We start from the raw sequence: 220,684 nt of genomic DNA on the forward strand, positions 1-220,684 counted from the left end.
GCAGGTTGACCCCTATCGAATACGAGGTAATCATGGCCACGCCAGCCAGTCAGGCTGCGTGACTACCACTGTCACCTACTCGTGCAGCAGACCCCATCGCCTACGGCGGGGCAGGCATCGTCCCCCTCGCCTACACAGTCCTCATGCTGACCAAGGCCGCACACCACCTCAGCGGCTGGGTCGCCGTCCCCGCGGCGTTCTACCTGATCCTGCTCATCCCGATCACCTTCGCCTGGCGAGACAGCGCCGCGAAACTCAACTTCCACGCCACCACGAACTCAGATCCGGCAGCCAGCACCTGACGACACGGATTCAAAGGTGGCGCCACACCACCACCTCGGCACGCCTGGGCGGAAGCATCCGGATCGCGTCGTGCACGCATGACCTCCATGGCCCTGGCTGCCAACCTGCGGCGCGTCCTGAGGCCTGACCACCGCGGTCCTCCTCCAGATCTGGACAGCCGCGCACAGAGAGTGTTTGGATCGATGCGCACCGTTTTACAACGTTGTAAACCTGCGGATTGGACGAGACGTGACGTCAAAGATCGTCGTGGCGGCCTTCGCCGTCTCCCTGCTCGGCAGCGTGCCCGCCGTGGCCTCGTCCGCGGCCGCCGTGCCCGACTTCTCGACATCGGAGGCCGGCAACCCGTTCGTGGACGGGTGGTACGCCGACCCGGACGTCGCGGTCTACGACAACAAGTACTGGGTCTTTCCCACGTCGTCGCGACCGTACGACCAGCAGACGTACCTCGACGCCTTCTCCTCGACCGACCTCGTCAACTGGACCAAGCACCCCAACGTCCTCACCACCGCGACCGTCTCCTGGGCGCGCCGAGCCGTCTGGGCGCCCGCTCCCGTGCAGCGGAACGGCAAGTACTACCTGTACTTCGGCGCGAACGACATCCAGAGCGACTCCGAACTGGGCGGCATCGGCGTCGCGGTCGCCGACCGGCCGGAGGGCCCGTACCGGGACGCGATCGGCAAGCCGTTGATCAGCCAGTTCGTCAACGGAGCGCAGCCCATCGACCAGGACGTGTTCATCGACACCGACGGCCAGGCGTACATGTACTACGGCGGCTGGGGACACGCCAACGTGGTCAAGCTCAACGCGGACATGACCAGCCTCGGCAAGTTCGCCGACGGCAGCACGTACCAGGAGATCACCCCGGCGAACTTCACCGAGGGTTCGCAGATGTTCAAGCGGAACGGCAAGTACTACTTCATGTGGTCCGAGGACGGCTGGACCGGACCGAACTACGCGGTGTCGTACGCGATCTCCGACTCTCCCACCGGACCGTTCACCAAGATCAGCCGCGTGCTGAGCCAGGACGCCGCCGTGGCAAGGGGTTCCGGCCACAACTCGGTGATCAACGTGCCCGGCACGGACATCTGGTACATCGTCTACCACCGGCGCCCGCTGAGCCGCTCGGGCGCCAACGACCGGCAGGTCGCCTACGACCGGATGACCTTCAACGCCGACGGCACCATCCAACCGGTGACCATGCGCGTCAAGGACAACTTCGACGACAACAACGCCGTCGGCTGGACCACGCACGGCGGCACCTGGACAGCGACCGGGGGCCGGTACGAGACCGGCACCTCGTTCGGCGGGAAGTCGTTGCTGGACATGAACTTCTCGAACTTCGTGCAGGACGCCGACATCACCCCGAAGTCCGCCGCGGGCGACAGCGGGGTCGTGTTCCGCGTGACGCAGGCGACCACCGGGACGGACGCCTACCGCGGCTACTACGCCGGGATCACCGGCAACGGACGGGTCGTGCTCGGCAAGGCGGACAACAACTGGACGCAGCTCGCGTCAGCCGCCGTGACCGTCCGGCCGAACACCCGGCACCACCTGCGGGTGGAGGCGATCGGTTCGGCGATCAAGGTGTACGTCGGCGACATGGCCACGCCGAAGATCTCCGTGACCGACACCAGCTTCTCCAGTGGTGCCAACGGTGTGCGCGTCTTCAACACCGCCGCGGGTTTCGACGACTTCGCCGTCGCGCACCGGTGACGCTCGCACCGGGGTCGGTGCGGGGCGGCTTGCTCGCCGCCCACCGGCGGACGCCGGGCTGGTCCGGCGCGCTGCCCAGCAGGAGGACTACGACCTACCTGGGCGCAACGCCCGCACGAACGCCTCGGCGGCGGGGAGCGCTCCTCCTCGGTGACGACGACGGTCCGGCGCCGTTCGGCGAGTCCGTCGTCGCGGACCGGCACCCAGGTGACACCGCGCGGGATGGCGTTCGCGGCCAGGCCGGGCAGGACGGACACGCCGAGCCCTGCGGCGACGAGGCCGAGCCGCGTCTGCCAGGTCCTGGCCTCGTACCCGACGTGCGGCGAGGACAGGGTCGGCCACGCACCGAACTGCGGGTCGCCCTCCCCGCCCACGCCCACGACCCAGACCTGGCCGGCGAGGTCGCGCACGTCGACCTCGACCTGCGTGGCGAACGGGTGGCCGTCCGCCACGGCGACACCGAGTCCCCGCCCGATGGGCACGGAGTCCGTCCGCAGCCCCGCGAGGTCGTAGTCGGGCAGGCCGTCGCCGATCGCGATCACCGCGACCTCGATCCGTCCCGCCCGCAGCCGGCGCAGCAACGCCGGGCTGCCCGCCTCACCGAGCCGCACGGTCAGCGCGGGGTGCTCCTCCTTCAGCTGAGCCATCGCCCGCGGCAGGACACCCGCGGCGGCCGTCGGGTAGGCGCCCACCGCCAGCCGGCCCGCGATCCGGTCGCGCAGCCCCGCGATCTCCAGTTCGGCGGCCTCCAGATGCGAGACGACCTGCCGCGCGTGCTTGAGGAACGCCTCGCACGCCGCCGTCGGACGGACCCCGCGCGCCCATCGCTCGAACAGCGGGCTGCCCACCGCCGCCTCCATCGCGCCGACCTGCCGGGAGATCGCGGACTGCGTGTACCCGAGCGAGTCGGCCGCCGCGGTGAACGAGCCGCGCCGCGCGACCTCGACGACGACGCGCAGCCCTGCCAAGGTCATCTCCGACATGCGGCCAGTATCGCGTCAGACCTCGTGATCCGCGGCGTGCGCGGATTCCTTCCGCGCCTCGAACGCCGCGAGCCGTTCGCGCACCGCGGTCGTCACCAGCTCGTAGGCGTCGGAATTGAGCAACAGCCGCAACGGCGGGGCGTCGGACAGCGCGGCCTCGATGATCGCGTTCGCGACCCCGGACTGGCTGCCCGGCATCGAGGCGACCGGCGGCGGTGGCGTGTCGGCAGGACCGCCGCGGTAGGGCTCGCTGACCGGCACGCGCTGGGCGGCGTCGAAGAACCCGGTGCGGACCATCCCGGGTTCCACCAGCACGGTGCTGATGCCGAACGGCGTGATCTCTGCGGCGAGCGCCTCGAAGTAGCCCTCCACACCCCACTTGGTGGCGTGGTAGATCGCGAAACCGGGGAACGTGATCTGCCCGCCCATGCTCGACATCTGCACCAGCACCCCGCCGCCCTGCTCCCGCAGCAACGGCACGACCCGGCGCGCGACCTGGATCGACGCGGTCAGATTGGTGGTGATCGACTCTTCGACCTGCTGGTCGCTCAGGTCCTCGGCCGCGCCGAACACCCCGCTGCCCGCGTTCGACACGACCACGTCGACCCGACCGAGATCGGCGAACGCCTTCCCGAGCACCTGCTCCACCTGGGCGGTGTCGGTGACGTCGAGAGCGTGGCACCACAACTGTTCGCCGTACCGCTCCGCGAGGTCGTCGAGGCTGCGGGGGTCGCGGACCGTTGCTGCGACGCGGTGCCCGCGCCGCAGCAACTGTTCGACGAGTTCACGGCCGATGCCTCTGGACGCTCCTGTGATGAACCATGTGGACATGGGTTCCACGCTAGGAACGCGCTGCCATGTGCACCAGCGATGGTTTCGCACCTCTGCCATGCATCGCGTGCATGGCTTGACCGTCAGTGCTCACGACTGGAGGCCTGAGTGGTCCCTGAGCTGCCGCCGCGAGGTCACCTCGAACTTGGGGAAGATCGCGCGCGGCTGCGCGTCGACCGTGCGTGCATGATCTCGACCGAATTGCGATGCACGGCCGAAACGACGTGGTCGCTGGGTCGTTCGCGGCGCACCGCCGTGACGACAATGGTCGCGTCACGGTGCGAGTGCGGCTCTGGAACCCAGCTCGCGCGAAGTCGAAGGTGGCCGATGGTCGGCTCAGCCAAGTAGCGTCGGCATGTGCCAGAAGAGGGTGAGGTCATCGCTGGGCGGTACCGGCTGGTGTCGTCGATCGGGCAAGGATCCATGGGGGTGGTCTGGCAGGCGCGCGACGAGCAACTCGACCGCGTGGTCGCGGTCAAGCTGCTCAACACGGACCGGCGGTCCCCGGACGCGGTGGCGCAGATGCTGCGCGAGGGCCGGGTCGCCGGACGGCTGCGGCACCCGCACGCGATCAGCGTGCACGAGGTCGTCGAGCACGACGGCAAGCCCTGTCTGGTGCTGGAGTACCTGCCCTCCCGCAGCCTCGCGGCGCTGATCGCCGAACGGGGCGCGCTACCGCCGGGCGTGGTCGCGGCCGTGGGCAGGCAGGTCGCCGCCGCGCTGGAGGCGGCGCACGCAGAGGGCATCGTGCACCGGGACGTCTCGACGTTCAACGTCCTGCTGGCCGAGGACGGCATCGCGAAGATCACCGACTTCGGCATCGCCCGCGCGGTCGGCGAGGGCACGGTGACCGACGCCCGCTTGATCATCGGCACGCCGGCCTTCCTGGCACCGGAGGTGGCGGCGGGCGAGGCGGCGACGTTCGCCTCGGACGTGTTCTCCCTCGGCGCGACCCTCTACGCGGCACTGGAGGGCACGCCGCCGTTCGGTGTGGACGACAACCCCTACGCGCTCCTGCAACGCGTGGTCCGGGGGGAGTTCGAGCCGCCACGGTCGGGTGGCCCGCTCGGCGAGGTGCTCCTGCGCCTCCTGCGTCGTGACGCGGCACAACGCCCGACGATGGCCGAGGCCCACAAGCTGCTCGCGGCGGTCGCGGAGGGACTGCCGCTGCCCGCTGCGCCCCCGAAGAGCGGGACGCGGACGCTGCTCGTCCGCCGCCACCTGCGACGCCGGGTGATCGCGATGGTCGCCGGTGCTGCCGTCCTGGTCGCCGCCGGTGTCGTGATCGGCACCGTCGTGCAGGGCGACCGGCCCAGCAGCAGCGCCCAGACCGACTCCACCACGGCGACGACCACGGTCACGACCGCGACCGCCTGCGTTGCCCGTTACGAGGTGACCAACTCGTGGCCGGGCGGCTACCAGGTCGAGGTGACCGTGGGCAACACCAGCCCGGGCGGCCTGACCGGCTGGACCATCACGTGGCAGCCGGCTGCGGGCCACACCATCGGCAACCTGTGGAACGGCACCCTGACCCAGAACGCGACCGCGGTGACCGTCACCAACGCCGGCCACAACGCCGTGCTCGCTGCCGGGGGAACCACCTCGTTCGGGTTCGTCGCCGCCGGTCCTGAACCCGCTCGCCCGGCCGTGACCTGCTCCACCGCCAACTGAAACGCTGGCCTACCGGTCAACGGGAGTGAGGCGGCGGGGCTCCAGATCGGCGAGAAACGCAACGAGGACGTGCGCATGCTCGGGCCACGGCTGGTGACGGCGCGCGAACTCGGTGACGTCGGCGACGTACTCACGGCGGAGCTGCCGCGCGCCGGGATCAGGACGTACATGCGGCGCCTGAGACACTGGACCCTCGACCATTCGTGAGACCAGGAGTGCACTGTGCAGCAGGGAACCGTCCGCTGGTACGACCTCGAGCGCGGCTTCGGCTTCCTCGCCCCCGACGACGGCAGCGCCGACATCTTCGTGCACGTCTCGCAGGTGCAGGGCGAGGGCGCGGCCCGGGCGCTGCGCGAGGGCCAGACGGTGGAGTTCGAGACCGGTGAGGGACCCCGCGGTCCGCAGGCGCTGCACGTCGCCGTCACCGGGGACGTCGCGCCCGACGCGGCCCTGGGTGTGCTCGCCACCGTCTCCTGGTACGAGCCGGCCAAGGGCTACGGGTTCGCCGCGCCGGACGGCGGGGGTGCCGAGGTGTTCGTGCACTCCTCCGCCATCGTCACCGGGGGCGTCCTCGCGGCCGGGCAGCGGGTGGCCTTCGTCGTCACCGCCGGGGAGAAGGGGCCGCAGGCCCAGCACCTGGTGCCGCTGAGCTTCGACGCCGGGGTCCGCAGGGCCCCACTTGTCGCGCCCGGTGACGGCGCCGACGGCTCCGTCCTGTGGTTCGACGAGGAGAAGTCGTTCGGCTTCGTGGCCGCCGACGACGGGGCGGGCGACGTCTTCCTGCACGTGCGCGCCCTGGTCGACGACCGGTACCTGCCGGCCGAGGGCGACCGGGTCGCGTTCACCACGGTCACCGCGGACCAGGGTCGTCAGGCGCGCGAGGTGCGGTTCGTGTCCGCCGGCGAGCCGGTGGAGGCCGCCGCGGCCCCCAGCCAGGCCCGTCCGGCCGCCCGGCCCGCAGCCCGCGCCGGCGACGGCTCGGTGGCCCGCTACGACGCCGACCGCGGCTTCGGCTTCATCACCCCCGACGCGGGCGGCCCCGACCTCTTCGTGCACGTCTCGGTGGTCTCCGGCAGCGAGCCCCTGGTGGCCGGCGAGCGGGTGCGCTTCCGCATCCGGCAGAGCGACCGGGGCCCGCAGGCCGATGCCGTCGAGCACGCCTGACCGTCCGGGACGGTCCTGCGACGCCTCGAAGCGGGCGACGTAACGGCGCTGCCACGGCGTCTCGACCGCCCGGTGGTCGTAGCGCGCCCGCACGTACGCGACCGTGGCCCCGCCGCAGGCGAGCTCCACCAGCTCGTCGCGCGCGGCTCCACGCCTTCCACAGGCGCGTCCGCGACGGGTCGGTTCATGAGTCAGGCGGCATGGTGAGGGGTGCGACGCGGTCGAGGTTGATGCGGTCCGGTCGTGACCGGGGCTGCGCATCTGCCGGCGTCGCCGCAGCCGACGTCGTCCTGGACTGCTTCGGGCCGCGCCGATTCGAGGTCGCAGTGCCGGGAAAGTGTTGTGGCACATCGGTAATGGCGAATGCGGGCGCGGGTGTGGTCATTCGGCGATCAGGTCTGCTGCTTGAGCACTATCGATCGTCCCAGGGTGACGTGACGGACTCGTCCCAGTCGTCGTCCACGGGAGCCCGTCTGCGTGTCGGAGCGACGGGTGGTGTGGGTGGCGGGTCGAGCACGTCCGCCGCGTGTGCCAGGGCGGCCTGCGCCTCCGCGCGCTGTTGTGGTGTCGTCGCCTCCATGGTCGCTGCCGCGTCCGCCACGGCCTGGGTGAACATCTCGCCGTAGGCCAGGCTGTTGCCCGCTTCGCGCAACGTCATCCGGCCGGACAGCACTTCGCGTGCCATCTCCGCGGCCGGGTCGCGCCGGCCACCGCCCGACAGCAGGCGGAGTACCGACTGCAGAGCTCGCTTCTCGTCCACCTGGGGAACGTTCACAGCGGCGACCCCGGTGACAGCAGCATCGCGGGGGGCCGCAGCTGGCTGATGCGGCGGTAGTCCACGGTCGCCAGCCATCCCGAGATGCCCTCGTACATCTGCGAGATCTCGGACTGCTTGCCCGACAGGTAGTCGTAGGCCTGCTTGAACTTGTCCATCCAGTAGTAGAGCAGCCCGAGCAACGCCGCCAGCGCCGCCGGATGCGCGGCCCGTGTCATGGCCGCCCTGGTCAGAGCCCACGCGACGGCTGCGTCCACCATCTCACCGACCGCGGTGGTGACCACCTTGCTGAAGCTGCGCACCGCCGTCACCGCGTCCTGGTAGCGCTTGGCCACCTCCAGGCACACCGGCGCGAAGTCGGTGGCGGCGTCAGCCAGTGCCAGCAGGTACTCGCGGGCCTCGTCGGCGGCACGGCCCTCCCACACCCACTCCGACCCGGCACCCGCCGAAGCGATGTTGCGCCCGATGCCCTCAGCGGCCCTCCCGATCTGACCCCACACGATCGCGCAGCGCTGAAACCCCGCCCAGTCACCGGTCAGCCAGGTGAACGCCTCCTGGAACGGGTCCTTGCCCACCATCCACACCGCGGCCTGCCGCGCCGCCGCACTGACGCTGAGCAGGTCGTGCCGCCAGTCGTACTCGAACAGCGGCGTGGTGGTGTGCAGTTCCGGATCGGTGAACGAGTCCGAAGGTTCGCTCTTGTCGGCGAACGACGGAGCGTCGAGCGACCCGCCGTACCGCCGCGCGTAGTTGGGACGCGGGCCGTCCAACGCCCTGAACAGCGCGTCGAACCGCTGCTTCTCCTCGTCGTCGAGCTTGCCGAACGCGTCGGCGGTCTGGTCGACAGCCCGCGCCGCCCGATCGGTCCGGTCAGCCAACTCCTTGGTCGCGCCGCTCATCAGCCGGTGGATCCGCTCGTGGTGACGGGTGGCCAGCGTGTCCAGCAGCACGCCGTGCTCCGCCCAGCTCAGGTCCGCGAACCTGGCGACGTGCTTGGCACCGTTCTCCGCGTCGGTCCCCGCCCGATGCAGCTGCGCGGTCATGAGCGTCACGCCGTCGAAGTCCATCCGGAAGTCGCTCGCCACAGGCCAAGTCCACCACCGTTTCCTGATCGGCACGACGTGCGGACGGGTCAAGCAGCGCTGCGCCGGCCGGTCGCCGGGATCCGGCCTCGTACGGGCAACCAGCCGCCTCCGTTGTCAGCGCCGGGATTCGACACGCGGACCGGGCGCCAACCTCGGTACGCGTCCTGGTGTCGTAACGCGGACGGCGGCTCTGGAACGGAGGACTCGATGGCTCACTGGCGATGGCGGGCGTGCGTCGCACACGCGCTGCCGTTGTGCTGCCCGCATGGGTCTCGATGCGGACCGCCGTGCCGCTGGGTGTGGTGGTCACCGTCGCTGATCTGTCCAACGCCTTCCCATATTCCTTGCAGTGGAGAGGCCGGTCACAGCGGATGTCCACACTGGACGGACGCTGCTCGTCATCGCCGGACACGCGCGGCTCGCCGGTAGTCACGCAGGAGCTTGTAGTTCTTCGACCGTGCAGGGTGTGTGACGCGGGCGCGGTCCTTGCGGTGCACGACGTTGAGTTCTTGCCGGCGGATTCTCGACAGGCGGTGCACTCTTGGCGGTCGCCAGGCTCTGACGACGAAGGCGTCCCGATGGTCATGCGTCACAGCACCTGGGATCACGACACCTGCGCTGAGCGGGCAGATGCTGCCTGCAGCTTCGGCCGGAGGCGCCGCCGTCGATATTCGTCCTGCCCATTCTTCGCCAGGCACCGTGACATACGCAGCGTGGATTCCCCGAAACGCGACCGGATTGCATACCGCCGGATCAGTGGCGAGCTGACGAGTTTTTAACCGACAAACAGCTGCTCCTGTCGAGATGTAACGCGGTCTCGTCCTCGCGACGATTCGCAGTCCGACGAAAGGGGAGACATGCACTCGGTTCTGAAGCGTTCTCTTGTCGCAGTGGTGGTCACCGCCGCGAGCCTCGGGTCGGTTCTCGTTGCGAGTCCCGCCTCAGCTGCCGCCGGTCCGGTCTGCGCCGACGGTGGGTACGAGAAGCGGTGGTTGTGGGAGCAGGCGGGCGGCAACAACATCGGCCAGGCCTGCTACTGGGATTCCGGCAACCACGTGAACATCGACGACCAGGAGCAGGACGGGCACTCGCTGGTGTTGCACCTGCGCAACCCGAGCAACGGACGCTCGTGGACCTACTGGGACTCCTCGGGTGCCGAGGGGCCGGGCTCGGTCACCACGATCACGCAGTTCGCTGACAACGTGGTGCTGGAGGGCCGGCTCTGCAAGGGGGAGTGGTCCTCTTCCAACCCTCAGGTCCTGTGGAACACCTGCCGGGCTTTCTCCAACGTCCGGCTGTGATCACCGGGTGGCGTGGAGGCGGATCGCTCCGTCTCCACGCCACCCCGATCATCGACGGGTGTGTCGAGGAACGGGCATCGGGGCTCGGCCAACTGTCGCCGCCGAGCCTCGTACGGCTGATCGAGGAGGAGTTGGTCGACCAGGTGCACCTTCTGGGGCAACCGTCGGCGTAGCCGATCTCGTGGTTCACGACGCCGAACCAGGGCGCCAAGGTCGTGGTCCAGACCCGATCGGGGATGGATCGTCCAGCCGGGAATGTCCGATCTGAACTGATTCTTGCGTTTAGATCGTCTGCTGGCAGAGCTTCCTGCGTGCCACGCCAGGCAGGCGGCTTCGGGTCCCGGCGGAACAGTCGCCGACGGCGCAGGGTGCGTAACACGAGGTCGGCGTCGGGGAGGCCGGAATGACGCCCGAGCACGACGCTGCCCCATCGGACGCGGAGGCCAGAACCGACAGCTGGTGGAGCGCCCAGCTCTCAAATCTCTACGGCCTCTCTGCGATTTCGATGATGATGTCCGACGGCCGCGAAGCGGCGGACATCAAGCGGCTCGCCGCGACCTCGCTGTCGTCGCTGAGCGGTTGCACGACCGATGCGGTGTACCTCGTCGACGAGGACGGCACGATCACCCGGCAGGACGGTGTGGAGAAGACGCATCCCGGCCTCGGCGCCGAGGTCGGGAAGCTCGACGGGCAGAGCGGCCGGATCGAGCTGGGCGACGGCCACTGGCGCTGGTGCCACGCGCTGCGCGGGCTCGGTGGACTGACGGGCCACCTAATCCCTGGTTCGCCGTCAAGCTCGGACCGACGACGTACGCGATCGTGGACTTCTTTCCCGACGACGCCGGCCGCACGGCCCATCTGCAGGGCAAGGTCGGCCAAGCACTCGAGGCGAGAGCCGACGAGCTGCTGGCGAAGGCGCCCGACATCGCGCAGCTCGATGTGCTGGCGTCGAAGCTGACTTGAGGCGCGCCCGGGATGGCGCCGATGACCCTTGCAGAGTGCCGTGCCTTCCCGGCGGCGCGTACCCGTGGGCGGCCGCATGTCCGAAATGGCGTTCGACCCAGGTGAGTGTGGTGTGTCGCAGCCAGTGCGTGAGTGTGTCGAGTGGAGTGTCGTCACCTGTCGTGGCGACCACGTCGTTGATGTCGGTCAGTTCCTGGTTGGTGAGTGCCCTGCGCAATGCGTGTGTTGCTCGCGTCTCTGCCCGGTATGCGCTCTGCGGCATGACCGGACGTGTGGTAATTCGAGAGCGGCCGGTGTGGATGATCGATACGATTCGTGCGCATCATGGAGTAGATCAGTGGTAGATCACCTCGCTCGGGACGGGGAGGGCGCGGGTTCGATTCCCGCCTCCATGTCCGACGAACCGTGGAGTCCGCTGTGTCCGACCAGATCCACACCGCTTCGCCGGGTTACGCCACCGGTCAGTTGGCGCGGGCGTTGGCCGCGGCGATCTCCGCGGGCACCGAGGCCGACCGCGAGCGGGCGCTGCGGAAGTCGCGGCGCTGGGAGGACGTCGTCAGCGGAATGGCCGACGGCACGCTCGCGGTCGGTTCCCGCACCCCGGTCGCGGACACCCCGGCGTGGGTGACGCTCGAGGTCGCGCACGGTGGCTTCGCGACCGGCAGGTACCTGGCCGAGGTGCCGCTGTCCGAAGACGAGACCGCCCGCGTCGCTTCTCTCCCGGACGAGGTTCCCGGCGGCAACGAGCGGGAACGGCTCAACCTGTGGTATCTCGGCGACGCCGGTCAGGCCGAGCTCCTGGACGCGGTCCGCGCCGGGCGTTTCCGGGTCGAGGTCCCCGAGGACGCGGCACTGCCTGTGGTCGCGTTGCTTCTGGACCGGGGTTTCCCGGAGCAGGCTCTCGACCTGGTCGCCGAGTTGCGGCCGCTGATGCACCGGCTGCGGTTGACGCCGCGCTTCGAACCGGTTGCCCGGCCGTCGGACTCCGCCGTCCGGGTGGCCTCGGTGCGGGATGCCGCCGCGTCCCTGCGTGCCGTGCGGGTGCCTGCGCAACTTGCGAAGATGCGCGCCGCGGTGACGGTGTGGGAACCGCTGTACGACCGGCTGGTGGCGTTGTGGTGCCGCACCGTCGACGGTGAGCTACCGCGGCTCGGGGAGGACGGATCTGTGCACGGCGGCTGGCCGTGCCGGACGTGGCCCGCGGACTGGACGGCGGCCAGGGCCCAGTGGCTCGCGGACTTCGACGACATGTGCCGCACCGTGGCACCCTCGGGAAGGCAGACCAACCCGAAGAACAACTTCGCGAGACTGCGTCGCGCGCTGGAGGCCTGTCCTCACGGCAGCCTCGGGCTCACCGCGCGGGAGGTGGGCTGGATCCGCCGTGCCATCGCGAACACGGTGAGTCGCCGGGGTGCCCCGGAGACAGAACGACGCGGCGAGTGGCACGCCGCTCAGGCGGCGACCGTCATGGCGCCGACGAATGCCGCGCTGGCCCGTGTGCTCGTGTCCAGGTTGGACCGGTTCCCGGCTGACGGCGGTCTGCCGTCGCTCGACGTCGCGACGGCCGCGGTGTCCGAAACCGAGACGACCGCCGAGATTCCTTGCGGCACAACGATGCCGGACCGTCTGGTGCGCAAGGCGGCGCGGGCGCTCGAAGCGCCTGCGGACGAGTTGGTGCGCCTCGGCGTGATCACCTCAGGGGAAACGCTGGCGGCCGTGCTGCCGCAGCTCACCTCGCGGCTGCTCAGCGCGGCGATCGACGACCCGGTCGTCGCGGGGCTGCACGAGCAGACCTACACGGCATTCCGGCGCCGCCGCGGCCTGCTCCTGCTCAACCTCGAGCATCAGGTGCAGTTCACCGAGCTTCCCTGGGTCCAGGCCCTCGCCCCCTGCAAGTCACCCCAGCCGGACAACGCCGCAGCCGCTCGTCGCGCCCTGCGGCAGATCACGATGCTGGCACTCACCGCGTTCCCGCACGCATTGCTGCCGAACCCGCTGGTGACCGAGATCAGGACGCTGGCGAAGCAGGCGGAACTGGAGCTGCCACTCGTGGAGGAGGTGGCCGCGGACATCTTCATGGGCACGTTCACCACCAAGTGGCGCGACGCCGCCGCGGTGGCGAGCCGTCTGCTGTCCGGCACGCTCTACGCGAACTACTACGACCTGCCCGAGGACTGGCCCGAGCCGGAGCGCACGCTCCTGCGCTGGGGCAAGCGAACAGCCGCGGACTTCACGGAGCTGTGCCGGCAGCGGGCGGGCACCACCGGTGGCTCCACCGCGGCCAACGGCATGCTGCTGGAACAGAGCCAGATCCTGACCACGCACAACCTCGCCGTGCTGGTCGACGCCCTGGACCTGACCGACGAGCTGCGCGAACGCGCGCCGGGACTGGCGGCGCGCACGCTCAGGTGGATCGTGCGCAGGCAGGTCCAGCGCACGGACCACCTGCACGCTGCGCTGATCCAGGTGAAGAACACCGCGTACGCCTGGCGCCAGGCCGTCTTCCTGCTCAGCTTCTGCGAACCCAGCGTGCAGATGTCGCTGGCGGTGGGGTTGAGCACTGAGCTTCACGGCATTCGGCTCGTGCCCGCGGTAGAAGGGCTCCTGCAAGTGATCGAAGGAGGTCGTTTCACACCGGCCGGAACGATGCGACGCGGCAATGGCAGGCGTTTCCTCGGCTGGGCCCAGGGAACGAACCCGTTCCTGGGCTACGCCGGCGGCAAACGTCAGTGACAACGAGGAGACTCCGCCACACCATCCGCTTGTCGGCATGGTAGGACGCTCGTTCAGCGTGTGCCTATCTCGGGTTGGTGAGTCGGAAGCTGGTGCCGCTGAGGTGCTCGAGGTTGAGGTACGGGGGTGCCCCCTTCGGCCATGGCGCAAGCTGCTGGTTGACAAGCCAACGGCCTACGTCCGCGCTTCGCAATTCGGTGCAGGCTCGCCAGAACGAGGCGGACAGGGCCACGTTGGTCATGCCGTAAGGGCCAAGATCGATCTGGATGGACGTCCATTCGCGACGGAAGTGCTGATCTCGATCCGCGGCGGAGAGCCGCAGCCCGTAGCCCGCGCCGGAGAGCCGCGGCGATCCGTTGCTCCATCCTCGGACGATCATCCTCCATCACCCCTTTCTGGCTTACCAGTTTGGCCGCCATCGTGGGCGACTGCGATACGACGATCCGGTTCGTTGCAGGTGTGTTGTCAGGTGGCTGAGGCCATGTAGGCGGCGAGGACGTAGTCGGGGTGGCGGTCGAGGTTCTTGCGGGCGCGGTCGTAACGCATGGTGGTTCGTGGATCGGCGTGCCGGGCGGCGATCTGGACGTCGCGGAGATCGACTCCGGCGTCGAGCACGGTGGTGACATAGGTATGCCGGAGCAGGTGTGGATGCAGTGGAGGCAGCTGCACCACGGCGGCTTCGGCCAGCCGTCGCAGCCGGCGGGTGGCACGGTCGATCCATTCGCCTGGCGCGCCGGTCGAGCAGGATCGGCCCCGCGGAACGGTCGTCAACGGCGTGGTCGATGGCCCGTCCAACCGCAGGAGGCAGGGCACGAGGGGCTCCTTACCGCCTTTGCCGTGCACGAGTAGCACGCGGTGACCGTGTTCTTCGCCGAGATCGTCAGCATCGGCGTCCCGCCAGGCTGGTACCCGGTGAGGCCGCACATCAGGACAGGCCACCAGTACATCTGCTGAGGCAGCGAAGAAACGAGCGAGCCTCGCCGGGCATCACTGTCGTGACATTCACGCGAAGAAAGCCGTGGCCCGCTGGAGGATCTCCACGTCCTCGCGCAGCCGTCGGTTCTCCCGCCGCAACGCGGCCAACTCGGCCTTCTCATCGCTGCGCAGCCCGCCGTCCTCGCGGGTCCCGGCGTCACGTTCGGCCTGGCGGACCCACTCGCGCACGGCGGTCTCGGTCAGGTCGAAATCCTTCGCGGCCTGGGCGATCGAGCGGTCACCACGCTGGCACTGCTCGACGATCTCCGCCTTGAACTCCCGGGGTGAACGCACGACGAGGCCGCCGGGGCTTGTTCAAGCCCGTGGTCTTCACAAGGACATCCTTCCAGGGGCAAAACCCCTGATCTCAGATGTCCGTCAAAACGGGTCAGGCCCAGCCCAACTCGGTCAGCGGTGCGTTAGCGTGAGTAATGAGGGCCTCCTGATCGCCGGTGCAGATGTCGCAATCCACACCGAACCCGGAGGCCCTCCCTCATTCCAAGATCATCCGGCTGCGTGTCGGACCGTTCGCAAACCTCTCAAGGCAGTACAGCTAGTTGTGTGACCGGCGGGTTACGCGGACAGGTCGGCGGTCAGGTACTGGTGGATGGTCGGCACCACCGCACACCCAACCCACGCATGGCCACCTGGGCTGTCCGCAACCTGCTCATGGACCTCGAGGACACAGGCCGCCTCGCGCAGATCAAGTTCCTCATCCATGACCGCGACGCCAAGTACCCGCGATGATCGACGAGATCCTCGGCTCCGCGGGGATCACCGCAGTACTGACCGGCGTCCGGATGCCCCGCATGAACTCGATCGCCGAACGCTCGGTCAAGACCCTTCGCACCGAACTGCTGGACCGCACGCTGATCTGGAATCAGACCCCACCTACGGCAGGCGCTGCGCGAGTACGAGCGGCACCACAACGAGCACCGAACCCACCGATCACTCGCCGACGCAGCACCCCTGCGGATCTTGCGGCCCTTCAAACCCGGCCAGATCGAACGCCTCACCGTGGATCGACAGGACCGTCTCGGCGGAGTCATCCACGAGTATCACCATGCCGCTTAACCTGCGCGGATGCGGATTTCGGCACGCACAACGTCACCGGGGCTTCTGCGGACCTCGGCTACCGCGACGCCCGCAATCCCAACAGAAGGCGGGCTTCAGAGAACCGTCGGCACCAGCAGAGTCGACGCCGTGCCGTAGTAGGCGTACAGACCGCCCTGCGAGGACGTGAGTTCGACGCTCGTCCACGTGCCATCATCCAGACCGCCGCCCCCGGCGCAGGTACCGCCGACCGCGGGGACCGCGCCGATGGAGGTGGTCTCGCCGAAGCCCGTCAGGGTGAATCCGGTGATCTGGTTGCGGACGCGCGTGTCGTAGGCGACCTTCGCGTTCACCGAGCTGACGAGCTCACGCGGCACGTTGTGAACCTTCTCGCCTCTGGTGCCCTCGCCGGTGATGAACGTGCAGATCGCCGTGTACTCCTCGGCGGTTCGGTACGAGAAGGTCACGCCGGCGGCGTTGCTCTGCAGCTTGGCGTTGTTCCAGCCGAACGGCGTCTGCACCTCGCCCTTGCCGACGAATCCGGAGCCTGCGGCGTCCAGGGTGTAGGCCTGAGCGGCACCGCTGAAGAGGAGCAGCGTGGCGCCGGCGGCGGTGGCAACGGCGGCGGTCCTGCGGATGAATCCCATGACGACTTCCTTCCAGGTTGGTCGAGCTACTCGGTCTTTCGCCGTAGCCGCTCAGCCCGTTCGGAGGAGAAGGTCATCATCGGATGGGACCAAAGACCCTTCGCGCAGGGCCTCACCGGCGACCGTGATTGTCGCGCGCTCGTCTCGGCCACGAAGGACGAGTTGTTGGCGAACGCAGATCGTCTGCTCGTCGCGGCCATGGCCGTCCTCGACCTGGGGCAGGTCGGTTTGGCGCGGTCTCTGTCCATCCTCGGGATGGAGGAGTCCGGCAAGGCCATCGCGCTTCATGAACGTCGGGTTCGAATCGCCTTTGAGCCTGAAGGCAGCGCGTTCGTCGACGACGGGCGGTGGAAGCTGTGTGCCGTCTTCTCCAGCTCGGCGGCTCTGGCGGCGACGTCCGAGTCGCTGCAGAACCCGGCGAGCCGTCGCTTGAGACAGAGCAGGCCGAGCAGGAAACCGTCCACGTCGACCACTGCGAGGCGCCGTTGTCCGCAGGCGAGCAGGATCGCGTGGGCGAGTTCGGCGGGCGTGCCGGCTGGGATGGTGCGCCCGGAGACGCGGGAGTGGGGTAGCGCGGCGCCGGTGCCGTCGAGGTGGTCGGGCAGGTCGGTTCGCAGCAGTGCGCCTTTCAGCTGCCCGTTCTCGGTGAGCAGGAGCATGTGGACGTGGTCGTCGGAGAAGGCGCCTCGGGCCTGCGTGATCGAGGCATCGATCGGAAGTGTCTTCGGCAGCCGGACGATGACGTCGGCGACGGTCTTGTCGATCAACTCGGCAGCGACTCTGTGATCGGTCATCGGCGAGCTTCTTGAACTGCGCGATCGCGCACTGCGGCAGGGGCCGGGGCGGGCGTGACGGGTGCGTGTCGGCGGGAGCGGTAGACGACGTAGGGACGCCACAGGTAAGCCAGCGGTGCCGACCACACGTGTACGAGCCGGGTGAAGGGCCACAGCGCGAGGAACAGGAAGCCGCCGATCGCGTGGAGCTGGTAGATCAGGGGCGCTTCGGACATGAGGTGGGTTTCCGGCGAGAACCAGAAGATGCCGCGGAACCAGACCGCGATGGTCTCGCGGTAGTCATAGCCCTCGCCGAGCAGGTTGGTTCCGATTGTGGCCGTCATGCCGAGGACCACCATGACTGCCAGCGCCACGTAGAGCACCTTGTCCACAGTGGTGGTGACGCGGCGGACGCGGCCGTTGACGAAGCGGCGGGCGATCAGGAGCGCGAGGCCGACGACCAGCATGATGCCGGTGACGGTGCCGCCCCAGACCGCGGTCGCGTGGTAGAGGTGCTCGGGGATGCCTATGCGCTCGGTCAGCCACGCCGGCACCAGCAGGCCCATTGCGTGGCCGGCGATGACGCCGAATGCCCCGAGGTGGAACAGCGGTGAGCCCAGGCGCAGGATGCGGCTTTCGAGGAGCTGACTGGTGTGGGTGGTCCAGCCGAACTGGTCATGGCGCCACCGCCACACGTGACCGACGAGGAACACCACCAGGCAGGCGTAAGGGGTGACGATCCAGATGAGCGTGTTCATCGGGCACTCTCCATCGAAGGGCGGGCATGCGCGCACGGCTCGCTGCTGAGGTCAGAGGCGAGGGACGGACCGAATCCGATCGAGTCGACGTCGGTGCCGTAGGGCGCGAGGCCGACGGACTCCACGGGAGGGCCGTCCTCGGCGAGGGCCCGGATCGCGTCCCGGTCGACCTCGGTCAGGGGCGGCAGTGCGGTGACGACCGCTGCGAGCAGGTGCCGGTAGGGCGATCCGCTGTCGTCCAGGGCGGCGCGGAGAAGCTCGACACCTCGGCGGTGCTGGCGTAAGGGAGCTTCGCCGTCACCTGGGCCCACAGCGGCGGCGAACTCCAGAACCACGGGGAGCAGGTCGGGCAGTTCGCCGTCCGCCAGGCGCAAACCGTGGGCGCGGTAGCGCTGTTTGAGGGTGAGCAGTGCGATCCCGCGCTTGCGGGTGTCGCCGTGCAGGTAGTAGGTCAGGTACAGCCCGGAGCGGCGGCGCAGGTCGAAGGTCTGCACGTAGTGGGTTTCGACCTCGACCGGGTCGGTGGTCAGGAACCAGCCGAGGAACGCCGCGAGGGGCGTCCGCACCTCGTCGTCGCCGATCGCGCCGACAGCGGCGCGCAACTCGTCGCCGGCCGCGCGCAGGTCGGCGTTCGGGTAGGTGAGCAGTGCCGAGGTGAGCTCGAACAGGCGGGTTCGGTCGGGTCCGGCCACAGTGGACTGTTCGGTCATGACCGCTCCCCGGTCGGGTCGATGGACAGGCCGAGCCTGCCGTCGCTGCGGCGGGTGAGCAGGTTTCCGCGCCCTGGCCGGGTCTGGTCGCCGTCGGCGACGAGGTGGAACCGCTCCGCGGTGGCGGCTTCGGTCATGCCGGGGCCGCCGGTGCAGTCCAGCGAGCAGTCCGAGGTGGACGCGGCCTGTGCTTCCAGGGCGGCGGCGTCTTTGGCGTAGGCGGTGGGGATGACGTAGCGCTCGTCGTACTTGGCGATGGCGAGCAGCCGGTACATGTCCTCGATCTCCTTGCCCGACATGCCGACCGCTTCGCACAGCTCCTCGGCGACTGTGCCGTCGAGGGTCCTGGCGCGCATGTAGGAACGCATTGCGGCGAGTTTCATCAGCACACCGGACACCGCGTCGGCGTCGCCCGCGGTGAACAGCTCGGCGAGATACTCCACGGGGATCCGCAGGTCCCGGATGGTGTGGAAGACGTCGTCGGCGTCCGTGTCGTCCAGACCTGCGGCACCGACCGCGTCCAGCACGGGGGAGAGCGGCGGGACGTACCAGACCATCGGCAGGGTGCGGTACTCCGGGTGCAGGGGGAGTGCGATCTGGTAGTCGCTGATCAGCCGCCACACCGGTGAGGCCTGTGCGGCGAGCACCCACTCCTGTGGGAGTCCGGCCTCGGTCGCCAGGCGGATGGTCTCGGGGGCGTGCGGGTCCAGGAACACCTTTCGTTGTGCGGCAAGCAGATCCTGGTCGTTCTCCACTGAGGCGGCGGCGAGCACGGCGTCCTCGTCGTAGAAGACCAGGCCGAGGTAACGCAGCCGGCCGACACAGGTCTCGGAGCAGATGGTGGGCTGGCCCGCTTCGATGCGGGGGAAGCAGAAGGTGCACTTCTCGGCCTTGCCGGTGGCGTGGTTGACGTAGACCTTCTTGTAGGGGCAGGCGGTCACGCACATGCGCCAGCCGCGGCAGCGGTCCTGGTCGACGAGGACGATGCCGTCCTCCTCGCGCTTGTACATCGCGCCCGAGGGGCAGGCCGAGACGCAAGCGGGGTTGAGGCAGTGCTCGCAGATGCGCGGCAGGTGGAACATGAAGGTCTTCTCGAACTCGAACTTCACCCGCGCCGCCGCGTCGGGAGCCATCGCGGTGATGTTCGGGTCGGTGGCGGCACGTTCGTGGGCACCGCCGAGGCCGTCCTCCCAGTTCGCGCCCCACTCGAGGCTGATCGGTTCGCCGGTGAGGGCGGAGCGGGGCTGCTTGACCGGGGTGTCGGTCAGCCCCGCAGGTGCGGACACGAGGACGTCCTTGTCGAAGGTCGCCGGCTCGTAGTAGTCGTCGAGCGTCGGCAGGTCGGGGTTGGCGAAGATCCGGGACAGTCGTTTGATCCGGCCGCCGGAGCGCAACACCAGGCGGCCCTTGGCGTCGAGCTGCCAGCCGCCCTTCCAGCGCTCCTGGTCCTCGTAGTGCTTGGGGTAGCCGATGCCGGGTTTGGTCTCGACGTTGTTGAACCAGACGTACTCGGTGCCTTCGCGGTTGGTCCACGTCTGCTTGCAGGTGACCGAACAGGTGTGGCAACCGATGCACTTGTCGAGGTTCATGACCATGGCCACCTGGGCGCGGATCCGCATGTCAGTACTCCACTTCCTGCGTGCGGCGGCGGATGACGGTGATCTCGTCGCGCTGGCTGCCGATGGGGCCGTAGTAGTTGAACGCGTAGGTCATCTGGGCGTGACCACCCGCGAGGTGCGTCGGCTTGACGAGCAGCCGGGTCATCGAGTTGTGGTAACCGCCGCGCTTTCCTTTGCCGCGGCCGGTTTTCTCGGTCTTGGGCACGTTCACGGTGCGTTCGGGGGAGTGGTACTGGAACACCGTGCCCTCGGGCATCCGGTGGCTCACGACCGCGCGGGCCACGATCACGCCGTTGCGGTTGACGGCCTCGACCCAGTCGTTGTCGGCGACGCCGATCTTGGCTGCGTCCTGCACGCTCATCCAGATCACCGGACCACCGCGCGAGAGCGCGAGCATCAGCTCGTTGTCGTGGTACATGGAGTGGATCGACCACTTCGCGTGCGGGGTGAGGAACCGGACGGTCACACCGCCGTCGGCCACGTCGCCGGGCTTGCCGAAGTGCCGCGCCATGTTCAGCGGCGGCCGATAGCCGGGCAGGTGCTCGCCCAGCTCGGCGACCCAGTCGTGCTCGACGAAGAAGTGCTGCCTGCCGGTGAGGGTGTGCCAGGGCTTGAGGCGTTCGACGTTGATGGTGAACGGCGAGTACCGGCGTCCGCCCTTCTCCGATCCGGACCACTCGGGGCTGGTGATCACCGGCTGCGGAGATTCCTGCGTGGCCGCGTAGGTGACGTGGTCGGTCTCGTGGCCCTCGACCAGGTCGGTGAACCGCTGCCCGGTGCGCTTCTCCAGCTGCTGGAAGCCTTCGTGCGCGACGCGGCCGTTCGTGGTGCCGGACAGGGCGAGGATGGCCTCGCACATCCGGTCCGCTGTGGACAGTGAGGGCCTGCCGGCGAACGGGCCGTCGATCACGACCCCGTTCTGGTGGCGCAGGTACTCGAGCTCCGCGGTGACGTCGACCGTGATGCCCTTCGTGGTGGTGCCGAGCTTGTCGAGCAGTGGGCCGACCGCGCGCATCTTCGCGCCGATGAGCGTGTAGTCGCGTTCGACCTCGACCAGCTTCGGCATGGTCACGCCCGGCACCGGCTCGCACTCGCCGCGCTTCCAGTCGCGCACCCGGCCCGACGGCGTCGCCAGCTCGTCCGGGGTGTCGTGCTGCAGCGGCGCGGCCAGCACGTCGCGGCGGGTTCCGAGGTGGGTGACCGCCAGCTCGCTGACCTTGTCGGCGATGGAGAGGAAAGCGTCGTAGTCGGTGTGCACCTCGGCGGGCGGGGTGACCGCGGGGGAGAACGCGTGCACGAACGGGTGCATGTCGGTGGTGGAGATGTCGTGCTTCTCGTACCAGGTGGCCGCGGGCAGCACGACGTCAGAGTGCAGGCCGGTGTTGGTCATCCGGAAGTCGATCGCGGTGAGCAGGTCGAGCTTTCCGGTCGGCGCCTCGTCCCGCCACGCCACGTCCCGGGGCCGCTCGTCCGGTCCGCACTCGTCCGCCGAGGCGAGCGAGTCCACGCCGAGGAGATGCTTCATGAAGAACTCGTTGCCCTTGCCGGAGGAACCGAGCAGGTTGGCCCGCCACAACGTCAGGCAGCGGGGGAAGTTCGCGGGGTCGTCGGGGTCGTCCGCGACTGCCTTGAGGCGTCCGGCGCGCAGCTCGGCGACGATGTGTTCGGCGGTGCTCACACCTGCGGCCGCGGCTTCGTCGGTGAGGTCGAGCGGGTTGCGGTTGAACGCCGGGTGGCCCGGTGACCAGCCCATCCGCTGAGCGGCCGCGACGGTGTCGGCGAAGGTCATGCCCGCCAGCCGGCCCTGTCCCAGCGGGGAAGCCAGCTCGTCGGCGAGCACCTTCTCGTAGCGCCACTGGTCGGTGTGCAGGTACCAGAACGGGGTGCTGGCCTGGTGGCGCATCGGCCGTTGCCAGTCGAAGGCGAAGCTCAGATGCTGCTGTCCGGTGATCGGCCTGGCCTTCTCCTGGCCGACGTAGTGCGCCCAGCCGCCGCCGTTGACGCCCTGACAGCCGGTGAGGGTGACCAGTGCGATGAACGCGCGGTAGGTCATGTCCGAGTGGAACCACTGGTTCGCGCCGGCGCCCAACGCGATCAGCGAGCGGCCGCGGCTGCGTTCGGCGTTGCGGGCGAACTCGCGCCCGATCTTGGCCGCCAGCACCGCGGGCACACCGGTGATCCGCTCCTGCCAGGCCGGGGTGTGCGGGGACTCCGCGTCGTCGTAGCCGGTGGGCCACTCGCCGGGCAGGTCGCCGCGCCGCACGCCGTACTGGGCCATCAAAAGGTCGAAGACGCCGGTGACGAGCTGGCCGCCGATGTGCGCGACCGGGACTCCGCGACGTATGGTGGCACCGCCCTCGGTCTCACCGATGTCGAACCGGGCGAGGTCGACCGCGACCTGCCCGTCGGCGTGGCCGAGCACGCCGAGCGCGGGCACGACGTCGCCGAGGTCGAGGTTCCACCGGCCCTCGCCCTCGGGGGAGTACCGGAACCCCAGCGACCCGCCCGGCACCACCGGTTCGCCGGACGCGTCGTCGAGCAGCACCGTCTTGTGCTGGGCTCCGGGGCCGTCTTCGCCGAGGTCGGCGGCGGTGAGGAACCTGTCGGCCACGTAGACGCCCTGCTCCCGCTCCCGCAGCGTGACCAGGAACGGCAGATCGGTGTAGGACCGCACGTAGTCGGTGAAGTAGGGCACCTGCCGGTTCGCGAAGAACTCGGTGAGCACCACGTGCCCCATGGCCATGGCCAGCGCCCCGTCGGTGCCGGGGTGCGGGGCCAGCCAGTCGTCGGCGAACTTCACGTTGTCGGCGTAGTCGGGGCTGACCGCGACGACCTTGGTGCCGCGGTAGCGGGCCTCGGCCAGGAAATGCGCGTCCGGCGTGCGGGTGACCGGGATGTTCGAGCCCCACATGACGAGGTAGGTCGCGTTCCACCAGTCCGCCGCCTCGGGGACGTCGGTCTGGTCACCCCACACCTGCGGCGAGGCGATCGGCAGGTCGGCGTACCAGTCGTAGAACGACAGCAACGTGCCGCCCAGCAGCGCGTGGTAGCGGGTGCCCGCGGCGAAGGACGCCATCGACATCGCCGGGATCGGGGAGAACCCGACGACGCGATCAGGCCCGTAGGTCTTGGTGGTGTACACGTGCGCGGCGGCGACCATGGTCGTCACCTCGTCCCTGGAGGCGCGCACGAACCCGCCACGGCCGCGCTGTCCCTTGTAGACGGATGCCTTGCGCGGGTCCTCGACGATGTCGGCCCACGCCGCGACCGGGTCACCGAAACGAGCCAGGCCGGCCCGGAACATGGTGAGCAGCGAGCCGCGCACGTAGGGATGGCGCACCCGCGACGGCGAGTACTCGTACCAGGAGAACGAAGCTCCGCGCGGGCAACCGCGGGGTTCGTAGTCGGGACTGTCCGGTCCGGTGGTGGGGTAGTCGGTCGCCTGGTGTTCCCAGGTGATCAGGTCGTCCTTGACGAACACGTTCCACGAGCACGAGCCGGTGCAGTTCACCCCGTGGGTCGAGCGCACCACTCGGTCATAGCTCCACCGGTCGCGGTAGAAGGACTCCCAGGCGCCGGAGTCGATCTGGTGCAGCGTGCGCCCGTGGTCGCCGACGGTCTCCTTGGTGAAGAAGCGACGGAGGCCCAGCAGCGCGTCGTGGCCGGCAACGTGATCGTTCGCGGGCCCCGCGGAATCAGAATCGGTGAACACGATGACGGGGCTCCTCCAGTAGTCCAGCTGGCGCTGCCCACAGCCTCGGCAACATCGCTCGGCTGGACACCTGTCGGGCGTCCCGGACCAGGCGGGACCTTCGTCCCGTCCTCGGGGCATCCCTGCTCTGCCGGGACCTAGGTCCCGGCAGAGGATGTTCGTTCGTCGCTTCTCGCCGGAGTTCCCGCCGCTGACGCTGATCAGGCGCACGACGCGTGACCGCCACGACCACGACGAAGCAGGGCGACGATGACGACGACAGGCGAAGACCAGACCACGTTCAAGCGCGGCTCGTTGCCGCCGGTATCAAGTCCGTCCGAGAAGGACAGAGGTCGCCGGACCCTCATGCTCGCCCTGGCCACCGTGGGATTCGCGGTGAACTTCTGGGCGTGGGCTCTGCTCAGCCCGCTGGGGCCGTTGTTCAAGGACACGCTCGAACTCACCGCGTTCCAGCAGGCGTTGCTCGTGGCGGTCCCGGTGATCGTCGGGTCGCTGGGGCGCATCCCGGTCGGTGCGCTGACTGACCGCTTCGGCGGCCGGCTGATGTTCCCGCTGGTGTCCGTGTCCACGATCGTCCCGGTGCTCTACATCGGACTGATCGGGCACTCGTCGCTGTCCGCGCTGCTGATCGGTGGCTTCTTCCTCGGCATCGGCGGCACGGCGTTCGCGGTCGGCGTCCCGTTCGTCACCGCGTGGTTCCCGCCCGAGCGGCGCGGCCTGGCCATCGGCGTCTTCGGCGCCGGCATGGGCGGCACCGCCATCAGCGCGCTCACCACCGTGAAGCTGGTCAAAGGCTGGGGCCTCGCGACGCCGTTCGTGGTGACCGCGGCAGTGCTCGCCCTCTACGCCCTCATCGCCGCGCTGCTGCTCCGTGACGCCCCAGGACGACCCGCTCCCACCGGCTCGATGACGCGACGCCTCGCCGACACCCCTGCGGATGCCGATCACCTGGCAGGCCTCCGCCCTCTACGCACTGGCCTTCGGCGGATTCGTGGCGTTCTCCGTCTACCTGCCCGCCTACCTCAAAACCGCGTACGGCCTCGTGCAGGCCGACGCCGCCAACAGGATGGCCGGATTCGTGCTGATCGCCGTGCTGATGCGCCCGGTCGGCGGCTGGCTCTCCGACCAGGTCGGCCCGATCCGGGTGCTGGTCACCGGACTGGGCGTGGTGACCGCCGCCGCCACTCTTCAGGCGTTCGCGCCGCCGTTGGTTCCACTGAGCACCATCGCGTTCCTCTCCATGGCCGCGGCACTCGGCGCGGGCAGCGGAGCCGTGTTCGCCCTGGTCGCCCTGCTCGCCCCGGCCAGCAAGGTCGGATCGGTCACGGGCGTCGTCGGCGCCGCCGGCGGACTCGGGGGCTTCATCCCACCCCTGGTGATGGGCGCTCTCTACGGAGCCCTCTCCTCGTACGCGCTCGGCCTGGCAGCGCTCGCCGGAGTGGCGCTGGTCGCCGTGTTCTTCACCGCGACCAAGATGCGCCACTCGGTTCCAGCCGTGCAGCACTGACGGGACCTCGGGTCTGACGTTTCGGCACCAAAGACCGGCACGTTGTCCAGCGTCGAGATCCGGGTGCAGCGTTGGGACACCCGGAACGCCGTGTCATGCGGCGTGGTGTCGCGCTTCGTGACATCGGCGACACGGAAGGTACGGATCTCTGCGTGAGGTGATGAGTGACCTCGAACAAAGCGGCGTCAACGGCGAGCATGCCGACCAGCGATCGCGATGGTGTGCTTGTCGCTGTGATCAGCGGCGAGCTCGACATGGTCAGCGTCGATGCGATCGGAACGGCCCTGTTCGATCACCTGGACGAGCAACCGAACGGCTTGGTCGTGGAGCTGGCTGTGTACTTCATGGGCTCGTCGGCGTTGTCGATGCTGCCGGAGCTGCGCGGCCGGGCACAGAGCAAGGACGTGGGTCTCGCCATCGTGGCCGCGCAGGCTGCGGCGGTGCGGCCGATGATGGCCAGCGCGCTGAGCCAGGTGCTGCCGGTGAGCCACTCGGTGGAGGAGGCCTCGAAGTCGATCCACCGGGAACCGGCAGCGGGCCGGCAGTCTGTCTGGCGACCACGTGGCCAACTGCCGAGCCGGAACAGGAATGCCGCGCGGTGGGGTGTTGATGCGTTCAGCCGAGCAGGTCGAGTTCGGTCTGCAGGGCCTCGGTGAGCACGCGCAGGTCGGGCACACGGTCGGGATCGGCGACCACCGTGATGGTGAACGCGTCCGCGTAGGACAGGGCCGCGAACGCCACCGTCACGTTGCCGGTGGTGGCCGACAACGGAACGAGACTGACGACCGGCACACCGCCCAGGCGCATCGGCTGATCAGGGCCGTGCACGTTGGTCACGACGGTGTGCACCATGCGCTGGTGGTTCATGAACCAGTCCGCCACCCCCAAAACCTTCAACGTCCGGAAGATGGGCGCGACTGACGTGACTGTCTTCTTGTGCGACCGGGTGATGGCGGCGATCCGTGTCAGACGTGACCAGTGGTCGCCGCCCGTGGGTAGCGGGACGGGCATGACGCCGGTGCTGTTGCCCAGGTGAGCGGCGGTGGTCGAGCGGCGCGTCGACACGGGAATCGAGACGACCAGTTCGTCGACGTGGTCACCACGGCCGTTCAGCACTGTGCCGAGTGCGCCCGTGACGGCGGTGAGCAGGGCGTCGTTGACCGTGCCACCGCAGCGGTGTGCGGCGGTGTGCAGCCGGTGGACGCTGGTCCGTGCGATGGTCTGCTGCCGCCGTGGGCCGGTTGGTCGGTTCAGGGAGCAGCGTGCACCGAGTGACGGCCACCGCGGCCTGGCGAACGAGGCGCGCTCAGGCGGTCTCAGCCGGGCAGCCCAGGCGTCTTTCGCGAGTCTGCGGCGAGAAGGCGGGGGAACGGGAAAGGGCGCGAGCTCGGCGCTCGGTGCTCCGTCGACGAGGTTCGTCAGCACGGCCAGGCCGCCGATGCCATCGGACAAGACGTGGTGGAACACCAGGATCAACGCCACCCTGTCCTCGGCCAGCCCGGTGACCAACGTCGCTGACCAGAGTGGTGACGAGCGGGGCAGCGGTCGAGTCACCAGCGACGAGGCGATGTCCAGCAGTGCGGACTCGTCGCCAGGAGCCGGGCAGAGCACCCTGTGCACGTGCCTGGAGATGTCGAATCCGGCATCGTCGACCCAGACGGGGCGACCACAGCCGAAGGGCGTCCGGATCAGACGCCGGCGCAGCCGCGGAACAGTCCGGACGCGGTCCGCGAGCAGGGCCTCGACGTCGCCAGGGTCCCGTTCCAGCACCACCACGGCGCCGACCTGCATGCCAGAGGCCAGCGAGACCACGTCGTCGGAGCTCGTCCGGTCGATCATCAGAGATACCGTTCGGCCCGTTCTTTGATGCCACGCAACATCTTCTGCTCCATCACCAGGCTTCCCGGCTCCATCACGAGCTGGTTGAACCACTGGACGAGCGGCGGAGCGTCGGGGACGGCGATGCGGTTGCGGCTGATCAGCCTGGTTCCGCCGGGGATCTCGTGCAGCACGAACGCCCAGACCCACCGGCCGTCGTCGGAGCGCAGCACGAGCGCGTGATCGGGTTCGAGAACCTCCACCAGCAGCTTGGGGCCGCCTTCGCCCACCGGCAGGACGTCACCGATGTGCAGGTCCTGGAACTGCGGGAGGATCTCGTCCGCGCTGTGCATGTTCAGGCCGAACAGGTTCTCGATCCAGTCGTAGGTGTAGGCGCCGCCACGTCCGCTGCCCATCTGCACCAGCCAGGGCCAGATCCGGCTGGGAGGTGTCTCGACGGTGATCGCGCGGGTGGTCATCAGGTCGGGTCGGAGCAACAGGTCGTCGCCGGGCAGTTCGGCCCGCGCCTCCTCCTCGGTCGCACCCCAGGTCTGGCACCACTCACGCCACAACAGCGGATACGACGCCACCGCCGCCGCGGCGGCGCCCACCGCCAATCCCATGATTTTGGTTGTCTTCACGACTTCTACGGTGCTTCAGCCTGTGCGGCTCGCTCAGGGCCGTAGGACCCGATCTGACAAGGCCCTTGCCGGTGGTCGCCCGGTGCGATCCGCGTCGGCTCGGCACCCACGTCATCGCCGCCTCGTGAGCCGGGTGAGTGCTGCGCCCGTGACGCCTGCCATCGTCGCTGCCATCAGCAAGCCGCCGAGTACACCGATGAGCGCGATGAGCGCAGTCGACTGACCTGGTTGCCACAGGGGAGTGGTGACGGCGACGAACACCAGCAGTCCGGCACCCCACGCCAGGGCGTTCGCCCAGATCCACAGGTGGGCGTTGGAGAAGTGGTTGCGCAGGACGAACCACTGCGCGGTTCCCAGCGACAGCAGCACCGCGCTGCCTGCCACTGCGGCGACGAGGAGCACGGCGACGAGCGGCAGCATGTTCAGCCGCTCGCCGTTGTGCACCGCGAGCATCGCGATCGCCCACGCGAATCCCGCTGCCAGCGCAGTGGCGCCGATCCAGCGCCGCGCCCGCAGGGTGTGGTCCACCCGGCGCAGCACCACGGCTTGCGCCGCGCCGAGCACGGCGCCTTCGACCACTCCGGCCAGTACGAGTACATGCGGAGATGAGTTGAGCGCGCCCGCTAGTGCCGGCGTGAGGAAGCCCGCGAACTCTCCCGCTGTCGTCCACCGGAACCACGATCGCCGGAGGTCGCGCGCGACCAGTTCGGTTCTCATGCGTCAACGGTGCGCGCTGAGTCGTTCGAGGGTCAGGGACCAACGTCCTCACCTGAATGGTGCGCAATGCCGTGCGCTGCAGAGCCTCTCGTTCAGTTCCAGAGGAAGGGACGAAGTCGACCGGGCCCTGGCTCCTGCCCCCACGGTGCGCCGGCGGCGGCACCGGACGCAGGGACGAAGGTCCTCAGTTCATGAGTGCGCTTTGCCTTGGTGCACGCGGACATCTCCCAGCAGAGTTGTCGTATGACGCGCATCGTGATCGCCGGGGCTGGTCTCAGCGGGTTGAGTCTCGCGGCGCACCTCGCGGTGATGGACCACCGGCATCCGGTGATCGTGGTCGACGACGGCCGCGATCCCTTGAGCGCCAAGGCGTGGGCGTCGTGGAGCGACCGGCCTGGGTTGCTGGACGCAGCGGCCTGCCGGTGGTTCGACCAGATCCGGGTGCATGTGAACGGCACCACGAAGGTGTTGAGGCTCGGCCGCTACCGGTATCGGGTGGTGCGCGGCGGAGACCTGGCCACAGCGGTGAGGAGGCTCACCGATCCGTTGCGGCACTTCACGTTCCAGGAAGGTCACGTGGACCGGATCGAGGACGACGGCGTGGTGGTGGACGGACGGCACCTGCGGGCGCGGTGGGTCTTCGACAGCGTGGTCGGGCCTGCGGAGGAACCGCCCGCGGACGCGCTCCTGTCGTTCCGGGGATGGCGTGTGCGGGCCGAACGGGCGGTCTTCGACGCGGAGATACCGACGTTGTTCGACTTCCGGACGCCGCAGGTGCGTGGCGCGAGCTTCGTGTACGTGCTGCCGGACGACGCTCATCACGCACTCGTGGAGCACACCTCGTTTATGGCGCCGGGCGCGGCAGCTGATGAAGCGGCGCAACGGGAAGCGCTCGCCGAGTACCTCACCGAGGTCGTGGGCGCCGGGCGGTACGAGATCGAACGCGAAGAGCACGCGGCGCTGCCTCTGCGCGCAGGGCGGGTCGAGCGCAGGAACGGCAACGTGCTCACGATCGGTGCCAGGGGAGGTCTGCTCAAGGCGTCCACCGGGTTCTCCTACCAGCGCGTCCAACGGGACAGCGCCGCCATCGCGGAGTCGTTGCACCGGCACGGGCACCCGTTCGCGCTGCCGGCGGAGCCTGCGAGGTTCCGGGTGTTCGACGGTGTGTTGCTGGACGTCGTGATGAGGGAACCCGCCCAGCTGGAACGCGCGTTCGGTGCGTTGTTCCGGTACCGCACGGCGGAGCCTGCTCTGCGGTTCCTCGACGAGGCCACGACGCCGGCACAGGAATGGCGGCTGTTCGCCGGGATGCCGGCGGCGACCTACCTGGCCGCCGCACGGCACCGGCTGGTCAGCTCCTGATCTCACGGCGTTCGAACGCCGCCGCGGCACCTGCCACGAGCAGGCCGGTGAGCACGAGCAGACCGGTCAGGCCGAGCCAGTTCGGGTCTCCCGTCAGCGCCTCGTTCACGCCGGCGTGGTGGAACGGCGACAACACTCGCCACGGTCGCAGCCCTGCAGCGAGCGCGGACAGGGCGTCCAGGAGGTAGCTGAACAGGGCCAGTCCGACGGACACGCCGATCGCCAGGCCACGACGTCCGGTCAGGGCGCCGACGAGCAAGGCGACGGCACCGAACGGAAGCGCCACCACGGCGCTCGCCAGCACCGCGGCCAGCAGGTCCTGCCACGGCACGCCCAGGCCCGCGAGCCCGCTGCCGGCCACGAGCACGACGGCGAACGCGGCGGTGACGATCGCGACCGCGGCGAGCACGGCTGCGGCCTTGTCCAGCACGAGGCGACTGCGGGAGATGGGGTTGGCCAGCAGGAGGTCCATCGTGTGGCTCTGTTCCTCGCCCGCGGTGGCCCTCGCGGCCTGCCCGATGGCGATGCCGAGGAGCACCAGCGGTGCGAGGAAACCGAACGCCTCTCCCTGCAGGTACCCGACGCCGCTGGCGAGGGACTGCTGGACGTTGAACAGCGCCTTGAACGCCTCCGGGTAGGAGTCGAGCAGCTTCTCGAAGTCGCCCGCCGCGTCGCGGACGGCGGGGTAGACCGCGAGCTGCAGCAGCACGCTCGCGACCAGCGCGACGCCCCAGCCGATGATGCCGGACCGGTTGTCGCGCAACGACTTGGTCATCAGCTCAGTCGTCATCGCCGTGCTCCTCCGTGTAGTGCACGAAGATCTCCTCGAGGTCGGGCTCGTGGCTCGTCACGTTGAGCAGCGGGAACCGGGCGGCGGTGCGCACGAGCTCACCGACGGCACCGATCACGCGGCACCGCACCTCGTTGCCCGTGGCCTGCACGGACTTCACGCCGGGGATGCCGCTGAACGTCGCCGCCGCGACCTCCTCGGAGAAGGTGAACGTCAGCTCTCGCAACGCGTTCGCCTTCAGCGACGCGACGGTGTCCTCGACGACGAGGCTGCCCGCGAGCAGGATGCCGACCCGGTCGGCCACCTGCTCCACTTCGGACAGCACGTGGGAGGAGAACAACGCCGTTCCGCCGCCGTCGACGTACTCGCGCAGGTACGAGTGGAACTCCCGTTGAGCGAGCGGGTCGAGGCCGGACGCGGGTTCGTCGAGGATCACCAGGTCGGGGTGGTGAGCGAAGGCCTGCACGAGTCCGAGCTTCTGCCGGTTTCCCTTGGAGAGCTCGTCCGTGCGGCGGTCCAGGTCCAGATCGAGGCGCTTGGCCAGCGTCGTCGCCTCGCCGAGATCGGCGTGGTCGCGCAGGGCACCGCAGAAGCGCAGGTAGTCGGCGCCGGTGAGGCGGTCGTAGAGGACCAGTTCTCCCGGCAGGTAGCCGATCCGGCCGCGCAGCCGGGGCGACATCGGCTCGCCGAACAGCGTGATGCCGCCGCGCGTCGGCCTGATCACGTCGATGAGCAGGCGCAGGGTGGTGGTTTTGCCGGCACCGTTCGGACCGAGCAGCCCGTAGACCTCGCCTTGGCGTACTTCAAGGTTCAGGTCGTGCAACGCCGTGGTGCTGCCGTAGCACTTGGTGAGCTGACGGGTGCTGATGACGTTCATCGCAGACCTCCGGTTTCGGCGGAGTGCTTGACGGTCCGCAGGATCGCGCGGCTGATCACCCCGACGAACGGTGTGCTGATCCGCCAGTAGCGGCGGAAGCTGAGCCACGCGCGCGGGTCGGTGAGCACGACTCGCATCTCCGCGGTGACGAGCGAGCGCCGCTCGCCGTACGGGAGGACCGAGATCGAGCAGACCACCTTGGCGTAGCCGGGTTCGGCGAAGTCCACGAAGTCGCGTGCCTCCAGGGGCACCCACTTCACGATCGGCTGCCAGACCTTGCCGATCGCACCGAAGACGATTTCCCGACCTGGTTGCTCGCCCAGGAGGACCCAGTCGGAACCCGTCGTGAGGTCGTTGATGGTCAGACGCGTTCGTTGCCGGGGCGTCCGGCGCGAACGCCAGGTCTCGGGCAGCTCACGCAGCCGCACGGCGGCCGTGACCAGAAAGCCGTGCAGGTCCGTCAGGTCGAGGTCGTGCACGGCCTTGAACGTCGACGGGGGATCAGCCTCGACGACCACGTGGTCGGTACGGCCGAACTCACACCGGGGTGCGAACCGGTCGGCGAGGAGCGGGGACGGAAGGGGCGCCACGGCGTTCCTCCTGTACAGGTCGGTGCACCACGAGAACGGGGCACGGGGCGTGGTGGAGCGCTGCCCTGGTCACAGATCCGCAGGCGCGGGTCTCGCCAGGTCCGACGACGAGCAGGTCGGTGTCGGTGCAACGGTTGATGGCTTCGTGTGGTTGCCGCCGCACGAGCACGGCGGTGTGCGGGAACCCGCCGAGTGACGCGGTCGAGCGGTCGAGTACCCAGGTGTGGTCCTCGTCGAGGTCGTCGCGCAGGACGGGCAGCGGTGCGGCGTGCAGCACTCGCAGCACGGCGCCGCGCCGCAACGTGAAGTCAGCGGCGGCGGCCAGCACGAGGTCGTCGTCCGGACCGCCGCTGACGAGTGCGGTGACCCGGCCGTGCTCGCCGCGCAGTGCGGCGGCTGTGCCGCGGACGACCACGGTGTCGCAGAAGGTCGCGCACACCGCGGGAAGGACGTGCTTGCCCAGCCCGAGCGGCGAGCCGTTGCGGTGCTGGTAGCCCAGGACCACGAGCTGGGCCTGGAAGTGGTCCTGCGGCCGATGGGCCTCGACCTCGGCGTCCACCAGTTCCGCGTGCGCACGAGCCCAGCGCGCGGCCTCCTCGTCCCACGGGGAGCCGTCTGCGATCACCACGACAGGTTCCATGTCTCCACGGTCGCCTGGCGCCGCCGCCTGGGACAGAGCGCAAAGCAGGCCGCCGAACCGGGACGAAGGTCCTGGTGCGGCAGGGGCGCGTGCCGCTGGAGCCCGATCCGTGAAGAAAGGACCGTGGTCGGCGAGCACGAGGAGGCTGAGTATGAGCACACTGACGTTCCTCGGTGGCGCGGGCACGGTCACCGGCAGCAAGTACCTGTTCGACACCGGTGGTTCCCAGGTGCTGGTGGACTGCGGCCTGTTCCAGGGCCTCGCGCCGCTGCGGCGGCGGAACTGGAAGCAACCGCCGCTCGACCTGGACCGGCTGGACGCGGTCGTGCTGACCCATGCGCACCTCGACCACTGCGGCTACCTGCCGGTACTGGTGCGGCACGGGTGGCGCGGACCCGTGTTCACCACCGAGGGCACCGCGGACCTGGCGGCGATCGTGCTGACGGACAGTGCGCACCTGATGGTGGAGGAGGCCCGCCAGGCCAACGAGGCGGGCTGGTCCAAGCACCGGCCCGCGTTGCCGTTGTACGACGCGGACGACGCCGACCGCGCCATCCGGTTGTTCCGGCCGATGGACTTCGAAGCGGTCCGCGCTGTCGCGGACGGTGTCGACCTCGAGTTCGGCCGCGCGGGACACATCCTCGGATCTGCGTGGGCCCACCTGACCCTGGGCGATCGCAGCGTGGTCGTCAGCGGTGACCTGGGCAGGCCGGCACACCGGGTGTTGCGGGCGCCGCAACCGAGGCCGGCGTGCGACGCGTTGCTGATCGAGTCGACCTACGGTGATCGCAGGCACGATGACGCCGCGGCGACCGCCTTGTTCGCGAACACCATCCGTCGTACGGCCGCACGGGGTGGCAGCGTGCTGATCCCCGCGTTCGCGGTCGACCGGACCGAGGTGATCCTCGTCGAACTGGCCAAACTGGTGCACGCGGGCGAGATCCCGGACCTGCCCGTGTTCGTCGACAGCCCGATGGCGCTCGCGTCGCTGCGGGTCTACCGGCAGGCGGTGGCGAAGAGGCGGCCGGAGATTCGTCCTGAGTTGCTGGACGGCGAGGACGCCTTCGACCCCGGGCACCTCGCCGAGCTGCACACCGCCACCCAGTCGATGAGGGCCAACGACCCGAAGACGCCGTCGATCATCATCTCGGCTTCCGGCATGGCCACCGGGGGACGGGTGCTGCATCACCTGAAGTCGATGCTGCCCAACAACCGGCACACGATCGTCGTCGTCGGGTACGCGGCCGCCGGCACACGGGCGCGGCAGCTGGTCAGTGGCGCCCGCGAGATCAAGATCCACGGGCGGTACGTGCCGGTGAAGGCGGAGGTGCGGGTGCTGGACGCGTTCAGTGCGCACGCCGATGCCGACGAGTTGCTGGCGTGGGCGACCAGCGGACCCGTTCCGGCCACGACCTACGTGGTGCACGGCGAACCGGAGAGCGCCGTGGCGCTGGCAGACAGGCTGGCGACCGAGCACGGCTGGACCGCTGTGGTCCCGCGCGACGGCGAGAGGGTGCTGGTGTGAGTGCTCAGTTCACCGACCTGGTCTGTGCCAGCAGCAGGTCGGTGACCGCGCGCCGCGGAGTCGCGGGAACCGGGGAGCTGAAGCCGATGCGCAGTACGGTCTGCGGAACCAGAGTCCCGCCGAGCTCGCGGCGCAGCTCCTCGCGCACGCTGCGCACCTCGATCGGCTGGGAGAGGAACGACGCGGACAGACCGAGCGTGGTCGCGGTGAGCAGCACCCGCTGCATCGCCTGGCCGGCCTGGAGCTCGCCGAGCGGGCCGTCGTAGTGCGAGCAGACGACGAGCACCAGCGGATTGGACTCGTAGTCCTTGCCGGGCAGCCGATCGTGCTCCGCAGCGGGGTCGAAGTCGCGGAACGCCCACTCGTCCTGCGCCTGCGGGCGGAACCCCGCGGAGGCAGGCGGCACGCCGTCGCCGGCCCCGGGCCGGTGACCGGTGAGGGACCGGAGCTCGGCCTGGACGTCAGGGTCACCCAGCTGGATCTGATGGGCGCGCCGCACGAGGTACTTCATCCGGGCGACGTCCTCACGGGTGGCGACGACGTGCAGCCACGAACGTTCCAGTTCGGCGGCCCGCACCAGCGCGTGCCGCTGACGTCCGTCCACTCCGGACTCGAAGAACGGGCGGCGGTTGGTCCGGCGGGCGGGAACGGCGCGCAGCAGGGCGCGATTCTCGTCGTCCGGTTGCAGCACGCCCCCTCTGCGGACAGTGGCGAGCGCGCCAGGTGCGGCCTGACCTGGCAGGAGGGTGACCAGCGGGCGCACCCCGAGCCCTTGCAGCGCGACCCGGAGGTTGAACAGCGCCGCACCACAGGACAGCCGCAGCTCACGTGCGTCGGGATCGGTTGCGGTGAGGCCGCGTTCCATGTCGGCGTGCAGCTCGATGCGATCGGGTAGCAGCCGGAACCGCCACGGCTGGCTGTTGTGCACCGACGGCGCGAGCGACGCGGACTCGAGAACGGTCCGCACCTGGTCAGGAGCGAGCCCCAGCGCCGAGGACACCTCGGTCATGCCTTCACCTCATGTCTTGCCGGAAGATCGTGGTGCGATCCACCTTCACCATTGGGCGAGCGTGATCCCACAGTCGAAAGTCCCAACCTGAAAGGGACTGCCTGGTGTTGCGACGGGGACTGCGGCATGGTGTGGTCCATGTCTGGTTCAGGAGAGACCCGAGCGCGCAGCCTGCTCGGTGGACTGCGCCTGGACGAACTGCTCGACGAGATGCGCGACAGGTTGGCCGAAATCGGCTCCACGCGGGACAAGATGCAGGGACTGCTCGACGCGGTCCTGGCGGTCGGCTCCGGTCTGGAGCTGGACTCGACCCTGCATCGCATCGTGCAGGCCGCAGTCGAGTTGGTGGGTGCGCGTTACGGCGCGCTGGGAGTCCTGGGGCAGCGGGAGAACCTCTCCGAGTTCGTCCACGTCGGTATCGACCCCGAGACCCGTTCGCAGATGGGCCATCTGCCCGAGGGCAAGGGGTTGCTCGGGTTGCTCATCAAGGAGCCGAGAGCGATCAGGCTGCACGACCTCGCCGAGCACCAGGCTTCGGTGGGCTTCCCGCCGAACCATCCGCCGATGCACAGCTTCATCGGCGTGCCGGTGCGAGTGCGCGACGAGATCTTCGGCAACCTCTACATGACGGAGAAGAAGAACGACGGTGACTTCACCGCTGACGACGAGGTGGTGCTGGAGGCCCTGGCCGCCGCGGCCGGTGTGGCGATCGAGAACGCGCGGCTGTTCGAGCGGTCGCGGATGCGCGAGCGGTGGCTCGAGGCGACCGCGGAGATCAACTCACAGCTGCTGGGCGGTGGGTCTGGAGCGGACGCGCTGCACCTGATCGCCCAGCGCTCCGTCGAGCTGACCACAGGCAGCAGTGCGATGGTGCTGCTGACCGAAGGCCCCGAACGACGGCTGCGGCCTGCCGCCCAGGCGGGCATGGCGCTGGTGGATGGAGTGATCGACCCTCAGGGCACGCTGCTCGGCGAGGTGCTGGAGACGGCGGCGCCGGCGCTCGCCGAGGAGGTCGAGGGACTGTTCGAATCCGGCGGAATCGAACTGGGTGCCTGTGTGATCGTGCCGATGCGGGCGGGTTCCGCGGTGACCGGCCTCCTGGTGTGCGTGCGGGAGAAGGGCACCGCTGCGTTCAGCGCGGACCTCATGCCGTTGCTGGCCTCGCTGGCCGACCAGGCGGTGGTGGCGCTGGAGTTCGCGGAGAACCAGAAGTCGCGCCGGCTCGTCGACGTGCTGGAGGATCGCGACCGCATCGCCCGCGACCTGCACGACCACGTGATCCAGCGGCTCTTCGCCACCGGGATGAGTTTGCAGGGGTCGCTGACCTGGGTGAACCACCCCGAGGCCCGCAGGCGGGTGCAGAAGGCCGTGAACCAGCTCGACCAGACCGTCCTGGAGATCCGCACGTCGATCTTCGACCTGCAGGCTGACCTGGGCGACACCGGCCTGCGCCGCCGGCTGCTGGACATCGTCGCCGAGCTCACCGAGGGTGCCGAACTGACGCCCGCCGTGCGGATGAGCGGCACGATCGACAACCTGGTGCCCGACCACATCGGCGAGCACGCCGAGGCCGTGGTCCGCGAGCTGGTCAGCAACGCACTGCGTCATTCCCGCGCCACTGAACTCACGCTGACCGTCGAAGCGGATGACGCGCTGGTCATCTCGATGGTGGACAACGGTGTAGGTATGCCTCCGCACGTCGCACGCAGCGGGCTGCGCAATCTGGAGCAGCGCGCGGCGGGATGCGGTGGGACCTGTGCCGTGGCCGGCGAACCCAGCGGCGGCACGCGGGTGACCTGGCAGGTTCCCCTGGACTAGCCGTCCTCGCGCGGCACCGGCAGCGCGGTGAGCTTGGACGCGAGCACGGCGGCCTGCGTGCGGCGCGCCAGGCCGAGCTTGGCGAGCAGGTGGGACACGTAGTTCTTGACGGTCTTCTCGGCCAGGAACATCTTGTCCGCGATCTGCCGGTTGGTCAGGCCCTCACCGATCAGGTCCAGCACCGCGCGCTCCTGCTCGGTGAGCGAGCGCACGGGGTCGCCCTGCTCGCGTTCGCGACGGATCCGGTTCAGCAGTGCCGCGGTCGACCGCGCGTCGAGCAGGGACTGCCCGGCGGCGACGGTCTTCACCGCGTTGGTGAGGTCGCTGCCCACGATGCGTTTGAGCACGAACCCCGACGCGCCCGCCATGATCGCGTCGAACAGCGCCTCGTCGTCGGTGAACGACGTGAGCATCAGGCACTTGAGGTCGGGCAGCCGGGACATCAGCTCCCGGCACAGCTCGATGCCGTTGCCGTCGGGCAGCCGCACGTCGAGCACGGCCACGTCCGGCGCCACGGCGGGCACCCTCGTGAGCGCCTCGGTGACCGAGGAGGCCTCGCCGACGACCTCGAGGTCCTCGGACGCGCTGAGAAGCTCCCTGATCCCGACTCGGACCACCTCGTGGTCGTCCACCAGGAACACACGCGAGACCACCAGAAACCACCTCTCGTCCGCTGGCGACACGATGGACGATCCACTGGCCGCAGGCCGACGCACAGGGTCCGAAGACCCTGATCAACGAGTGACGAGGGTCTTGCGCACGCGGTCGAACTCCTCGACGTCGACCTCGCCCTTCGCCAGCCGTTCCTCCAGGATGCGCAATGCGGAGCCTCGGCGCCCCGCGTCTGCGGTTCTGCGCAGCACCAGGACTCCGACCACGCCCAGCGTGCTCCAGAACACGATCATGCCGAGCGTCATCATGACGACCCCGCCCCAGCCCGTCGGGGCGCCGTCGTAGTACCACATCACGTCCACCTCACTCGCTCAGTCGTGCGGGGTGCCGGGTGACGCCCTCGATGTCGTTCGCCGCCGCGTCGAGCAGCTGGTGCGCGAGGTCGGCCAGCGCACGGGACGCGGCGAGTTCGTCGCCGATCTCCGGGACGTCGGGGTCGGCGGGGTTGAGCCGTGCCGTTCCGACGCCGATCAGACTGGTCGGGTCCAGGGTGCGCAGCCGAGCCTCTGCCCTGGTCCGGCCCTCGTGCTCGTCGATGAGGAGCTCGACGCTCCACTTCTTGGCGGTGCTCATGAAACCTCCTCGTCCGGGGTTCCAGGTTGCGACGCCGGGGGTGGCCGGGCGCAGAGTCCAAGGGCCTGTGCCGGGCGAGCCGGTGCGCCCTGTCCGCGAGCAGGACACGGGCGGATCGTCGAGCCATGCGGTGGAATCCCGGTGAGGCAGCGGCAATCGTCGAAGCGGCGCGGAAAGCGCCGGTGTACAGCGCGGGCAGGCCGTGGGTGCTGGAGATGCACGGCAGATCGGTCTACCTGTACGAGGTGGCGCACAGGTCGTTGCGCGACCCGCTGGGGATGGACCGGCTGCTCACGTGCGGGGCGGCTCTGGAGCACATCGTGCTCGCGATCAGGGCCGCCGGCTGGCACGTCAAGGTCGTGTTCCCCGCCGACCACGCGAACCCGGACCTGATCGCCGTCGTCAAGGCCGACCGCCGGCAACCCCCGGCGGAGGAGGAACTGGTGCAGCACCAGGCGATCCTGCTGCCCGGTGGCACCGGCGACGGTGACGCGCGCGACCTGGTGACGGCCAACCACTGGGCGGGCACCGAACTGCACCGCGTCGACGGCGACACACTGGTCGTCGTCACGGTGGGAGACGGGCGCCCGGACCACGTGCGGGGCGGGGCCGCGCTGCAGGCGGCGGTGCTCGCGGCACGTTCGGCCGGCACGCGGGTGCGGCCGGTCGTCCACCTCATGCACCGCCAGGAGTGGCGGGCGGGCCTGATCGAGCAGCACGAGCTCGCGGGCTTCCCCCAGGCCCTGCTGCACGTGGGTGCCAAGGACCCGGACGGGGCGGGACCAACGACCGCGTCGTCGGGCGCGACGCGTTCCTAGCGTCAGAAGCGGAAGGGAGAACGCCATGCGCGCTCGCGAGATCATGACCAGTCCGGCGATCACCGTGAAGCAGGAGGTACCCGTGCGCGGGGCCGCGGCATTGATGGTGTCGCACGGGTTCACCGCGCTGCCGGTCGTCGACGACGACAAGAGGCTGATCGGCATCGTGACCGAGGCAGACCTGCTGCGCAACGGCTACGGCGACGAAGCGGGCGCCTCCCGCGTGGGCGACGTGATGACCACGCCGGCCGTGGGGATGGACGGTGACGCCCAGGTGCCGGTGATGGCGCGCGCGATGGTCGACGACCACGTCCGCTGCTTCCCGATCGTGGACGGCTCGCAGGTCGTGGGCGTCGTGACGCGGCGCGACCTCGTCCGTGCGCTCGCCAGGACCGACACGACCGTTTGCGCGGAAGTCCAGCGCGTGCTCGACCTCTACGGCGGCGGTCGCAAGTGGACGGTTGTCGTGCAGGACGGCGAGGCGACGATCGGTGCCGAGAACACCGACGAGGAGACCAGGAACGTTCTCACGGCACTCGCCGGGTCGATCCACGGGGTCCTGCGAGTGCGCGTGCTGACAGGAGGAAAGTGATGAAGGGACCCGCCGCTCCGGTCGTGGTCGGTGTCGACGGCTCGTCCTCGGCCCTGGCCGCGGTGAAGTGGGCCGCCGCCGACTGCGCCCGCCACCACACCCCGCTGAGGCTGGTGCACGGGTACAACGTGCCGAACGCCGGATATCCCGAGATGGTGCTCACGGCCACCGAGATCCTGCACGCGATCGAGGAGCAGGCCGACACCTGGCTCACCGAGGCCGCCGCGGCCGCTCGGGCCGTGGCACCGGAGGTGGAGGTGAGCACCGAGCGGGTCTGCAGGTACGGGACGGCTCTGCTGATCTCCGAATCCCGCGATGCGCGACTGATGGTGCTCGGTTCCCAGGGGCTCGGCACCGTGACGGGTCTGCTGGTCGGCTCGACGGCCATCGCTCTCGCGTCCCACGGCAGGTGTCCGCTGGTCGTCGTGCGCGGCACCGAGGTGCCGGGCGGACCGGTCGTGGTCGGTGTCGACGGCTCTCCGACGAGCGAGGCTGCGCTGGCTTTCGCCTTCGAGGCGGCATCCGTGCGCAACGCGCCGCTGGCCGTGGTGACGTGTTGGCAGGACTTCATGGTGGAGAGCGGCTACACCGCCTCGCGGTTCACCGTGGACTGGGGACAGGTCGAGCAGGACGAGCGGCGGCTGCAGGCCGAACGGCTCGCCGGGTGGCAGGAGAAGTACCCCGACGTGCCGGTCACCCGCGTGGTCCTGCGTGACCGGCCGGTGCGCGCGCTGATGCGGTACGGGGCCGAGGCCCAGCTCGTGGTGGTGGGCAGCCGGGGGCACGGCGGGTTTGCCGGCATGTTGCTCGGCTCGACGAGCCAGGCGCTGGTCTACAACGCGCCGTGCCCGCTGGCGATCGTGCGGCCGGCGTCATGAGGGCGAAGGTGGGTGACTGGCTGGTCGTCAAGGGGCCTGTGGTGGATCACGGCGGAAAGCGTGGGCAGATCGTGCGGTTGCGGCACGAGGACGGCAGCCCGCCGTACGTGGTGCGGTGGCTGGACAGCGACCACGAGGCGCTGGTGTTCCCCGGTCCGGACGCGCACGTCGTTACGGCCGAAGACGAGGCCTCGCGTCTGCATGCGGGCTGAACCGTGTACACCGCCGTCGCGCTCGGCCATCTCGCGACGGCACTCGCGATCGGGCTGCTGCTGGGGGTGGAGCGCGAGCACGACAACGCGAGTGACTCCACCCGGCCCGCGGGTTCGCGAACGTTTCCGCTGATCGCACTGGCCGGTGCGATCAGCGCCGCGCTTTCACCGGTCGCGCTCGGCGCGGTGGCCGCTTTGCTCGCGCCGCAGTCGATTCCGGTGCACACCGCCGTGGTGGCGTGTGGTGCCGCGCTTGCTACCAACACCGTCGTGAAACTGGTTCTCGCCACCGTGACGGGTGGGCCGCGGTTCGTACCGCAGCTCGGTGCGTGGCTGGCCGCGGTGGCACTGGGGATGGCCTGGTAGGGCGAGGACGAAGGTCCCGGCCGCCGGGGGACCCCGGCCACTCACCCGCCGCACCGCGGACCGCGAGGCTGAAATACATGAGCGATAACGAATCCCGGACCATCGTGGTCGGCGTCGACGGATCCCCGGCTGCCGAGGCAGCACTGCGGTGGGCGGTGAACGAAGCCCGGCTGCGGGGCTGCCGCGTCGAAGCGGTCTCCGCGTGGCACATGGACTACGGCATGGCCATCGGTTCGATGTCCGCCGAGATCGCCCTGCAGCTGTCGCCGGAGAACAGGCGGGCCGCCCAGCAGGTGGTGCTGGACAGGGCGGTGGAGGAGTTCACCGACGTCGAGATCCTGCGCGTGCTCGTCGAGGGCGACCCGAGGACCGCGCTCACCAAGGCGTCGCAGGACGCGGAGTTGCTGGTGGTGGGCAGTCGCGGGCACGGGCCGATCGTCGAGGCGATCATCGGCTCGGTCAGCTCGTACTGCGTGCACCACGCGACGTGCCCGGTGGTCGTGGTTCGCGCGCCGAAACCCGCCGAGACCGAGACCGCACAGGACGAGCAGCTCGCCCGGACCGCCGCGCCACTCACCCCCGGCCCCCTGCTCTGACCGCTCGCGGATCTTTGCCGAGGAAGGATCGACATGACCCCGTCACAGGCGCCCGTTCGCGCACTGCTCGCGGACGGAACGACCGTCACGGTCCGCGAGCTGGGGCCTGCCGACGTGTCGGCGCTGCTGGACCTGCACCGGTCGTTGCCGGTCGAGGACAGGTACCTGAGGTTCTTCAGCACCTCGACGCACCAGCTCGAGGACTTCGTGCGGCGCATGGTGTCCCCGGACGAGCCGAGCCACGTGGTGATGGGTGCGCTGCGGGGCGACCGGCTGCTGGGCACGGCGAGCTACGTCCTGCTCGCCGACACCGACTGCGCGGAGATCGCTCTGGTCGTGTCGCACGCCGAGCAGACGCACGGCATCGGCACGTTGTTGCTGGAGCATCTGGTCTCGCTGGCGCGTGACCGGGGCGTGCGCCGGTTCTCGGCCGAGGTCCTCGCGATGAACTCCCGGATGCTGCGCGTGTTCACCGACATGGGTCTGGTGTGGACGGTCGTGCCCGATGGCGACGTCGTGCACGTCGATCTCGGTCTGGAGGCCTGCGACCGCTATCTGGACGCGGTGGGTGAACGCGAGGCCGTGGCCGATGTCGCGAGTCTGACGCACGTGCTGCGTCCGGGTTCGATCGCAGTCGTGGGCGCGGGCAGGTCATCGGAGTCGGTGGGCCGCGCGGTGCTGCGCAACCTGGTGGACGGGAACTTCATCGGTGACCTGTACGCGGTCAACCCGCACGCGAAGTCGGTCGCCGGCGTCGACTGTTACACCTCGGTGACCGCGCTGCCCGAGGCGCCGGATCTCGCGGTGCTGTGCGTTCCGGCCAAGGCGGTGCCCGGTGTGGCCGAGGAGTGCGGGCGACGTGGAGTGCGCGCTGTGGTCGTCATTTCGTCCGGTGTGGACGCCGATGAGCTGATGAAGGTCATGCGCAGCTACGACATGAGGCTCGTCGGGCCGAACTGTCTTGGTGTCTCGACGAGTTCGCCCGCCGTCCGGATGAACGCCACCTTCGCCGCCCACAGCACGCTCGCGGGTGACATCGGGCTGGTCACCCAGTCCGGTGGCATCGCCATCGGCGTGTTCGTACAGCCGATGGCAGGCGGCGGGCGGGAGCTGCTGGTCGGTGTGGCCACCGACGAGAAGTTCGGGCCGCTCGTCGTGACGGGGCTGGGCGGTGTGGACACCGACGTCATCGACGACAGGGCCGCCGCGCTGGCGCCCCTGTCCACAACGGACGCGGACGACCTGCTGCACAGCTTCCGCGCGGCCGGTGCCGCGCTCGCGGATGCCGACAAAGAGTCCGTGCGCGACGTCCTCCTGCGGGTCGCGGCGCTCGCCGCGGCACTGCCCGAGGTCGTCGAGGTCTACGTCAACCCGCTCGTCGTGTCGGAGAAGGGGTGCCTGGTGGTCGACGCCAGGGTCCGCGTCGCACCCGCGCGGCGGACCGACCCGTTCCTGCGGCGGTTGCGGACCAGCTGACATGACACGAGATGAGGAGATCGAGATGAGCACGAACTCAAAGCCCGTCGTGGTGGGTGTGGACGGGACCCCGGCGTCGGACCGCGCACTCGCGTGGGCCGTGGACGAGGCGGTCGTGCGCGGATGCCCGTTGCACGTCGTGAACGTCTGGCAGTACGAGGCGCTGGTCGACTGGACGGAGACCTCCGCACAGCGCGAGCAGGCCGCGTCGGAGCAGCTGACCGAACAAGCCCTGAACCGCGTGCTCGCCGGCCGGACCGACCAGCCGGAGATCGTGCGGCGCAGCACGCGCGGCGACGCGGCCGAGGTGCTGGAGTCGGCGTCGGAGGGCGCGGCGATGCTGGTCGTCGCCTCGCACACCGACCACCGGATCCGGCAGATGGTCCTCGGCTCCACCAGCATGCACGTGGTGCGTCACGCGCACGCGCCGATCGTCGTGATCCCGGTGACCGACCGCGAGCCCGCGAAGAGCACGCGATGAAAGCCAGAGACCTGGTGGCGCGGCCCCTCGTGACCGTGGGGCCGCGCGACTTCGCCCGCCACGCCGAGGGGCTGATGGACGACTTCGGCCTCACGATGCTGCCCGTCGTCGACCGGGGGTTCTTCTGCGGCGTGGTGACCAAGGCGGGGTGCCGCAGTGGCGAGGAGTACGCGCGCAAGGTCGAGAGGGTCATGACGCAGCCGGCGCTCACCATCGGGTCCGACTTCGAGGCCGAGACGCTCTTCGAGGCGATGACCCGCTACGAGGTGATCTGCGTGCCGGTCCTCGACCAGGGGCAGGTCGTAGGAATGATCACCCGTCTCGACGTGCTGCGGGCGCTCAGCCATGACGACCCGCACCTGAGGGTCGACCATGCCGGTCACCGCTCCTGACCGCGAGGACGTCGTTCACCGCGGCCTGCCCGCTCACGGCGGGCCGGGTGGGTGGTGAGGCTGCTCGGGCAGCTGCACCACCCGCTCTCAAGCGGCGGAAGCTCTCGCCGACGAACCTCAGGAAGGTGCGGGCACGACTTCGGTCGTCCGTCGTCCCGGACGGGCACTGCGGCTCGTTCACCCGCGCCGTCGCGCTCCGCGCGGGAGCGGACGCCGAGCACATCTCCGCGAAGCAGGAGAAGGACGTCCGGTCAGCGTCCACTCGCGACGGTACCGGTCTGCCTCGTGGTCGCGTGGTCGAGGAAGGACGCCTGTGCCGCGGCCAGACTCGCACGACCCGCACCGGACGAGGACGTCACCGGTCAGCTCGTCGACGCCGACGGAGGCGACCGAAGAGCAGTCGCGGCACCACCGGTGTCCGGTGATCTTGATGACGTGGTCCGGGGAGTGCACGCAGTGGTGCAGCCATCGGCGGTGCAGCCGGCAGGAGACGCGCTCCAGCGGGTTCAGGCCGAGCTCCTCCGCCGCGTCCTCCTCGGCGAGCATCGCGGCGAGCCGGCGGTCCCTGACATCCGCGTAGCGCAGCCGGCCGGAGACGAGAAGTGGCGTGGTCATCGTGTTCTCCCCGGATTCGAAGTCGGCTCCAGCCTGCTCCGCACCCATCACCGCGAACACCGCATCCCGCCTTCGATTCGCCGAGACCACGGGCTCATCCCCGACGCGACCAAGGACCCTGGGACCCACCGCCTCCAGGCGGAAATCTTGAACCAGGAGGTGGACCACATGATCGCGAAACCGATGTCCCGGCTCGTCCGCCACGCCTTCCCTGGGCGCAACCGGCTCGCCACGACGGGCGACCGCGTCGAGGGCGCGGTGCTCGCGCTGGGGCTCGCCGTCACGGTGCTGACCGTCCCCTTCGCGGGTGCGACGGGGTCCGAGATATATGCGCACCAACGGTCCCTGGTCGACGTGGAGCAGGCAAGCAGGCACGAGACCGATGCCGTGCTGATCGAGGACGCCCCGGAGACGATCGGGTCGTCCGAGCGAGGCGGAGTCGTCGAGGCAGTTCCTGTGCTCGCGAGGTGGCGACTGACTGACGGCAGTGCGAAGCAGGGTGAGGTTCAGGCGCACTACGACTCGAAGGCCGGCGCCACGGTCACGATCTGGATCGACGAGAGCGGCAACCCGTCCGATCCGCCGATGACCCCGGAGGGAGCGGCGATCGACGCGATCGTGCTCGCGTTGCTGCTGTGGAGCGGAGTGGTCGGCTCGATGGTGCTGCTCTACCTTGCGACGCGGTTCGTGCACAGCCGGATCCGGTCGCAACGGTGGGCTCGGGAGTGGGAGCAGGTCTCTCCGGACTGGACCGGAAGGTGAGCGGGATGACCGTCCCGATCGGACACTCGAACGTGGTCGGCTCGGAGTCGGCGCAACAGGCCGCTCGCCAGGCCGCGTGGGAGGCCGCACGCCGAAGTGCGGAGTTGCACGCCGAGCTGCCTGCCCGCCGGTGCACTGGACATGACCGGGAAGGTGCGCGGCGCGCCGCACGACGAGGCGATGGCTGGGTGTGCCAGTCCGTCGCGGGCGCGCTCGAAGTCGCGCCCGAGCTGGACATCACGTACCGGGTCGAGGTGGACACGCCCGCCTGGCTGCTCGATCAGGAGTCTGCCGGCCAGGGCTGGTCGTCGTCGGCGTGAACGGTGCACCGCACAACGGCCGCCGCGCCGGTTGACCCGCGTACACGAGAAGGTGAGGGCACCGCGGTCGCGGTGCCCTCACCTTTCGCCCTGCCTCACCGCAGCCAGGTGTTGGCCTTGACGAACGGCAGCTCGGCCCACCTGCGCGCCAGGCCCCAGACGGCACCGGACGCCGTCGCCGCGAGCACGATCAGCACGAGTGCGTACACGACGTGGTAGTCGATGATCGGGTTGGTGGACATCGTGGCCTCACCGGCCGCGTTGTGCTGGGCAGGCGGCCATTCGGCGGCCCACATCAGCAGCATCATCAGGGTGCCGGCGACCGCCGAGACACGCAGGCCGATCCCGAGCACCAGCGCGACCCCGATCGCGAGGAGGCCGGCCATGAAGAGGCCGTCGGCCCACCAGGTGCCCGCGATGTCGTGGAAGGTGGACTGGAACGGTCCCACGTCGACCCGGCTCAGGAAGCCCTTGGTGGGCGAGCCGCCCGAGAACCAGGCGTTCTTCGACTGGGTGGCGTAGCCGAGGCCGAACGCCTTGTCGAAGAACGCCCAGAGGAACAGCAATCCCGTAACGATGCGCAGCACCGCGAGGGACTTCGCGGCCGCGTCGACGCGGCTGCGGGCTGGAGCGTGAACAGCGGACATCGTTGCCTCCCAGGTTCTTTTCCTGCCTTCAGCTTTCTCGGGTGGAGCGGTCCCGGACGCGGTCGTTGGTCCCGATCCGGCAGGGACGTCACGACCTGGTCAGCCGGTCACGCCGCATCGAACCCGTCCGGCATCGAGCCCGTCCGGCATCGAGATCGCCGGTCCCCGCAGGGCAGAGCCTCATGTCTCACGCGAGCGCGGCGATGGTCCCGGCACGGTCACCACGTTGGGATCTGCATCACACCCAGGCTGCAAGAGGAGCCTTGCCTCACCAAGAAAGCACCAGCGGGTAAGGGGAAGCAGATGAGCGTCCACGGATACACTGCCCGCCACCGGGCCATGCTGCAGGCCGTGGCGGAAGGCCGCGCCGAACTGCTGGGCGGCCGCGTCCCCAGTCTGTCCGTGGACGGACTGTGGTGCGACTTCACCGCCACCAACGACCTCTACACTGCGGGACTGGTGGCGGCGGCGTCGCGATCCCAGGCGGGGACGCGGGTTCCGGCGGTGCTCACGTCGATCGGCAGGCAGGTTCTCGGCACGCTGGTGGCCGCCTGATCCGCGCGTTCTGCTGATCGGACTTCGCCCACACGCGGAACGGTCAGCGGGCGGCTACCAGCCTCTCGGAGATCACGTACGCCCACAGGCGGATTTCGTCCCAGTCCCGGAAGTCACCGGCCGCGCCGGTCCGCGCCATCCTCTTGGCGAGGAACCCGGCGGCGGTCTCGCGCGTGAGCCTGCCACCGAACGTGACGGGTTCCTCCGCACCGATGCGCGCGGCGATCTCGCGCACCTGGCGAGGTGCGCGCTGCGGCACCTGCTGAGGGCCGACAGGACCGCTGTGGAAGAGCCACACCGGCTTGCGGGCGAGTAGTTTCTCGTTGCGCCTCAACAGCTTGACTGCCTCGCGCCGCCAGCGTCCCAAGTAGAGCGCGCTGCCCAGCACGACTGCCTTGTACGGCTCGACGGACCTCACCTCCGCGGCGTCGAGCACGGTGACCTCGTGTGCGGAGTGGCGGATCTGTTCCGCTACCACCTCGGCGATCTCCCTGGTGGAACCGGACTTGGTCGCGTAAGCGACAAGGATTTCGGCCATACCAACACAATGCGTCCGGACGCCGGCCCTCGACAGAGCACTTGGGCTCAGGCGGGGGAGGACGCCGGTCACTGACACCGGATCAGCGACGATGCCGGGCACCAGTGGCGCCCGGCATCGGGGGACCTGGCTCGTCAGGTCTCGGTGCGGCCGTTCACGGCAGCGTCCGGGCGACCCGGTCGACGAGGTCGATCGTGCGGTTGGCGTAGCCCCACTCGTTGTCGTACCAGCCCATCACCTTGACGACATGTCCCTGCACCTTGGTGAGCGAGGCGTCGAACACGCACGACGCCGCGTCACCGATGATGTCGCGGGACACGACGGGATCCGTGGTGTAGCGCAGGATTCCCTTGAGGTGCCTGGCCGCCGCCTCCTCGAACGCACGGTTGACCTGGCCTGCCGTCGCCGGCTCGGCGAGCCGCACCGTCAGGTCGGTGAGCGACCCGTCCTCGACCGGCACGCGCACCGCCAGGCCGTCGAGTTTGCCGGCCAGCGACGGGATGACCTGCCCGATGGCCTTGGCTGCTCCGGTGGAGGTCGGGATGATGTTCACTGCGGCCGAGCGCGCCCGGCGCAGGTCCTTGTGCGGGCGGTCGAGCAGCGCCTGGTCGCCGGTGTAGCTGTGGATCGTCGTCATCACGCCCTCGACGATCCCGAACGCGTCGTCGAGCACCGCGGCCATCGGTGCCGCGCAGTTGGTGGTGCACGAGGCGTTCGAGATGATGTGGTGCTTGCTCGCCTCGTAGATGTCGTCGTTGACGCCCATGACGATCGTGGCGTCGACCTCCTTGCCGGGAGCGGTGATGATGACCTTCCTCGCACCGCGTGCGAGATGGACACCCGCGGTCTCACGGGTCCGGAACCGGCCGGACGCCTCGATGACGATGTCGACGCCGAGCATGCCCCAGTTGAGCTCCTCCGGGTCCTCCTCCGCGGTCACGAGAATGCTGCGGCCGTCCACGGTGATCGTGTTGTGCTCGACGGTGACGTGGCGGCTCCACGGTCCGTACGTCGAGTCGTACGCGAGCAGGTGAGCCAACGTCTCCGCGTCGGTGATGTCGTTGACGGCGACGATCTCGATCTCCGTGTCGTGGCGGTCGAAGGCGGCGCGCAGCACGTCGCGGCCGATGCGCCCGAACCCGTTGATGCCGACTCGTACAGCCATGGTGCGTCTCCCTGGTGAGTGGTGTGTCAGTGGGCGTGCCGCAGCAGCAGGCGACGCTCGGCGGAACCAATGGCGGCGCGGGCGGCGGGAACGGCGTCCGGGTTGACCGAGATGGAGGTGATGCCGAGTTCGACGAGCTTCTCGGCGAACTCCGGTTTGTTGGACGGCGCCTGCCCGCACAGCGACGACGTGATGCCCGCGTCACGGGCGGCGGTGACGATGCGACCGATCATGTCGAGCACGGCGGGGTCGGACTCGTCGAACAGGTCCGCGCACAGCTCGGAGTCGCGGTCGACGCCGAGCATCAGCTGCGTGAGGTCGTTGCTGCCGATGGAAACGCCGTCGATGCCGGACCGCGCGTACTCGGGAATCCAGTACGCCACCGAGGGAACCTCGGCCATGACCCACCGGCGCAGGCCGCGCTGGCGGCCGAGCGGGCTGCGGTCGATCTGCTCCAGGCAGGCTTCGAGCTCCCACTTGGTGCGCACGAACGGGATCATCAGGTGCAGGTTCGGCGTCTGCTCCCGCACCCGTGCGAGGGCTTCGAGTTCCAGCCCGAACAGCATCGGGTCGTCGACGTACCGGTAGCAGCCGCGGTAGCCGATCATCGGGTTGTGCTCGTGCTTCTCGAACTCGTCGCCGCCCTTGAGCTCGCGGAACTCGTTCGTGCGGAAGTCCATGGTGCGATACACGACTGGACGAGGTGCGAACGCGTGCGTGATCTGCAGCAGTGACGACGCCATGGCGTTGAGGAAGTCCTCACTGCCGTGCTGGGCCAGGAAGCGGCGTGGGTGTTCGGCGCCGAGCGCTTCCGTGAGCATGAATTCCGCCCTCAGCAGGCCGACACCATCGACCGGCATCGCGGCCACCTCGGAGGCGTGCTCGGGCAACGCGAGGTTCACGTACACCCGCGTGCCCAGCGCCTCGGTCGCGAGCACGGCGGGCGGCACGATGCGCGCCGCGGTCGTGATCGGCGCGGCTCCCGCGCGCACCTCGCCCGCACTGCCGTCGACGGTGACCTGCTGGCCCTCCTTCAACACCGAGGTCGCCGAGCCGGTGCCGACGACGCACGGCACCCGCAGTTCGCGCGCCACGATGGCGGCGTGGCAGGTGATGCCGCCGCCATCGGTGACGACCGCGGACGCGCGCCGCATCGTCGGAACCCAGTCCGGGTTGGTCATCTCGGCGACCAGCACCTCGCCGTCACGCAGGCGGGAACCCTCGTCGGGCGAGCGCAGCACGCGCACCCGGCCGGAGGCGATGCCCGGTGAGGCGCCGAGGCCGGCGACCAGCGGGCCGTCCAGGGGCGTGACGGTGACGGGCAGGGTCGTGATGGGACGGGACTGCACGAGCCACGTCTTGCCGCCGGCGATCGCCCACTCGGTGTCCTGGGGCTCACCGTAGTGCCGCTGCACGCGGACGCCCAGCTGCCCGATCGCGACTGCCTCGGCTTCGGTGAGCACCTGTGCGTGCGACTCCTCCGAGGTGAGCTCGATCCGTTCGTCGTTCCCGTTCGCGCCGCGCACGATCTTGTGCGTCTTGCGGCCGATCCGAGTGTCCACGAGGGACACCTGGTCGCCGTCCCGGCGCAGGACGTAGGTGTCGGGCTCCACGGAACCGCTGACGACGACCTCGCCGAGCCCGAACGACGCCTCGACGAGCAGACGGTCGCGCTCGCCGGTCGACGGGTCGGCGGTGAACATGACCCCGGAGCGTTCCGAGTCGACCATGCGCTGCACCACCACCGCGATGGCCGGCTCGTCCGTGATGCCCTGCTCGGCGCGGTAGGCAACCGACCGGGTGCCGAACAACGACACCCAGCAGTCCAGCAGACGGTCCAGGAGGGCGTGCGCGCCTCGGGTGTTGGTGAAGGTGCTGTTCATCCCGGCGAAGGAGGCACCTGCGGTGTCCTCGGACGTCGCCGAGGACCGCACGGCCACCGACTCGTCCTGGCCGAGCTCGCGGTAGGCCTGCAGGACCGCGTGCCGGACCTCGTCCGAGACGCCGGCCTTGCGCACCAGGTCTCGCATTCGTTCGGCGGACTCGGCGAGCCGGTCCGGAGTGGTGGCGCGGTCGAGTGCGATCAGGAGTTCGGCGGCGAGGTCGTCGCGGACCTGGCTCACCGAGTTCAGGAACGCATCGGCGGTCACGACGAAACCGGGTGGCACCGGGAGGCCCGCGCGGGTCAGCTCGCCGAGGTTGGCGCCCTTCCCTCCGGCGATGTCGGTGTCGTTCTTGCCGAGCGCGGTGAAGTCGCGGATGTACGTGGTCACGGCTGCTCCTGAGGCTTGAGGACGTCGATGACGGGACGGCGGGGCGTGGCGGGCAGCGGGTCGGCGTTGAACGCGGCCCAGCCGACCCGGATGACGAGCTGCGGACAGGTCGCGCCACCGAGCACGCGGTCGCGCACCAGCTCCTTGGTCTCGACGACCTCGAACGGCTGGCTCAGCGGGCACGTCGCGAGTCCCGCCGACGTGGCCTCCAGCAGCACCGCGCTCGCCGCCTCACCGGCGCGCAACCGTGACAGGTCGTCGTCGGACGACGTGCTGAGCAACAGCAACGCCCCCGCGTCCTCACCGAGCAGCCGGCGGTCGGCCTGGATCAGCTCACCGGGCGCGAACTCTCGCATCCGGAGGTTGCCGTACTGGTGGGAGCCGGCGGGGATGTTCGCGGCGGGCACACCCGCCGACGAGCCGGGGTAGACACCACTCCAGTCGCGGATCTCCCTGCGGTAGGCGGGATCCGCCTCCTGAGTGACGGCGGCCTTGTCGATCGCGATCAGCAGTTCGTCCCGAGTCCTGCCGGTCACCACCTGTGCCTCCACGCCCTCGTTGCGGGCGCGCCCCACGAGCTGGTCGAGGATCGCGTCGGGTGCGGACCAGGAGGAGAAAGCGCGGCGATCGGTGCGCCTGCGCGGAATCGCGGTCGAGAGCGCGACGAGCGACTCACTCGGCTCGCGCGCCTCGAACTCGATCGCGGCGAGGTGATCCGGCTGGCTCGGGTTGGGCAGCCGGTGCACGGCCGCCCGCCAGCCGAGCGCGGCCAGGCCGACGCGCAGGTGGTGCAACGCGGCCCCGCAGCTGATCACGAGGTCGGCGCCCGTCGGGTCGACCGCGGGCAGGCTGCGTGCGCGGTCGGCGTACAGGTGCAGGCTGTGAGCGCCGATTTCCCAGCGCCAGGGTTGGGAGTTGTGCACCGACGGTGCGCGGCAGGCGAGTGCCACCGCCGCCCGCAGTGTGTTCTCGTCCGGTTGACCGCGGTTCATCCGGTTCACCTCCAGGTCGAAGTCGCACCTTTGAAACTCGCAGCGACGACGGCCGGAGGTGAGGGGCATAGGTCCCCGCCTTGCCGGGACCCGCGTCCTCGCTCACCGACGCCTTTGGGAGGTGTGCCGCCGGCGGTCCTGGTTGAAGGCTGGAGGTACGTGGATCGAGGATCACCGGAGGGTGTCATGCGTGAACCGACAGTCGCCTCGCTGATGACGCGTGAGGTGGTCACCGCCGACGTCGGCAGCTCGTTCAAGGACGTCGTGAAACTGTTGGAGGACAACGGGATCAGCGCTGTTCCCGTCCTGGACGACGGCTATCCCGTCGGCGTCGTGTCCGAGGCCGACCTGCTGCCGAAGGAGGAGTTCCGCGGTGGCACGGGGGAGGCGCCCGGTGTGTTCGCGGGCCGTGCGGTGAAGCGCCGCTGGGAGCAGGCGTCCGGGCTGACCGCTCAGGACGTCATGACGTCTCCGGTGAAGACCGTGGGGCCGGACACCGCGGCCAGTGCGGCCGCGCGCGAACTCGCCACCGAGGGGCTGCGCCGGCTCTTCGTCATGGACTCCGACGGCGCGCTCGTCGGCGTGCTGTCCCGGCACGACCTGCTCAAGCTCTTCGTCCGTGAGGACGACGAGCTGCGCAGCGAGATCCGCGACGAGATCTTCGGCGGGACGCTGTGGGTGGATCCCGACGACATCGACGTCGAGGTTTCCGACGGCGTGGTGACGATGCAGGGACAGCTGGAGCGCCAGAGCGAGATCGAGATCGCCGAACACCTCGTGCGTGCCCTGCCTGGCGTGGTGGACGTGCACAACCAGCTGCGGGCCGAGTGGAACGACACCACGCATCCCCGCCAGACCGAGATCTTCGGGTGAAGGAGAGCGAGATGAGGACTCGAGACGTGATGACCGCCGACGTCGTCGTGGTCAGGCCGGACACGCCAGCCCGTGAGGCGGCCCACCTGCTCGCCGAACGCGGCTTCACCGCGCTGCCGGTCGTGGACGACTACGGCGTGCTCGTCGGGCTCGTGAGCGAGACCGAGCTGCTGCGGCACCGGTTGCCGCAGGACCCGAGAGGGCTCGTGCACGGTGAGCCGCCCAAGGCCAGGGTCGCTCCAGCCGACCTGGTGGGCCAGCTGATGATGGCGCCGGTGACGGTCACGCCGAACACCGATCTGGCCGAGGTCGCGGACCTGATGCTGGAGCGCGGTGTGCGCAGCGTGCCGGTCGTCTACGAGGGCCACCTCGCGGGCATCGTGACCCGCCGTGACCTGCTGCGCTCGATCAGCAGGGAGGACCGGATCATCGAGGCCGAGATCCGGCACCGCCTGGACGTGATCGGCTCCGCGCACCGGTGGACCGTCAGCGTGCGCGACGGCAAGGTGTCCATTGTGGACAGAATGGACGACGCGACGGACCGGCACGTGGCGGATGTGCTGGCGCGTGCTGTGGCCGGTGTGACCGACGTGCGGATCGTGCAGTACGCGGAGAACTGACCGCCACGCCGGAAACGAGAAGAGGCGCCGGGATCTCCCCGGCGCCTCTTCCCGTTGCGGTGCCGGACCCTCGGTGGTCAGTGGACGGGGACGCCACAGCCGGCGAACTGGTCCCGCACCCGCCGCACGAGCTCGGCGTCGGGCGTGGGGACGTCGGCCAGGGGGAACGGGATGCCGAGCGCGGCGTACTTCGGCGCGCCGAGCTTGTGGAACGGCAATACCTCCACGCGTTCGACGGAGTCCAGGGTGCTGACGAACGACGCGATGCCCGCGACGTTGTCCCGGTCGTCGGTGAATCCCGGCACGAGGACGAACCTGATCCACATCCGTGTGCCCAGCGCCGACAGCCGGCGGGCGAACTCCAAGGTGGGCGCGACCTCCCCGCGGGTGACGCGCCGGTAGGTGGCGGGGTCCCAGGACTTGATGTCGAGCAGGACCAGGTCGGTGTCCGCGAGGAGCTCGTCGGACGCCCGCGCGCCGAGGAATCCGGACGTGTCGAGGGCCGTGTGCAGGCCGAGCTGCTTGGCACGGTGGAACACGGCGGCGGTGAAGGCGGGCTGCAGCAGCGGTTCTCCGCCTGTCAGCGTCAGTCCGCCGCCGGCGACCTCGATGAACCGCCGGTACCTCGTGACTTCGGCCATGACCTCGTCGACGGTCATGCGGTGGCCGTCGCGCATGTGCCAGGTGTCCGGGTTCTCGCAGTACAGGCACCGCAGCGGGCACCCGCTCAGGAACAACACGAAGCGGGTGCCCGGTCCGTCGACCGCGGTGGAGACGTCCCAGGAGTGGACTGATCCGGTGGTCACAGCGACTCGTGGAAGGTTCGGTTGATGACGTCGCGTTGCTGCTCGGGCGTGAGCCGGATGAAGTTCACGGCGTAGCCGGAGACCCGGATGGTCAGCTGTGGGTGGTTCTCCGGGTGCGCCATGGCGTCGAGCAGGGTCTCGCGGTTGAGCACGTTGGCGTTGAGGTGGAAGCCGCCGGCGTCGGTGTAGGCGTCGAGCAGACCGACCAGGTTGGTCACCTGCTCGTCCTCGGTGCGCCCCAGGCCGGTCGGGGTGATGCTCGCGGTCAGCGAGATCCCGTCCTGAGCCTCGTCGTACGGCAGTTTCGCCACCGACAGCGCCGCGGCGACGAGTCCGCGCCGGTCGCGGCCGTTCATCGGGTTGGCACCCGGTGCGAACGGTTCACCCGCGCGGCGGCCGTCCGGTGTGTTGCCGGTGTGCTTGCCGTAGACGACGTTCGAGGTGATGGTGAGGACCGACTGGGAGTGCACGGCGCCGCGATGCGCGGGGTACTGCCGCACTTTCCGCATGAAATCCTCGACCAGCTCGACGGCGATCGCGTCCGCACGGTCGTCGTTGTTGCCGTACTTGGGGAAGTCGCCCTCGACCACGTAGTCGATCGCGAGGCCGGTGTCGTCGCGGATCACCCGGACACGCGCGTACCGGATCGCGGACAGGCTGTCCGCCACCACCGACAGGCCCGCGATGCCACACCCCAGAAGCCGCTGGACCGGGTGGTTGTGCAGGGCCATCTCGATGCGTTCGTAGGCGTACTTGTCGTGCATGTAGTGGATGATGTTGAGCGCTTCCACGTAGGTCTTCGCGAGCCAGTCGGCCATCCGGTCGAACGCCGCGCGCACCTCGTCGTGGTCCAGGTACTCCGAGGTGATCGGCGGGAACGCCGGCGCCACCTGGACACCCGTCATCTCGTCACGGCCGCCGTTGATCGCGTACAGCAACGCCTTGGCGAGGTTGACGCGTGCGCCGAACAGTTGCATCTGCTCGCCGACCCGCATGGCCGACACGCAGCAGGCGATCGCGGTGTCGTCGCTGAACCTCGGACGGATCAGGTCGTCGTTCTCGTACTGGATCGAGCTCGTGTCGACCGAGACCTTGGCGCAGAACCGCTTGAACCCGTCCGGCAGACGCGGCGACCACAGCACGGTCAGGTTCGGTTCCGGGGCCGGCCCGAGGTTGTAGAGCGTCTGCAGGAACCGGAAGCCCGTGCGCGTGACCAGCGGGCGTCCGTCGCGGGCCATTCCGCCGATGGACTCCGTGACCCACGTGGGGTCACCGGAGAACAACTGGTCGTACTCCGGCGTGCGAAGGAACCGCACGATGCGGAGCTTGATGACCAGGTCGTCGACGAGCTCCTGCGCCTCGTGCTCGGTCAGCACACCTTCGTCGAGGTCGCGCTGGAGGTAGATGTCGAGGAACGTGGACGTGCGGCCCAGTGACATGGCCGCGCCGTTCTGCTCCTTCACGGCCGCGAGGTAGGCGAAGTACAGCCATTGCAGGGCTTCCCGGCCAGTTGTCGCCGGACCGGAGATGTCGTAGCCGTAGGCCGCGGCCATCTGCCGGAGCTCGCCGAGCGCGCGGATCTGCTCGGCCAGCTCCTCCCTGTCCCTGATCAGGTCCTCCGTGGACGCCAAGTCGTCCAAGGCCGCGCGTTCGGCGTGCTTCGCCGTGATCAGGCGGTCGACGCCGTAGAGGGCGACGCGCCGGTAGTCCCCGATGATCCGGCCCCTGCCGTACGCGTCCGGGAGACCGGTGATGATGCCGGCCTTGCGTGCTCGCAGGATCTCCGCCGTGTAGGCGTCGAACACGCCGTCGTTGTGGGTCTTGCGGTACTTGGTGAAGATCTCCTCCACCCGCGGGTCGAGCTGGTAGCCGTAGGTCTTGAGGCTGTTCTCCACCAACCTGATTCCGCCCGCGGGCATGATGGCGCGCTTGAGGGGTGCGTCGGTCTGCAGGCCGACGATCAGCTCCTGGTCGCGGTCGACGTAGCCCGGACGGTGCGCGGTGATCGAGGACGGTGTGCTCGCGTCGACGTCGTAGATCCCGCGGGCGCGTTCGTCGGTGAACATCTCCGTCAACCGGTGCCACAACGCCGTCGTGCGCTGCGTCGGACCGGTCAGGAACTCCGCATCGCCTTCGTAGGGAGTGAAGTTGGCCTGGATGAATCCACGCACGTCGATCTCGTCGGACCACGTTCCCGCGCGAAATCCGCGCCAGGCGGTGGTCGGGCGTTCCGCCGTAGCGGTCATCGGGCTCCTCCTCTTCGGCCGGTCGGGAGTCCACTCAGGACCGGCAGTCGTTGGATTCCAGCAGCAGTTCGGAGACGGGGCGCCGCGGCGTCGGCGGGACCGGCGTGCTGTAACCGAGCCGCAGCACGGTCTGCGGCACGAGCATGTCGCCCAGCGAGCTTCGCAACTGCTCGCGGACACTGCGCACCTCGACCGGTTGCGACAGGAACGACGCCGACAGCCCGCGCGCGGTGGCGGCGAGCAGGACGCGCTGCATCGCCTGTCCCGCCTGTAGTTCGCCGAGTGGTCCGTCGTAGAACGAGCAGAGGACGACGACCAGCGGATCGGACTCGTAGTCCTTGCCGGGCTTGCGTTCGGGTCCCTGGAAGTTGCGGAAGACCCATTCGTCCTGCAGCTCGGGGCGGACACCGGCCGAATCCGTGGGAATGCCGTCGGTGGCGTGGGGCCGGTGCCCGGTGAACGACGCGAGCTCTGCCTGCACGTTCTCGTCGCGGAGCTGGATCTCGTGCGCCTGCTGGACGAACTTCTTGAGCTGGGCGCGGTCCTTCGGCGACGCGATGACGTGCAGCCACGAGTGCTCCAGTTCGGCCGCGCGCACCAGCTCGTGACGCTGGCGGGGGTCGACGGGTGCTTCGTGGAACGGCTTGCGGTTCGTGCGGCGGCGGGGAACGGCCTTAAGCAGGGCGCGCTGTTCGTCGTCGGGCTCGGCCGTGCCTCCGCGCCGCACGATCGCGAGGGCTCCCGGCGCGCCCTGGCCGGGCACCATCGACACGAGCGGCCGCACACCGGCGCCCTGCAGCGCCAGCCGCAGGTTGAACAGGGCCGCACCGCAGGACAACCGCAGCTCGCGGTCGTCCGGATCGGTCGCGGGAAGCCTGCGACGCGAGTCGGGGTGCAGCTCGATCCGGTCGGGCAGCACCCGGAACAGCCAGGGCTGGGCGTTGTGCACGGACGGCGCGAGCGAGGCGGCCTCGAGCACGCGATGGACCTCTTCTGGCGCCAGCCCCAGCGCTGCGGGCACCTCGGCCATGTCCTTCACCTCATCGTGTCTCGGCGGAAGGCTTCGTGGTCCAACTCTTCGTGCGACCACGGCGGGGTCCCACCGTCGAAGGTCCCGACCTGACCGGGATCGACGGGGCCCGGTGCCAAGGGCCCGATCGGTGCGGGACCAACGGCAGCGTCCACGCGGCTTCGCGGTTCCTAGCGTGTGCCGCAGACCCTTGTCGTGACTGGAGGACAACGATGAAATCCCCATCCGCCCCGATCGTGTGCGGCGTCGACGGCTCGGGTTCGGCGCTGGCCGCCGTCGGCTGGGCCGCTCAGGAGTGCGCCCGCCATCAGGTGCCGCTGCGGCTCGTGCACGCCTTCATGCTGCCGACCCGCGGCTATCCGGAGGTCGTGCTCGTCGGCAACGACATCCGCCACGCTATGGAGGAACAGGGTCATGCGTGGTTGCAGGAGGCCAGGGCGGCGGCACGAGCCGCCGCTCCCGAGGTCGAGGTGACGACCGAGGTCGTCTGCTGCGGCGCGGGAGCATTGCTGATCGAGCTGTCGAAGAGCGCCAGGACGGTGGTCATCGGGTCTCGGGGTCTCGGCACCGTGACCGGGCTCGCCGTCGGCTCCACGGCGGTGGCACTGACGGCACACGCCCAGAGCCCGGTCGTCGTGGTGCGGGGCAATGCGGTTCCCGACGGCCCGGTGGTCGTCGGTGTCGACGGTTCGCCCACGAGCGAGGCCGCGCTGGCGTTCGCCTTCGAGGAGGCCTCACTGCGCAACACCTCGTTGACCGCGGTCATGACCGTCACGGACCTCGTCGCCGACAGCGCGTACGTCCTGTCGCGTCTGGGCATCGACTGGGGACAGGTCGAGGAGGAGGAGCGGCGGCTGCTGGCCGAGCGACTGGCGGGCTGGCAGGAGAAACATCCCGACGTAGTGGTCAACCGGATCGCGTTGCGGGACCGGCCGGTGCGGGCGCTCACGCGGTATGGAGCAGAGGCGCAGCTGCTGGTCGTCGGCAGCCACGGGCACGGCGGGTTCGCCGGCATGCTGCTCGGCTCGACCAGCCAGGCTCTCGTCCACCACGCCCCCTGCCCGCTGGCGATCGTGCGACCGGCGAAGAGGTGACGAGTCCGCCGTGACGACCGAAGTTCCCCTGCACCAACGGATTCGGGTGCGCCACGTCCAGGGCGACTAGTACGCCGTCCTGCTGCGGGCGCACGAGGTGCACACCGACCAGCCCGGCAGTGACCAGGGCATGTCCCCAGGTCGAGCGGTTCGCACGCGACGTGCATCGCCCACTACGCGGGGAGCTACCTGCACCGTGCACAACACCCTCCGGCAGCCGCCGGAGGGTGAGATCCGCATCCACGACCGTCCATGCGGATGTTGCGGGTGATCACGCGCCACCCGGTGGAACCGGGGAGCCGGTGGCGGAGAGCTGTCCGGCGACCCGGTCCGCCCAGGCGCGGATCTCGCCGAAGTCCCGGAAGTCGCCCGCCATGTCGCCCCGGGCCATCTTCTTCGCGATGAACCCGATGGCGGTCTGCTCGGTCAACCTGCCCGGGAACGTCGTCGGCTCGTCGGCACCGACGCGGGTGGCGATCTCCCGCACCTTGCGCGGCGCGCGCTGCGGCGTGAGCTCCTTGCCGAGCGGACCGCTGTGAAACAACCAGATAGGCCGGTCCACGAGCAACTTCTCGTTGCGCTTGAGCAACTTGACCGCCTCACGGCGCCAGTGGCCGGCGTAGAGGCCGCTGCCGAGCACCAGTGCGCCGTGGTGCTCGACCGAACGGACCTGAGCGGCGTCGAGCACGGTCACCTCGTGCCCCGCGGCGCGCAGTCGTTCCCCGATCGCCTCGGCGATCTCCTTCGTGGAACCCATCTTCGTCGCGTACGCGACCAGGACATCAGTCATACCAACACGATCTGCCACTTCTCCACGTGCGAAACAGGGTCCTAGGTCTGTGTGCCGACGGGTCGCGCAGTACTGCCGGTGCCCGCGGATCTGGGTGACCGTGGCAGTGAGCAGGGAGGCAACGATGACAACTGCTACGACCGGCTATCCGGTGCACGTGCACGCACGTCTGGAGCCCGGCCTGAGTCGCTGGCTGTGGCTCGTCAAGTGGTTCCTCGCGATTCCGCACTACCTGGTGCTGGCGTTCCTGTGGCTGGGGTTCGCCGTGTTCAGCCTCGTGGCGTTCTTCGCGATCCTGTTCACCGGCCGCTATCCGCGGGTCCTGTTCGACTTCAACGTCGGCGTGCTGCGCTGGACGTGGCGGGTGGCGTACTACACCTACGGAGCGCTGGCCACGGACCGCTACCCGCCGTTCAGCCTCGGCGAGGAGCCGGACTACCCCGCGACGCTCGACATCGCCTACCCCGAGCACCTGTCCCGGGGACTGGTGCTGGTGAAGTGGTGGCTGCTCGCGATTCCGCACTACCTGATCGTCGGGTTCTTCGTCGGCGGTGGCAGCTACGTCGCTTACCAAACCGGCGAAACCGTCTACAACTCCGGCGGGCTGGTCGGCCTGATGGCGTTGTTCGCGGGCATCGCGCTGCTGTTCACCGGCCGGTATCCCCAGGGGCTCTTCGACTTCGTGCTGGGCATGGACCGCTGGGCGCTGCGCGTGGCGGCGTACGCGGGCCTGATGACCGACTCCTACCCGCCGTTCCGCTTCGACTCCGGAGGCGACGAGGCGGCGACGGCGACGATCAGCCAGTCACCGCCACCGCCGGCGCCGCCCGCACAGGGCTGGTCGACCGGCCGGGTCACCGCCGTGGTGATCGGGGCGCTGTTGCTGATCACCGGTGGTGCCGTCGGCGGAACGGGTGGGTTCGGCCTGTGGGCCGACCAGACGCAGCGCGACTCGTCCGGACTGCTGAGCACGAGGTCGGAGTCCTTCCACAGCGACGGCTACGCGATCGAGTTCGGCACGCTGGAGCTGCGCTGGACGGACGCTGACTGGGTGCTGGCGGACAACTGGCTCGGTGACGTGCGGCTGAAGGCTGACAACGGCGTGTTCATCGGCATCGGCCGGACGGACGACGTGCTGCGCTATCTGTCCGGTGTGGAGCACGACGAGGTCAGCATGACCGGCGACCGGGTCACGTACTGGCACCGTGACGGTGGTGTGCCGGCGAACCCCGCCGCGCAGACCTTCTGGGCGGCGTCGGGCACCGGTGAGGTGAGCTGGCGAGCGGAGCAGGGCAGCTGGACCGCGGTGGTGCTCAACACCGACCGCTCGCGCACGGTCGGTGCCGGTCTCGTCGCGCAGGCCGAGGTCCCGGCGCTGCGTCCGGTGTCCATCGGCCTGATGGTCGGCGGAGGCGTCCTGTTCCTGGCTGGCGTGATGCTGCTGGCGCTGGCCGTCGCCGGTGCTCAGCGACGCACCAGCGGTACGACGACTTCGGTGACGTAGTCCTCGGGGCTCTGCTCCTCGTCCGGTCCGGTGAGGTACAGCTCCCTCGGCGGACCGGACGAGGTGTGGCCGTGTTCGTGGATCCAGCGGAAGGCCGCTTCGTACGCGGCGGGAATCTTGTCGTACGCGCCCTGGTGGACCGTCCGTGCGGCCGGACCGCCCGGCAGGTCGACAACGTTGACGGGCGCCTGGCCGGCGACCTGGCCGGAGATCGGCAGGTACAGGTCGAGCTCGAAGTCGCCGTCGGTGACCGGTTCCGGGTACGCCAGTTGCGGCGGACCGGAAGGTGCCACCTGCACCGCGGCCGCGAACTCGTAGAGGCGCTGGAGCCCGCCGCCCACCGACGCGGCGATGTCGTGCGCGGACGTGCGAACCCTCAGATGACATGCCGTCGTCGGGGACAACTCGGTGAGCGTGACGTCGTAGTCCATGCGCCAGAGCATCGTGCGCCTTGTTCCGGCTCGGCAGGGCCGAAGGTCCATGACCGCTGGGGCGCAAGGAACTGGTTTTGTTCCGCTGTGCGGCGAAGGCTGGGGTGGCAGGGGGTCGTGTGCTGTCCTGAGTGGACGGAGGAGTGCAGATGCGAGCGTTCGACGTGATGTCCGCCCCCGCGGTGACCGTGTCGCCGGGGACTTCGATCGAGGAGGCCGCGGCACTCGTCGCCGAGCACGGTTTCGCGGCGCTGCCGGTGGTGGACGACCACGGCCGGCTCGTCGGCGTCGTGTCGGGCGAAGACCTTCTGCGCGAGGAGTTGCGGGCACGCCGCGCCGCGCACCGGGTGAGCGACGCGATGAGCGATCTCGTCGTGGCCGTCGAGGCCGAGATGCCGGTGGGCGAGATCGCGCGGCAGTTGCTCGGGCACCACTACCGGTCGTTGCCGGTCGTGGCCGGCGACCTGCTCGTCGGCGTGGTGAGCCGCGGAGACCTCCTGCGGGCGCTCACCCCGCAGGACGAGGTGACGGCGGCGCGGATCAGCAAGCTGTTGTGCGACAACCTCGGCGCGCGGCCGTGGGACGTCGTCGTGGTGTCCGGGGCGGCCACCGTGCTGGGGCCGTTCACCGGCCACGACGAGCAGCAGGCCGTGACCGCGCTGGCGGAGAGCGTGCCCGGAGTGCGGTCCGTCGTGGTCCAGCCCTGTGTGGAAGAACTCTGAGGAGGAAGATCATGAAGGTGCTGGTGGCCTACGCGACCGCGGCGGGCTCGACGGTGGGCGTTGCGACGCGCATCGCGGCGGTGCTGCGCACGTATGGGCATGTGGTCGCCACGTACGGCGTCGACGAGATCACCGAGGCGGACGGCTACGACGCCTACGTCGTCGGCAGCGCGGTCCACGATCAGGCCTGGCTGCCGTCCGGCGCCGCGTTCCTGGCCAGGGAACGCCGGACGTTGCAGGGCAAGCCGGTGTGGCTGTTCAGCGTCGGTCTGCCGGACTCCCTGCGCGGCCCGCTGCGCAGGTGGGCGGGTCTGGAGGAACCGACGATCCTCGCGCATCTGCGCGAGGACGTCAGGCCCGTCGAGCACCGGCTGTTCAGCGGCGTGGTGCGGGCGGACATGCTGGGGAAGATCGGGTCGCTGGTCTTCCGCGCGGTGGGAGGCCGGTTCGGCGACTTCCGCGACTGGCAGGAGATCGAGCAGTGGGCCGCCGACATCGCCGACGTGCTGGCCGACATCGAGGCCACGACCAGGTGACCCGGCCGCACAGGAGGTGCGTGATGAGCGCTGTGCTCATGAAGACGAAGCACTGGGCATCCTCGTACCCGTGGTGACGCCGACCGTCGCGGAAGGCGTGCCGTGGTCCTGGCAACCCGGACCCACCGTCGTGGCTCTCCTTCCCGCTGTCACCTGGGTGGTGGCGGACCCGCGTGCGAAGCGGTTCGGCTCGGACGACGTGGCGGCGGTGCAGCCAGGCCACAGCAGCGCGACCGGCAGGACGGCGACCAGCCGGGATCAGCATCGCCACGGCACGCCACCGACGTAGCCGAGCGCCAGTGGAGCCAGGGCGGTCGCACCGCCCTGGCTCCACTGGCGCACATCACCTTTCACAGCTTCGGCTGGTTCGCGACCTCAACGGCACCGAACAGCGCGGTGCCGTTGACGGTCAGCACCGGCGCGTCGTCGCGCAGCTCGTCGTTGTCCGTCTTGTCCACGATCCCGCCCATGAACGGCAACCCGCCCACGGACACGCGCCACCCTTGGGGCACCAGAACCTCGACACCGCCGAAGAGCGCGAACGCGTCGATGCTCGCCTCGGTGTCGACGTGCGCTTGGCGCAGGTCGAGCGTGGCGCCACCGAAGATCGCGGAGACGTCGGCGTGCCGCAGGTGCTGCGAGCGATCACGGGTCGTCGTGCCGCTGAGAACCGCTAACGGTGTGCGGGTGCCGTGGTGCCTGCGCAACCCCACGAGGATGGTGATCCCCGCGCACGCCAGCACCGTCGGCCACAGGACGTCACCGGTGGCCCAGCCGAGCGTGCCCGTGAGCAGCACCAGCCCGGCCAGCGTGATGACCACGGGGCCGAGCGAGACCCGGCGTTGTGCCGCCATCGCCACGAGACCGAGCCCCACCAGCGCGACCGGCCACCAGCGTCCGACAGCCTCGCCGGAGTCGAGCACGTCGGTCGCGTCGAGGATGCCGAGGACACCGAGTGCCAGCAGTACCAGCCCCATCCACACCCGGACGGGTCTCACGGCTGCGGCTCCTCCGGTGTGGCGCCGGTGCGGCGGTCGACCTCGATGGTCCACTCGCTCGCGATCGCTGCGATCGCACCGATCGCGGTCACGACGGGGGCGGCGATCGCGGCGACGACACCCGCCGTCAGCGGGATCTCCATGACGGTGTGCCCCTCGTCGTTCTTGAGGATCAGACGCCGGACGTTGCCCTCGTGGATGAGCTCCTTGACCTTCTCGACGAGCGCCTCGCCGCGCAGCCTGCTCACCTTGGTCTCCTGTTCGACGGTCATGTCTGTCTCCCTTCCCGTACCACTCTCTCGTCAGGAGCGCGCCGAAGGCAGTGACCTCGGTCTTGTCCGGCCGCCGCGATGGCCCCTGTTCCCATCGCTGTCCTGTCGTCAGCGTTGTCCGCGCGCAGCCGTGCGGGCAGGGCCGAAGTGCTCGCACGGAGCGGGACGCGAGGCCGTGTCGGACCGGGATCGCCCTTGCTGCACTGGGTTCATGGACTACCTGAGCCCGCTCGACGCTGCGTTCCTCGACATCGAGGACGCGGATCCGCACGCCTCCCTCGCGATCGCCTCGGTGGCGGTCGTCGAGGGACCGGCGCCGACCCACGACGAGTTCCTCGCGTTGATGCGGGCGAAGCTGTCCGTGCTGCCGCGCGCCCGCCAGAAGCTCGTCCGCGTTCCGCTCGACCTGGGCACACCTGGCTGGCAGGACGATCCGGCGTTCAACCTCGCCTACCACGTGCGCCGCACGGCGTTGCCGGCGCCGGGCGGTGACGCCGAGCTGTCCGCGCTGATCGCCCGCATCATGGGGCAGCGCCTGGACCGCGACCGTCCGCTGTGGGAGTACTGGGTGGTGGAGGGACTCGAGGGCGGACGCTGGGCGATCGTCGCCAAGGTGCACCACTGCCTGGTCGACGGCGTGGGCGGCACCATGCTCTACGACGTGATGTACGGCGACGGGCCCGCGCTGGACCGCGCGCCGGAGCAGGACGCGAGCCTGCTGGCGTTGCTGGGCGCCGCAGTGCTCTCTCCGATGCGAACCGTGCGGCTGGTCGCGTCCGCGGTGAGCGGCCTGGTGTCGCTCGTGGGCTCACTGTTGCCGGTGCACGCCTCATCGCTGTTCGGGCCGCTCGGCACCGCTCGGCACTACCGGATCGTCCGCGCCTCGCTGGCCGAGGTGAAGGAGGTCGCACACACCTTCGGCGTCACCGTCAACGACGTGGTGCTCGCGGCGGTGAGCGCTGCCTATCGCGCCGTGTTGCTGGCACGGGGAGAGCAAGCCGATCCGGACAGCGTGCGGACGATGGTGCCGGTGTCGGTGCGCGGCGACCGCAGGATGGACAACCAGGTCAGTGTCCGGCTGGCGTTCCTGCCGGTCGAGACCGAGCACGTCGTGGACGCGCTCTCCGTTGTGCACCACCGGTTCGCCGCGCTCAAGAAGGGCAACGAAGCCGAAGCCGGGCACGCCGTGACCGAGCTGGCGCGGTACGAGCCCTTCGCGCCGTTGTCGTGGAGCATCCGGCTCGGGGCGATGCTGCCGCAGCGCAGCATCGTCACGGTGACCACGAACGTTCCGGGGCCACGAGAAGAGCTTCGTGTGCTGGGCCGCCCTATCGTCGAGATCCTGCCCTACGTGCCGATCGCCGTGCGCATCAGGACCGGCATCGCCGTGCTTTCCTACGCGGACCGGCTCACCGTCGGCATCACCGCCGACTACGACAGCAACCCGGACGTGGACGTGCTCGCAGAATCGTTGCACGAGGCCTTCGCCGCGCTGGTGAGCGCGGCGAAGGCCACTCGTGTCACGCCGTCACAGCCCGCCGCAGCCTCCACGCGCCGAGCGCGAACAGCACGGTCGCGAACCCGAGCAGCACGCCCAGGTGCGGCACCACGGTGAGGAGATCACCGCCGCGGCGGGTCAGCGCCGCGAACCCGTCGGCCGCCCAGCCGTGCGGCGTGGCGAAGGCGACGGTGTGCAACGTGGGGCTGAAGAATTCGATCGGCACCATGCACCCGCCGAACGCCGCGAGGCTCAACCCGAGCAGGATGCCCGCACCCGTGCTCTGCTGCTGAGTGCGGCACAAGGCTCCGAGCAGCAACCCGGCCCCTCCGGAGACCAGCGCGAACGCGCCGAGCAACGCGGCGGCACCGAGCGGGTCGCCCCAGCGCACGCCGAACAGCAGCGCGGAGCCGACGAGCACGATCAGCCCCTGCAGCAACGCGATGAAGACCCGGCCGAGCGCCTCGCCGGCCACCACGACCCTGGCCGGTGTCGGGGTGGCGAGCATGCGCCGCGTGACACCGAGTCCGCGGGACTCGACCAGTGCGGCCGAGGTGGTCAGTGCGTTGAGGAACGTGAACAGGACGAGCTGGTTGGCCGCGCCGAGGTCGAAGCCGGAGAAGTCCTGGGGGAACAGGGCCTCACCGGTGGTGCTGGTGCGGACCTCGACCGCCTCGACCCGGATCGAGTCCACAACGGACAGTGCGGTGCCGCGGTCGAGACCCGTGTGGGACGTGACGAAGTCGACCGCGGCGGAACGGTTCGCCTCGGCCGTCAGCGTCGTCGTGACGAGCATCCGCAACTGCTGGCCCGTGCGGTCGGGGCGCACCAGCATCCGGGGCGTGCCGGCGCTCGTCCGGACCAGACCGGCGCTGACCTCGCCGTGCTCCACGGCGGAGCGCAACGCCTCCTCGTCCGGGAAGTCCTTGACCCGCAACGAGGATTCGGCGCGAAGCGCACCGGCGTCGCCCACCACCCCGAGCAGCGGGGTGGTGGCACCACCGAACGCGGCGCCGATGATGAAGACCAGCATCAACGGCAGTGCCACCAGGAAGAACAGGCCGGTGCGGTCGCGCATCGCTCGACGCAGGTTGATCCAGGCGATCGAGAGGATCTTCACGGTCGCACCACCTTCCTGAACAACAGCAGGGCCACGGCACAGGTGACCGCGGCGAACGCGGTCATGGCGGCGACCGAGGGCAGCACGGCGGCGACTCCGCCGCCGGCGAGATCGGCCAGTCCGCGCAGGAACCAGCGGTGTGGCGTCACGAGACTGAGCACCTCCAGCGCGCGACCTGCCTGCGCCACCGGGAAGAATGTGCCGCCGAGCGCACCGAGCACGATCGCGACGACGGCCTGCCAGCCACCGGCCTGCTCCGCGGTCTTCGCGACGGCGGCCACGACGGCCATGGCTCCGGTGGCAGCCAGCACCCCGGCGAGCACCAGCAGGCCGACACCCGCCGGATTGCCCCAGTGCGCGCCCATGAGCAGCGAGGACGCCACGACCAGGACCGTCATGCTCAGCACGCCGATGACGACACTCGTGAGCAGCTTGCCCGCGAGGATCGACGACCGGCGCACCGGTGCCGCGAGCAACCGCGCCAACGTGCCGTCACGGCGTTCGTCGAGCAAGCCGGTGACGCCGGACTGCACGGCGAAGAACAGGAAGAACACCGCCATGCCCGCCGCGTACTGGGTCTTCGGGTCGAGCTGGCGGCGGCTCGTGGTGTCCTCGGCGACCACGGTCCCGGGCAGTGCGGCGGCCGCTTCCGCGGCGAGCTCGGCCGGCGGGGTGGTCACTCCCGAGTGGACGGTCGCCGCCACCGCGACCCGCACCGCGGCAAGGCGGCCGGTGTAGGCCTCGGCGAGGGAACGGGCGACCTGAGTACCGGTCGGCGCGTCGACGTCACCGACGACCTCGATCCGTGCCGCCCGGCCCGCGGCCACGTCCTCGGTCAGGCCTTCCGGCAGCAGGAACGCCGCCGTCACCTCACCTTTGCCCACCAGCTCCTTGGCTTCCGCCGCGGACGACACCGGCCGGATCTCGATCGCCCCGCCGGTCGTCGCGCCACGCAACACCTCGTCGGTGAACGTCGTGGCGACGACACCGCGGTCGGCGTCGGCCACCGCGTAGCGGAAGACCTCACCGTCGCCACCGATGTTGCCCAGGATCAACGTGAACACGCCCGCCAGACCGAGCGGCAGCACGAGCGCGAGCACGTAGGCGGTGCGGTCGCGGGCTCGCTCTCGCAGGTCGCGCAGGGCGATCAGCAGTGCTTGTCGCATGGTCACTCCCGCAGCGCTTTGCCGGTGAGGTGCAGGAAGACGGTCTCCAGGTTGGGCTCGGCCACCTCGACGGAGCGCACCACGGCCCCGTTGGAGGAGATCGCCGACAACACGACCGGCAGGCATTCCCGCGCGTCGTCGACGACGAGTTCGAGGCCGTGCCCGTGCACCGCCACGCTCTTCACGTCGCGCAGGTCGCCGAGCATCGTCGCGGCATGGACGAGATCTCCGTCCAGCAGCAACGAGATCCGGTCCCGTTCACCGAGTTGCTCCACCAGTTCCCGGCGGGTGCCCTCGGCGATGAGCCGCCCGGAGTCGATCACGCCGACCCGGTCGCAGAGCCGTTCGGCCTCCTCCATGTAGTGCGTGGTGTAGAGGATCGCCATGCCCTCGGCGGCGAGCGCCCGGACGTTGTCCATGATCTGGTTGCGGCTCTGCGGATCGACGCCCGCGGTGGGCTCGTCGAGCACCAGCAGACGCGGTTCGTGCAGCAGCCCGATCGCCACGTTCAGCCGCCGTTTCATGCCGCCGGAGTACTCGCGGGCCAGGTCGCCCGCGCGGTCGGTGAGGCCGACCACGTCGAGCACGTGGTCGACGCGGGAACGGGCGGCGCCGTAGAGGCTCGCGAAGAACCGCAGGTTCTCCCGGCCGGTGAGGTCCGGGTAGAGCGCGAGCTCCTGTGGCACGTAGCCGACCAGCCGTTTGGCGGCGATGGCCCGCGTCGACATCGGCTCGCCGGCGACGACCACCTCACCGGCGTCCGGTTCGAGCACACCGGTGATCATCGAGATGGTGGTGGTCTTGCCGGCGCCGTTGGGTCCGAGCAGGCCGTAGGTCTCGCCTTCCGCGATCGTGAACGAGACGTCGTCGACGGCCTGGACGTCACCGAACCTGCGGCTCAGGCCGGAGCATGAGAGGACCGTCATGGTGCGCTCCTTCCAACGGGACCACGACGACGGGACAAAGGGCATGCCGCAGGCAGTAACTCGTGACGGAGCTCATCACCAGCACGTCCGCCCTGTGCGAGCCGTGTTCGCCGACGACGAGGCAGGCCGCATCGGCGGAACGCTGCACCAGCACCGGACCCGCCACGCCCTGCGGCACCTCCGCGTCGATGCGCACGTCGAGCACTGACGGGCCGAGTGACTCCAAGGCGGCCTCCAGGTCGTGGCGGTGCCTTTCGCTGAACGGATCGATGCCCTCGTCGAGCGAGGGGTTCAGCTGGCAGACCGACAGCGCCAGGACGGACGCGTTGGTGCGTTTGGCCTCCGCGACGGCCCAAGCGAGCGCTCCCCGCGCGGCGGGGGAGCCGTCGACGCCGACGACGATGCGGGACTTGTCGTTCATGAGCTGCTCCTCGGGTGGGTTCGCTGATCAGCGTGCCCAGTGCGGGATGCCGTCGCGCAGAGCCCTTCGTCCCGTACCGGCACCGGCTTTCGCACGTGTCGCGGGTGCCCGGCGTGGATGAACGCTGGGTGCACGGACACCGGCGACTTGCGGAGGACTGTCATGCGCGAACCCACCGTGGCCTCACTGATGACCGCCGAGGTCATCGGTGCGAGCCCGGACACCCCGTTCCAGGACCTCGTGCGACTGCTCGGGGACAACAGGATCAGTGCGCTGCCGGTGGTCGAGGACGACCGGCCCGTCGGCGTGGTCTCCGAGGCGGACCTGCTGCCGAAGGAGGAGTTCCGGGCGGGAGCCGAGGAGCCTCCCGGCTTCTTCGCCGGACGCGCGGAGAAGCACCGCTGGACGCAGTCCGCCGGGCTCACCGCCCGGGACGTCATGACCTCTCCGGTGTGGACCACGACCCCGGACACCCCGGCGAGCAGGGCGGCCCGCGAGCTCGCCACCGCGGGCGTGCGCAGGCTGTTCGTGGTCGACGGCGACGGCGTGCTGGTCGGCGTGCTGTCCCGCCGGGACCTGTTGCAGCTGTTCGTCCGGGAGGACGCCGACCTGCGTCGCGAGATTCAGGACGAGGTGTTCGGCCGGACGCTGTGGGTCGACCCGCTGACCATCGGCGTCACCGTCTCCCGAGGCGTCGTCACGTTGAGCGGCCGGTTGGAGCGGCGCAGCGAGATCGAGATCGCGGAACACGTCGTGCGGTCGATGCCCGGTGTGGTGGAGGTCCACAACAACCTGAGGCCGGAGTGGGACGATTCGAAGCCGCCGCGCCAGACCGAGATCTTCGGCTGATGGCCGGCTCGCCGAGGTACTGCTCGGCTCTGTCAACGCACATTGCCTGCACCACGCGGCCCTCCCCGCCGTGGTCGTGAAGGAGGCGAAGACCTGATGAGAAGGAAGCATTGGAGCGAACTGACTGTGTGGCAGCGCAGGACGGCGGTGGCGACCGGGGTCGTCGAGGCCACCCTCGCCGCGGCGGCCTGGACCGACCTGGCGCTGCGGCCGGCGCAGTTCGTGCGGGGCAGGAAACTGTGGTGGGCGCTGGCGATCCTGGTGAACTTCGCCGGCCCGATCGCCTACTTCCACTGGGGCAGAAGGACCTGATCCCCGAGTTTCGGAGACCGGTGGCGCGGACGACTTCCTCCGTCTCCCGTGTTCGGTGTGCTCTCACGATGCTGACCTGGTCGATCAGGGGACCAGGGACCCGGGTCCCTGTCCGCACGCCCCCTTGGCACCTGTCGCGGGGTGATCGAGTTCGACGACTGTGCACGCATCAGGACCTATGGAGGTGTTCGATGAAGCACGCAGGCGCGACCGAGATCGACAACGTCGTGGTGGAGCTCGGTGATGGAGTACCCGCCGAGGCCAGGCAGTACGCGCACGACAAGATCGCCCCGCTCAGCCGCTACGCACCCGCGCCGGTGGCGTTCGCGCGGGTGCGGGTGACCCGGCCCGGACCGCGCACGATCGCGGTTCGGGTGAACCTCGACGTCAACGGCACCTCGTTGCCCGCACAGGCAGAGGCCGCCACGTTCGCCGAGGCGGTCGACGAGGTGCACGACCAGCTGCACACCCGCCTGCTGAAGATGCACAACTGACGAACCACGACGAAGGTCGCCTCCCACCGGGGGAGGCGACCTTCGTTCTACGTGGGGCTAGCCTTCCACCGCGCGAGATGGAATCACGACAACGGGGCATCCGGCGTGCTTGGGGTCATCCGCCGCCCCAGGCCGCGCTGATCTGGGCCGCCGACGAGGCCCGCCGCCGGGGGCTGTCCGCTCACGGTGATCTCGGCCCGCTGCCCGCCGAGATCGGCACGGGGCTGACGCCCGGCCATCTCGACGCGGCTCAGCAGGCGGCGCAGAGGCGGACGAGCTCCGTACACCGCCGGGGTGTGGCTGTCCTCGGGGGTCGATCTGTTCGGACGCCTCGGTTGGTCCCTTTGACGACGGGACCTTCGTCCCTGTGACTGGAGCGCGACACGTCGCAGAGTAGAGCCGCCACACTCCCTAGCTGAGGATGTCCGATGCGGCACACCGCCATCAGGCGCACCCCGGTCACCGTGACGAAGTACTTCGACGAGGTCGTCCAACGGCTCGCGTGCGAAGGTGTCGACGTTTCACAGATCGTCCTCGAACTCTCGCCCGTGCATCCGATGCAGGGCGAGCTCGTCACCGACCGGGGTCCGGTGCTGCGCTGGCACGAGGATCTCGGGTGGAGCAACGGCAGCAAATCCGCCAGCCCGGTGGCGCATCCGACAGAGGTCGCCGGGCTGCTCGAACACCTCTGACCGCGGCGCTGATCTACCTGAGTTCGACGTTCTCCCTTCCGCGCTGCCGGAGCCGATCGGTCCGGCGTTCCACCGTCCACAACGAACACGGCGCGGCTCGCCGTGACGACGAACAGCGCCGGTCATCTTTCGGAGACGGCTCCGTGGTGGGGCTCGCTCGTGGTGTTCCTGCTGCTCGGTGAACTAGGCCGGATGTTCGGGTTCGACCAGCGGCTGACGGACTTCTCGCGTTGTGCGCACGTGACGAAGGTGCCCGGTTCCGTCGTCACCGCGACCCCGGCACTCACACCTCACGAAGGATTGCGGGAGAGGTCGAGCAGGCGAATTCTGCTGGCCTGCAGGCGGTTCAGCAGCGCGCCGAAGTGCCACCGGTGCGGTGAGACCAGCCACGACCATCCGGGGAGCTCACCCAGGTCCGATGCTCTGCACTCCGACCCGCCCGCGTCCCGGTGCGAGGGCGTCCACGACGACGCACCCGGACACCACCACCCAGCACTGATCGGCGAGCCCGCCTTCGTCGAACAGCCGGGTCTCCTGCGCGTAGGTCTCGACTCGGCTGACTCCCGCGATCGCCGCGCGTTGGGCGTGCGACAGCTTCGCGAACAGTGGGAGGGAATCGAGCTCGGTCATCGTTGTTGCCGTGGCGGTTCACCTGTGCCTCTAGGGCGTCGAATAGGGTTCGTGGTGCTCGATGGACTGCGACACCTCGGGTGGGTGGGTGTGGCCGCGGCGTTGTTCGGTCAGTTCTTCGGCGAACTGCTCCTGACGTTCCTCGCCGCGGTAACGGGCGAGGACGGTCATCGTGATCGCGTGTGCCACCGCCAGTAGGAGCAGCACGATTCCGAGCTTGGTCACGAGCTTCTGCAGTTCGCCTTCGACCGGCAGGTCGACCGTGGAGACCAGGGCGACGAGGCCGAGCACGATCAGCGTGAACAACGTGGTGGTGAGCCAGCTCGCGGCCACGCTCATGCCGCGGTTCGCGTTGTCGCCGAGGTACTTGCGGCCGCTGATCGTGATGATCGCGGCGTCGACGACGACCAGCAGCGTGCTGACGAGGAGGAAGGCGATGTAGCTGTCGGTGTTCATGTCGACCAGCGTCGGGCCGGCACGGCTGCGGGAACAGGGTCGTGCGCCCGGTGCGGGATGGTGCGCATTGGTCCCGGCCCGGAGGGACGTCGTGCCCTGTGCGCTGCTCGCCAGCCCCAGTGAGATGCATTTATGACTGTCGCGACAACGGGACTTTCCTCTGCCGAAGCGGCGAGGCGACTGCATGACGACGGGCCGAACGAGCTGCCGCGGGCACGTCGGCGGCATCCGCTGCTGTTGCTGGTCGAGCAGTTGGTGCACTTCTTCGCGCTGATGCTGTGGGCCGCCGCGGTGCTCGCGTTCATCGCGGGCATGCCCGCCTTGGCCGTGGCGATCGCGGTGGTGGTGGTGCTCAACGGTGCTTTCGCGTTCGCCCAGGAATACCGGGCCGACCGCGCGGCGCAGCGCTTGCGTGACCTGATGCCGTTGCGCGCCACGGTGCGCAGGGACGGCCATCTCAGCCAGATCGACGCCTCCGAACTGGTCGTCGGCGACGAGCTGTTGCTGGAGCCCGGTGCGCGGATCTGCGCCGACGGCGAGGTGCTCACCGCTTCGGGGCTCGCCGTCGACGAGTCGATGCTGACCGGTGAGAGCGTGCCGACGAGACCTGTTGCCGGGCAGCAGGTCTACGCGGGCACCTACGTCGCGGAAGGCGAGGCGGCGGTGCTGGTGAACGCGATCGGCGGGCACACGAAGCTCGCCGGCATCGCGGCGCTCACCCAGGAGGCCAAGCCGCCGCGCAGCCCGCTCGCGACCCAGCTGCACAAGGTCGTGGTGGTCGTCGCGGTGCTCGCTGTCGTGATGGGTGCGGTGTTCTTCGGCATCGCGGTCCTGCTCGGGCTCCCGCCCGCGGAAGGGTTCCTGTTCGCCATCGGCGTCACGGTGGCGCTCGTGCCGGAAGGGCTGCTGCCGACCGTCACGCTCTCGCTGGCCCGTGCGGCGCAGAACATGGCAGCTCGGAACGCGTTGGTGCGCAAGCTCGACGCGGTGGAGACGCTGGGAGCGACGACGTTCATCTGCACCGACAAGACCGGCACGTTGACCCGCAACGAGATGTCGGTCGTGCACGTGTGGACGTCCCGTGGCGAGGTGACCGTGCACGGCACCGGTTACGAGCCGACCGCCACCGTGAACGGAACTCCGCAGGCGATCGAACAGGTGCGTGAGCTGGCCTCCAGCGCGAAACGCTGCTCTCCGGTCGCCCATGTGCTCCACGAAGGAGGCAGGTGGCTCCCGGTCGGAGACCCGATGGAGGTCGCCCTGCACGTCCTCGCCGCGCGCGTGGGCGTGGACAACCCGTCGGCGGACTCGGTGCGGTTCCCGTTCGATCCCAGACGCCGTCGATCGTCCGTTGTGGACCCCGACGGTGTGCACGTGACAGGTGCGCCGGAAACGGTCCTGCCGCTGTGCGTGACGACGCGTGGTGCCGAAGACGCGATCGCGGCACTGGCTCAGCGCGGGTTGCGCGTGCTGGCGGTGGCACGGAGGGCGGCGCGGCCGGGTGACGAGGACTCCTGGCAGCAGGCCGAACAGGGGCTCGAGCTCCTCGGCCTGGTCGGCCTGCAGGATCCGCCGCGCGATGACGTCGAGGAGGCGATCGCGTCGTGCCGGTCCGCGGGCATCCGCCTTGCCATGATCACCGGCGACCACCCGGCCACCGCTCGAGCCATCGCCGAACAGGTGGGTCTGCTCGGTCCCGACCGCCTGGTGGTGGAGGGCTCCGCCCTGCCGGCCGACCCGGACGAGCTGGGCGCGTTGCTGGACCACGACGGTGTCGTGGTCGCCCGCGTCACGCCCGCGGACAAGCTGCGCATCGCGATGGCGTTGCAGCGCAGAGGACATGTGGTCGCGATGACCGGGGACGGCGTGAACGACGGCCCGGCACTGCGCGCCGCCGATGTCGGGATCGCCATGGGCTCCTCCGGCACGGACGTGGCCCGCGAGGCGGCCGACCTGGTGCTGCTGGACGACCACTTCGGCACGATCGTCGCCGCGGTCGAGCAGGGCCGTGCCACGTTCGCGAACATCCGGCGCTTCCTCACCTACCACCTGACCGACAACGTCGCCGAGCTCACGCCCTTCGTCGTGTGGGCTTTGTCCGGTGGCTCGATCCCGCTGGCGATCACCGTGCTCCAGGTGCTGGCGCTGGACATCGGCACCGACCTGCTTCCCGCGCTCGCCCTGGGCGCCGAGCCGCCGAACGAGCACACGATGCGCGGCAGGCTGCGCACCGGCTCGCTCGTGGACGGATCCTTGCTGCGCAGGGTTTTCGGCGTGCTCGGCCCCGCCGAGGCGCTGATGTCGATGCTCGCCTTCCTGGTCGTGCTGGTGGCGGGAGGCTGGCGGCTCGGAGAGGCCCCGGACGCCACGTTGCTCGCGACCGCGTCGGGCACCGCGTTCACCGCGATCGTGCTCGGCCAGTTGGCGAACGCCTACGCGTGCCGCAGCGTGAGCCGGCCGGTGTGGCGAACTGGATTGCGCGGCAACAGGTTGCTGCTGTGGGCGGTGGCGTTCGAGGTCGTCTTGCTCGTGGTGTTCCTGTTCGTGCCACCGCTACCGGACCTGCTCGGCGGGCATGCCCCGTCTGCGCTCGGCTGGGCACTCGCCGCCGCGACGGTGCCGGCCGTGGTGCTGGCCGATGCCGCCGTGAAGGCGGTCCTGGCACGGAGGGTGAGCTCCGCACAGGGGGCTCAGCGGCCTCTCACGCCGTGAGGACGTGCCGTCTGGACATGGGAAAGGCGCCGGGGATATCCCCGGCGCCTTTCTTCTTGTCAGGCCTGCAGAACCACTTTCAAGGCGCCGCTGTCACGCGCGTTCTCGAACACCTCGTACGCCTGCTCCATCTCGCCGAGAGCGAACCGGTGCGTGATGAACCGTTCTCCGTCGATCCGGCCGGACGCCACCATCCGCAGCAACGTCGGCGTGGACACGGTGTCCACGAGCCCCGTGGTGATGGTGATGTTGCGGATCCACAGGCTCTCCAGGTGCAGCGTGGCGGGCTTGCCGTGCACACCGACGTTCGCGATGTGGCCGCCTGGCCGCACGAGCTTCGCGCACAGCTCGAACGTGTCCGGCACTCCGACCGCCTCGATCGCGACGTCGGCGCCCAGGCCGCCGGTGAGCTCCTTGACGATCCGCTCGGCCTCCTCGGCGCTCGACGCGGTGATGTCGGCGCCGAACTGCTTGGCCGCGTCGAGCCGTGACGGCGCGAGGTCGACGGCGACGATGTGGCTGGGGCTGTAGAGCTGTGCCGTCTGGATCGCGGCCAGCCCGATCGGCCCGGCACCGACGATCACGACGGTGTCCGCGGGCTTCACGGTCCCGTTGAGCACACCGACCTCGTAGGCGGTGGGCAGGATGTCCGCGAGCACCACCGCAGCGGTGTCACTGACGTCGGCGGGCAGGAGATGCGTCGAGGTGTCGGCGAACGGCACCCGGACGTACTCGGCCTGCACACCGTCGACCAGATGGCCGAGGATCCAGCCACCCCCGCCGAGGCACTGCCCGTAGCTGCCGGTGCGGCAGTACTGGCAGCGTCCGCACGTGGAGATGCAGGAGATCAGCACCCGGTCGCCCGGCTTGAGTCCCGTGACCGACGCCCCGACCTGCTCGACCACGCCGACGGCCTCGTGACCGAGGATCCTGCCCGGCTCGACCTCGGGCACGTCCCCCTTGAGGATGTGCAGGTCGGTGCCGCAGATGGTGACCGCGGTGACGCGCACGACCGCGTCGGTCGGGTCCTTGATCCCGGGCTTCGGCACGTCCTTCCACTCGCGCTTGCCAGGGCCTCCGTAGACCAGCGCCTTCATCTGTTCCTCCTCGTGAGTCGGCTTTCTTTCCAGGCTTCTCGTGCGGCGGGGCGGTGCGCAGAGACAGGGGTCCCGCGCGGGTGGGGACCTTGTGCCCGGCGCCGACGAGACGTGAGCAGGTGGGACGACAGCGCGCCTCGGCGCAGGCTGCTCACAGCGAAGGAGTCCACATCGGAGTGAGGAGATCGCCGTGAGCACAGACGTAGCGGGGCCGGAGGCCGCCACGCGGCCCGGTCCGGGCAGCCGGCCACGCCCGTCCAGATTCGGTCTGCCGACCGCGACCGCGCTGGTGGTCGGTTCGGTGATCGGAACCGGCGTGTTCGGCCTGCCGACCGCACTCGCGGCGTTCGGCCCGATCAGTCTCGTGGCGTTCGTCCTCGTGTCGATCGGCGCGCTGGCACTCGCACTGACCTTTGGCGCGCTGGCCAAGCGCATCAGCGGCTCCGGCGGCCCGTACGTGTATGCCAGGGAGGCGTTCGGCGAGTTCGCGGGATTCCTCAACGCCTGGTGTTACTGGATCACGGCGTGGGCGGGCAACGCGGCCATCGTCGTGGCGCTGGTCGGCTACGTCGAGGTCTTCGTCAACACCGAGCACCAGGTGGGCTGGTCCATCGTGATCGCGTTGGCGGGCCTGTGGATTCCGGCTCTGGTCAACCTGTCCGGACTGCGGAGCATGGCCGTCACGCAGATCGTCTTCACGGTGCTGAAGATCGTGCCGTTGCTCTTCATGGCCACGGTCGGCCTGCTTTTCGTGAAGTCGGCGAACTTCGGGCCGTTCAACGCGAGCGGTACCTCGATCGGCGGCGCCATCTCGGCCGCGGCGGCGATCGCGCTGTTCAGCTTCATCGGGATCGAGACCGCGTCGGTGGCGGCCGGCCGCGTGCGCGATCCCGAGCGCAACGTCGGGCGGGCCACGGTGTACGGCACGATCGGTTGCGCGGTCGTCTACGTCCTCGGCACCTTCACCGTCTTCGGCACCGTGCCGAACGCGGCGCTGCGCGAGACCTCGGCGCCGTTCACCGACGCCGCCAATGCCATCTTCGGCGGCCAGTGGGCCGGTCAGACCGTGGCGATCGCCGCTGTGGTGTCCGGCATCGGCTGCCTGGTCGGTTGGACCCTGATCATCGGCGAGATGCCGATGGCCGCGGCGAAGGACAACCTGTTCCCGAAGGCGTTCCTGCGGACCCGGGGCGACATCCCGAGCTTCGGCATCATCAGTTCCACGGTGCTCGCCTCGGCGCTGGTGGTCGTCAGCTACACCAACTTCGAGCAGGTCTTCACCACCCTCGTGCTGCTGTCGGTGTTCACCGCCGTCGTGCCGTACCTGTTCAGCGCCGCCGCGCAGCTGTACTGGCTGCTGGTCCGAGGCCGCCGGGCCGAGTGGCCACACCTCGTGCGCGACTGCACCGTTTCGGTCCTGGCTCTCGCCTTCGCCTTCTGGGCGCTGGCCGGAAGCGGCTACCAGGCCGTCTACTACGGCGTCGTCTGTCTGCTGCTGGGCGTGCCGCTCTACATCTGGCTGAAGGTCGGTCGCCGCGAGTACGGCGAGGCCGGGTCATGACCCTCGGCGTCGGATCGGAGGTCGGTGCGCTGCGTCAGGTGATCGTGCACCGGCCGGGACTCGAACTGAGCAGGCTCACCCCGCGCAACTGCGACGAGCTGTTGTTCGACGACGTGCTCTGGGCGTCGAAGGCCCAGGAAGAACACGACGCGTTCGCCGCGGTGCTGCGCGATCGAGGGATCGTCGTGCACCACACCGGCACCCTGCTCGCCGAGACCCTGGAGCTGCCCGAGGCGCGGGCGTTCGTGCTCGACCGCGTCTGCACCCCTGAACTGCTCGGACCGACGTTGATCGGCCCGGTGCGCGAGTTCGCGGAGAAGGTCGACGCCCCGATGCTCGCCGAGCTCCTGGTCGGCGGAGTGACTCGCGCCGACCTGTCCCCGCTCGGCGTGCCCAGCCTGCGCTGGAACAGCCTCGGCCTGGACGACTTCGTCCTGCCGCCGCTGCCGAACACCCTGTTTCCGCGCGACAGTTCAGCGTGGATCTACGGCGGTGTCACCATCAACCCGATGGCCAAAGCCGCTCGCCGTCGCGAGTCCCTGCACTGCCAGGCGATCTACCGCTATCACCCGCTGTTCGCCGATGCGATGTTCCCGATCTACTACGGCGCGGACGACGCGAACCACCAGCCCGCAACGCTGGAAGGTGGCGACATCCTCGTTCTCGGACGCGGCACCGTGCTGATCGGGATGGGGGAGCGGACCACTTCGATGGGAGTGGAAATCCTTGCGCGCGAACTGTTCCGCACCGGCCAGGCGAGTTCCGTGATCGCCGTGCAACTGCCCCGTTCCCACGCCCTCATGCACCTCGACACGGTCATGACCATGCTCGACCTGGAGACCTTCGTCCGGTACCCCGGCCTTGACCCCGAGACGCTCAGGACCTGGGTGATCACACCTGCCGACGCGGAGGAGGTGATCGAGCGCAGCTCGGCCGGCCTGCGTGTGGAGGAGCGGTCCTCGGTGTTCGAGACGATCGCCGACATGCTCGGAGCCGACGGCCTGCGCGTGCTGTGCGCGGACGAGGACGCCCGCGCCGCCGAACGCGAACAGTGGGACGACGCCAACAACTTCCTCGCGCTCGCACCCGGCGTCGTCGTCGGCTACGAGCGCAACACCGTCACCAACACCATGCTCGCCGACCACGGCATCGAGGTCATCTCCATCCCCGGCAACGAACTCGGCCGCGGCAGGGGCGGCGCCCGCTGCATGACCTGCCCGATCCAGCGCGACGGCATCTGAAAGGACCACCGCAATGCGCCACCCCGGCTCTCTGCTCAAGGAACTCGACCTCACCAAGGAGAAGTTCCTCGACCTCGTCTCCCAGGCGCGCGGGCTGAAGCGCGCCAAGTCATCCCACACCGAACACCCGCTGCTGAAGGGCAAGAACATCGCCCTGGTCTTCGAGAAGAGCTCGACCCGAACCCGCTGCGCCTTCGAGGTCGCCGCCCACGACCAGGGCGCCCACGTCACCTACCTCGACCCGACCGGCTCCCACATGGGCCGCGAGGAGTCCATTCCGGACACCGCCAGGGTCCTCGGCCGCATGTTCGACGCCATCGAGTTCCGCGGCTTCGCCCAGGACACCGTCGAGACGCTCGCCGAGCACGCCGGAGTGCCCGTGTGGAACGGCCTCACCGACTCCTGGCACCCCACCCAGATGCTCGCCGACATCCTCACCATGACCGAGAACTTCGACGGCGAGATCGAGGACATCAAGTTCGCCTTCGTCGGCGACGGCCACAACAACGTCGCTCGCTCGCTGCTCGTCACCGGCGCCCTGCTCGGCATGGACGTCCGCATCGCCGCGCCCGCCGAGCTGCAGCCACCCGCCGACGTGATCGCCAAGGCCCACGAGCTGGCCGCGGAAAGCGGCGCCCACGTGCTCGTCACCGACGACCCCGAACAGGCCGTCGCCGGCGCCGACTTCATCTACACCGACGTCTGGGTCAGCATGGGCGACCCGCAGGACGCCTGGGACACCCGCGTGCCCCTGCTCACGCCCTACCGCGTCACCGCCGAGCTCATGAAGGCCACAGGCAAGCCCGGCACGAAGTTCCTGCACTGCCTGCCGTCCATCCACGACCGCACCACGACCGTCGGCCGCCGCGTCCACGACCAGTACGGCCTGGAGGGCGCCGAGGTCACCGACGAGGTCTTCTCCTCCCCGAACTCGGTCGTCTTCGACCAGGCCGAGAACCGCCTCCACACCATCAAGGCGGTCCTCGTCGCCGGACTGGCCTCCTGATGCGCATCGTCGTAGCCCTCGGCGGCAACGCCCTGCTGACTCGCGGCGAGAAGCCGGACGCGACGGTGCAACTGCACCACGTCGAAGCAGCGGCGCGGGCACTCGCGCCGCTGGCCGCGGACCACGAACTCGTCGTGTGCCACGGCAACGGCCCGCAGATCGGCCTGCTCGCGCTCGAAAGCGAAGCCGACCCCTGCCTGACCCGCCCCTACCCGCTCGACACGCTCGGCGCCGAAACCCAGGGCATGATCGGCTACTGGCTGGCCCAGGCACTGCGCAACGCCGGCGTCCGCAAGCCGATCCTCGCCGTCGTCACACAAACCGTCGTCGACGCCGCCGATCCGGCGTTCGCCACGCCGACGAAGTTCATCGGCCCGATCTACGACCGCGCCCGAGCCGTCAGGCTGGCTCAGCAGAACAACTGGTCCATCGCGGAGGACGGCCCGCACTGGCGTCGTGTCGTCCCGTCGCCCGAACCGGTCCGCCTCGTGGAACAAGAGTCGATCGAGCAGTTGGTGAGCGGCGGAACGATCGTGGTCTGCGCCGGAGGGGGAGGAGCGCCGGTTGTCGACGATGGGCAGCTACGTGGCGTCGAGGCGGTCGTCGACAAGGACCTCACCTCGGCAGAGCTCGCGGTCGCGCTGAAGGCAGACCGTCTGCTTCTGCTGACGGACGTGTCCGCCGTGATGTCGGACTTCGGTCTGCCGAGCGAGGAACCGCTGCACGACCTCGCCCTGGAGGAGCTGGAACAGCTGAGCTTCCCGGCCGGTTCGATGGGGCCGAAGATCGAGGCGTGCCGGCGGTTCGTCCAGGCAACAGGTGCGGCCGCGGCGATCGGTGCGCTGATCGACGCCGAGGCGATCCTGTCGGGCACGGCCGGCACCACGATCTGCTCGATGCCGCTCAAGGCGCAGTTGCATGACCCTCAGCCCGCTGGACCAACTTGCACGTAGCGGTCGTCCCCAGGGGTGTCGCACCAGATCAGCGAATCGATCGTGACCCTGAGGAACATCCATGCACTCCAGCAATGCCGATCAGGCTTCCCCGTGCGAGATGCGCCCGCGTGATCGGCCGGGGGCACTGGCTTCTGCGCCGGACTCCCTCTCAGTGGTTGCCGGCGAGTTCGCCGCTCAGGGTGCCGTGCATGGTCGCGCTCGGGGTGTTGAGGCCGATGATCTCGACGGTCTTGCCGCGGGCGGCGTACTTCGTGGTGATGGCGTCGAGCGCGGCGACGGAGGAGGCGTCCCAGATGTGGGCGGCGCCGAGGTCGATCACCACGCGCTGCGGGTCGTCGGCGTAGTCGAACTGGTAGACGAGGTCGTTGCTGGAGGCGAAGAACAGCTCGCCGGTGACGGTGTAGGTGGCCTGCTCGCCGTCGGGGTCGGGCACTGGGCTGACCGTGACGAGATGGGCGACGCGGCGGGCGAAGATGACCATCGCGGTGATGGTGCCGACGACGACGCCGATCGCGAGGTTGTCGGTGGCGACGACGACGGCCACGGTGATGACCATGACGCTGATCTCGCCGGCGGGCATGCGCCTGAGCGTGGCCGGAGCGACGGAGTGCCAGTCGAACGTGCCGAAGGCGACCAGCACCATCACCGCGACCAGGGCGGCCATCGGGATGTCGGACACGACCGGGCCGAACACGATGCACAGGATCATCAGGAACGTGCCGGCGAGGAACGTCGAGAGTCGCGTGCGGGCGCCGGAGGTCTTCACGTTGATCATCGTCTGACCGATCATGGCGCAGCCGCCCATGCCGCCGAAGAAGCCGGTGACGACGTTGGCGATGCCCTGACCGATCGACTCGCGGGTCTTGTTCGAGTGGGTGTCGGTGATGTCGTCGACCAGCTTGGCCGTCATCAGCGACTCCATCAGTCCCACCAGCGCGAACGCGATCGCGTACGGCAGGATCAGCGTCAGGGTCGCCCAGGTGAACGGCACGTCCGGGATTCCCGGCACCGGCAACGAGGACGGCAGCCTGCCTTCGTCACCCACGGTCGGCACGGCGATGCCGGCACCGATGGTGAGCGCGGTCAGCGCGATGATCGACACCAGGGGAGCGGGCACGATCCTGGTCAGCTTCGGGAACAGCACCATGATCAGCAGTCCGCCCGCGAACAGCGGGTAGACCGCCCATGGCACGTCGATCAGCTGCGGCACCTGAGCGAGGAAGATCAGGATCGCCAGCGCGTTGACGAAGCCGACCATGACGCTGCGCGGTACGAACCGCATCAGCTTCGCCACGCCCAGGGAGCCGAGCGCGATCTGGATCAGCCCACCGAGGATCACGGTGGCGATCAGGTAGCCGAACCCGTGCTCCCGCGTCAGTGGAGCCACGACCAGGGCGATCGCGCCGGTCGCGGCCGAGATCATCGCAGGCCGGCCGCCGACGACGGAGATCACCACCGCCATCGTGAACGACGCGAACAAGCCGACACCGGGATCGACGCCGGCGATGATCGAGAACGAGATCGCCTCGGGGATCAGCGCGAGCGCGACCACCAGCCCGGCGAGGACCTCGGTGCGCAGAACCTTCGGCGACAGCCAGGAAGGGCGAGCCGGTCGCGGCAGCGTGAACGTGGACTTCGAGGACATGGTCAGCGATGAGCCTGTCGTGCTCAGGCCCTGCATCACAGGGCACAGGGGCGGATTGGTGAGGAACGGAAGACCGGACGACGAGCAGGCTCACGCCGCGCACGAAGTCGGGGCGCCGACCTAGGGCGGAGGTGCGGGAAGCCGGTGACGCGGGTAAGACACGCGGCGGCTCCTGGCTGAGCTGGCGGGGGAGAGATGGCGCTGGTCAGCGGCCTGTCTGGACCGTGGTCGACGTTGACCGGACCGCTCTGCGCCGACCTGACTCTACCGTTACGCGAGAGCGGAGATCCCAGGTTCACCTGCGTGTGAGTGGTGACACCACCTCAACGACTGAAATGGACAACGCGGTGCCGGCGAGCCCTGCGGTCGACGTCGCCTCCGGATCGGGCGTCAGCGGTTCGTAACATCCGTGCGGCCGATCATGCGGAAGGATCGGCTCATGTCCGAAATGCGTGTTCTGGCAGGGGCGCTCGTCCTGGTCGCGATGGTGGCCGCCTGCGGTGGTCCCACAGGTGCTCCCGAACCGGCGCAGACAACGCCGACCACCTCCGCGACCGGCGCCCCCACACCGGCGACCGGGGCGGCGTCCGTGCCCGAGCAACTGAACTTCACCGCCAAGACCGTGGACGGCAAGGACATCTCCGGTGCGGACCTCGCCGGCAAGCCCGTCGTGCTGTGGTTCTGGGCGCCGTGGTGCCCGAAGTGTCAGCGCGAGGCGCCCGGTATGGCCGCGGCGGCGAGGGACCTGGGCGGGAAGGTGACGTTCCTCGGGGTCGCGGCACTGGACCAGGTCCCGGCGATGCAGCAGTTCGTGCAGCGCTTCGGCCTCCAGTCGTTCCAGCACGTCGCGGACGTCGACAGCGCGGTGTGGAAGCGGTTCGGCGTCACCGCGCAGCCTGCCTACGCGTTCATCGACGCCTCCGGTCAGGTGGAGGTCGTGACCAGCCAGCTGTCCGAGGACGACCTGCGGCAGCGGCTGGGCCGGCTGGCGTGACGCAGACGCTGCTCGTGGCCGTGGTGGCCGGCATGGTCGCCACGGTCAACCCGTGCGGGTTCGCGATGCTGCCCGCTTACCTCGCGCTGGTCGTGACGGGCGCGAGTGAGCAGTCGCGGGCACGGCTGCTCACTCGCGCGGTCGTGTCGAGTCTCATGATGACGCTCGGCTTCGTCGTCGTGTTCGGCGTGTTCGGCGTGGCGTTCTCGTTGCTCGCGTCGTCGGTGCAGCGATATCTGCCCTTCGTGACCGTCCTCATCGGACTCGCGCTGGTCGTGGTGGGTGTCCTGCTGCTGATGGGCCGAGAGATCAGCCTGCTGGTGCCGAAACCGGCCAGGGGAGCGCCCAACCGGCACGTCGGGTCGATGTTCGGCTATGGCGTCGCATATGCGATCGCGTCGTTGTCGTGCACGATCGGTCCGTTCCTGGCGGTGGCGGGGTCGACGCTGCGCGGTGGTGACCTGCTGGAGGGCGTTTCGGCGTTCCTCGCCTACGCGGCGGGCATGGGTCTGGTGGTGACGGTGCTCGCCATCGGCACCGCGCTGGCCAGTGACGTGATGACTCGCCGGGCGCGGTCGTTGCTGCCGCACGCGGCCCGGCTGGGCGGAGTGCTGCTCGTACTCGTCGGCCTGTACGTCGCGTACTACGGCGTCTACGAGCTGCGCCTGTTCCTGGGCGGGGCTGATCCGTCCGATCCGCTGGTCGACGGCGCCGGACGACTTCAAGGAATGCTCGTGCAGTGGCTCACCGCGATCGGCCCCGTGCCCTTCCTCGTCGTGCTCGTCGCATTGGCGGCAGGAGGAGCGTTGTGGGCCCGCAGGCGAGGTAAGCGGGCGGACGGCTCCGATCGCGGGCCGGCGGGTGCCGGACGGCGGAACCACTGATGCGCGCGGCAACTTGTGGAGGCATGCTGGGCACATGGCCGTCGATCCCCGTGGTGTGGACTTGAAGCGACTGCTCGCCGAGGACTCGGGCGAGCCGCTGGTGATGCTGAACCTGTTGCGATTCGCGGAGGGCGGCGCCGAGTCCTATCGCGAATACGCGCGTCGTCTGAGCGAGACGTTCCTACCCCGCTACGGCGGTGAAGTCCTGTACGCCGGGACCGGCTCCACGGTGCTGGTGGCAGAGGACGGGCAGAGTTGGGACGCCGTGATCATCGTGCGGTATCCGGACCGGACCGCGTTCAGCCGCATGGTCGCCGACCCCGAGTACCAGGAGGTGACGCGGCTGCGGACGGCGGCGTTGGCCGAGGCCGTGCTCCAGGCCACCACGCCGTGGAGTTGATTGGTGCCTGGAGTCACCGTTCGCGGATTTCCTGTTTTCCCTGCGATGTGTCACGTCGCCATCGCTTGAGGCAAAGATTGACTTGGCGCGCGGACGACAGACCGGCGGGCCACCCCGCCAGCGACGGTGCCGCGTGGCCGAGTGTCCAGGCCGTGAGCCTCTCGGGTCCGAGCAGACGTCTGGGGCAAGAACCACCGTGGGCAGCGGCGGCACGTGGTGCACACCCACGCTGATCGCTCGAGTGATCGACCGCCACAGCGACGCCGCGGAGCTCCCAGCGTCTCGTGCGGCAAGTCTCTCTTCGCTCGCCCCGGATCGGAGATCGTGACCGTGCCGCAGCCAGTGTCCGACGCCGATGCAAAGGTTGCACTGTGCAAAGATTGTGGTTGACTTGGGCAGGTGCCCAGTCGAGGGTGCTCCTGATCGGGGGTGGCGGCAGTGCGAGCGTTGATCGTCGGGGCGGGGATCGCGGGCCTGACCACCGCGTGGTGGCTGGAACGCATCGGGTGGGAGGTAGAGGTCGTGGAGCGGGCGCCGGAGTTCCGCGCCGGCGGTTACATGATCGACTTCTTCGGTCCGGGTCACGAAGTGGCGGAACGCATGGGGATGCAGCCGGAGCTGGAGCGCCATCGCGCCCGTATCGAGAGCATCACCTCCGTGGACGAGCGGGGACGACGGAGAAGCGAGCTCGGCGCCGCGACGTACGCGGGTGTGGCCGGCGGCATGATCAGCTTGTTGCGCGGTGATCTGGCCAGCGTGTTGCGCGATGGCGTCGGCGCCCCGATCCGGTTCGGCATGACGGTGGAGGCCGTCGAGCGGATGGACTGTCGAATCCGTGTGCTGCTGACCAACGGCACAGTCGAAGAGGTGGATCTCCTCGTCGGTGCAGACGGTGTCCACTCACGGGTGCGGGAGCTGATGTTCGGACCGGAAGAGCAGTTCGTCCGCTACCTCGGCTACCACGTCGCGGCGTTCTCCGGACACGACGGCGAACTGAGCAGGAGCATCGGCGAGCGGTACCAGATGCTCACGATGCCGAACCGCATGATCGGCAGCTACGCGGTGGGTGAGGGAGGGTTCGCCTCGTTCTTCCTCTATCGCGACGAGGATCGGAGGTTGCCGGACGATCCGGCGACAGCACTGCGCAGCCGGTTCGGCGACCTCGGTGGGGTGGTGCCGAAACTGCTGAGCGCGTTGTCCGGCGACGTCTACTTCGACCAGGCGGCACAGGTCGAGATGGACAGGTGGCATCGAGATCGGGTCGTGCTGGTCGGGGACGCCTGCGGCGCGGTCTCGTTGTTCGCCGGTCATGGCGCGTCGCTCGCGATGACGGGGGTTCACGTGCTGGCGGAAGAACTGGCGGGTGGCGACGTCTCCGAGGCGCTTGTGCGGTACCAGGAACGGATGAGGCCACCGGTGATCCGCACGCAGGAGTTCGGCCGGCGGTTCACCGAGTGGATGGCGCCCTCGTCGAGGTGGCGCATTCTGCTGCGCGACTGGATGTTCCGGCTCGCGGGCCTTCCGTTCGTCCGCACCCGGATCCTCGCCTCCGTGCTGCCGCCCACCGGCAACGTGCTCGATCGTCCGCAACCCGGCCGCGCGCCGTTCTGAGCTGCTGGAACCGATCCGCGGCGGACGTTGCGAACTCCCTACGATGCCGGAGATCGGTCGGGATCGCGCTTGCCTGGAGCAAAGATTGCCGTGTGCGTGAACAACAACGCCGGCGATCGGAAGCCAGAACAGGAACCTTCACGTTCCTCGCGGGCGTGTGGCTGATCGCCGCTCCGCCGCTTCTCGATTTCCAGGCCTCACAACATCTCTTCCGGCCGTACTGGCTTCCGCTGGGGCTGGCCGTGTTGGTCATGCTGGCGGGAATGCTGCGCGCCTTGGCGCCACTGGACGTTCCTGGGCTGCGCACGGTGAACATCGGCCTCGCCGGGACGCTCGTCGTGACGGCGTTCCTGGCGAGTACCGATGTCAGTCAGGTGGTGCAGATCAACCAGGTGGTGGTCGGGGCCGCGGTCGCGCTGGTGTCGTTGGCGGCGGCCATCGATGCCGGGAGGTGGCTGGGCTGAGTCCGGTCAGATCCAGCCGAGGTCGGCGGCGGTCACCGCGGGCTCGCCGCCTGCTTTCGTGAACGCGGTGAGCGCCTCGACGAGGCCCCGCCGTTCTTCCTCAGGCATCTTCGCGACGATCTTCCCGATCGCCGCACGGCGCCGCCGTGTCACACCGCGCACGACCCGGCGCCCTTCGCCGGTCAGTTCGGTGACGACCTCCCGGCGGGTCGCCGGGTTGGGTTGACGTGCGATCATCCCGGTCGCGACGAGGCGGTCGACCATGCGGGTCACGGTGGACGGGTTGACGTCGAGCAGTTCGGCCAGCGAACTGAGCTTCATCGCACCTCTGCTGTCCAGGACGACGAGCATCCGGAACTGCGGCAGGGTGAGGGTCTCCTCGAAGGACGCGAGCGAGCGCGCGGACACGGCTACCAGCAGACGCGAGGCGGTGAGCACGGCGTCGGTGAGCGCGTCGACGTCGTTCGCGCCGACCTTGGACCGGGTCATGCACCTGTTGTACCGCAAGCGCGGTGCTGTGATCACATGGCTGGTTGGTGTACTGCCTGTTTTGTATGACATTCGGCAGCTACAACCGATTCGAGGGCGTCGAGCGCGGACTCGACCCAGGTGTCGACCGTGCTCCGCGACGCTCCGGGAGGGCCGGTCAGCCGCACACTCACCGCGCTGCGTCCCGCGGTGAGACGGAGGACCTGGAGGGTGCCGTTGCAACTGGTCGTGGTCTCGCTGCCCCAGCTGATGCGCAGCCGGTCCCAGTCGATGGCGACCTGCCTCTCGACGTCGACGTCGGCGTGCGGACCGGGCAGCCACAGGCGGATGAGGTTGGGGCCGGACAGCTCGACCTCGATGGAGTCGGGAAGCCAGGCGGTCATGTTGTCGAGATCGGAGAGGACGTCGAAAACGGCCTCCGCGTCGGCGGGCATGGAACGGCTTCGGCTCAAAACGGCGTCCTTCCGGCGGATTCCGTCCATCCTTGCCCAGTTCCCGGACGCCGCTCCTGACGAGTGCCTAACGATCGCCCGTCGTGCCAGGGGAGGGTTTGAGAGCTGTCGGTGCAACAGGCGTGCTCGACGTGGTAGTGGTGGGCGGCGGTGTCGAATGACGTCGTTGCGTCACCACCGGCGTCGGTGCCTCGCTGTGCGTGGTCGGAGTGCCCAGTGGCTCCGGCGCATCCTGTGTGGACACTCCACATGCGCTGACCAGGAAGCACGCGGCGGCGGCCAGACCGATCCTCATGCGAGAGCCTCCGGAAGTTCCACGACGAATCGCGCTCCGCCGCCAGGCCGGTCCTCGACCCAGACCCTGCCGTGGTGGCGGCGGACGTGTTCGGCGACGAGCGCCAGGCCGAGCCCGCTGCCGGAGTCGGCGCCGCGGCTACCCGCTCTGCTGCCACGGGTGAAGCGTTCGAACACCTGAGTCCTCATGTCGCCGGCCACACCTGGTCCCGCGTCATCGACCTCGAGCCGGATGGTGTCGTCCCGGTGGAGCACGGCCAGCCGGACCGCGCCTCCCGCGTGCTGCTCGGCGTTCTCGATCAGATTGCCGATGACGCGGTCGAGCCGGCGCCGGTCGCCGAGCACCAGTGGCGGCGGAGACTCGACGACGATCTCGACGTCCTCGCCCAGCCGCAGACCCGCGGCGCCGTGCACGAGGCCGCCGACGTCCAACGGCTCGAAGTCCTCCTTGTCACCGTCCTGGTCGGCCCGGCTGATCTCCATCAGATCGACCACCATGCGGGCGAACCTGTCCACTTCGGAGGTGAGCAGGCCCAGCGCCTTTCCCGCGGTGCCGGGCAGTTCGGCCTGCCGTCGCCGGAGCACCGCCGCGGCGTTGACCATCGTGGTGAGGGGCGAGCGGAGTTCGTGGCTGACGTCGCCCGCGAACCTGGCATCGCGCAGCACGCGTTGTTCCAGTGCGGCGGCGGTCGTGTTGAACGTGCTCGCCAGTGGCCCGAGGTCCGGGTCGGGCTGATCCGGCAGCCGTGCCTTCAGATCACCGCCGGCGATGCGTGACGCGGCGGCGGTCAGCTCGGTCAACGGTCTCAACGCGCGTCTGCTGGCCCATGAGCCGAGACCCACGCCGATCATGCCGCTGAGAACGGTTCCGGCGATCAGCAGACCGCTGAGGAAGCGGAACGTGCGGTCGAGCTGGACGAGCTGGAAGAGTTCGACGTAGACGCCCTGCCCGTCGGCCAGCGACTGGGCCACCGCGATGACCGGGATGCCGTCGGCGCGCAGGCGTTGTCTGGCGGGAGTGCCGTCGCGGGCCATCACGATCAGCGCGGAGGGCACCACGGCGGGGTCGACCTGCCGTCCGCTCGTCAGCACCTCGTCCCCGCGGAAGAGCATGATCGTCGAGTCTGGGTTGGTGGTGAGGCCGGTCAGCAGCTCGGTCAGTCCGTCGGAGTTGGTGCGGACGGCCTGCTCGACCAGGCGCAGGTTGACCTCCGCCTGGCGGGTCGTGGCCTGGACGCGCTGCCGGAGCATGTAGTCCGACGCGAGGTTCCACGTCGCGATGGCCAGCAGGCTGGTGACGAGCACGGAGCCGAGACCGAGCGCGGCGGCCACCCGCCAGCGCAGGGAGAGGCGGCGCACCATCACCTGGGCGGGCCGATCTTGTATCCGGAACCGCGCACCGTGAGCACGAACACGGGGTCCTCGGCGTTGTGCTCGACCTTGGTGCGAAGTCTGCGGATGTGCACGTCGAGCAGCCGGGTGTCACCGTAGTAGTCGTAGCCCCACACCCGTTGCAAGAGCTGCTCTCTGGTGACGATGCGTCCACCCGCCGCGGCCAGCTCGGCGAGCAGGCGGAACTCGGTGCGCGTCAGCCGGATCTCTTCGCCACCGCGGTGAACGACACCTTCGTCCGGCCAGATCTCCAGGTCCTCGACGCGGTAGGAGAGGTTCTCCCTGGGACCACCCCGGCGCCTCAGCAGCGCTCGGATGCGTGCGGCCAGCTCGCTCGCCACCAAGGGCTTGGTCACGTAGTCGTCCGCGCCCGCCTCCAGCCCGGCGATGACGTCGGGTGTGTCGGTGCGCGCCGTCACGATGATGATCGGCAGGTCACCCTGGGCCCGCAGCTTCCTGCAGACCTGCAGACCGTCCACTCCGGGCAGCATGAGGTCGAGCAGCACGACGTCGAACGAGTCGGTGTCGAGGCGGCTCAACGCGTCCTCACCGGACACGGCCTCGTCCACGGCGAAGCCCTCGTCCGTGAGGGCCAGGCCGAGTGCCTGACGGATGCGCTCGTCGTCGTCCACGAGCAGCACGGAGAAATCCATGTCCCGCTTTTCTTCGTAGGTTTCTGGTGCTGCTTCTATCACGTTGCCATGGTGACCGCATCGCGGTGGAGATGTACGCCTTCGGAAGGAGTTCGTAAGGTTGCACAATGCACGCTTCAGGCATGCTTGTGACCGCGGGTCGAGGCCCGTGGTGGGCGCGTGCCTGCGCGCTTCCGGGGAAGGTCAGACGTCAGTCGGCGAGAGCGGCCGGCGTCTGTCTCTGGACTACGAAAGGCCTTTACCGATCGTGACGGGCATGCCCACCACTGAAGAAGGCACGACGGGGACGATTCTCGTGTGCGACGGGTGCGGGCGATCACGCCGAACCAGCGCGACGGGCTTGTTCGCGTGGGAACTGCTGTGGCTGCAGGCCGATCAGGCCGGCTGGACGGGTTCCGGCAGGCCGTTGGGGCCGCACTACTGCACTGTCTGCGTCGATAACGGCTAGATAACGTTTGCACAATGCAATGATCTGGTGGTCCGATTCGTCCGTATCCCTCCGTATCAGTACACGGTCGCCGTTGCAGGCGGAGGGAGATCCACGGTGCTCATACGTCTCGCCCAGGTGGTGACGGCGGTCGCGATCATCTGTTCGCTCGCGGCCCCGCAGGCATCGGCGCAACCCGACTTCGGGTCGGAGTACACGCAGACCCAGTTCGGTCCGATGGGGCCGGCGGGCAAGGACATGCTCGTGAAGGTGCGCCTGGCCGGGCTGTGGGAAGGTCCCGCGGGGCGTCTGGGACTGGAGAAGTCCGCCAACCCGCTGGTGAAGGAAGCGGGCCGGCATCTGATCAACGGACACGCCGAACTGGACGCCAAGGTCCTCGAGCTCGGGCGAACGCTGAACGTCCCGCTGCCCAGCGAGGCCAACGCCGACCAGCAGGGCTGGATCGCCGAGATGACCACTGCCCCGGCGGGAAGCGCCGAGTTCGACCGCGTGTTCGCCAACCGCCTCCGTGCGGCGCACGGAGGTGTCTACAAGTTCCTGGCGGTAGTGCGCACCGGTACCCGCAACACGCTCATCAGGGACTTCGCGAAGCGCTGCATGGAAGTCGTGCTCGACCACATCCAGGTCCTCGAAGCGACCGGCATGGTGGATTTCAACGACACGAAAGCCATTCCACTCGCCGCGCTCGCCGCGGCGCCGGCCAGCCCCGCACCCGTCCCCATCGTGCCCCAGGCCGTGCCGACCGTGCCCAGGACGCAGAACATCGCTCAGAACAACGGCAGCGACGGCAGCGACGGCAGCGACGGCTCCGACGCGATCCTCGGCGTGCTCGTCATGGTCGCGGTCGTGGGTGGAATCTATCTGTGGACGGGTGGGCGCCCGCGCCGCTCTCGCTCGTCCCGGGAATGACATCGCATCGAAAGGCCCTCGCAAGGTTGCACAGTGCGGGTTTCCACCAGAATGGTGCGGCGGACGCGAACCGGTCGGGGCGAGCGTGCGCGCCAACCGCCACGGGGAGATCCGGGTACCGGCCGACAGGATCGGCGGCCGGTACCCGCCCGCGCAAGATGAGGAACTCCAGATGCGCTCACATGCCGTGCTCATCGGCTACAGCGCCCGCGGCCGTGTCGTCTTGAGCAAGCTGTTCGCCGGAGGGCACGCGACGGAGTTCACCGTGGTCGACTCCGACCCCGAACGTGTGGTGCAGGCCGGAGTGGACGGTGTGCATGCCGTGGCAGGTGAAGGCTGGCGCCTGAACGTCCTGTGGTCAGCGGGCGCGCACACATCGGACCACGTTGTCGTCGCGGTGACCGATGATGCCCTGGCCCTTCGCATCACGTCGGTCGTGCGCAGTCTGAACGAGAGCGCCACGATCACGACTCTGGTTCACAGCACGCAACTGCACGAGCTCATCGAGTTCCTCGGCGCTGACCACGTGCTGGTCGCGGACCGGGTCGGCGAGTGGTCGCTCAAGATGGATGATCTGCCGTACGACCAGTTGTCGGAGCTGGAATGGGCCGTGCTGGAGCGTCCGGTGATGCAGGACGAGGTCGGCAGTTCGCCGCTCGAGTGCGGCAGCGGGGTGCTGGCCGTTCTGCGGGACGGGCAGCGGATCTGGGTCGAGGACCCGGAGGTAGGGGAACTGCGTGGCGACGACTTGCTCGTCGTGCTGAGCACCACGCCTTCGGGTGAGTGAGGGAACTCGCCGATGGCTGCAGAGCCGGGCTGCGAAATCCGCAGCCTCAGCTCCTCTTCGTTCCGGCGTCGTTTCTCACCCGGACGGGTTATCTGGCTGCTGCAGCGCCCGCGCCGCTTTCACGGCCACCTGCACGGGGAACACTGCGATGACGGCGGCACCGACCGCGATCACAACCCACGACGAGAACGTGGCGCCGACGGCCAGAAGTGTCAGGCCGGCCACGTAAGTCGTCAGCAGGCCCACGACGAACAGAGAGGTCCCGGACAGCCGCGCGTGCCACGACGGCTTGGTCAACTTGGTGGCGAAGCCGGGGTCCTCTTCCGCCAGGAGTTGTTCTATCGCGTCCAGTTCGCGCTTCTCGTGCTCGGTGAGTCCCACGGCGCCTCCCGATCGTCGAGCCCTCGAATTCTGGTCTGCGCACGCCGGACGTACGGCCGCAACGTGCGTTCCCACCAACATAGAGCCTCTTCCTCGTCGGGGAAGATGTCCAGTGCGTCGCCCAGCAGTTCGGCCCCGCCGATCGCGAGCGAGACGCCGCGCTCGGCGTGCGGTCCGAGGTGCCAAGCGGCGTCACCGATCAGAACGACGCGCTGGTGCACCCATCTATCCGTTCGCACCCGGTGAACCGGTCCGTCCGGCACACCGTCCACATGCGACAGAAGCGACGGGACCAGCCAGCCGAGGTCGGCGAACAGCTCCGGCCACGGGGTGCCCGGCACGTGCCGCCAGGCGAACGAGACGGCCGATCCCGCGTCGCGCAGCGGATGCAGCCGTATGGATCTGTTGCTGAGACTCAGGGAGACCGCGCAGGACGAAGCCACCTCGATCCGGCGGGACACCGTCGACCAGCCCGGCTGGTGGTCCTGAGAACGGGGCAGAATCGCGTTCGTGGCCTCAGCGGCGGCCTCATCGGCACCCACGACGAGGTCGAACCAGTCCGCGTCGCCCCGAGCAAAGGTCGCGGTGACACCACAATCATCCGCTACCAGGGCAGGGAAGTCCTCGCGGCGGCGAGTTGCCGCGCCGCCGATGACATCGTTCAGCACCGCGGCAACATCATCCCGGCCCAGCACGGGATGGCGCGGAGAAGGCTTGGGGCGTACCGCGAGCGGCAGGCCGGCTCCGTCGACCTCGACGAGACCGCAGCGGGGGTGACGTCGTTCCGCGAGCGCGGGCAGCAGGCCGAGTCGTCGCGAGGCGTCGAGGCCGAAGTCGGTGAGGGCGGCTGGAACCGCATCGGGTTCCCGCGGTGTCGGCTGATCCAGCACGACGACTTCCCAGTCACTGCGCAGCAGGCGGTAGGTGATCGCGAGGCCGCTGACACCCGCACCGATGACGAGCGCTCTTCTGGTGGGCATGACTTTCCCTTCGAGCAGGACATTGTCACGCCGACCAGGCTTCCCGGCACACCGCGTCCCAGGATAGGCGGTCGAGCCCGTCCCGGATAGACGCGGGGGCCGGAACAAGGGGTGAGGTCGAACCGGTGCTCAGGCGCCGGAGACCCGCGGGCGCGGCCAGTCGCCGGACCATCGAGCCGGCAGGGGCCCGGTCGTGGCCAGGACGAGGACGCAGGCGGTCACCGCCGGACCGAGGCCCGGGCTGGAGACGCCGGCCAGGCTCATGATCACGACCGAGAACTCGCCGCGTTCGATGAGGGCGGCGCCGTCGCGACGTGCGGCATGCCAGCCGGCTTGCGGGGAAGCCGGTGGCGAGGAAGAACGCGGCGGCGAACGCCGGGACCGATACGAGTTCGGCGAGCGCGACCATGCCGATCTGGTCGCCGGGGGCGTTGGTGAACTCGTGGCGCGGACCGACGCCGGGCAGCAGAACGTCGTTGACGTCCATCAGGCCGCCACGGCAAGCCGAGCCCGCAAAACCTGCTCTGGCCAAACGAGGCCGTGGATGTAGGATCTCCCGCAGGTGTGCCGGGAAGCCTGGTCGGCGTGTGGCAGAACGCCGACTTCGAGGAGCATTCGTGGACACCGCCGTCACCGGCACCGCCATCGGACCGATGGTCATCGCCGCCGTGGACCAGTTCGAGGAACATCCCCTGGTGCGCGACGAGCTCGCGGCCCGGATCCTGCCGCTGTCCGGCCGCCTGGCTGTGAGGGCCGCGCGCTGGCGGCCGATTCGCAACGCTCTGTTCTCCGCGACGGAGAAGAAGATCCCGGGCTTGTGGGCGAGCATGTTGTGCCGCAAGCGGTACATCGATGATCGGCTTGACGCCACGGAGGCGCGCACGGCGGTCGTGCTCGGCGCGGGCTTCGACACCCGCGGCTGCGGACACTGGGACGGCCGGGTGTTCGAGGTCGATCTGCCGGCCACCGTGAAGGCCAAGCACGAGCGGCTGCTGGCGTTGTTCGGGGCGTTGCCTTCGAGCCTGACCCTGGTGCCGGTCGACTTCGAGCAGCAGAGCCTCGAGAAGGCCTTGGAAGAACACGGCTATCGCGATGACGGTCCGGTGTTCTTCGTGTGGGAGGCGGTCACCCAGTACCTGACCGAGGACGCGGTCCGGGCGACCTTCGACTTCCTGTCCCACGCACCGGCCGGGAGCGAACTGGTGTTCACCTTCCTGCGCAAGGACTTCCTCGCTGGTGACGCGATGTTCGGCGCGGAGGGGGGTCACCGCGAGTTCGTGACGAAGCGGCGCATGTGGAAGTTCGGCCTGATGCCGGACGAGGTGGAAGGGTTCCTCGCACCGTACGGGTGGAAGCAGATCGAGCAACTCGGGCCTCAGGAGTTCTCGGCGCGTTACGTACAGCCGTCCGCACGCGTGTTGCCGGTGTCGGAGATCGAACGCACTGTGCGCTGCGTGAAGGTCGGCGCGTGAGTGTCCCGGTGATCGACGCCTGCGGACTCACGAAGCGCTACCGGGAGGTCACCGCGGTCGACGACGTGTCGCTGCGCATCGCCGCCGGTGAGATCTACGCGTTGCTGGGGCTCAACGGTGCCGGCAAGACGACGGCGATCCGAATGCTGCTCGGCATGGTGAAGCCGACCAGCGGCAGCGTGACGGTGCTGGGCACTGCTGTCCGGCCAGGCGTCCACGCGATGTGGTCGCGGGTGGGATACCTGGTGGAGACGCCGTCGGCATATCCGGAGCTCACGGTCGTGGAGAACCTGACCGTGGCGGCGCGCCTGCGTGGCCTGAACGGACGCGGGCCCGTCGACGACGTGATGGGCATGCTCGGGCTGACACCGTACGCGGGCCGGCGTGCCCGCACCCTGTCCCTGGGCAACGCGCAGCGGCTCGGACTGGCGAAGGCACTGCTGCACGAACCAGAGCTGCTGATCCTCGACGAGCCCGCGAACGGTCTGGATCCGGCCGGCGTCGTCGAGGTCCGCGACCTGCTGCTCGAGCTGAACCAGAAGCACGGCGTCACCGTGGTGCTGTCCAGCCACATCCTCACCGAGGTCGCGCGGCTGGCAACCCGCGTCGGTGTGATCGATCAGGGGCGGCTGGTCCGCGAGATAGCGGCCGATCAGCTGGCCGAGCACGTTCAGCAGCGGCTCAGCGTGTCGGTCCGCGACAGCGCGATCGCCGAAGATGCCTTGCTGGCAGCCGGATTTCGCGCCGCGCGAATCGGCGGTGACCACCTGGCGCTCACCGACGCTCGATCGATAGGCGAACCAGAGGCGGTGGTGACCGCGCTCGTGAGGGCCGGTTGCCCGCCGTACCGCGTGGTCGTCGAGCAGGACGACCTGGAGACGTTCTTCCTGCGGGTGGTGCGGTCATGACCGGCGCTCTGGCAACCGAGATCCTCAAGATCCGCCGCTCACACCTGCCGTGGATGACGGCCGTGGCGTTCACGGTGGTCGCACTGGTCGGCGGCCTGTTCATGTTCATCCTGCAGGACCAGGAGCGCGCTCGCTCCCTCGGGCTCATCGGCACCAAGGCGGCGCTGGTCGGCGGCGTAGCGGACTGGCCGACCTACCTCGCGTTCCTGTCCCAGACCACCGCGGTCGGCGGGATGATCGTGTTCGGCCTGGTGTCCATCTGGACGTTCGGCCGCGAGTTCAGCCAGAACACCGCGAAGGACCTGCTGGCGCTGCCCACGCCGCGAGTCGCGATCGTGACGGCGAAGTTCGCTGTGACCACGACGTGGTGCCTGGTGCTGACCGTGCAGCTCTTCCTGCTGGGCCTGGTGATCGGGTCCCTGCTCGGTCTGCCGGGGTGGTCTGCGACCGTGATGTTCACCGGAGGCGTGAGGATCGCGGTGGTCGCCGTGATGACGGTCCTGCTGACGACGCCGGTGACGCTCGCGGCCTGTGTCGGCCGTGGTTACCTGCCCGGGGTCGGCGTGATGATCGTGGCGGTGTTCTGCGCCCAGATCATCGCCGCACTGGGCTACGGCGAGTTCTTCCCGTGGTCGGTGCCCGCGTTGCTGAGCGGCCTGGCCGGGCCCGATCACCCCGTCCCCGGACCGGTCGGCTACGTGGCGGTGGCGCTCGTCGGCGTGACCGGGGCGGCGGCGACCGTGCTGTGGTGGCAGCGGGCTGATCAGGACCGTTGACGTGCGCGGTGGCCAGGATCCGCGGCTGAACAGGCGGGTTTACACGGTTCCAACACCCACGGACCGCGTTCAGGGACTGGGCCACACAAGTGACGCCCCAGAAACACATGCGATGCTCACCAGAGCGCTGATCAGCATGAACGCAAGCGGATGCGTTCCATTCGGCCGACGACGACCGAACAGGACGAGGGACGCCGAGACGGCCGCCGTGCACACCGCGGGAACGACCGCCGAACCCCAGCCGTGCCGGGCCGCCGAGTTCAGCAGGAGCAGGGAACAGGCCGCAGCGGCGAGCGCGGTGCGGTTCCACGCCAACGCCGTGCGTTCAGGCTGCAGACCGGCGTCACGGTTCATCCGACGCTCACCAGTACCGCTGCGAGCAACGCCATCAGCACCACTCCACCGGTGAGGACGACGATCATCCGGCTGCGCGGCAGGGGAGCCCCGATGCGCATCGCCTGCTGGACCCGGCGCCATCGGGGGTAACTGGCCGCCGCGACGAACGAGGCCAGCGCGATGCATCCCAGGGCAAGACCGGTCGTGGCACCGGGTATCGCGAAGGGAGGAACGAACTGCCGAACCGCCACGCCCGCGGCGAGCAGGCCCAGCGCGGTGCGAATCCACGCGAGGAACGTGCGCTCGTTGGCCAGCGTGAACCTGTAGTCCGGTTCCTGCTCGGGTGGTTGCGTCGTCATTGAACCTCCTCGTGCGAAAGGCTACTTCGTCGTCGGCCGGACAGCGGTACCGCGCGTCCACCCGACTGACTGTCGCTTCAGGACGTTTGCGAGAGTGTGGTGATCCGCCGATTCCTGTTCGACTCCATCGGTGTCATCCGTCCAACGGTCCCGGCCGGGTTGGCAGGGATCGCCGTGATCTTCGCGGCAGGTCTGACTCTCCTGATCCGCAGCGATGGCTGATCCGGGGCTCCGGCGCATCGAAAGGACCTCGTAAGGTTGCACAGTGCGGGTTTCCGGCACACTACGAACGCGGACGCGAACCGGTCGTGGTGAGCGTCCGCGCCAGACCGCTCCGGGGAGAACGGGTACCTGCTGGAGATCATCGGCAGGTACCCGTTCGGTGCGGACGGAGCCAGAGGGAGTCGTGTTCCGAGCCCGGGAACGGCATCGGGGGCGGTGGCCGCGATGGGGGTGTTGGTGAGTTCGCGAACCGTGCTCGTCGGTTACAACGTCCGGGGCCGAGTCGTCGTCGCGGCACTGCGCGAGAGCGGCCACGCGAAGGGCTTCACGGTGGTCGACTCCGATCCCGTGCGGGCGGAGCAGGCCGTGTTGGAGGGTGTGCCGGCGGTGGTCGGACCCTGTTGGCGCTTGCGCACCTTGTGGTTGGCCGGCGTGGACACCGCCGGTCATGTCGTCGTCGCGGTTCCGGACGACGAGATGGTAGTGCGGATCACCTCCGCTGTGCGTTCGCTCAACGCGACAGCAACGATCATCACCGTCGTTCGCAGCGCTGAAGCCCGCGGGCTGGTCGAACACGCGGGCGCCGATCACGTCGTGGACATCCGTCAGGTCAACGAGTGGATTCCTGGCGCAGCACCACCGCAGGACGTCGGTGGCGAGAAGCCTGAGCTCGAGTGGACCGTGACCGAGCGCGCGGTGACGCGGGACGAGGTCGATCGCCCGCCACTCGCCTGCGGGCACCAGGTGCTCGCCGTGCTGCGGCACGGGCAGCGGATCTGGGTCGATGATCCGGCGGTGGCGGTGTTGCGCGGTGACGACAGGTTGCTCGTGGTGAGCAGCAGGCCTGCCCACATCTGAGGCCGGCTCAACATCCTGTGTGGACCTCGCTCTTCGTGAGGATCGTCCGAGTTCTTATGGAGTTATGACGGACGTGGTGCCGCCACGCTGATCTGTGGCTGACGTACGTACTCCTCTGCGTGCAGGACACGAGCGAGGAGGACGAATGACACACCACGTGGTCGACAGGAGGAAGTTCCGCTTGATCGCCTCGTTGTCGGCCGTAGTCGTCGTGGCTGCGGGAACCGCGACGGCTGCTCTGGCGGCGAGAGACGGAGAACCTGCGCCCCTGGGCATGTTCACGCGAATCGAGGAAGTGAAGGCCAACGTCGTCACACCCGAAGTGCGTCAGAACGGCGCAGGCGGGGTGTTCACGGTCGACTGCGGCACGAACGAGAACGGCAAGTTCAGTGCGGACAACCCGGTCGCGCAACCTGGCCTGCGCCATGGCGCACAACATGTTCACGACTTCGTGGGAAATCTGTCGATCAGCGCGGAGTCGACGGACGAGAGCCTCGCCGAGTCAGGCACCACCTGTCGCAACGGCGACCGGTCGTCCTACTTCTGGCCGGTCGTGCGGATCAACCCGAAGGCGAACCCGAACTCGGTCGGTTCCAGCCAGGAGAAGCTCAAGGAGGCAGGCGGGGCAGAGGTCGCCTGTCCGGCGGTGGCGGACCGGATGCCTGCTGTGCCACAGCAGGCGCGCAACGAGGTGACCAAGAATCTCGAGCTGCTGGACCAGCAGCTCAAGGAAGCCAACGACCGCGTGGCGCGCAACGAGAATCCCGGCGATCCGAACTTCGTGAACAACGCGATCCTGGGCCCGCTGCGAAGCAAGCGGGTGGCAACCCTGGACCGCATCGCGATCGCCATCGGCCGCAGTGCGCGCAAGCCGAATCTGGTCTCGCTCGCTGACTGCGACCTGAGGTTCGGGGGCGGGCACGCCGACCACTCCCAGGCTCCGAGCAAGTTCGCCGCTCAGGGCAACGGTGCGAGGGACGGCGCGACTCCGACGATCAAGTGTCCGTCGGTGCGAGGTGCGTTGCCGGGAGTCCCGGATCAGGCGATCGACGAGACCGATCGCAACCTCGCGTTGTTGGACAAGCAGATCGCGGAGGCCAACCAGCGGCTCGTGACCAGCAAGGGACAGGGTGGGCCGAACTTCGTCGACAACGCGATTCTCGGCCCGTTGAAGGACAAGCGGATCGCCACCCTCGACAGGATCGCGATCGCCATCGGCCGTAACGCGTCGAAGCCGCAGGGTCTGGAACGACTCGCGCCGTGCAAGCTCAACGAGACGGGCAACGCGGGCGGCGGTGACAACAGCGGCGGCGGCGAACCGAGCTTGGCCGCTCCGTCAGGGCAGAACCTGGAGCTCGTGGGAAACAACGGAAAGATCGTGCAGCCGGCCCAGGTGAAGATCGAGTACCGGGGAAACGCCGTCAGCAAGGTCACGGGGATGCCGAAGTTCCTGAAGATGATCACTGGCGACGCCAAGCCGACCAGCCGCGGCCCTGCGAACGCACGTGCCACGTGGACCTGTAGCGGGTTCGAGGACCGGCTCTCGGACAAGTACGTCATCTGTCCCAAGGACAGGCAGGTCATGCGGGTGCACGACTTCCCCGGTTGCTGGGACGGCCGGAGCACCGACAGCGCCAACCACCGCGACCACGTCCGGTTCCCGGACCAGAGGAGTGGTGCCTGTCCTGACGGCTTCCGCGCCATTCCGCAGTTGCGGATCAGCGTCGTCTACAACATCCCCCGAGATGTGCAGGAGAAGGGGCAGTACCAGCTCGACGCCTTTCCGGAGGAGAACCACAACCCGTTCTCCGATCACAACGACTTCGCCAACGTCAACTCCGACCAGACCATGGCGGAGATCGTGAAGTGCGTCAACGAGGGTCGTCGCTGCGGCTGAACCGCCTGGAAGTGTGTGCCGGACCGTTGTGGTCCGGCACACGCGTTTGCGCGCAGACCGTCGAAACGACCGATCGCAAGTGAGAGGTCTTCTCCTCCGGGCATCGGCAACGCCTCGTTAGATCGCCATCACCGCTGCGCCCCACCGTGGGGGCGTTCACTGCGAGCCTGCGCCGTTCTCCCGGCGGGCGGAGGGCCGGCACACCTCTGCCGCCAGCGGTGGACGTGCTGCTCGGCTCCACCAGCCAGGCCCTCGTGCGTCACGTGCCCTGTTCGCCGGCGATCGTCCGCAAACCAACGTGAGAACTAGGACCTACGTCACCGCGCGGGCAGGGCCAACCGCTCTGCCGCGACGCCGGCGGTGGACGGAGGCTTGACAACGTGAACGCTGCAGATGTGATGACCAGTCCGGCGGTCGTGGTACATCCGGACACCACCGTCCGCGCGGCGAGCGCTGTGCTGGGCGACCACGGGTTCTCGGCGCTGCCGGTGGTGGACGACGAGGGCAGGTTGGTCGGGATCGTGTCAGGTGCCGACCTCCTGCTGGCGAACATGGAGCCGACGACCGCGAACGGACCCGTCGCCCGGGTCATGCGCCGGCCGGTGATCAGTGCGCAGAGCACGGCCACCCCCGCGGAACTGACCGCGACCATGCTGTCGCAGCGGCTGCGCTGCCTGCCGATCGTGTCGAACGGGCAAGCCCTCGTCGGCGTCGTCAGCCGCAGTGACCTGCTGCGCATCCTCACCCCGAACGACGCGGTGCTCGCGGCGCGGATCGAGATGGCTCTGCGGGCCTACAGCGGCGCTCCACGATGGACGGTCGCGGTAAACCACGGCGAGGTGAGCGTGAGCGGGCCGTTCGCGGACGAGGCCGAGCGGAAGATCGTCGAGGCGTTGGTGCGGACGGTACCGGGCGTGCGGGGATCGGCCGTCGCGTCCTGAGAACAGGTGGGACGAAAGTCCCGACGCCCGCAGGCCCGCGGCCACTGACCGCCGTGCTCGCCGTGCTCGACGCTGAGATGTATGAGCGACAACGAACTCAGCCCGATCGTGGTGGGTGTGGACGGGTCCGCGGCTGCGGCGGCGGCACTGCGCTGGGCTGTGGAGCAGGCGCGCGCACTGGCCTGCCCGATCGACGTGATCTCCGTGTGGCACCTGGACTACGGCGTGAGGGCGACGATTCTTCCCGCCGCCGCCGAGTCCGCCGCGGAGGAAGCCGAAGCCGCGCAGCGGACGGTGCTGGACGAAGCCGCGGTCGACGTCACCGGTGTGCAGGTGCGCCGGGTCCTCATCGAGGGCGACGTGAAGAAGTTGCTCGTCGAGATGTCCCGGGACGCACGGCTGCTCGTGGTGGGCAACCGGGGCCACGGCCCGCTGTCCGAACTGCTGCTCGGTTCGGTCAGTTCCTACTGCGTGCACGACGCGACCTGTCCCGTCGTGGTCGTGAAGGCGGCCGAGCAGACGACTCCGCGTGAGGAGGAGCCGCTGGCTCCCCTCACCCCTGGACCACTCCTGTGAGCAGGCAGCCATGACCACGTTCTCGACTCCCTCGCTGTACCGCCGGCTCACGGTTCAGCACATCCGCGACGACGAGTTCGTGATCCGTCTGCGCGCCCACGAGGTCCACACCGACCAGCCGGACAGCGACCGGGCGATGTCGCCGGTCGAGCTGTTCGTGGCATCGCTCGCGACCTGCGTCGCCCACTACGCGAACGTCTACCTGCGGCGTCACGGTCTGCCGACCGCCGGACTCGGTGTGCACGCCGGATACGAGATGGCAACGGACCGGCCGGCCCGCGTGCGCCGCATCCGGATCGCCGCACACGTCGCGGAAGAACTGACGCCCGGGCAGAAGGCGGCGCTCGAGGCGGTCATGAGCCACTGCACCGTTCACAACACCCTCCGGCATCCGCCCGACGTCGAGATCCGCGTCGAGCAGGAAAGCCGTGAGCGCTGAGAAGGCACCGGCCGGTGTCGACGGGACTCCGGCTTCAGCTCGGGTTCTGCGCTGGGCGGCGATCCGGCATCGCCCTCTGCACGTCGTGAACGTCGCGGAACTACGTGCCGATGGCCGGAGTGGATCGGCACGACCGGGCGAGCGGTCGCCGGTGGTCGGGCCCACGTCGGCGCCGCGGTCACCCGGCCGCGCCGGGACTTCGGCTGAACCGGAACACCGGTCAGAAGATGATCTCGCAGTCGGATAGCGACTCGAAGCGCGAGTCGCAGCGGTCGGCGGGTCCCGCACCGCCGTCACCGACGTCCTGCCCCGCCGGGTCGGTCAGCGTGTCGTTGCCCGCGTCGCCGTTGACGATGTCGTTGCCTTCGCCACCGTTGAGGTCGTCGACGCCCGCGCCACCGTTGAGGCGGTCGTTGCCGTTGCCGCCGTTCAAGCGGTCGGCGCCGTTCTGACCGTTGAGCGTGTCGGCGCCGTCGCCTCCGCTCACGGAGTCCGCTCCGGCTCCCGCGTTGACGGTGTCGTCGCCCGCACCGGCTTCGATCGTGTCGGCTGCCGCACCGCCGTCGAGAGTGTCGTTTCCCGCTCCGCCGTCGAGACGGTCCGGCCCCTGACCGCCGTTGAGGGTGTCGTTGCCGGCCTCGCCGTTGAGGGTGTCGGCGCCGTCCTCGCCGGCGGCCCAGTCGTTGCCCGCCCCACCGAAGAACTCGTCCGCACCGGCCCCCAGACACGCCGTGTCGTTGCCGTTGAGGCCGAACACCACGTCGTCACCGCCGAGCGTGACGAACACGTCGGGGCCGTTCGTGCCGAACAGGACGTCGTCGCCGTTCGTCCCGACCTGCGTGGCGGCCAGGCCGTTGCACGTCGGCGGTGGTTGTGCCGCCGCGGTGCCCGTGGGCCACAGCGCCAGCCCCAACGTCACCAGAACCGCTGGTACCACTGATCTTCGAGAATCGCTCATGGAAGAAGTTTGTTCCCGAACGGGAGTTGATCCAAGGGGCCAGATCCCGCTGGCTCAACGGTCGTGGCCACCACGCCCGCGATGAGCAACACCGTAGAACGCGCGTTTCTGGGCAGGCGACCGCCGGTCCGCGGTGCGGCCGGAGGTCACCATTGCGTTGCTGCCCAACGGTTACCGGACCCCGAACAGAGCGGTCGCGGTACCGATGGCAAGCGGTGCCGGTGTCAGAACGTCCACAAGAGACAGCACCACACCGATCAGGTCGAGCGCGAACAACGCCACCGCGGTCACCACTCGCTTGCGATCACGAGTGACCGTGTGCACGGAGGACGGGCCGGCGGTGACGACGACGGTGCCGGGACGTCAGTCACTGATGCCCGTGACCGGCACGCTGAGGTGGTCCACGACGGCCCGGAGATCACCTCGTTCGCGCAGCACCAGTCGTTGCCTGTCCGCGCCGCCTCCGCGGGCCCGCAGCCACGACAGGCAGTGCTCGACGAAGCCGAGGTCGTCGGCGTCGCGCAGTGCGGGCCGCACGTGCGCGACCAACCGGTCGACCAGGTCCCAGCCGGTGCACGGGCGCCCCGACGCGGCGTCGAGGCATCGCCCACTCAGCCCTGCCAGGGCGGCTCGGGCGCACGCTGCTCGAAGGACGATGTCGGGAGGGTCCTTCTTCGGCTTGGTGACCAACGCGGTGCTGACGAGAGCTCTGGTGAGCGCCGCCTGCAGCAACGCTTCCTCGACTGTCGCCGCGACGTCGGCCACCCGCACCTCGACCGTGGGGACGTGCCGCGACGGCCGGACGTAGAAGTAGACCATCCCGGGATCGGTGATGACCTCGGCGTCGACCATCCGCTCGACGAGGTGCTCGTAGGCGGTCGCGCTGCGAAAGCGCGGCGGCACCCCGCAGACCGGCCACCGGGACCAGATCGCCGTCCGCCAACTCGCGTGCCCCGTGTCCCTGCCGTCGAAGAACGGTGAGTTCGCGCTCAGCACGAGCAACGCCGGCAACCACGGGCGGATGTGGTTGGCGGCACGGATAGCGTGGTCGACGTCCGGCACACCGACGTGGACATGACATCCGCACACGCCCTGGTCCTCCGCGAGCGCGCCATACGCGGCCACCAGGTGGCGGTAGCGCTCCTTTGCCGTTACCGGGGGAGGACCTGGCCTGCCCAGCGGTGGCGTGCCGGACGCGACGAGCAGGGCGCCGTGAGCGCGCGCGGCCTCGGCCAGCGTGGTGCGGCCCCGGTGGAGCTCCCGGCGCAACGACGCCAGGTCGGCGCACACCGGCGTGGCGAACTCGGTCTGCGCGGCGGAGAGCTCGGTGTGGAAGTCCTTCCCGGACAGCTCGTCCACGATCGCCGCGCCGGCCGGAATCGGGCGCCGGGTGACCGCGTCCGCCACGAGGTACTCCTCCTCGACGCCGAGCGAGAGTGCGGCGATCATGCGCTCGGCCGGGCGGACGACGTGAGGTGGACGGTGAACCAGTCGTGCGCGAGCCTGGCGACCGTGTCCAGCGCGTCCGGGTCCTCGAACCGCCCGTTCGCACCCTGGACCACGAACGTCCGGTTCTCGCACCGCAGCCGTGGGCGGAGCCGTTCGTGCAGAGCGAGACCGTCGTGGTCGGCGCTTCCGACGACGAACAACGTCGGCGGCCGCACCCGGCCGAGCCACGGTTCGGCGAGGTCGAGCCGTCCGCCCAGACTGACCACGGCACTGAGCTCATTTCGCGGATCGGCGGCGGACCTGAGCGCGGCCGCGGCGCCGTTCCCGGTGCCGAGGCAACCGACGGGCAGCAGGCGGTGGTTCGCCTCGCCGCGAGTCCATCTCGTGACGGCGGTCAGGCGGTGACCGAGCAGGTTGCCGTCGGACACCGCGTCCCGGTCGAGCTCCTCCTCTGAGGTGAGCAGGCCGGTCAGCACGGTCGCGATGCCCGCGCGGTTCAGTTCGGCGGCCACGTGCCGGATGCGGGAGCTGTGTCCCGCGCCCGCGCTGGCCTGTGCGAAGACGACGCCGGCGACGGGGTGCTCCGGCACCGCGAGGTCGCCGTGCACAAGGACTCTGCCCACGGGCACCTCGATCGAGCGCTGGCGGATCGCGCGCCGGTCGGGCGGGGAGCACGTGGCCGGCGGGGTGAGCGCGCGAATCACCTCGGCGTCGCTGACCTGGCGGAAGTCGTCGTAGTACCGGCCGACCGCGTCCAGTTCGAGTGGTGTGGTGATGGTGACGATCTGGTCGGCGTCCTGACCCAGCAGACTGACGGCCGCGGGAGAGCACACCGGCGTCGCGAACACCACACGGGCCGCGCCGCGACCCCGGACCACCTGGCACGCGGCGCGTGCCGTGGCACCTGTGGCGACACCGTCGTCGACGACCACCGCCGTACGACCCTTGAGCACGACCGGCGGCGAGACGCGGAAGCGACGCAGCCGGCGCAGGAGTTCGCGGCGTTCCTGGTGTTCGACGGCGGCCAGTTCGGCCGTGGTCACTCCGGAGAGACGTTGCACGCGCTGGTCGAGCACGCGCACACCGCCTTCGCCGATGGCCCCGGTCGCGACTTCGGGCTGGAACGGCAGTCCGAGCTTGCGGACGACGACGACGTCCAGCGGCGCACCGAGCGCGTTCGCCACTTCCACACCCACCGGAACGCCGCCGCGCGGTACCGCGAGCACGACCACGTCCTCGCCGCGCAGGTGGTCGAGCCGGGCGGCGAGCAGGCGGCCCGCCTGTGCGCGGTCCCTGAACCTCATGACGTCACCTCGTGCCGACTGAGGGGCACGCCCTCGGACAACTCGAGCGCCCAGGCGACGTCCTCCGGTCCGATCAGGCCCTCGACGCGGTCGTCCAGCATCACCAGCACGACGTCGCGGCCCTGCCCGAGCGGTGTCCTGGCGAGCACGTCGACGAGCCGTTCACCGGATCGGGCCGTCGGGACTCCTGGCAACGCGCGGCACACGTCGCCGACCTTCGTGTTCAGCGGGTCCGGGACCTTGACGAGCGCGGCGAGACTCACGACACCGGAGGCCCTGCCGTCGAACGAGACCACGGGAAACACGCGCTGATGGGGTCCGGAGGCGGCATGGTGGAGGAACGCCCGCACGGTCCACCACGCCGGTGCGATCGGCGGGTCCGGTGTCATGACGTCCCGCGCGAGCGTGGTGCCCAGCCGGTGCAGGGCCTCGTTCGCGGACTGTTCGGCGGTGCTGCTGACGACGAGGTACGCGCCCATCAACACTAGCCACAGACCGGCGACCACGCCGGCGAAGACCTCCATCAGTCCGAACGCGGCGAGGGCCGCGCCGAACGCCCTGCCCGCGACAGCCGCGGCCTTCGTGCCGCGTCGCTCATCGCCCGTGCGCCACCACACCGCCGCTGCCAGCACGCGTCCGCCGTCCAGCGGCGCGGCCGGTACCAGGTTGAACGCGGCCAGCACGCCGTTGGTGATCGCGAGCCACAGCACGGGGGAGACCACGAGTGCCGGTGCGCCCCACGCCGCAAGCGCGGTACCGAGGCCGTACGTGAGAGCCCCGACGCCCACGCTGGCGCCGGGGCCCGCGACGGAGATCAGGAACTCGGCTCTGGGCGTGCCCGGCGAGGACGACAACTGCGACACGCCGCCGAGCATCCACAGGTCGATGCGCCTCACCCCGACGTCGAACCGCTGGGCGGTGAGCGCGTGCGCGAACTCGTGGACCAGCAGCGAGGCGAGGAAGGCGAGCGCCGCGAGCACGCCGGCCGTCCAGTAGACGAGCGGCGAGTGCCCCGGCGCCGCCTGGGGCAGCACGGACACCGCGACGACCTGGCCGATCACGATCACCGCGACGAGCGTCGACCAGTGGGCGCCGACGGGGATGCCGTGCACCCGCCCGAGCGGAATGGAACGCATACCCGTGTTCATGCTCCCAGCCTCGCGATCAGCGGCGGTGCCGGGCAGAGACCGAGGTCCGTCGTGGGCGCGGCAATGGTCCCGGGCCGATGCCCACCTCGGGCTCTGCGTCGCCTTCGTCACCAAGAGCAGGCTCCACCTCAGCCGGAAACGCACGGAAGGGGAACGAGATGACCGTCAACGACCGCACGGCGAGGCACCGGGCCATGTTGCAGGCCATCGCGGACGGACGTGGCGAGCTGGTGTGCGGACGTGTCCCCAGCCTGACCGTCGACGGCCGGTGGTGCGACTTCACCGCCACCGACGAACTCGTCACGAGCGGACTGCTCCGGCCCGCACGTGACACGGGGTTCGGTGCCTCGGCAACGGCCGTGCTCACGACGTCAGGCGTCCAGCTCCTCCGCTCCTTCGCGGTGGTGTGACATGACGAGACGCAACGGCATCCTCGTCGGTGTGCTGGTGACCGCGCTCGTAGTGGGGTTCGCCGCCTTGATCGTGTATCGCGGCGGTCGCCCGGACCCGGCCGCGCCGCCCACGTCCGCGTCGTCGTCGCCGGCGTCGACCGCCGAGATGACGAACGTGGCCGTGTACTTCCATCGCGGCACTCGGGATGATCCGCATTCCGTCGCCGCCGTCGCGCGGTCGGTGCCGAAGACCGAGGCGGTCGCGACGGCCGCGCTGAACGAGTTGCTGCCCGGTCCCACCGCGGAGGAACAGCAAGACGGGTACTGGTCGTTGTTCGTGCCGGCCACGGCGAGGACGCTCAAGAGCGTGCGCGTCGAGAACGGCGTGGCGTACGCGGACTTCCTCGACTTCCGGCAGATCATCCCGAACGCCGGCTCCAGCTTCGGCGCCACCGCCCTGCTCGCCGAACTCGACACCACTCTGCGCCAGTTTCCGACGGTGAAGTCCACTGTGTACTCCTTCGGCGGCGATGTCGATGCGTTCTACCAGTGGCTGCAGCTGTCCCCGCCCACACGGGACGAACGGGCGGCCGCGGAGGCCGAGGCGAGGCGGTTCCTCGTCGAGGTCGCCGGGATGCGGGTGGTGTTCACAGGCCAGTTCCGCCGCACGGGCAACGGACTGGCCGAGGTCACCTGCTACCCGGCCGGCCCTGGCGACGCCACCAAGCCCGTCACCACGCTGCCCACGGTCGTGTCGCTGCGACTCGCGGATGGCCGGTGGTCGGTCACCGGTACGAGCGCGGCGGTGATCCAGGTCGACGGACCGAAGAGCGGCGACGTGCTGACCTCACCGCTCACCGCGAACGGCCGCGCACATGTCTTCGAAGGCAACGTCTCGGTGCGTGTGCTCGCGGACAAGGGCCCGACCGAGATCGGCAGAGGGTTCGTCACCGGCGGCGGGGACGCGCTGCGACCCTTCACCGGGCAGATCACCTTCGCGCAGCCGAACGGTGGCAGCGGCTGGGTGCTCTTCCAGGAAGACTCCGCCGCGAACGGCGACGTCGTGCTCACCACCGCGGTGCGGGTGGCTTTCGCGGGCGCGGGACCGCCCGCGACCGTGCAGCGCTGATCCTCACCCGGGCTCGAAAGCGCGCGGATCGGCGCAGTACTCGCGCGCCGCCGCCGCGAACCGCACGGCCTGCGACCCGTCGACGTAGCGGTGGTCGAACGTCGCCGTGATGCCCAGCACCGGACGGGCCACGACCTGGCCGTCGACGACCACTGCCCGCTGCTCCACCGCGCCCACGAGCACCAGCACCGGCATGCGGTAATACGCGGCCAGCGGCGAGAACGCGCGGCGCACGCCCCACATCCCGACCGAGGTGACCATCGCGCCGCCGAACGCCTGCCTCGGCATGCCCAGGACCGTCAGGTCGAGGTCGAGCGCGGTGGTGAGCCAGGCTCCGCAGCGCATGACCGGGCGCAGCAGCCAGATCGGCAGCCACCCCAGCAGCGCCTTGCTCCGCCCGAACTCCGGGTCGGCGCCCGAGACGATCGCGGCGTGCCGGCGCGTCAGCTCGACCGCGACGTCCACAGCGGACTTGTGCGTCACATCGGTGATCTTCACGCCGCTGAGTTCCTTGCCGCCTTCCAGCGAGGTGATGAAGAAGACGTCGTTGGACTCGCGTTCGTGCTCACGCCCGAACGCGACGCGCGTCCGCAGTTCCGGCACCTGGCTCAGGCCGTGGGCGACCGCGCGGCCGACGAGGTGCGTGATCGTCACGTGGACGCCGCTCACCGCACGGACCTGATCGAGGTAGGCGAGCAACGCGGACGCGTCGATGTCCAGCTCTCCGTAGAACTGAGGGTCTGACGGCGGACGCCAGGCCGCCCACGCGAGCCGGCGCCAGGTGGGGATCCTCCGTGAGGTCATGCACGCCTCCTCAGTCCGAACAGGATGATCACGGGCAGGGGGAACAGCAGCGGTACCACCACGGCGAGCGGACGCTGCAGCCACCACAGAAGGTCAGGGGCCCGGTCGTCCGCGATCTGCCCGCCCAGGGGGGCGAAGCCGGCCAGCCGGGCGAGCGCCATCCCGGTGCTGTGGAAGAGGAACAACGGCAGGGCGATCGCGTTGACCGCGGCGACGATCCTGCGAGCTGGTGAGCCGCGCAGAAGACGTTCGACGAGCACAGGTGATGAGCAAGCACGAGACCCGCAGGCGGGCCTTGGCCGTGCTCACCGAGGACGGTCGCCCTGTTCCTCCTGGCACACACGCGGTCGCGGATGCGGTGGTGGGAGTCGGAGTGGGAGCAGGTGTCACGCGACTGGACCGCCCGCTGAGTCCCGCTTCCTCCTGCGCCGCCGCTTCGGTGCGCTCCTGCCCGGGCCCAGCACCATGTGCAGCAGACCGATGCCGGCGACGAAACCGAAGTCGTACCAGTTGCCGTTGTTGCGAACCTCGTAGACGCTCACGTTGTCCGTGAACAGCGAGATGATGAACGTGACCGGATAGATCAGCCCCTGCCACAGGCCCTTCCAGAAGCCCGCGAGCTGTACACCGTCCACATGGGACGCCACGTTCGGTCCCGCCGCGCAGGCCGTGACGACCAGCGCCACGGCCCCCAGCGACATCCACAGCTTCCTGTTCACTGACGCTGCGCCTTGGCCTTGACGATGCGCAGCGCGACGAGGAGCGCGGCGATGGCGACCGCGCCCGCCGTGGCGACCAGTCGGTTGACGTCGACCGCCGGCTCCCAGCGGACCTTGCCGTCCTTGATGACGTAGGCACCGGCCGGCTTGGCGTTCAGGCCGAAGCCGCCGCCCTCACCCTCCTGACCCTTCTCGTCGCGCCCCGTGCCGCCGCCCGCGCCTCCGGCCAGAGTCGCGGCGACGATCACGGTGATCCCGTCCTTCTCGTACGGCTCGGCGTAGACCTTCTTCGCCTCCAGCGAGTCCTTCGTCTTCGCGATCAGCTCGTCGACCTTCATCAGCACTCCTCGGCGTCGTGGTCCTGCTGGAGGAAAGCGTCGGGCTGGTGGGCCACGCCGGGACAGGGCCGCAGGTCCTCGTGTGTCCGGGACCAGGCGTCGGTCGCGGTGGTGCTGGAAGGCACTCGGAGCAGGCCCGGCGGCTCCCTACCGTCGAGTCATGACAGCAGCCATCTCCGTGACCGGCCTGCGCAAGGCGTTCGGCCGGACCACCGCGCTCGACGGTCTCGACCTGACCGTCCGGACCGGCGAGGTCCACGGCTTCCTCGGACCCAACGGTGCCGGCAAGACCACGACGCTGCGCATCCTGCTCGGGTTGCTGCACGCCGACGCAGGGACCGTCACCTTGCTCGGTGGTGACCCGTGGAAGGACATCGCGACGTTGCACCGGCGTCTGGCGTACGTGCCGGGAGATGTGACGCTCTGGCCGAATCTCACCGGCGGCGAGGTCATCGACCTGCTCGGACGGTTGCGCGGCGGGCTCGATCCCGGACGGCGCGCGAGCCTGATCGAGCGGTTCGAGCTCGATCCGACGAAGAAGGGGCGTGCCTACTCGTCGGGAAACCGGCAGAAGGTCGCGCTGGTGGCCGCCCTGGCGTCCCGTGCGGAACTGCTGATCCTGGACGAGCCCACGGCCGGCCTGGATCCGTTGATGCAGGCCGTGTTCGAGGACTGCGTCGGCGAGGAACGCCGCGAAGGACGAACCGTGTTCCTCAGCAGTCACGTTCTCGCCGAGGTGGAGAAGGTGTGCGACCGGGTGAGCATCATCCGCCAGGGCAGGACGGTCGAGACCGGCACCCTGGCGGAACTGCGGCACCTCACGCGCACCTCGATCACGGCGGACCTGGCGCAGCCGCCGGACGGGTTCGACACCCTGCCCGGCGTGCACGAGTTCCACTCCGAAGGCACGCGACTGCACTGCCAGGCCGACACCGACAAGCTCGGCGACGTGCTGCGAGAGCTGAGCGCGCTGGGCGTGCGCAACCTCGTCTGCCGGCCGCCGACGCTGGAAGAGCTGTTCCTGCGGCACTACGGGGTGACGGCGTGAACGGCACGGGTGAACTGATCCGGCTCGCGTTGCGCCGCGACCGGATCCTGCTGCCGGCATGGCTGAGCATGTTCGTGCTGCTCGCCCTCGCCTCCGCGGCGGCGACCAGGGACATGTTCCCCACCACCGAGTCGATCGTCGCGGCCGCCACGGCGATGAACGGCACGCCCGCGCTCGTCGCCGTGTACGGGCGGATCTACGACCCCACGTCGGTCGGCGCGCTCGCGATGTTGAAGGCCCTGGGCACCGGCGCGGTGATCCTGGCGGTCTTCTCGATCGTGCTCGTCGTCCGGCACACACGCTCCGACGAGGAGACGGGCAGGAGTGAGCTGCTCGGCTCCGGTGTGGTCGGCAGGCACGCCCCGCTGACCGCGGCACTGGCCGTCGCCGCAGGGGCGAACGTCGTGCTGGCACTGGTCACCGCGCTGTGTCTCTCGGGCGTCGGCCTGCCTGTGAACGGCTCCTTCGCCTTCGGTGCGGCGTGGCTCGGCGTCGGGCTCGTCTTCACGGCGATCGCCGGAATCACCGCGCAGGTCACGACCACGGCCCGGGGCGCCGTCGGCGTGGCGGTGGCGGTGCTCGGTGGCGTGTTCCTGCTCCGGGCGTTGGGCGACACCGCCGGACCGCGGTGGCTGTCGTGGTCGTCCCCGCTGGGCTGGGGACAGCAGTTCCGGCCGTTCGCGGGCGACCGCTGGTGGGTCCTGCCGATCGCGCTCGGGTTCGCCGTCGCGGCCGCCGTCGTCGCCCAGCTGCTCGTCGCCCGGCGCGACCTGAACGCGGGGCTGCTGCCCGACCGCCCCGGCCCCGCCACCGGAACGCTGCGGGGCGCCTTCGGGCTGGCCTGGCGGCTGCAGCGTGGTTCCCTGCTGGGCTGGGCCATCGGGTTCGTCGTCTACGGCGTCCTCGTCGGCAGCGTCGCGGGCAGCATCGGCGACCTGGTGAGCAGCCAGGAGGCCGCCGAGTTCTTCAGGAGGCTGGGCGGGGACAACACCCTGACCGACGCGGTCTTCGCGGCGATGTTCGGCATCCTCAGCGTGATCGCTTCGGCTTACGGCGTCCAAGCGGTCATGCGCCTGCACCACGAGGAAACCGGCCTTCGCGCCGAACCGCTGCTCGCCACCCCCGTCACCCGGCTGCGCTGGGCGGCGAGCCACGTCGTGATCGCCCTGGGCGGCGTCGCCGTGCTGCTCGTCAGCGCCGGTCTGGTGGCCGGAGGCGTGCACGCCGTCCAGGCCGGCGACGCGGCCCTGGTGGGGAAGGTGCTGGCGGGTGCGCTGGTGCAGATCCCCGCCGCGTGGGTGCTCGTCGGCATCACCGTGGCGGCGTACGGCGTCGTGCCGCGGCTCGCGGTGGCCGGTTGGTCGGCGCTCGTGCTGTTCCTGCTGCTGGGCGAGCTCGGCCCGGTGTTCGGCTTCGACCAGTGGCTGATGGACCTCTCGCCGTACGCGCACGTGCCGAAGGTGCCCGGTTCGGCCGTCACGGCGACACCGCTGCTGTTGCTGCTCGTGGTCGGCGCCGCGGCGACGGCTCTGGGACTGGTGGGTCTGCGCAGGCGCGACATGGCTGGAGCTTGACGCGCGTCCGGCCTGCGTTGCCGAGTCTTCGCGTGCTTCTCCACTCGACGCGCCTGCCACGGCACTGTCCGAGGGCATCCGGTGACAGGGACCCAGGTCCCGCCGCACCCGGCTCTTCCGGACCTGTCCGCGGGGCTCGGTCCCGGCGAGAGTTCGGGTATCACGTCGATGGAGGTTCGGATGAGGCACGCAGGCGCAACAGAGATCGCCAACGTCGTCGTCGAGCTCGACGACCGGATCGAGGACCAGGCGAAGCAGTACGCGCACGACAAGATCGCACCGCTGGCCCGCTACGCGCCGCACCCGACCGAGTTCGCTCGGGTGCGGCTCACCACGACCGGACCGCGCACGATCTCGGTGCACGTGAACCTGGACGTCAACGGCACACCGGTGATCGGGAAGGCCGAGGCGGGCACGTTCGAGGAGGCGGTGGACGCCGTCCAGGCCCAGCTGCACAACCGCCTGCTCAGGCTGCACAACTGATCGTCGGCGGAGTCCGGGGTGGCCGGGCGCCAGGCTGATGCCGGGGCGGTCGTGGTCGTGTTCCAGCGACGAGGTGAGAGGCGACGCCGAACAGGGACCTGCGTCCGTGCCACGACGGGCTCTTGGCCGAGGCGGCCTGCCCGGTCCGCGATGATGAGCGGATGAGGTTCTGGTTGAGCCGTCCGGACCTGCGGCGGCACGCGGCGCTGGTGCGACCCGGCTCGACCGGGGCCGGCGTGACGGCGTGGTTCCTCGGTACGAGCTCCGTGTTGCTGAGCGACGGGCACACCGCGGTGCTCAGCGACGGGTTCGTGACCAGGCCCGGCCTGGCCAGGGTCGCGTTGGGCAGGATCGCGCCCGACCAGCGTCTGGTCCGGCAGGCGATCGAACGACTGGGCTCGCCGCCGATTGCCGCCGTGGTGTGCGTGCACTCGCATTACGACCATGCGCTGGACGCGCCCGTGTGGGCCTCGTTGACCGGAGCGGACCTGGTCGGTTCGGAGTCCACCGCGAACATCGGACGCGGCCTCGGCGTGCCCGGCCGGAGCCTGGTGGTCGTCGGCGACGGCGATGTGCTCACACGTGGCGCGTTCGAGCTGACGTTCGTGGAGTCCGACCACAGTCCGGGCGATCGCCATCCCGGCACGGTCGACGCCCCGCTGGTTCCGCCGCGTCCCAGCCGGGAGTGGCGGACCGGTGCCGTCTACTCCGTCTTCGCGTCCCACCCGCTGGGAACCGTTCTGCTGCACGCCAGCGCGGGTTTCCGGCCCGGCGCGCTACACGGCACACGTGCCGACGTCGTGTACCTCGGCGTCGGCACGCTGGGCAAACAGTCGTCGGGATACGTCGAGGCCTACTGGGACGAGGTCGTGCGCGCGACCGGCGCGTGGCGCGTGGTGCTGGTGCATTGGGACGACTTCTTCGCCCCGCTGGACAGGCCTCTGCGCCCACTGCCGTACCTGGCCGACGACCTGGACGTCACCCTGTTCCGCCTGTCCGCACTTGCGGCACGGGACGACGTGGAGATGGTGCTGCCGGTGGCCTGGCAGCCGTCCGACCCGTTCGCGCCACCGCACGACTGACGGCGGCACCGGGTACGTCGTTCGCCACGCACGTGGGGCGGACGGGACATCGGCGGTACCCGTGCTTGGCCCCTTACCTGCCGACAAGCGATGTCGGAAGGTGGTCGACATGACGAGTACACCGATCTTCGATGCGCTCGCCGCGGAACTCGGGACCGAGGTGAGGCCTTCAGGGAAGATTCCGGAACAGACCGCTCACCCCGCTGCCTCCGCTGATCAGGACGACCGACTGTGCGGAACGCTGGAACCACGGCGGGAATGAGGCTGGACAAGAGGGTCGGTAGCTTCCTGGCCTTGGGATTCACACGCGCTGTAGGGCTGGATCCTGGCCGGGCACCAGAGCTGGGTGGCCCACCCACCACGAGAACCGCGGTGAGCACGAGCAGCCCTGCCACTTCGCCGAGCCCTGCGTCCTACTGGAAGAGGACTACCGACGGCCTCCTGCGGAGAGTGAGAGGAGGCCGTCGCTCACCGCACAGCACGCGGCGGAATGATCACGACCGGGCATTCCGCGTGGCGAAGGCATCTCGCGGCGACACTGCCCAGGAGCGCCTGCGGCACCGCGCCCCAGCCGCGCGTGCCGACGACCAGCAGTTCCGCGCGCCGGGAAGCTTCCGCGAGCTCGTGTGCGGCGTTGCCGGCGACGACGGTCTCCGTGACGCCAGGTGCGTCGGGAACGGTCGCGCGTGCCTGCTCGACAGCGGCATGAAGGTCTTCCGCGGGATGCCGTTGCGGACGTTCTCCGTACGGGTGCAGCGCCATCGAAGTGGCCGGCACGAACACGGGCTCGTGCTGGTGGGCCAGCAGGGCCTCCACCGTGGCACCACGGCGTTTCGACTCCTGCAACGCCCACCGCAGCGCCGCGCGCGAGGGCGCGGAACCGTCCACGCCCACCAGGATCACCGGTGTCCCCATCGCTTTCTCCTATCGCTCGTGACGAGCGTGGCTTCCGCGACCTGTGCGGTGGCAGGGACCAACGTCACGAGACCGGCGAGCACATCCGCACTGCTCGCCCGGGCGGACCGGGCGAAGTTCACCGCCCGACGGCGCTCACCATCGGGTTGCTGCCGGGGAGACGCGAGCACGGCAACGCCCGTCACTCTGCCAGGCCGGCGTGTTCGCGGACGTTTCCGCTGATCGCGCCGGCGGGTGTGCTGGGGCCCGGTCGCACTGAAACCGGCCGGGTGACCGCCCCCGGCGGTGTCGGCTGCGAGGCCGAAGGTCCTGCGGCCTGAGGGACCGCCGGCACTCATCGGAGGCCACGCCGGCCGCGAGGCTGAAGTACATGAGTGAGAACGAATCCCGGCCGGTCGTGGTCGGTGTGGACGGGTCAGCCGCCGCTCGGATGGCCCTGAAGTGGGCGGTGGAGGACGCGCGGCGGCGTGGTTGCCGGGTGGATGCGGTTTCCGCGTGGCGCCCGGACAGCGGCATCGTCATCGGGGCGTTGCCGGCCGAAGTCGGCATGCGGATGTCACCGGAGAGCGCGCGGGCCGCCCAGCAGGCGGTGCTCGACCAGGCGGTCGAGGGGTTCGACGGCGTCGAGATCCGTCGGATCCTCGTCGAGGGCGATCCGAGGACCGTTCTCACCGACGCGTCCGAGCACGCCGAACTGCTCGTGGTCGGCAGCCGCGGCGCCGGGCCGATCGCGGAGGTGGTACTCGGTTCGGTCAGTTCCCACTGCGTGCACCACGCGTCGTGCCCGGTCGTCGTGCTCCGCGAGCCGAAGGTCGAGCAGGAGCCGCCCGCGGCCGAGGCCGTGGCGCCGCTGACTCCTGGACCGCTGTCGTGACGCCGCGCATCGGCCACTTCTTCCTCGCTGCCGTCGTGCTCACCGCGGCGGCGGGTGGAGTGGTGTGGTTCCAGGATCCGGACGATGCGCGGATCTGGTGGGCTGTCGCGACCGCGGCGGCCGTCGTGCCCGCGGTGTGGTGGGTGGTCGAGGACCTGCGCGCCAAGCGGTTCGGTGCCGACGTCCTCGCTGTGCTCGCTCTCGTCGGAACACTCGTCGTCGGTGAGTACCTCGCCGGTGCGGTCGTCGCCGTGATGGTCGGCACCGGCCACGCCCTGGACGAGTACGCGCGGCGCCGGGCGCGCCGGGACCTGAGTGCGCTGCTCGAGCGCGCGCCGAGGCACACCCATGTGCGTCAGGGCCAAGGGCTTCTCCAGGTCGACGTGGAGGACGTGGTGCCAGGCCAGGAGGTGGTGGTGCGTCCCGGTGAAGTCGTGCCCGTGGACTCGGTCCTGCTCGGCGACGCGACCTTCGACGAGTCAGCGCTGACGGGTGAACCGGAACCGGTGCCGCGGCGGCGCGGTGAACGTGTGCGCAGCGGTGTCGTGGCGGTCGGGTCCGCGGTCGACCTGGAGGCCGTCGCCACGGCGAGTGAGAGCACTTACGCCGGAGTGGTGCGACTTGCTGAGGAAGCGGCGGCCACCAGCGCGCCGATCGTGCGCGTCGCGGATCGGATCGCCGCCGTGTTCCTGCCGGTCGCCGTTGCCGTGGCAGGCCTGGCAGCCGTGGTGTCCGGCGAGTTGACGCGCGCGGTCGCCGTGCTGGTGACGGCGACCCCGTGCCCGTTGCTCCTCGCGGTGCCGATCGCGATCACGGCCGGCATGTCGCGCGCCGCCCGCGTCGGTGTCGTCCTGCGGGACGGCCAGGCGCTGGAAGCGCTGGGCAGCGCGCGAATCGCGGTGCTGGACAAGACGGGTACCGCGACCGTCGGCAGGCCGGTCGTCGTGGACGTGGTGCCGGCGCCCGGTTGGACGGCGCCTGAAGTGCTCGGGATCGCCGCCGCCGTCGAGCAGATGTCCACACACGTGCTGGCCCCGGCGGTGGTGGAGGCGGCGAGAACGGCGGGGCTGGCGGTGGAACCGGCCTCCGGCGTGTACGAGCAGCCTGGTCGTGGTGTCCACGGGCAGGTCGGGGTGTCCAAGGTCTTCGTCGGCGGTCATGACGGGGAACCCGTCCAGGACTGGGAGCACTCGGTCGCCGGAAGGGCGAGGCTGGACGCGGCGACGGTGGTGTGGGTGAAAGCCGACGAGAGGTTCGTCGGTGCCGTGCTGTTGCGAGACCCGGTGCGGCGAGACGCGACGAGAACGGTGCGGCGCCTGCGCGCGGCCGGCCTGCGCCGGGTCGTGATGCTCACCGGCGACCGGCCGTCGGTCGCGCAGGACGTCGCAGGGCTGCTGGGGCTGGACGACGTCGTGGCGCGCTGCACGCCGCAAGACAAGGTCGCACGGGTCCGTGAGGAGCGGTCCGGCGGAGTGACGATGATGGTCGGCGACGGCATCAACGACGCCCCGGCGCTCGCTGCCGCCGACATCGGTGTGGCGCTGGGGAACCGCGGCAGTGCCGCTGCCGCCCAGGCCTCCGACGCGATCATCCTGGACGACCGGATCGACCGGCTCGCCGACGGCCTGGAGATCGCTGCGCGCGCTCGGCGCATCGCCACGCAGAGCGCGGCCTCCGGTATGGGACTCGCGCTCGTGGCGATGGGATTCGCCGCCTTCGGGCTGCTGCCCCCGGTGGGCGGTGCACTGGTCCAGGAGGCCATCGACGTCGCGGTGATCGTCTACTCGTTGCGTGCGCTCCTTCCGCCGCGACGCGCGAAGCTGCGTCCGGACACGACGAGGTTGCTGGAGCGGTTCGACGCGGAACACACAGCGCTGCGGGACGTCCGCGAGGCAGTGCGGGAGGCCGCGGACAGCCTGCGCGCGGGTATGACCGATGACGCGGCGGCGACGGTGCGCCGCGCGCACCGGCTGCTGACCGAGCGGCTGCTGCCTCACGAACGCGCCGAGGAGAACGAGCTCTACCCGGTGCTGTCGGCCGAGTTCGACGACCAGAACGCCACGGTGACGATGAGCCGTGGCCACGCCGAGATCGAACTGCTGGCGCGCAGGCTCGGCAGGCATCTCGCCGAGCCCGCCGGCATGACCGCGGACCAGGTCGACGACCTGCGCGCCACCCTCTACGGCCTGGACGCGGTGCTGAGACTGCACTTCGCGCAGGAAGAAGAAGGTTATTTCGTGCTTGCCGAACCCCTCTGAGAGGATCGACATGGATCTGCAACCGGTGCCGGTGCGGGCACTTCTCACCGACGGCACGGTCGTGATGGTGCGCGAGCTGGGACCGGGCGACGTCGTGGCGTTGCTCGACCTGCACCGGTCGCTCCCGACCGAGGACCAGTACCTGAGGTTCTTCAGCACCTCACCGCGCCAGCTCGAGGATTTCGTGCAGCGCATGGTGTCCCCGGACGAACCGCGGCACGTGGTCGTCGGCGCGTTGCGGGGCGAGAAGCTGTTGGGCGCGGCCAGCTACGTGGCGGTCGGTGAGTCCGACGGCGCCGAGGTGGCGCTGGTCGTGTCCCACGTCGAGCAGACTCACGGCGTGGGCACCCTGCTGCTCGAACACCTGGTGTCCCTGGCACGTGGGCGGGGCGTGCGCCGCTTCACGGCGGAAGTCCTCGCGATCAACTTCCGGATGTTGCGGGTCTTCACCGACATGGGTCTGGTGTGGACGGTCGTACCCGATGGTGACGTCGTGCACGTCGACCTCGGTCTGGAGCCCTGCGACCGCTACCTCGACGCCGTTGCGAAACGGGAACGTGCCGCCGATGTGGCGAGTCTGGCCCACGTGCTGCGTCCCGGTTCGATCGCGGTGGTGGGCGCGAGCCGGTCGCCGGCTTCGGTGGGGCACGTCGTGTTGCGCAACCTGGTGGAGGGCAACTTCACCGGTGACCTGTACGCGGTCAACCCGCACGCCAGGTCGGTCGCGAAAGTGGACTGCTACGCGTCCGTCAGCGAGTTGCCCGAGGCGCCGGAACTCGCCGTGGTGTGCGTACCGGCACAAGCGGTACCTGGCGTCGCCGACGAGTGCGGACGCCGTGGCGTGCGTGCGCTCGTTGTGATCTCGTCGGGTGTGGATGCGGAGGAGCTGCTGAAAGTCGTTCGCACACATGGGATGCGGCTTGTGGGACCCAACTGCCTCGGAGTCTCGACGAGCTCGCCGGCCGTGCGGATGAACGCCACGTTCGCCGCCCACAGCACACTCGCGGGCGACATAGGCCTGGTCACCCAGTCCGGTGGCGTCGCGATCGCGGTGCAGGAGGAGCTGCGGCGGCTCGGTCTCGGCCTGTCGAGCCTGGTCTCCACCGGGGACAAGCTCGACGTCAGTGGCAACGATCTGCTGATGTGGTGGGGGCAGGACGCGGAGACCCGGATCGTGGCGCTGTACCTGGAGTCCTTCGGCAACCCGCGCAAGTTCGCGCGCCTGGCTCGCGAGGTCGCAGGTCTCAAGCCGGTGCTCGCGATCCGTGCGGCCAGCAGCGAGGCAGGACAGCGTGCCGCCGCTTCGCACACCGCCGCGACCGCGACGCCGTCGGTCACCCGTGACGCCTTGTTCCGGCAGGCGGGCGTGATCGCGGTCGACAGCGTCCCGGAGCTCGTCGACGCGGTGATGGCGCTGAGCTGGCAGCCGGTGCCCGGCGGCCGGTCGGTGGCCGTGCTGAGCAACGCCGGTGGTCTCGGCGTGCTGGCGGCGGACGCCTGCACCCGGGAGGGCCTGTTGATGGCGGAACTGTCCGACGAGACGCTGAAGTCGTTGCGGGAGTTGCTTCCCACCACGGCGAGCGTGCAGAACCCCGTCGACACCACGGCGGTCGTCGACGACGACAGGTTCGCGCGGTGCCTGGACGTCATCGGTGCGGATCCGGCGGTCGCCGCGGTGATCACCGTGACCGTCCCGACCGCGCTCGGTGACCCGACGGGTGGCGTGCACCGGATCCCCGGCAAGCCCGTCCTCGCCGTGCGAACCGGTCAGACCGAGCGGCTACCGGACGAGGTGCCCTGTTACCCCGAGCCCGCCCGAGCCGCGGCGGCGCTGGCCCGGCTGGCCGAACGCGGCCAGTGGCTCGCCCGGCCGAGGGAGTTCGCGGAGCTGGGTGGGATCGATCTCGGAACCGCGCAGGGGATCGTGGCCAGGAATCCCGAAGGCTGGTTGCCACCGGACGAGGTGGTGCGGCTGCTGAAGGCGTTCGGCCTGCCGGTCCTCGGAGGAACGTTCGCCACGACCGCTGAGCACGCCGTGGCGGCCCAGCGGGCCTATGACGCGCCCGTCGCGCTAAAGGCCGTGGCGGAGGACCTTGTGCACAAGAGCAAGGATGGCGGAGTGGTGCTCTCGGTCGAGGGTGAGAGCGCGGTCACGGAAACGTTCCGCGGCTTCCAGGACCGCTTCGGTGACAGGTTGCGCGGCGTGTTCGTGCAGCCGATGGTGCTCGGTGGCCGGGAACTGCTGGTCGGTGTCGTCACCGACGAGAAGTTCGGCCCCCTCGTGGTCACCGGGCTCGGCGGCGTGGAAACCGACGTCTTCGACGATCGTGCCGCCGCGCTCGCTCCATTGTCCACAGTGGACGCGGACGATCTCGTGCACGGGTTCCGCTCGGCGGGCCGGTTGCTCGCTGATGTGGACGCGGAGGCGGTGCGCGACGTCCTGCTGCGCGTGGCGGAACTCGCCGGCGCGGTCCCCGAGATCGTCGAGCTCGACATCAATCCGCTGGTCGTGACGGACACCGGATGCCTGGTCATGGACGCCAGGGTGCGCGTGGCCGAGTACCGGTGGACCGACCCGTTCCTGCGGCAGCTCAGGCACTGACGCGAGAGGAGGCTCCGATGAGCACGACTTCGGCCACGATCGTCGTGGGTGTCGATGGAACGCGGGCGTCGGAACGCGCACTCGGGTGGGCGATCGACGAGGCGGTCGTGCGCGGCTGCCCGTTGAACGTCATCCACGCGTGGGACTACGAGCCGGTGGCGGACTGGCGGGAGAACACCGTGGAGCGGGCGAGGCGGGAGTCGGAGGCACTGATCGACGAGGCGCTGCGAAGGGTGTCGGCCGGCCGCACCGAGCTGCCCGAGATCATCCGGCGCAGCCAGCGGGGATACGCGGCCGAGGTGCTGGAGGTGGCGTCGGAGGGCGCGGCGATGCTGGTCGTCGCCTCGCGCACCGGCCATGCGGTCCGCCAGATCGTGCTGGGCTCGACCAGCCTGCACTGCGTACGGCACGCGCACGTCCCAGTCGTCGTCATCCCGGTCACGGATCGCGACCTCGCGGAGGCCACGCGATGAGGGCGAGGGAGGTGGCGACGAGGCCGATCGTGGCCAAGAAGTAGTGCCGTCGCCCCACGTCCACCAGGTGATGTCGCAACCGACGCTGCCAGCCTGCTGGGAGACGGATGCGGAGACGCACTTCACCGCGGGGTGGCCGGGTGCTCGGCGCCATCGAGTATCGCGAGGTGACCGCGTTGGAGATCACGCTGTCGCCACGCCGCCTGTCGAAGGGGTACCGGTGCACCGCCAGCGCGAGGGCGCCGCACCGGGCCGGTGAGGTGGATGTCCGGTGAGCTCGACCGCCTGGGCACCGCGGCACGCACGCGTCCGCGAGCACCGGTCACGCAGCAACTGCTGGTCACTTCGCCCTCGCGGCAGCCATCGTCTGGTCGGCGAAGAAGCCCTGGGCCGCTGCGAGACTCGCCCGGCACGTGCGGACGATCTGCCGGGTGGCCGCGGTCCCGGGCACCTCGCGGCAGGTTTCGCACCGCACCAGGACGTCACCGGTCAGCTCGTCGACGCCGACCGACGCGGTCGAGGAGCACTCGCGGCACCACCGGTGTCCGGTGATCTTGATGACGTGGTCCGGGGAGTGCACGCAGTGGTGCAGCCATCGGCGGTGCAGCCGGCACGAGACACGCTCCAGCGGATTCAGGCCGAGCTCCTCCGCCGCGTCCTCCTCGGCGAGCATCACAGCGAGCCGGCGGTCCCGGACGTCGGCGTACCGCTGCTGGTCGGCGACGAGGAATGGCGTGGTCATGACGTTCTCCCTGGACTCGAAGTCTGTTCCAGACTTCTCCGGCGCTCCGGCCGTGAACACCGGACAGGGACTCCGTTCCAGTCGAGACCACGGGCTCATCGGGGTCGAGACCAAGGTCTCTGGGGTTCGCCTCGTCCACCCGGAAATCTTGGTGCCGGAGGTGGACCATGACCGCGAAACCGATGACCAGACTCGTCCGTCAAGCCTTCCCCTACCGCAACAAGCTTGCGACGACCGGTGACCGGATCGAAGGTGCGGTGCTGGCACTGGGAGTCGCGGTGTCGCTGCTCGCCGTTCCGGTCGCGGGGGCGACAGGTTCCGAGACCTACGCGAAGGATCGGACACGAGTCGCCGTCGAGCAGGTGAGCAGGCACCGCGTCGACGCGGTCCTGGTCGAGGACGCGCCGCCCACGATCGGCTCCACGGAACGCGGCGGCGTCGTCGAGTCGACACCCGTCCTGGCCAGATGGCGGCTGCGGGACGGGAGCGCCCGTGAGGGCGTGGTGCAGGCGCACTACGACGCGAAGGCCGGCGCGAAGGTGCCGATCTGGATCGACGACACCGGCGGGGCGGCCCTGCCCCCGATGACGAACGAGGGCGCCACGATCAACGGAATCATCCTCGCCTTCCTGCTCTGGGGCGCGGTGACCGGCACGATGGCACTGCTGTACGTCGCCACCACCTTCGCGCACAAGCGGATCCGCCTGCGCCGGTGGGCCGGCGAGTGGCGGCGGATCGCCCCCGACTGGACCGGGAGGTGATCCGGATGACCATCCCCATCGGACATTCGAACATCGTCGTCGTCGGGGTGGACGGGTCCGACTCCGCGCAACGTGCCGTGTCCTGGGCGGCTGAGGAGGCCGTCCGGCGCGGCGCGGCACTGCGCATCGTGCACGCCGAGCTACCGCTGCCGGCCGACGCGCTGGACATGACGGGCATGGCTCGCGCCGCGCTGCACGAGGAGGCGATGGCATGGGTGCAGAAGGCCATCTCGGAGGCGAACGAGGTCGCACCGGACGTCGAGATCCAGACGCGCGTCGAGGTGAACACGCCCGCCTGGTTGCTGGAGCAGGAGTCGGCGACCGCCGCGCTCGTCGTGGTCGGTTCGCGAGGCCTGGGAGGGTTCACCGGCCTGGTGCTCGGCTCGATCGCCGTCGCGTTGTCCTGCCACTCGATGTGCCCGGTCGTCGTGGTCAGGGGCGCCGATCGCGCGCCTGACGGTCCAGTGGTCGTCGGTGTCAACGGTGCTCCGCAGAACTGGTTCGTGCTGGACCGCGCGTTCGCGGAAGCCGAAGCCCGAGGTACCTCCGTCGTCGCCGTGCACGCCTGGCACCCGCCGATGCACAACGCGCGGATCGCCGAGGCGGTCGGCATCGTGTGGTCCGAGCTCGACATCGTTCGCGACGCGACCGTGAGGCAGCGGCTGGACGCGTGTGCGCACCGTCATCCCGGTGTGAGGGTGGAACGGCACGTCGTGCACGGATCAGCGGCCAGCAGGCTCCTGGAGTTCGCCGAGAGCGCGTCCCTGCTCGTGGTCGGGTCACGTGGCACCGGTGGCCTCAGAGGAATGCTGCTGGGTTCGACGAGCCAGGCGGTCCTTCGGCACGCGACGTGCCCGGTGCTTCTGGTACGGCCTTCGCTGGCGGAACAGATGGATCACGTCCACCACGACGACTAGTGTCCCGGAGGCGAAGAAGGGCGCCACGGCCGCGGCGCCTTTCCCCGGTGCCGCTGTCACCTCAGCCAGGGGGACTTCACCAACGGCCGGCCGGCCCACCAGCACGACGTCGTGGTCGGCACTCGCCGCGCCGACCACGACCGGCTACCCCGTCCTGTGCTCGTTCGCGAGGCGGGTGGGGCGGGGCGTGCCGAACGCGGACCCATCAGCAGATCCGAGGCAGTTGCTCACCGACCAGCACGTCGACGACGCGCGACGATCCGACCAGTGTGCGGGCGAGAACGCGGCCCGCCGCCCCGTGCGTCACCTCGCCGATGATCGTGGTCTCCGCACCCTCCGGCACCGCGCGCATCGCCTCCACCACGGCGTCGGCCGAGTCAGGCGCGACGAACGCCACCAGGCAGCCCTCGTTGGCCACGTGCAGCGGATCGAGCCCGAGCAGGTCGCACGCCGCGGCGACGGGCACCGGCACGGGCACGGCCGACTCGTCGATCTCGACACACACCCCGGAGGTGGAGGCGATCTCGTTGAGCGAGCCGGCAAGGCCTCCGCGCGTGGGATCGCGCAGCACGTGGACGTCCGCGCCGCCCGCCGCGATCATGGCGGCCACGAGTTCGTGCAACGGCCGGCTGTCGGAGGAGACGTCGGCGTCGAAGCCGAGGCCTTCGCGAGCGCTGAGGATCGTGATGCCGTGCAGGCCGATCGGTCCTGACACGAGCACGACGTCACCCGGCGCGGCGCGGGCGGCGGACGGCCACGCGTCGCGCAGCCGGACCCCCACCCCGGTCGTGGTGATGTAGAGGCCGTCGGCCGCGCCCCGGCCCACCACCTTCGTGTCGCCGGTGACGATCGGGACCCCTGCCGCTCGGGCGGCGGCCGCGGCGGAGTGCGTGATGTCGCGCAGTTCGGCGATCGGCAGGCCCTCCTCGATGATGTAGGCGAGGCTGAGCGCGATCGGCCGGGCACCGCGCATGGCGAGGTCGTTCACGGTGCCGTGCACAGCGAGCGAGCCGATGTCGCCGCCGGGGAAGAACCGCGGTGTCACGACGTAGCTGTCGGTGCTGAACACCTGGTCCAGTCCGATCAGGGCGGCGTCCTCCAGCGGGCCGGTGAGGCCGAGTTCGGGGGCGATGACCTCGGCGAGCAGTTCGGCCATCAGCTGACCGCCGGAGCCGTGGCCGAGCAGGACGCGTTCGGTCTCCACGAGGGGGACGGGGCAGGACGGTGTCATCGGTGCTCCAGAGTTCGGCCGGCGTTGAAGAACGCCGCGCAGGTGCCCTCGCTGGACACCATCGGCGCGCCCAGCGGCGTTCTCGGGGTGCAGGTGCGCCCGTAGGCGGCGCAGTCGGTCGGCAGGCGAGTGCCGCGCAGGATGTCCCCGGCGATGCAGTCGGGCGACTCGCGTGTCACGAGGTCACCGACGGCGAACCGGGTTTCCGCGTCGTAGCCGGAGAACTCGGTGCTGAGTGTCAGACCGCTCGCGGGGATCATGCCGATACCCCGCCACGTCCGGTCGGTCACCTGGAAGACGCGCCGGATGGCTTCCTGCGCGGCGAGGTTGCCGGAGCGGCGTACCGCGCGGACGTACTGGTTCTCGACCTCGGCGCGTCCCTCCTCGAGCTGCCGCACCGCCATGAGGATCCCTTCGAGCAGGTCCAGCGGCTCGAACCCGGTGACCACGACGGGCACGCCGTACCGCAGCGCGATCGGTTCGTACTCCGTCCAGCCCATGACCGCGCAGACGTGGCCGGCTGCCAGGAACGCCTGCACCTGTGTGCCGGGCTCGTCCATCAGCGCCGTGATCGCGGGCGGCACCAGCACATGGCTCACCAGCACGCTGAAGTTCGCGACACCGAGGGAGGCGGCGTGCAGCACCGCCATCGCGTTCGCGGGAGCCGTGGTCTCGAAGCCGACGGCGAGGAACACGACCTCACGACCGGGGTTCTCCTGTGCGATGCGGACGGCGTCAAGTGGCGTGTAGACGACCCGCACGTCCGCGCCGCGGGCCTTGAGGGTGAGCAGATCACCGGAGGTGCCCGGCACGCGCAGCATGTCGCCGTAGCTGGTGAAGACGACCTCGGGCCGGGCGGCGATCGCGAGTGCCCGGTCGATGGTCTCCAGCGGCGTCACGCACACCGGGCAGCCCGGCCCGTGGATCATCCGGATGCCGGCGGGCAGCAGTTCGTCGATGCCCTGCCGCACGATGGTGTGCGTCTGGCCACCGCAGACCTCCATGATCGTCCACGGTGCCGTGGCGGTGGCCCGCAACTCCGCCAGCAGGCGCCGGGCCAGCACGGGATCGCGGTACTCCTGCAGGTGTTTCACGGCCCCAGCTCCGTCTCGATCGCGTCCGGCATCGCCCGCAGCACGGCGAGCGTCTTGGCCGCCTCCTCCTCGTCGACCACGGTGATCGCGAAGCCGACGTGCACGATCACGTAGTCGCCCGCCTCCGCTTCCGGGGTGTAGGCGAGGCAGACCGGCCGGCGCAGGCCGTCGAAGTCGACGGTGCCCGAGCGGGGCTCGGTGTCGTCGAGCGTCACGATCCGTCCGGGAATCCCCAGGCACATCAGCTGATCCCTTCTGCCAGCAGTGCTGCCGCCACCGCGGCCTGTCCGTAGCTGATCCCGCCGTCGTTGACCGGCACGCGCTCGCCGACGAGAACCTCGAAGTCCGCGAGCTCGCGGAAGACGGCGTCGACGAGCCTGCGGTTCTGGAACACCCCGCCGCCCAGGCACACGGTCCGCACGCCGCCCGCGACCTCGCGCACCAGGGCAGCGGTGACCTCACCGATCGTGGTGTGGAACCGGGCCGCGGCGACGCCGGTGGGATCACCGCAGGTGACGAGGTCGCGCAACGTCGGCACCGGGTCGTACACCCACATCCCGTCGCGCCGGTGCAGCTTCCAGTCGAACGGCGGCCCGTCGTGCCCGGCGGCCGCGGCTTCCAGCAGCACGGCCGCTTCGCCCTCGTACGAGTTCTCCTCGCACAGACCCAGCATCGCGGCCGCCGCGTCGAAGAGCCGTCCCGCGCTCGACGCGAGCGGGCTGTTCACCCGCCGCTCGATCATGCGGCGCACGAGGTCGGTCTCCCGCGCCGGCCGATGGTCCGGAATGGACGGTGCGCCGAAGTCCTCCGCGCCGTGCAGGTATCCGAGCGCCATCCGGGACGGCCGCCGGACGGCTGCTTCGCCTCCCGGCAACGGCGCCCGGCCGAACCGGGCGACCCGCCGGTACTCCCGGTAGGTGGCCAGCAGGACCTCGCCACCCCACAGCGTGCCGTCGTCGCCCAGCCCCAGGCCGTCGTACGCGACTCCGATGAACCGGCCGCGCACTCCGTGTTCCGCCGCGGTGGCCGCGACGTGCGCGTGGTGGTGCTGCACAGGGATCCGGCGGTCGCGCGGCCACCGCTGGGCGTACCGGGTCGAGAGGTACCGGGGGTGCAGGTCGTGCGCGCAGTGTTCGGGGACTGTGCCCTGCCAGCGGCTCAACGTCTCCGCGGTGCGCTCGAAAGCCGCGAGCGCCTCGGCGTTCTCCAGGTCGCCGGTGTGCGGTCCGAGCACCGCGCGATCGCCGACCACCAGCGCTGTCGTGTGCTTGAGCTGTGCGCCCAACGCGAGCACGGGCTTCGGTGACGACACGGGCAACGACAGGGTTTCCGGAGCGAACCCCCTTGCCCTGCGCACCATCCGCCCGGCACGGACCACGGAGTCGTCGTAGCGGGCGAGGATCGGCCTGTCGTGCGAGAGGATGCCGTCGACCACCGGGCCGAGCGTCGCCTCGGCCTCCTCGTCGGAGATCACGATGGGCTCGCCGGACCTGTTGCCGCTGGTCACCACGAGCGGCAGGGCCAGGTCGTGGAGCAACAGGTGGTGCAGTGGGCTGTACGGCAGGAAGAGCCCGATGTCGAGCCCTCCCGCGAGCGACGGCAGGACGACGATCGGGGCGGAGCCCGACCGCAGCAGCCCGGCCGCCTCCTCGTCCACCTCGGCCAGCGCACGTGCCTGGACGAGGTCGCGCACCATCACCGCCAGCGGTTTGCGCGGCCGGTGCTTGAGCTCGCGCAACCGGGCGACGGCGTCCTCGTCCCCGGCCGCGCAGATCAGCTGGTAGCCGCCGATGCCCTTGGCGGCGATGATGCCGCCGTTCGCGATCGTCGCGGTGGCCAGGTGCAGGGCCTCGTCGCCGAGCACTCCACGCCACCGCAGGCGCGGCCCGCACTCGGGGCACGCCACCGGTTCCGCGTGGAAGCGCCGATCGGCCGGATCGTGGTACTCGGCCGAACACGACGCGCACAGGGGAAAGCCCCGCATCGACGTGCGCGAACGGTCGTAGGGAAGCGAGTCCACGATGGTGGCCCGCGGTCCGCAGTCGGTGCAGTTGACGAACGGATACCGGTAACGCCGGTCATCGGGGTCGAACAGTTCCACCGTGCAGGCGTCGCAGGTCGCCAGATCGGGCACGATCGTGCGCGGTCCGGTCGCGAACGCGCTGTCCAGCACCAGGAAACCGGCGTGGCTGACGTCGGCGTGCGGGGTGACGCTGATGCGGTGGACGTCGGCGTGCCGTGGTGCGCGCTGGCGCAACGCCTGCCGGAACGCGTCCAGCACGTCCGGCGGCCCGCACGCGGTGATCACGACGTGCCCGCCGACGTTGCGCACGTCGCCGCGAATGCCGAGTTCGGTCGCGAGCCGGAACACGTGCGGCCGGAACCCGACGCCCTGCACGGCGCCGTGCACCTCGATGCGTACGGTCGTGATCACGGTCGCCGCTCCCGCCGTTCCGGTGGCCTGCCCTGCGCGAATTTCGCACCGGCGGCACGTCGTCGTGAGTGGCCCAGGTCCCTGGCGGACCGCGTGTTCTCGGGGAACTCCGCCAGCACCGACGCGGTCAGCGGTGCCACCACCGCCGCGACAGCGGGAGTCAGCCCGGTCCCGAAGCTGATGTCGGCCACCTCCACGGCGTAGATCACCAGGCGTTCTGGCCTGCGGTCGAGCGCCTCGGCCAGTTCCACGGCCTCCGGCACCCCGAGCCCGTGCGAACTGGCCGCCGGAACGGTGTGCGGCAACGTGGTGCGGTGCCAGTGACCCGGTATCGCGTCCGTGCAGAGCACGGCGTCCACGATCACGACGACCGCGGCGCCGTCCCACGCCTCCATCAGGCGGACCGGATCTCCGTCGCTGATCTCCGCGTGGACACCGGATGCCGCCACCGCGCGGGCGACGGCGGGTCCGACGCCGTCGTCGCGCCGGAACTCGTTGCCGACTCCGATGACCACGGAGGTCATGCCCGTTCCCTGGTGAAGTCGAGGAAGTGTGCGGAACAGGAGATGCACGGGTCGTAGTTGCGGATCGTCTGCTCGCACAACGACTGCAAGGCGTGGTCGTCCAGGTGCTGGTGCGACCGGACCACGCTGGTCACGTCGGCTTCGATGGCCGACTGGTTCTGCGACGTCGGCGGCACGATGTCGGTGCTGACGATCCGGCCCGCCGCGTCGAGCTCGTAACGGTGGTAGAGCAGGCCTCGTGGCGCCTCGGTGACACCGTGCCCGACGCCGGCACGCGGACCGACCTCCACACAGGGGGCGTCCGGGTGTTCGTAGGCGCCGATGATCCGCAACGCCTCCTCGGCCGCGTACACCACCTCGACCGCTCGCACCACGATGCTGCGGAAGGGGTTGCGGCACACGGGTCCGAGCCCTGCCGACGAAGCGGCTTCGCGGGCGACGGGGGAGAGGCGGTCCGAGTTGAGGCTGTACCTCGCGAGCGGGCCGACCAGGAACAACCGGTCGTCCAGCCGCGCGTGCAGTGCCGTGGAATGCGCGACCTGGTGCTCGACCACGTGGTCACCGAACTCCGCGACGGGGAAGGAGAGCCCGCTGCTGACGTGAGGGCTGCCGCGGTCGAGCGGATAGCCGTCGTCATCGCGCAGGGCCATGAGGTCGTGTGGAACCTCAAGATCCGGGAAGTCGAAACCCGCCACCCACTCGACTGTGGCCAGGGCGTGGTCCAGGGCCTTGCGCACCGTCTCGGCCAAGGGGCGGAGCTCGTCCGGCGTCGGCGCGCGGTAGAACCCACCGACCCGCACGTTCACCGGGTGGATCGCGCGCCCACCGACCAGGTCCATGATCTGGTTGCCCGCCTTCTTGAGCACCAGTCCGCGTTCGACCGCGGCGCGGTGTTCTCGCGCGAGGGCGATGCCGTCCGGGAACCCCAGGAAGTCCGGCGCGTGCAGCAGGTAGATGTGCAGGGCATGGCTGGAGATCCACTCACCGCAGTACAGCAGCCGGCGCAGCGCCCGTACCGCGTCGCCGACGTCCACACCGCACGCGTCCTCGATCGCGAGGCACGCGCTCATCTGGTACGCCACCGGGCAGATGCCGCAGATGCGGGCGGTGATGTCCGGTGGTTCGCGGAAGTCACGGCCGCGCAGGAAGGCCTCGAAGAACCGCGGCGGCTCGTAGATGTTCAGCTCGACGCGGTCGACCTCGCCGTCGACGGTGCGGACGTGGAGCGCGCCTTCACCTTCGACCCTGGCAAGGCCGGAGACCTGCAGCGTGCGGTTCGCGCGATGGGTCATGACCACTCCGCGTTGGCGTTGAAGGTGCGGAACACCAGGTGCAGTTCGTCGTCGCCCATGCCGCTACGCCGCAGCAACGGCACGAGGGCGGGCACGTTCGGCTGGTTCATCGGACCGAAACAGCCGTAGCAGCCTCTGTTGACGGCAGGGCACAGAGCACCGCAGCCGGCGTGCGTGACCGGCCCGAGGCACGGTGTGCCGTGCGCGACCATGACGCAGGTGAGCCCGCGGCGCTTGCAGTCGGTGCAGACGCTGGTGTCCGGCAGGTCGGGCGCGCGACCGGCGAGCAACGCGCTCAGCACCTCCAGCAGCTGCCCCTTGTCGATGGGGCACCCGCGCAGTTCGTGGTCCACGGTGACGTGCGCGGAGATGGGGGTCGAGGTGTCCAGCGTCGCGATGTGCTCCGGCCGGGCGTAGACGATCGAGCGGAACTCGCTGACGTCGGCGAAGTTCCGCAACGCCTGGATGCCACCCGAGGTCGCGCACGCGCCCACGACGACCAGCACGGCGGACTGCTCCCGGATCCAGCGAATCCTGTCGGCCTCCTCGGGCGTGGTGACCGATCCCTCGACGATCGAGATGTCGTACGGACCTGGCTCGCTGACGCTCGTGACCTCCAGGAAGTGCGCGATCCGGACGTGCTCGGTCAGCGGCAGCAACTCGTCCTCGCAGTCCAGCAGGGTGAGCTGGCAGCCGTCACACGAGGTGAACTTCCACACGGCGATGGTCGGCATCAGAGCTCCTTCGCGAGCAAGAGCGGTTCCGCGACCGGGTAACCGACGACCGGCCCCGAACGGCACAGCAGCAACGGTCCGAGCTGGCAGTGGCCGCAGAGACCGGAACCGCACTGCATGTTGCGTTCCAGCGACACCTGGATTCGTTCGGCCGGAACCCCGCGGCTGAGCAGAGTCCTGGCGCAGAACCGCATCATCGGCTCAGGCCCGCACAGCAGAGCGGTGGTGCGGTCCGGGGCCAGGGGGATCGAGGCGAGCGGCTCGGTGACGAAGCCGATGCGGCCGTGCCAGCCGGGCTCACCGTGGTCCACGGTGAGCACCGTGTCCACATCGGACAACCGTGCCAGTTCGGCGGTGTAGAGCAGGTCCTGTGGTGTGCGAGCGCCGGCGATGAGCACCGTTCGCTGGTTCGGGTGGCTCAGCACCGGCCGGAGCGGGGCGAGCCCGATGCCGCCCGCGACCACGAGCAGGTCCTCGGTGCCGCCGAGCTGCCACGCCGTTCCGAACGGGCCGCGCACCCCGAGAACCGTGCCGGGCGCGGTGTCGTGCAGAGCCCTGCTCACCGCGCCGACCGCGCGGATCGTGTGCACGAGCGTGCCGTCACCGGGGATCGCGCTGATCGAGATGGGCACCTCACCGACACCGTGCGCGTAGAGCATGGCGAACTGCCCCGGCCGGAAGGTGGGCAGGGACTCACCGACCGGCCGCAGTGCGAGCGTCACGCAGTCGTGCGTCTCGACAGTTCTCGTCACCACGCGGTACGGCGTCGGCACCCACGTCATGACGGGTTCCGGTAGAGGTCGAGCAACCGGCCTCTGGTCGCCTGCAACCGGTTCACCAGTGCGTTGATCAGGGCGAGGGACAGCTGGTAGCCCAGTGCGGGGTCCTCGTCGGCGAGCCGCCGCAAGGCCGCGGTGTCGACCACCACAGCCCGAGTCGGTGAGACGACCGTCGCGCCGAAGTGCCACCGGTACGGCGGCATCAGCCACGACCAGCCGAGAAGCTCGCCCTGGCCGATGCTCTGCACCCCGACCCTGCCGCGCACCGGCAGATCGGTGTCCACCAGGACGCAGCCGGTCAGCACCACCCAGCACTGGTCGGCGAGACCTCCTTCGTCGAACAACCGGGTGCCCGGTTCGTAGCTCTCGATCCGGGCGGCTCCCGCGATGGCCGCGCGCTGGGTGTGGGAGAGGTTGGTGAACAACGGGAGAGCGTCGAGCTCCGTGATCGGGATGGTCATCGTTGTTCACCACGAGATTCCATCGCCGTGCTGAGTGCCGCCGCCTCCTGGGTGATGTCGATCCCCGCGGGGCACCAGGCGATGCACCGTCCACAACCGACGCACCCGGACGTGCCGAACTGGTCGTACCACGTGCTGAGCTTGTGCGTCATCCACTGCCGGTACCGCGCGGCACCGGACGTGCGGACCGAACCGCCGTGGAGGTAGGAGAAGTCGATCTCGAAGCAGGACGCCCACCGCTGGGCGCGTTCCGCGTTGCCGTCGAGGTCCGTGGTGTCCTCGACCGAGACGCAGAAGCAGGTCGGACACACCATCGTGCAGTTCCCGCAGTCGAGGCACCGCTCGGCGACGGCTTCCCAGTGCGTGGAGTCCCGGCTGGCCGTGAGGAGGTCGCGCAGGTCGAGCTCGGGCATCGCCCTGCCCATGCGTCGCGTGGCCGCTTCGACGTCCTGCTCGGCCAGCGAGACGTCCTGCGGGGACGCGTCGCGAGCCGGTACGCGGGCCAGTAGCGCGCCCCCGGCCGCACTGCCCGAGGTGGCCAGGAACCGTTGTCCCTCCTCGTCCACCCGCTCGGTCAGCGCGATGTCGTACCCGGCGCCGGCGGCGGGCCCGCATCCCATCGAGGCGCAGAAGCACGCCTCGCCGGGCTCGGTGCACTGGGCCGCCACCACGAACGGTGCCCGTCCACCGATGACCTGGCGGAGTTTGGTGATCGCCGCCAGGTCGCAGGGCCCCACCCCCAGGAAGGCGTAGCTCGGCGTGTCGTCTCGCGCGGGGTGGAACCCGTCGCCGTCGCTGGAGACCAGCGAGCGGCGCGGTGGGTGCAGGAACCGCTTCCAGGACTGAGGCCCGGCCGAATGACCGAAGATCGCGGTGTCGGCACGCCGGCGCACCCGGTAGTGGCCGGGACCTGTCTCGACACCCCAGCCGCTCGGCAGGTCCGCGACGGACTCCACCTCGGCCAGAGTGATCGCGCCATCCCGCAGGACGGGTCCGACGACGACGCGTCCGTCGGCCCGCAGCAGCCCGACGAGCGCATCGAGGCCGTCGAGGTCGAGCACCCGGTTCGTCATGCCGTCCTCCTCCTCGCAGCTGGTCACCCATCATCACCACTGGCGGGTTCCGGCTCCCAGTGACGAAAGACCCGCCTCGCGGGGCGCTTCGGTCCCTGTCCGGTGCACGTTCGTGGTGATGGGCTGGAACTGTTGCAAGGCAACAGGAGGAGACGACATGAGTACGCTCGCACGCCGGCAGGCCAGCAGCCTGCTGCCCGACCTGTGGGACATCTTCGACGCGTCCTGGCCGTTCGGGACGAGGCACCCGCTGCACGTCGAGGACTTCGTGGAGGAAGGCTCCTACGTTCTGCGCGCGGAGTTGCCCGGCCTGGACGCGGCGAAGGACATCGACGTGAGCGCGTCGGAAGGAAGCCTCACGATCACCGCTCAGCGGGAGGAGACGAAGAAGGAGCAGCACCGTTCGGAGTTCCGCTACGGCTCGTTCAGCCGAACCGTGTCGCTGCCTTCGGGTGCGGACACCTCGAAGATCTCCGCCGAGTACAAGAGGGGAATCCTCGAGGTCCGCGTGCCGATCGCGGCCCCACCGGAGGAGCACAAGGTCCAGATCGACGTCCAGCAGGACTGACCGCGACGACTGCCCCGGATCAACACGTCCGGGGCCGTTCCGCTGTCCACCGAACACGGGTTTCGGTTCACGGACGGCCTGAGCCGAGCATCGCGCGGGAGGCGGTGAGCGGAGGTGACCGGGCGCCTGACCGTGGAAGGGCACGGCGTCCGGGGAGCGGAGAAGATCATGAGCAATCTCGGTATGGCCGTCGTGCGGCAGTACGAACGTGGTGTGGCGTACTTGCACCGGGCCGACCCGGTGAAGTCCATTGTGGAGATCGAGAACGTCCAGGCGGCGGCGGTCAGCACCTGATCACGGCGACCCCGAGCACGAGCAGCCAGGACCGCCATCGCCGCGGATGGACCGGCGGCGGATCCGGGGCCGGATCGGGCGGAGGCCCGGACTTCGCGATGCGCGACAACACGGCCTCCTCGCGTCGGTGAACTCACCCGAGGTCAGGCGGGAGTGGTGAGCCGGCCCAGGGACCAGCGGAACGGTGAACAGGGACGTTGGCCCCTGTGAGGCGGGCCGCTTCCGGAGGCCGGTCATCGGAGACCCGCGTCGGGTCGGCCGCGGTTCTCACGCCCACGCGGTTCCGCCGCTCCTCCAGGTCGCCTGCTTCGCAGGTGGTGCACCGTGCGCGCGGCCGGTCCGCCCGGCAGTTCCACGACGTCGACGGGTTCCCGGCCGGTGATCTCGCCGAACGATGCGGCGGTCCGTTCGCGCCGGCCTCGAACGGCAGGGACGAAGGTCCGTGGTCGTCCGGACCGGGCGGGGGCACGGTTGTACTGCTCCCACGGCGCCTGCATACCCCCGGGGGTAGTTGTCGGCGAGCGGCAAGAGACGTATGGTGAAGTCACGGGTACCCCCGGGGGTATATCGGCCCGCCGGGAATTCCTTGTTGGCCAAGCGATGCGATCTCTAAGGATGATCATGGCGATAGAAGTCGAGGTCGTGACGACCTCCTCATTGGGCGACCGGAGCTACCTCGCGCACGACGGACGGGTGGCGGTGGTGGTCGATCCACAGCGGGACATCGACCGGGTGGTCGCGCTCGCGGGGCAGCGTGGGGTGCGGATCACGCACGTCGTGGAGACCCACCTGCACAACGACTACGTGTCCGGTGGACTGGCGCTCGCGAAGCTGACCGGTGCTGTGTACGCGGTGGCGGCGGCGGACGACGTCGGGTTCGAACGCCTGCCGGTGCACGACGGCGATGAGATCGTGCTGTCCGAACAGATGCGTCTGACCGTGGTGGCCACACCGGGCCACACGTTCCACCACCTGTCGTACGTGTTGCACGGCGCGGCTGGTCCTGTCGGTGTGTTCACCGGCGGTTCGTTGTTGTTCGGCACGACCGGCCGGACCGACCTCCTCGGCAAGCAGCACGCACACGCGCTGGCGCGCCACCAGCACGCCTCCGTGCGGCGGCTGGCCGACCTGGTGCCCGACGGCGCACAGGTGTGGCCGACGCACGGGTTCGGCAGCTTCTGCTCGGCGACCCAGTCGGACGCGCCGTCGTCGACGATCGGCAGGGAGAGGACGGCGAACCCGGCTCTGCGGCTGGAGACCGACGACTTCGTCGTCCAGGTCCTGGCCGGACTCGACGCCTATCCCGCGTACTACGCCCACATGGGCGCGCGCAACGCGGAAGGGGCCGAGCTGGCCGATCTCACCCCGGTGCGGATCGCCGACCCCGCGGAGCTGCGCGACCGGATCGACGCCCAGGAATGGGTCGTGGACCTGCGCTCTCGCAAGGCTTTCGCCCACCGGCACCTGACTGGCACGCTGAGCTTCGGCCTGGACGGGCCGATGTCCACCTGGCTGGGCTGGATGGCTCCCTGGGGTGCTCCCATCACGTTGCTGGGCGAGTCCGCCGAGCAGGTGGCCGAGGCCCAGCGCGAGCTGGCGCGGATCGGGATCGACCGGCCCGCGGCCGCCGCGACCGGTGGCCCGGAGCAGTGGGCCGGCGACGAGAAGCGGTTGGGTGAGCTGGCCGTGGCCACGTTCACGGATCTCGCGGCTGCGCGGGCAGGACGGGCGCCGCACGGATTGCCGCCCGCCGACGTGCTGCTGGACGTGCGGATGGCCGGTGAATGGCAGCAGCGCCACCTCGACGGCGCCCTGCACATCCCGTTGCCCGACCTTCCGGAACGCGTGTCGGACGTGCCCGGCGGTGTGGTCTGGGTGCACTGCCAGTCCGGTTACCGGGCGTCCATCGCGGCGAGTGTGCTCGCCCGAGCAGGCCGTGTGGTGGTGCACGTCGACGACGACTTCGACACCGCGGGAAAGGCCGGCCTGGCCGTGGAAGGGGAGCCGTGGTGAGCGCTCCGGTGACACTGGACGTCGCGGAGCTGCGGCGGCTGGTCGAGTCCGGAACCGGCCCGCGGCTGATCGACGTGCGCACCCCCGGCGAGTTCGAGGCCGCGCACATCCCCGGTTCCTACAACGTGCCCCTGGACCTGCTGCGCGAGCACCGCGACGAGCTGCGCCACCACCTGGACGAACGGGTGGTGCTGATCTGCCGGTCCGGGCAACGGGCCGGGCAGGCGGAGCGCGCCCTGGCGACGGCCGGCCTGCCGAACCTGCGGCTGCTGGCCGGCGGGATGACCGCGTGGCAGGCGGCAGGGGGCTCGGTGCGGCACGGCAAGCCGCGCTGGGACCTCGAACGCCAGGTCAGGCTCGTGGCGGGCGCGATCGTGGCGAGCGCGGTGCTGGCAGGGGTGTTCTACCCGCCCGTCACGTGGCTGGCGGGCCTGGTCGGCGCCGGGCTGGTCGCCGCCGCGCTGAGCAACACCTGCCTGCTCGGCCTGCTGCTGGCGAAGCTCCCGTACAACCGCGGTCCTCGCGCCACCGTCGAGGCCGTGGTCGCCGCACTGGTCGACGGGAGGGGGTGAGCGGGATGCTCGTGCTCACGTTGCTCGCCGCCGCGCTCGTCGGAGTCGCTCTGGCGGTACTCGGTGGCGGAGGGTCGATCCTGACCGTGCCCATCCTGGTCTACCTCGCCGGTCAGGACCCCAAGCAGGCGATCGCGATGTCGTTGTTCGTCGTGGGGGTCACCAGCGCGGTGGGCGCCGTGTCGCACGCGCGTGGCGGGCGGGTGCGTTGGCGCACGGGACTGGTGTTCGGCGCCGCGGGCATGGCCGGGGCGTACGGCGGAGGCCGGCTGGCGCAGTTCGTCCCCGGCACGTGGCTGCTGGTGGGCTTCGCGTTGATGATGATCGCGACCGCGGCCGCGATGATCCGCGGGCGCCGCGACGGCGTTCCGGTGAAGCCGCACGAGGAACTGCCTGTCGGACGTGTCGTGGCCGAGGGCGTCGCGGTGGGCGTGGTGACCGGGCTGGTCGGCGCGGGCGGTGGCTTCCTCGTGGTGCCCGCACTGGCATTGCTGGGTGGCCTGCCGATGGCGGTCGCGGTGGGCACGTCCCTCGTGGTGATCGCGATGAAGTCCTTCGCGGGGCTGGCGGGCTATCTGGCGACCGTCCACGTCGACTGGAGGCTCACCGCTGCGGTGACCCTGGCGGCGGTGGTGGGCAGCCTGGTGGGCGGAAGGCTCGTCGGGCGGATCCCGGAGACGGTGCTGCGCAAGGGGTTCGGCTGGTTCGTCCTCGTGATGGGCGGCTTCGTGCTCGCCCAGCAGCTGCCGGTGCCGATCTGGGGCGTCGCGGCGGTGCTCGTCGCCGTGGGCGTGGGTGTGTGGCTGGCGCAGCGCAGGCGTCCCAAGGTGACAGCGGGTGGCGGCCCCGAGTAGGGCCGCCACCCTCGCCTCACCGGCTGAGTCATCGGTCGAACGCGGCCAGGTGGTGCTGGGAAGCGGTCAGCAGGTGACCGTAGACGCGCTGGGCGTCGGGCGCGGTCAGACCGTCGAGCGACTTGCGCAGCAGCGAGATGTCCGCTGTCTCCACGGTGCGGCCGACCTTCAGCGCGGCGTCCTGGCTGCCGGTTCCCTCCGCCAGCAGCTGGTCGTAGGTTGCCTGCACGGCCGGGGTGGCGAAGTGACCGGGCGCCTGGTTCGCGGTGGGATCGGTGATCCCGTAGCGCGTCATCAGGGTCCGGACCGCGTCGAGGTGCGTGGTCTCCGCCGCGGCGATGCGGTCGAAGATCGGCAGGTCATAGCGGTCGGCGAACGCCGTGTACAGGTCGTGCGCCAGCTTCTCCTCCTCGGCGTTGGCCGCGAGCGCGGTGCGTTGCACCTCGGTCAGGGTGCCGCTCGGGTCGACGACTCCGGGAACGCCGAGGCATCCGCCGTCACGCTGCCCGCCGCGGGGCATGATCGTCCCGCCGGGGCCGGCCGTGGGCGGCGGACCGCCCGCCAGTGCGAGAGTTCCAGCGAACGCGCCCGCTGCGACGAGCACGGCCGCCGTGGTCACGACGATCCGGGTCCGGGTCTTCATGGCTCCTCCTCTTCTCGTGACGACTTCATGGTCCCGCCGGGTGGAGGAGGTCACGTGCAGGTCGTGTGGAGATGACGTGGAGCCCGCCACAACGGGGTACTTGGACCCTCCATCGCCTCGATCCGGCCGCGTACACAGGGATCCGTGGCCGACACGGTGCTCGTCGTCGAGGACGAGAAGGAGATCCGCGAACTGCTGCGCCGCTATCTGGAACGAGCGGGTTTCGCCGTGGTGACCACGGGTTCCGGGGCGCAGGCGGTCACGATGGTGGCTGACCGGGTGGCCGCGCTGGTGGTGCTGGACCTGGGCCTGCCCGACGTCGACGGGATGGAGGTGTTGCGTGCGGCGAGGGAGGCCGGCGCGACTCCGGTCGTCGTGCTGACCGCACGTGGTGCGGTGGAGGACCGGATTCGCGGACTGGAGCTCGGCGCCGACGACTACGTCATCAAACCGTTCAGCCCCACCGAGTTGGTGTTGCGGGTGCAGGCGGTGCTGCATCGGGCGCACGCGGGGGTGCCGGGCGCGGTGATGTCCTTCGGGGACGGCCGGCTCCTGATCGACGAGTCGAGGCACGAGGTCCACTGGAACGGCGAGCTGCTGGAGCTGACACCGACCGAGTGGGGCCTGCTGACGGTGGTCGCCGCGGTGCCGGGACGTGTCTACTCGCGGTACGAACTGATCAACCAGGTACGCGGGTACGAGTTCGAGGGGTACGAGCGAACCGTCGACTCGCACGTGAAGAACCTGCGCCACAAGTTCGGCGGGTGCGGACCGGATGTCGTGCAGACGGTGCACGGGGTCGGCTACCGACTGGGGCTGCGCCGTGACCGGTGAGCGACCGGCCGCCTGGGGGCCGCTGAGCAGAAGGCTCTTCGCCGCGTTCGTGCTGGCCGCGCTGTCGGCGGTCGTGGTGCTGGCGGCAGCCGCGGTGTGGGGGACCGGGCAGGGTCTGGTCTCGGCGCAGGCAGAGGCCCGGCGGCAGGCCGCCGCCAGGGTCGCCGACGCCGTCGCGTCCGCTCACGCCGCCGCTGGTGGCTGGGACGGTGCGGACCTGGACGCCGCGTCGACGCTCGCCGCCGGCGCGGGTGCCCGGCTCGTCGTGCGCGCCGCCGACGGCAGCACCGTCTCCGGTCACGGTCGCGGCATGCCGATGAACCCCGCGGCCGGACCGGGATGGACCGAGGCTCCCGTGGTGGTCTCCGGCCAGGTGGTGGGCTCGGTCCACCTGGCATTCGGCACTCCGAACACCTCCGCGGCCAGGGAGATCGCCTGGGGCTGGATCGCACTGGCCGCCGTGGTGGCGCTCGCGGTGGCCGGGCTCATGAGCTGGTTCGTGGGCAGGCGGATCGTCGTGCCGCTCACACACCTCACCCGTGCCGCGCGGCGCATCTCGGCGGGTGATCGCTCGGCGCGTGCCGGGGTGGACGCTCCGGGCGAGCTCGGTGAGCTGGCGAGCGCGTTCGACCACATGGCCGGCGAGGTGGCCCGCTCGGACCAGGCGTTGCGCGATCTTACCGGTGACGTCGCACATGAGCTGCGCACGCCGCTGGCGGCGCTGCAGGCAGGCCTCGAGGAACTGCGCGACGGCCTGGTCCCGCCGGACCCGGGGCGCCTGACGAGCCTGCACGACCAGGCACAGCGGCTGGGCAGGATCGTGCAGGACCTCACGGAGCTCGCCGACGCGGAAGCGGCGGCGTTGTCGTTGCGGCGGCAGGAGGTCGATCTCGCCGCGGTGGCCAGGACCGCGGTCGAGGCCCACGCCGCGCACCTGCGCACCGCGGGTCTGCGGGTGCGCCTCGAACTGGGGAACGACGTCGTGGTGCGGGCGGACCCGGATCGCCTGCACCAGGCGCTGGGCAACCTGCTGGCCAACTGCGCTCGCTACCTGCGTCCCGGTGACGTCGTCACCGTGGGCGTGCGCCGCTCGGCCGGCGCGGCGGTGGTCGAGGTCCACGACACGGGGCCTGGGATGTCCGCTGAGGAACTGCTCCACGTCTTCGATCGGCGTTGGCGCGGTCGCGCGGGACAGGCCGTCGTGGGAACGGGCATCGGGCTCGCCGTGGTCCGGGAGCTCGTGACCGCGCACGGCGGCGCGGTCACCGCCACGTCCGGCGCCGAGGGCACGACCTTCACCATCAGCCTGCCGTGGTGACCGGCGAGCTCAGCGAGTCCAGCGCGGCCTGGATCCGCCTGCCAGCCTCTTCCGCGATCGGCCGCAGTTCCTCCCGCTCCGGCACCGCGGCCATCAGGGCGGGGTCGAGCGCCTGCACCAGGCTGCGGTCGCCGGCGGCGCGGACGACGACGTTGCACGGCAGCAGCAGGCCGATCATCCGGTCGACCTCAAGCGCTCGGTGCGCGAGCGTCGGATTGCACGCGCCGAGGATCACGTACGGTTCGACCTCGGCGCCGAGCTTCTCGCGCATGGTCGCCCGGACGTCGATCTCGGTCAGCACCCCGAAACCCTGTTCCTTCAGCGCCGCGCGCACGGCGGGCACCGCGTCCTCGTAGGGCAGGTCGACGGTGGTGGTCAGGTCGTACTTCACGGTGGTGGCTCCTTTCAGCGGCGCGGCCGGGCGGCGGCGCGCACCTCGTCCATGTCGAGCTCGCCGGCCCAGGTGATCAGTTCCTCGAGTGCGGCCGCGGGGAGCGCCCCGGGCTGCGCGTGGACGACGACACCGTCGCGGACGACCATCAGAGTCGGGATCGACGAGATGCCGAACGCGCGTGCCAGCTCTACTTCGGACTCGGTGTTCACCTTGCCGAACGTGATGTCACCGTGCCGGAGCGCCGCCTGTTCGAAGACAGGCGCGAACATGCGGCACGGGCCGCACCACGACGCCCAGAAGTCGACCAGGACCGTGCCCGGCCGGCGCACGATGTCGGTGAAGTCGGACTTGGTCAGCTCGACGACCGCCATGGGGTTCTCCTTCCACTATACCCCGGGGGGTATCAGGTGCAACGTCGTCCGCAGCCGGGTTGTTCCGGAGCTCAGGTACCCTGGGGGGTACTGAAGGAGGTTCTCCGGTGGAGCTGAACGAAGAAGTCCTCACCGACGTGGTCAAGCGGCTGCGGCGCGTGCAGGGCCAGGTGGGCGGGATCGTCCAGATGATCGAGTCCGGACGCGACTGCAAGGACGTCATCACCCAGCTGGCCGCGGCATCGCGTGCCCTGGACCGGGCCGGTTTCAAGCTGATCGCGAGCGGACTGGAGCAGTGCGTCGCCGACGGCTCCGAGCAGTCGGTCGCCGACCGTGCTCAACTGGAGAAGCTCTTCCTCGCGCTGGCCTGACCCAGCAGGCAGATCGGTGGCAGGACGAACCAGCGCAGCGACTCGAAGTCCTCCGGCAGACCGGTGGGACCGTCGTCGAGCAGGTCCGCGCGGGAGGCGAGCAAGCGGCGCGCGTCCTCGAGCTGCGTGGCCAGGACGCTGTCGTCGACCTGCGACGGCGCAGGGAGAACGCGTGTCCCGGCGGTCGCGACGGAGCGCAGGTCGGGCAGTCCCAGCGGGATGGTCGCGGCGGCGCGGTGCCGCCACATCCCGGTGTGCGGGTCGAAGACGTAGTCGGTCAGGAGCCGGTGGCCGTACCGGGCGATCAGCCGTACGGCCTCGACGAGGTGGTCGCGGACGGCTTCGGTGATGAAGTAGTTGAAGTTGAGCCGCACCCAGCCGGGCTTGACCCCGTCGCAGCCGATGGCCGCTTCGTGGTCGTAGCCGTGGGAGTGCTTGGTGTCGATGGCGAGCAGCCGGTGCCCGTACGGCCCGGCGCAGGAGCAGCCGCCGCGGGACTGGATGCCGAACAGGTCGTTGAGCAACGCGACCACGAAGTTGTGGTGCAGGAACCGCTCGCCGGAGCGGACGCGGAACGACACGATCGACAGCCGGGCCGCGTCGTGGTTGCCGAGGATCTCGATGCCGGGCTCGTCCTCCCACTCGGCGAGGGCGTGCCGCCACAGGCGTTCCTCCAGGGCCTGGATCACCCGCGTTCCGACGGCGTCCTTGAGCGCGAACACCAGACCGGCCCTGACCGACTCGACGATGGCGGGAGTGCCGCCCTCCTCCCGCGCGACCGGATCGCGGAGATAGCGGTGGCCGAGCGGGTGGACGAACGCCACCGTGCCTCCGCCCGGCACGGTCGGCACCGCGTTCGTGACCAGTTCGCGGCGCACCACGAGCACCCCTGGGGTCTGCGGGCCGCCCACGAACTTGTGGGGTGACAGGAAGATGGCGTCCTTGTGGTCGCCTCGGCCCGGCGCGCTCTCCCGCACGCGGACCGGCACGTACGGCGCGGCGGCCGCGTAGTCCCAGAACGACAGTGCGCCGTGGTCGTGCAGCAGGGCGGCGATGCTGTCGGTGTTGGTGAGCACACCGGTGACGTTGGAGGCCGCGGAGAAGCTGCCGATCTTCAGCGGGCGGTCCGCGTACCTGACCAGCTGGTGGCGCAGCTCCGCGACGTCGATGTGACCGCGGGCGTCCTCGCCGATGACCACGACGTCCGCGATGGACTCGCGCCACGGCAGTTCGTTGGAGTGGTGTTCGTACGGGCCGACGAACACCACGGGACGCTGTTCCGGCGGGATCTCGTCGAGCAACGAGTACTTCTCGCTCAGTCCCGCCGGCAGCCGCAGTTCGAGGATGCCGACCAGCTTGGCGATCGCGGCCGTCGCGCCGGAGCCGCAGAAGATCACCAGGTCGTCCTCGGTGCCGCCGACCGAGTCGCGGATGAGCCGCCGTGCCTGCTCGCGCAACCTCGTGGTGTACCGGCCGGTGCCGGAACTCTCGGTGTGGGTGTTGGCGTAGCGGGGGAGCACGTGCGCGCGGATGAAGTCCTCGACGAAGTCCAGCGCCCGGCCGGACGCCGTGTAGTCCGCGTAGATGATCCGGCGCGGGCCGTAAGGTCCGTCGAGAACCTCGTCGTCGCCGATGAGGCCGCGCCGGATGCGGTCCAGCAGAGGCGAGGCCCCCGCTTCGAGAACGTTGCCCATCACCTGTCCATCGTGGATCGTGCGCTCGTCCCCGAACGCTGTCCATGGGCCCGCGTGTGCGGGGACGAAGGCCCCTGGGAGCCGGACGCGCCGCGTCGAAGACTGGAGGCATGACGAAGCGGATCGTGATCCTCGGCGGCGGCACGGGTGGCACCCTCACGGCCAACAGGTTGCGCCGCGCTCTGGGTGCCGAGTGCGAGATCACCGTGGTGGACCGCGACGACGACCACCTCTACCAGCCCGGCCTGCTGTTCGTGCCGTTCGGGCTCGCGCACGCGGAAGACCTCGTGCGGTCGCGGCGCCGCCAGTTGCACGACGGCATCTCCTACCGCAACAGCGGGATCGACCACGTCGACGTGGAGGCCAACCGGGTCCACCTGACCGACAGCGGCGTGCTCGAGTACGACGTCCTGGTCATCGCGACCGGCGCCCGGCTGGTGCCGGAGGAGACCGACGGCCTGACGGGGCCGGGGTGGATGAGCACCGTCTTCAGCTTCTACGACCTGCCGGGCGCGACAGCCCTGGCGCGGGCACTGCGGCAGTTCGAGGGCGGCCGGCTGGTCGTCAACGTCGTGGACCTGCCGATCAAGTGCCCGGTGGCGCCGCTCGAGTTCTGCTTCCTGGCCGACTGGTACTTCCACGAGCGCGGCATCCGCGACCAGGTCCAGCTGACCTACGTCACTCCGCTGGACGCGGCGTTCACCAAGCCGGTGGCCGCCCACGCCCTCGCCGGAATGCTGCAGGAGAAAGGCATCGAGCTGGTGACCGAGTTCAACACCGGTGAGGTCGACGGCGCGGCGGGGAAGCTGATCTCCTACGACGAGCGCGAGGTCGAGTTCGACCTGGCCGTCGTCGTGCCGGTGCACGGAGGAGCGGAGTGCGTCGAACGCTCCTGGGGGCTCGGCGACCCGCTCGGCTTCGTCCCCGCCGACGAGCACACCCTGCAGTCCGCGGTCAGGGACAACATCTTCGTCATCGGCGACGCCGCGGCGATCCCCACCTCGAAGGCGGGTTCGGTCACCCACTTCGAGGGAGAGGTGCTGACCCGCAACGTGGTCCGGTACCTCGCGGGCGAGAAGCTCGACGCGAGCTTCGACGGCCACACCAACTGCTTCATCGAGAGCGGGTTCGGCAAGGCCCTGCTGATCGACTTCAACTACGACACCGAGCCGCTGCCCGGCCACTACCCGTCGACGGTGGGACTGCCGCTGCTGCGGGAGTCCAGGCTCAACCACCTCGGCAAGCTGATGTTCTCCTGGCTGTACTGGCACAGCCTCCTGCCCGGCCGGGACCTGCCCGGCGTGTCCACCGAGATGCCCAGCGCGGGCAAGCGGTTCGAAACCCTGTGAAGGAGACCCGAATGTCCACAAAGGTCTACGCGGGGACCGAGGTGTCGGTCAACGACGAGGGGTTCTTCGCCGACCCCGCGCAGTGGCGTGAGGACATGGCGACCGAGATCGCCCACGAGGCCGGTGTCGGCGACCTGACCGACCGGCACTGGCAGGTCATCAGCTTCATGCGCGCGGAGTTCGCCCAGAAGGGCACCGGCCCCACGGTCCGGGCCCTGGGCAAGACCTCCGGTGTCAGCGTGAAGGAGCTCTACCAGCTCTTCCCGAAGGGGCCGGCGAAACTCGCCGCCCGCATCGCGGGCATCCCGAAGCCCCGCGGCTGCATCTGACCCGAAAGGACCGTCGCGATGCCGGACAAGATCGAGAAGATCTCCATCATCGTCTCCAAGGGCTCCCTGGAGGGCATCTACCCCGCGTTGATCATGGCGAACGGCGCTCGCGCGGAAGGCATCGAAGCCAACCTGTTCTTCACCTTCTTCGGGCTCGACGCCGTGCACAAGGCACGCCACGAGCACATCAAGCTCGCCACCGTCGGCAACCCCGGACTGCACCTGGCGACCTGGGCGGGCGGTCTGCCCGGGGTGTCCGCGGCGATGACGCGCTACCTGTCGCACAGGATGGACGAGCTGGACATCCCGCCGATCCCCGAGTTCGTCGAGATGATCGCGGACACCGGCGCGGGACTGTACGCGTGCAAGGCCTCGGTGGACCTGTTCGACCTGTCCGAGAAGGACTTCATCGACCAGGTGCGGGGAATCATCACCGTCGGCGAGTTCTACGAGCTCGCGGCAGGCGGCCAGATCATCTTCACGTGATCGCGTCCAGGGCAGCTGCCGGGATGAACGCGAGTGCGTCCGGACACGCCGCGTGCTCTGCGACCGTTGGACGCGGGCACATTCCTCGAGTCCGTGCGGCGCACACCAAGCGTTGATCGTCGACGAGGGCCGGCACAACCACAACTCGCGTCCTCGTCGACAGTCGGCGTGGACTGTCAGTGCGGCTTTTTGGGAGCGTGCAGGGAGACCAGCCGATGTCGTGCGAGGTGATGCAACATCTCGGCCAGCGCGTCGGGCACGATCTGCCCGTCGAGGTCCTGATGCGCGTCGATCACCGTTCTCGAGACGACGGCCCGGGGCAGTACGCCGCTGAACTCGGCCGCCAGTCCGTTGAACACCTCGCGGACGTGCTCGTTCGAGGGTTCGGCCTGAACGGTCATCCCGCTTCCTCCCTGGAGCATCAGATCTGTGGTGGGAAAGTCGATGGCGGCTGAGTCGTCGCAGGTGGGCCAGGCCTCAGCGCTCGTTGCCCCGCTGGTAGATCAGCCTCTTGCGGACGTGGTAGCGCAAGGCGTACCCGGCGACGAGCAGGCCGATCGCCACGACGACAAGTACCTCGTTGAGGAATCCGCCGCCGGTAGCCGTCGTCGCCAACACGGTGATCACGGCCAGCAGGACCAGACCGGGCGCGACCCAGCGGAGTGTGTTGTCGTCCATGATCGCTCGCCCTTCGCTGGTCCGGCTCTCCCCGTTCATCCTGACCGGTGTCATGGACCGGCCGGCATGGTCGGACCATGCAAGTACCAGGCCCCCTCATTGCCGAGGCTCGGCAATCGCATCGCTGATCAGGCCGACGACATGATGAAGTTGCTCGTCGTCGAGGTCACGGCGCGGCGCGGTCACTTCCCGAAAGGAAGTCAACGGCATTTGCTCCGGGGATCCGGGTGCTGGCCGGAGAATCGCAGCCGAGGAGCCTGCATCAGGTGTTGCCCGGATTGCTCGCGTGGCGTTCCCAGAGCCAGCCGAAGCGGTCGATGCGCCAGAGTTGGGCCGTCACGACCACGGTGGCGCCGAACACCGTCGGCCACACGTCGAGGGCGATCAGGCCCCAGAGGATCATGCCGAACCCGAGGACGCCCAGGGTGACCAGCACGCGCAGCACCGCCCGGTGATCCGGTGGTACGAGATCGCGGTGCTGGAGCCAGGCACGCTCGCCGTAGATGCCGCGTGATGCCCAGCCGCGAGGTTCGCTCACGGGCGGGAACGCTCGGGGGTTGATGAACAGCCAGACGACCACGGCACCTATGGCGAGGAGACTCCACCAGCCGATCCAGGTGCGGCTCCAGACAGCGAGCAGCATCAACGGAATTGCGGCGAACCGCGTCCAGACGCTCCACGGGTTGGCGTGCCGTCGCCATGCCTCCTCCGTCATGCCGAAGGTCCTAGCGACACGGTCAGCGGTGTCCATTGTGGATCTCCTCCAGGTCGCGGACTGCTTTGCCGACGCCGTTCTCCCCGCGTATCCGGGTGCCGAAGTCGACGGCACGCTGCCGGATTCCGGAATCTGTCAACGCTTGTGTGATCGCCTCACCGAGTGAAGCTGCGGTGATCTTCGTGTGGCGAAGCGGACGTGGCGCGACGCCCAGAGCGTGCATCCGCTGTGCCCAATGGGGTTGGTCGGCCACGAAGGGGCACACGACCTGAGGCACACCTGCGGCCAGAGCCGCGGCGGTCGTTCCCCCGCCACCGTGGTGCACGACCGCCGCCACCTTGCCGAACAGCCAGTCGTGCGGGGCCTGGTCGATGACGAGGAGGTCGTCGGAGGAGCGTGCGGCGAGCCCGCCCCAGCCGGTGGCCACGACCGCACGCACTCCAGCGACTCGGATCGCTTCGGCGACGATGTCCCCGGTGCGCTGGGCGTCTCGCCCGGCCATGCTGCCGAAGCCGACGTAGACCGGCGGCGGGCCTGCTTCCAGGAACGCCTGCAACGCCGCCGCCGGTTCCCACGCGGGGTTGCGCGGCAGAAACCAGAAACCCGTGGTGCGCACGGATTCGGGCCATGCGCGGTCGATCGGCGTGACCGCTGAGCTGAACGCCTGCAACACCAGGGCGTGCTGTGGCCCGGCGCCTCGGGAGAGCCCGAGGTCCTTGAGGCGCCAGGCGTTGGAGACACCGTTGTAGGAGCGCATCACCGCCGACACCGTCAGATACGTGGCCCGGTTGAGGAAACGCGGCACCCTCGGCAGCGGCACCATGGGACAGGGGAACTCCGATGTCGGCACCCAGCCGGGCTGCAGTGTGACCAGGACGGCGGGAACGCCGAGCATCTCCGCCGCGTGCTGTGCGGGCAGGCTCGGCGTGTGCACCAGCAGATCCGCGCCCGAGGACCGGGCGACCTCGCCGACATCACGCAGCACGTCCGCCATCAACGGCTTGATGCGCCGGATCGTCGAGATCGCCGTCATCTTGCCGCGCACACCCCGGTAGCCACCCTCGACCGCCTGCAGCATGACCGGGTCCTGCAACAGTTTGTTCGGACCCTCGTCCAGCGGCGCGAACTCCACGTCGTGCGCGATCGCACTGGCGGCGAAGGACGAGGGAGCGGCGAGCAGTGCTTCGTGGCCCGCCCGCCGGAGAGCCACCGCGAGTGCCAGGAACGGTTGTACGTCACCGCGCGTGCCGTGCGTGACCAGCAACGCCTTCACGGCCTGCTCCTGTCGTTGATCTCGGTGAACGCGGTGAGCCAGCGGTCGTCGGCGAACAGGCCGTTGGTCAGCATCTCCAGACCGGCGCGGGCACCGCGCACCGCCGTCGCGGTCTCTGCCGGGTCACCGCCCAGCAGCCGGCCGACGTGATCGCCGAGCACCAGCGGTGCCAGCAACCACGACACGTAGGTGACCGCTCGCGCCCGCGCGTCCTGTGAACCGCGAACCCAGCCTTCGCTCTCGCCGGCCGCGAGCCACAACTCCGTGCGTTCGACGATCTCGGCGAACAACGCGCGAGCCGCGGGAGTGTCGTCGAGCAGTGCTCGCGCCAGATAACGCCGGACCGGTGTCGCCGCCTGAAGCACCTCGGCCAAGGCCTCGGAGGCAGCCTCGTCGCCGTGGCGGATCGACTCGAGGACGTAGTCGTCGCATGCCTGTCGGAGTCCGTCCTTGGAACCGAAGTGGTGCACCACCAACGCGGGCGACACCCCGGCGTCCGCGGCAACCGCGCGGACCGAGGTGCCCGCGATGCCGTCGTTGCCGAACCGGGCGAGTGCCGCGTCGCGGATGCGGGCGCGTGCCGTCAGATCGGAGGCTGAACGCATGTTCTGATTATTGAACAAGTGTTCAGTCCGTGTCCAGGCCGCCGGTTTGCTTTACGTGGATCTTTGCGGCATCTTTGCGCGCGGTGCGCCGGGAAGTCTGGTCGGCAACGCTCATCACGAACTCGTGGTGGGCCTGGTCGACGTGGGCGGAGTCCTGTGATGGCACTGGTTCTGGCGTTCGGTGTGGTCCTGCTGATCAGCGTCTCGCTGTCCGGTCTCGCCGCCCGCACCATCCTGTCGACGGCCCTGATGTTCCTGGTCGCCGGTGCCCTGATCGGCCAAGGCGGTCTCGGGCTGGTCGACATCCCCTCCAACAGCGGCTTCGTCACCGTGCTCGCGGACCTCGCGCTGTTCACGGTCCTCTTCACCGATGGCCAGCGAGCCGGCCTGCCGGACCTCAAGCAGGGATGGCGGCTGTCCGGACGAGCGCTCGGCCTGGCCATGCCGCTGACCATGGTCGGCATCGCCGTTCCGACGCACTTCCTCACCGGTCTGGATTGGACGACGTCGTTCCTGATCGGCGCGATCCTCTCGCCGACCGACCCGGTGTTCGCCTCCGCCATCGTGGGACGCACCGACGTGCCCGCGCGGCTGAGGCGCCTGCTCAACGTCGAGTCCGGACTCAACGACGGTCTCGCGCTGCCGTTCGTGCTCATCTTCCTGGCCACCGCCGCGAACAGGGACACCGACTTCGCCACGATCGGCGTCGAGCTGGCCGCTGGGCTCGCGCTGGGCATCGTGATCCCCGCGGCAGTCGTGCTCGCCTGGCGGCTGCGGATCTTCACCGCCGAACCGCGGCTGCAGGCGCTCGGCCCGTTGGCGATCGCGGTGATGCTGTACGCGGCCTGTCACCTGACGCACGCCAACCCCTACCTCGCCGCGTTCGCCGCGGGCTCGACCATCGCCACCCTCGACCGCGTTGCGGCGGACCACTTCGAGCACTTCGGCGACCTGCTGTCCGAGATCACCAAGTTCGCGGCACTGCTCGTCTTCGGCGCACTGATCACGCCGGAACGCATCTCCCACCTGAGCGTGGGGGACTGGGCCGTCGCGGTCATCGCGATCCTGCTCGTGCGCCCGGCGGCGATGATGTTGTCGCTGCTGCGCACGCCCCTGCCCCCACGTGAACGTTCCGCCGCGGCGTGGTTCGGGCCGAAGGGCTTCGCGTCGGTGGTCTACGGACTCCTCGTCCTGCAGGCCGGGATCCCGGCCGGTGAGCACGTGTTCGACCTCGTGGCGATCACCATCGCGTTGTCGATCGTGCTGCACTCCTCGACGGACGTGCCCGTCGCCAAGGCGCTGAGCTTCGAGCCCCCGGACGGGCTGCCCACAGGTCAGCCCGAGGAACGCAAGCAGGACTGATGGGGATCGGTCAACCCGACGCCCGAACGGATGTCAGCGCGGGAGCCGTACCCGCCCTCGCCGGATCTGTACCAATCGCAGGCCGGGATCTTCAGCTTCCGCCACGAGGTGCCGCAAGTGCGCGCTTACGCGTGGTCGGTGCGGAGTTCGAGGAGCCGGTCGCCGGCACGCAGCACATGAGGCTGGGCTTGGTCACGCCAGCGGTGGTCGTCGCCCCGCACGGCGGCGAGGATCACCGGTGCGCATTCGGACAGGCGCCGGCCGACCTCGCTCGCGAACACGGCTCGCTCGACCAGCACCAGGTCCCCGTGATCGCGGATGAGGTCGGCCGGCGGTGTCTCGTCCACCACGACGTGATCAGCGCCAAGGTAGAGGCCCAGCTCCCGCCATTGCGGGTCGTGGAGGGCGATGTGCACGGTCGCTTGGTCGTTGAGCCAGCGGACCGCGCGCAGAACGCGCAGGGCGACCGCGTCATCCGCCACCATGATGATCACTCGCGTCGCGTGCGGGACGTCCGCTTCGCGCAGGGCGGCCACATCGGTCCCGTTGCCGATCACGGGCCGGGCCCCGCACCGCGAGACGTCGTCGGCACCAACCAGATCGGTGTCGATCACGGCCAGCGACTGGAGCTGGGGCCCGAACATCGCGCTGACCACTCGTCTGCCACGCCCGCCGAAACCGATGAGGACGGTGTGTGAGCTCAAGGCGACTCCTGGTTTGCGGCGTGACAAATCAACCGCCGACCAGTCTTCCCGGCACACCTCGTACGGAAAGATAACCGTTGACGGCCATCACCGCGTTACAACCCGGCGTGGTGACCTGGTCGTCAGTCGTTCGTGGTCCGGGCGTTTTCCGCCTCGTCCTGGTGCACGTCGGGAATTCCGTCGTTGTCCGCGTCGCGGTTCTCCTCCTCGTAGATGCGTCGGTAGATCCGGTTGCGCGCACGGAGGATCACGGTCGCGATCAGGGCGGAGAGCACCGAGCCCAGGAGGATGGCGACCTTGGCGTTGCTGTAGTCGCTGCTGCCTTCGCCGAAGGAGAGTTCGCTGACCAGCAGCGAGACGGTGAAGCCGATTCCAGCGAGGACGGACAGGCCGACCGCGTCGACCCACGCCAGGTCGTCGTCCAGTTCCGCCTTGGTGAACCGCGCGACGAGGTAGGTCGCAGCGGTGATGCCGATGGGTTTGCCCACCAGCAGGCCGAGCACGATACCGAGAGTGACGCTGTCGGAGAGGGAGCTGACGAAGCCGCTCAGACCACCGATGGACACGCCGGCTGCGAAGAAGGCGAACACGGGGACGGCGATGCCAGTGGATATCGGCTGCCAGCGGTGCTGGAAGATCTCGGCGAGTCCGGGGCCCTCGCCGCAGCGGCGGATCACCGGCACGGCGAAGCCGAGCAGGACCCCTGCCACAGTCGCGTGCACCCCAGAGGCGTGCATCAACGCCCACGTCGCCACGGCCAAGGGGATGAGCAGCCACCACGCCCGGACCCGGCGTTGCACGAGAACGGTGAACAGCGTCAGCGGGACGAACATCAACGCCAGCGGCAGCCACGACAGGTGATCGGTGTAGAAGAGCGCGATGATCACGATCGCGATCAGGTCGTCCACGACCGCGAGGGTGAGCAGGAAGGTGCGCAAGGCCGAGGGGAGACAGCGCCCGATCACCGCGAGGACCGCGAGCGCGAACGCGATGTCCGTCGCGGTCGGGATGGCCCATCCCGCCAGCGCGGGACCACCACCGAGGTTGATCCCCGCGTAGATCAGCGCGGGCACCGCGACGCCGCCGAACGCCGCCGCGACCGGGACCGCGGCGCGCCGGGGATCCCTCAGGTCACCGGCGACGAACTCGCGTTTGAGCTCCAGGCCGGCGACGAAGAAGAAGATCACGAGCAGGCCGTCGGAAGCCCATTCGGCCAGGCTGAGCCGCAGGTGCAGGGACTCGGGGCCCAACTCGACCGACCTGAGGGTCTCGTAGATCGATGCCCACGGAGAGTTGGCCAGGATCAAACCGATGGAGGCGGCGACCAGCATGATGACGCCGCCGACCGTCTCCAGGCGCAGCAGGTCGGAGATGCGCCTGGCCTCGGGCCAGGAACCGCGGCTGAACAACCGGGTCTTCGCGTGGGTCAAGGCTCACTCCGGGTGTCGTCGGCCGCAACGCCGACCAGACTTCCCGGCACACCATGCCGTTAGCAACGGCAACCATCCGACCGTACCTCACGAACGGCCATGGCGCCGTTCACATGATCTTGTTCTCGTGCTGCTGTTCGAGCCCGATGCGCACAGCGCGCAGAACTGTGAACGCCGCGAAGACCGCGAGCACGAGTCCGGCGATGAGCAGTGTGGACATGGCTCACTCCCGTGGGTAGACGACGGCGACGCTGCCGTCGATGTGCAGAACGTCGACCGTGCTTCCAGCGGGGACGACGACGGACTCGTCGTACGGCCGTGCCGTCCAGTCCTCTCCGCGCAGGCGCACCAGCCCTTCGTGGGCGTTCACCTCGCGAAGCACGTGGGCACTGGCGCCGACGAGCGCCTCGACGCCGAACCGATCGAGGCGAGGCTGCGACATCGCGCGCCGCGCCCAGGGCCTGGCGAGCAGAACCCCCAGCGCGGACACCACGCTGAACACGAGGAGCTGCCCGGGAACCGGCAGTCCGATCGCCGCCGTACCCGCGGTGACGAAGCCCGCGACGGCGAGCATGCCCAGCGCCGCTGTCAGGGTGAAGATCTCGGCGATGGCGAGCACCAGCGCGACGATCAGCCAGACGAACCAGGGATCCATGGTGCGACCCTCCCCACGTGGAGGTACGCGTCGAACGCGCGACGTCTCCGTTCCGTCGTCGGTCCGTGTCACGTCGTGGCACAGGTGTCAGCCCGGCCATTTCAGGCGCCGCTGCCTGCCGACCACCGGCAATCACAGCGCAGGACTGGGCCAGCCGAGCAGGCGGGCGCCGAGCACCGCGACCTGGAGGGTGAATCCCTGGGCCGGATCGTCCGCGCGATACCCGGTCAACTCGCGAACGCGGCCGAGGCGGTAGGTGACCGTGCGGACGCCGACGCCCAGGGTCTGAGCGGTCGCGGTCGTCACCCGTCCGGAAGCGAAGTAGGCGTTCAGCGTGTCGACCAGGCGTTCGGCGCCGCCTCTGGCCTGTCGCAGCGGCTCCAGCACGGCGGTGACGAGCTCGCCCAGCGCCGCGCTGTCGCGCAGGAGGACCTGTTAGACCAGCAGATCCGCGGCCTTGACCAGCCGGTCGGCCAGGTCGAGGCGGTCGGCCAGCTCCAGCGCGTTGCGTGCTTGTTCGAACGAGCGAACGGTGCCGCCGGGACCGGACTGCGGCTGGCCCAGCCCGACCCGCCACTGCGACCCCCGTTCGACGACCTCGCCGACGCGGCGGGCGAACTCCTCCGGTGCGCCTGCGAGGTCGTGTGGGACCACGCACACGAGCAGACCTTCTCGCGTGGCGACGAGTACGTGGCGAGAGCTGAAGCGCAGGCTCATGGCGGACTGGACGTTCGCGGAAGCCGCGTCCGAGTCGAGGAAGGGCCTGGACGAGCACGCCGCGGCCACGACGTTCGTGCCCGCGAGCCGCAGCCCGTAGCGCTCGGCCCGTTCCGCGAGCTGGCCGACATCGCGTCCGGTGAGAAGGTCGTCGACGAACTCACGTCGCAGCGACTCCTCTCTGCGCACCGTCCAGCGCTGAGTCTCCTCGTAGCCCTTGGTGAGCTCGCCGACCGCGTCCTCCGCCGCACGGAACACGGCTTCACCGACCCGTTTCAGGGCGTCGGTCGACTGTGCGCCCGTGACACCGGGCAAGGATGCCCAGGACCGCCACATCTCTGCCAGATGACCTGTGATCAGATCTCGCAGCGGCACACCGTCTTCCGCTGCGCCGGCGCCCGCGTCGTGCAGCTCATGTCTCTCGTGCACCGACAGCGCCCTGCCCGCGACGCTGATCTCCCGCAGGGCTCGGGCGAACTCCGGGACGTCGGCCGGTGCCGACCTCGTGGATTGCTTGGCCATGCGCCCTCCCGGGCAGTTCAGGTGGGCGCGAGCTCCGCTCACACCTCGGAGACCAACGCTCCCTTGTGGACGATCGAGTCATGCGGCGGACCGTTCGGGCACCTGTTGGGCGAGAAGTGACAGCTCCTTCTTCGTCGGTGAGCTGACGTAGTGCTCCACCCTCAGGTCCCGGACGTGCTCGCGGACATCGGCCCGTGCCCGCTCCAGGCATGTCATGAGCTCGGCCGAGACGAGCTGGGCGTTCCTGGCGTGGATCTGTCCGGTCAGTTCGATGCCGGTGGTGATCCCGTCGGCGTTCACGGTGACCGCGACGGAGCCGTCGTCCGTAGTCGAAGTCGCTCTCGCCGCGCCGAGCATTTCCAGCATTTCGAGGTAGCGTGCGCGTTCCTGCTCGACCGCCGCCTCGACGCGCTGCTCCCAGCGGATTTTGCGCAGGCGCAGGAGTTCACACAGCACGACCGCTTTCTCCGCGGGTACGGCCCAGGTCCCCGACGAAGTCCGGAGTACCAGTGCGAGACCGTTGCCTCGGTTCGTGCTCTTCATCGTGACCGACACGTCGTGGAGATGGTGGAAGGAGACCCCGGCGTCGAGCCGGCCACCGCCTTCGCGGAAAGTCCAGTCCACCCGGTCCGTTCCGATGACGATGCGCGAGCACGCGCTGCGGAACACCAGCCGGAACGGCGTGGAGCCGAGCTCGGCCACCGGAGAGGCCAGCAGCGAGTGGCACGCCTTCCTGGCCAGCGGCCACGCCGAACCCGCGCCCAGAACACCCAGCGCGAGTAACGCCTTGACCGCTACCGCGGTCCCGGTGGCGGTGCGCACGGCGATGCCGAAGCCCGGTACCACGCCCAGAACCAGCTGGGTGCCCGTCATCAGCACGGTTGCGGGGAACCACGAGGCCGGATCGGTGAGGCCGTCGCGCCGGAGCCACACCACGAGGGCGACGCCGGACGCCGCGGCCGTGAGAACCGGAATCACCGACCACCAGGGCACGTCAGTGGCCTGCAGGTGGGGCAGGAGCGCGAAAGCCAGGCACAGCAGGCCGAGCAACAACGGCACACCCACCATGGAGATGAGGACGAAGGTCCTCGTGCGCTGCCACCGCGCAGCCAGCGCGATGGCGACCTGTGGGCTGTCGATCAACGGAATCATGCGTGGAACCAGAACCACGGCACACCTCACCCCAAAGTGATCCAGCGGCGTGAACGCCTTGGAAGACAGGAAGAAGACGAGCGGCCCCGCATCGGGGTGCCCAGCTAACCGAACCGACGCGCAGATCAGCGTTCGGGCGGATGTCCCGTCCTGGCGAACCGGGGGAAAGGGAGTGCGGAGAATGATCGAAGCCGAGGCATGGCACCTCAAGTCGTGTATCCGCCGCCACCGTGTTGTGACGAGCGGGCCGACCAGGCTTCCCGGCGCTCCACCCATCAAGATGCCGTAAAAGTGCGCCGGAGGCAAACCCTCACCTGGCTGAACTCCTTCGAGGCGGTGAGCGCCGCCGCGCCGCTCCGTGACGCAGAGATCACGTGAAGATCTGCCTGGCCTGTCTGAACCGTGCGGACGTGCCAGGTATTGATGACGTGCGACGTGCGGCAGGTGTGCGTTGCAGCTCGGTCTCGCCGGGTGCGTCGTGGACCCCGCGTGGTGGAGCCGATGAGTTCGCGACCACGTTCCGCCGCTGCGCACCTGGCGACCGGAGACCATCGGTCCACGAGGTGTCACCGGCGAAGGTCCCTGACTGGAGTGACCTTGTGCTCTGAAGGCCTTCTGTCGCCAGGAAGAGCCTGTAAGTGCTCCTCCCGGACGACACTGGAGAGATCCGTGACGGCATTGGTTCCCACCCCGATCGAGGTTCACGCGAGCGCGGCGCGTGCTCGGCCGAAAGGCTCGTCGTTGCTGTGGTTGTTCCGCACCACCGACCACAAGCAGATCGGCGTCATGTACCTGGTCACCACGTTCGCGTTCTTCATGGTGGGCGGGGCGATGGCGATGCTGATCCGGGGCGAGCTCGCGCGCCCGGGCCTGCAGTTCCTGTCGGCTGAGCAGTACAACCAGCTGTTCACGATGCACGGCACCGTCATGCTGCTGCTCTACGCGACGCCGAGTGTGTTCGGTTTCGCCAACTTCGTGCTGCCGCTGCAGATCGGCTCACCGGACGTCGCCTTCCCGCGTTTGAACGCTCTGTCGTTCTGGTTGTTCCTCTTCGGTGGGCTGCTGATGCTGGGCGGGTTCGTCACGCCCGGCGGTGCCGCCGACTTCGGCTGGTTCGCCTACGTTCCGCTGTCGAGTGTGGAGCACTCACCCGGAGTGGGTGCCAACCTGTGGATCGTCGGCGTCGCGGTCGGTGGTCTCGGCACGATCCTCGGCGCGGTCAACATGATCACGACGGTGGTCTGCCTGCGCGGTCCTGGCATGACGATGTGGAGGATGCCCGTCTTCACCTGGAACGTCCTGGTGACCAGCATTCTCGTGCTGATCGTCTTCCCGATCCTGACGGCGGCCGGGTTCGGGTTGCTCGCGGACCGGTTGCTCGGGGCGCACGTGTTCGACCCGGCCAACGGCGGAGTCGTGCTGTGGCAGCACATGTTCTGGTTCTTCGGCCACCCCGAGGTGTACATCCTGGCGTTGCCGTTCTTCGGGGTGATCTCGGAGATCATCCCGGTGTTCTCCCGCAAGCCGGTCTTCGGCTACAAAGGACTGGTGTGGGCGACGCTGTCGATCGCCGCGCTGTCGCTCGCGGTGTGGGCGCACCACATGTACGCCACCGGGGCCGTGCTGCTGCCGTTCTTCGCACTGCTGACGTTCCTCGTCGCGATTCCCACAGGCATCAAGTTCTTCAACTGGATCGGCACCATGTGGAAGGGACAGCTCACCTTCGAGTCGCCGATGCTGTTCTCCGTCGGCTTCCTGGTGACCTTCCTGTTCGGTGGGCTGAGCGGTGTCCTGCTCGCCGCGCCACCGCTGGACTTCCACGTCTCGGACACCTACTTCGTGGTGGCCCACTTCCACTACGTCCTGTACGGCACGATCGTGTTCGCGACGTTCGCCGGCATCTACTTCTGGTTCCCGAAGATCACCGGCAGGATGATGGACGAACGCCTCGCGAAGCTGCACTTCTGGACCACGTTCGTCGGGTTCCACACCACGTTCCTGGTGCAGCACTGGCTCGGCAACCAGGGCATGCCCCGCCGCTACGCCGACTACCTCGCCACGGACGGCTTCACCGGGCTCAACACGCTGTCCACCGTCGGTGCCTACGTCCTCGGTGCCTCGACGCTGCCGTTCATCTGGAACGTCGTCCGGAGCTACCGGTACGGCGAGGCCGTGACGGTCGACGACCCGTGGGGGTTCGGCAACTCGCTGGAATGGGCCACCTCGTGCCCGCCACCGCGGCACAACTTCACCGAACTGCCGCGGATCCGCTCGAACCGGCCGGCGTTCGACCTGCACTACCCGCACATGGTCGAGCGGACCCGACGGGAGGCGTACGCCGGCTTCACCGGCAGGGAACTGCCCGCCGCCGACCAGGAACCCGGCTGAACAGCTTCATCGGCCAGGTGAGGAGGCCGCGCCACTTCCGTCGAGAACCGCCGGCGTCGCGATCGCTGCGCCGGGGAACGCCGGCACGGCGATCGCGACGCCGGCGGCGACCGTGAGTACGACCCAGGCGAACACGCGGCGAGTCGGGAGCCGATGGGCGACGCCATCGTCGGTGGCACGTCGCTCGACGATCTGCCAGGTCCGAACGGACCGGTGCTCGGTGCCGGGTTCGGCGGGGCATTATGGCGTCGTGCCGCACCGTGTTCTGCTAGCCGATGATGATCGGGCGATCCGTGAGTCGCTCGTGCGCGCGCTCGCCCTGGAGGGGTACCAGGTCACTGAGGCCGTGGACGGGGTGAGTGCGTTGGCGACTGCTCGCCAGAACGTCTTCGACGTGCTGATCGTCGACGTGATGATGCCCGGCGTGGACGGGCTCGGGGTGTGCCGGGTGCTGCGGGCCGAGGATGATCAGACGCCGATCCTGATGTTGACGGCCAGGGTGGAGACGCCGGACCGGGTGGCGGGGCTCGACGCCGGCGCCGACGACTACCTGCCCAAGCCGTTCGAGCTGGACGAGTTGCTCGCCCGGCTGCGGGCGCTGCTGCGCCGGAGCTCGGTGGAGCTGGGGACGGCGGCTCAGCGCGCGTTGCGGCTGGGGGAGCTGGTGGTGGATCCGGCCGCGCGGCGGGTGTGGTGGCGCGGCACCGAGATCGCCTTGTCGAAGACGGAGTTCGACCTGCTGGAGCTGCTGGTGCGCAACGCGGGGATCGTGCTCGACCACTCGACGATCTACCAGCGGATCTGGGGTTACGACTTCGGCTCCGACTCGAAGAACCTGGCGGTGTACATCGGCTACCTGCGGCGCAAGCTGGAACAGGCCGGTGCGTTGGGGCTGATCCACACCGTGCGCGGGGTGGGCTACTCGGTGCGGCCGTCGTGAACCTGCGCGGCAAGCTGGTGATCGCCTTTGCCGGGGTGGGTGCGGCCACGGCGGTGCTGGTGGGCGTGTTCAGCTACCAGGCGGCGTCGCGGCAGATCGGCGCTGAGCTGGACCGGTCGTTGCTGACCACCTCCGCCGAGGTCGCGGCCGGCGCGACGCAGGTCCTCGACCCGAGTCCGATCACGCGTGGTCGCGTCGGTGACGGCCTTCACCAGGCACAGCCGATGGTCGCCCAGTCCATCGGCCCGGACGGGCAGGTGCGTCCGATCGGTGGGCGGGCTGTGCGACTGGCCGTGGATGACGAGGACCGTGAGCTGGCCGCTTCCGGCTCGGCCGGACAACGCCGCTACCAGGACCTGACGGTCGCTCCGGACGACTACCGGGTGATCACCGTGGCGCTGGGCGATGGTCGCGGGGCGATCCAGCTCGGCATCGACGTCGACGAGTCCCGGCACGTGCTCGGTTCGCTGGCGGGCAGCATCGCCGCGGTCAGCGCGCTCGTGCTGGTGGTGGCCGCGGCGCTGGGCTGGCTGCTCGCCCGGCAGATCACCCGGCGGCTCGTGAGGCTGACGGAGGTGGCGGGGCGGGTCAGCGACGGCGGTCTCGACGGCGTCGCGGTGCCCGGCGGTGGCGATGACGAGGTCGGGAGGCTCGCCGCGGCGTTCGACCGGATGCTCGGCAGGCTCGCGGACAGCCGTGCCGACCAGGAACGCCTGGTCCAGGACGCCGCCCACGAGCTTCGCACCCCGCTGACGAGCCTGCGTACCAACGCGAGCGTGCTGCGCCGGTTCGACGAGCTCGATCCCGATGCCCGCGTCCGCCTGCTGGCCGACGTCGACGGGGAGTCCAGAGAGCTGAGCCATCTCGTCGACGAGCTCGTCGATCTGGCGACCCGGCGCTACGAGTCCGAGGAGCCGGAACCTCTCGGACTGCGTGAGGTCGTCGCGCGTGCCGTCGACCGGGTCCGCAGGAGGACCGGCCGCACCGTCACCGCGGACGTCGAGGACATCTCACTGGTGGGCCAGGCGAAGGCGCTTGAGCGCGCGGTGTCGAACCTGCTGGAGAACGCCGTGAAGTTCGACCCCGCAGGCCCGATCGAGGTCGTGGCACGCGACGGCCGGATACAGGTGCTCGACCGCGGTCCTGGGATCGGTGACGAGGACGTGGCGCGGGTGTTCGACCGGTTCTACCGCGCCGACGCCGCGCGTGGGTTGCCCGGATCCGGCCTGGGCCTGTCGATCGTGCGGGAGATCGCTCTCGCCCACGGCGGCACGGTCTTCGCCGAACCGCGTCCTGGCGGGGGTGCCGTCGTCGGCTTCACCGTCGGGGCTGATCGCTTCTTACCGGTTTCTCACCTGGATCACGTCAAGGACTAACCGGCCCCCGGAAGTGTGGATCGAGACGATCTACCTCCGGGAGCACCCATGGCGACTACCCTCACCACGCCACACGCCGCACTGCGGCGACCACGTCCGGTGCGCGCGTGGTGGCGTGACGCCTCCGGACTGACGGCATGGGCGAGCCTGCTGTTCGTGACCGCGCTGTGGGTGTCGGACCGCGGTGTGCAGGACCTCGGCACCACAGCCGGGTTCCTCACCTCCACCGGCCGCCTCACCGGGCTGCTGTCGGCGGACCTGCTGCTCCTGCAGGTGCTGCTGATGGCGCGAATCCCGTGGCTTGAGCGGAGCTACGGACAGGACGAACTCGCCCGGATGCACCGGCTCACCGGGTTCGCGTCGGTTTCGCTGATGGCCGCGCACATCGTGCTGATCAGCCTCGGTTACGCCGCCAACGACCAGCTGGGACTCGTCACCGAGATCTGGACTCTGGTGACCACTTACGCCGGCATGCTCCTCGCGACCGCGGGCACCGTCGCCCTGATCCTCGTCGCCGTGACGTCGGTGCGGGCGGCACGACGGCGTCTGCGGTACGAGTCGTGGCACCTGCTGCACCTCTACGCCTACCTCGGCGTGGGACTCGCGTTGCCGCACCAGCTGTGGACCGGCGCCGACTTCACCGCCTCACCGGTGGCGACCGCGTTCTGGTGGACGGCGTACGCGCTGGCGGCAGGCGCGGTGCTCGTGTTCCGCCTCGGCCTGCCGATCCGGCTCAACCTCCGGCACCGGCTCGTCGTCGACCAGGTGGTGCCCGAAGGCCCCGGAACCGTCTCGGTGTACCTGACCGGCCGGCACCTCGACCGGCTGGTGGCGGTGGCGGGACAGTTCTTCGTCTGGAGATTCCTCGGCGGACCGGGCTGGACGCGCGGCAAGCCGTACTCCCTGTCCGCCGAACCCGACGGACACCGCCTGCGGATCACGGCCAAGGACCTCGGCCCCGGCAGCCGCCGCCTGGCCACCCTCCGCCCCGGCACCCGCGCCCTGGTCGAAGGTCCGTACGGGACGCTCACCGCGCTCGTCCGGACCCGGTGGAAGGTGGCGATGTTCGCCGCGGGCATCGGGATCACACCGATGCGGGCGTTGCTGGCGGAGCTGCCGTACGCGCCCGGCGACGCCGTGCTCTTCTACCGAGCCGGCCATCAGGGAGACCTGCTGTTCCGTCGAGAGCTGGAAGAGCTGGCGGAACGGCGGGGCATCCGGATCCACTACCTGCTCGGTCACCGTTCCGCGGACACCGCTTCCTGGCTACCCGCCGGCTACGCCTCCGCGCCCGACAGCACCGTGCTGCGCCACCTCGTGCCCGACATCGCCGACCACGACGTCTACGTCTGCGGTCCGCAGGCCTGGACCACCGCGGTGCTCGCCGGCGCACGCCAAGCCGGCGTGCCGGTCGGCCAGCTCCACTCCGAACTTTTCGCTTGGTAGGGAAGGACTTCCGATGCGAAGGATCGCCATCGCCGTCGCGGCGACCGCCTCGGCCCTCGTGCTGGTGTTCAGCTACCGCACCAGCACCGGCATCGCTCCGGTCGCCGAGGGCCAGTCATCCGGCGGCCAGCGGACCGGTACCGCCGCACCCGGTTCCACGCCCGGAGGAGACGGCACGTTCACCGGTGAAGCCGCCGACACCCGCTACGGCCCGGTGCGGGTGCGGATCACCGTCTCCGGCGGCCGCATCACCGACGCGCAGGCTGTCGAGTACCCGCAGGAGAGCGGGCGCGACGTCCGGATCAACTCCGCTGCCGTGCCGCGGCTCAACCAGGAGACGCTGCAGGCGCAAAGCGCACAGATCGACACCGTCAGCGGAGCCACCTACACCTCCGAGGGTTACCAGCAGTCCCTGCAGTCGGCACTCGATGCCGCCCGTGGATGAGAATCCCTACCGCACAAGGACATCATGAACACCCTGAACGGCCTGCCCGCCCACATCCTGCTCGTGCACGCAGTCGTCGTCCTGTTGCCACTCACCGCCCTGCTGCTCGTGCTCAGCGCGGTCTGGCCCGCCGCGCGCCACAGACTCGCCGGTGCGAACGCGATCCTGGCCGGCGTGGTCGTCGTCCTCGTCCCGGTCACAACAGAGGCGGGTGAATGGCTCGAACACCGCGTCACCGCAACGCCGTTGGTACGTGCGCACGCCGAACTCGGCGACACAGCTCTGATCGTCGCGATCCCCGTGGCTCTTCTCGCTCTGGCGATCTGGTGGCGTGACCGCGAGAGCCGGGAGATCCAGGCCATCGACACGGCCGGTAGCGGCTCGTCCGCGGTCCAGCGCCGTCGTCGTGCGTTTCTGGCACCGGCTTCCGCCACGGTGACCGTCGTGATCTCGATCCTGGCCGTGGTGTCGGCAGGAGCTGCGGTCTACGACACCTATCGGATCGGCGATTCGGGTGCGCAGGCCAGCTGGCAGGGCAAGTTCAGCACCACCCCTTCTCGCACCGCCGGTTTCGGTGGCGGCTGAAACCCCGGTGTGAAGGTCCGCACAGGCGCAGAGCGAAACTCAGATCATCGTGCACTCAGGAGACTCGATGCTCTCCGACTTCTTCTGATGGAGGTAGTCGTGAGCATGGCGTAGTTTCCCGGCACACGTGAGCTTCTTGCCGTGGGGCACGCGTGGTTCTTCTCGCCTCGTACGTGCGGAGTGGACGCGGATGACGTACTACAAGTTCGCCGACTACTGGCCGATTCTCAGTGATGGCTTCGCCGAGTCGAGGGACCGCTTGGTCAAGAACGTCGCGGCACACAGCGTGCGGGCGAGCTCTTACGGCTTGGTGAGGGCCTCGGTCGACGTGGTCGCGGGCTTGCCGGACGAGTACGCGCAGGGCATCTACGCGCAGCCGCACACCTTTCCCGCGGTTCTCCGCTTCTCCGACGGTCTCGGCCGCATCCGCCCCGGAGTGGGCTTCGGAGCCGTCTGCGGGGTCGGCGTCAAGATGTTCGACGTTCCGGGCCGTTCGCTGACGAAGGACGGTCCGGACGCTGGGACGTTCGACCTGGAGCTCATCAACAGCCCTACGTTCTTCTGCAACACGGCACGCGACTACGTCGCTTTTGAGGCGTTGTGCGCAGAACTGCCGGAGGTCCTGCTCGCCGAGGCAGATCGGCGTGACTGGTTCTACAGGTTCGTCACCGGTGATGGCACGCTTCCGCGCGGCGACTGGTTGTGGGACGAGTTGTTCTCGTTCGTGACCTTGGAGTCGATACCGCACAAGAACCTGCTGAGCTACGACTACTGGAGCATCGGTGCGCTCAGGCATGGTGACTACATCGCGAAGGTGCGACTCAGACCGGCCGAGGTGTCGTCGCGATCTGTCGACCACGAAGCCGGCACCGGAACCGCCGCCGAGTCCTTCCGCGCCGGCCTGGTCGAGGAGGCCGGTGAACGCGAGCACCGGTTCGACCTGCAGGTGCAACTGGCTGTCGCTCTCTCGCGGACGCCGGTGCACAACACGTCCAAGCGGTGGTCGGAGCAGGATTCTCCGTTCGTCACCGTCGCCAGGATCCTCGTGCCGCGCCAGGACATCTCGATGGACGCCAACCTCGTGTCGGCCGACGCCACGATGATCACGCCGTGGCGGTCGCGGGAAGAACACCGGCCGCTCGGCGAGATCATGGAACTGGGCCGGTCGGTCTGCGTCCACGACCAGTTCGGCTGTCCGAAGGGTGGTGAGCCCGGGAACGTCGAGGAGCTGATGGGCTGCGGCTCGCGTTCCAGCGAGTGGAGTTGGTGACCGCGAGCGGTCCTGGTTCACCGAGACGGGAGCTGTGGTGGAACATCTGAGAAGCGTTCAGGCCGTCCTCTGGTTCACCGCGCTGGCGCTGTTCCTGTGGCTTTCGGTGCGCAAGCCGGCAGACAGGCGTCTGCACTGCGTCACGACGCTGATCGCCTGCTGGGCCGTCGGGCATCCCTTCGGCGAGGCGGCGTCGGTGGGGGAGTCCTTCCTCGAACTCGATCCGCTCGTGTGCCAGCTCGTCCAGCACGTGCTGCTCGCCTCGGGTGTCTACAGCCTGATCTGCTTCTTCCTGGTGAGCGCTGTGCCTGGCACCTCGCGCGGCGCTGCGAGGGTGCAGGCTGTCCCACTGGCCTTGAGCGTCGTCGTCATGACGGTCGCGGTGCTGGCCACTCCTGAAAGCCTGAGGGTTGCCGCCGCACTCGTGCCCAGCTCCAACGGAGGGGGTCCGACGGGGATCGCTGCGATCGCCTTCTTCTACGGCACAGCGAACGCATACCTGCTTTACGCGTTCGTCGTGATGATCGTCTGGGCGCGGCGCAGTGCGCCCGGGGCCGTGCCAGGGGTGCGCTGGGGGTTGTGGGCGATCACCGTCGGGCTGTCGCTCCTGGCAGCGGCCGAAAGCGTGTTCGTGGCGTCGAACGTCCTGCGGTACTTCAGTTCTCCTGCTCCGCGTTCCGTGCTCGTGGCGGCGGTGTTCGTGCTGATGCTCGGCATCATCTCGTTCGTGTGCGGCGTCATGACGCCTGTAGTCGTGTTGAAGGTCCTCGGCGGGCGCATCTGGTTCGAGCGACTGCGTGCGTACCGCCAGCTGGGTCCTTTGTGGACTCTGCTGAACGCGTCGTTCCCGCAGAACCGGCTTGAGCGGCTGCCGCTGTTGCCGTGGTGGCGCAGCGTGAGTCCGCTCCATGTCCACCGGCGGTACTACCGCCGCGTGATCGAGTGTCGTGACGGTCTGGTGCGAGTCGGTCCTCATGCCGCACTGCTGCCGGCGACGTTGCCTCCCGCGGAGCGGTTGCGTGCGGCCCTGCGTCTGTGCGCCGGCGCCGGAGACGCCCCGATGGCTCCGGTCGCGTTCGCCCTGCCGGGCTCGGACGGGCTGGACGCCGACGTGAGAGAGCTGGTGGCGCTGTCCCGAGCGCTGTGAGCCTTCCAGAGCTCCGGCATCGATCAGGTGAGCCTGCCGGTGAGCGGGCTTCGTCCCGAATTTGTCAGAGGCATTCCGAATTCTGCTGATGGAGATCGCTCGTCGCGATGACGTACTTTGCCGAGGGCGTGAAAGCCTGCGGCCATCGTCCGATGGCCGTCTTCTTCTCGAGTCGTCGGGAGACGGGACTGGAGTGGTCGTACTGCCTTCGCGTGTGCCACGGTGTGATGCGGACTGTCGCGCACCTGCTCCAGCAAGCCGTTGCCGGCCTCGACGCCGGCGGCGCACCAGTGCGGAGCACGCTGCTCCGTTACGAGGGCAGTCGGCGCGCCGTGCTGCGACGCACCGCGAGATGAGTGGGGAGCACGATGTCGTGCTGGCCCGCTGTTCCGGAGAGCTGTTCCAGCAGCAGCCTTCCCAACAGCCTGCCCTGTTCCGGAACGGGCTGGGAAACGGTCGTGAGCTCCAGCGGTTCGGCGAGTTCGTGGTCGTCGAAGCCGATCAACGACAGATCCTCGGGAACTCTCATGCCATGTCGCCGCAACGATCCCAGCGCGCCGAAAGCCATCTCGTCCGACGCCGCGAACACCGCGGTGGGCAACGGCGATCGGCTGAGCAGCTGTGACATCGCGTGATCACCACTCGCCGCGGTGAAGTCACCGTCCACCCGCCAGCGCGGATCCGGTTCGATTCCCGCCGCGAGCAGGGTGTCCTGGTACGCGTTGACCCGGTCGCCGCTCGAGGTGAAGCCAAGATCGACGTTCGCCTGGCCGGTGATGATCGCGATGTCGCGATGGCCCAGGTTGATCAGGTGGCGGACCGCGGTGGTGGCGGCGGCGTGGTCGTCGATCCGCACACAGGGATGATCCCCGACGCGCGTGCCCAGCGTGGCGACGGGTATCCGCAGGAGTTCCAGCGCCGCGATCTCGCTCTCACGCAGCGGAAGGCACAGAACCGCGAGGGCGTCGACCCGCCGGCGCACCGGCAGCTCGGTGAAGAACCGTCTCCGCTGTTCCTCCTCCAGCCCGACGCTGTAGAGGACCAGGTCCAGCCCGTACCGGCGGAGCTCCTGCTCGGCGTTGACGATCACTTTGCTGAAGAACCAGCGGTCCACGTACGGGACGATGAAACCGATGGAGTTCGTCTTCCTGGACGCGAAGCTCGAGGCGTTGAACGACGCCACGTATCCCAGCCGACGAGCGGCCAGTTCCACCCTCTGCCTGGTAGCGGGGGCAACGGTGCTCAGGCCTCGCAACGCCCTCGACGCGGTCGCCAGCGACACTCCTGCCGTGTCCGCCACGTCCTTGAGCGAGACCTCGTCGGCCACGCGCCGCCCTCTTCTCCGCCAGCCACCCAACCGCGTCGACCTCGACGGTACTCGAACCGCCGCTGTCCAGCGACGGCGCGGCAGCGACAGTAAGCTCGGCTGCCGACTGGTCAACACGGGGGCTGACCGGCTCGGACGTGGTGACAACGGGAGTGGGGACACATGCTGTCGGCGACCGGTGAGGACGAGTGGGGGCCGATTCCTGAGCAGCTCCCGGCCGGGCCTGCACTGGGACTGCTCGTGCCGTCGCTCGCGAACCCCTTCTGGGGTGCGCTCGCGCGGGAACTCGAGCAGGTGTCCTCGCGCGACGGTTACCAGCTGCGGGTGTGCAACAGCGAGCGTGATCGGAACCGCGAAGTCCGCTACGTCGAACAACTTCTGGCCGAAGGCGTGCGCGGTGTGGTGACCTGTTCGTCCTCACTGGACCTGCGGCACTTCGAACCGCTCATCGACCGAGGCGCGCGCGTGGTCGCGATGGACCGTTCCGGTCGGCCAGGCGACCCGGCGCACGTCGCGAACGTGTGCATCGACAATGCCCGCGGCGTCAGGCTCGCGGTGGATCACCTGCGCTCCCTGGGGCATCGGCGGATCTGTTACGTCTCGGCCCCGATCCCCAGTGTGAGCCGTGACGAGCGGACGCGGGCCTTCCGTGCGGCCGTGGCGGATTCAGGACTGTCGCTCGAGGACTGTGTCGTGTGGCCGGAGCGCGGTCATGTGCCGTTCGGAGACACCGCGCTGGCGGAACTCGGCCGCACTGCGGCCTGCGAGCTGCTCAACGGAGGCGAAGGGCAGGCGACGGCTTTCGTCTGCGTCAACGACATGTGCGCTCTGGGGTTCGCGAGCGGGGCTTTCGACCTCGGTTACCGGATTCCGGAGGACATCTCCGTGGTCGGATTCGACGACGTCCTCCTCGCCGCCTTCTTCCAGCCGCCGCTCACCACGGTCAAACAGCCGCTGGCCGCCATGTCCGCCGCCGCGTTCGCCGCGTTGCGGGACCTGACCAGTGGCGAAGATCGGATCATTCCGCCTACGACCGTGGTGACGCCCGAACTGGTCGTACGTGCGTCCACAGGTCCTGTTCCCCGTCCAGGCGGTGGGTAGGCCGTTCCGCGCGGTGTCGGTCGGGCGCTCGGTCCTCAGGCGATGTTGAGTCCACGGTGACGTTCCTCGTCGACGGCGACCGCGGCGAAGCCCGCGCGGAACAGCATGAGCTCGCGGGAGTCGCTGGGATCCCAGCCGGTGAGCTGGGAGATGCGGGTCATGCGGTAATCCAGGGTGCTGCGGTGAACGAACAGCCGACGGGCGGCCTCGTTGCGGTTGCCGTTGGTGTGGAAGAGGACTTTGAGCGTGTGCGTCAGCGTGTCGTTCTGCATGACCCTGGACACCACCGAGGCGAGTGACCTCTCGGTCTCCGCGTCCTGGACGGCCAGCAGTTCGAGCAGGACGTGCTGGCGTTCGTAGATCCCAGGCGGGCAGTCGAGCGCTCTGGTGATCAACGCGATTCGCCGCGCCTGTTCCAGCGGTAGCCTGCGGTTCGGGCTCCTGGACGCGGCGATTCCGGTCCAGTGCTCGTCCCTGAGCCCGGGGTGGAGCTCGGCGAGAAGGTGTTTGGCCTCTTCCGGCTTCGCGGCGATGAGCAGCCTGCCGGGCTGGAGCGGGTCGATGCGGAGCACCTTCTCCGCGGCGCCGCCGGTGATGCGCGCGTCCTGGGCCGGAGGCGGGACCATCACCGCGAACGTGGTCGCGAGTTCTTTTCCTGCGCGGTTGGCGGCGTGCTGGTGGTAGCCGCGGAAGAAGGCTTGTGACAGCCGCTCCACGACCTCGGCGACGTGATGCGGCTGCGTCGCGCGTTCGCGGTGCAGCAGCTTGGTCAGCAGGCAGCGGAGCTGGGGCAGCGCGTCACCGAGGGAACGCCCGTGCCGGGAGCAGGACGCACCGGCCTCGAAGACGACGACCGCCGCGGGTGGGTCGACCACGATTCGACCGGTCAGGGGGTCTGCGGTGAGGCCGGCCAGGACGGCCTGCAGACGGCGCTCGAGGTGCGCCGGGAAGAGATCGGTGAGATTGCTGTGCTCCTTTTCCCGATCACAGCTCTTGTCGCGGCCGTTCACGCTGGTACCCGCCTCTCCGCGTCGTCTGGTGGTCTTCCGCATCCGTACAGTGCATCGCCTCGGAGAGCCATGCAAGCTTTGCATAGCAATTGCAAATGTTGCTCCGTTGAACCTCAAGGTTTGCCCAAGACGACCGATTGGCTGAGTGTCCGAATGCTAGCTTGAGCTGCGAATCTATCCGATTTTGGTCTGGACCAGCTGCGGTTCTCGTCAATCGTGAAAGCTTTACGCAAAAGGTGGCCATCGCGGTTGCGACGGCAACAGTCGTCAGTGTCCGCACGCCACCCGGTCACCATGTGGAGAATGCTTTGCGCCCTGTCGCCCTGATCACCGGAACGTCGTCGGGAATCGGCCTCGCGGTCGCCGTGAAAGCCGCTCGGGCCGGTTACCGCACGGTTGCCACAATGCGTGACACAGCCAAGGCCGGTGATCTGCTCGAGGCAGCTGCCGAAGCCGGTGTGCGGGTGGACGTCCGCCGGCTCGACGTCGTCGACCGCGATTCGGTCGCGGCTGCGGTCGCCGGCGTGGTCGCCGACCACGGTGGTCTCGACGTGGTGGTGAACAACGCTGGTCAGGGCCATGTGGGGACGGTGGAGGTGGACTCCGTCGAAGACTTCCGCCGGACGATGGAGGTGAATTTCTTCGGCGTGCTCCACGTGACGAAGGAGGCGATGCCGCACCTGCGCGCGAACCGCGGCCGGCTGGTCACCGTCACGAGTGTCGGTGGCGTCGTCGGGCAGCCGTTCAACGAGGCTTACTGCGCGGCGAAGTTCGCGGTCGAGGGGATGATGGAGTCCCTGGCGCCGGTGGCCGCCACCCAGGGTGTCCGCGTCGTGGTCGTCGAGCCCGGTGCGGTCGGCTCGAACTTCCTGGAGAACGTGAGCGTGGGGTCCGAGCTCGAGAACGGTTCCGGGGAAGGGTGGCGCGATGCGGCCGGCGCAGCGCCAATGCCCTACGCACGGGCTTTGCGCAGTTATCTCGAACGCTCCACCGTGGGGCTCGCGCGGGCGCAGACGCCCGACGAAGTGGCCGACCACGTTCTGCGAGTTCTCTCGTCCGACGCGCCGCCCTTCCGGGTGCAGACCTCCGACGCGGCGCGTCGGCTCGTCGGTCTCAAGCTGGTGGACACGGACGGTGCGGCGGTGACCGGAGTGACCGCGCAGTGGTTGCGATGGTGAGGCGTGCTTCGCCGAGGTCCGATGTGGACGGCGAGACGAAGCCGCTCGGGAGGGCGTCATCCGCGGAGAAGTGCGGTCAGGACACGCCGCAGGTCCTCCTCCGGCGCGGACGTCGCGCCGACGTGTCGCCACGCGACCACGCGGTCCGGTCTCACCAGCACGGCGCCGTCCGGGCCGGTGCCTCGCGACGCCGTCCACGTCGACCGCGCGTCGAGGTGGTCGCCGCGGAGATGGCCGATCCGCACGACGTCCAGCAGGAACCGCTCCTCGGCGGCGAGCGTCTCCGCGGCGGTGCTCCACCGGTCGCCTTCCTCGCCCACGATGAGCAGCCAACGACCGGGCCGGACCAGGTCGCCGACGGCTGTTCGCGCTCCGTGCGGGCTGTCGAGCCAGGCATGGGGGAGTGGCGCGCCGGGCCGGGTGTTCGGCTGGTACACGCGGACAGGGTCGGGGTTGTCCGGTTCCGGTGAACCGTCCGGGATGATCGCACCCGACGGATACGCGAAGCCGTGCTCGACGTTGAGCGCGTTGTACTCCGCCGACTGCGCTGCGACGGCCCTCAGGACGCTCGCGCGGAAATCGGCGTCCTCGGGTAGTCCGCTCCGCAACCGCCGAAGCGCGGCCTCGTTCTCGGCGGGGTCACCGCCCGGCCCCAGGCCGAGCGCCTCCACGGCCAGCAGGTGGCCGATCGCGTTGTTCACGGAGTGGCGGACGTTCGCGGCCGCCACGGTCTTGCGCTCCAGTTCGTAGGTGTCGAGCAGCGCGTCCTCCGCGTGCCCGCCGAGCACCGCCGTGAGCTTCCACGCGAGGTTGTGGGCGTCCTGCACCGCGGAGTTCAGCCCGAGCCCGCCGGTCGGCGGGAGCCGGTGGGCCGCGTCGCCGAGAAGGAACACGCGGCCCTCGCGGAACCTCTCGGCCACGGTTCCCCCGACCGTCCAGCGCATGATCCGGTGTACCTGGACGTGGTCGTCGGCCATGCCCAGCACTGTCCGAAGTTCCTCGACCGCGGACGAGTCGTCGAGTGGTGGTGCGTCTCCAGGCGTCTCGTTGAGGTGCAGGACCCATTCACGCGACTTGCCGCCCCACGTGTCGGGTCCGAGGGGAAGAAGACTGACGCCGGTTCCGGTGTCAGGCCGCCAGATCCAGCGCAGCAACACGTCCTCGTCGTCGACGCTTCGGGAGAGATCGGCGCTGAAGTGCACGGACACCATGTGAGCGATCGTGTCGACGCCTTCCGTGCCGATCCCGGCGGCGGTGCCGATGCCCCTGCCGCCGTCGCACGCCAGCAGGTAGTCGGCCTCGACGACGTGCGGGGCCTCGCCGTCGCCCGTGACGACTTCGGCGGCGACCGCGCTGGCCGACTGGGTGACCGCGGCGACGCGGTGACCGAACCTGACCCGGCCCGGTGCGCGTTCCCCCACTTCGCGCAACAGCAGTTCTTCAAGACGGTGCTGCGGGAGGTTCGCGGTCCGGCAGGGGCTGGCCGCGACCCACGCCGGGTTCCCGCCACCGGCGCCCCACAGTTCGAGCGACGCGCAGCGTCTGTCGGTGCCGCCGAAACCGGCGTACCAGCCCACTCGGCTCATGTTGCCCGCAGGCGTGCCGAGCCGGTACACCTCCTCCTCCAGGCCGAGGCCGCGGAGGACTTCCACGGTCCGCTGGTTGAGAACGTGCGCCCTCGGCAGAACCGAGGGGGAGTGGCGGTCGGTGAGCAGGAGGAACTCGACGCCGAGCTGGCTGAGCAGTGCGGCGGCGATCAGTCCTGCCGGGCCCGCACCCACTATGAGGACGGGAACGCGAGTGGTGGCCGCGGTCGCGGCGGAGATGCTCGACACGATGAGTTCCTCGTGGATCGGTTGTGCGGCGGGTGATCGGGCTCAGAGAGGTTTACGTCCGATCACGACGCCGTTCGCGCCTGCGGCTTCCAGGCGTTCGACCCTCAGGTCGACGAAGCCGGCTTCGGCGAGCCAGGTCAGGTACTCCTGTTCGGAGTAGTTCTCCCCGCCGGGGTGGGCGATGAGCATGTTGAGGCCCATCAAGGCCGCGGGCCTGGGCCCGGTGCGCTCGGGGTTCAGCAGCAGCTCGCAGATCAGCACGGTGCCGCCGGGTTCCAGTGCCGACAGGCACTTCGCCAGCAGGGTGCGGTTCCCCGCCTCGTCACCGCAGTGCAGGACCTGGCTGAGGATCATGACGTCGTACCCGGACGGGAGGGCCTCGTCCGCGGTGAAGTCGCCAGGACGTGCGTCGACGACGTCGGCGAGCCCCGCCTCCTCCGCTTTGCGCAGGACGATCGGGCAGACGTGGGGAAGCTCGTACACCGTCGCGGACAGGCCGGCGACGGTCCGGCACAGCTCGATCGGAATGCCGCCGGAGCCACCCCCGACATCGAGCACCCGCTTGTGCGCGCTGAAGTCGTAGGCGTCCGCGAGCGTCTTGCCCGTGAAGCCCGCGAGAGCGTGCATCGCCTCCCAGAAGTAGCGGATCATGAAGTCGTCGGGCCCGAAGACCGTGTCACCGCCCGGTGAGAGCACGGATGTGTTGGCGCGCAGGGCCTCCACCAGGTGTTCCCATCCTCTGTAGAGCGCGTGGTTGTAGAACTGCAGGAAGCCGCCGAAGAAGTACGGCTTGTCGTTGACCAGGAACTGCTCCGCGACCGGTGTGTTGCGGTAGGCGTTGCCGTGCTTCTCCAGAAGGCCGAGGGAGACCAGGGCAGGCAGCAACAGGCGGGCCGGTCGCTCCTGCAGCCCCACCGCGGCCGCGAACTGGCTTTCCGTCACCTCGCGACCGCCGGAGAGCGATGTGAACACGTCGAGCTCCACGGCCGCCGCGAACGCTTTGAAGCTCATGAAGCCGGTCGTCAGTTCCAGCAGCGGCAGCTGGGACAGCTGTTCTCGCACGTGAGTCACCGGTCAGCTCCTTCGTTCGTCCTGTCGTGTTCCAGAACGGTAGGGAGGCCTGGTTTCAGGAAATGTTCAGTTGAGCGCACCACCATTCGTTGCGGATGGTGCAACGAATGGTGGTGAAGGGGACATCGTCGTGCCGGGCCGGACCTTGCCCAGGTCGGAACTCCCTGGCACCATCCGAGCGACTTCGCGAGGGTTTCCCGAGTCCTGCAAGGGTTCGTGGGTCTCTCCGCACTTCTCGGATTGTCCGGAGTGGACGAGATCTGTGAAGCTGCATCGGTTCGGGAGCGTGGTGGGAGGCCCGATGAGGGTTCTGGGCGGAAGGATCGCCTCGAAGGGGGCCGCCGCCACAGCTGAGGCCGACGGCGGGGCGCGGTGCCGATGACCAAGCCTGTGGACGTCTCGGTGCCGCCGTTCGAACTCGGCGGTCAGCGGCACGACTACGTGTGCCCCACACACGGATGCGAACTCCGGTGCGATGGGCTGTTGTCCGGCGAGTTCCCCGACGATGGAGTCTCGTGCCGGCACGGGTGCCGCCTGTCGACGGAAACCGTCAGGGGCGCGTGGGTCGCGCTTGCCCATCAGGCCCACGCGACGCGTCTGCTCGGCCTGGCTCGCTCCAGGAGGGCGGCCGACAGGAGCGCTGCGGCCGAGGGACTGCTGGGATACTCATCTCTCTACACGGCAGTGAGCGAATGCCTGCCGGAACATCGCGACGCTCCGGCCTGGATGTTGCGCGGCAGGCTGTTCCGCCACGCCTGCGACGAGGCCGTCTGGGCGGTGACGATCGCTCGCGCGGCGCACTCCCTGTACGACGCGGGTGCCGGTGCGGTCCTCGAGCCGGCGCTGGACCTTCTGGACTCGCTGGAGCGGACGATGCGGCGAGCACGGGACGTGGTCGTGGACCGGGAGGACTTCAGGTCCAGCGACACCGCCTGGTTCGTGGCGGCCGCCCTGCTGTGCGCATCCGCGGCGGCTCGCATCCGTGGCGCTGTCTCGCCCAGGACCGGGCTCGACGAGCCGTACGGGGTGTACGAGCACATCTTGCTCACCACCCACGCCGATGGCTGGCAGCGGGCAGGTGGCGGCCACCACCACGCTTCGGTCCTGCATGCCCACCTGCTGGCCTTGGAACACGTCGCCACGAGAGATGTTCCGGCCGACGTGCGTCAGAGGCTGCGCAAGATGATTGACGTCTTCCACGCGATCCGCAGGCCACGGGACGTGATCGCTCTGCACGACTCGCCCTACGCGCTCCCGTCCAGCGAACACGAGTACGGCGAGATCGACCGCCTGCTGCGGCTGAGAGGCTGGGAGGAACCGCGAGGGGGTGGGGAAGTCGTGCAGATCTTCCCGAACGCCGGGTACGCCATGCTGCGCAACGAGCACCTTCACGCAGTGATCGGCTTCGGCTCCCACCGTGGTTCGCAAGGACATCTCGACAAGCTGTCGCTCTTCCTGTACGGGACGGAGTCGGCCTGGCAGCCCGATTACGGCCAGGTCCTGCGGGGACATCGGCAGTGGTCGCGCTACTACGCCTCCACCAGCGCGCATCCCTGTTTCAGCGTGGACGGCGCCGACCAGGCCGCGTGCGGCGGCAAGCTCGTCACCCACACTTCCGACAGCGTTGTCGTCGACGTGTCCGACGCCTACCCGGACGTGTACGCGATGCGCCGGGTGAGCCTGCGCGACAACTGCCTTGTGGACGTGCTGACCGTGCGTGCGAAGCGGCTCAGCAGGATCACCGCGCACCTCAGGCCCGACGTTGGGCTTGAGGTGCAGGACGACAGTTCAGGGGTCGTGGTGACGACGTGGGCGGGGACGCAGCGTCTGCGCGGATGGCACCACTGCGCCGAACCGGGCGCCGTCTTCGCCGCGACGCCCGGCCCTTCCGCGGCCTTCGACCCGGTCACTGCCAGAACACATGTGAACTGGACGGTGCCCGGCACCACCGCCGCCGCGTTCTATTCCGTGTACGTGACCGCTGCCTATGGCGCGCCTTTGCCCGCCACGCCACCGATCGACCCACGTTGTCTGTTCGGAGAGTTCTGACGCTCTCACCCCACCGGTCGGCTGCCGGCACCGATCGAACCGTTCGCATCGCCGTGCACGAACCACCCGGCAGCGTTGAACAACCCGCTCAGCAGGAGGCCTGGTGTCCAGCGGCCGAGACCACTCCGAAGTGGACTTCGTCACCAAGGCGCAGCCACCGCCGCCAGGCGCCGCGACGATCCGTCGTGAACGCCTGCTGGACCGCCTGGCCCTGGTGGCGGGACGGACGCTCACCCTCGTGGTGGCACCGGCAGGATGGGGCAAGTCCACGCTCGCCTGTCATCTCGTCGGAGCCGCGGACGTGCCGTTGGTCTGGCTGTCGCTCGACCGCGGTGACAACGATCCTCGGCGGTTCTGGCGCTGTCTGCTCAGCACGGCGTCATCGGCGATCCCCGATGTGGCCACCGCGGCCCTGCGTTACCTCGAACTCGGCGATCCGCAGGTGCCCCGGGAGGTCGTCAGTTCCTTCGCCAACAGCCTGGCGGATGTCGGAAAACCGTTGGTGCTGGTGCTCGACGACTACCACGTGATCTTCCACCCCGACATCCACGCGACCCTGCGGTCGTTGATCGACAGAGCGCCGGCCACGCTGTTCGTCGTCGTGCTGTCCAGGACGCGCCCGCCCTGGCCGCTCCCGCGCTGGCACGTTCACGAGAAGGTCGTGGTCGTGCAGGCCCGTGATCTCGCCTTCACCCCCGTGGAGGCCGCGGAACTGCTCGCCGCACTGCTGGGGGAGGAACCGGCCGATGGTGTGCTCGAGTTGCTGATGTCCAAAACGGACGGATGGCCGGCGGCGCTCAAACTGGCCGCTTTCGGGGTGAGGGAGACGTGTGACGCGGAAGAACTCGTAAGAGGACTCTCGGGCGGTCATCGCGAGATCTTCGGCTTCCTCGCCCAGGAGGTCATCCTGGGACTTGCTCCGCCGCTGCGGACGTTCCTGCTGGAAACGAGCATGTTGTCCAGGCTGTCCGCTGACGTCTGCACGGCCGTGACCGACGACGAAGCCAGCAGGGACCTTCTGGCCGACGCGATCGACCACGGACTGTTCATCAGTCCGCTCGACCGCGCCGGCACCTGGTGGAGCTATCACTTCCTGTTCGCCGACGTGTTGCGGCGCGAGTTGCGCCGGCTGATGCCAGGCCGCGAACGAGAACTCCTGGTGCGCGCATCGCGGTGGCACTTCGCACGTGGTGAGTTCATCGACGCGGCGAACTACGCGATCTCGTCCGGTGAGCCCGACCTGATCACCGAGGTCGTAGCGACCGCGTGGGCGCCCACGTACTCCGATGGCGACCAGGTGACTGTCGTGCGCTGGCTCGACGCCCTGCCGGACCACGCACGTCGGGTGAACACGAGGATCGGGGCCGCCCGGACGTTGTCCATGCTGGACTCCGGTGATTTCGCCGGCGCGGAAACCGTGCTGCGAGAACTGTCCGGTGGCGCGGTCTCCACTGACCGCCCTGCTGGTCTGGTGTCCCTGTTCACCGGCTTCCTGCGGTTCAAGGAGGGCTCGCTCGACGACGCGAGGGAGATTCTGTCCCTGACCGATCCCGCGGGGATGGAGCCTCGGATGCTGAGCATCTCGTTGCACACCACTCTGACTTCGGTCGTACGTTTCTGGCTCGGTGAAGGCACGAGCGCGGAACTCCTGCTCTCCGAAGCGCAGCGTCTCGCTGTCGAGGTCGGATCGGCGCAAGGCCTTGCCTACGTGGCCGGTCACCGTCTGTGGGCGGCGGCGGAACGAGGTGACGAGGCCGCCTGCAGGGACGTCCTCGCCGACCCGGACGTCGCCGTGCTGCCCGGTGGCTCCAGGGCGGATGACTTCGATGTCACCGGCACCCACTTCGCGTTCGGCATCCTGCTTTCCGCCCGCGCACGCCTCGCACTGCACGACGGGTCGGCCGAAGAAGCGTGGCAGCTTGCTCGTGACGCGTCACAGGTCGTGCATCTGGGCGCCGGCCGGCCCGATCTGGCGGGTGTTCTCCTCACAGCCGCTCTCGCCGCGAAAGCCGTGGGGGAGAAAGAGGAGTCGGACCGGTTGGCCGCGGAGGCGGAAGCCGTCCTGGACGCCTGCTCCGAGCCGGGGCCGATCCTGACCGCGTGGCGCGGCCGCCTGCACCCGGACCGCCCGACCAGGACGCGGCTGCTCACCGAGCGCGAGCTGGCCGTCGTCGAACTGCTCGACAGTTCGATGACGCAGAGGCAGATCGCCGCTGCCCTGTACGTCTCGGTGAACACCCTGAAGTCCCACCTTCTTTCGGTGTACCGCAAGCTGGGCGTGACATCACGAGTCGCGGCCGTGCGCTGCGCCAGGGAGATGGATCTGCTGGGATGACCGGTGATCCCGGCGCGAACCGGACACTCCGGATCTCACCCAGGTGAGATCACGTATCAATAATTGTTCCTGGCTGGTTCTTGTGCCTACTGTTCGTCCGCCGTCGGTCATGCGCGCTTGAGCACATTCGCCCTTCGGCGGCGCCCAATTCAGTCAGGAGAACCGTCATGCATCCACAACACGCCAACGCGACCGTGCTGGATCACGTCGTCTCGCGCACCACCGGCTCCGCCGATTCGTTCCTCCACCTCGGAACCGCGAGCTCGAGCCTGTGCGCGGACACTCCCTGGTAGGCCGGGTCCCTGTGTCCACTCCGTACAGTCCTGCGGATCACCATCGCAGTTCACGGTGACCGTACGACGACGTCGGTGAGCACGCGTTCCCGATGTGCGGGAGCCTGCGGGACGGCCACCGCGGTCCCTCCACGAAGCTGGGCCCGGCTGTGGTTGGACAGCCGGGCCCAGTGGGGAGCCCCGGGGGTTTAAGGAACGCTCACCGGTGCTCTGCCCTGATCAGATCACGTGCCGCTTTCCCGGGCAATCCGCACAATGCGGAAGAAGACGCCGGCGCTGGTAACCGGAGCGGACGTGAGCGCTGTGGACGGCGCTCTGGCGAATCTGCCGACGGGCGACCTGGCATTCGGCCGACATGATCGCTTTCTGCGTGCGTCTCGGAGAATTTCGGAATCTCGGGCTGTCTTCTTGGCGTTCTTGGTCGACAGGGGGCTGTTTTCGCAGTTGAGGCGCGCGAGGATCTGGTTATCGCGGGATCCGGTCTGTGGGCGAAGTGAGACGCACCTGTTTCTTGTTCGACTGAGTGCGTTCGTTCGTGTAAGGATGGAGAGCATTCCGGAGAGTCCGAGTCGAGGTTCTGTTCGTTTGAAGGACGCGCTGAACCAGGTCTCGAAATCATGATCCTTGTGGTGGGAAGGATGTTTCCTGATGCGCGCTGAAACTGTTGCTCCTCCTGCGCACCGCTTTTCCCGGGGTGTGCGGCCGGCTGTGTCGGCCGAGCACGTTCTTCGCTCACTGCGCGAGTCGTCCGGGCTACGCCTGGCGAGCCTCGACCGTGATCTCGCGATCAGCGAGGCCAATGTCGACTTCGTCGCCCAGTTCGGCCTCGCGCAGGCAGCGACTCCGGGGCAGGACTTCCTTTCACTGCTGCATCCCGGAATCCGCGACGCCGTGAAGTCTCGGTTCCGCGGCCTCCGGGATGGTCGAAGGCAACGGTTTGTGGAGCACGTCGTGGGCCTGAGGCCGGGTCATGTGTTCGTGGGTGTGCTCACCTGCATGTCCGTGCTGGACGCGGAGGGTGACCTGGCCGGCTTCTCCGTGATCGTCGATGTGGACGAGTCAACCGAGGAGGATGCGACCGTCGCGAGGACCGGTCCCCTTCTCTCGCCCATCCACGCGCACGTGCTGGAGGCGGTCGCGGCGGGAGATTCGACGGTCCGCATCTCCGCGCGCCTCTACCTGTCGAGGCAGGGAGTCGAGTACCACGTCGGCGTCCTGCTGAAGAAGTTCAAGGTGCCGAACCGCGCCGCACTGGTGAGTCGTGCTTACTCCCAGGGACTCTTCAGGCTCGGCTTCTGGCCGCCCAGGGTGGCGCCGGAGTTCGTGAGGTGAAGCGACTCGATCGCGGTCCCGTGCCGCTGTCCCCGGCCTTCGCGTCCAGGGCTTGCCCGGCAGTTCGCCGCCACGGCAGTCGGGATTTGCCCTACGCGAGATGCCGTTCATCGACCTGGTGAACCAGTGGTGAGATTCCTGGCTGATTTCGTGAACGGCTGAGCGGCGAGCGTTGGTCGTCCGCCGGTGTGAAAGTGCTGTCGTGCGCCACGTTGCCGGGCGTGCAGGCATGTTCCCGCGCTTTTTGGTGAGGGCGGGCCGGGATGACTGCCGCGAACGGCTATTCGAAAATCCGATGTCAGCGACCGTTGTGTGCTGAATTGCGCATGGGTCGAGGTGGTCGAGTCTTTTCCCTAGAATCGTCCGGGCTAGAACTCGCGAATGAAGACCACCCCTAAACCGGACGCGGTTCTCGATGCCATGCGACCCGTGCTGCCCGCGGACCTCATGGACCGTGTCGGCGCCTTCGACCCCGCTCCACGTCTGACCAAGTTGAGTTCGCAGGGCCCGATTCATCGGATCGAGCACAACGGCGAACAGCTGTGGCTCGTCACGAGCCACGAGGTCGCCCGAACGCTGCTCGCGGACCCGCGGATGAGTGCGGATCGCTACAAGGTCAAGCGCCTGAGAGACAAGCTGCATCCCGAGATGCGTGAGAAGTTCGTCGACTCCGGCAGCCGCACGGGAGCGTTCATCACGACCGATCCGCCCGATCACACCCGGTACCGCAGACTGCTCGCCCGCCAGTTCACCATGCGCCGCATGAGAACGCTCACCGAACGGATCGAGCAGATCGTCGCCGAGCGCCTCGACGTGATGATCGCCGCGGGGCCGCCCGCCGACCTGATCCGCGACTTCGCGCTACCCGTGCCGTCCTTGGTGATCTGCGAGCTGCTGGGTGTGCCGACACCCGATCGTGCTCACTTCCAGGGCGACACCATCGAGCTGCTCGACATGGCCACCGACCTCGAAGGCCTGATCGAGGTCGGCACCCGCATGCACCGCTACATGCGCGACCTGGTGCGGCACAAGAGAGATCGTCCCGAGGACGATCTGCTGTCCGAGCTGGCCGCCACCGGGGCCATGTCCGACGACGAGCTGGTCGGGTTGGCGAACCTGCTGCTGATCGCGGGTCACGAGACCACGACCAACATGCTCGGCCTCGGTGTTCTCGCTCTGTTGGAGCACCCGGAACAGCTCCGGGCACTGCGTGATGATCCGCAAGGACTCATGGGTACCGCAGTGGAGGAGATGCTGCGCTATCTGTCCATCATAGACACCGGAATCGTGCGCTACGCCTTGGCGGAGGTGCACGTGGGCGAGGTGACGATCCATGAAGGCGACACCGTCATGTGCTCGGTGATCGCCGCCAACCGCGATGCCGCCGAGTGCCCGGATCCCGGCGAGTTCCGCGTTGACAGACCACGTACGAGACACCTCTCGTTCGGCCACGGCGTGCACCAGTGTCTTGGCAACGAGCTCGCGCGCGTGGAGATGTCCGTCAGCTTCAGGGAACTGCTGCGCCGCCTGCCGGGCTTGCGTCTGGCGGTGCCGGCCGAGCACGTCCGGGTCCGCACCACCTCAACGATCTTCGGTGTGAAACGGCTACCTGTCACCTGGGATTCGTGAGGGAACGCGTCTGCGGCCGGCTCACCGGCCGGCGGGACTGGAAGGGACTTCGGTTCGGCGTTCGAGGAAGACGGTGTCGCGCCACGAGCCGTGGTGCGGAATGCCGTGCTCGGTCGCGCGGCGGCCGGGTCTGAAGCGTCGGCGGTCCTCACCGCCCGTGGTCTTCCGTCTCGACCGGGATGAAGGCGTGACCTTCGCGCATCGCGCGGGCGGGTGGCGGTCGTCATGTCCTGGATCGTCGAGACAGTGCTCGTCGCTGTGGCGGTGGCGTGTGGCTCGTGCAATGCAAGCGCCGCAGGTGGTGGCCCGAGGAGGAGCCGCCGGTCGTAGTTCCTCCTCCGGCACCGCGGTCATCAGCGCGGGATCCAGAGCCGCCACCGGGCTGCGGCCGCCGACGGTGCGGGCGACCACGTTGCGGGGCAGCAGGCCGACAACTGGGCCGCGTCACTGGGACAGCCGGCCATCGGCCACGACGATGACCTGACCACTGTCGACAGGGTCGTACCGCGCCGCACGGCGCACGGCGCGGGCCTTGTGGCCTTCTCTCTCGAGGACTGCCGGCCGGAGCGATGCGCTTCGCACACCAACGACGGGCATACCGAGGACCTTCGTCCCTGCTGTCCCGGCCGGCATCGTTCCAACCTGGAGACATGGGTTGGGAACCGATCAGGAAACGACACACCGGCGCGGTCCGGCCGAACCTGGCCGACTACGAGCAGGCGCGCGCGATGTTCTCCTGGGACCAGGCACTGGCGCAGCTCGACGGGTTGCCAGGCGGCGGTGGGCTCAACATCGCACACGAGGCGGTGGACCGGCACGCCTCCGGCCCGTTGCGGGAGAAGGTCGCGTTGCGCTGCCGCGGGCGTGGCGGGCACGTCACGGAGTTGACCTATGGCGGACTTCGCCTCGCCACCAACCGGTTCGCGAACGTGTTGCGGGAACTCGGCGTCGGGAAGGGCGATCGAGTGGCGACTCTGCTGGGGAGGGTGCCCGAGCTGTACCTCACGGCCGTCGGCACGGTGAAGAACACCAGCGTGTACGCGCCGCTGTTCTCGGCGTTCGGACCGGAGCCGGTGCGGGAACGCCTGCGTCTCGGTGACGTCCGGGTGCTCGTCACGACGCCTCAGCTGTACCGCAAACGGGTCGAGCAGCTGCGCGACTCGCTGCCCGCGCTGCAACACGTGCTGGTGATCGGTGACGGACCCGCTCCGGCGGGCACGACGTCGTTCGCCGAGGCGATGGCGGCGGCCAGCGAGGACTTCACCATCCCGCCGACCTCGCCGGACGACATGGCGCTCCTGCACTTCACCAGCGGTACCACGGGAAAGCCCAAGGGGGCCGTGCACGTACACGGCGCGGTGCTGGCGCATCACGTCACTGCGGCGTTCGCGCTCGACCTGCATGTTGACGACGTGTACTGGTGCACCGCTGATCCTGGGTGGGTGACCGGCACGTCGTACGGGATCTTCGCGCCGCTCACGCACGGCGTGACGTCGATCGTCGACGCCGCGGACTTCGATGCGCGCGGCTGGTACGAGGTGTTGCAGGACGAACGCGTCACGGTCTGGTACACCGCACCGACCGCGCTGCGCATGCTGATGCGGTCGGGCGCCGAACTGCCGAAGCGGTACGACCTCGCGGCACTGCGGTTCGTCGCCAGCGTCGGCGAGCCGCTGAACCCGGAAGTCGTGGTGTGGGGCCAGGAAGCGCTCGGCCTGCCGGTGCACGACAACTGGTGGCAGACCGAGACCGGCGCCATCATGATCAGCAACTACGCCGCGGAGGACATCAGGCCCGGCTCGATGGGCAGGCCGATGCCGGGCGTGGAGGCCGGAATCGTGATCATTGAGGACGATCACGTGGTGGAGGTGCGCGACCCGGAGGCGGTGGGGGAACTCGCGTTGCGTCCGGGCTGGCCGTCGATGTTCCGCGGTTACCTGCACGACGACGCGCGCTACCGGAAGTCCTTTGTGGACGGTTGGTATCTCACCGGCGATCTGGCCCGGCGCGACATCGACGGCTACTACTGGTTCGTCGGCCGCGCGGACGACGTCATCAAGTCGGCCGGCCACCTCGTCGGACCGTTCGAGGTGGAGAGCGTGCTGATGGAGCACCCCTCGATCGCGGAGGCGGGGGTGATCGGCAAACCGGATGCGGTGGTCGGCGAGGTCGTGAAGGCCTTCGTGACGTTGCGCGCGGGCAGTGAGCCGACCGAGCAACTGCGCAGCGAGCTGATCGCGTTCGGCCGCAAGCGACTGGGTGCGGTGGCGCCCAAGGAGATCGCTTTCGACCAGCATCTGCCGCACACCCGCAGCGGCAAGGTGATGCGCAGGCTGCTGAAGGCGCGAGAGCTGGGACTGCCCGAGGGCGACACGTCCACACTGGAGGTGGGAAGGTGAAGGAACACCTGGACCTGCTGCGGGAGATGACGCGCATCCGGCGGTTCGAGGACCGTTGTGCGGAGCTGTACAGCGCTGCTCAGATCCGCGGTTTCCTGCACCTGTACGTCGGTGAGGAGGCGGTGGCGGTCGGCGTCGTGTCCGAGCTGGACGCCCAGGACTCGATCGTGTCGACCTACCGCGATCACGGGCACGCGATCGCCAGGGGCGTGCCGATGGACGCGGTGATGGCCGAGATGTTCGGCAAGGTCACCGGATGCAGCCGGGGCCGCGGCGGGTCGATGCACCTGTTCGACTCCAGTCACCGCTTCTTCGGTGGCAACGCGATCGTCGGCGGTGGCCTGCCGGTGGCCGTGGGACTCGCGCTCGCGCACGTGATGCGCGGCGAACCACGTGTCGTGGCCTGCTTCTTCGGTGAGGGCGCGGCGGCGGAAGGTGAGTTCCACGAAGCGCTGAACCTCGCCGCGCTGTGGCGGCTGCCCGTGCTTTTCTGCTGCGAGAACAACCTTTACGCGATGGGCACTTCGTTCGCCAAAGAGCACGCCGCACCCGACCTCGCACTGCGTGCCAGCTCCTACGGGCTCGCGGCCTGGCCGGTCGACGGAATGGACGTGCTCGCGGTGCGAGACGCCGCCCGCCGTGCCACCGAGTCGATCCGGGCCGGCGGCGGCCCCTGCCTGCTGGAGCTGCGGACGTTCCGGTTCCGCGCGCACTCGATGTACGACCCGGAGCGCTACCGGGACAAGGCCGAGGTGGCGAAGTGGCGTGATCTCGACCCCATCGACCGCCTGGTCGCCGCGATGCGGCCGGACTTCACCGACGACGACCTGGCTGCGCTGGAAGCGGAAGTGGTGGCCGAGATCGACCACGCCGTCGCCGCCGCGGAGGCGGCCGAGATCGAACCGGTCACCGGCCTCACCCGCTTCGTCACCTCGGAGGTGACCGGATGAAGACCACCTACCGGGAGGCGTTGCGAGAGGCGATTCGTGACGCGATGCGCCGCGACGAGCGGGTTTTCCTGATGGGCGAGGACGTCGGTAGCTACGGCGGCTGCTACGCGGTCAGCCTCGGGCTGCTGGAGGAGTTCGGGCCGGAGCGGATTCGCGACACCCCGCTGTCCGAGTCGGCCTTCGTCGGTGCGGGCATCGGCGCTGCGCTGAACGGGATGCGGCCGATCGTCGAGATCATGACGGTGAACTTCAGTCTGCTGGCACTCGACCAGATCCTCAACAACGCCGCGACGCTGTTGCACATGTCCGGTGGCCAGTTCCCGGTGCCGCTGGTGATCAGGATGACCACGGGTGCGGGCCGCCAGCTCGCCGCGCAGCACTCGCACAGCCTCGAGGGCTGGTACGCGCACATCCCCGGCCTGCGGGTGCTGGCGCCCGCGACGCTCGAGGACGCGCGCGGCATGCTGTGGCCCGCGCTGCGCGACCCCGATCCGGTGCTGATCTTCGAGCACAACGGCCTCTACAACCTCTCCGGTGAGCTGGCCGACGACGCCGGTCCCGTCGACGTCACCCGCGCCGCGGTGCGCAGGCCGGGCGAGGACGTCACGCTCATCACCTACGGCGGCAGCCTGGCCAAGACGCTGGCCGCGGCCGACGACCTCGCGCGGGACGGCATCGACGCGGAGGTGATCGACCTGCGCGTTCTGCGGCCGCTGGACGCTGACACGTTCCTCGGGTCCGTTCGGCGCACGCACCGTGCGGTGATCGTCGACGAGGGATGGCGCAGTGGCAGCCTGTCCGCCGAGATCGTCGCACGCATCGCCGAGGAGGCGTTCTACGAGCTGGACGCGCCCGTTCGGCGGGTGTGCACAGCCGAGGTGCCGATCCCGTACGCGAAGCACCTCGAGGAGGCGGCGCTGCCGCAACCCGCGTCGATCGCCGCCGCCGCACGCGAGGTGGTGCGTGGTGGCTGAGTTCACCTCGAAACAATTCCGGATGCCGTCGCTGGGTGCCGACATGGACGAGGGCACGGTGGTCGAGTGGCTGGTGAAACCAGGAGACACCGTGGCGCGCGGTGACGTCGTTGCCGTCGTGGACACCGCCAAGGCCGCGGTCGAGGTCGAATGCTTCGACAGCGGCGTGATCGAGGACATCCTGGTGCAGCCGGGCACGACCGTCCCCGTGGGCACGCCCATCGCCACGATCGGCACGGTGGACGGAGCGAAACCGAAGCACACGCCTCCGCCGCGGCCGGAGCCCGCACCGCCCGTGTCGGTTCCCGAACCGCCCGCACCGCCGGCACGGCCGCGACCGCGGGTCGTGGGACCGCTGGTGCGAAAGCTCTCGGCGGAACTCGGTGTTGATCTGACGACCGTGCACGGCACCGGCAGAGGTGGCGCGATCACCCGCGCCGACGTGCAACGGACCGCTCGGCCGCTGGCCGAGGCCAGGCCGCCCGGTCGCGGCAGGGTGACGCCGTACGCCCGGCGTCTCGCGAAAGAGCTGGGTGTGGATCTCACGCGGGTCACCGGCTCCGCGCCGGACGGCGTCGTGCGTGCCGGCGACGTTCGTGCGGCGAAGTCCGAACCGGTGCGGGCCGAACCGGCGCCGCGGACGCCGGTGACACCTGCCGTGGACAGGACCGAGGCCATGCGCCAGGCCACCGCGAAGCTGATGGCTCGGTCGAAGCGCGAGATTCCGCACTACTACCTGAGCACCACGGTCGACATGTCCGCCTCGATGGCACGGCTCGCCGACATCAACCGTGACCTCCCGGTCGAACGCCGCGTGCTGCCGGTCGCGCTGGTGTTGCGAGCGTGCGCGCGAGCAGCCGTGAAAGTCCCACAGCTCAACGGGTCGTGGACCGATGAGCGGTTCGAGTCCGGCGCCGGGGTGCACCTCGGGATGGCCGTGTCGCTGCGCGGCGGTGGCCTGGTCGTTCCGGTGATAGCGAACGCGACCGAGCTCGGACCGGTGGAGATGATGGACCGCGTGCGTGACCTGGTCACCCGCTCCAGAGGCGGCCGGCTGCGCGGCAGCGAGCTGACGGGCGCGACGATGACGGTCACCAACCTCGGCGACCGCGGCGTCGAATCCGTGTTCGGCGTGATCTACCCGCCTCAGGTCGCCCTGGTGGGCGTCGGCAAGGTGCTCGACCGCCCGTGGGCGGTCGGCGGTCTCCTCGGGGTGCGTCCCGTGGTCACCGTGACCCTGTCGGCCGACCACCGCGCGAGCGACGGGCACACCGGAGCGCGGTTCCTGGAGACCGTCGAGAAACTGCTGAACACACCGGAGGAGCCATGACACCCGAAGACGCCCGCGAGATGATCCGTGCCGCCCTGCTGACCGTCGCTCCGGACGCGGAGCTCGGCGAGGTCGGACCGGACGCGGACCTGCGCGAGGAGCTCGACCTGGACTCGATCGACTTCCAGGCCTACGCGGCGGAACTGGGCAGGCGCAGCGGGCTCACGGTGACAGAGGACGACCAGCGGCGCCTCACCACACTGGCCGCAGGCGTGACGTTCCTGACCCGGTGACCGGTCGGCCTCATCCGGCGGCAACGAGCGTGTCGAGCGTGACCGGTCGTGAGGTGGGTGAGGAACCAGTCGCGGGCGAGCCGTGCCGCCTTGTCGAGGGTTGCCCGGCTTCGGTTCGATCGGCGAAGGGCATGTCTCGATGATGTCCTCGGCCATCGGAGGACGACAGGGACGTTGGTCACTCCACCGGGAAGACGAACGACGGTGGCCGGGGGCGCCGGACTGCAGTCGGATGGAGTACATGACGACGAAGACAAATGTGTTCGACCACGCTCTCGAGAGTGCGAACGTGTTGGTGCGAGACGTCGCGGACGCCTTCCCGACCGATGACCGGCGGTTCGCACATCGCGTTCTGCGTGCGTGGCTGCATGTGCTGAGGGACCGGTTGACGGTGGAGGCGAGCGCGCACTTCGCCGCGCAGCTGCCTGAACTGGTGCGGGGGATGTACTACGACGGCTGGAACCCGAGCCGGGTCCCGGAGAAGTTCGACGCCGAGGAGTGCGCCGGCCGGCTCATTCGGGAGGCGAACATCGCACGCAAGGACGTGCCGGCGGCGACCGCCGCGGTCGTGTCGGCGTTGCGGCGGCACCTGTCCGAGGGAATGCTGGAGAAGGTCCTCGCACAGCTCCCGCCGGACGTCCAGGCGCTGCTCCGGCCGCTGTCATGATCACGCGTGAAGCCGCGCGGGTGGCCCTGGACGCGTTGGGCGCGCACCGGGCGGACGTCCGGCGGCTGAACGTGAGGTGCTCCCGCAGCCACCACGTGGCAGGTGTGTACGTCACCTCGGCGGGCTTGGTGTACGCATCCCGGATCGGGCCGCATTCGCACGGCTCCAAGGACCGCGTGGACGAACCGCATCACGGAGCATCGCACGGCACCGAGGTGGTCGAGCCGCTGGAGGCCGATTCGCTGGCGGACGACTCGTTGCCGGCCTCCTGCGCGTGCGGGCCGCGTGTGCTGTCCCGGGCCGGCCTGCTGCGTGCACTGGCGCAGGACAGGAGAAGGCTCGACGTCCTCTGACATCCGTCCACAATGGATCTCGATGTCACTCGTCGAGGATGAAGGTGACCAGCACGTGCACCCGATGGCCCGTGACGCGGCCATCGGTCACGTCCACGTGCTGCTCCTTGATCCACACTGACTTGATGTCGCGCGGCGTTTGCGCGCACGTTCGACGCCTGCCGGGATGGCGTTCCCGAAACTGGTGCCCGACTCCCAGGGCTTTTCGTCCTCGGCCTCCGGTGTCCACCTGCCTGGGCGTTCCCGCCGGTTCTTCGGCACGGATGAGCGGGTGGTGCTTCACCCTGGCCGGGCGAGGCAACACCGGGGCGACGCGTGATCTGTTCGCACGAACTTCGTTGTCACGACTGACGACGGTCTGCGGATGGCCCAGTGGGACGGCTGCAGGAGCGACAGGTGTGCGGGACCGCGTTCGAGCCTGTCACGGTGCCTGGCGAACGGAAACGATGATCTCCGTCAGGTAGTCCCCAGGCTGTTTCGTGTCGGCAGGGCCGGTCAAGTACACCTCGGTGGCGTGGCCGGCGACCTCGTAGCCCTTCCGGTGAATCCAGGTGTAGAGCGCGTTGTAGGCGTCTGTGATGTCCTCGTACGGTCCTTCATGGCACACGTGCGCGACTTTGCCGCCGGACCGGTGGACGACGCCGCTCGCGGTGCGCCGGGCAACCGAGGCCACCGGAAGGCTCGCCTCGATCCACACGGCGCCGCTGCCCGATTCGCTCAGGTAGCGGGCCTCCGGTGGACCGGAGGCCGTCAGGCCGACTTGGTCGGCGCCGTCGGTGAGTCCTGCCAGCGCGCGATGCACGGCCTCGCTGACCCGGTCCGCGGGTGCGGTCATGCGGAGGCACAGGGCCGTACTCGGTTGGAGTTCCTTGACCTGCACTGCGTAGGGCACTGCTGTTCTCCTTACCTGCGTTGGACGGGAACGGCGATTTCAGCGAGGTGGTCACCGGGGTCGAGGCCCTGCTCCGGTGTGCAGAGGTGGACCAGGGTCGGCGGTCCGGTGGGGCGATGGCCGTGGCCGGTGACCCAGGCGAGCAGCATCTCGCAGGTGGTCGCCAGGTCGTCCGCACCGGGCTCGTGCACCGTGCGGGCGACAGGTCCGCCCGGCCGGAGCCAGAGGCTGCTGAGCACACCCGCGGCAGGCACGCCGGCGACGGGAACGCGAACCTCGACCAGCGTGCAGGGCCGCAGCGGCCCGAGCACGGCGACCTCGGCGGGACCGGCACAGCGCATCGAGGCGTGACCGGCGGCGGTCACCAGCATGTCCACTGCGCCTTTCACAGCGTCGGCCATGCGCGTCGCAGGAGCGGTGAGCCTCGTCCGCAGCACAGTCGCCGGCTGCCACGAGTCGAGGTGGACTTCTTCGGTTGCAAGCACCATGCCCACACCCTGCAGCGGCGCTCGCGGTCACGCCTCACTCGGACCAGGTGATCGGTCCGGGACGCACCTGGACGTCGAGTCCTCCAGACCTGTGATCCAGGATTCGGCCGAGCTGACGTCGACGGTGGGGCGGGGCTCGAACCTCAGCAGCGTGCGCGGCAGGTGAAAGGGAGTCGCGGCCGCCCAGGCCTGCGGTGCGCACGATGTCGGGTAGGGCACCGGTACGGCGAACCCGTCGAGGGAGAAGCCGCAGAACAACCTGGGCAGGCGGTGTCCGAAGTGGACGGAATCGTTGAGCACGGCGACGGCCACGCATGGCGCCGCAACTGTGGGAACGCGGAAAAGAGGCGAAGGTCCTTTGCCGATGCACGCCAAGGACCGTTCCGCTCGTCCGGCAGCGACGAACAGACTCGGATCGTGGTCTGACGACAGGGTGAACCTCCACCGCAACGCAAGGCAACGTGCAATCGCAGGAGGGGCGGATGAAGGTTCTCGTTGGTTTCGCCACGGCTGCCGGATCGACCGAGGGCGTCGCGCAGCGCATCGCCGGAATCGTGCGCGAGAACGGCCACGAGGTGGAGACGCACAACGTGGACGAGGTAACCGACTTGCACGGCTACGAAGCGTTCATAATCGGCAGCGCCGTGCACAACCAGGCCTGGCTTCCCAACGCGGCGGCTTTCCTGTCACGGGAAAACCCGGCGCTGTCCGGTAAGCCGGTGTGGTTGTTCAGCATCGGTTTACCGGGTGCGCTGCGTGGTCCGATGCGGAAGTGGGCGGGTCTGGAGGAGTCCGACATCCTGGCGGGCCTCGCCGATGATGTGCGTCCACTGGGGCACGAGCTCTTCACCGGCGTGGTCACGCCGCAGGCGTTCGGCAAGGTCGGTGCACGGGTGTTCCGGCTCATGGGTGGCCGGTTCGGCGACTTCCGGGACTGGGCGGCGATAGACGCCTGGGCGAACCAGATCGCGGAAGACCTCACCGACACCGAAACGCTCGGCTGAGACGACGGCACGACGACTTCTCGGGAGTAGGTGGGACATGAACTACGGCAGGGAGGTGCGGGAGGCGCTGCGGGCGCCGACTCGCGCGTTGCGGCAGGCGATTCCCGAGGTGTACCAGGGGTATCGCGCGTTGCACGAGGCCGCGCTGGCGCCCGGTGCGCTGGATGCCAGGACCAAGGAGTTGGTCGCGCTGGCGATCGCGGTGAGCAAGGAGTGCGACGGCTGCATCGCCGCGCACGCCCACGGCGCGGTTCGGCACGGCGCGACACCGCAGGAGGCGGCAGAGGCCATCGGGGTGGCGTTCTTGATGAACGGTGGCCCGGCCACGGTGTACGGCGCTCGGGCGTTCGCCGCGTTCACCGAGTTTCATGCGGAGCACGGTGACCGGGCCGGTGCGTGATGCGCTTGGGGGTGGCGGCGGCGCTGGTCGACGGTGTGTACCGGACCGGTGATGTCGAGATCGACGCCGAGGGCCGGATAACCGCGGTCGGTGTGCCGGGGCGGGGCCGCGGGCTGGCGGTGCCGGGGCTGGTCGACCTCCAGGTCAACGGGTTCGCGGGCGTGGACTTCCTGACCGCAGACGCGGAGGAGTTCACTCGCGCGGGCGTCGCACTCGCGCGGACCGGTGTGCTCGCCTACCAGCCGACCTTGATCACCAGCGCACCGGAGCAGACGATCGCCGCGATCGCCGCGGCGGGCAAAGCCCGGACGAACGGCGGCGCCCGGATTCTGGGGGTGCACCTGGAGGGTCCGTTCCTGTCGCCGGAGCGGCCCGGCACTCATCCGGTGGAGTTGTTGCGGGAGCCGGACGTCGCGCTGGCACGCCGGCTGCTGGCGGCGGGGCCGGTGACCGAGGTGACGCTCGCGCCCGAACTGCCCGGCGCTCTCGACGTGGTCGCCGAGTGCATGCGGTCTGGTGTACTGGTCTCCTGCGGGCACAGCGATGCCACCGCGGCACAGGCGCACGCGGCGTTCGACCGCGGGGCACGGCTGGTCACGCACCTGTTCGACGCGATGCGGCCGTTCACCCACCGCGATCCCGGCATCGTCGGCGCCGCGCTGACCCGCGGTGAGGTGCTGCTCGGCCTGATCGCAGACCCGAGCCACCTCGCGCAGGAGACCATCCGGCTCGCTTTCCAGGCCGCACCCGGCCGGGTCGTGCTCGTCACCGACGCGCTGGCCGCGTGCGGGCAGCCGGACGGGCACTACCGGCTGGGCGAGGTGGAGTTCGACGTCGCCGGTGGGGTGGCTCGTCGCACCGACGGCACGCTGGTCGGGTCGACGATCACGCTCGTCGAAGCGGTGCGGCACGCCTGCCACGCGGCGGGGGTTGCGGTGGAGCAGGCGTTCAACGCCGCCACCCGCACACCCGCGAGGTTGTTCCCCGGCAAGGACATCGGCCTGCTGCGCCCCGGTGACCGCGCGGACGTGGTCGTGCTCGACGACGAGTTGAGCGCACGCACCGTGCTGCAGAACGGTGTCCCGCTCGACGCCTAGCGCGTCAGCCAGGGCCAGGCCGGACCCTCGTGGAGCAACGATCCACGGGCTTGTGCCAGGACGCACGAGCACAGTGGCTCACCCTCGACGCGACGAAGGCCCCTGGGGTGCGAGGTGATGTGGGAGAAGCCTGGACGGTGTGGTGCACCAACCACCCGACGAACGGAGGATGCCATGCGCCAGCTTTCCGTCGCTTCGCTGATGACCGGCGAGGTGATCACCGCCAGCCCGGAGACGCCGTTCAAGGATCTGGCCCTGCTCATGGAAGAGCACGGCATCAGTGCCGTGCCGGTCGTCGAGGGGGACTACGCGGTGGGCGTGGTCTCCGAGGCCGATCTGCTGGCGAAGGAGGAGTTCCGCGGCGGAAGCACCGCCAGGCCTCCGCTCCTGTCGAGCCGGGCGGAGAAACGGCGCTGGCGGCGTGCCCACGGAGGAACCGCGCGTGAGCTGATGACGACACCGGTCCGCACCATCCGCATGGACGCCTCCGCGAACACCGCGGCCAGAGAACTGGCGAAGGCAGGTGCACGCAGGCTGTTCGTCGTCGACGTGGAAGGCGCGCTCGTCGGTGTGTTGTCGCGGCGTGACCTGCTCAAGGTGTTCGTGAAAGACGACGAGACGCTGCGAGCCGAGATCCAGGACGAGGTCTTCGGCAGTTCGACCTGGCTCAACCCGGCCACGGTGAACATCGGTGTCCACGACGGTGTCGTGACGCTGCGTGGACTGCTGGAGCGCCGCAGCGACGTGGACCTCGCCGTGTACTTCGTCCGGGCACTACCGGGCGTCGTCGATCTGGAGAACAACCTGGAGTACGAGTGGGACGACACCCTGCGTCCCCGCCGGACCGAGATGTTCGGCTGACCGGCGGTGGCCGGGTCGGCGGCGCGTCCGGTGAGAGCCGAGAGGACGTTCGGCACATGAGCAAGGGACCTGGGGCGCCGGTCTTGGCCGGCGTCGACGGATCGGTCTCGGCGCTGGACGCCGTGGCGTGGGCGGCCGACGAGTGTTCGCGTCACCGCACGCCGCTGCGCCTGGTGCACGCCTACTTGCCGTCCATGCCGAGCAGGATCGGCACGGGGGACGTCAGCAGGCACATCGACGACGCGGTGCAGGCTCAGGGCCGCAGATGGCTGCGGCGGGCGCGAGCCGAGGCCCGCCTCGTGGCTCCGGACATCACCATCACCAGCAGGCTCGCGTGCACCGGTTCTGTGCCACTTCTGGTCGACGAGTCGCAGAGTGCCCGTCTGGTGGTGCTGGGGTCGAGAGGACTCGGCGGCTTCGGCGAGTTGCTCGTCGGTTCCACCGCGTCCGCGCTGGTGTCCCACGGCAAATGCCCGGTTGTCGTCGTACGGCGCACAACGGCCGTCGACGGTCCGGTGGTCGTCGGCGTGGACGGCTCGCCGGTGAGCGAGGCGGCGGTGGCGTTCGCGTTCGAAGCCGCGTCGATACGTGGTGCGTCGCTCACCGCGGTGATGTCCTCGCGAGATTTCCTGCTCGATCGCGGCTACCACGACACGAAGATCGCCCATGACTGGTCAGAGGTCGAGGACGACGAACGGCGGCTGCTCGCGCAACGCCTCGCGGGCTGGCAGGAGAAATACCCCGACGTACGCGTCGATCGCGTGGTGGGCCGAGAACGCGCGGCACGAATGCTCATGAGGCTGGGGGAGCAGGCGCGTCTGCTGGTCGTCGGCAGCCATGGCCTCGGTGGTTTCACCGGGATGCTGCTCGGTTCCACCGCGACGACCCTGGTGCAGCACGCGCCCTGCCCGCTGGCGGTGGTCCGGCCGCAGAGCTGACGGACGGTTTCCTCTCCGGTGAGCACACGGATCACTGCCGCCGCACGTGTGTTACTCCGCCTCCGGCCGTCGACCGGTGCGCGAGGCAAGCCGGTGCCGGAGATTCTCGGCCTGCTCCCGTTCCTCCAGCTCGAGTTCGACGCGCGCGAGCGTCTCCCGCAACAGCGGCGCCCAGTGCCGGCGCAACACCCGCACCCGGCGCTGGGTCGTGTCGGTCTCCGCGGTGATGCGGCGCAACGCGTCGGCGTCCACCGCGTGTCGCAGGGCTGAGTCGAGCAGCTTCCGTTGTTCGCGCACGGCATGTGCGACCGCGGTGCCCGCCGGCACGTCCGCGACACCGGTGGGCGGGGAGCAGGTGATCCCGGTGGGGTGTCGCACGCCTGCCGTCGTGGACCAGGAGATCGTCACGTCGGCTTCGGCACCTGGGCCAGCGAGGCGCATCCCGCGGCGACCCGCGGTCAGTGCCGCCCGCAGCGTCCAGGTCTTCGTTTCCTCCGCCTGCGCGACCAGTTCGTCATGTGTGTGTTCCGCTGCTTCAGCAAGATGGCGCTGTTCCGCCCGCAACGCACGCAGCTTCTGTTCCAGCAGCGCGGCGGCGTGTTCGGCACTGCCGAGACGTCCGCGCAACCACTGGCGTCCGGACCGGCCGGAAGGCACCCTGATCGCACTCACCGGTCCTCCAGCAGTGACGTCGGAATCATCGACAGTTCGGATCGAGGCAGTCGGAGCAACACTCGCCACACGCGCTCGAGGGTGTCGTCGAGCGTGCGCGCCTCGCCGGGCGACTGGCCGAGGACGTCGGTTCGGAAAGCCTGCTCCAGATCGAGATAGGCCTGGTCGGTACGGCTCAGGCCGCTGACACCGATGAGTTCGGCCAGGTCTCGCACCTGCCGTGCCCGTGCCAGCGCGGACAGCAGCTGGGCCGCGACGTCGAGGTGGTCGGCGCGGGTCCGGCCCGGTCCGGCGCCGTTGCGCATGAGCCGCGACAGCGAGGCGAGCGGATCGACCGGTGGGTACACGCCGTGGGCGTGCGCCTCCGCGGAGAACACGATCTGGCCCTCGGTGATGTACCCGGTGAGGTCGGGCACGGGATGGGTGATGTCACCACCCGGCATGGTGAGAACGGGCAGCACCGTCACCGACCCCGGCCGGTCGCGGATGCGTCCGCAGCGTTCGAACAACGAGGCGAGGTCGCTGTAGAGGTAGCCGGGGTACGACCGTCGCGCGGGAATCTCACCGCGCGCCGCGGACACCTCGCGCAACGCCTCGGCGTAGGTCGTCATGTCGGTCATCACGACCAGCACGTGCCTGCCTTCGCGGAACGCCAGCGACTCGGCGATGGTCAGCGCCAGCCTGGGCGTGAGGATCCGCTCGATGACGGGATCGTCGGCGGTGTTGATCAGCAGCACGAGCTCTCCCGCCGCTGACCGCGCTTCCAGGGCGTCGCGCGTGTACGCGGCGTCCGCGTGAGTGAGACCGATGCCCGCGAACACCACGCAGAACGGCTCACCCTCCACTGTGGACTGTGCGGCGATCTGGGTGGCCAGCTCCAGGTGCGGATGCCCGGGCAGGGAGAACAGCGGCAGCTTCTGGCCGCGCACCAGCGTGGTCAGCGCGTCGATCACCGACACCCCGGTGAGCACGGGATCGGCGGGCGCCTCGCGCCACGTCGGGTTGAGCGGTGCGCCCGCGACCGGCTCCCGCCGCGCGCCGAACACCGGCGGCCCGCCGTCGACCGGGTTGCCACGTCCGTCGCAGGTCCGGCCGAGCCATCCCGTGCCGACGGGGATGCTCAGCGGACGTCCGGTGAACTCCAGCCGAGTACCCGCGGCCGTCATGCCGGCGGTGCCCTCCAGCACCTGCACGACGGCGAGGTCGTGGTCGACCTCCAGCACGAGACCGTGCCGCAGCTCGCCGGACTCCAGCCTGATGCGCACGAACTCGTCCCAGCCGACGCCCTCGACGCCGCCGACGACGACGAGCGGGCCCCGCAGTTCTCGCACACCGGTGAACTCGATCGTCATCGCAGCCTCCGCAACCCGGCGAGCATCTCGTCGCGCCGCCGGCCGATCAGCGCCGTGTCCTGCGCCGCCGCCTCTTCGCGCAGCCGCACCAGCGCGGTGAAGTCGAACTCCTCCAGCACATCGGCGTTCACTCCCGCGACCACCAGCTCGCGACACTCGCCCACCACCGCCAGGACGGCTTCCACGAGTGCGCTCGCCTTCTCGTCACCGCCGGCCGCGTCCACGGTGGACAGGGCGCTCTGCTGGAGCACGCCGTCACGCAGCAGACGCCCGGCCAGCAACGCGACCCGCTCGGTCCCGGAGAGGGCGGCCGCACCGACCAGGTCCGCGAGCGCGCCGAGCCGATCCGCCTCGGCCAGCGCGGTCATCACTCGTGCTCGCCGTGCGGGCCAGCCGTGGTCGCCCGCGCGGACGTGGTGGTCTCCGACCGCCGGTGCGTCGCGGGAGAACGAACCTGACCACGAGACGGCGGGGTAGTGCCTGGCGTAGGCGAGGTCCCGGTCGAGCGTCCAGCGGGCGCGGACGAAGCGCTCGGTGTGCGCGGTGACCGGCTCGGTCATGTCACCGCCCGGCGGCGACACGGCTCCGATGATCGTGACCGACCCGGTCGCTCCGCCGAGCGTCTCGACGCAGCCGGCACGTTCGTAGAAGGCCGCCAACGCCGAGGCGAGGTCGGCGGGGTAGCCCTCCTCCGCCGGCAGAACGCCGGTGCGGGAGGCGAACTCCCGCAGCGCCTCCGCCCAGCGCGAGGTGGAGTCGGCGATCACCACCGTGTGAAAGCCCATGTCGCGGTAGTACTCCGCGACGGCGACGCCCGTGTAGATGCTCGCCTCACGGGCCATCATCGGCATGTTCGAGGTGTTGGCGATGATCACCGTGCGGTCCGCCAGCCGACCGCCGGTGCGCGGGTCGGTCAGCTCGAACAGCTCGGCGACCACCTCGGCCAGCTCGTTGCCGCGTTCGCCGCACCCGACGTAGACGATGACGTCCGCGTCGCACCACTTCGCGAGCTGTTGCAGGAGAACGGTTTTGCCGGTGCCGAAGCCTCCCGGCACCGCGGCCGCGCCACCACGAGCCACGGGGTAGAGCAGGTCCAGCACACGCTGACCGGTGCGCAGGGGTGTCACCTCGGTGAGGCGCTCCCGGCACGGCCGCGGCACTCGGACCGGCCAGTCGGAGAACAGGTGCACGTCGGTGCCACCGACCTCGGCGACCACGGTTCCCATTCCGCACTTGACGTCCGCCAGCGACTCGACCCTCCCGTTGACTCCGGGCGGCACGAGCAACCGGTGCTCCAGTGCCCCGGCGTCGGCGACCACGCCGAGCACCTGCCCTTCCCCGACCTGATCGCCGACCCGCACCCTCGGTTCGAAACGCCACATGCGATCCGATTCGTCAGCGGCGGCACCTGGGGTGAGGAAGACAGGCGCGGCGGACAACGACCGCAACAGGCCGTCGAAGACACCGCCGAGCAGTCCGGGACCGAGGCGCACCGACAGCGGCTTTCCCGCGGGCAGCGCGGCCGCGCCCGGCCCCAGCCCGCCGGTGTACTCGTAGGCCTGCACGCTCACCGTGCCGTCTCTGATGGCGACGACCTCGCCCGGGATCGCGTCGGGTCCGAGGGTGATGAGGTCGTGCATCGCGACCGGGCCGACGTCACAGACCTCGACCAGCGGCCCGGAGACCCGGACGACCCGTCCGGAGGTCACGGCGCCCACAAGGCCCGCACCTCGTCGCCGAGCGCGTCGACGGCACGACCTGCCACCGCTCGGGCGCCGAAATCCACCAACCGGCCCGCGACCGCACCGGTCAGGCCTCCTCCCGGCGTGTCCCGCACGATCGCGCCAGGGCCGAGCTGGACATGGATCGCTGTCACGAGCTGATCCCTCCGGTCCGGTTCCGCGAACGCACGCGCCACCGCGGCGGTGACGCGCTGGAGGAGTTCGTCGTAGCTCTCGCGTTGTGCGGCCAGTTCGATCGCGCGGGCGCGGCGACGGGCCTTCTCGTGCTCGGCCGCGATCAACGTCGCCGCGTCCGCGCGACCCTCCTCCGCGGCCGCGTCGAGGATCGACCGCGCCCGAGCACGAGCGCTGGCGAGCGCCGCATCCGCGTCGAGATGTGCGGAGGCGAGGTCGCGGTCGGCCTCGGCACGCGCCGTGGCCAGCAACGCCGTCCGCACAGGGGCCAGTGCTTCCTGCTGCTGGGCGGTCACGACGGGATCACCGCCACGAGCGGCCGGTCGTTCCCCGCGAGTTCGGTGCTCAAGGCCGCGGCGGCGGTGCCGGTGAGCAGCACGACGGACACGTCCTCGCCGAGGTCGTTCCAGGCTCGGCGCACGGACGCGGCGTCGGTCGCCTCTGCGACCCGCACCCCGGCGAGCGCCCAGTCGGAGACTCCGGCGCCGATCACGGCCACGGCACCCACGGCTCACGCCTTCCCGATGAGGATGACCGCGACGATCAGCCCGTAGATCGCGATGCCCTCCGCCAGGCCCACGATCACCATCGCGCGGCCGAACAGTTCCGGCCGTTCGCTGAGAGCGGCGAGCGCGGCCGCGCCGGTGTGAGCGACCGCGATCGCCGCCCCGATGGACGATCCGGCGACCGAGATGGCCGCGCCGAGCAGCGCCGCCCAGTTCGCCGCGGGAGTGGGGGACTGGGCCACGGCGGCGGAGGCCTCACCGCTCTGCAGCGCCATGACGAGCACCACCAGCGCGCCGACGAGCAACGCGCCGTTGAGCCCCGCGAACACCGCGAGCACGGCACGTCCCTTGCGGCGCATCAACAGCACGGCTCCCGCGCACACCGCGACCAGCACCGGCAGTCCTGCCAACCAGACCATCATCGATCCTCCCCGTGCCAAGCGCGGAACGGCCGGCCTTCGATCTCGAAGACCCGCGAGAACAGTTCGTAGAACTCCAGGCGCAGGGCCTGGATGGCGGCCACCAGTGCTTCGAGGGAGAACGCGAATGCGTTGCCCAGCAGGAAGAGCAGCACCGCCGCGGCGATGCCCGCGACGCCGCCGCGGTCCGCCAGCGCGGTCGTGCCGAGCCACACGACCGAGCCGATCGCGGCGTGCACCAGACCGAACGCCGCGAGCCGGGCGAACGACACGAGGTTCGACCCGGTCCTGATCACGATGTCGAACAGCTGCACGGCGGCCTGCACCCAGCCGGCGGCACCGCCACCGGACGCGGCGGCGAACCCGATCCCGGCGAGCACCAGGCCCACCGCGGCGGTTGCGGCACCGGCCACGACGAGGAGGTCCGAGCCCAGCAGCAGTCCACCCGCGATGCCGGCGATACCGAGGAACAGCGTGGCACCGGCGATGCCCGAAGCCGCGTACAGGGCGAGCCGCGGTCCACCTTCACGCCACCGGTTGACGATCGCGACGGCGTAGGCGGCGGCCAGCAGCACGGCCCCGGCCGCGACGCCGGCACCCAGCAGCCGAACGGGTTCGTCCAGCGGATCCAGCCACAGCACGGGAACGACACCCGTCGGCCCGAAGAACTCCCCGTACAGCACCCCGAACGCCGCACTCGCGAAACCGGCGCCCATCACGAACGGCCACGCGGAGCGCCAGCGCGCGAAGCGTCGCGGCCACCCGGCCCGCAGCAGCAGCCCCACGGCGACCAGCAGGAGTCCTTGTCCGGCGTCGCCGAACATCATCCCGAACATCAGCACGTAGGCGGCGCCCGCGAGCACCGTCGGATCGACGTCCTGGTAGGGCACCGTGCCGTACGTGCTGACGAGCGGCGTGAACGACTGCCGCACCGTTCCGTCCGAACGCAGCAGGGACGGCGGATCCACACCACGTGGCACGGGCAACGGCACCGCCGCCGCACCCACCCCGGCGAGTGTCGCGGCCAGGCCAGGCCGTCGCTCGGCAGGGCACCATCCCGCGACGGCGGCGACCGAATCCCGGTGCACGGCGGCGCTCACCACGGTCTCCAGGGCGTCGTCGGCACGGTCGACATCGACCACACCCGCCTCAGCCACCAGCAGCAGGGCGTCGCGCAGCGCGTTCTCCGGTGCGACGACGGCGATGCGTTCCATCCGCACCGGTGTCAGGGCTTCACGTGATGGCATCGAACTCCTCCATCTGCCCGCCGCCACGCGCGGCGCACTCGAGCGCGGCACGCACCCGGCGAGCGTCGACCGCGAGCAGCACGGTGCACCCCACCACCACGCCTGGCCCGAAACCCTGACCGCGCAACAACGTTCGCGCACCACTCTCGACGCGCGCCCACCAGCGTTCCTCGGCCTGCCAGAGTCCGCCGGGGTCGGTGACGTCCGCGAGCGCCCACGCCGCCTCTCCCGGCAAGCGCGCGGCGAAGCCGGCGAGTCCGTCCTGTCCCACGTCACCGAGCAGCGCCGAGCCGGGCACCGGATGGCCGAGCAGGAACCGCTCGCGCGCGACCAGCAACGCCGCGCCTCCCGCGGCCCACTCCCGTGCCGGCGGCACACCAGCGGCGACTCGCACCGCCCAGCCGAGCTGGACGGCGATGGCGATGCGGCGCGGGTCCTCGGATCCCGGATCACCCCAGGGTGACGCCGCCAGAGCGAGTCGCAGCTCGGCGAGCGACGACGTGGCCGCGAGCCGTGGCCACGCGGTGGCGAGCGTGCCGAGCGTGAAGGTCTCGCCCGCCGCTGTTCCAGTCAACTCGCGCACGTGCTCCACGACGTTCGCCATCTCGAACCACCCGGCGAGCAGCCGGACCAGCTCCGCGCCCGCACGCGGCTGCCACCCGGCGAGCACCCGGAGGTGCCACAGCAGCGTCGAGGCGACGCCGTGGCCGGCTTGCTCCAACGACTGACCGGCTCGGACGTCCCGCTGATACGGCCCGGTGACGAGCAGTTCGACCGCCTCCGGCAGCGATGAACACCTGGCGATCTCACGTGCGCCGACCGCGCCGGTCCTGCGCCGCAACAACGCCCGTGCCCGCACTCCTCCTGCGATCCACGCCGCGCTCATCGCGCGGCCTCGCCCGTGTGCAAGGTGCTCAGAGCCTCGGCGACCGCGCGGTCGACGTACTCCGGCATGAGCACCGCCGCACGGGTCCGGACGCGGCGTGCGGCCTCCCTCGCGGCCTCGACGAGAAGCTCACCGTCCGGCGCGGCGGCCGCGCGGGCGTTCGCGGCTGCCCGCGCACGCACCTCGGAGACACGCTCGTGCGCCGCCGCGACGAGGTCTTCCGCTTCGCGAGCGGCCTGTTCGCGGATGCGGCGCGCCTCTCCGCGTGCCTCCTCGCGCAGGCGCCGCACGTCGTTCTCGGTGTCCGAGAGCAGCGAAAACACCGGTTCGAGCTCGGTCGCGACCTCCGCCACGCGGTCCACGGGCACTCCTGGTCGCGCGGCCGCACCCGGTGTTCCCACCGGCCGGTAGCGCTGCAGGAGATCGCGGAGACTGGCCACCCGTCCATGCTGGCCATGCCACCGCACCAGACAGCAGGGTCCTCTCACCCCACCCGGCCGGGCCCAAGTCCTCTCCCCGGATGACGGGCGGTCCACCGCGGATCCCGCTGTCCACTGAGGACTGCCACTGGCGAGCGGTCCCTCGATCAGCGGCGGCTTGGGTCGTACACCCGGCCGAGCGCTGTTCGATCACCTCGTGCGAGAGCGGTCATGAGCTCACCCGCGGACACTGGTTTCACGGCTGTCCCGCGCAGAGGGGAGCGGAGTCGGGAGCGCCGCCGTCCTGCGCGGTGATCCTGAAGTCACAGAGGTCGTACCCGTTGCGGACCAGCGCCTGGGCCATGCCGAGAACGTCCTTGCGGGAAGGAACGGGGGTGCGCGCCAGCACGAACCCCGACCTGCGGTCCGGTGCACCGACCACGGCCCAGCGGTAGTCGCGGTCGAGGCCGATCACCCAGTACGTCCCCGGCTCGTCGAAGCTCCACCCGTCGGCCGTCCTGACGAACGACACCTCGAGCTTCGAGGTGGAGGCCGGGTCGGCCTGTCGTGCCCTGCCCTCCAGCGACGTCGTCACGCCGTCCGCGCGGGTGCACGAGTTCACCACCTTGACCTGCCCGTCCGGCAGCACCGTGTAGACCGCGCTGTCGTTGCGGACGCACTGCGCCTGGAAGGGCTGGGGAATCGCCGCCACCTGCACCCAACGGCCGTCGTAGCGTTCGAGGTCGACCGAGCGAACCGGCCGCACCTCGGTGGTGGACTCCTCCGCGGACGCCGGGGCGGGAACCATGCCCAGGCCGAGAGTGAGGGTCGCCGCTACCGCGGTGAAGCGCATGGGAGCACCTTTCGCCTTTGAGCACTGCGCACTCAACGCCATGGCCGGCGACGAAGGCCTGCATGACGGCGAGACGGCAGGGTCGGCGAGGTGCTGCTCACCCTCGTCCGGGCGGCGGCTGTTCGAGCAGCGCGGCGACCTCACCGGGATGCGCGGCCGGGCTCGTGGTCCTGAGCCCGTTGCTCCACCCGAGATCCTCCCGCCAGCGCAGCACCGGGCCACGTCCGGTGACCACCTGACCGCGCATCGGACGCGTCGGGGTGAGCTCCAGCACCACCTGGGCGACGTCGATGCCCTCGCGGGCAAGGGCGTCCACGACGTTGTCGAAGTACCGGGTGAGCGCAATGGGCGTGAGTCTGTCGCGCGTTTGGTGCACCGCGTGCCTCCTGAGAGCCGTGCGAACCCACACAACCTGCGTCACTCGGAGCAACCGTTCCAGGGCACAAGGTCCCGATGTGGCAGGGACCACCGCACGACCTCACCGCTCGGATCCGGCCGGTGCCTCGAACGGTCGTGATCGACCGGGATCTTGCGATTCCCGATCTTCCTGCTGGGCTCGTCAGGTCGCCTGCCACGACGAACCGGGCGCGAGTCTTGGCGGAAGCCGCCGGGTGAGTGGCCCGGGATTCGGCGGTTCAGCAGGTTGGCGTGCTGGGACAGCAGTTTCCCCGCGGTCTCAGGGACTTTCGCCGGACGCACCTTCGGAGTGACCTTCTCCCTGTGCGCCTGGTCCCGTTGGGCACTGGCTCCGACCCTGCCCAGCGGTGGACAGTCGGAGCAACGGAAAGGGATTTGGGGGCGGCGGTGCACGGTTTCGGCAAGCAGGTCTTCGGTTCATCGAAGCGCACACGGCGACTACTGGCGATGTTCACGTCGGCGGTGCTGGCCGGCGCGCTGATGGCGGACGGCTCCGCCAGCGCCACGGCGAGGCCGACGATCGTCGAGCTGGGCACGCTGACCGGATACGGCAGCAGCCAGGCGTCCCTGATCGCTCATGAGTCCTCACGCCCGTGGGTGGTGTGCGTGGGCTCCGGTGACACGAACTGCGACAGCGCCAGGCGCAGCACCACCTCGTCGCCTGGCGAACCGGCGTGACCAGACGGCGTCTCGACTTCCTGTTCCGATCCGAGTTCCTGTGCTGGAGCGAGGTCGGCGCTGGTCGCCGGCCAGCCTCGGTAGCGCAACTTCGCCTCGATGGTGCTGTCCTGCCGGCGGATGTCGAGCGAAACCGACCGTGCCAGGCCGTATCGAGCCGCGATGGCCACGGCGATCGGAATCCACCGTTCGACCACGTCGAGCGCCCGACTGGACGGGTCGAGTCCGGTCGAGCGGTCGAAACGCGCGCTGCCCACCAGTTCGCAACTGGACAACGCCGCCTGGAACGCGGAGAGGACACGGGAGCGGGCGGACGTCGAACGATGCGGGACGGAACCCCACTCGCAGGCGATATCGCGTGCGTGGCCGGCGATGTCGTCCGAATCGGTGATGATTCTGTCGATCTTCATCGCCGCCGCCTGCGGCACCAACGGGCGCAAAGAGCAGAGATCCGCGGTCAACTGGAAGAGCCGCCCCGCCAGTTTTCTGTAGACGGCGGTGGTGAGGTCCCACTGTTCCGCGCTGTCCGCATGGGATTGCGCGAGCAGCGCCCAGCCGAGATGACCGACCACCGCGTCGACCATCTCGCGGTCGGAGTCCGTGAACCTCCGGCTGCCAGGCGGACGGCCGATCATCAGCACTCCGCGCAGTTCGCCGTCCGCGATGACCGGACCGGCCACGGCAGGGCCGACGTCGGACGATCTCGCGGCCTGTTCTGTCTGCTCGTCGAGCACCACGTCGTCGATCAGGATCGCGCGCCCGGCGTCGACGGTCAGAGCGGACACCGATCCTTCCATCGGAAGCAGCCTGTCTTCCCATTCCCGGAGTCCGCCGGCGGCGACGGCGATGCGCAGCCATCCCTCCTGTTCGGCGGGAACCGTGAGCGCCGCGGTGGCCGCATCCGCGCTGAGTCGTGCGCACTCGACCAACTCCCGAACCAGATTCGCTGGATCACGTAACGGGTGCCAGTGCATGACCAGGAAGGAGAGCCTCTGGCGCCAGTCGATGTCCGCGCCCGCGGAGTGAGAGTGATCGCGCATGGAGGAATCAGGTGTCACAGCACTGTCCCGTCTGAGGAATCACGACCGGTGGCCTGGTTCGCGAAACCGCACTTGGTGGTCGACCAGTCAAACGTATGACAACCGCGCCATTGGCACATGATGGGCGAGCGGTCCGGTGGACCGTGACGCGATTGCTCGCGGCCAGACAGGTGCACTGCCGACCAGATGGCGTGGCGCATTCGAAGCTCGGAGGTTGATTGTTGCTTTTTCGTGTTCAGGGAGAATATTCAACCTCAGCGTAGGCGTGCGTGTGCGGTCGGTGTGTTCATGGCTGGCTTCAGCCGGAGGTGATCGGATCGTCCGGCTGTGCCGGAAGGTTCCGGCCTGCGTGTGAAGGTGGCAAGTCCTGAAGATCATTGCTCGGCTGAACAAAACTGAACGCCGGCTCCGAAATCGCTGCGGCTCGGTTAGAATTTTTCTGTCGTTCGCGAAAAGTTGCCTGTAATGTTCGGTGTTCACGGCGACAGGTCGACGCAGAACTCTTGTGCGGCGGCCGCGGCGGCGACGGACACCGCGGTGCGGATCGGTTTCTCCTGTTCGTCCTTTTCTTGGGCGCCATTCGTCCGAGAACGGGAATGACGGGCTTTCGGCGCGGGAATTCGGTCCTGTCCAAAGATCCTGATGAAATGACTGCTGGTGATGGACACGGTCATGACGTGACCGCATCGACTCAAAATCGCGCTCATCGCCGTCAGTCTGTTCGCAGGATCGGGTGCGGCCAGCGCCACACGGCGGGACTCAACGGCAAGACCACCGGCCTGGGCGTGCCACCCGTTGTGACGTAAGCGTTCAGATCCACGATCTCGGCCTTCTGCCGGGTGACTCGGCGAACGGGGCCGCCGCCATTGCCTGGAGCAGAGGCACCGTGATTACGCTCGCCCCACCCATACCTGACTCGCTCGACAGTAGGACGACCAGTACCACCCTGGGGAGCGCCGGACACGCGAGACTGGAGTGATGAGCAACGACGACGCTTCGCTGGGTTTGACGATCCGGGCGTGGCGGGACCGGTTGCGGCCGGAAGCGGCCGGTCTCCCCGCCCGGCGGTCGCGGCGGGCGGCCGGCCTGCGCCGTGAAGAGCTCGCCGAGCTGGCGGGAATCTCCGTCGACTACCTGACCCGCCTGGAGCAGGGACGGTCGACGAGTCCGTCGGAGCAGGTGGTCGCCTCGTTGGCGAGGGCGTTGCAGCTCAGCGTGGCCGAGCGCGACCACCTGTACCGACTGGTGCGACTGGCCGTCCCGGCGCACAACGCGATCTCCGACCACATCCCGCCAGGAGTGCGGCGCGTGCTCGCCGGCCTGGAGCACACGGCCGCGGCGGTGTTCGCGGCCGACTGGCAGCTGCTCTGGTGGAACCGGGGCTGGGCCGCGCTGGTCGGTGATCCTGCGCCGATACCGGTGGGACAGCGCAACTTCGCCCGCGATACCTTTCCGACGCGGCCGGACGCTCCACTGCTGCGCGGGTGGCCTGTGGCCACTTCGGACGCCGCCGCGACCGAAGTGGCGGTCGTGTCCGATCTGAGGCGTGCCACCGGCCGCTTTCCCGCTGACGTCAGGCTGGGCGCCTTGATCGCGGACCTGCTCAGGGGCAACCGGAGGTTCGCCGAGCTGTGGGCGCTGGGCACGGTCGGAGCTCACCGTGAGGACAGCAAGACGATCGACCATCCCTCCGTCGGGCCGGTGGACGTGACCTGCGACGTGCTGACCGACGGGGATCTGGAGCTGAAGATCGTCGTGTTGTCCGCCGTACCGGGCAGCGAGGACGAGACCCGGTTGCGACTCGCGTTCGTCGCGGGCAACGGGCAGGTCCAACCAGCGCACGAGGTGTCTCGTTGACCCGGTGCGGGCGGCCCGTCCGGTTCGGGAGGGCCGCCCTTGCGATCACCAGGCGACGGCGCCGTACCGGTCGATGACGCGTCCGGTTCCGGAGCCGCGTTCCTCGGTGGCGAGCTGGACGATGGCGTCTGTCCCCTCGGAGACCGTCTGCGGGCCGCTGTGACCGTTGAGGTCGGTCGCCGTGTAGCCGGGGTCGGCCGCGTTGACCCGGATGTCCGGCAACGCCTTGGCGTACTGGGTGGTGAGCATCGTCAGCGCCGCCTTGGAGGCCGTGTAGATCGGCGCGACGGCCTTGCCCTCCGCGCGCTCCGGGTCGTGCGTGTGCGTGAACGAGCCCATTCCGCTGCTGACGTTGACGATGGCGGGGTCCGCCGACTTGCGCAGCAACGGCAGGAAGGCGGTGGTCGTGCGGACGACACCGGCGACGTTGACGTCGAAGACGTCCAGCACGTCGGCCCCGGTGAGGGTCTCGGCGGACGCACCGTGCGTGCCGCTCACGCCGGCGTTGTTGATCAGGACGTCGATGTGGCCCTCGTGCTCGGCGACGTTCGCCGCCGCGGCGGCGACGGACGCGTCGTCGGTGACGTCGATCCGGACGAACCTCGCCCCGACGGCGGCGGCCGCCTCCTCGCCCCGTTCGGGATCACGAGCACCGGTCAGCACGGTGTGGCCGAGATCGACGAGACGGCGGGCGGCCTCGCGGCCGAGGCCCTTGTTGGCGCCTGTGATGAAGATGGTGGTCATGTGACCAATCGTCGTCTGGCGGCGAAGTGCCTGCCAGGGAGGAGCTGTCGGTAGGAACGGGAGTGCCACCTTCGCGGCGCGCGGCCTTGCTCCGGCCGGTTTCGCGACATGATCCGTGACCTGCTCGTGGACTCCGCCGCGGCTGGCGGCGTCCGGGAGGATGTCGCGCCGGCGGAGCTCGCCGCCCAGTGCGTCCACGCGCTCGCCGCGGCCGGTTTCCTCCTAAGCTGGGTAGTAGAGGCCTACGTCGCGTCGCGAGCGGGACCTTTGAATTCCGCTGGTCGCGACGTGTTGCTCTGATGATCGTCGGTTCACGCGACGAGGGTCGAAGACGTCCAGGTAGCAAGGGAGGACGTCATGAAACGTCAACATCTCGGGTTGTACGCGATCGCACTCGCGATCGTGATCGTCGGTCTTCTGTTCGCCGGGGTTCCACTCCAGACGATGTTGTTCGGTCTGCTCGTGCTGGCCTGCCCGCTGATGATGATGTTCATGATGCGAGGCCACGGCGGCGGATCTGATCAGCAGGAACACGAGCACCACACCACGGGCCCTCATGATGGCTGATGCCGCGTACGGGCTGTGGCCACTGGTCGCGGTGAACATCGTGTTGTTCGTGGTCTTCGCGATGAGCTTCTTCCAGCCGCGAACCAAGCGGGACTGGCGGGCGATGATCGCGTTCCTGGTGCCGTTCCTGGACGTGGGCATCGCACAAAGCCCGATGCTGCGTGCCGAACCGGCGGACTGGGCCCGGTTCCTGCCGGGCTACGGCGCCGATCGAGTGCTGCTCGACGGCGGGCTGACCGCGCACTTCGACGAGGCTCCGGCGTTGCTGCTCGGCCTCGGATGGCTGCTCGTGCTCGGGGTACTGGCCGCGAGGCTCTTCCGGAGGTCGACGACATGAGCCCGTTCACCCGCCGGGCGTTCCTCGGCACCGTCGCACTCGGACTGGCCGGGTGCACGTCGGGCAACCCGCTGGTCCTGCCGACCGATCCGCTGGTGAGCCGCACCGAGTCGGCGCGCGGTGGCACCGGCCGCACCCGTGCGGTCACGCTGACCGCGACCAGAGGCCAGGTCGATCTCGGTGGTCCGGTGGTCGACACATGGACCTACGACGGCGTTCTGCCCGGCAGGGAGATCCGCGTCGGCGCGGGCGACCTGGTCGAGGCCCGGCTGGTGAACCGGCTGCCCGCGGACACGTCGATCCACTGGCACGGACTGGCCCTGCGCAACGACATGGACGGCGCGCCTCCCGTGACGCAGGTCGCGATCAAGCCGGGGGAGGACTTCACCTACCGGTTCGTCGCGCCGACGCCTGGTACGTATTGGTTCCACCCGCACACCGGCACCCAGCTCGACCGCGGCCTCTACGCGCCACTGATCGTCGAGGACCCCGCCGAGCCCGGCGGTTATGACGCGGAGTGGGTGGTCGTGCTGGACGACTGGCTCGACGGGGCCGGCACGAACCCGGACGAGGTGCTCGCCGGACTGCGCCGGCGCGGCGGGCACTCGATGCACGGCATGACCGGGCTCGGCGGGGACGTGCCTCATCCACACCACCTGATCAACGGCCGGGTCGCGGCAGCACCTGTCACGTTTGCTGCGAAACCTGGACACCGCGTGCGGATCCGGTTCATCAACGCGGCCGCGGACACCGCGTACCGGGTCGCACTGAGTGGACACCGCATGACGGTCACCCACACCGACGGTTTCACCGTGACTCCGGTGGAAACCGACGCCCTGGTGATCGGTATGGGCGAGCGCTACGACGTGCTCGCCACTCTGGCGGACGGCGTGTTTCCGCTCGTGGCGCTCGCGGAAGGCAAGAACGCGACCGCGAAGGCTGTCGTGCGCACCGGCTCCGGCGCCGTTCCCGACGTGCGGCCCGCAGAGCTGGACGGCAAGGTCGTGACGTACGACGAGTTCAAGGCGACAGCGCCGCTGTCAGCGAGAAAGCCGGACGTGGTACACCGGATGGCGTTGACCGGGGGAATGATGAGCTACGAGTGGGGCATCAACGGCCGCACGGGCGACCTCACCCCAGCGCGTGTCCGAAGTGGACAGCGAGTCAGGCTGGAGTTCGCGAACACCACGATGATGTGGCACCCGATGCACCTGCACGGCCACACTTTCCAGCTCGACGGACCGCGCAAGGACACCGTGATCGTGCGGCCTGGCCAGACGGTGGCGTGCGAGTTCGACGCAGACAATCCAGGTCAGTGGATGGTCCACTGTCACAACGCCTACCACGCCGAGGCAGGGATGATGACCACGCTTGGTTACGAGGAGGCTCGATGAACACCGTGGTGCTGGACGTCAGCGGACTGCACTGGGCCTCCGAGCAGAACGTCGTCAACGCCAAGCTGGGCAGGCAAGCCGGCGTGAGCCACGTCGAAGTCAACCCGGCCGCGCAGACGGCGACCGTGCACTTCGACCCGGCCATGACCTCCGTGGCGGACCTGCGGCAGTGGGTGATCGACTGCGGCTACCACTGTGCCGGTCAGTCGGTTCCACACCACATCTGCGATCCGGCCGAGGAACCGGGCGCCGAGCACTCGCCGCACGAGATGATGGGCCACGGCGGGCACGCCGGTATGTCGATGGCCGCGATGGTCGCCGACATGCGCAACCGATTCCTGGTGGCGCTGCTGTTCTCCGTCCCGATCGTGCTCTGGTCGCCGATCGGCACCGATGTCTTCAGGTTGCACCTGCCCACACCGTTCGGGATGCGCGCGGACGTGTGGTCGCTGTTGCTCAGCCTGCCGGTGATCTTCTACTCGTGCTGGATCTTCTTCGACGGTGCCTGGCGCGCGTTGCGCGCCAGGACACTCGACATGATGGTGCTCGTCGCTGTGGCGGTCGGCGCGGGCTGGCTGTACTCCGCGGTGATCACGCTGACCGGCGGGGGAGAGGTCTTCTACGAGGCCGCGACGGTACTGGCCGCGTTCGTCCTGTTGGGACACTGGTTCGAGATGCGTGCCCGCGGCGGCGCGAACGATGCGATCCGTGCCCTGTTGAACCTGGCACCCCCCAAGGCCGTTGTCCTGCGCGACGGTGAGCCGGTCGAGGTGCCGACAGCCGACGTCACGGTCGGCGACCTGCTCCTGGTGCGGCCGGGCGCGAAGATCGCGGTGGACGGTGTCGTCGAGGACGGCGAGTCCGAGGTCGACGAGTCGATGGTCACGGGCGAAAGCCTGCCGGTGCACAAAGCACCCGGTTCGGCGGTCGTCGGTGCCACGATCAACGCCAACGGCGCGCTGCGCGTCCGTGCGACCAGGATCGGCTCGGACACCGCGCTGGCCCAGATCGTCAAGCTCGTCCAAGAGGCGCAGAACTCCAAGGCACCTGGGCAGCGGCTCGCCGACCGGGCGGCGTTCTGGCTGGTGCTGGTCGCACTGGTGGGTGGTGCGCTGACGTTGGGAGCGTGGCTGCTCTCGGGTGCCTCGTTCGCGACCGCGATGCTGTTCGCGATCACTGTCGTCGTGATCACCTGCCCGGATGCCCTCGGCCTCGCGACGCCGACCGCGATCATGGTCGGTACCGGGCTCGGCGCCAAGCGCGGTGTGCTGTTCAAGAACGCGATGGCACTGGAGGTCTCGGCACGCATCGACGTCGTCGTGATGGACAAGACCGGCACGCTCACCAAGGGCGAGCCCGAGGTCACCGACGTGATCGCGGACGGCTTCGCCGAGGCCGAGTTGCTGCGGATCGTCGCGGTGGTCGAACGTGAGTCCGAGCATCCGCTCGCCGAGGCCATCGTTCGCCGCGCCGGTGACCTCGACGGGGCGCGCGCCGAGCGGTTCGAGAACGTGCCAGGGCACGGCGCCATCGCCCACGTGAACGGACGGCGCGTCGTGGTCGGCAACCGGCGTCTGCTGGAGCGGGAAGGCATCGACCTCGGATCCCTGGCCGCACGCCGGGACGAACTGGCCGCCACCGGCCGCACCGCCGTGCTGGCCGCGGTCGACGGAGTGGCCGCGGGCGTGATCGGCATCGCGGACGCACTGCGGGAGACGTCGGTGGCCGCCGTCGAGGCGCTGCACGAGCTCGGGGTCGAGGTCGTCATGCTGACCGGGGACAACCAGGCGACCGCGGAACGCATCGCCTCGCGGCTCGGCATCGACACCGTCATCGCGGAGGTGTTGCCTGGAGACAAAGCCGCAAAGGTGGCTGAGCTGCAGCGGTCCGGGCTCAAGGTCGCGATGGTGGGCGATGGCGTCAACGACGCTCCGGCACTGGCCCAAGCAGACCTCGGCATCGCTATCGGCGCGGGCACCGACGTGGCCATCGAGACCGCTGACGTGGTGTTGATGCGCTCCGATCCGCTGGACGTCCCGACCGCGTTGCGCATTGGCCGCGGCACGCTGCGCAAGATGCGGCAGAACCTCGGCTGGGCCATCGGCTACAACACCATCGCCCTGCCGATCGCCGCGGGTGTGTTCGAGCCGGCCATCGGGTTGATGCTCCGCCCGGAGATCGCCGCGCTGTCGATGTCCGGCTCGAGTCTCATCGTCGCGGTGAACGCATTGGCGCTCAAGCGACTGCGGCTGCCTGCAGCGGTCGTCGACCGACCAACTACTTCGCTTGGTAGATCCTGACAGGAGACCAACGTCCGGCTTCGTAGGATGTCGGCCATGGAACGAGTGCAGGTCGCGGACTGCCTCAATTCGTGCGACTTGTCCAGCGTCGTGGCGTCGACTGGCCTCGCTTCGGGCATCGCCGGCTGCGAGATCGTGCCCGCTCCGGGCCCGACCGCGATGACCGCACTGGCCCGCCTCTTCTCGCGCCGGCCAGCTCGGCGACGCCAGGTCCCTGACCAGTGGTGTTGGCCAGCCACGCCGGGGTGCGCGGTTGCCCAGCGGGGCCGAGAAGGCGCGGACCAGGCGGCTGAACGGCGACCAGAAAGATCAAACGAATGGTGCGACAGGTAGGTGGCCGTGTGAGCGTGAGGGGTCGCGGTCACCGTGCCGGGCCGAACGGCGCTGGGAGCGAGGACCTTCGGCTGCGGTGTCGGTACCTCTGGGGGCGCATCGTGGGGACGGTGAGATCGACGTGGCGGTAGCCGGTCTCATCGAATCCGAACGGAGCGTCATCATGACTGGTTGGATCATTGTCGGCATCGTCGCCGTGGTTGTGCTGTTGCTGGGCATGTCGGTGAAGGTGGTCAAGCAGTACGAGCAGGGCGTGTTGTTCCGGCTGGGACAGGTGCGCGGGGTGCGCATGCCGGGTCTGCGGCTGATCATTCCGGTGGTGGACGTCATGCGCCGGGTGTCGTTGCGGATCATCACGCTGCCGATCCAGTCGCAGGGGATCATCACCAGGGACAACGTCAGCGTCGATGTTTCCGCGGTGGCGTACTTCAAGGTGGTGGACGCGGTGAAGTCGGTCGTCGCGATCGAGAACGTCTACTCCGCGATCGACCAGATCGCTCAGACCACGCTGAGGAAGGTCGTCGGCCAGCACACCCTTGATCAGACCTTGTCGGAGACCGACAAGATCAACCTCGACATCCGCAAGATCCTCGACATCACCACCGTCGAGTGGGGTGTGGAGGTGACTTTGGTGGAGCTGAAGGACATTCAGTTGCCGGACAGCATGAAGCGCGCGATGGCCAGGCAGGCCGAGGCCGAGCGGGAGAAGCGAGCGAAGATCATCAACGCTGAGGGTGAATCGCTGGCCGCGGCGGCGCTCGGCGACGCGTCGGACACGATGATGGCGCATCCGCTGGCGTTGCAGCTGCGCAACCTGCAGACGTTGGTCGAGCTTGGTGTGGACAAGAACACCACGGTGGTGTTCCCGGCGCCCCTCATGAGCACCATCGGTGAACTCGGGTCTTTCCTGGCGCGCGAGTCCGCCGCCGCGTCGGTTCCTGAGACCGGGGTCCCGGCCACCGTCATCCCGATGCAGTCGCTCGGCACGCCACAGGCGCAGGAAACTCAGGCGAACGGCGAACCGCTCCCTGCCCCGCGGTAGGGGCGGGGTGGACGCGTCCGGCCTGTTTCCTGGGCCGGGCGCATTGGGATGTTGCTGACCGAACAGCCACAGTCCACAGTGGAGTGTGGTCGACCGGTGTCCTTCACGAGTCGGGGCTTGGTGGCTGGCGAGGGATGACGGCGGTCCAGGTGAGGCGTGTGTCGCCGTCGGACGTGGTGGTGTGCTTCAGGTTGTTGGAGCGATGTTCGATGTGGCTGCCTGGCGTGGTCGGAGAGTCGGCATGTGTGGGTGGTCCGGCGTTCGTGCCGTTGTCGATGTTCTCGATGGTGATCAAGTCGCCGTCGATGTCGACGCGGAGCTCGGCGCGCGTGGTGTTGGTGTGACCGGCAACGGTCGTGAGCGCCTCGCGGACGACGGCGACCATGTCGTCGGCGAGTGTGCCGGGCATGGGGCGACGGAGTTGCCCGTGGAAGGTGGTCGTCACAGGGAAGCCGAGCGCCGGCGTGTGGTCGTCGATGGCGGCGAGGATCCGGTCTTGAAGGCTGGGCGTGAGGTGCGGGGAGATGTCGACGCCGTAGACCGCGGTGCGGATGCTGCTGATAGTGGTGTCGAGAACGCCGATGTAGCTGTTGACGCGATTCCGGAAAACGGGGTGATTGTTGGCCGCCATGAGACCTTGCAGCCCGAGGCTGACCGCGAAGAGTTGCTGGACGACGTGGTTGTTGATAGCTGTGCCGATGCGGTCGTGGTCGTTGCTGATGAGCTGGATCTGCCGATCGGCGTGGATCCGGTCGAGTTCCATCGCCACTCCCGCATGGCCGGCGAAGCCGACGAGGTGGTTCATGTCCGCGCCGGTGAACGATCGTCGTCCGGCCAGCCTGCCCATGCTGAGCGTTCCCATGATCTGGTCACCGGCCAGCAACGGCACCACGACGACAGACCCGATCCGCGTCGGCGGATCGACGCCATCCGCGCCTGAAGGGGCCGTGATCAGCACGGGTGTGCCGGACTGGGCGACCTGCCCGGCCACGCTCATGTCCATGTCCACGAGCATCTGCTCGGTCAGGGCTCCGCTGGTTGCCTGGATCTGCAACTGCCCTGGTTCGGTGACCAGTGCCAGGGTCGCGAAGTCGGCGTCCGCGGTCTGCTGGGCGACCCGCAGGACCATGTCGAGGGGATGCGCGTCCTGCCCTGCGAACAACCGCTGGATCACTTCGGTCGAGGCGGTCAGCCATCGATGGCGCTGTTCGGACTCCTGGTAGAGCCGGGCGTTGTCGATGGCCACCCCGGCGGTCGCCGCCAGGGCGACGGTGAGCTGTTCGTCCTCGGCGCTGAACTGTCCGTTCGCGCTTCCGGCCAGGTAGAGGTTGCCGAAGACGCGGTCGCGGATCCGGATCGGCACGCCCAGAAAGCTCTCCATGTCCGGATGATGTGGCGGGAACCCGGTGGCGGCCGGGTGTGCGGTCAGGTCGGCGAGCCGCACCGGGGCCGGGTGGCTGGTGAGCAGACCCAGGATCCCGCGGCCGTGCGGTAGTTGCCCGATTCGTTCGACCGTGGCCTCGTCCATGCCGACGTGGACGAACTCGTCGAGCAGACCGTGCTCGCCGATCACACCGAGGGCCGCGTAGCGGGCTTCCACCAACTCCCGTGCCGTGGTCACGATGTGTTGCAGCACCGCTTGCAGACTGAGGTCGCTGGCCACGACCGCGTGCGCGTGCAGAAGTTGCCGCAATCGTCCTTGAGTGGCAAGGACGTCCTGTGCTCGCGCCGAGACGTCGTCGAGTAGTTTCTCAAGCTCCAGCCGCGGTAGGTCGGCGAACGGCAGCTGGAATCCACCCTGGGGTGGGCTTTTTGAGCCGTCAGTTGCACTGAAGGTGTTCGACATGGCATCCGCGTCCCGTCAACCCTTGCGCGTCAGCGGGGTCCTGGCCAACGTCTTGACATCAGATGAAGCCGGATCGCCCGGCCACCCCCTGAAACTACGCCGACAACCTCGGTGGCGATACCGCGCGACCTCGTGAAAGGTGGCCGGATTCGCGGGCGGCCCTTCGCTGGTCCCTCACCTGGTCGGGTCGGCGCCGAATCAGGCGCGCTCCCACCCTCTGCGTGGTGCGCGGTTGCCGAGCACAGTGGTGCCGAGGCCAGCACGATGGTGCCAGCAGGGCGTACATGATCTTGTCGTTGCGGGTCGCGGCGCTTCAGCGACGTGATTTGCGGCTGGCCGGCGTTGTGGCGGAGGGGGTGCGCAGGCCGTCGAGCAGCTCCATCTGGCCGGAGATGACGCCGGTGAGGATCTGCCGGGCGACGGCGAGCAGTTCGGCGACGTGCGGACTGGTCAGCGAGTAGTGGACGTTGGAGCCCTCCTTGCGGGTGGCGACCAGGCCGGTGCGGCGCAGCACGGCGAGGTGCTGGGAGAGGTTGGCCGCTTCGATGCCGACTTCGGGCAGCATCTCGGCGACCGAGTGCTCGCGTTGGCTGAGCAGTTCGAGCACCCGGATGCGGGCAGGGTGGGCCAGGGTTTTGAAGAACTCGGCCTTGAGCTGATACAGGGGCCTGCTCATCACGGTGCCGTCCGGACGTTCGTCGTCATGGTGCTGATCCTCCCTGGTCGGTCTCCACTGTCGCCAATCGGGATGCATGTGAATATGGTTTAGCAGTTGCTAATCTTAGTAAGTCAGCAGTAAGGGTCGTCTCGCGTGCGACAGGTGGGAGGCCGAACATGACCGAACCGACCACGGCCGACGTGATGAGCCGCCGAGTTCTCGCCGCAGCGCCGGACATGCCGTTCCGGGAGCTCGTCGGCGCGATGATCGCCGCTGACGTGAGTGTGGTCCCGGTGATCGACGCGGTGGGCCGCCCGGTTGGCCTCGTCTCTGAAGTGGATCTTGCGGCTAAGCTCGAATTCCACGGTGGGGCCGAGAGTCCTCCGATTCTGGCCGGCGCGCATGCCCGGTCGCGGTGGCACAAGGCTTTCGGGTGTTGTGCGGCGGATCTGATGACCGCTCCTGCCGTCATGGTTGCCGAGGACATGCCGTTGTGCCTGGCGTTGCGGGTGCTGGCGGGCGAACGGATGGACGCGTTGTGCGTGGTGAACGACCGGGGCACTCTGGTGGGACTGCTGACCCGGCGCGATGCGCTGCGGTTGTTCCTGCGTGGTGACGACGCGATCCGGGGCGACCTCGAGCGGCAGTTGTTCGGGGCGGCGCCGACGAAGCATCGGGTGGTCGTGCGTGTGGCCGGCGGAGTGGTCACCCTCGACGGCGCGTTGTGCTTGCGCAGTGCGACCGAGCGTGCCGAGTGGATCGCGCACGGGGTGGCGGGGGTGATCGCCGTGCGCAACAACCTGAGTTTCGACGTCGACGACCTGATGATCACAGGCCTGTAGGCCCGCCGTCCTCACAGGTTGCCAACACCGGCAATCGCTGAGCCTTGCGAAGCTGCGGTCACCTCGTCTTCTTCCCCCGACGCGGGCGGGGTGACCGCTCCCTGCTGACCGGCTGAGGAGCATGCGATGGGTCGGTTCGAGGCCACGCTTCGGCGTGAGGTCGACCGGTGCGGACGTTGCTGACCGTGGCTTCCCAGGGCGGTGACACCGACGGGTTCGTGCGGCATCGGGCCCGGCTGCTGGACCTGCTCGACGTCGCCACGCGCAGCGAGGTCGATACGGCGGAATGGGTCGATTCGGCAGTCCGGCCGCTGCTCTGCGGGGACTGAACCGTGTCCGCGTTGGTGGCGGTGGCCAGCGACGGCAGCGACCTGTCGCACGCCCGCGGACCGCTCCTGCCGGAACTGCGCGATCTGGCGGCGGCGTTGCGCTCACTGGCCGACCTCGACGCCGTGGTGGTGCCGGTGGCGACACACGGCGAGCTGCAGTTGGGTGAGACCCTGCGGCGGCTGCCGGAGGAGATCGGGGCGATCTTCCTCACCCACACTGATCCTGTTCGAGCCTGTGCCGCGCAGCGTGCTCCGGATGGTGCCGGCGGCAGGCTCGTGGTGACGGATCAGGACATGACAGCCGTCGTGCTGACCGCCGCGGTGCTCACCGTCGCACGCCGGGCGGGAACGTCGCCGGGCGAGTGCCGGGTCACGATCATCGGCGCGGATCTGTTGCCCGGACTGCGACGACTGTTGGCCACAGCGGGATTCACCGATGTCGCCCTGTGGAGTCCGGCCGATCATCGGCACGATCCCGGGCGCGCGACAGCGGTGATCGATCTGCTGGGATCCGTGCGTCTCCTGGGGCGCGGCGCCCTCATCCGGCGTGGCGGGGTGTCCGCACTGCTGGCGTTACCTGGACTGCTGAGCGCGGCGCTGGACGCCGATGCTCGGGTCATACCGGCTGAGGTGCATCTGGCCTGTGCGCGTGGTGTGGCGTCGGTGACTCCGTCGAACCGGTTGCTGCCCTGCAGGACGGACGCCAGGCTGGTGCGTGCCGTCGCGGAAGCCGCGAGGGAAGCACTCGTCACCAGCAGCGGCTGAGCGCACGGAAGTTCTCACACCGCGGTCTCACGACAGTGGTTCGCCAGGCAGTCGCCGGCCGGTGGTGGCCCACCCACCACCGGCCGGCAACGGGTTCAGTCCAGGCGGTGCTTGAGGGTTTCGAGCTCGTCGTGCAGCGCGGTGGGCAGCTTGTCGCCGATGGTGGCGAACCACTGTTCGATCAGTGGGATCTCCGCGCGCCACTCGTCGGCGTCGACCTTGAGCGCGGATTGCAGGTCCGCGACCGGGACGGCGGTGCCATACCGGTCCAATCCGTCCGGAGTGGGCACGTACCCGATGGGAGTCTCCACCGCCGACGCCGTGCCTTCCAGACGCTCGACGGCCCACCGGAGCACGCGGGCGTTCTCGCCGAACCCCGGCCACAGGAACCGGCCGTCGTCGCCGCGGCGGAACCAGTTGACGTAGAAGATTCTGGGCAGCTTGCTCGCGTCGGCGTGTTTGCCCATGTCGATCCAGTGCTGGAAGTAGTCCCCGGCGTGGTAGCCGATGAACGGCAGCATGGCCATCGGGTCGCGACGCACCACGCCGACCTCGCCGGTGGCGGCGGCCGTGGTCTCCGACGAGAGCGTGGCGCCCATGAACACGCCGTGCTGCCAGTCGTGGGATTCGGTGACCAGGGGAATGGTGGTCGCCCGGCGTCCACCGAAGAAGATCGCCGAGATCGGCACACCCTGGGGGGCGTCCCATTCGGGAGCGGTGGTGGGGCATTGCGCGATCGGCGTGCAGTAGCGGGAGTTGGGGTGGGAGGTGAGCTCGTCGCTGGCGAGGGTCCAGTCCTGCTTCCGCCACGTCGTCAGATGCTCGGGCGGTGCATCGGAGTAGCCCTCCCACCAGATGTCGCCGTCGTCGGTCAGCGCCACGTTGGTGAAGATCGAGTTGCCCTGGTAGAGGGTGCGCATCGCGTTCGGGTTGGTCTTCCAGCCCGTGCCCGGCGCGACACCGAAGAACCCGAACTCCGGATTCACCGCGTACAGCCGGCCGTCCTGGCCGAACCGCATCCAGGCGATGTCGTCGCCGAGCGTCTCGACCTTCCAGCCGGGGATGCTGGGTTCGAGCATGGCCAGGTTGGTCTTGCCGCACGCGCTGGGAAACCCGGCGGCGACGAAGTGGACCTTGCCCTGCGGTGAGGTGAGTTTGAGGATCAGCATGTGCTCGGCCAGCCAGCCCTCCTGGCGGGCGATGACCGAGGCGATGCGCAGCGAGTAGCACTTCTTGCCCAGCAGGGCGTTGCCGCCGTAGCCGGAGCCGTAGCTCCAGATCATCCGTTCCTCGGGGAACTGGGTGATGTACTTGGTCTGGTCGCACGGCCACGGCACGTCGGCCTCGCCGGGCTTGAGCGGGGCGCCGACCGAGTGCAGGCAGCGCACGAAGTCGGCGTCGTCGTCGAACAACGCCAAGGCCTTGCTGCCCATGCGGGTCATGATGTGCATGGAGACCACCACGTACGCGGAGTCGGTGATCTGCACACCCAGCATGGGTTTCTCCGCGCTGAGCGGCCCCATGCAGAACGGGATCACGTACATCGTCCGGCCGGCCATGCTTCCCCGGTACTGCTCGGTCATGATGATCTTCATGTCGACCGGGTCCATCCAGTTGTTCGTGGGACCCGCGTCGCCCTCGTCCTGCGAGCAGATGTAGGTGCGGTCCTCGACCCTGGCGACATCGCCCGGGTCCGAGGCGCACCAGAACGAGTTGGGCTTCTTCTCCAGCCGCACGAACGTCCCCGCGGCCACCAGCTGGTCGGTCAGGATCCGCCACTCCTGCGGGGAGCCGTCGCACCACACCACCTGATCAGGGGTGGTCAGGGTGGCGACCTCGGACACCCAGCCCAGCAGTCCCTGATGGTCGGTCGGCGCCGGGCTCAGGCCCGGAACAGTGGCGATGGCGGTGGTCATCGTGGATCTCCTTGCGAGAGCAGTGCCGTGGTCGCGGCGTCGGCGACCTGCGTGACGAGGGCGTGGTCGGCCTGGCGGGGAAGCTGGTTGCCGGGTGGGGTGGCCGCCGCGAGGGCGAGCGCGCAGGCGTGCTGCATCTCGACGGTCAATCGCGTGTCGGGATGCCGGACGAGTGTCTGGAGCAGGCCCGGCAGGGCCAGCAACGGGTCGCGCCCCGTGTCGGGCACGATCACGGCCGGGACGGCGTGGCGCGGCCAGGCGAATCGCCCGCCGCCGCCCACCAGATTGATCACAACATCCGCGTCGGCGGCGATGCGCCGCAGCGGGAACACCAGGGCGTCGGAAGGGTTCCAGGTGGTGATGGAGCCGATCCCCGCCGCCAGCACCAGCGGGCACAATCCCGGCATCGTGCGAGCACCCGCGATCACGACCTGGCTGGACTGTGGTGCGCGATCGGCGCGGGACAGCGTGGTGTGCAGTGCCGCGGCCAGGGCGATCGCGGTGGTGTCCTGGTCGGTGACGACTGGGACACCGACGAGGGAACCGCGTACCCGCTGCACTCGTTCAGGGTCGGTGCGTACCAGGACGACGGCACCGACGTCGGAGGCGACGTCGTGCAGGCCGTAGTCCGACGCGATGACACGGGTCGGCAGACCGGCGGTCTCCTCGATGACGGCCGCATACCGGCGCAGTACCGCCGACGTGGCGCTGATGCCGCCGACCACTGCGACCACGCGCGCGGGCTGATCGAGTCCGGTCACCAGGTGTGCTCCACACGCAGCTCCGCCAGCAACTGTCCTTGCCCCGCAGCGAGACCGGCCACGACCTCACGGGCGGCGAGGAGCAACGCCGCCACCTCGGCCGCGCCCAGGGAGTACTCGACCGTGTTGCCGTCGCGCCGTGCGACGACCAGGCCGGTGCCGCGCAGCACCGCGAGCTGGTGGGACAGCCCCGATCCTTCGAGCGCTGTCGCCTCCAGCAGGTGCCGTACGGTTTTGGGCCCGTCGTGCAGCAGCTCGAGCACCCGCACGCGCACCGGATGCCCGAGAGCGCGGAACAGTTCGGACCTCGCGTTGTCCAGCGCCGCCACCACGCTCACAGGCCAAGGCCTGAGGGCTCCAGGATCGCCGGGCTGACCCAGCCATCGGTGTCGATGCCGTGCCGCTCGGCCATGTCGAGCAGATCACGGATCCGGGCACCGTGCAGATGGACCTCGTAGTCGTGGCCTGCTAGCTGCGCCTCGCTCAGCGTGCGCTCTGCCTCAGCGATCTTGTTTCGCAACGTCGATTCGAACATGTCCACCACTCCTGCACTCTCCTCGACTGAGGACTCCATCATGTTCGCACTTAAGAAACTTCGCAAGTCTTGCGGCGTGCGAGGTCAGGCACACCTCGCGGGCGTACCGCTACAGGTCGTTGCCGGCGTAGGAGAGGTTGAAACTCTTGTTGGTCAACGGGAAGTCGGGAACGATCGTGTCGGCAAGGGCGACCGGCAGCGCGGGCCAGTTGAAGAAGCTGGGATCGACGATCTTCACGCGATTGAGGGTGCCGTCGTCGGCGAGTTCGATCCTGTGGATGACGGTGCCGCGCCAGCCTTCGACGATGCCGACGCCGGATCGGCCGTTGCCGGTGGTGACCGGTGCGGTCGCGGTGAGGCGGTCGCCGACCATGTCGGCGAGGCTGGTGATCAGGCCGATGGAGGTGGTGATCTCCTCGGCGCGCACCAGGAACCGGGACAGCACGTCGCCGTCGGTGCGGGTGTGCGTGGTACGGGGGAACTGCGCGGACAGGAAGGGGTGGTCGTGGCGGGCGTCGATGCTCAGGCCGCTGGCGCGGGCCACCACTCCCACCGCGCCGAGGTCGGTGGCCTGTACCGCGGTGAGCACGGCGGTGCCGGTGA

General features: G+C 69.4%; 237 protein-coding genes, 1 tRNA gene and 4 pseudogenes (1 of these 242 cut by a window edge). 122 read left to right on the forward strand and 120 right to left on the reverse strand.

The window, feature by feature from the left end; translation table 11 throughout:
- Nucleotides 1–143: 143 nt before the first annotated feature.
- Both ACIRG5_RS24090 and ACIRG5_RS24095 read left to right on the forward strand, forming a co-directional pair.
- Nucleotides 144–302 (forward strand): hypothetical protein, encoded by a 159-nt coding sequence (locus ACIRG5_RS24090; RefSeq protein ID WP_402908189.1) that lies wholly within the window; start codon nt 144–146, stop codon nt 300–302.
- Nucleotides 303–531: 229 nt separating this feature from the next.
- Nucleotides 532–2,016: a family 43 glycosylhydrolase gene (locus tag ACIRG5_RS24095; RefSeq protein ID WP_402908191.1), complete on the forward strand. Its 1,485-nt coding sequence runs from the start codon at nt 532–534 to the stop codon at nt 2,014–2,016.
- 185 nt (nt 2,017–2,201) lie between these two features.
- On the opposite strand, the pseudogene ACIRG5_RS24100 reads toward ACIRG5_RS24095, so the two are convergent.
- Together ACIRG5_RS24100 and ACIRG5_RS24105 are read right to left on the reverse strand one after the other, a co-directional pair.
- Nucleotides 2,202–2,999 (reverse strand): annotated as a pseudogene (locus ACIRG5_RS24100) (LysR family transcriptional regulator); the annotation flags it as partial.
- Between the two features lie 15 nt (nt 3,000–3,014).
- A complete protein-coding gene (locus ACIRG5_RS24105; RefSeq protein WP_402908193.1) occupies nt 3,015–3,830 on the reverse strand; it encodes an SDR family oxidoreductase in 816 nt (271 codons plus the stop codon).
- A gap of 357 nt (nt 3,831–4,187) precedes the next feature.
- Here ACIRG5_RS24105 and ACIRG5_RS24110 point away from each other — a divergent pair, with 357 nt between their 5' ends.
- From ACIRG5_RS24110 to ACIRG5_RS24125, 4 genes and pseudogenes are all read left to right on the forward strand, one after another.
- Nucleotides 4,188–5,501 (forward strand): protein kinase, encoded by a 1,314-nt coding sequence (locus ACIRG5_RS24110; protein ID WP_402908195.1) that lies wholly within the window; start codon nt 4,188–4,190, stop codon nt 5,499–5,501.
- A 75-nt stretch (nt 5,502–5,576) separates the two neighbouring features.
- Complete coding sequence (locus ACIRG5_RS24115; RefSeq protein ID WP_402908197.1) at nt 5,577–5,708, forward strand: hypothetical protein; 132 nt, start codon at nt 5,577–5,579, stop codon at nt 5,706–5,708.
- A 15-nt stretch (nt 5,709–5,723) separates the two neighbouring features.
- Nucleotides 5,724–5,927, forward strand: a pseudogene (locus ACIRG5_RS24120) (cold-shock protein); the annotation flags it as partial.
- 30 nt (nt 5,928–5,957) lie between these two features.
- Nucleotides 5,958–6,665, forward strand: a complete 708-nt coding sequence (locus ACIRG5_RS24125; protein ID WP_402908973.1) for a cold-shock protein — start codon at nt 5,958–5,960, stop codon at nt 6,663–6,665.
- Nucleotides 6,666–7,077: 412 nt separating this feature from the next.
- On the opposite strand, the gene ACIRG5_RS24130 is transcribed toward ACIRG5_RS24125, so the two are convergent.
- Nucleotides 7,078–7,425: a hypothetical protein gene (locus ACIRG5_RS24130; protein WP_402908199.1), complete on the reverse strand. Its 348-nt coding sequence runs from the start codon at nt 7,423–7,425 to the stop codon at nt 7,078–7,080.
- 11 nt (nt 7,426–7,436) lie between these two features.
- Nucleotides 7,437–8,525 (reverse strand): hypothetical protein, encoded by a 1,089-nt coding sequence (locus ACIRG5_RS24135; protein ID WP_402908201.1) that lies wholly within the window; start codon nt 8,523–8,525, stop codon nt 7,437–7,439.
- Nucleotides 8,526–9,382: 857 nt separating this feature from the next.
- Here ACIRG5_RS24135 and ACIRG5_RS24140 point away from each other — a divergent pair.
- A complete protein-coding gene (locus ACIRG5_RS24140; RefSeq protein ID WP_402908203.1) occupies nt 9,383–9,826 on the forward strand; it encodes a hypothetical protein in 444 nt (147 codons plus the stop codon).
- Nucleotides 9,823–9,999 carry a hypothetical protein gene (locus ACIRG5_RS24145; RefSeq protein ID WP_402908205.1) on the forward strand — a complete coding sequence of 59 codons (177 nt, stop codon included), beginning with the start codon at nt 9,823–9,825 and terminating at the stop codon, nt 9,997–9,999. Before ACIRG5_RS24140 ends, ACIRG5_RS24145 begins: the two co-directional genes overlap by 4 nt.
- A 302-nt stretch (nt 10,000–10,301) precedes the next feature.
- On the opposite strand, the gene ACIRG5_RS24150 is transcribed toward ACIRG5_RS24145, so the two are convergent.
- The gene (locus tag ACIRG5_RS24150) at nt 10,302–10,550 is read right to left on the reverse strand and encodes a hypothetical protein (protein ID WP_402908207.1); all 249 of its coding nucleotides are present in this window, start codon (nt 10,548–10,550) and stop codon (nt 10,302–10,304) included.
- Nucleotides 10,551–10,645: 95 nt separating this feature from the next.
- On the opposite strand from ACIRG5_RS24150, the gene ACIRG5_RS24155 reads away from it, so the two are divergent.
- From ACIRG5_RS24155 to ACIRG5_RS24165, 3 genes are all read left to right on the forward strand, one after another.
- Complete coding sequence (locus ACIRG5_RS24155) at nt 10,646–10,789, forward strand: hypothetical protein (protein WP_402908209.1); 144 nt, start codon at nt 10,646–10,648, stop codon at nt 10,787–10,789.
- Nucleotides 10,790–11,112: 323 nt separating this feature from the next.
- Nucleotides 11,113–11,184, forward strand: a tRNA-Pro gene (locus tag ACIRG5_RS24160).
- Between the two features lie 22 nt (nt 11,185–11,206).
- Nucleotides 11,207–13,522: a hypothetical protein gene (locus ACIRG5_RS24165; RefSeq protein WP_402908211.1), complete on the forward strand. Its 2,316-nt coding sequence runs from the start codon at nt 11,207–11,209 to the stop codon at nt 13,520–13,522.
- Between the two features lie 64 nt (nt 13,523–13,586).
- Here ACIRG5_RS24165 and ACIRG5_RS24170 read toward each other — a convergent pair whose 3' ends face one another.
- The 4 genes from ACIRG5_RS24170 to ACIRG5_RS24185 form a co-directional block, all read right to left on the reverse strand.
- Nucleotides 13,587–13,901 carry a hypothetical protein gene (locus ACIRG5_RS24170; RefSeq protein ID WP_402908213.1) on the reverse strand — a complete coding sequence of 105 codons (315 nt, stop codon included), beginning with the start codon at nt 13,899–13,901 and terminating at the stop codon, nt 13,587–13,589.
- 86 nt (nt 13,902–13,987) lie between these two features.
- On the reverse strand, nt 13,988–14,335 hold the full coding sequence (locus ACIRG5_RS24175) for a tyrosine-type recombinase/integrase (RefSeq protein WP_402908215.1): 348 nt from the start codon (nt 14,333–14,335) through the stop codon (nt 13,988–13,990).
- 189 nt (nt 14,336–14,524) lie between these two features.
- A complete protein-coding gene (locus ACIRG5_RS24180; protein WP_402908217.1) occupies nt 14,525–14,791 on the reverse strand; it encodes a transposase in 267 nt (88 codons plus the stop codon).
- Between the two features lie 875 nt (nt 14,792–15,666).
- Nucleotides 15,667–16,197 carry a hypothetical protein gene (locus ACIRG5_RS24185; RefSeq protein ID WP_402908219.1) on the reverse strand — a complete coding sequence of 177 codons (531 nt, stop codon included), beginning with the start codon at nt 16,195–16,197 and terminating at the stop codon, nt 15,667–15,669.
- Between the two features lie 198 nt (nt 16,198–16,395).
- Here ACIRG5_RS24185 and ACIRG5_RS24190 point away from each other — a divergent pair.
- A pseudogene (locus ACIRG5_RS24190) lies at nt 16,396–16,440 on the forward strand (hypothetical protein); the annotation flags it as partial.
- A 41-nt stretch (nt 16,441–16,481) separates the two neighbouring features.
- Here ACIRG5_RS24190 and ACIRG5_RS24195 read toward each other — a convergent pair.
- The 5 genes from ACIRG5_RS24195 to ACIRG5_RS24215 are packed head-to-tail and all read right to left on the reverse strand — an operon-like array spanning nt 16,482 to nt 23,769.
- Nucleotides 16,482–16,991: a hypothetical protein gene (locus ACIRG5_RS24195; protein ID WP_402908985.1), complete on the reverse strand. Its 510-nt coding sequence runs from the start codon at nt 16,989–16,991 to the stop codon at nt 16,482–16,484.
- On the reverse strand, nt 16,988–17,728 hold the full coding sequence (gene narI / locus ACIRG5_RS24200) for a respiratory nitrate reductase subunit gamma (RefSeq protein ID WP_402908221.1): 741 nt from the start codon (nt 17,726–17,728) through the stop codon (nt 16,988–16,990). The genes ACIRG5_RS24195 and narI overlap by 4 nt, the downstream gene beginning before the upstream one ends.
- Nucleotides 17,725–18,438 (reverse strand): nitrate reductase molybdenum cofactor assembly chaperone, encoded by a 714-nt coding sequence (gene narJ / locus ACIRG5_RS24205; protein WP_402908223.1) that lies wholly within the window; start codon nt 18,436–18,438, stop codon nt 17,725–17,727. The genes narI and narJ overlap by 4 nt, the downstream gene beginning before the upstream one ends.
- Nucleotides 18,435–20,057, reverse strand: coding sequence for a nitrate reductase subunit beta (gene narH / locus ACIRG5_RS24210; protein WP_402908225.1), 1,623 nt, complete (start codon nt 20,055–20,057; stop codon nt 18,435–18,437). The genes narJ and narH overlap by 4 nt, the downstream gene beginning before the upstream one ends.
- A gap of 1 nt (nt 20,058) precedes the next feature.
- Nucleotides 20,059–23,769: a nitrate reductase subunit alpha gene (locus tag ACIRG5_RS24215; protein WP_402908227.1), complete on the reverse strand. Its 3,711-nt coding sequence runs from the start codon at nt 23,767–23,769 to the stop codon at nt 20,059–20,061.
- A 345-nt stretch (nt 23,770–24,114) separates the two neighbouring features.
- Here ACIRG5_RS24215 and ACIRG5_RS24220 point away from each other — a divergent pair.
- Together ACIRG5_RS24220 and ACIRG5_RS24225 are read left to right on the forward strand one after the other, a co-directional pair.
- Nucleotides 24,115–25,276: pseudogene (locus ACIRG5_RS24220) on the forward strand (MFS transporter).
- A gap of 197 nt (nt 25,277–25,473) precedes the next feature.
- Nucleotides 25,474–25,932 (forward strand): STAS domain-containing protein, encoded by a 459-nt coding sequence (locus ACIRG5_RS24225; RefSeq protein ID WP_402908229.1) that lies wholly within the window; start codon nt 25,474–25,476, stop codon nt 25,930–25,932.
- Here the strand turns inward: ACIRG5_RS24225 and ACIRG5_RS24230 are convergent.
- The 3 genes from ACIRG5_RS24230 to ACIRG5_RS24240 form a co-directional block, all read right to left on the reverse strand.
- A complete protein-coding gene (locus tag ACIRG5_RS24230) occupies nt 25,892–27,115 on the reverse strand; it encodes a wax ester/triacylglycerol synthase domain-containing protein (protein ID WP_402908231.1) in 1,224 nt (407 codons plus the stop codon). The two genes, ACIRG5_RS24225 and ACIRG5_RS24230, sit on opposite strands and share 41 nt — an antisense overlap.
- Nucleotides 27,115–27,735 (reverse strand): SRPBCC family protein, encoded by a 621-nt coding sequence (locus tag ACIRG5_RS24235; protein ID WP_402908233.1) that lies wholly within the window; start codon nt 27,733–27,735, stop codon nt 27,115–27,117. Before ACIRG5_RS24235 ends, ACIRG5_RS24230 begins: the two co-directional genes overlap by 1 nt.
- 111 nt (nt 27,736–27,846) lie before the next feature.
- A complete protein-coding gene (locus tag ACIRG5_RS24240) occupies nt 27,847–28,452 on the reverse strand; it encodes a hypothetical protein (RefSeq protein ID WP_402908235.1) in 606 nt (201 codons plus the stop codon).
- A 243-nt stretch (nt 28,453–28,695) separates the two neighbouring features.
- On the opposite strand from ACIRG5_RS24240, the gene ACIRG5_RS24245 reads away from it, so the two are divergent.
- Nucleotides 28,696–29,814: a lycopene cyclase family protein gene (locus ACIRG5_RS24245; RefSeq protein ID WP_402908237.1), complete on the forward strand. Its 1,119-nt coding sequence runs from the start codon at nt 28,696–28,698 to the stop codon at nt 29,812–29,814.
- Here ACIRG5_RS24245 and ACIRG5_RS24250 read toward each other — a convergent pair.
- The 4 genes from ACIRG5_RS24250 to ACIRG5_RS24265 are packed head-to-tail and all read right to left on the reverse strand — an operon-like array spanning nt 29,804 to nt 32,711.
- On the reverse strand, nt 29,804–30,604 hold the full coding sequence (locus ACIRG5_RS24250; RefSeq protein ID WP_402908239.1) for an ABC transporter permease subunit: 801 nt from the start codon (nt 30,602–30,604) through the stop codon (nt 29,804–29,806). The two genes, ACIRG5_RS24245 and ACIRG5_RS24250, sit on opposite strands and share 11 nt — an antisense overlap.
- Nucleotides 30,594–31,481: an ABC transporter ATP-binding protein gene (locus tag ACIRG5_RS24255; RefSeq protein ID WP_402908241.1), complete on the reverse strand. Its 888-nt coding sequence runs from the start codon at nt 31,479–31,481 to the stop codon at nt 30,594–30,596. Before ACIRG5_RS24255 ends, ACIRG5_RS24250 begins: the two co-directional genes overlap by 11 nt.
- Complete coding sequence (locus ACIRG5_RS24260) at nt 31,478–32,071, reverse strand: hypothetical protein (RefSeq protein WP_402908243.1); 594 nt, start codon at nt 32,069–32,071, stop codon at nt 31,478–31,480. Before ACIRG5_RS24260 ends, ACIRG5_RS24255 begins: the two co-directional genes overlap by 4 nt.
- Entirely contained in the window at nt 32,019–32,711 is a 693-nt protein-coding gene (locus tag ACIRG5_RS24265) for a universal stress protein (RefSeq protein WP_402908245.1), read from the reverse strand. Before ACIRG5_RS24265 ends, ACIRG5_RS24260 begins: the two co-directional genes overlap by 53 nt.
- 151 nt (nt 32,712–32,862) lie before the next feature.
- Between ACIRG5_RS24265 and ACIRG5_RS24270 the strand changes: the two genes are divergently transcribed.
- Nucleotides 32,863–34,236, forward strand: coding sequence for an MBL fold metallo-hydrolase RNA specificity domain-containing protein (locus ACIRG5_RS24270; protein ID WP_402908246.1), 1,374 nt, complete (start codon nt 32,863–32,865; stop codon nt 34,234–34,236).
- 4 nt (nt 34,237–34,240) lie between these two features.
- Here ACIRG5_RS24270 and ACIRG5_RS24275 read toward each other — a convergent pair whose 3' ends face one another.
- Nucleotides 34,241–35,245, reverse strand: coding sequence for an Acg family FMN-binding oxidoreductase (locus ACIRG5_RS24275; protein WP_402908248.1), 1,005 nt, complete (start codon nt 35,243–35,245; stop codon nt 34,241–34,243).
- Nucleotides 35,246–35,383: 138 nt separating this feature from the next.
- On the opposite strand from ACIRG5_RS24275, the gene ACIRG5_RS24280 reads away from it, so the two are divergent.
- On the forward strand, nt 35,384–37,063 hold the full coding sequence (locus tag ACIRG5_RS24280) for a GAF domain-containing protein (protein WP_402908250.1): 1,680 nt from the start codon (nt 35,384–35,386) through the stop codon (nt 37,061–37,063).
- Here ACIRG5_RS24280 and ACIRG5_RS24285 read toward each other — a convergent pair.
- The 3 genes from ACIRG5_RS24285 to ACIRG5_RS24295 form a co-directional block, all read right to left on the reverse strand.
- Nucleotides 37,060–37,716 carry a response regulator gene (locus tag ACIRG5_RS24285; protein ID WP_402908252.1) on the reverse strand — a complete coding sequence of 219 codons (657 nt, stop codon included), beginning with the start codon at nt 37,714–37,716 and terminating at the stop codon, nt 37,060–37,062. The two genes, ACIRG5_RS24280 and ACIRG5_RS24285, sit on opposite strands and share 4 nt — an antisense overlap.
- Nucleotides 37,717–37,797: 81 nt before the next feature.
- The gene (locus ACIRG5_RS24290; protein ID WP_402908254.1) at nt 37,798–38,028 is read right to left on the reverse strand and encodes an SHOCT domain-containing protein; all 231 of its coding nucleotides are present in this window, start codon (nt 38,026–38,028) and stop codon (nt 37,798–37,800) included.
- 10 nt (nt 38,029–38,038) lie between these two features.
- The gene (locus ACIRG5_RS24295) at nt 38,039–38,308 is read right to left on the reverse strand and encodes a DUF1876 domain-containing protein (RefSeq protein WP_402908256.1); all 270 of its coding nucleotides are present in this window, start codon (nt 38,306–38,308) and stop codon (nt 38,039–38,041) included.
- 125 nt (nt 38,309–38,433) lie between these two features.
- Here ACIRG5_RS24295 and ACIRG5_RS24300 point away from each other — a divergent pair, with 125 nt between their 5' ends.
- The 9 genes from ACIRG5_RS24300 (at nt 38,434) to ACIRG5_RS24340 (ending at nt 44,119) form a co-directional block, all read left to right on the forward strand.
- The gene (locus ACIRG5_RS24300; RefSeq protein ID WP_402908258.1) at nt 38,434–39,126 is read left to right on the forward strand and encodes a hypothetical protein; all 693 of its coding nucleotides are present in this window, start codon (nt 38,434–38,436) and stop codon (nt 39,124–39,126) included.
- A gap of 25 nt (nt 39,127–39,151) precedes the next feature.
- On the forward strand, nt 39,152–39,718 hold the full coding sequence (locus ACIRG5_RS24305; RefSeq protein ID WP_402908260.1) for an HPP family protein: 567 nt from the start codon (nt 39,152–39,154) through the stop codon (nt 39,716–39,718).
- Nucleotides 39,718–40,596 (forward strand): universal stress protein, encoded by an 879-nt coding sequence (locus ACIRG5_RS24310; RefSeq protein ID WP_402908262.1) that lies wholly within the window; start codon nt 39,718–39,720, stop codon nt 40,594–40,596. Before ACIRG5_RS24305 ends, ACIRG5_RS24310 begins: the two co-directional genes overlap by 1 nt.
- Nucleotides 40,593–40,808, forward strand: coding sequence for a DUF1918 domain-containing protein (locus tag ACIRG5_RS24315; protein WP_402908264.1), 216 nt, complete (start codon nt 40,593–40,595; stop codon nt 40,806–40,808). Before ACIRG5_RS24310 ends, ACIRG5_RS24315 begins: the two co-directional genes overlap by 4 nt.
- Nucleotides 40,809–40,811: 3 nt before the next feature.
- On the forward strand, nt 40,812–41,174 hold the full coding sequence (locus tag ACIRG5_RS24320) for an MgtC/SapB family protein (protein ID WP_402908266.1): 363 nt from the start codon (nt 40,812–40,814) through the stop codon (nt 41,172–41,174).
- A gap of 77 nt (nt 41,175–41,251) precedes the next feature.
- Nucleotides 41,252–41,770, forward strand: a complete 519-nt coding sequence (locus ACIRG5_RS24325; protein ID WP_402908268.1) for a universal stress protein — start codon at nt 41,252–41,254, stop codon at nt 41,768–41,770.
- A 33-nt stretch (nt 41,771–41,803) separates the two neighbouring features.
- A complete protein-coding gene (locus ACIRG5_RS24330) occupies nt 41,804–43,246 on the forward strand; it encodes a GNAT family N-acetyltransferase (RefSeq protein ID WP_402908270.1) in 1,443 nt (480 codons plus the stop codon).
- A 25-nt stretch (nt 43,247–43,271) separates the two neighbouring features.
- A complete protein-coding gene (locus tag ACIRG5_RS24335) occupies nt 43,272–43,727 on the forward strand; it encodes a universal stress protein (RefSeq protein ID WP_402908272.1) in 456 nt (151 codons plus the stop codon).
- A complete protein-coding gene (locus ACIRG5_RS24340; protein ID WP_402908274.1) occupies nt 43,724–44,119 on the forward strand; it encodes an HPP family protein in 396 nt (131 codons plus the stop codon). Before ACIRG5_RS24335 ends, ACIRG5_RS24340 begins: the two co-directional genes overlap by 4 nt.
- A 177-nt stretch (nt 44,120–44,296) precedes the next feature.
- Here the strand turns inward: ACIRG5_RS24340 and ACIRG5_RS24345 are convergent, their stop codons facing one another.
- On the reverse strand, nt 44,297–44,734 hold the full coding sequence (locus ACIRG5_RS24345; protein ID WP_402908276.1) for a hypothetical protein: 438 nt from the start codon (nt 44,732–44,734) through the stop codon (nt 44,297–44,299).
- A 168-nt stretch (nt 44,735–44,902) separates the two neighbouring features.
- Between ACIRG5_RS24345 and ACIRG5_RS24350 the strand changes: the two genes are divergently transcribed.
- Together ACIRG5_RS24350 and ACIRG5_RS24355 are read left to right on the forward strand one after the other, a co-directional pair.
- Entirely contained in the window at nt 44,903–45,496 is a 594-nt protein-coding gene (locus tag ACIRG5_RS24350; protein ID WP_402908278.1) for a hypothetical protein, read from the forward strand.
- Nucleotides 45,497–45,501: 5 nt separating this feature from the next.
- Nucleotides 45,502–45,816 carry a hypothetical protein gene (locus ACIRG5_RS24355; protein WP_402908280.1) on the forward strand — a complete coding sequence of 105 codons (315 nt, stop codon included), beginning with the start codon at nt 45,502–45,504 and terminating at the stop codon, nt 45,814–45,816.
- A 95-nt stretch (nt 45,817–45,911) separates the two neighbouring features.
- On the opposite strand, the gene ACIRG5_RS24360 is transcribed toward ACIRG5_RS24355, so the two are convergent.
- Nucleotides 45,912–46,463 carry a hypothetical protein gene (locus ACIRG5_RS24360; RefSeq protein WP_402908282.1) on the reverse strand — a complete coding sequence of 184 codons (552 nt, stop codon included), beginning with the start codon at nt 46,461–46,463 and terminating at the stop codon, nt 45,912–45,914.
- 303 nt (nt 46,464–46,766) lie between these two features.
- Here ACIRG5_RS24360 and ACIRG5_RS24365 point away from each other — a divergent pair, with 303 nt between their 5' ends.
- Nucleotides 46,767–47,018, forward strand: a complete 252-nt coding sequence (locus ACIRG5_RS24365; protein ID WP_402908284.1) for a hypothetical protein — start codon at nt 46,767–46,769, stop codon at nt 47,016–47,018.
- Nucleotides 47,019–47,061: 43 nt separating this feature from the next.
- Here the strand turns inward: ACIRG5_RS24365 and ACIRG5_RS24370 are convergent, their stop codons facing one another.
- The 4 genes from ACIRG5_RS24370 to ACIRG5_RS24385 all read right to left on the reverse strand — a co-directional run bounded on the left by ACIRG5_RS24370 (nt 47,062) and on the right by ACIRG5_RS24385 (nt 51,986).
- Nucleotides 47,062–47,556, reverse strand: coding sequence for a flavodoxin domain-containing protein (locus tag ACIRG5_RS24370; protein ID WP_402908286.1), 495 nt, complete (start codon nt 47,554–47,556; stop codon nt 47,062–47,064).
- A 154-nt stretch (nt 47,557–47,710) separates the two neighbouring features.
- Entirely contained in the window at nt 47,711–48,721 is a 1,011-nt protein-coding gene (gene gap, locus ACIRG5_RS24375) for a type I glyceraldehyde-3-phosphate dehydrogenase (protein WP_402908288.1), read from the reverse strand.
- Between the two features lie 26 nt (nt 48,722–48,747).
- Entirely contained in the window at nt 48,748–50,994 is a 2,247-nt protein-coding gene (gene ppsA / locus ACIRG5_RS24380) for a phosphoenolpyruvate synthase (RefSeq protein ID WP_402908290.1), read from the reverse strand.
- The gene (locus ACIRG5_RS24385) at nt 50,991–51,986 is read right to left on the reverse strand and encodes an Acg family FMN-binding oxidoreductase (protein WP_402908292.1); all 996 of its coding nucleotides are present in this window, start codon (nt 51,984–51,986) and stop codon (nt 50,991–50,993) included. The genes ppsA and ACIRG5_RS24385 overlap by 4 nt, the downstream gene beginning before the upstream one ends.
- 186 nt (nt 51,987–52,172) lie before the next feature.
- Between ACIRG5_RS24385 and ACIRG5_RS24390 the strand changes: the two genes are divergently transcribed.
- Together ACIRG5_RS24390 and ACIRG5_RS24395 are read left to right on the forward strand one after the other, a co-directional pair.
- Entirely contained in the window at nt 52,173–52,859 is a 687-nt protein-coding gene (locus ACIRG5_RS24390; RefSeq protein ID WP_402908294.1) for a CBS domain-containing protein, read from the forward strand.
- An 11-nt stretch (nt 52,860–52,870) separates the two neighbouring features.
- Nucleotides 52,871–53,479, forward strand: a complete 609-nt coding sequence (locus ACIRG5_RS24395; RefSeq protein ID WP_402908296.1) for an HPP family protein — start codon at nt 52,871–52,873, stop codon at nt 53,477–53,479.
- Nucleotides 53,480–53,556: 77 nt separating this feature from the next.
- Here ACIRG5_RS24395 and pflA read toward each other — a convergent pair whose 3' ends face one another.
- The 3 genes from pflA to ACIRG5_RS24410 are packed head-to-tail and all read right to left on the reverse strand — an operon-like array spanning nt 53,557 to nt 57,561.
- Nucleotides 53,557–54,285 carry a pyruvate formate-lyase-activating protein gene (gene pflA, locus ACIRG5_RS24400; protein WP_402908298.1) on the reverse strand — a complete coding sequence of 243 codons (729 nt, stop codon included), beginning with the start codon at nt 54,283–54,285 and terminating at the stop codon, nt 53,557–53,559.
- Entirely contained in the window at nt 54,282–56,531 is a 2,250-nt protein-coding gene (pflB, locus tag ACIRG5_RS24405) for a formate C-acetyltransferase (RefSeq protein WP_402908300.1), read from the reverse strand. The genes pflA and pflB overlap by 4 nt, the downstream gene beginning before the upstream one ends.
- A gap of 34 nt (nt 56,532–56,565) precedes the next feature.
- The gene (locus ACIRG5_RS24410) at nt 56,566–57,561 is read right to left on the reverse strand and encodes an Acg family FMN-binding oxidoreductase (protein WP_402908302.1); all 996 of its coding nucleotides are present in this window, start codon (nt 57,559–57,561) and stop codon (nt 56,566–56,568) included.
- A 212-nt stretch (nt 57,562–57,773) separates the two neighbouring features.
- Here ACIRG5_RS24410 and ACIRG5_RS24415 point away from each other — a divergent pair, with 212 nt between their 5' ends.
- Nucleotides 57,774–58,655, forward strand: coding sequence for a universal stress protein (locus ACIRG5_RS24415; protein ID WP_402908304.1), 882 nt, complete (start codon nt 57,774–57,776; stop codon nt 58,653–58,655).
- Nucleotides 58,656–58,926: 271 nt separating this feature from the next.
- Here ACIRG5_RS24415 and ACIRG5_RS24420 read toward each other — a convergent pair whose 3' ends face one another.
- Nucleotides 58,927–59,445 (reverse strand): flavodoxin domain-containing protein, encoded by a 519-nt coding sequence (locus ACIRG5_RS24420; RefSeq protein ID WP_402908306.1) that lies wholly within the window; start codon nt 59,443–59,445, stop codon nt 58,927–58,929.
- 124 nt (nt 59,446–59,569) lie between these two features.
- On the opposite strand from ACIRG5_RS24420, the gene ACIRG5_RS24425 reads away from it, so the two are divergent.
- On the forward strand, nt 59,570–60,949 hold the full coding sequence (locus tag ACIRG5_RS24425; RefSeq protein WP_402908308.1) for a DUF4389 domain-containing protein: 1,380 nt from the start codon (nt 59,570–59,572) through the stop codon (nt 60,947–60,949).
- Here the strand turns inward: ACIRG5_RS24425 and ACIRG5_RS24430 are convergent.
- Nucleotides 60,910–61,380 (reverse strand): GyrI-like domain-containing protein, encoded by a 471-nt coding sequence (locus tag ACIRG5_RS24430; RefSeq protein WP_402908310.1) that lies wholly within the window; start codon nt 61,378–61,380, stop codon nt 60,910–60,912. The genes ACIRG5_RS24425 and ACIRG5_RS24430 overlap by 40 nt on opposite strands.
- A 149-nt stretch (nt 61,381–61,529) precedes the next feature.
- On the opposite strand from ACIRG5_RS24430, the gene ACIRG5_RS24435 reads away from it, so the two are divergent.
- From ACIRG5_RS24435 to ACIRG5_RS24445, 3 genes are all read left to right on the forward strand, one after another.
- Nucleotides 61,530–62,102 carry a CBS domain-containing protein gene (locus ACIRG5_RS24435; protein ID WP_402908312.1) on the forward strand — a complete coding sequence of 191 codons (573 nt, stop codon included), beginning with the start codon at nt 61,530–61,532 and terminating at the stop codon, nt 62,100–62,102.
- Nucleotides 62,103–62,113: 11 nt separating this feature from the next.
- On the forward strand, nt 62,114–62,638 hold the full coding sequence (locus tag ACIRG5_RS24440; RefSeq protein WP_402908314.1) for a flavodoxin domain-containing protein: 525 nt from the start codon (nt 62,114–62,116) through the stop codon (nt 62,636–62,638).
- A 70-nt stretch (nt 62,639–62,708) separates the two neighbouring features.
- Complete coding sequence (locus tag ACIRG5_RS24445; RefSeq protein ID WP_402908316.1) at nt 62,709–62,927, forward strand: hypothetical protein; 219 nt, start codon at nt 62,709–62,711, stop codon at nt 62,925–62,927.
- A gap of 61 nt (nt 62,928–62,988) precedes the next feature.
- Here ACIRG5_RS24445 and ACIRG5_RS24450 read toward each other — a convergent pair whose 3' ends face one another.
- The gene (locus ACIRG5_RS24450; RefSeq protein WP_402908318.1) at nt 62,989–63,636 is read right to left on the reverse strand and encodes a LiaF transmembrane domain-containing protein; all 648 of its coding nucleotides are present in this window, start codon (nt 63,634–63,636) and stop codon (nt 62,989–62,991) included.
- Nucleotides 63,633–63,908 (reverse strand): DUF4342 domain-containing protein, encoded by a 276-nt coding sequence (locus ACIRG5_RS24455; protein WP_402908320.1) that lies wholly within the window; start codon nt 63,906–63,908, stop codon nt 63,633–63,635. Before ACIRG5_RS24455 ends, ACIRG5_RS24450 begins: the two co-directional genes overlap by 4 nt.
- Nucleotides 63,909–64,119: 211 nt before the next feature.
- On the opposite strand from ACIRG5_RS24455, the gene ACIRG5_RS24460 reads away from it, so the two are divergent.
- Nucleotides 64,120–65,523, forward strand: a complete 1,404-nt coding sequence (locus tag ACIRG5_RS24460; RefSeq protein WP_402908322.1) for a wax ester/triacylglycerol synthase family O-acyltransferase — start codon at nt 64,120–64,122, stop codon at nt 65,521–65,523.
- On the opposite strand, the gene ACIRG5_RS24465 is transcribed toward ACIRG5_RS24460, so the two are convergent.
- Genes ACIRG5_RS24465 through ACIRG5_RS24480 form a run of 4 tightly spaced genes read right to left on the reverse strand, consistent with a single transcriptional unit; the run spans nt 65,429 to nt 69,039 of the window.
- The gene (locus ACIRG5_RS24465) at nt 65,429–66,526 is read right to left on the reverse strand and encodes an ABC transporter permease (RefSeq protein ID WP_402908324.1); all 1,098 of its coding nucleotides are present in this window, start codon (nt 66,524–66,526) and stop codon (nt 65,429–65,431) included. The two genes, ACIRG5_RS24460 and ACIRG5_RS24465, sit on opposite strands and share 95 nt — an antisense overlap.
- Entirely contained in the window at nt 66,523–67,692 is a 1,170-nt protein-coding gene (locus ACIRG5_RS24470) for an ABC transporter permease (RefSeq protein WP_402908326.1), read from the reverse strand. The genes ACIRG5_RS24465 and ACIRG5_RS24470 overlap by 4 nt, the downstream gene beginning before the upstream one ends.
- A 2-nt stretch (nt 67,693–67,694) precedes the next feature.
- The gene (locus ACIRG5_RS24475; RefSeq protein WP_402908328.1) at nt 67,695–68,618 is read right to left on the reverse strand and encodes an ATP-binding cassette domain-containing protein; all 924 of its coding nucleotides are present in this window, start codon (nt 68,616–68,618) and stop codon (nt 67,695–67,697) included.
- Nucleotides 68,575–69,039, reverse strand: a complete 465-nt coding sequence (locus ACIRG5_RS24480; RefSeq protein ID WP_402908330.1) for a universal stress protein — start codon at nt 69,037–69,039, stop codon at nt 68,575–68,577. The genes ACIRG5_RS24475 and ACIRG5_RS24480 overlap by 44 nt, the downstream gene beginning before the upstream one ends.
- 162 nt (nt 69,040–69,201) lie before the next feature.
- On the opposite strand from ACIRG5_RS24480, the gene ACIRG5_RS24485 reads away from it, so the two are divergent.
- The 3 genes from ACIRG5_RS24485 to ACIRG5_RS24495 all read left to right on the forward strand — a co-directional run bounded on the left by ACIRG5_RS24485 (nt 69,202) and on the right by ACIRG5_RS24495 (nt 70,694).
- Nucleotides 69,202–69,888, forward strand: a complete 687-nt coding sequence (locus ACIRG5_RS24485; protein ID WP_402908332.1) for a CBS domain-containing protein — start codon at nt 69,202–69,204, stop codon at nt 69,886–69,888.
- 96 nt (nt 69,889–69,984) lie between these two features.
- A complete protein-coding gene (locus tag ACIRG5_RS24490; protein ID WP_402908334.1) occupies nt 69,985–70,200 on the forward strand; it encodes a PLDc N-terminal domain-containing protein in 216 nt (71 codons plus the stop codon).
- A 191-nt stretch (nt 70,201–70,391) separates the two neighbouring features.
- On the forward strand, nt 70,392–70,694 hold the full coding sequence (locus tag ACIRG5_RS24495) for an HPF/RaiA family ribosome-associated protein (protein ID WP_402908336.1): 303 nt from the start codon (nt 70,392–70,394) through the stop codon (nt 70,692–70,694).
- Nucleotides 70,695–70,777: 83 nt separating this feature from the next.
- On the opposite strand, the gene ACIRG5_RS24500 is transcribed toward ACIRG5_RS24495, so the two are convergent.
- On the reverse strand, nt 70,778–70,981 hold the full coding sequence (locus tag ACIRG5_RS24500) for a hypothetical protein (protein ID WP_402908338.1): 204 nt from the start codon (nt 70,979–70,981) through the stop codon (nt 70,778–70,780).
- Nucleotides 70,982–71,122: 141 nt separating this feature from the next.
- On the opposite strand from ACIRG5_RS24500, the gene ACIRG5_RS24505 reads away from it, so the two are divergent.
- A complete protein-coding gene (locus ACIRG5_RS24505; protein ID WP_402908340.1) occupies nt 71,123–71,386 on the forward strand; it encodes a hypothetical protein in 264 nt (87 codons plus the stop codon).
- Between the two features lie 405 nt (nt 71,387–71,791).
- Here the strand turns inward: ACIRG5_RS24505 and ACIRG5_RS24510 are convergent, their stop codons facing one another.
- Both ACIRG5_RS24510 and ACIRG5_RS24515 read right to left on the reverse strand, forming a co-directional pair.
- The gene (locus ACIRG5_RS24510; protein WP_402908342.1) at nt 71,792–72,016 is read right to left on the reverse strand and encodes a hypothetical protein; all 225 of its coding nucleotides are present in this window, start codon (nt 72,014–72,016) and stop codon (nt 71,792–71,794) included.
- A 30-nt stretch (nt 72,017–72,046) separates the two neighbouring features.
- Complete coding sequence (locus ACIRG5_RS24515; RefSeq protein WP_402908344.1) at nt 72,047–72,472, reverse strand: hypothetical protein; 426 nt, start codon at nt 72,470–72,472, stop codon at nt 72,047–72,049.
- A gap of 132 nt (nt 72,473–72,604) precedes the next feature.
- Between ACIRG5_RS24515 and ACIRG5_RS24520 the strand changes: the two genes are divergently transcribed.
- The gene (locus ACIRG5_RS24520; RefSeq protein WP_402908346.1) at nt 72,605–75,184 is read left to right on the forward strand and encodes a cation-translocating P-type ATPase; all 2,580 of its coding nucleotides are present in this window, start codon (nt 72,605–72,607) and stop codon (nt 75,182–75,184) included.
- Between the two features lie 59 nt (nt 75,185–75,243).
- Here the strand turns inward: ACIRG5_RS24520 and ACIRG5_RS24525 are convergent, their stop codons facing one another.
- Nucleotides 75,244–76,281, reverse strand: a complete 1,038-nt coding sequence (locus ACIRG5_RS24525; protein WP_402908348.1) for a zinc-dependent alcohol dehydrogenase family protein — start codon at nt 76,279–76,281, stop codon at nt 75,244–75,246.
- Nucleotides 76,282–76,471: 190 nt separating this feature from the next.
- On the opposite strand from ACIRG5_RS24525, the gene ACIRG5_RS24530 reads away from it, so the two are divergent.
- Genes ACIRG5_RS24530 through ACIRG5_RS24545 form a run of 4 tightly spaced genes read left to right on the forward strand, consistent with a single transcriptional unit; the run spans nt 76,472 to nt 81,042 of the window.
- Complete coding sequence (locus ACIRG5_RS24530; protein WP_402908350.1) at nt 76,472–77,842, forward strand: APC family permease; 1,371 nt, start codon at nt 76,472–76,474, stop codon at nt 77,840–77,842.
- A complete protein-coding gene (locus ACIRG5_RS24535; protein ID WP_402908352.1) occupies nt 77,839–79,083 on the forward strand; it encodes an arginine deiminase in 1,245 nt (414 codons plus the stop codon). Before ACIRG5_RS24530 ends, ACIRG5_RS24535 begins: the two co-directional genes overlap by 4 nt.
- A 13-nt stretch (nt 79,084–79,096) precedes the next feature.
- Complete coding sequence (argF, locus tag ACIRG5_RS24540) at nt 79,097–80,089, forward strand: ornithine carbamoyltransferase (protein ID WP_402908354.1); 993 nt, start codon at nt 79,097–79,099, stop codon at nt 80,087–80,089.
- Nucleotides 80,089–81,042, forward strand: coding sequence for a carbamate kinase (locus ACIRG5_RS24545; RefSeq protein ID WP_402908356.1), 954 nt, complete (start codon nt 80,089–80,091; stop codon nt 81,040–81,042). The genes argF and ACIRG5_RS24545 overlap by 1 nt, the downstream gene beginning before the upstream one ends.
- 151 nt (nt 81,043–81,193) lie before the next feature.
- On the opposite strand, the gene ACIRG5_RS24550 is transcribed toward ACIRG5_RS24545, so the two are convergent.
- Nucleotides 81,194–82,690: a SulP family inorganic anion transporter gene (locus ACIRG5_RS24550; RefSeq protein ID WP_402908358.1), complete on the reverse strand. Its 1,497-nt coding sequence runs from the start codon at nt 82,688–82,690 to the stop codon at nt 81,194–81,196.
- Between the two features lie 439 nt (nt 82,691–83,129).
- Between ACIRG5_RS24550 and ACIRG5_RS24555 the strand changes: the two genes are divergently transcribed.
- The 5 genes from ACIRG5_RS24555 (at nt 83,130) to ACIRG5_RS24575 (ending at nt 87,043) form a co-directional block, all read left to right on the forward strand.
- The gene (locus ACIRG5_RS24555; protein WP_402908360.1) at nt 83,130–83,684 is read left to right on the forward strand and encodes a redoxin domain-containing protein; all 555 of its coding nucleotides are present in this window, start codon (nt 83,130–83,132) and stop codon (nt 83,682–83,684) included.
- Nucleotides 83,681–84,568: a cytochrome c biogenesis CcdA family protein gene (locus tag ACIRG5_RS24560; protein WP_402908362.1), complete on the forward strand. Its 888-nt coding sequence runs from the start codon at nt 83,681–83,683 to the stop codon at nt 84,566–84,568. Before ACIRG5_RS24555 ends, ACIRG5_RS24560 begins: the two co-directional genes overlap by 4 nt.
- Before the next feature lie 34 nt (nt 84,569–84,602).
- Nucleotides 84,603–84,968, forward strand: a complete 366-nt coding sequence (locus ACIRG5_RS24565) for a DUF1330 domain-containing protein (RefSeq protein WP_402908364.1) — start codon at nt 84,603–84,605, stop codon at nt 84,966–84,968.
- A gap of 438 nt (nt 84,969–85,406) precedes the next feature.
- The gene (locus tag ACIRG5_RS24570) at nt 85,407–86,579 is read left to right on the forward strand and encodes an FAD-dependent oxidoreductase (protein WP_402908366.1); all 1,173 of its coding nucleotides are present in this window, start codon (nt 85,407–85,409) and stop codon (nt 86,577–86,579) included.
- Between the two features lie 155 nt (nt 86,580–86,734).
- On the forward strand, nt 86,735–87,043 hold the full coding sequence (locus ACIRG5_RS24575; RefSeq protein ID WP_402908368.1) for a hypothetical protein: 309 nt from the start codon (nt 86,735–86,737) through the stop codon (nt 87,041–87,043).
- Between the two features lie 6 nt (nt 87,044–87,049).
- Here the strand turns inward: ACIRG5_RS24575 and ACIRG5_RS24580 are convergent, their stop codons facing one another.
- From ACIRG5_RS24580 to ACIRG5_RS24595, 4 genes are all read right to left on the reverse strand, one after another.
- Nucleotides 87,050–87,532: a MarR family winged helix-turn-helix transcriptional regulator gene (locus ACIRG5_RS24580; RefSeq protein WP_402908370.1), complete on the reverse strand. Its 483-nt coding sequence runs from the start codon at nt 87,530–87,532 to the stop codon at nt 87,050–87,052.
- A 32-nt stretch (nt 87,533–87,564) separates the two neighbouring features.
- On the reverse strand, nt 87,565–87,984 hold the full coding sequence (locus ACIRG5_RS24585; RefSeq protein ID WP_402908372.1) for an SRPBCC family protein: 420 nt from the start codon (nt 87,982–87,984) through the stop codon (nt 87,565–87,567).
- A 291-nt stretch (nt 87,985–88,275) separates the two neighbouring features.
- Nucleotides 88,276–89,640, reverse strand: coding sequence for a sensor histidine kinase (locus tag ACIRG5_RS24590; RefSeq protein ID WP_402908374.1), 1,365 nt, complete (start codon nt 89,638–89,640; stop codon nt 88,276–88,278).
- Entirely contained in the window at nt 89,640–90,323 is a 684-nt protein-coding gene (locus ACIRG5_RS24595) for a response regulator (RefSeq protein ID WP_402908376.1), read from the reverse strand. Before ACIRG5_RS24595 ends, ACIRG5_RS24590 begins: the two co-directional genes overlap by 1 nt.
- Nucleotides 90,324–90,579: 256 nt before the next feature.
- Between ACIRG5_RS24595 and ACIRG5_RS24600 the strand changes: the two genes are divergently transcribed.
- The 3 genes from ACIRG5_RS24600 (at nt 90,580) to ACIRG5_RS24610 (ending at nt 92,467) form a co-directional block, all read left to right on the forward strand.
- Nucleotides 90,580–90,771, forward strand: a complete 192-nt coding sequence (locus ACIRG5_RS24600; protein ID WP_402908378.1) for a hypothetical protein — start codon at nt 90,580–90,582, stop codon at nt 90,769–90,771.
- Nucleotides 90,772–90,867: 96 nt separating this feature from the next.
- Nucleotides 90,868–91,680 (forward strand): DUF4142 domain-containing protein, encoded by an 813-nt coding sequence (locus ACIRG5_RS24605; RefSeq protein ID WP_402908380.1) that lies wholly within the window; start codon nt 90,868–90,870, stop codon nt 91,678–91,680.
- Between the two features lie 172 nt (nt 91,681–91,852).
- Nucleotides 91,853–92,467, forward strand: coding sequence for an NAD-binding protein (locus tag ACIRG5_RS24610; protein ID WP_402908382.1), 615 nt, complete (start codon nt 91,853–91,855; stop codon nt 92,465–92,467).
- A 75-nt stretch (nt 92,468–92,542) separates the two neighbouring features.
- On the opposite strand, the gene ACIRG5_RS24615 is transcribed toward ACIRG5_RS24610, so the two are convergent.
- The 3 genes from ACIRG5_RS24615 to ACIRG5_RS24625 are packed head-to-tail and all read right to left on the reverse strand — an operon-like array spanning nt 92,543 to nt 94,315.
- Nucleotides 92,543–92,848, reverse strand: a complete 306-nt coding sequence (locus ACIRG5_RS24615; protein ID WP_402908384.1) for a DUF3040 domain-containing protein — start codon at nt 92,846–92,848, stop codon at nt 92,543–92,545.
- Nucleotides 92,806–93,828 (reverse strand): FAD-dependent oxidoreductase, encoded by a 1,023-nt coding sequence (locus ACIRG5_RS24620; protein WP_402908386.1) that lies wholly within the window; start codon nt 93,826–93,828, stop codon nt 92,806–92,808. The genes ACIRG5_RS24615 and ACIRG5_RS24620 overlap by 43 nt, the downstream gene beginning before the upstream one ends.
- Before the next feature lie 25 nt (nt 93,829–93,853).
- Nucleotides 93,854–94,315 (reverse strand): hypothetical protein, encoded by a 462-nt coding sequence (locus tag ACIRG5_RS24625; RefSeq protein WP_402908388.1) that lies wholly within the window; start codon nt 94,313–94,315, stop codon nt 93,854–93,856.
- A gap of 130 nt (nt 94,316–94,445) precedes the next feature.
- Between ACIRG5_RS24625 and ACIRG5_RS24630 the strand changes: the two genes are divergently transcribed.
- From ACIRG5_RS24630 to ACIRG5_RS24640, 3 genes are read left to right on the forward strand one after another with little or no spacing between them, the layout of a single operon-like run.
- Nucleotides 94,446–95,300, forward strand: coding sequence for an SAM-dependent methyltransferase (locus ACIRG5_RS24630; RefSeq protein WP_402908390.1), 855 nt, complete (start codon nt 94,446–94,448; stop codon nt 95,298–95,300).
- The gene (locus tag ACIRG5_RS24635) at nt 95,297–96,208 is read left to right on the forward strand and encodes an ABC transporter ATP-binding protein (RefSeq protein WP_402908392.1); all 912 of its coding nucleotides are present in this window, start codon (nt 95,297–95,299) and stop codon (nt 96,206–96,208) included. The genes ACIRG5_RS24630 and ACIRG5_RS24635 overlap by 4 nt, the downstream gene beginning before the upstream one ends.
- Complete coding sequence (locus ACIRG5_RS24640) at nt 96,205–96,984, forward strand: ABC transporter permease (protein WP_402908394.1); 780 nt, start codon at nt 96,205–96,207, stop codon at nt 96,982–96,984. Before ACIRG5_RS24635 ends, ACIRG5_RS24640 begins: the two co-directional genes overlap by 4 nt.
- A gap of 69 nt (nt 96,985–97,053) precedes the next feature.
- Here ACIRG5_RS24640 and ACIRG5_RS24645 read toward each other — a convergent pair whose 3' ends face one another.
- Nucleotides 97,054–97,338, reverse strand: a complete 285-nt coding sequence (locus ACIRG5_RS24645; protein WP_402908396.1) for a DUF202 domain-containing protein — start codon at nt 97,336–97,338, stop codon at nt 97,054–97,056.
- A complete protein-coding gene (locus ACIRG5_RS24650; RefSeq protein ID WP_402908398.1) occupies nt 97,335–97,679 on the reverse strand; it encodes a YidH family protein in 345 nt (114 codons plus the stop codon). The genes ACIRG5_RS24645 and ACIRG5_RS24650 overlap by 4 nt, the downstream gene beginning before the upstream one ends.
- A 459-nt stretch (nt 97,680–98,138) precedes the next feature.
- On the opposite strand from ACIRG5_RS24650, the gene ACIRG5_RS24655 reads away from it, so the two are divergent.
- From ACIRG5_RS24655 to ACIRG5_RS24675, 5 genes are all read left to right on the forward strand, one after another.
- Entirely contained in the window at nt 98,139–98,759 is a 621-nt protein-coding gene (locus tag ACIRG5_RS24655; RefSeq protein ID WP_402908400.1) for an NAD(P)-binding protein, read from the forward strand.
- Nucleotides 98,760–98,904: 145 nt separating this feature from the next.
- On the forward strand, nt 98,905–100,656 hold the full coding sequence (locus tag ACIRG5_RS24660) for a DUF1996 domain-containing protein (RefSeq protein WP_402908402.1): 1,752 nt from the start codon (nt 98,905–98,907) through the stop codon (nt 100,654–100,656).
- A 380-nt stretch (nt 100,657–101,036) separates the two neighbouring features.
- A complete protein-coding gene (locus ACIRG5_RS24665; RefSeq protein WP_402908404.1) occupies nt 101,037–101,597 on the forward strand; it encodes a CBS domain-containing protein in 561 nt (186 codons plus the stop codon).
- Nucleotides 101,598–101,678: 81 nt separating this feature from the next.
- Nucleotides 101,679–102,173: a universal stress protein gene (locus tag ACIRG5_RS24670; RefSeq protein ID WP_402908406.1), complete on the forward strand. Its 495-nt coding sequence runs from the start codon at nt 101,679–101,681 to the stop codon at nt 102,171–102,173.
- 10 nt (nt 102,174–102,183) lie between these two features.
- Nucleotides 102,184–102,612: an OsmC family protein gene (locus tag ACIRG5_RS24675; protein ID WP_402908408.1), complete on the forward strand. Its 429-nt coding sequence runs from the start codon at nt 102,184–102,186 to the stop codon at nt 102,610–102,612.
- Between the two features lie 220 nt (nt 102,613–102,832).
- Here the strand turns inward: ACIRG5_RS24675 and ACIRG5_RS24680 are convergent, their stop codons facing one another.
- The 4 genes from ACIRG5_RS24680 to ACIRG5_RS24695 all read right to left on the reverse strand — a co-directional run bounded on the left by ACIRG5_RS24680 (nt 102,833) and on the right by ACIRG5_RS24695 (nt 107,471).
- On the reverse strand, nt 102,833–103,570 hold the full coding sequence (locus tag ACIRG5_RS24680; protein ID WP_402908410.1) for a calcium-binding protein: 738 nt from the start codon (nt 103,568–103,570) through the stop codon (nt 102,833–102,835).
- Nucleotides 103,571–103,933: 363 nt separating this feature from the next.
- Nucleotides 103,934–105,019 carry a glutamate--cysteine ligase gene (locus ACIRG5_RS24685; RefSeq protein ID WP_402908412.1) on the reverse strand — a complete coding sequence of 362 codons (1,086 nt, stop codon included), beginning with the start codon at nt 105,017–105,019 and terminating at the stop codon, nt 103,934–103,936.
- A complete protein-coding gene (locus tag ACIRG5_RS24690) occupies nt 105,016–106,323 on the reverse strand; it encodes a phosphoribosyltransferase (RefSeq protein WP_402908414.1) in 1,308 nt (435 codons plus the stop codon). The genes ACIRG5_RS24685 and ACIRG5_RS24690 overlap by 4 nt, the downstream gene beginning before the upstream one ends.
- A complete protein-coding gene (locus ACIRG5_RS24695; protein ID WP_402908416.1) occupies nt 106,320–107,471 on the reverse strand; it encodes a site-2 protease family protein in 1,152 nt (383 codons plus the stop codon). Before ACIRG5_RS24695 ends, ACIRG5_RS24690 begins: the two co-directional genes overlap by 4 nt.
- Before the next feature lie 158 nt (nt 107,472–107,629).
- Here ACIRG5_RS24695 and ACIRG5_RS24700 point away from each other — a divergent pair, with 158 nt between their 5' ends.
- Both ACIRG5_RS24700 and ACIRG5_RS24705 read left to right on the forward strand, forming a co-directional pair.
- On the forward strand, nt 107,630–107,881 hold the full coding sequence (locus tag ACIRG5_RS24700; RefSeq protein ID WP_402908418.1) for a hypothetical protein: 252 nt from the start codon (nt 107,630–107,632) through the stop codon (nt 107,879–107,881).
- Between the two features lies 1 nt (nt 107,882).
- Entirely contained in the window at nt 107,883–108,992 is a 1,110-nt protein-coding gene (locus ACIRG5_RS24705; RefSeq protein WP_402908420.1) for a Gmad2 immunoglobulin-like domain-containing protein, read from the forward strand.
- A gap of 3 nt (nt 108,993–108,995) precedes the next feature.
- On the opposite strand, the gene ACIRG5_RS24710 is transcribed toward ACIRG5_RS24705, so the two are convergent.
- The 5 genes from ACIRG5_RS24710 to ACIRG5_RS24730 form a co-directional block, all read right to left on the reverse strand.
- The gene (locus ACIRG5_RS24710) at nt 108,996–109,796 is read right to left on the reverse strand and encodes a 2-oxo acid dehydrogenase subunit E2 (RefSeq protein ID WP_402908422.1); all 801 of its coding nucleotides are present in this window, start codon (nt 109,794–109,796) and stop codon (nt 108,996–108,998) included.
- Nucleotides 109,793–110,056 (reverse strand): hypothetical protein, encoded by a 264-nt coding sequence (locus ACIRG5_RS24715; RefSeq protein WP_402908424.1) that lies wholly within the window; start codon nt 110,054–110,056, stop codon nt 109,793–109,795. Before ACIRG5_RS24715 ends, ACIRG5_RS24710 begins: the two co-directional genes overlap by 4 nt.
- Before the next feature lie 126 nt (nt 110,057–110,182).
- The gene (locus tag ACIRG5_RS24720) at nt 110,183–110,515 is read right to left on the reverse strand and encodes a hypothetical protein (protein ID WP_402908426.1); all 333 of its coding nucleotides are present in this window, start codon (nt 110,513–110,515) and stop codon (nt 110,183–110,185) included.
- A complete protein-coding gene (locus tag ACIRG5_RS24725; protein ID WP_402908428.1) occupies nt 110,512–110,853 on the reverse strand; it encodes a spore germination protein GerW family protein in 342 nt (113 codons plus the stop codon). Before ACIRG5_RS24725 ends, ACIRG5_RS24720 begins: the two co-directional genes overlap by 4 nt.
- Nucleotides 110,853–110,978: a hypothetical protein gene (locus ACIRG5_RS24730; RefSeq protein WP_402908430.1), complete on the reverse strand. Its 126-nt coding sequence runs from the start codon at nt 110,976–110,978 to the stop codon at nt 110,853–110,855. Before ACIRG5_RS24730 ends, ACIRG5_RS24725 begins: the two co-directional genes overlap by 1 nt.
- A gap of 35 nt (nt 110,979–111,013) precedes the next feature.
- Between ACIRG5_RS24730 and ACIRG5_RS24735 the strand changes: the two genes are divergently transcribed.
- The 4 genes from ACIRG5_RS24735 (at nt 111,014) to ACIRG5_RS24750 (ending at nt 115,040) form a co-directional block, all read left to right on the forward strand.
- Complete coding sequence (locus ACIRG5_RS24735; RefSeq protein ID WP_402908432.1) at nt 111,014–111,901, forward strand: ATP-binding cassette domain-containing protein; 888 nt, start codon at nt 111,014–111,016, stop codon at nt 111,899–111,901.
- Nucleotides 111,898–113,475, forward strand: a complete 1,578-nt coding sequence (locus ACIRG5_RS24740) for an ABC transporter permease (protein WP_402908434.1) — start codon at nt 111,898–111,900, stop codon at nt 113,473–113,475. Before ACIRG5_RS24735 ends, ACIRG5_RS24740 begins: the two co-directional genes overlap by 4 nt.
- A 180-nt stretch (nt 113,476–113,655) precedes the next feature.
- Nucleotides 113,656–113,958: an HPF/RaiA family ribosome-associated protein gene (locus tag ACIRG5_RS24745; protein WP_402908436.1), complete on the forward strand. Its 303-nt coding sequence runs from the start codon at nt 113,656–113,658 to the stop codon at nt 113,956–113,958.
- Nucleotides 113,959–114,119: 161 nt separating this feature from the next.
- Complete coding sequence (locus ACIRG5_RS24750) at nt 114,120–115,040, forward strand: MBL fold metallo-hydrolase (protein WP_402908438.1); 921 nt, start codon at nt 114,120–114,122, stop codon at nt 115,038–115,040.
- A 468-nt stretch (nt 115,041–115,508) separates the two neighbouring features.
- On the opposite strand, the gene ACIRG5_RS24755 is transcribed toward ACIRG5_RS24750, so the two are convergent.
- Entirely contained in the window at nt 115,509–115,955 is a 447-nt protein-coding gene (locus ACIRG5_RS24755) for a universal stress protein (protein WP_402908439.1), read from the reverse strand.
- 370 nt (nt 115,956–116,325) lie between these two features.
- On the opposite strand from ACIRG5_RS24755, the gene ACIRG5_RS24760 reads away from it, so the two are divergent.
- The 5 genes from ACIRG5_RS24760 to ACIRG5_RS24780 all read left to right on the forward strand — a co-directional run bounded on the left by ACIRG5_RS24760 (nt 116,326) and on the right by ACIRG5_RS24780 (nt 122,437).
- Nucleotides 116,326–116,829 (forward strand): universal stress protein, encoded by a 504-nt coding sequence (locus tag ACIRG5_RS24760; protein ID WP_402908440.1) that lies wholly within the window; start codon nt 116,326–116,328, stop codon nt 116,827–116,829.
- Entirely contained in the window at nt 116,826–119,087 is a 2,262-nt protein-coding gene (locus tag ACIRG5_RS24765; protein WP_402908442.1) for a heavy metal translocating P-type ATPase, read from the forward strand. Before ACIRG5_RS24760 ends, ACIRG5_RS24765 begins: the two co-directional genes overlap by 4 nt.
- A 10-nt stretch (nt 119,088–119,097) precedes the next feature.
- Nucleotides 119,098–121,689 (forward strand): GNAT family N-acetyltransferase, encoded by a 2,592-nt coding sequence (locus ACIRG5_RS24770; RefSeq protein ID WP_402908444.1) that lies wholly within the window; start codon nt 119,098–119,100, stop codon nt 121,687–121,689.
- 17 nt (nt 121,690–121,706) lie between these two features.
- A complete protein-coding gene (locus tag ACIRG5_RS24775; protein ID WP_402908446.1) occupies nt 121,707–122,162 on the forward strand; it encodes a universal stress protein in 456 nt (151 codons plus the stop codon).
- A gap of 107 nt (nt 122,163–122,269) precedes the next feature.
- On the forward strand, nt 122,270–122,437 hold the full coding sequence (locus ACIRG5_RS24780; protein WP_402908448.1) for a hypothetical protein: 168 nt from the start codon (nt 122,270–122,272) through the stop codon (nt 122,435–122,437).
- Between the two features lie 65 nt (nt 122,438–122,502).
- On the opposite strand, the gene ACIRG5_RS24785 is transcribed toward ACIRG5_RS24780, so the two are convergent.
- Nucleotides 122,503–122,904: a hypothetical protein gene (locus ACIRG5_RS24785; RefSeq protein ID WP_402908450.1), complete on the reverse strand. Its 402-nt coding sequence runs from the start codon at nt 122,902–122,904 to the stop codon at nt 122,503–122,505.
- Nucleotides 122,905–123,071: 167 nt separating this feature from the next.
- Here ACIRG5_RS24785 and ACIRG5_RS24790 point away from each other — a divergent pair, with 167 nt between their 5' ends.
- Both ACIRG5_RS24790 and ACIRG5_RS24795 read left to right on the forward strand, forming a co-directional pair.
- Nucleotides 123,072–123,665 (forward strand): hypothetical protein, encoded by a 594-nt coding sequence (locus tag ACIRG5_RS24790; RefSeq protein ID WP_402908452.1) that lies wholly within the window; start codon nt 123,072–123,074, stop codon nt 123,663–123,665.
- A gap of 5 nt (nt 123,666–123,670) precedes the next feature.
- A complete protein-coding gene (locus tag ACIRG5_RS24795) occupies nt 123,671–124,582 on the forward strand; it encodes a universal stress protein (protein WP_402908453.1) in 912 nt (303 codons plus the stop codon).
- 205 nt (nt 124,583–124,787) lie between these two features.
- On the opposite strand, the gene hypE is transcribed toward ACIRG5_RS24795, so the two are convergent.
- Genes hypE through ACIRG5_RS24845 form a run of 10 tightly spaced genes read right to left on the reverse strand, consistent with a single transcriptional unit; the run spans nt 124,788 to nt 134,231 of the window.
- Nucleotides 124,788–125,813 (reverse strand): hydrogenase expression/formation protein HypE, encoded by a 1,026-nt coding sequence (gene hypE, locus ACIRG5_RS24800; protein ID WP_402908455.1) that lies wholly within the window; start codon nt 125,811–125,813, stop codon nt 124,788–124,790.
- Nucleotides 125,810–126,907 (reverse strand): hydrogenase formation protein HypD, encoded by a 1,098-nt coding sequence (gene hypD, locus ACIRG5_RS24805; protein ID WP_402908457.1) that lies wholly within the window; start codon nt 126,905–126,907, stop codon nt 125,810–125,812. Before hypD ends, hypE begins: the two co-directional genes overlap by 4 nt.
- Nucleotides 126,904–127,149: a HypC/HybG/HupF family hydrogenase formation chaperone gene (locus tag ACIRG5_RS24810; protein WP_402908459.1), complete on the reverse strand. Its 246-nt coding sequence runs from the start codon at nt 127,147–127,149 to the stop codon at nt 126,904–126,906. The genes hypD and ACIRG5_RS24810 overlap by 4 nt, the downstream gene beginning before the upstream one ends.
- The gene (hypF, locus tag ACIRG5_RS24815) at nt 127,149–129,341 is read right to left on the reverse strand and encodes a carbamoyltransferase HypF (protein ID WP_402908461.1); all 2,193 of its coding nucleotides are present in this window, start codon (nt 129,339–129,341) and stop codon (nt 127,149–127,151) included. The genes ACIRG5_RS24810 and hypF overlap by 1 nt, the downstream gene beginning before the upstream one ends.
- A complete protein-coding gene (locus ACIRG5_RS24820) occupies nt 129,338–129,865 on the reverse strand; it encodes a hydrogenase maturation protease (RefSeq protein ID WP_402908463.1) in 528 nt (175 codons plus the stop codon). Before ACIRG5_RS24820 ends, hypF begins: the two co-directional genes overlap by 4 nt.
- Complete coding sequence (locus ACIRG5_RS24825; RefSeq protein ID WP_402908465.1) at nt 129,862–131,157, reverse strand: Ni/Fe hydrogenase subunit alpha; 1,296 nt, start codon at nt 131,155–131,157, stop codon at nt 129,862–129,864. Before ACIRG5_RS24825 ends, ACIRG5_RS24820 begins: the two co-directional genes overlap by 4 nt.
- Complete coding sequence (locus tag ACIRG5_RS24830; RefSeq protein WP_402908467.1) at nt 131,154–131,891, reverse strand: oxidoreductase; 738 nt, start codon at nt 131,889–131,891, stop codon at nt 131,154–131,156. The genes ACIRG5_RS24825 and ACIRG5_RS24830 overlap by 4 nt, the downstream gene beginning before the upstream one ends.
- Nucleotides 131,891–132,673: an FAD/NAD(P)-binding protein gene (locus ACIRG5_RS24835; RefSeq protein ID WP_402908469.1), complete on the reverse strand. Its 783-nt coding sequence runs from the start codon at nt 132,671–132,673 to the stop codon at nt 131,891–131,893. The genes ACIRG5_RS24830 and ACIRG5_RS24835 overlap by 1 nt, the downstream gene beginning before the upstream one ends.
- Complete coding sequence (locus ACIRG5_RS24840; protein ID WP_402908471.1) at nt 132,670–133,131, reverse strand: cyclic nucleotide-binding domain-containing protein; 462 nt, start codon at nt 133,129–133,131, stop codon at nt 132,670–132,672. The genes ACIRG5_RS24835 and ACIRG5_RS24840 overlap by 4 nt, the downstream gene beginning before the upstream one ends.
- Entirely contained in the window at nt 133,128–134,231 is a 1,104-nt protein-coding gene (locus ACIRG5_RS24845; RefSeq protein ID WP_402908473.1) for a 4Fe-4S dicluster domain-containing protein, read from the reverse strand. Before ACIRG5_RS24845 ends, ACIRG5_RS24840 begins: the two co-directional genes overlap by 4 nt.
- 130 nt (nt 134,232–134,361) lie before the next feature.
- Between ACIRG5_RS24845 and ACIRG5_RS24850 the strand changes: the two genes are divergently transcribed.
- From ACIRG5_RS24850 to ACIRG5_RS24870, 5 genes are all read left to right on the forward strand, one after another.
- Nucleotides 134,362–134,772 carry an Hsp20/alpha crystallin family protein gene (locus ACIRG5_RS24850; RefSeq protein WP_402908475.1) on the forward strand — a complete coding sequence of 137 codons (411 nt, stop codon included), beginning with the start codon at nt 134,362–134,364 and terminating at the stop codon, nt 134,770–134,772.
- A gap of 114 nt (nt 134,773–134,886) precedes the next feature.
- On the forward strand, nt 134,887–135,066 hold the full coding sequence (locus ACIRG5_RS24855; protein WP_402908477.1) for a hypothetical protein: 180 nt from the start codon (nt 134,887–134,889) through the stop codon (nt 135,064–135,066).
- A gap of 621 nt (nt 135,067–135,687) precedes the next feature.
- Nucleotides 135,688–137,079 (forward strand): rhodanese-like domain-containing protein, encoded by a 1,392-nt coding sequence (locus tag ACIRG5_RS24860; protein ID WP_402908478.1) that lies wholly within the window; start codon nt 135,688–135,690, stop codon nt 137,077–137,079.
- Complete coding sequence (locus ACIRG5_RS24865) at nt 137,076–137,651, forward strand: rhodanese-like domain-containing protein (protein WP_402908480.1); 576 nt, start codon at nt 137,076–137,078, stop codon at nt 137,649–137,651. Before ACIRG5_RS24860 ends, ACIRG5_RS24865 begins: the two co-directional genes overlap by 4 nt.
- 5 nt (nt 137,652–137,656) lie before the next feature.
- Nucleotides 137,657–138,505: a sulfite exporter TauE/SafE family protein gene (locus tag ACIRG5_RS24870; RefSeq protein ID WP_402908482.1), complete on the forward strand. Its 849-nt coding sequence runs from the start codon at nt 137,657–137,659 to the stop codon at nt 138,503–138,505.
- Between the two features lie 28 nt (nt 138,506–138,533).
- Here the strand turns inward: ACIRG5_RS24870 and ACIRG5_RS24875 are convergent, their stop codons facing one another.
- The gene (locus ACIRG5_RS24875) at nt 138,534–139,148 is read right to left on the reverse strand and encodes a DUF2202 domain-containing protein (protein ID WP_402908484.1); all 615 of its coding nucleotides are present in this window, start codon (nt 139,146–139,148) and stop codon (nt 138,534–138,536) included.
- A gap of 144 nt (nt 139,149–139,292) precedes the next feature.
- On the opposite strand from ACIRG5_RS24875, the gene ACIRG5_RS24880 reads away from it, so the two are divergent.
- Nucleotides 139,293–139,982 (forward strand): response regulator transcription factor, encoded by a 690-nt coding sequence (locus ACIRG5_RS24880; protein ID WP_402908486.1) that lies wholly within the window; start codon nt 139,293–139,295, stop codon nt 139,980–139,982.
- Nucleotides 139,972–141,300 (forward strand): ATP-binding protein, encoded by a 1,329-nt coding sequence (locus ACIRG5_RS24885; RefSeq protein WP_402908488.1) that lies wholly within the window; start codon nt 139,972–139,974, stop codon nt 141,298–141,300. Before ACIRG5_RS24880 ends, ACIRG5_RS24885 begins: the two co-directional genes overlap by 11 nt.
- Here ACIRG5_RS24885 and ACIRG5_RS24890 read toward each other — a convergent pair.
- Nucleotides 141,284–141,691 carry a DUF302 domain-containing protein gene (locus ACIRG5_RS24890; RefSeq protein WP_402908490.1) on the reverse strand — a complete coding sequence of 136 codons (408 nt, stop codon included), beginning with the start codon at nt 141,689–141,691 and terminating at the stop codon, nt 141,284–141,286. The genes ACIRG5_RS24885 and ACIRG5_RS24890 overlap by 17 nt on opposite strands.
- Before the next feature lie 14 nt (nt 141,692–141,705).
- A complete protein-coding gene (trxA, locus tag ACIRG5_RS24895) occupies nt 141,706–142,065 on the reverse strand; it encodes a thioredoxin (protein WP_402908492.1) in 360 nt (119 codons plus the stop codon).
- A 107-nt stretch (nt 142,066–142,172) separates the two neighbouring features.
- Between trxA and ACIRG5_RS24900 the strand changes: the two genes are divergently transcribed.
- Nucleotides 142,173–142,436: a metal-sensitive transcriptional regulator gene (locus ACIRG5_RS24900; RefSeq protein ID WP_402908494.1), complete on the forward strand. Its 264-nt coding sequence runs from the start codon at nt 142,173–142,175 to the stop codon at nt 142,434–142,436.
- On the opposite strand, the gene ACIRG5_RS24905 is transcribed toward ACIRG5_RS24900, so the two are convergent.
- Nucleotides 142,403–144,130 (reverse strand): aminotransferase class V-fold PLP-dependent enzyme, encoded by a 1,728-nt coding sequence (locus ACIRG5_RS24905; RefSeq protein ID WP_402908496.1) that lies wholly within the window; start codon nt 144,128–144,130, stop codon nt 142,403–142,405. The two genes, ACIRG5_RS24900 and ACIRG5_RS24905, sit on opposite strands and share 34 nt — an antisense overlap.
- Nucleotides 144,131–144,240: 110 nt before the next feature.
- Here ACIRG5_RS24905 and ACIRG5_RS24910 point away from each other — a divergent pair, with 110 nt between their 5' ends.
- Genes ACIRG5_RS24910 through ACIRG5_RS24920 form a run of 3 tightly spaced genes read left to right on the forward strand, consistent with a single transcriptional unit; the run spans nt 144,241 to nt 146,294 of the window.
- Complete coding sequence (locus tag ACIRG5_RS24910; protein WP_402908498.1) at nt 144,241–145,479, forward strand: NAD(P)/FAD-dependent oxidoreductase; 1,239 nt, start codon at nt 144,241–144,243, stop codon at nt 145,477–145,479.
- Between the two features lie 11 nt (nt 145,480–145,490).
- Nucleotides 145,491–145,808, forward strand: a complete 318-nt coding sequence (locus ACIRG5_RS24915; RefSeq protein ID WP_402908500.1) for a TusE/DsrC/DsvC family sulfur relay protein — start codon at nt 145,491–145,493, stop codon at nt 145,806–145,808.
- Between the two features lie 18 nt (nt 145,809–145,826).
- Nucleotides 145,827–146,294, forward strand: a complete 468-nt coding sequence (locus tag ACIRG5_RS24920) for a DsrE/DsrF/DrsH-like family protein (RefSeq protein ID WP_402908502.1) — start codon at nt 145,827–145,829, stop codon at nt 146,292–146,294.
- Between the two features lie 176 nt (nt 146,295–146,470).
- Here the strand turns inward: ACIRG5_RS24920 and ACIRG5_RS24925 are convergent, their stop codons facing one another.
- From ACIRG5_RS24925 to ACIRG5_RS24945, 5 genes are all read right to left on the reverse strand, one after another.
- Nucleotides 146,471–146,695, reverse strand: a complete 225-nt coding sequence (locus ACIRG5_RS24925) for a hypothetical protein (RefSeq protein WP_402908504.1) — start codon at nt 146,693–146,695, stop codon at nt 146,471–146,473.
- 76 nt (nt 146,696–146,771) lie between these two features.
- Nucleotides 146,772–146,972 carry a hypothetical protein gene (locus ACIRG5_RS24930; RefSeq protein WP_402908506.1) on the reverse strand — a complete coding sequence of 67 codons (201 nt, stop codon included), beginning with the start codon at nt 146,970–146,972 and terminating at the stop codon, nt 146,772–146,774.
- Nucleotides 146,973–147,234: 262 nt separating this feature from the next.
- Nucleotides 147,235–147,723, reverse strand: a complete 489-nt coding sequence (locus ACIRG5_RS24935) for a DUF6653 family protein (RefSeq protein WP_402908508.1) — start codon at nt 147,721–147,723, stop codon at nt 147,235–147,237.
- A complete protein-coding gene (locus tag ACIRG5_RS24940) occupies nt 147,710–148,960 on the reverse strand; it encodes a glycosyltransferase (RefSeq protein WP_402908509.1) in 1,251 nt (416 codons plus the stop codon). The genes ACIRG5_RS24935 and ACIRG5_RS24940 overlap by 14 nt, the downstream gene beginning before the upstream one ends.
- Nucleotides 148,957–149,565, reverse strand: coding sequence for a TetR/AcrR family transcriptional regulator (locus tag ACIRG5_RS24945; RefSeq protein ID WP_402908511.1), 609 nt, complete (start codon nt 149,563–149,565; stop codon nt 148,957–148,959). The genes ACIRG5_RS24940 and ACIRG5_RS24945 overlap by 4 nt, the downstream gene beginning before the upstream one ends.
- Before the next feature lie 159 nt (nt 149,566–149,724).
- On the opposite strand from ACIRG5_RS24945, the gene ACIRG5_RS24950 reads away from it, so the two are divergent.
- Entirely contained in the window at nt 149,725–150,927 is a 1,203-nt protein-coding gene (locus tag ACIRG5_RS24950) for a cation:proton antiporter (protein ID WP_402908513.1), read from the forward strand.
- Nucleotides 150,928–151,052: 125 nt separating this feature from the next.
- Here ACIRG5_RS24950 and ACIRG5_RS24955 read toward each other — a convergent pair whose 3' ends face one another.
- From ACIRG5_RS24955 to ACIRG5_RS24980, 6 genes are all read right to left on the reverse strand, one after another.
- On the reverse strand, nt 151,053–151,631 hold the full coding sequence (locus ACIRG5_RS24955) for an NAD-binding protein (RefSeq protein WP_402908514.1): 579 nt from the start codon (nt 151,629–151,631) through the stop codon (nt 151,053–151,055).
- Nucleotides 151,632–151,753: 122 nt separating this feature from the next.
- Nucleotides 151,754–153,061, reverse strand: a complete 1,308-nt coding sequence (gene nhaA, locus ACIRG5_RS24960) for a Na+/H+ antiporter NhaA (RefSeq protein WP_402908516.1) — start codon at nt 153,059–153,061, stop codon at nt 151,754–151,756.
- Between the two features lie 223 nt (nt 153,062–153,284).
- Nucleotides 153,285–153,716: an NfeD family protein gene (locus ACIRG5_RS24965; RefSeq protein ID WP_402908518.1), complete on the reverse strand. Its 432-nt coding sequence runs from the start codon at nt 153,714–153,716 to the stop codon at nt 153,285–153,287.
- A 132-nt stretch (nt 153,717–153,848) separates the two neighbouring features.
- Nucleotides 153,849–154,103, reverse strand: a complete 255-nt coding sequence (locus ACIRG5_RS24970; protein WP_402908520.1) for a PucR family transcriptional regulator — start codon at nt 154,101–154,103, stop codon at nt 153,849–153,851.
- Between the two features lie 48 nt (nt 154,104–154,151).
- The gene (locus ACIRG5_RS24975) at nt 154,152–154,955 is read right to left on the reverse strand and encodes a PucR family transcriptional regulator (protein WP_402908522.1); all 804 of its coding nucleotides are present in this window, start codon (nt 154,953–154,955) and stop codon (nt 154,152–154,154) included.
- Nucleotides 154,956–155,033: 78 nt separating this feature from the next.
- Nucleotides 155,034–156,107 (reverse strand): hypothetical protein, encoded by a 1,074-nt coding sequence (locus tag ACIRG5_RS24980; RefSeq protein ID WP_402908524.1) that lies wholly within the window; start codon nt 156,105–156,107, stop codon nt 155,034–155,036.
- 669 nt (nt 156,108–156,776) lie between these two features.
- Here ACIRG5_RS24980 and ctaD point away from each other — a divergent pair.
- From ctaD to ACIRG5_RS25020, 8 genes are all read left to right on the forward strand, one after another.
- Entirely contained in the window at nt 156,777–158,495 is a 1,719-nt protein-coding gene (gene ctaD / locus ACIRG5_RS24985) for a cytochrome c oxidase subunit I (RefSeq protein WP_402908526.1), read from the forward strand.
- 250 nt (nt 158,496–158,745) lie between these two features.
- A complete protein-coding gene (locus ACIRG5_RS24990) occupies nt 158,746–159,435 on the forward strand; it encodes a response regulator transcription factor (RefSeq protein ID WP_402908528.1) in 690 nt (229 codons plus the stop codon).
- On the forward strand, nt 159,432–160,811 hold the full coding sequence (locus ACIRG5_RS24995; protein ID WP_402908530.1) for an ATP-binding protein: 1,380 nt from the start codon (nt 159,432–159,434) through the stop codon (nt 160,809–160,811). Before ACIRG5_RS24990 ends, ACIRG5_RS24995 begins: the two co-directional genes overlap by 4 nt.
- A gap of 48 nt (nt 160,812–160,859) precedes the next feature.
- Nucleotides 160,860–162,257 carry a ferric reductase-like transmembrane domain-containing protein gene (locus ACIRG5_RS25000; protein WP_402908532.1) on the forward strand — a complete coding sequence of 466 codons (1,398 nt, stop codon included), beginning with the start codon at nt 160,860–160,862 and terminating at the stop codon, nt 162,255–162,257.
- Between the two features lie 13 nt (nt 162,258–162,270).
- Nucleotides 162,271–162,702 carry an FMN-binding protein gene (locus tag ACIRG5_RS25005; protein ID WP_402908534.1) on the forward strand — a complete coding sequence of 144 codons (432 nt, stop codon included), beginning with the start codon at nt 162,271–162,273 and terminating at the stop codon, nt 162,700–162,702.
- Nucleotides 162,703–162,726: 24 nt separating this feature from the next.
- Entirely contained in the window at nt 162,727–163,287 is a 561-nt protein-coding gene (locus tag ACIRG5_RS25010; protein ID WP_402908536.1) for a hypothetical protein, read from the forward strand.
- A 127-nt stretch (nt 163,288–163,414) separates the two neighbouring features.
- The gene (locus ACIRG5_RS25015) at nt 163,415–164,557 is read left to right on the forward strand and encodes a hypothetical protein (protein ID WP_402908538.1); all 1,143 of its coding nucleotides are present in this window, start codon (nt 163,415–163,417) and stop codon (nt 164,555–164,557) included.
- A 37-nt stretch (nt 164,558–164,594) separates the two neighbouring features.
- A complete protein-coding gene (locus ACIRG5_RS25020) occupies nt 164,595–165,704 on the forward strand; it encodes an MAB_1171c family putative transporter (RefSeq protein WP_402908540.1) in 1,110 nt (369 codons plus the stop codon).
- A 310-nt stretch (nt 165,705–166,014) separates the two neighbouring features.
- Here ACIRG5_RS25020 and ACIRG5_RS25025 read toward each other — a convergent pair whose 3' ends face one another.
- Nucleotides 166,015–167,031: a LacI family DNA-binding transcriptional regulator gene (locus tag ACIRG5_RS25025; protein WP_402908542.1), complete on the reverse strand. Its 1,017-nt coding sequence runs from the start codon at nt 167,029–167,031 to the stop codon at nt 166,015–166,017.
- A 162-nt stretch (nt 167,032–167,193) separates the two neighbouring features.
- On the opposite strand from ACIRG5_RS25025, the gene ACIRG5_RS25030 reads away from it, so the two are divergent.
- Complete coding sequence (locus tag ACIRG5_RS25030) at nt 167,194–168,132, forward strand: substrate-binding domain-containing protein (protein ID WP_402908544.1); 939 nt, start codon at nt 167,194–167,196, stop codon at nt 168,130–168,132.
- 35 nt (nt 168,133–168,167) lie between these two features.
- On the opposite strand, the gene ACIRG5_RS25035 is transcribed toward ACIRG5_RS25030, so the two are convergent.
- Nucleotides 168,168–169,184: a PucR family transcriptional regulator gene (locus ACIRG5_RS25035; RefSeq protein WP_402908546.1), complete on the reverse strand. Its 1,017-nt coding sequence runs from the start codon at nt 169,182–169,184 to the stop codon at nt 168,168–168,170.
- 119 nt (nt 169,185–169,303) lie between these two features.
- Here ACIRG5_RS25035 and ACIRG5_RS25040 point away from each other — a divergent pair, with 119 nt between their 5' ends.
- Nucleotides 169,304–170,320 (forward strand): SDR family NAD(P)-dependent oxidoreductase, encoded by a 1,017-nt coding sequence (locus ACIRG5_RS25040; protein WP_402908548.1) that lies wholly within the window; start codon nt 169,304–169,306, stop codon nt 170,318–170,320.
- A gap of 56 nt (nt 170,321–170,376) precedes the next feature.
- Here ACIRG5_RS25040 and ACIRG5_RS25045 read toward each other — a convergent pair whose 3' ends face one another.
- Both ACIRG5_RS25045 and ACIRG5_RS25050 read right to left on the reverse strand, forming a co-directional pair.
- Nucleotides 170,377–172,155, reverse strand: a complete 1,779-nt coding sequence (locus ACIRG5_RS25045; RefSeq protein ID WP_402908550.1) for an FAD-dependent monooxygenase — start codon at nt 172,153–172,155, stop codon at nt 170,377–170,379.
- Nucleotides 172,156–172,197: 42 nt separating this feature from the next.
- Nucleotides 172,198–173,226: a methyltransferase gene (locus tag ACIRG5_RS25050; protein ID WP_402908552.1), complete on the reverse strand. Its 1,029-nt coding sequence runs from the start codon at nt 173,224–173,226 to the stop codon at nt 172,198–172,200.
- A 378-nt stretch (nt 173,227–173,604) separates the two neighbouring features.
- On the opposite strand from ACIRG5_RS25050, the gene ACIRG5_RS25055 reads away from it, so the two are divergent.
- The 11 genes from ACIRG5_RS25055 to ACIRG5_RS25105 all read left to right on the forward strand — a co-directional run bounded on the left by ACIRG5_RS25055 (nt 173,605) and on the right by ACIRG5_RS25105 (nt 187,770).
- The gene (locus ACIRG5_RS25055) at nt 173,605–175,275 is read left to right on the forward strand and encodes a heparinase II/III family protein (protein WP_402908553.1); all 1,671 of its coding nucleotides are present in this window, start codon (nt 173,605–173,607) and stop codon (nt 175,273–175,275) included.
- Nucleotides 175,276–175,378: 103 nt separating this feature from the next.
- Complete coding sequence (locus tag ACIRG5_RS25060; RefSeq protein WP_402908555.1) at nt 175,379–177,610, forward strand: LuxR C-terminal-related transcriptional regulator; 2,232 nt, start codon at nt 175,379–175,381, stop codon at nt 177,608–177,610.
- A 1,001-nt stretch (nt 177,611–178,611) separates the two neighbouring features.
- A complete protein-coding gene (locus ACIRG5_RS25065; protein ID WP_402908557.1) occupies nt 178,612–179,235 on the forward strand; it encodes a LuxR C-terminal-related transcriptional regulator in 624 nt (207 codons plus the stop codon).
- A 381-nt stretch (nt 179,236–179,616) separates the two neighbouring features.
- Nucleotides 179,617–180,864: a cytochrome P450 gene (locus tag ACIRG5_RS25070; RefSeq protein WP_402908559.1), complete on the forward strand. Its 1,248-nt coding sequence runs from the start codon at nt 179,617–179,619 to the stop codon at nt 180,862–180,864.
- A gap of 650 nt (nt 180,865–181,514) precedes the next feature.
- Nucleotides 181,515–183,263 carry an acetate--CoA ligase gene (acsA, locus tag ACIRG5_RS25075; RefSeq protein ID WP_402908561.1) on the forward strand — a complete coding sequence of 583 codons (1,749 nt, stop codon included), beginning with the start codon at nt 181,515–181,517 and terminating at the stop codon, nt 183,261–183,263.
- Entirely contained in the window at nt 183,260–184,213 is a 954-nt protein-coding gene (gene pdhA, locus ACIRG5_RS25080; RefSeq protein WP_402908563.1) for a pyruvate dehydrogenase (acetyl-transferring) E1 component subunit alpha, read from the forward strand. Before acsA ends, pdhA begins: the two co-directional genes overlap by 4 nt.
- A complete protein-coding gene (locus ACIRG5_RS25085; protein WP_402908565.1) occupies nt 184,210–185,187 on the forward strand; it encodes an alpha-ketoacid dehydrogenase subunit beta in 978 nt (325 codons plus the stop codon). The genes pdhA and ACIRG5_RS25085 overlap by 4 nt, the downstream gene beginning before the upstream one ends.
- Nucleotides 185,180–186,517, forward strand: a complete 1,338-nt coding sequence (locus ACIRG5_RS25090) for a 2-oxo acid dehydrogenase subunit E2 (protein WP_402908567.1) — start codon at nt 185,180–185,182, stop codon at nt 186,515–186,517. Before ACIRG5_RS25085 ends, ACIRG5_RS25090 begins: the two co-directional genes overlap by 8 nt.
- Nucleotides 186,514–186,750, forward strand: a complete 237-nt coding sequence (locus ACIRG5_RS25095; RefSeq protein ID WP_402908568.1) for a phosphopantetheine-binding protein — start codon at nt 186,514–186,516, stop codon at nt 186,748–186,750. Before ACIRG5_RS25090 ends, ACIRG5_RS25095 begins: the two co-directional genes overlap by 4 nt.
- 289 nt (nt 186,751–187,039) lie before the next feature.
- Nucleotides 187,040–187,417, forward strand: coding sequence for a DUF2267 domain-containing protein (locus ACIRG5_RS25100; protein WP_402908570.1), 378 nt, complete (start codon nt 187,040–187,042; stop codon nt 187,415–187,417).
- Nucleotides 187,414–187,770, forward strand: a complete 357-nt coding sequence (locus ACIRG5_RS25105) for a hypothetical protein (RefSeq protein ID WP_402908572.1) — start codon at nt 187,414–187,416, stop codon at nt 187,768–187,770. Before ACIRG5_RS25100 ends, ACIRG5_RS25105 begins: the two co-directional genes overlap by 4 nt.
- Before the next feature lie 25 nt (nt 187,771–187,795).
- On the opposite strand, the gene ACIRG5_RS25110 is transcribed toward ACIRG5_RS25105, so the two are convergent.
- The 3 genes from ACIRG5_RS25110 to ACIRG5_RS25120 all read right to left on the reverse strand — a co-directional run bounded on the left by ACIRG5_RS25110 (nt 187,796) and on the right by ACIRG5_RS25120 (nt 189,150).
- On the reverse strand, nt 187,796–188,074 hold the full coding sequence (locus ACIRG5_RS25110; protein WP_402908574.1) for a dodecin domain-containing protein: 279 nt from the start codon (nt 188,072–188,074) through the stop codon (nt 187,796–187,798).
- A 117-nt stretch (nt 188,075–188,191) separates the two neighbouring features.
- A complete protein-coding gene (locus ACIRG5_RS25115) occupies nt 188,192–188,662 on the reverse strand; it encodes a GyrI-like domain-containing protein (RefSeq protein ID WP_402908576.1) in 471 nt (156 codons plus the stop codon).
- Between the two features lie 11 nt (nt 188,663–188,673).
- Nucleotides 188,674–189,150, reverse strand: a complete 477-nt coding sequence (locus ACIRG5_RS25120; RefSeq protein WP_402908578.1) for a hypothetical protein — start codon at nt 189,148–189,150, stop codon at nt 188,674–188,676.
- A 482-nt stretch (nt 189,151–189,632) separates the two neighbouring features.
- Between ACIRG5_RS25120 and ACIRG5_RS25125 the strand changes: the two genes are divergently transcribed.
- The 5 genes from ACIRG5_RS25125 (at nt 189,633) to ACIRG5_RS25145 (ending at nt 193,450) form a co-directional block, all read left to right on the forward strand.
- Nucleotides 189,633–190,154, forward strand: coding sequence for a flavodoxin domain-containing protein (locus ACIRG5_RS25125; RefSeq protein WP_402908579.1), 522 nt, complete (start codon nt 189,633–189,635; stop codon nt 190,152–190,154).
- A gap of 37 nt (nt 190,155–190,191) precedes the next feature.
- Nucleotides 190,192–190,554 (forward strand): carboxymuconolactone decarboxylase family protein, encoded by a 363-nt coding sequence (locus ACIRG5_RS25130; RefSeq protein ID WP_402908581.1) that lies wholly within the window; start codon nt 190,192–190,194, stop codon nt 190,552–190,554.
- The gene (gene nagA, locus ACIRG5_RS25135; RefSeq protein WP_402908583.1) at nt 190,554–191,651 is read left to right on the forward strand and encodes an N-acetylglucosamine-6-phosphate deacetylase; all 1,098 of its coding nucleotides are present in this window, start codon (nt 190,554–190,556) and stop codon (nt 191,649–191,651) included. The genes ACIRG5_RS25130 and nagA overlap by 1 nt, the downstream gene beginning before the upstream one ends.
- 174 nt (nt 191,652–191,825) lie before the next feature.
- The gene (locus ACIRG5_RS25140; RefSeq protein ID WP_402908585.1) at nt 191,826–192,512 is read left to right on the forward strand and encodes a CBS domain-containing protein; all 687 of its coding nucleotides are present in this window, start codon (nt 191,826–191,828) and stop codon (nt 192,510–192,512) included.
- 56 nt (nt 192,513–192,568) lie between these two features.
- Nucleotides 192,569–193,450 carry a universal stress protein gene (locus tag ACIRG5_RS25145; protein ID WP_402908587.1) on the forward strand — a complete coding sequence of 294 codons (882 nt, stop codon included), beginning with the start codon at nt 192,569–192,571 and terminating at the stop codon, nt 193,448–193,450.
- Nucleotides 193,451–193,501: 51 nt separating this feature from the next.
- Here the strand turns inward: ACIRG5_RS25145 and ACIRG5_RS25150 are convergent, their stop codons facing one another.
- The 13 genes from ACIRG5_RS25150 to ACIRG5_RS25210 all read right to left on the reverse strand — a co-directional run bounded on the left by ACIRG5_RS25150 (nt 193,502) and on the right by ACIRG5_RS25210 (nt 204,562).
- Complete coding sequence (locus tag ACIRG5_RS25150) at nt 193,502–194,122, reverse strand: V-type ATP synthase subunit D (RefSeq protein ID WP_402908589.1); 621 nt, start codon at nt 194,120–194,122, stop codon at nt 193,502–193,504.
- The gene (locus tag ACIRG5_RS25155) at nt 194,119–195,474 is read right to left on the reverse strand and encodes a V-type ATP synthase subunit B (RefSeq protein WP_402908591.1); all 1,356 of its coding nucleotides are present in this window, start codon (nt 195,472–195,474) and stop codon (nt 194,119–194,121) included. The genes ACIRG5_RS25150 and ACIRG5_RS25155 overlap by 4 nt, the downstream gene beginning before the upstream one ends.
- Nucleotides 195,471–197,192: a V-type ATP synthase subunit A gene (locus ACIRG5_RS25160; protein WP_402908593.1), complete on the reverse strand. Its 1,722-nt coding sequence runs from the start codon at nt 197,190–197,192 to the stop codon at nt 195,471–195,473. The genes ACIRG5_RS25155 and ACIRG5_RS25160 overlap by 4 nt, the downstream gene beginning before the upstream one ends.
- A complete protein-coding gene (locus ACIRG5_RS25165; RefSeq protein WP_402908595.1) occupies nt 197,180–197,686 on the reverse strand; it encodes a hypothetical protein in 507 nt (168 codons plus the stop codon). The genes ACIRG5_RS25160 and ACIRG5_RS25165 overlap by 13 nt, the downstream gene beginning before the upstream one ends.
- The gene (locus tag ACIRG5_RS25170) at nt 197,683–197,898 is read right to left on the reverse strand and encodes a hypothetical protein (protein ID WP_402908597.1); all 216 of its coding nucleotides are present in this window, start codon (nt 197,896–197,898) and stop codon (nt 197,683–197,685) included. The genes ACIRG5_RS25165 and ACIRG5_RS25170 overlap by 4 nt, the downstream gene beginning before the upstream one ends.
- Before the next feature lie 3 nt (nt 197,899–197,901).
- Entirely contained in the window at nt 197,902–198,318 is a 417-nt protein-coding gene (locus ACIRG5_RS25175; protein WP_402908599.1) for an ATP synthase subunit C, read from the reverse strand.
- The gene (locus tag ACIRG5_RS25180) at nt 198,315–199,562 is read right to left on the reverse strand and encodes a V-type ATPase 116kDa subunit family protein (RefSeq protein ID WP_402908601.1); all 1,248 of its coding nucleotides are present in this window, start codon (nt 199,560–199,562) and stop codon (nt 198,315–198,317) included. The genes ACIRG5_RS25175 and ACIRG5_RS25180 overlap by 4 nt, the downstream gene beginning before the upstream one ends.
- Nucleotides 199,549–200,448, reverse strand: a complete 900-nt coding sequence (locus ACIRG5_RS25185) for a hypothetical protein (RefSeq protein ID WP_402908602.1) — start codon at nt 200,446–200,448, stop codon at nt 199,549–199,551. Before ACIRG5_RS25185 ends, ACIRG5_RS25180 begins: the two co-directional genes overlap by 14 nt.
- Nucleotides 200,445–200,888, reverse strand: coding sequence for a hypothetical protein (locus ACIRG5_RS25190; RefSeq protein WP_402908604.1), 444 nt, complete (start codon nt 200,886–200,888; stop codon nt 200,445–200,447). The genes ACIRG5_RS25185 and ACIRG5_RS25190 overlap by 4 nt, the downstream gene beginning before the upstream one ends.
- A gap of 235 nt (nt 200,889–201,123) precedes the next feature.
- Nucleotides 201,124–201,720 carry a lipocalin family protein gene (locus ACIRG5_RS25195; protein WP_402908606.1) on the reverse strand — a complete coding sequence of 199 codons (597 nt, stop codon included), beginning with the start codon at nt 201,718–201,720 and terminating at the stop codon, nt 201,124–201,126.
- 97 nt (nt 201,721–201,817) lie between these two features.
- Nucleotides 201,818–202,096: a hypothetical protein gene (locus tag ACIRG5_RS25200; RefSeq protein WP_402908608.1), complete on the reverse strand. Its 279-nt coding sequence runs from the start codon at nt 202,094–202,096 to the stop codon at nt 201,818–201,820.
- Between the two features lie 616 nt (nt 202,097–202,712).
- Entirely contained in the window at nt 202,713–203,855 is a 1,143-nt protein-coding gene (locus ACIRG5_RS25205; protein ID WP_402908610.1) for a GAF domain-containing protein, read from the reverse strand.
- A 476-nt stretch (nt 203,856–204,331) separates the two neighbouring features.
- A complete protein-coding gene (locus ACIRG5_RS25210; RefSeq protein ID WP_402908612.1) occupies nt 204,332–204,562 on the reverse strand; it encodes a hypothetical protein in 231 nt (76 codons plus the stop codon).
- 271 nt (nt 204,563–204,833) lie between these two features.
- On the opposite strand from ACIRG5_RS25210, the gene ACIRG5_RS25215 reads away from it, so the two are divergent.
- Nucleotides 204,834–205,712 (forward strand): helix-turn-helix transcriptional regulator, encoded by an 879-nt coding sequence (locus ACIRG5_RS25215; RefSeq protein ID WP_402908614.1) that lies wholly within the window; start codon nt 204,834–204,836, stop codon nt 205,710–205,712.
- A gap of 45 nt (nt 205,713–205,757) precedes the next feature.
- On the opposite strand, the gene ACIRG5_RS25220 is transcribed toward ACIRG5_RS25215, so the two are convergent.
- On the reverse strand, nt 205,758–206,456 hold the full coding sequence (locus tag ACIRG5_RS25220; RefSeq protein WP_402908616.1) for an SDR family NAD(P)-dependent oxidoreductase: 699 nt from the start codon (nt 206,454–206,456) through the stop codon (nt 205,758–205,760).
- Between the two features lie 357 nt (nt 206,457–206,813).
- Here ACIRG5_RS25220 and ACIRG5_RS25225 point away from each other — a divergent pair, with 357 nt between their 5' ends.
- The 5 genes from ACIRG5_RS25225 to ACIRG5_RS25245 all read left to right on the forward strand — a co-directional run bounded on the left by ACIRG5_RS25225 (nt 206,814) and on the right by ACIRG5_RS25245 (nt 212,429).
- Nucleotides 206,814–207,023, forward strand: coding sequence for a DUF2933 domain-containing protein (locus ACIRG5_RS25225; RefSeq protein WP_402908618.1), 210 nt, complete (start codon nt 206,814–206,816; stop codon nt 207,021–207,023).
- Nucleotides 207,013–207,360 (forward strand): hypothetical protein, encoded by a 348-nt coding sequence (locus tag ACIRG5_RS25230; RefSeq protein WP_402908620.1) that lies wholly within the window; start codon nt 207,013–207,015, stop codon nt 207,358–207,360. The genes ACIRG5_RS25225 and ACIRG5_RS25230 overlap by 11 nt, the downstream gene beginning before the upstream one ends.
- Nucleotides 207,357–208,754 (forward strand): multicopper oxidase family protein, encoded by a 1,398-nt coding sequence (locus ACIRG5_RS25235; protein ID WP_402908622.1) that lies wholly within the window; start codon nt 207,357–207,359, stop codon nt 208,752–208,754. The genes ACIRG5_RS25230 and ACIRG5_RS25235 overlap by 4 nt, the downstream gene beginning before the upstream one ends.
- Entirely contained in the window at nt 208,751–211,054 is a 2,304-nt protein-coding gene (locus ACIRG5_RS25240; RefSeq protein ID WP_402908624.1) for a heavy metal translocating P-type ATPase, read from the forward strand. The genes ACIRG5_RS25235 and ACIRG5_RS25240 overlap by 4 nt, the downstream gene beginning before the upstream one ends.
- A 496-nt stretch (nt 211,055–211,550) precedes the next feature.
- Complete coding sequence (locus tag ACIRG5_RS25245) at nt 211,551–212,429, forward strand: slipin family protein (RefSeq protein WP_402908626.1); 879 nt, start codon at nt 211,551–211,553, stop codon at nt 212,427–212,429.
- 103 nt (nt 212,430–212,532) lie between these two features.
- Here the strand turns inward: ACIRG5_RS25245 and ACIRG5_RS25250 are convergent, their stop codons facing one another.
- Nucleotides 212,533–214,275 carry a GAF domain-containing protein gene (locus ACIRG5_RS25250; RefSeq protein ID WP_402908628.1) on the reverse strand — a complete coding sequence of 581 codons (1,743 nt, stop codon included), beginning with the start codon at nt 214,273–214,275 and terminating at the stop codon, nt 212,533–212,535.
- A gap of 313 nt (nt 214,276–214,588) precedes the next feature.
- Entirely contained in the window at nt 214,589–214,951 is a 363-nt protein-coding gene (locus ACIRG5_RS25255; RefSeq protein WP_402908630.1) for an ArsR/SmtB family transcription factor, read from the reverse strand.
- 158 nt (nt 214,952–215,109) lie between these two features.
- Between ACIRG5_RS25255 and ACIRG5_RS25260 the strand changes: the two genes are divergently transcribed.
- From ACIRG5_RS25260 to ACIRG5_RS25270, 3 genes are all read left to right on the forward strand, one after another.
- Nucleotides 215,110–215,775, forward strand: coding sequence for a CBS domain-containing protein (locus tag ACIRG5_RS25260; RefSeq protein ID WP_402908632.1), 666 nt, complete (start codon nt 215,110–215,112; stop codon nt 215,773–215,775).
- Nucleotides 215,776–215,942: 167 nt separating this feature from the next.
- On the forward strand, nt 215,943–216,104 hold the full coding sequence (locus ACIRG5_RS25265; protein ID WP_402908634.1) for a hypothetical protein: 162 nt from the start codon (nt 215,943–215,945) through the stop codon (nt 216,102–216,104).
- 3 nt (nt 216,105–216,107) lie between these two features.
- Nucleotides 216,108–216,869 (forward strand): hypothetical protein, encoded by a 762-nt coding sequence (locus ACIRG5_RS25270; RefSeq protein WP_402908636.1) that lies wholly within the window; start codon nt 216,108–216,110, stop codon nt 216,867–216,869.
- A gap of 95 nt (nt 216,870–216,964) precedes the next feature.
- Here the strand turns inward: ACIRG5_RS25270 and ACIRG5_RS25275 are convergent, their stop codons facing one another.
- The 5 genes from ACIRG5_RS25275 to ACIRG5_RS25295 all read right to left on the reverse strand — a co-directional run.
- Entirely contained in the window at nt 216,965–218,785 is a 1,821-nt protein-coding gene (locus tag ACIRG5_RS25275; protein WP_402908638.1) for a phosphoenolpyruvate carboxykinase (GTP), read from the reverse strand.
- Nucleotides 218,782–219,546, reverse strand: coding sequence for a hypothetical protein (locus ACIRG5_RS25280; RefSeq protein ID WP_402908640.1), 765 nt, complete (start codon nt 219,544–219,546; stop codon nt 218,782–218,784). Before ACIRG5_RS25280 ends, ACIRG5_RS25275 begins: the two co-directional genes overlap by 4 nt.
- On the reverse strand, nt 219,543–219,884 hold the full coding sequence (locus tag ACIRG5_RS25285; RefSeq protein WP_402908642.1) for an ArsR/SmtB family transcription factor: 342 nt from the start codon (nt 219,882–219,884) through the stop codon (nt 219,543–219,545). The genes ACIRG5_RS25280 and ACIRG5_RS25285 overlap by 4 nt, the downstream gene beginning before the upstream one ends.
- Nucleotides 219,881–220,087, reverse strand: a complete 207-nt coding sequence (locus ACIRG5_RS25290) for a hypothetical protein (protein ID WP_402908644.1) — start codon at nt 220,085–220,087, stop codon at nt 219,881–219,883. Before ACIRG5_RS25290 ends, ACIRG5_RS25285 begins: the two co-directional genes overlap by 4 nt.
- A gap of 103 nt (nt 220,088–220,190) precedes the next feature.
- A protein-coding gene (locus tag ACIRG5_RS25295; protein WP_402908646.1) for a nickel-dependent hydrogenase large subunit crosses the window boundary here: on the reverse strand, nt 220,191–220,684 show its final stretch. 991 nt of this gene lie beyond the right edge of the window; only the last 494 of its 1,485 coding nucleotides appear in the window; its start codon lies beyond the right edge, outside the window; its stop codon occupies nt 220,191–220,193.

Origin of the sequence: Lentzea sp. NPDC102401 (assembly GCF_044765805.1) — a bacterium.
Lineage (GTDB): Bacteria > Actinomycetota > Actinomycetes > Mycobacteriales > Pseudonocardiaceae > Lentzea > Lentzea sokolovensis.

Coding starts and splice junctions, on each gene's coding strand:
- ACIRG5_RS24825 (WP_402908465.1), bottom strand. CDS start 131,157: ATGACCCATCGCGCGAACCGCACGCTGCAGGTCTCCGGCCTTGCCAGG.
- ACIRG5_RS24690 (WP_402908414.1), bottom strand. CDS start 106,323: ATGAGGTTCAGGGACCGCGCACAGGCGGGCCGCCTGCTCGCCGCCCGG.
- ACIRG5_RS24830 (WP_402908467.1), bottom strand. CDS start 131,891: ATGCCGACCATCGCCGTGTGGAAGTTCACCTCGTGTGACGGCTGCCAG.
- ACIRG5_RS24935 (WP_402908508.1), bottom strand. CDS start 147,723: ATGGACACCGCTGACCGTGTCGCTAGGACCTTCGGCATGACGGAGGAG.
- ACIRG5_RS25205 (WP_402908610.1), bottom strand. CDS start 203,855: ATGCGCGATCACTCTCACTCCGCGGGCGCGGACATCGACTGGCGCCAG.
- ACIRG5_RS25120 (WP_402908578.1), bottom strand. CDS start 189,150: ATGGTGCTTGCAACCGAAGAAGTCCACCTCGACTCGTGGCAGCCGGCG.
- ACIRG5_RS24440 (WP_402908314.1), top strand. CDS start 62,114: ATGAAGGTGCTGGTGGCCTACGCGACCGCGGCGGGCTCGACGGTGGGC.
- narI (WP_402908221.1), bottom strand. CDS start 17,728: ATGAACACGCTCATCTGGATCGTCACCCCTTACGCCTGCCTGGTGGTG.
- ACIRG5_RS24300 (WP_402908258.1), top strand. CDS start 38,434: ATGCGGTGGAATCCCGGTGAGGCAGCGGCAATCGTCGAAGCGGCGCGG.
- ACIRG5_RS25095 (WP_402908568.1), top strand. CDS start 186,514: ATGACACCCGAAGACGCCCGCGAGATGATCCGTGCCGCCCTGCTGACC.
- ACIRG5_RS24485 (WP_402908332.1), top strand. CDS start 69,202: ATGCGCGAACCCACCGTGGCCTCACTGATGACCGCCGAGGTCATCGGT.
- ACIRG5_RS24250 (WP_402908239.1), bottom strand. CDS start 30,604: ATGACGACTGAGCTGATGACCAAGTCGTTGCGCGACAACCGGTCCGGC.
- hypE (WP_402908455.1), bottom strand. CDS start 125,813: ATGACACCGTCCTGCCCCGTCCCCCTCGTGGAGACCGAACGCGTCCTG.
- ACIRG5_RS24600 (WP_402908378.1), top strand. CDS start 90,580: ATGCCCACCACTGAAGAAGGCACGACGGGGACGATTCTCGTGTGCGAC.
- ACIRG5_RS24355 (WP_402908280.1), top strand. CDS start 45,502: ATGACCGTCCCGATCGGACACTCGAACGTGGTCGGCTCGGAGTCGGCG.
- ACIRG5_RS24680 (WP_402908410.1), bottom strand. CDS start 103,570: ATGAGCGATTCTCGAAGATCAGTGGTACCAGCGGTTCTGGTGACGTTG.
- ACIRG5_RS25055 (WP_402908553.1), top strand. CDS start 173,605: ATGACCAAGCCTGTGGACGTCTCGGTGCCGCCGTTCGAACTCGGCGGT.
- ACIRG5_RS25210 (WP_402908612.1), bottom strand. CDS start 204,562: ATGAGCGCGATTTTGAGTCGATGCGGTCACGTCATGACCGTGTCCATC.
- ACIRG5_RS24475 (WP_402908328.1), bottom strand. CDS start 68,618: ATGACGGTCCTCTCATGCTCCGGCCTGAGCCGCAGGTTCGGTGACGTC.
- ACIRG5_RS24090 (WP_402908189.1), top strand. CDS start 144: ATGCTGACCAAGGCCGCACACCACCTCAGCGGCTGGGTCGCCGTCCCC.
- ACIRG5_RS24425 (WP_402908308.1), top strand. CDS start 59,570: ATGACAACTGCTACGACCGGCTATCCGGTGCACGTGCACGCACGTCTG.
- ACIRG5_RS24705 (WP_402908420.1), top strand. CDS start 107,883: ATGACGAGACGCAACGGCATCCTCGTCGGTGTGCTGGTGACCGCGCTC.
- ACIRG5_RS24545 (WP_402908356.1), top strand. CDS start 80,089: ATGCGCATCGTCGTAGCCCTCGGCGGCAACGCCCTGCTGACTCGCGGC.
- ACIRG5_RS25235 (WP_402908622.1), top strand. CDS start 207,357: ATGAGCCCGTTCACCCGCCGGGCGTTCCTCGGCACCGTCGCACTCGGA.
- ACIRG5_RS24275 (WP_402908248.1), bottom strand. CDS start 35,245: ATGACCGAGGTGTCCTCGGCGCTGGGGCTCGCTCCTGACCAGGTGCGG.
- ACIRG5_RS24410 (WP_402908302.1), bottom strand. CDS start 57,561: ATGGCCGAGGTGCCCGCAGCGCTGGGGCTGGCGCCAGAAGAGGTCCAT.
- ACIRG5_RS25140 (WP_402908585.1), top strand. CDS start 191,826: ATGCGCCAGCTTTCCGTCGCTTCGCTGATGACCGGCGAGGTGATCACC.
- ACIRG5_RS24305 (WP_402908260.1), top strand. CDS start 39,152: ATGCGCGCTCGCGAGATCATGACCAGTCCGGCGATCACCGTGAAGCAG.
- ACIRG5_RS24315 (WP_402908264.1), top strand. CDS start 40,593: ATGAGGGCGAAGGTGGGTGACTGGCTGGTCGTCAAGGGGCCTGTGGTG.
- ACIRG5_RS24335 (WP_402908272.1), top strand. CDS start 43,272: ATGAGCACGAACTCAAAGCCCGTCGTGGTGGGTGTGGACGGGACCCCG.
- ACIRG5_RS24930 (WP_402908506.1), bottom strand. CDS start 146,972: ATGGACGACAACACACTCCGCTGGGTCGCGCCCGGTCTGGTCCTGCTG.
- ACIRG5_RS25145 (WP_402908587.1), top strand. CDS start 192,569: ATGAGCAAGGGACCTGGGGCGCCGGTCTTGGCCGGCGTCGACGGATCG.
- ACIRG5_RS24750 (WP_402908438.1), top strand. CDS start 114,120: ATGAGGTTCTGGTTGAGCCGTCCGGACCTGCGGCGGCACGCGGCGCTG.
- ACIRG5_RS24340 (WP_402908274.1), top strand. CDS start 43,724: ATGAAAGCCAGAGACCTGGTGGCGCGGCCCCTCGTGACCGTGGGGCCG.
- ACIRG5_RS24915 (WP_402908500.1), top strand. CDS start 145,491: ATGTCCACAAAGGTCTACGCGGGGACCGAGGTGTCGGTCAACGACGAG.
- ACIRG5_RS24790 (WP_402908452.1), top strand. CDS start 123,072: ATGACCGCGAAACCGATGACCAGACTCGTCCGTCAAGCCTTCCCCTAC.
- ACIRG5_RS24230 (WP_402908231.1), bottom strand. CDS start 27,115: ATGATCGACCGGACGAGCTCCGACGACGTGGTCTCGCTGGCCTCTGGC.
- ACIRG5_RS25155 (WP_402908591.1), bottom strand. CDS start 195,474: ATGACGATCGAGTTCACCGGTGTGCGAGAACTGCGGGGCCCGCTCGTC.
- pflB (WP_402908300.1), bottom strand. CDS start 56,531: ATGACCGCTACGGCGGAACGCCCGACCACCGCCTGGCGCGGATTTCGC.
- ACIRG5_RS24820 (WP_402908463.1), bottom strand. CDS start 129,865: ATGACCTCCGTGGTCATCGGAGTCGGCAACGAGTTCCGGCGCGACGAC.
- ACIRG5_RS24105 (WP_402908193.1), bottom strand. CDS start 3,830: ATGTCCACATGGTTCATCACAGGAGCGTCCAGAGGCATCGGCCGTGAA.
- ACIRG5_RS24735 (WP_402908432.1), top strand. CDS start 111,014: ATGACAGCAGCCATCTCCGTGACCGGCCTGCGCAAGGCGTTCGGCCGG.
- ACIRG5_RS24590 (WP_402908374.1), bottom strand. CDS start 89,640: ATGGTGCGCCGCCTCTCCCTGCGCTGGCGGGTGGCCGCCGCGCTCGGT.
- ACIRG5_RS25035 (WP_402908546.1), bottom strand. CDS start 169,184: ATGCGGAAGACCACCAGACGACGCGGAGAGGCGGGTACCAGCGTGAAC.
- argF (WP_402908354.1), top strand. CDS start 79,097: ATGCGCCACCCCGGCTCTCTGCTCAAGGAACTCGACCTCACCAAGGAG.
- ACIRG5_RS25195 (WP_402908606.1), bottom strand. CDS start 201,720: ATGCGCTTCACCGCGGTAGCGGCGACCCTCACTCTCGGCCTGGGCATG.
- ACIRG5_RS24295 (WP_402908256.1), bottom strand. CDS start 38,308: ATGAGCACCGCCAAGAAGTGGAGCGTCGAGCTCCTCATCGACGAGCAC.
- ACIRG5_RS24270 (WP_402908246.1), top strand. CDS start 32,863: ATGAGCACACTGACGTTCCTCGGTGGCGCGGGCACGGTCACCGGCAGC.
- ACIRG5_RS24370 (WP_402908286.1), bottom strand. CDS start 47,556: ATGGCCGAAATCCTTGTCGCTTACGCGACCAAGTCCGGTTCCACCAGG.
- ACIRG5_RS25105 (WP_402908572.1), top strand. CDS start 187,414: ATGATCACGCGTGAAGCCGCGCGGGTGGCCCTGGACGCGTTGGGCGCG.
- ACIRG5_RS25245 (WP_402908626.1), top strand. CDS start 211,551: ATGACTGGTTGGATCATTGTCGGCATCGTCGCCGTGGTTGTGCTGTTG.
- ACIRG5_RS24225 (WP_402908229.1), top strand. CDS start 25,474: ATGCCGACCAGCGATCGCGATGGTGTGCTTGTCGCTGTGATCAGCGGC.
- ACIRG5_RS24945 (WP_402908511.1), bottom strand. CDS start 149,565: ATGCGTTCAGCCTCCGATCTGACGGCACGCGCCCGCATCCGCGACGCG.
- ACIRG5_RS24185 (WP_402908219.1), bottom strand. CDS start 16,197: ATGGGATTCATCCGCAGGACCGCCGCCGTTGCCACCGCCGCCGGCGCC.
- ACIRG5_RS24835 (WP_402908469.1), bottom strand. CDS start 132,673: ATGACGTGGGTGCCGACGCCGTACCGCGTGGTGACGAGAACTGTCGAG.
- ACIRG5_RS24860 (WP_402908478.1), top strand. CDS start 135,688: ATGGCGATAGAAGTCGAGGTCGTGACGACCTCCTCATTGGGCGACCGG.
- ACIRG5_RS24950 (WP_402908513.1), top strand. CDS start 149,725: ATGGCACTGGTTCTGGCGTTCGGTGTGGTCCTGCTGATCAGCGTCTCG.
- ACIRG5_RS24610 (WP_402908382.1), top strand. CDS start 91,853: ATGCGCTCACATGCCGTGCTCATCGGCTACAGCGCCCGCGGCCGTGTC.
- ACIRG5_RS24265 (WP_402908245.1), bottom strand. CDS start 32,711: ATGGAACCTGTCGTGGTGATCGCAGACGGCTCCCCGTGGGACGAGGAG.
- ACIRG5_RS24660 (WP_402908402.1), top strand. CDS start 98,905: ATGACACACCACGTGGTCGACAGGAGGAAGTTCCGCTTGATCGCCTCG.
- ACIRG5_RS24195 (WP_402908985.1), bottom strand. CDS start 16,991: ATGACCGATCACAGAGTCGCTGCCGAGTTGATCGACAAGACCGTCGCC.
- ACIRG5_RS24965 (WP_402908518.1), bottom strand. CDS start 153,716: ATGGATCCCTGGTTCGTCTGGCTGATCGTCGCGCTGGTGCTCGCCATC.
- ACIRG5_RS24870 (WP_402908482.1), top strand. CDS start 137,657: ATGCTCGTGCTCACGTTGCTCGCCGCCGCGCTCGTCGGAGTCGCTCTG.
- ACIRG5_RS25250 (WP_402908628.1), bottom strand. CDS start 214,275: ATGTCGAACACCTTCAGTGCAACTGACGGCTCAAAAAGCCCACCCCAG.
- ACIRG5_RS24580 (WP_402908370.1), bottom strand. CDS start 87,532: ATGACCCGGTCCAAGGTCGGCGCGAACGACGTCGACGCGCTCACCGAC.
- ACIRG5_RS24975 (WP_402908522.1), bottom strand. CDS start 154,955: ATGGCCAAGCAATCCACGAGGTCGGCACCGGCCGACGTCCCGGAGTTC.
- ACIRG5_RS25000 (WP_402908532.1), top strand. CDS start 160,860: ATGGCGACTACCCTCACCACGCCACACGCCGCACTGCGGCGACCACGT.
- ACIRG5_RS24430 (WP_402908310.1), bottom strand. CDS start 61,380: ATGGACTACGACGTCACGCTCACCGAGTTGTCCCCGACGACGGCATGT.
- ACIRG5_RS25215 (WP_402908614.1), top strand. CDS start 204,834: ATGAGCAACGACGACGCTTCGCTGGGTTTGACGATCCGGGCGTGGCGG.
- ACIRG5_RS24515 (WP_402908344.1), bottom strand. CDS start 72,472: ATGAACACCGACAGCTACATCGCCTTCCTCCTCGTCAGCACGCTGCTG.
- ACIRG5_RS24290 (WP_402908254.1), bottom strand. CDS start 38,028: ATGTGGTACTACGACGGCGCCCCGACGGGCTGGGGCGGGGTCGTCATG.
- ACIRG5_RS25240 (WP_402908624.1), top strand. CDS start 208,751: ATGAACACCGTGGTGCTGGACGTCAGCGGACTGCACTGGGCCTCCGAG.
- ACIRG5_RS24625 (WP_402908388.1), bottom strand. CDS start 94,315: ATGGACGTCAACGACGTTCTGCTGCCCGGCGTCGGTCCGCGCCACGAG.
- ACIRG5_RS24435 (WP_402908312.1), top strand. CDS start 61,530: ATGCGAGCGTTCGACGTGATGTCCGCCCCCGCGGTGACCGTGTCGCCG.
- ACIRG5_RS24140 (WP_402908203.1), top strand. CDS start 9,383: ATGCACTCGGTTCTGAAGCGTTCTCTTGTCGCAGTGGTGGTCACCGCC.
- ACIRG5_RS25255 (WP_402908630.1), bottom strand. CDS start 214,951: ATGAGCAGGCCCCTGTATCAGCTCAAGGCCGAGTTCTTCAAAACCCTG.
- ACIRG5_RS24345 (WP_402908276.1), bottom strand. CDS start 44,734: ATGACCACGCCACTTCTCGTCTCCGGCCGGCTGCGCTACGCGGATGTC.
- ACIRG5_RS24775 (WP_402908446.1), top strand. CDS start 121,707: ATGAGCACGACTTCGGCCACGATCGTCGTGGGTGTCGATGGAACGCGG.
- ACIRG5_RS24710 (WP_402908422.1), bottom strand. CDS start 109,796: ATGACCTCACGGAGGATCCCCACCTGGCGCCGGCTCGCGTGGGCGGCC.
- ACIRG5_RS24875 (WP_402908484.1), bottom strand. CDS start 139,148: ATGAAGACCCGGACCCGGATCGTCGTGACCACGGCGGCCGTGCTCGTC.
- ACIRG5_RS24685 (WP_402908412.1), bottom strand. CDS start 105,019: ATGATCGCCGCACTCTCGCTCGGCGTCGAGGAGGAGTACCTCGTGGCG.
- ACIRG5_RS24390 (WP_402908294.1), top strand. CDS start 52,173: ATGCGTGAACCGACAGTCGCCTCGCTGATGACGCGTGAGGTGGTCACC.
- ACIRG5_RS24725 (WP_402908428.1), bottom strand. CDS start 110,853: ATGAAGGTCGACGAGCTGATCGCGAAGACGAAGGACTCGCTGGAGGCG.
- ACIRG5_RS24695 (WP_402908416.1), bottom strand. CDS start 107,471: ATGAACACGGGTATGCGTTCCATTCCGCTCGGGCGGGTGCACGGCATC.
- nagA (WP_402908583.1), top strand. CDS start 190,554: ATGCGCTTGGGGGTGGCGGCGGCGCTGGTCGACGGTGTGTACCGGACC.
- ACIRG5_RS24510 (WP_402908342.1), bottom strand. CDS start 72,016: ATGACCGAGCTCGATTCCCTCCCACTGTTCGCGAAGCTGTCGCACGCC.
- ACIRG5_RS24550 (WP_402908358.1), bottom strand. CDS start 82,690: ATGTCCTCGAAGTCCACGTTCACGCTGCCGCGACCGGCTCGCCCTTCC.
- ACIRG5_RS24330 (WP_402908270.1), top strand. CDS start 41,804: ATGACCCCGTCACAGGCGCCCGTTCGCGCACTGCTCGCGGACGGAACG.
- ACIRG5_RS24310 (WP_402908262.1), top strand. CDS start 39,718: ATGAAGGGACCCGCCGCTCCGGTCGTGGTCGGTGTCGACGGCTCGTCC.
- ACIRG5_RS24675 (WP_402908408.1), top strand. CDS start 102,184: ATGACCACGTTCTCGACTCCCTCGCTGTACCGCCGGCTCACGGTTCAG.
- ACIRG5_RS24640 (WP_402908394.1), top strand. CDS start 96,205: ATGACCGGCGCTCTGGCAACCGAGATCCTCAAGATCCGCCGCTCACAC.
- ACIRG5_RS24415 (WP_402908304.1), top strand. CDS start 57,774: ATGAAATCCCCATCCGCCCCGATCGTGTGCGGCGTCGACGGCTCGGGT.
- ACIRG5_RS25130 (WP_402908581.1), top strand. CDS start 190,192: ATGAACTACGGCAGGGAGGTGCGGGAGGCGCTGCGGGCGCCGACTCGC.
- ACIRG5_RS24850 (WP_402908475.1), top strand. CDS start 134,362: ATGAGTACGCTCGCACGCCGGCAGGCCAGCAGCCTGCTGCCCGACCTG.
- ACIRG5_RS24280 (WP_402908250.1), top strand. CDS start 35,384: ATGTCTGGTTCAGGAGAGACCCGAGCGCGCAGCCTGCTCGGTGGACTG.
- ACIRG5_RS24555 (WP_402908360.1), top strand. CDS start 83,130: ATGTCCGAAATGCGTGTTCTGGCAGGGGCGCTCGTCCTGGTCGCGATG.
- ACIRG5_RS24365 (WP_402908284.1), top strand. CDS start 46,767: ATGAGCGTCCACGGATACACTGCCCGCCACCGGGCCATGCTGCAGGCC.
- ACIRG5_RS24255 (WP_402908241.1), bottom strand. CDS start 31,481: ATGAACGTCATCAGCACCCGTCAGCTCACCAAGTGCTACGGCAGCACC.
- ACIRG5_RS25085 (WP_402908565.1), top strand. CDS start 184,210: ATGAAGACCACCTACCGGGAGGCGTTGCGAGAGGCGATTCGTGACGCG.
- ACIRG5_RS24670 (WP_402908406.1), top strand. CDS start 101,679: ATGAGCGACAACGAACTCAGCCCGATCGTGGTGGGTGTGGACGGGTCC.
- ACIRG5_RS25220 (WP_402908616.1), bottom strand. CDS start 206,456: ATGACCACCATCTTCATCACAGGCGCCAACAAGGGCCTCGGCCGCGAG.
- ACIRG5_RS24115 (WP_402908197.1), top strand. CDS start 5,577: ATGCTCGGGCCACGGCTGGTGACGGCGCGCGAACTCGGTGACGTCGGC.
- trxA (WP_402908492.1), bottom strand. CDS start 142,065: ATGGCGGTCGTCGAGCTGACCAAGTCCGACTTCACCGACATCGTGCGC.
- ACIRG5_RS24325 (WP_402908268.1), top strand. CDS start 41,252: ATGAGCGATAACGAATCCCGGACCATCGTGGTCGGCGTCGACGGATCC.
- ACIRG5_RS24240 (WP_402908235.1), bottom strand. CDS start 28,452: ATGAGAACCGAACTGGTCGCGCGCGACCTCCGGCGATCGTGGTTCCGG.
- ACIRG5_RS24620 (WP_402908386.1), bottom strand. CDS start 93,828: ATGCCCACCAGAAGAGCGCTCGTCATCGGTGCGGGTGTCAGCGGCCTC.
- ACIRG5_RS25175 (WP_402908599.1), bottom strand. CDS start 198,318: ATGATGGTCTGGTTGGCAGGACTGCCGGTGCTGGTCGCGGTGTGCGCG.
- ACIRG5_RS24785 (WP_402908450.1), bottom strand. CDS start 122,904: ATGACCACGCCATTCCTCGTCGCCGACCAGCAGCGGTACGCCGACGTC.
- ACIRG5_RS24170 (WP_402908213.1), bottom strand. CDS start 13,901: ATGATCGTCCGAGGATGGAGCAACGGATCGCCGCGGCTCTCCGGCGCG.
- ACIRG5_RS25225 (WP_402908618.1), top strand. CDS start 206,814: ATGAAACGTCAACATCTCGGGTTGTACGCGATCGCACTCGCGATCGTG.
- ACIRG5_RS25125 (WP_402908579.1), top strand. CDS start 189,633: ATGAAGGTTCTCGTTGGTTTCGCCACGGCTGCCGGATCGACCGAGGGC.
- ACIRG5_RS24760 (WP_402908440.1), top strand. CDS start 116,326: ATGAGTGAGAACGAATCCCGGCCGGTCGTGGTCGGTGTGGACGGGTCA.
- ACIRG5_RS24520 (WP_402908346.1), top strand. CDS start 72,605: ATGACTGTCGCGACAACGGGACTTTCCTCTGCCGAAGCGGCGAGGCGA.
- ACIRG5_RS24755 (WP_402908439.1), bottom strand. CDS start 115,955: ATGGGGACACCGGTGATCCTGGTGGGCGTGGACGGTTCCGCGCCCTCG.
- narH (WP_402908225.1), bottom strand. CDS start 20,057: ATGCGGATCCGCGCCCAGGTGGCCATGGTCATGAACCTCGACAAGTGC.
- ACIRG5_RS24980 (WP_402908524.1), bottom strand. CDS start 156,107: ATGATTCCGTTGATCGACAGCCCACAGGTCGCCATCGCGCTGGCTGCG.
- ACIRG5_RS24565 (WP_402908364.1), top strand. CDS start 84,603: ATGGCCGTCGATCCCCGTGGTGTGGACTTGAAGCGACTGCTCGCCGAG.
- ACIRG5_RS24385 (WP_402908292.1), bottom strand. CDS start 51,986: ATGAACCGCGGTCAACCGGACGAGAACACACTGCGGGCGGCGGTGGCA.
- ACIRG5_RS24490 (WP_402908334.1), top strand. CDS start 69,985: ATGAGAAGGAAGCATTGGAGCGAACTGACTGTGTGGCAGCGCAGGACG.
- ACIRG5_RS24745 (WP_402908436.1), top strand. CDS start 113,656: ATGAGGCACGCAGGCGCAACAGAGATCGCCAACGTCGTCGTCGAGCTC.
- ACIRG5_RS24455 (WP_402908320.1), bottom strand. CDS start 63,908: ATGACCGTCGAACAGGAGACCAAGGTGAGCAGGCTGCGCGGCGAGGCG.
- ACIRG5_RS25070 (WP_402908559.1), top strand. CDS start 179,617: ATGAAGACCACCCCTAAACCGGACGCGGTTCTCGATGCCATGCGACCC.
- ACIRG5_RS24770 (WP_402908444.1), top strand. CDS start 119,098: ATGGATCTGCAACCGGTGCCGGTGCGGGCACTTCTCACCGACGGCACG.
- ACIRG5_RS24525 (WP_402908348.1), bottom strand. CDS start 76,281: ATGAAGGCGCTGGTCTACGGAGGCCCTGGCAAGCGCGAGTGGAAGGAC.
- ACIRG5_RS25010 (WP_402908536.1), top strand. CDS start 162,727: ATGAACACCCTGAACGGCCTGCCCGCCCACATCCTGCTCGTGCACGCA.
- ACIRG5_RS25230 (WP_402908620.1), top strand. CDS start 207,013: ATGATGGCTGATGCCGCGTACGGGCTGTGGCCACTGGTCGCGGTGAAC.
- ACIRG5_RS24535 (WP_402908352.1), top strand. CDS start 77,839: ATGACCCTCGGCGTCGGATCGGAGGTCGGTGCGCTGCGTCAGGTGATC.
- ACIRG5_RS24780 (WP_402908448.1), top strand. CDS start 122,270: ATGCGGAGACGCACTTCACCGCGGGGTGGCCGGGTGCTCGGCGCCATC.
- ACIRG5_RS24245 (WP_402908237.1), top strand. CDS start 28,696: ATGACGCGCATCGTGATCGCCGGGGCTGGTCTCAGCGGGTTGAGTCTC.
- ACIRG5_RS24360 (WP_402908282.1), bottom strand. CDS start 46,463: ATGTCCGCTGTTCACGCTCCAGCCCGCAGCCGCGTCGACGCGGCCGCG.
- ACIRG5_RS24925 (WP_402908504.1), bottom strand. CDS start 146,695: ATGACCGTTCAGGCCGAACCCTCGAACGAGCACGTCCGCGAGGTGTTC.
- ACIRG5_RS25275 (WP_402908638.1), bottom strand. CDS start 218,785: ATGACCACCGCCATCGCCACTGTTCCGGGCCTGAGCCCGGCGCCGACC.
- ACIRG5_RS24505 (WP_402908340.1), top strand. CDS start 71,123: ATGCGGCACACCGCCATCAGGCGCACCCCGGTCACCGTGACGAAGTAC.
- ACIRG5_RS24495 (WP_402908336.1), top strand. CDS start 70,392: ATGAAGCACGCAGGCGCGACCGAGATCGACAACGTCGTGGTGGAGCTC.
- ACIRG5_RS24910 (WP_402908498.1), top strand. CDS start 144,241: ATGACGAAGCGGATCGTGATCCTCGGCGGCGGCACGGGTGGCACCCTC.
- ACIRG5_RS24480 (WP_402908330.1), bottom strand. CDS start 69,039: ATGAACGACAAGTCCCGCATCGTCGTCGGCGTCGACGGCTCCCCCGCC.
- ACIRG5_RS24700 (WP_402908418.1), top strand. CDS start 107,630: ATGACCGTCAACGACCGCACGGCGAGGCACCGGGCCATGTTGCAGGCC.
- ACIRG5_RS24395 (WP_402908296.1), top strand. CDS start 52,871: ATGAGGACTCGAGACGTGATGACCGCCGACGTCGTCGTGGTCAGGCCG.
- ACIRG5_RS24920 (WP_402908502.1), top strand. CDS start 145,827: ATGCCGGACAAGATCGAGAAGATCTCCATCATCGTCTCCAAGGGCTCC.
- ACIRG5_RS24650 (WP_402908398.1), bottom strand. CDS start 97,679: ATGACGACGCAACCACCCGAGCAGGAACCGGACTACAGGTTCACGCTG.
- ACIRG5_RS25260 (WP_402908632.1), top strand. CDS start 215,110: ATGACCGAACCGACCACGGCCGACGTGATGAGCCGCCGAGTTCTCGCC.
- ACIRG5_RS24905 (WP_402908496.1), bottom strand. CDS start 144,130: ATGGGCAACGTTCTCGAAGCGGGGGCCTCGCCTCTGCTGGACCGCATC.
- ACIRG5_RS24795 (WP_402908453.1), top strand. CDS start 123,671: ATGACCATCCCCATCGGACATTCGAACATCGTCGTCGTCGGGGTGGAC.
- ACIRG5_RS25180 (WP_402908601.1), bottom strand. CDS start 199,562: ATGCCATCACGTGAAGCCCTGACACCGGTGCGGATGGAACGCATCGCC.
- ACIRG5_RS25005 (WP_402908534.1), top strand. CDS start 162,271: ATGCGAAGGATCGCCATCGCCGTCGCGGCGACCGCCTCGGCCCTCGTG.
- ACIRG5_RS24350 (WP_402908278.1), top strand. CDS start 44,903: ATGATCGCGAAACCGATGTCCCGGCTCGTCCGCCACGCCTTCCCTGGG.
- ACIRG5_RS24810 (WP_402908459.1), bottom strand. CDS start 127,149: ATGTGCCTGGGGATTCCCGGACGGATCGTGACGCTCGACGACACCGAG.
- ACIRG5_RS25185 (WP_402908602.1), bottom strand. CDS start 200,448: ATGAGCGCGGCGTGGATCGCAGGAGGAGTGCGGGCACGGGCGTTGTTG.
- ACIRG5_RS24595 (WP_402908376.1), bottom strand. CDS start 90,323: ATGGATTTCTCCGTGCTGCTCGTGGACGACGACGAGCGCATCCGTCAG.
- ACIRG5_RS24840 (WP_402908471.1), bottom strand. CDS start 133,131: ATGACCATCCCGATCACGGAGCTCGACGCTCTCCCGTTGTTCACCAAC.
- ACIRG5_RS24645 (WP_402908396.1), bottom strand. CDS start 97,338: ATGAACCGTGACGCCGGTCTGCAGCCTGAACGCACGGCGTTGGCGTGG.
- ACIRG5_RS25030 (WP_402908544.1), top strand. CDS start 167,194: ATGCTGTCGGCGACCGGTGAGGACGAGTGGGGGCCGATTCCTGAGCAG.
- acsA (WP_402908561.1), top strand. CDS start 181,515: ATGGGTTGGGAACCGATCAGGAAACGACACACCGGCGCGGTCCGGCCG.
- ACIRG5_RS24420 (WP_402908306.1), bottom strand. CDS start 59,445: ATGACTGATGTCCTGGTCGCGTACGCGACGAAGATGGGTTCCACGAAG.
- ACIRG5_RS24460 (WP_402908322.1), top strand. CDS start 64,120: ATGGACTACCTGAGCCCGCTCGACGCTGCGTTCCTCGACATCGAGGAC.
- narJ (WP_402908223.1), bottom strand. CDS start 18,438: ATGACCGAACAGTCCACTGTGGCCGGACCCGACCGAACCCGCCTGTTC.
- ACIRG5_RS24470 (WP_402908326.1), bottom strand. CDS start 67,692: ATGCGACAAGCACTGCTGATCGCCCTGCGCGACCTGCGAGAGCGAGCC.
- gap (WP_402908288.1), bottom strand. CDS start 48,721: ATGGCTGTACGAGTCGGCATCAACGGGTTCGGGCGCATCGGCCGCGAC.